This is a genomic window from Marinihelvus fidelis, assembly GCF_008725655.1.
Taxonomy (GTDB): domain Bacteria; phylum Pseudomonadota; class Gammaproteobacteria; order Xanthomonadales; family SZUA-36; genus Marinihelvus; species Marinihelvus fidelis.
The window spans coordinates 167,530-398,215 of sequence record NZ_VYXP01000003.1; the positions used below are offsets into that span (position 1 = coordinate 167,530).

183 protein-coding genes and 1 riboswitch (2 of these 184 running past the window's edge) are annotated in these 230,686 nt (G+C 64.9%); of the genes, 96 read left to right on the top strand and 87 right to left on the bottom strand.

The genetic code is table 11. From position 1 onward, the window contains the following. On the bottom strand, positions 1 to 570 hold the 5' portion of the coding sequence (locus tag F3N42_RS05180) for an OmpA family protein (RefSeq protein WP_150863322.1). The gene continues 114 nt to the left of window position 1, outside the view; only the first 570 of its 684 coding nucleotides appear in the window; it begins with the start codon at positions 568 to 570; its stop codon lies beyond the left edge, outside the window. Positions 571 to 711: 141 nt separating this feature from the next. Between F3N42_RS05180 and F3N42_RS05185 the strand changes: the two genes are divergently transcribed. Both F3N42_RS05185 and rimK read left to right on the top strand, forming a co-directional pair. Then, positions 712 to 1,197, top strand: coding sequence for an ATP-dependent zinc protease family protein (locus tag F3N42_RS05185; RefSeq protein WP_150863323.1), 486 nt, complete (start codon positions 712 to 714; stop codon positions 1,195 to 1,197). After that, entirely contained in the window at positions 1,194 to 2,102 is a 909-nt protein-coding gene (gene rimK / locus F3N42_RS05190; RefSeq protein ID WP_150863324.1) for a 30S ribosomal protein S6--L-glutamate ligase, read from the top strand. The genes F3N42_RS05185 and rimK overlap by 4 nt, the downstream gene beginning before the upstream one ends. Positions 2,103 to 2,139: 37 nt before the next feature. Here the strand turns inward: rimK and F3N42_RS05195 are convergent, their stop codons facing one another. Then, positions 2,140 to 4,587, bottom strand: coding sequence for a zinc-dependent metalloprotease (locus F3N42_RS05195; protein ID WP_150863325.1), 2,448 nt, complete (start codon positions 4,585 to 4,587; stop codon positions 2,140 to 2,142). A gap of 98 nt (positions 4,588 to 4,685) precedes the next feature. Beyond that, on the bottom strand, positions 4,686 to 6,230 hold the full coding sequence (locus tag F3N42_RS05200) for a DUF4139 domain-containing protein (protein ID WP_150863326.1): 1,545 nt from the start codon (positions 6,228 to 6,230) through the stop codon (positions 4,686 to 4,688). A 116-nt stretch (positions 6,231 to 6,346) separates the two neighbouring features. Here F3N42_RS05200 and F3N42_RS05205 point away from each other — a divergent pair, with 116 nt between their 5' ends. Further along, complete coding sequence (locus tag F3N42_RS05205) at positions 6,347 to 7,948, top strand: sensor histidine kinase (RefSeq protein ID WP_150863327.1); 1,602 nt, start codon at positions 6,347 to 6,349, stop codon at positions 7,946 to 7,948. Then, positions 7,945 to 8,640, top strand: a complete 696-nt coding sequence (locus F3N42_RS05210; RefSeq protein ID WP_150863328.1) for a response regulator transcription factor — start codon at positions 7,945 to 7,947, stop codon at positions 8,638 to 8,640. Before F3N42_RS05205 ends, F3N42_RS05210 begins: the two co-directional genes overlap by 4 nt. 290 nt (positions 8,641 to 8,930) lie before the next feature. Here F3N42_RS05210 and F3N42_RS05215 read toward each other — a convergent pair whose 3' ends face one another. Genes F3N42_RS05215 through F3N42_RS05225 form a run of 3 tightly spaced genes read right to left on the bottom strand, consistent with a single transcriptional unit; the run spans position 8,931 to position 12,218 of the window. Further along, complete coding sequence (locus tag F3N42_RS05215) at positions 8,931 to 10,916, bottom strand: hypothetical protein (protein WP_150863329.1); 1,986 nt, start codon at positions 10,914 to 10,916, stop codon at positions 8,931 to 8,933. A gap of 4 nt (positions 10,917 to 10,920) precedes the next feature. After that, a complete protein-coding gene (locus tag F3N42_RS05220) occupies positions 10,921 to 11,886 on the bottom strand; it encodes an HAAS signaling domain-containing protein (RefSeq protein ID WP_150863330.1) in 966 nt (321 codons plus the stop codon). Then, positions 11,883 to 12,218, bottom strand: coding sequence for a PadR family transcriptional regulator (locus F3N42_RS05225; RefSeq protein ID WP_224784724.1), 336 nt, complete (start codon positions 12,216 to 12,218; stop codon positions 11,883 to 11,885). The genes F3N42_RS05220 and F3N42_RS05225 overlap by 4 nt, the downstream gene beginning before the upstream one ends. 201 nt (positions 12,219 to 12,419) lie before the next feature. Between F3N42_RS05225 and F3N42_RS05230 the strand changes: the two genes are divergently transcribed. Beyond that, positions 12,420 to 13,643 carry a hypothetical protein gene (locus tag F3N42_RS05230; protein ID WP_150863332.1) on the top strand — a complete coding sequence of 408 codons (1,224 nt, stop codon included), beginning with the start codon at positions 12,420 to 12,422 and terminating at the stop codon, positions 13,641 to 13,643. Positions 13,644 to 13,658: 15 nt separating this feature from the next. Here F3N42_RS05230 and ypfJ read toward each other — a convergent pair whose 3' ends face one another. Genes ypfJ through F3N42_RS05245 form a run of 3 tightly spaced genes read right to left on the bottom strand, consistent with a single transcriptional unit; the run spans position 13,659 to position 16,074 of the window. After that, on the bottom strand, positions 13,659 to 14,534 hold the full coding sequence (ypfJ, locus tag F3N42_RS05235; RefSeq protein WP_150863333.1) for a KPN_02809 family neutral zinc metallopeptidase: 876 nt from the start codon (positions 14,532 to 14,534) through the stop codon (positions 13,659 to 13,661). 48 nt (positions 14,535 to 14,582) lie between these two features. Continuing rightward, positions 14,583 to 15,464, bottom strand: coding sequence for an MBL fold metallo-hydrolase (locus F3N42_RS05240; RefSeq protein ID WP_224784726.1), 882 nt, complete (start codon positions 15,462 to 15,464; stop codon positions 14,583 to 14,585). Between the two features lie 55 nt (positions 15,465 to 15,519). Further along, entirely contained in the window at positions 15,520 to 16,074 is a 555-nt protein-coding gene (locus tag F3N42_RS05245) for an Hcp family type VI secretion system effector (protein ID WP_150863334.1), read from the bottom strand. A gap of 88 nt (positions 16,075 to 16,162) precedes the next feature. On the opposite strand from F3N42_RS05245, the gene F3N42_RS05250 reads away from it, so the two are divergent. Further along, a complete protein-coding gene (locus F3N42_RS05250) occupies positions 16,163 to 17,485 on the top strand; it encodes a tetratricopeptide repeat protein (RefSeq protein ID WP_150863335.1) in 1,323 nt (440 codons plus the stop codon). Here the strand turns inward: F3N42_RS05250 and F3N42_RS05255 are convergent. Both F3N42_RS05255 and F3N42_RS05260 read right to left on the bottom strand, forming a co-directional pair. Continuing rightward, on the bottom strand, positions 17,461 to 19,149 hold the full coding sequence (locus F3N42_RS05255) for a sodium:solute symporter (RefSeq protein ID WP_150863336.1): 1,689 nt from the start codon (positions 19,147 to 19,149) through the stop codon (positions 17,461 to 17,463). The genes F3N42_RS05250 and F3N42_RS05255 overlap by 25 nt on opposite strands. Before the next feature lie 122 nt (positions 19,150 to 19,271). Beyond that, entirely contained in the window at positions 19,272 to 21,404 is a 2,133-nt protein-coding gene (locus F3N42_RS05260) for an alpha-glucuronidase family glycosyl hydrolase (protein WP_150863337.1), read from the bottom strand. A 248-nt stretch (positions 21,405 to 21,652) separates the two neighbouring features. Between F3N42_RS05260 and xylB the strand changes: the two genes are divergently transcribed. Both xylB and xylA read left to right on the top strand, forming a co-directional pair. Then, positions 21,653 to 23,149, top strand: a complete 1,497-nt coding sequence (gene xylB / locus F3N42_RS05265; protein ID WP_150863338.1) for a xylulokinase — start codon at positions 21,653 to 21,655, stop codon at positions 23,147 to 23,149. Between the two features lie 12 nt (positions 23,150 to 23,161). Further along, a complete protein-coding gene (gene xylA, locus F3N42_RS05270) occupies positions 23,162 to 24,514 on the top strand; it encodes a xylose isomerase (protein WP_150863339.1) in 1,353 nt (450 codons plus the stop codon). Positions 24,515 to 24,535: 21 nt separating this feature from the next. Here xylA and F3N42_RS05275 read toward each other — a convergent pair whose 3' ends face one another. Continuing rightward, positions 24,536 to 25,591 carry a LacI family DNA-binding transcriptional regulator gene (locus F3N42_RS05275; RefSeq protein ID WP_150863340.1) on the bottom strand — a complete coding sequence of 352 codons (1,056 nt, stop codon included), beginning with the start codon at positions 25,589 to 25,591 and terminating at the stop codon, positions 24,536 to 24,538. Positions 25,592 to 25,745: 154 nt separating this feature from the next. Between F3N42_RS05275 and F3N42_RS05280 the strand changes: the two genes are divergently transcribed. The 8 genes from F3N42_RS05280 (at position 25,746) to F3N42_RS05315 (ending at position 35,133) form a co-directional block, all read left to right on the top strand. After that, entirely contained in the window at positions 25,746 to 28,160 is a 2,415-nt protein-coding gene (locus F3N42_RS05280; RefSeq protein ID WP_191621243.1) for a SpoIIE family protein phosphatase, read from the top strand. Continuing rightward, on the top strand, positions 28,157 to 28,528 hold the full coding sequence (locus F3N42_RS05285; protein WP_150863342.1) for an STAS domain-containing protein: 372 nt from the start codon (positions 28,157 to 28,159) through the stop codon (positions 28,526 to 28,528). The genes F3N42_RS05280 and F3N42_RS05285 overlap by 4 nt, the downstream gene beginning before the upstream one ends. A 253-nt stretch (positions 28,529 to 28,781) precedes the next feature. Next, a complete protein-coding gene (locus F3N42_RS05290) occupies positions 28,782 to 29,690 on the top strand; it encodes a LysR substrate-binding domain-containing protein (protein ID WP_150863343.1) in 909 nt (302 codons plus the stop codon). 138 nt (positions 29,691 to 29,828) lie between these two features. Beyond that, positions 29,829 to 30,398: a hypothetical protein gene (locus F3N42_RS05295; protein ID WP_150863344.1), complete on the top strand. Its 570-nt coding sequence runs from the start codon at positions 29,829 to 29,831 to the stop codon at positions 30,396 to 30,398. A 102-nt stretch (positions 30,399 to 30,500) separates the two neighbouring features. Then, positions 30,501 to 31,883, top strand: a complete 1,383-nt coding sequence (locus F3N42_RS05300; RefSeq protein WP_224784728.1) for an alpha/beta hydrolase family protein — start codon at positions 30,501 to 30,503, stop codon at positions 31,881 to 31,883. Further along, entirely contained in the window at positions 31,880 to 32,860 is a 981-nt protein-coding gene (locus F3N42_RS05305; RefSeq protein WP_150863345.1) for an aldo/keto reductase, read from the top strand. The genes F3N42_RS05300 and F3N42_RS05305 overlap by 4 nt, the downstream gene beginning before the upstream one ends. A 96-nt stretch (positions 32,861 to 32,956) precedes the next feature. Then, complete coding sequence (locus tag F3N42_RS05310) at positions 32,957 to 33,994, top strand: glycoside hydrolase family 5 protein (protein WP_150863346.1); 1,038 nt, start codon at positions 32,957 to 32,959, stop codon at positions 33,992 to 33,994. Beyond that, a complete protein-coding gene (locus tag F3N42_RS05315; RefSeq protein WP_150863347.1) occupies positions 33,991 to 35,133 on the top strand; it encodes an endo-1,4-beta-xylanase in 1,143 nt (380 codons plus the stop codon). The genes F3N42_RS05310 and F3N42_RS05315 overlap by 4 nt, the downstream gene beginning before the upstream one ends. Here the strand turns inward: F3N42_RS05315 and F3N42_RS05320 are convergent. From F3N42_RS05320 to F3N42_RS05335, 4 genes are all read right to left on the bottom strand, one after another. Continuing rightward, the gene (locus tag F3N42_RS05320) at positions 35,114 to 36,613 is read right to left on the bottom strand and encodes an MFS transporter (RefSeq protein ID WP_150863348.1); all 1,500 of its coding nucleotides are present in this window, start codon (positions 36,611 to 36,613) and stop codon (positions 35,114 to 35,116) included. The genes F3N42_RS05315 and F3N42_RS05320 overlap by 20 nt on opposite strands. A gap of 37 nt (positions 36,614 to 36,650) precedes the next feature. Further along, positions 36,651 to 38,291 carry a glycoside hydrolase family 43 protein gene (locus tag F3N42_RS05325; protein WP_150863349.1) on the bottom strand — a complete coding sequence of 547 codons (1,641 nt, stop codon included), beginning with the start codon at positions 38,289 to 38,291 and terminating at the stop codon, positions 36,651 to 36,653. Between the two features lie 171 nt (positions 38,292 to 38,462). Continuing rightward, on the bottom strand, positions 38,463 to 39,269 hold the full coding sequence (locus tag F3N42_RS05330) for a hypothetical protein (protein ID WP_150863350.1): 807 nt from the start codon (positions 39,267 to 39,269) through the stop codon (positions 38,463 to 38,465). A gap of 54 nt (positions 39,270 to 39,323) precedes the next feature. Continuing rightward, entirely contained in the window at positions 39,324 to 40,199 is an 876-nt protein-coding gene (locus tag F3N42_RS05335) for a fumarylacetoacetate hydrolase family protein (protein ID WP_224784729.1), read from the bottom strand. A gap of 63 nt (positions 40,200 to 40,262) precedes the next feature. Here F3N42_RS05335 and F3N42_RS05340 point away from each other — a divergent pair, with 63 nt between their 5' ends. The 11 genes from F3N42_RS05340 to F3N42_RS05390 all read left to right on the top strand — a co-directional run bounded on the left by F3N42_RS05340 (position 40,263) and on the right by F3N42_RS05390 (position 56,449). Further along, on the top strand, positions 40,263 to 42,218 hold the full coding sequence (locus tag F3N42_RS05340; protein WP_191621265.1) for a YjhG/YagF family D-xylonate dehydratase: 1,956 nt from the start codon (positions 40,263 to 40,265) through the stop codon (positions 42,216 to 42,218). Further along, the gene (locus tag F3N42_RS05345) at positions 42,215 to 44,209 is read left to right on the top strand and encodes a sialate O-acetylesterase (RefSeq protein ID WP_150863353.1); all 1,995 of its coding nucleotides are present in this window, start codon (positions 42,215 to 42,217) and stop codon (positions 44,207 to 44,209) included. Before F3N42_RS05340 ends, F3N42_RS05345 begins: the two co-directional genes overlap by 4 nt. An 88-nt stretch (positions 44,210 to 44,297) precedes the next feature. Continuing rightward, positions 44,298 to 47,243 carry a TIM-barrel domain-containing protein gene (locus F3N42_RS05350; RefSeq protein WP_150863354.1) on the top strand — a complete coding sequence of 982 codons (2,946 nt, stop codon included), beginning with the start codon at positions 44,298 to 44,300 and terminating at the stop codon, positions 47,241 to 47,243. Between the two features lie 83 nt (positions 47,244 to 47,326). After that, the gene (locus tag F3N42_RS05355; RefSeq protein ID WP_150863355.1) at positions 47,327 to 50,170 is read left to right on the top strand and encodes an intermembrane phospholipid transport protein YdbH family protein; all 2,844 of its coding nucleotides are present in this window, start codon (positions 47,327 to 47,329) and stop codon (positions 50,168 to 50,170) included. 66 nt (positions 50,171 to 50,236) lie between these two features. After that, the gene (locus tag F3N42_RS05360; protein ID WP_150863356.1) at positions 50,237 to 50,428 is read left to right on the top strand and encodes a YnbE family lipoprotein; all 192 of its coding nucleotides are present in this window, start codon (positions 50,237 to 50,239) and stop codon (positions 50,426 to 50,428) included. Further along, a complete protein-coding gene (locus F3N42_RS05365; RefSeq protein ID WP_150863357.1) occupies positions 50,428 to 50,775 on the top strand; it encodes a YdbL family protein in 348 nt (115 codons plus the stop codon). The genes F3N42_RS05360 and F3N42_RS05365 overlap by 1 nt, the downstream gene beginning before the upstream one ends. A 134-nt stretch (positions 50,776 to 50,909) precedes the next feature. After that, complete coding sequence (locus F3N42_RS05370; protein ID WP_150863358.1) at positions 50,910 to 51,632, top strand: 3-keto-disaccharide hydrolase; 723 nt, start codon at positions 50,910 to 50,912, stop codon at positions 51,630 to 51,632. After that, positions 51,629 to 53,413 (top strand): GMC family oxidoreductase, encoded by a 1,785-nt coding sequence (locus tag F3N42_RS05375; RefSeq protein ID WP_150863359.1) that lies wholly within the window; start codon positions 51,629 to 51,631, stop codon positions 53,411 to 53,413. Before F3N42_RS05370 ends, F3N42_RS05375 begins: the two co-directional genes overlap by 4 nt. Continuing rightward, entirely contained in the window at positions 53,410 to 54,060 is a 651-nt protein-coding gene (locus tag F3N42_RS05380; RefSeq protein WP_150863360.1) for a gluconate 2-dehydrogenase subunit 3 family protein, read from the top strand. Before F3N42_RS05375 ends, F3N42_RS05380 begins: the two co-directional genes overlap by 4 nt. Positions 54,061 to 54,090: 30 nt before the next feature. Then, positions 54,091 to 55,770, top strand: coding sequence for a GMC family oxidoreductase (locus F3N42_RS05385; RefSeq protein ID WP_150863361.1), 1,680 nt, complete (start codon positions 54,091 to 54,093; stop codon positions 55,768 to 55,770). A gap of 19 nt (positions 55,771 to 55,789) precedes the next feature. After that, on the top strand, positions 55,790 to 56,449 hold the full coding sequence (locus tag F3N42_RS05390) for a gluconate 2-dehydrogenase subunit 3 family protein (protein WP_150863362.1): 660 nt from the start codon (positions 55,790 to 55,792) through the stop codon (positions 56,447 to 56,449). A 172-nt stretch (positions 56,450 to 56,621) separates the two neighbouring features. Here the strand turns inward: F3N42_RS05390 and F3N42_RS05395 are convergent, their stop codons facing one another. Continuing rightward, the gene (locus F3N42_RS05395) at positions 56,622 to 57,512 is read right to left on the bottom strand and encodes a 3-keto-disaccharide hydrolase (protein ID WP_150863363.1); all 891 of its coding nucleotides are present in this window, start codon (positions 57,510 to 57,512) and stop codon (positions 56,622 to 56,624) included. 75 nt (positions 57,513 to 57,587) lie between these two features. Further along, the gene (gene galE / locus F3N42_RS05400; protein ID WP_150863364.1) at positions 57,588 to 58,571 is read right to left on the bottom strand and encodes a UDP-glucose 4-epimerase GalE; all 984 of its coding nucleotides are present in this window, start codon (positions 58,569 to 58,571) and stop codon (positions 57,588 to 57,590) included. A gap of 143 nt (positions 58,572 to 58,714) precedes the next feature. Between galE and F3N42_RS05405 the strand changes: the two genes are divergently transcribed. Further along, entirely contained in the window at positions 58,715 to 61,609 is a 2,895-nt protein-coding gene (locus tag F3N42_RS05405; RefSeq protein ID WP_150863365.1) for a beta-propeller domain-containing protein, read from the top strand. Here the strand turns inward: F3N42_RS05405 and F3N42_RS05410 are convergent. From F3N42_RS05410 to F3N42_RS05425, 4 genes are all read right to left on the bottom strand, one after another. Then, positions 61,593 to 62,624 (bottom strand): alpha/beta hydrolase, encoded by a 1,032-nt coding sequence (locus tag F3N42_RS05410; protein ID WP_150863366.1) that lies wholly within the window; start codon positions 62,622 to 62,624, stop codon positions 61,593 to 61,595. The genes F3N42_RS05405 and F3N42_RS05410 overlap by 17 nt on opposite strands. Next, a complete protein-coding gene (locus F3N42_RS05415; protein WP_224784731.1) occupies positions 62,617 to 65,031 on the bottom strand; it encodes a glycoside hydrolase family 9 protein in 2,415 nt (804 codons plus the stop codon). Before F3N42_RS05415 ends, F3N42_RS05410 begins: the two co-directional genes overlap by 8 nt. A gap of 116 nt (positions 65,032 to 65,147) precedes the next feature. Beyond that, a complete protein-coding gene (locus F3N42_RS05420) occupies positions 65,148 to 66,170 on the bottom strand; it encodes an NAD-dependent epimerase/dehydratase family protein (RefSeq protein ID WP_150863368.1) in 1,023 nt (340 codons plus the stop codon). Between the two features lies 1 nt (position 66,171). Beyond that, positions 66,172 to 68,202 (bottom strand): glycoside hydrolase family 5 protein, encoded by a 2,031-nt coding sequence (locus F3N42_RS05425; protein WP_150863369.1) that lies wholly within the window; start codon positions 68,200 to 68,202, stop codon positions 66,172 to 66,174. A 179-nt stretch (positions 68,203 to 68,381) separates the two neighbouring features. Between F3N42_RS05425 and F3N42_RS05430 the strand changes: the two genes are divergently transcribed. After that, on the top strand, positions 68,382 to 68,609 hold the full coding sequence (locus tag F3N42_RS05430) for a hypothetical protein (protein WP_224784733.1): 228 nt from the start codon (positions 68,382 to 68,384) through the stop codon (positions 68,607 to 68,609). Beyond that, a complete protein-coding gene (locus F3N42_RS05435; protein WP_150863371.1) occupies positions 68,596 to 70,074 on the top strand; it encodes a sulfotransferase in 1,479 nt (492 codons plus the stop codon). Before F3N42_RS05430 ends, F3N42_RS05435 begins: the two co-directional genes overlap by 14 nt. A gap of 1 nt (position 70,075) precedes the next feature. Here F3N42_RS05435 and F3N42_RS05440 read toward each other — a convergent pair whose 3' ends face one another. Then, positions 70,076 to 71,446 (bottom strand): arylsulfotransferase family protein, encoded by a 1,371-nt coding sequence (locus tag F3N42_RS05440; protein WP_150863373.1) that lies wholly within the window; start codon positions 71,444 to 71,446, stop codon positions 70,076 to 70,078. Positions 71,447 to 71,607: 161 nt separating this feature from the next. Between F3N42_RS05440 and F3N42_RS05445 the strand changes: the two genes are divergently transcribed. From F3N42_RS05445 to F3N42_RS05455, 3 genes are all read left to right on the top strand, one after another. Continuing rightward, positions 71,608 to 74,445 carry a M16 family metallopeptidase gene (locus F3N42_RS05445; RefSeq protein WP_150863375.1) on the top strand — a complete coding sequence of 946 codons (2,838 nt, stop codon included), beginning with the start codon at positions 71,608 to 71,610 and terminating at the stop codon, positions 74,443 to 74,445. Between the two features lie 137 nt (positions 74,446 to 74,582). Then, entirely contained in the window at positions 74,583 to 75,566 is a 984-nt protein-coding gene (locus F3N42_RS15930) for a hypothetical protein (RefSeq protein ID WP_263595889.1), read from the top strand. A 41-nt stretch (positions 75,567 to 75,607) separates the two neighbouring features. Next, positions 75,608 to 77,695, top strand: coding sequence for a BCCT family transporter (locus F3N42_RS05455; RefSeq protein WP_150863376.1), 2,088 nt, complete (start codon positions 75,608 to 75,610; stop codon positions 77,693 to 77,695). On the opposite strand, the gene cls is transcribed toward F3N42_RS05455, so the two are convergent. Both cls and F3N42_RS05465 read right to left on the bottom strand, forming a co-directional pair. Beyond that, positions 77,669 to 79,117 (bottom strand): cardiolipin synthase, encoded by a 1,449-nt coding sequence (gene cls / locus F3N42_RS05460; protein WP_224784734.1) that lies wholly within the window; start codon positions 79,115 to 79,117, stop codon positions 77,669 to 77,671. The two genes, F3N42_RS05455 and cls, sit on opposite strands and share 27 nt — an antisense overlap. After that, on the bottom strand, positions 79,114 to 79,935 hold the full coding sequence (locus tag F3N42_RS05465; RefSeq protein WP_224784735.1) for an endonuclease/exonuclease/phosphatase family protein: 822 nt from the start codon (positions 79,933 to 79,935) through the stop codon (positions 79,114 to 79,116). Before F3N42_RS05465 ends, cls begins: the two co-directional genes overlap by 4 nt. A 102-nt stretch (positions 79,936 to 80,037) precedes the next feature. Here F3N42_RS05465 and F3N42_RS05470 point away from each other — a divergent pair, with 102 nt between their 5' ends. Continuing rightward, the gene (locus F3N42_RS05470) at positions 80,038 to 82,143 is read left to right on the top strand and encodes a 3-hydroxyacyl-CoA dehydrogenase NAD-binding domain-containing protein (protein WP_150863378.1); all 2,106 of its coding nucleotides are present in this window, start codon (positions 80,038 to 80,040) and stop codon (positions 82,141 to 82,143) included. A gap of 9 nt (positions 82,144 to 82,152) precedes the next feature. On the opposite strand, the gene F3N42_RS05475 is transcribed toward F3N42_RS05470, so the two are convergent. Beyond that, positions 82,153 to 82,572, bottom strand: a complete 420-nt coding sequence (locus F3N42_RS05475; protein ID WP_150863379.1) for a hotdog fold thioesterase — start codon at positions 82,570 to 82,572, stop codon at positions 82,153 to 82,155. Positions 82,573 to 82,637: 65 nt separating this feature from the next. On the opposite strand from F3N42_RS05475, the gene F3N42_RS05480 reads away from it, so the two are divergent. From F3N42_RS05480 to F3N42_RS05495, 4 genes are all read left to right on the top strand, one after another. Next, positions 82,638 to 83,528, top strand: a complete 891-nt coding sequence (locus F3N42_RS05480; RefSeq protein WP_150863381.1) for an ATP-grasp domain-containing protein — start codon at positions 82,638 to 82,640, stop codon at positions 83,526 to 83,528. After that, positions 83,525 to 85,711, top strand: coding sequence for a hypothetical protein (locus F3N42_RS05485; protein WP_150863382.1), 2,187 nt, complete (start codon positions 83,525 to 83,527; stop codon positions 85,709 to 85,711). The genes F3N42_RS05480 and F3N42_RS05485 overlap by 4 nt, the downstream gene beginning before the upstream one ends. Positions 85,712 to 85,792: 81 nt before the next feature. Then, a complete protein-coding gene (locus F3N42_RS05490) occupies positions 85,793 to 86,686 on the top strand; it encodes an NAD(P)-dependent oxidoreductase (protein WP_150863384.1) in 894 nt (297 codons plus the stop codon). Positions 86,687 to 86,690: 4 nt separating this feature from the next. After that, positions 86,691 to 88,199, top strand: a complete 1,509-nt coding sequence (locus F3N42_RS05495) for a UxaA family hydrolase (RefSeq protein WP_150863385.1) — start codon at positions 86,691 to 86,693, stop codon at positions 88,197 to 88,199. Positions 88,200 to 88,221: 22 nt separating this feature from the next. Here the strand turns inward: F3N42_RS05495 and F3N42_RS05500 are convergent, their stop codons facing one another. The 6 genes from F3N42_RS05500 to manD all read right to left on the bottom strand — a co-directional run bounded on the left by F3N42_RS05500 (position 88,222) and on the right by manD (position 92,655). Continuing rightward, positions 88,222 to 88,527 (bottom strand): HigA family addiction module antitoxin, encoded by a 306-nt coding sequence (locus F3N42_RS05500; RefSeq protein ID WP_150863387.1) that lies wholly within the window; start codon positions 88,525 to 88,527, stop codon positions 88,222 to 88,224. 12 nt (positions 88,528 to 88,539) lie between these two features. After that, on the bottom strand, positions 88,540 to 88,857 hold the full coding sequence (locus tag F3N42_RS05505) for a type II toxin-antitoxin system RelE/ParE family toxin (protein ID WP_318190948.1): 318 nt from the start codon (positions 88,855 to 88,857) through the stop codon (positions 88,540 to 88,542). Positions 88,858 to 88,953: 96 nt separating this feature from the next. Next, positions 88,954 to 90,114, bottom strand: coding sequence for an acyltransferase family protein (locus tag F3N42_RS05510; protein ID WP_224784736.1), 1,161 nt, complete (start codon positions 90,112 to 90,114; stop codon positions 88,954 to 88,956). Between the two features lie 12 nt (positions 90,115 to 90,126). Further along, positions 90,127 to 90,660 carry an MOSC domain-containing protein gene (locus F3N42_RS05515; RefSeq protein ID WP_224784737.1) on the bottom strand — a complete coding sequence of 178 codons (534 nt, stop codon included), beginning with the start codon at positions 90,658 to 90,660 and terminating at the stop codon, positions 90,127 to 90,129. Between the two features lie 44 nt (positions 90,661 to 90,704). Further along, positions 90,705 to 91,430: a carbon-nitrogen hydrolase family protein gene (locus F3N42_RS05520; RefSeq protein ID WP_224784738.1), complete on the bottom strand. Its 726-nt coding sequence runs from the start codon at positions 91,428 to 91,430 to the stop codon at positions 90,705 to 90,707. A gap of 16 nt (positions 91,431 to 91,446) precedes the next feature. Further along, entirely contained in the window at positions 91,447 to 92,655 is a 1,209-nt protein-coding gene (manD, locus tag F3N42_RS05525; protein WP_150863390.1) for a D-mannonate dehydratase ManD, read from the bottom strand. A gap of 183 nt (positions 92,656 to 92,838) precedes the next feature. Here manD and uxaC point away from each other — a divergent pair, with 183 nt between their 5' ends. Both uxaC and F3N42_RS05535 read left to right on the top strand, forming a co-directional pair. Beyond that, positions 92,839 to 94,245, top strand: coding sequence for a glucuronate isomerase (gene uxaC, locus F3N42_RS05530; protein ID WP_150863391.1), 1,407 nt, complete (start codon positions 92,839 to 92,841; stop codon positions 94,243 to 94,245). Next, positions 94,242 to 95,720, top strand: a complete 1,479-nt coding sequence (locus F3N42_RS05535; RefSeq protein WP_150863392.1) for a mannitol dehydrogenase family protein — start codon at positions 94,242 to 94,244, stop codon at positions 95,718 to 95,720. The genes uxaC and F3N42_RS05535 overlap by 4 nt, the downstream gene beginning before the upstream one ends. Position 95,721: 1 nt before the next feature. Here the strand turns inward: F3N42_RS05535 and F3N42_RS05540 are convergent, their stop codons facing one another. The 7 genes from F3N42_RS05540 to F3N42_RS05565 all read right to left on the bottom strand — a co-directional run bounded on the left by F3N42_RS05540 (position 95,722) and on the right by F3N42_RS05565 (position 100,654). Next, complete coding sequence (locus tag F3N42_RS05540) at positions 95,722 to 97,347, bottom strand: sulfatase family protein (RefSeq protein ID WP_224784739.1); 1,626 nt, start codon at positions 97,345 to 97,347, stop codon at positions 95,722 to 95,724. An 8-nt stretch (positions 97,348 to 97,355) separates the two neighbouring features. After that, entirely contained in the window at positions 97,356 to 97,511 is a 156-nt protein-coding gene (locus F3N42_RS15740) for a hypothetical protein (protein ID WP_224784741.1), read from the bottom strand. 23 nt (positions 97,512 to 97,534) lie between these two features. Beyond that, on the bottom strand, positions 97,535 to 98,392 hold the full coding sequence (locus F3N42_RS05545; RefSeq protein ID WP_150863395.1) for a VOC family protein: 858 nt from the start codon (positions 98,390 to 98,392) through the stop codon (positions 97,535 to 97,537). Positions 98,393 to 98,439: 47 nt separating this feature from the next. Then, positions 98,440 to 99,573 (bottom strand): phosphogluconate dehydrogenase (NAD(+)-dependent, decarboxylating), encoded by a 1,134-nt coding sequence (gnd, locus tag F3N42_RS05550; protein WP_224784743.1) that lies wholly within the window; start codon positions 99,571 to 99,573, stop codon positions 98,440 to 98,442. Next, complete coding sequence (locus F3N42_RS05555) at positions 99,458 to 99,871, bottom strand: Dabb family protein (RefSeq protein WP_150863399.1); 414 nt, start codon at positions 99,869 to 99,871, stop codon at positions 99,458 to 99,460. Before F3N42_RS05555 ends, gnd begins: the two co-directional genes overlap by 116 nt. Further along, positions 99,868 to 100,170, bottom strand: a complete 303-nt coding sequence (locus tag F3N42_RS05560; RefSeq protein ID WP_150863400.1) for a hypothetical protein — start codon at positions 100,168 to 100,170, stop codon at positions 99,868 to 99,870. Before F3N42_RS05560 ends, F3N42_RS05555 begins: the two co-directional genes overlap by 4 nt. Positions 100,171 to 100,246: 76 nt before the next feature. Beyond that, on the bottom strand, positions 100,247 to 100,654 hold the full coding sequence (locus F3N42_RS05565) for a secondary thiamine-phosphate synthase enzyme YjbQ (protein WP_224784745.1): 408 nt from the start codon (positions 100,652 to 100,654) through the stop codon (positions 100,247 to 100,249). Positions 100,655 to 100,738: 84 nt separating this feature from the next. Here F3N42_RS05565 and F3N42_RS05570 point away from each other — a divergent pair, with 84 nt between their 5' ends. The 7 genes from F3N42_RS05570 to F3N42_RS05600 all read left to right on the top strand — a co-directional run bounded on the left by F3N42_RS05570 (position 100,739) and on the right by F3N42_RS05600 (position 108,247). Continuing rightward, positions 100,739 to 101,197: a DUF1801 domain-containing protein gene (locus F3N42_RS05570; protein ID WP_150863404.1), complete on the top strand. Its 459-nt coding sequence runs from the start codon at positions 100,739 to 100,741 to the stop codon at positions 101,195 to 101,197. A 103-nt stretch (positions 101,198 to 101,300) separates the two neighbouring features. Continuing rightward, the gene (locus tag F3N42_RS05575; protein ID WP_191621245.1) at positions 101,301 to 102,242 is read left to right on the top strand and encodes an efflux RND transporter periplasmic adaptor subunit; all 942 of its coding nucleotides are present in this window, start codon (positions 101,301 to 101,303) and stop codon (positions 102,240 to 102,242) included. Further along, complete coding sequence (gene devC / locus F3N42_RS05580; RefSeq protein WP_150863407.1) at positions 102,239 to 103,399, top strand: ABC transporter permease DevC; 1,161 nt, start codon at positions 102,239 to 102,241, stop codon at positions 103,397 to 103,399. The genes F3N42_RS05575 and devC overlap by 4 nt, the downstream gene beginning before the upstream one ends. Further along, the gene (locus tag F3N42_RS05585) at positions 103,377 to 104,750 is read left to right on the top strand and encodes an ATP-binding cassette domain-containing protein (protein ID WP_150863408.1); all 1,374 of its coding nucleotides are present in this window, start codon (positions 103,377 to 103,379) and stop codon (positions 104,748 to 104,750) included. Before devC ends, F3N42_RS05585 begins: the two co-directional genes overlap by 23 nt. After that, positions 104,747 to 106,534 carry a cyclic nucleotide-binding and patatin-like phospholipase domain-containing protein gene (locus F3N42_RS05590; protein ID WP_150863409.1) on the top strand — a complete coding sequence of 596 codons (1,788 nt, stop codon included), beginning with the start codon at positions 104,747 to 104,749 and terminating at the stop codon, positions 106,532 to 106,534. The genes F3N42_RS05585 and F3N42_RS05590 overlap by 4 nt, the downstream gene beginning before the upstream one ends. Beyond that, complete coding sequence (locus F3N42_RS05595) at positions 106,531 to 107,517, top strand: metallophosphoesterase family protein (RefSeq protein WP_150863410.1); 987 nt, start codon at positions 106,531 to 106,533, stop codon at positions 107,515 to 107,517. The genes F3N42_RS05590 and F3N42_RS05595 overlap by 4 nt, the downstream gene beginning before the upstream one ends. A gap of 103 nt (positions 107,518 to 107,620) precedes the next feature. After that, positions 107,621 to 108,247, top strand: a complete 627-nt coding sequence (locus tag F3N42_RS05600; RefSeq protein WP_150863411.1) for a DUF2238 domain-containing protein — start codon at positions 107,621 to 107,623, stop codon at positions 108,245 to 108,247. A gap of 4 nt (positions 108,248 to 108,251) precedes the next feature. Here the strand turns inward: F3N42_RS05600 and F3N42_RS05605 are convergent, their stop codons facing one another. Beyond that, entirely contained in the window at positions 108,252 to 108,800 is a 549-nt protein-coding gene (locus tag F3N42_RS05605) for a hypothetical protein (protein WP_150863412.1), read from the bottom strand. A 109-nt stretch (positions 108,801 to 108,909) separates the two neighbouring features. Between F3N42_RS05605 and nirK the strand changes: the two genes are divergently transcribed. The 4 genes from nirK (at position 108,910) to F3N42_RS05625 (ending at position 112,637) form a co-directional block, all read left to right on the top strand. Then, the gene (gene nirK, locus F3N42_RS05610; RefSeq protein ID WP_191621246.1) at positions 108,910 to 110,328 is read left to right on the top strand and encodes a copper-containing nitrite reductase; all 1,419 of its coding nucleotides are present in this window, start codon (positions 108,910 to 108,912) and stop codon (positions 110,326 to 110,328) included. 9 nt (positions 110,329 to 110,337) lie between these two features. Next, positions 110,338 to 111,162, top strand: a complete 825-nt coding sequence (locus F3N42_RS05615) for a formylglycine-generating enzyme family protein (protein ID WP_224784746.1) — start codon at positions 110,338 to 110,340, stop codon at positions 111,160 to 111,162. Next, positions 111,159 to 111,746 (top strand): SCO family protein, encoded by a 588-nt coding sequence (locus F3N42_RS05620; RefSeq protein ID WP_150863414.1) that lies wholly within the window; start codon positions 111,159 to 111,161, stop codon positions 111,744 to 111,746. Before F3N42_RS05615 ends, F3N42_RS05620 begins: the two co-directional genes overlap by 4 nt. 69 nt (positions 111,747 to 111,815) lie before the next feature. Next, complete coding sequence (locus F3N42_RS05625) at positions 111,816 to 112,637, top strand: bestrophin-like domain (protein WP_150863415.1); 822 nt, start codon at positions 111,816 to 111,818, stop codon at positions 112,635 to 112,637. 1 nt (position 112,638) lies between these two features. Here the strand turns inward: F3N42_RS05625 and F3N42_RS05630 are convergent, their stop codons facing one another. After that, entirely contained in the window at positions 112,639 to 121,026 is an 8,388-nt protein-coding gene (locus F3N42_RS05630) for a DUF11 domain-containing protein (RefSeq protein ID WP_150863416.1), read from the bottom strand. A 185-nt stretch (positions 121,027 to 121,211) separates the two neighbouring features. Here F3N42_RS05630 and F3N42_RS05635 point away from each other — a divergent pair, with 185 nt between their 5' ends. Both F3N42_RS05635 and F3N42_RS05640 read left to right on the top strand, forming a co-directional pair. After that, a complete protein-coding gene (locus F3N42_RS05635; protein WP_150863417.1) occupies positions 121,212 to 122,639 on the top strand; it encodes an amidohydrolase in 1,428 nt (475 codons plus the stop codon). A gap of 136 nt (positions 122,640 to 122,775) precedes the next feature. Beyond that, a complete protein-coding gene (locus F3N42_RS05640; RefSeq protein ID WP_150863418.1) occupies positions 122,776 to 123,780 on the top strand; it encodes a hypothetical protein in 1,005 nt (334 codons plus the stop codon). Between the two features lie 77 nt (positions 123,781 to 123,857). On the opposite strand, the gene F3N42_RS05645 is transcribed toward F3N42_RS05640, so the two are convergent. From F3N42_RS05645 to F3N42_RS05655, 3 genes are all read right to left on the bottom strand, one after another. Further along, positions 123,858 to 126,530, bottom strand: a complete 2,673-nt coding sequence (locus tag F3N42_RS05645; RefSeq protein WP_150863419.1) for a hypothetical protein — start codon at positions 126,528 to 126,530, stop codon at positions 123,858 to 123,860. A 17-nt stretch (positions 126,531 to 126,547) separates the two neighbouring features. Then, positions 126,548 to 127,252, bottom strand: a complete 705-nt coding sequence (locus tag F3N42_RS05650; RefSeq protein ID WP_150863420.1) for a hypothetical protein — start codon at positions 127,250 to 127,252, stop codon at positions 126,548 to 126,550. Between the two features lie 122 nt (positions 127,253 to 127,374). Beyond that, a complete protein-coding gene (locus F3N42_RS05655) occupies positions 127,375 to 128,622 on the bottom strand; it encodes an MFS transporter (RefSeq protein WP_191621247.1) in 1,248 nt (415 codons plus the stop codon). Between the two features lie 100 nt (positions 128,623 to 128,722). Between F3N42_RS05655 and F3N42_RS05660 the strand changes: the two genes are divergently transcribed. The 4 genes from F3N42_RS05660 to F3N42_RS05670 all read left to right on the top strand — a co-directional run bounded on the left by F3N42_RS05660 (position 128,723) and on the right by F3N42_RS05670 (position 134,018). Continuing rightward, complete coding sequence (locus F3N42_RS05660) at positions 128,723 to 129,385, top strand: SDR family oxidoreductase (RefSeq protein ID WP_150863422.1); 663 nt, start codon at positions 128,723 to 128,725, stop codon at positions 129,383 to 129,385. 53 nt (positions 129,386 to 129,438) lie between these two features. Next, positions 129,439 to 129,582: a DUF6116 family protein gene (locus F3N42_RS15590; protein ID WP_191621248.1), complete on the top strand. Its 144-nt coding sequence runs from the start codon at positions 129,439 to 129,441 to the stop codon at positions 129,580 to 129,582. Between the two features lie 96 nt (positions 129,583 to 129,678). After that, positions 129,679 to 130,899 carry an efflux RND transporter periplasmic adaptor subunit gene (locus F3N42_RS05665; protein ID WP_150863423.1) on the top strand — a complete coding sequence of 407 codons (1,221 nt, stop codon included), beginning with the start codon at positions 129,679 to 129,681 and terminating at the stop codon, positions 130,897 to 130,899. Next, positions 130,896 to 134,018, top strand: a complete 3,123-nt coding sequence (locus F3N42_RS05670) for an efflux RND transporter permease subunit (protein WP_224784750.1) — start codon at positions 130,896 to 130,898, stop codon at positions 134,016 to 134,018. Before F3N42_RS05665 ends, F3N42_RS05670 begins: the two co-directional genes overlap by 4 nt. Here F3N42_RS05670 and F3N42_RS05675 read toward each other — a convergent pair. Further along, on the bottom strand, positions 133,991 to 134,860 hold the full coding sequence (locus tag F3N42_RS05675) for a pirin family protein (protein WP_150863424.1): 870 nt from the start codon (positions 134,858 to 134,860) through the stop codon (positions 133,991 to 133,993). The genes F3N42_RS05670 and F3N42_RS05675 overlap by 28 nt on opposite strands. Positions 134,861 to 134,897: 37 nt before the next feature. After that, the gene (locus tag F3N42_RS05680) at positions 134,898 to 135,500 is read right to left on the bottom strand and encodes an FMN-dependent NADH-azoreductase (RefSeq protein WP_150863425.1); all 603 of its coding nucleotides are present in this window, start codon (positions 135,498 to 135,500) and stop codon (positions 134,898 to 134,900) included. 127 nt (positions 135,501 to 135,627) lie between these two features. On the opposite strand from F3N42_RS05680, the gene F3N42_RS05685 reads away from it, so the two are divergent. Continuing rightward, entirely contained in the window at positions 135,628 to 136,536 is a 909-nt protein-coding gene (locus tag F3N42_RS05685; protein ID WP_224784752.1) for a LysR family transcriptional regulator, read from the top strand. Next, a complete protein-coding gene (locus tag F3N42_RS05690) occupies positions 136,533 to 137,312 on the top strand; it encodes an alpha/beta hydrolase (protein WP_150863427.1) in 780 nt (259 codons plus the stop codon). Before F3N42_RS05685 ends, F3N42_RS05690 begins: the two co-directional genes overlap by 4 nt. A gap of 7 nt (positions 137,313 to 137,319) precedes the next feature. On the opposite strand, the gene F3N42_RS05695 is transcribed toward F3N42_RS05690, so the two are convergent. Continuing rightward, positions 137,320 to 138,423: a peptidylprolyl isomerase gene (locus tag F3N42_RS05695; RefSeq protein WP_191621249.1), complete on the bottom strand. Its 1,104-nt coding sequence runs from the start codon at positions 138,421 to 138,423 to the stop codon at positions 137,320 to 137,322. A 194-nt stretch (positions 138,424 to 138,617) separates the two neighbouring features. Here F3N42_RS05695 and epmB point away from each other — a divergent pair, with 194 nt between their 5' ends. The 7 genes from epmB (at position 138,618) to F3N42_RS05730 (ending at position 142,371) form a co-directional block, all read left to right on the top strand. After that, complete coding sequence (gene epmB / locus F3N42_RS05700; protein ID WP_150863429.1) at positions 138,618 to 139,634, top strand: EF-P beta-lysylation protein EpmB; 1,017 nt, start codon at positions 138,618 to 138,620, stop codon at positions 139,632 to 139,634. Positions 139,635 to 139,908: 274 nt separating this feature from the next. Continuing rightward, complete coding sequence (locus F3N42_RS05705) at positions 139,909 to 140,082, top strand: DUF1328 family protein (protein ID WP_150863430.1); 174 nt, start codon at positions 139,909 to 139,911, stop codon at positions 140,080 to 140,082. 50 nt (positions 140,083 to 140,132) lie between these two features. Beyond that, positions 140,133 to 140,327 carry a hypothetical protein gene (locus F3N42_RS05710; RefSeq protein ID WP_150863431.1) on the top strand — a complete coding sequence of 65 codons (195 nt, stop codon included), beginning with the start codon at positions 140,133 to 140,135 and terminating at the stop codon, positions 140,325 to 140,327. A gap of 50 nt (positions 140,328 to 140,377) precedes the next feature. Next, positions 140,378 to 140,689, top strand: coding sequence for a glycine zipper domain-containing protein (locus F3N42_RS05715; RefSeq protein ID WP_150863432.1), 312 nt, complete (start codon positions 140,378 to 140,380; stop codon positions 140,687 to 140,689). Next, complete coding sequence (locus F3N42_RS05720) at positions 140,686 to 141,093, top strand: hypothetical protein (protein WP_150863433.1); 408 nt, start codon at positions 140,686 to 140,688, stop codon at positions 141,091 to 141,093. The genes F3N42_RS05715 and F3N42_RS05720 overlap by 4 nt, the downstream gene beginning before the upstream one ends. Further along, the gene (locus F3N42_RS05725) at positions 141,090 to 141,425 is read left to right on the top strand and encodes a hypothetical protein (protein WP_150863434.1); all 336 of its coding nucleotides are present in this window, start codon (positions 141,090 to 141,092) and stop codon (positions 141,423 to 141,425) included. Before F3N42_RS05720 ends, F3N42_RS05725 begins: the two co-directional genes overlap by 4 nt. Before the next feature lie 46 nt (positions 141,426 to 141,471). Continuing rightward, positions 141,472 to 142,371, top strand: a complete 900-nt coding sequence (locus F3N42_RS05730; RefSeq protein ID WP_150863435.1) for a sugar phosphate isomerase/epimerase family protein — start codon at positions 141,472 to 141,474, stop codon at positions 142,369 to 142,371. 48 nt (positions 142,372 to 142,419) lie between these two features. Here F3N42_RS05730 and F3N42_RS05735 read toward each other — a convergent pair whose 3' ends face one another. The 5 genes from F3N42_RS05735 to F3N42_RS05755 form a co-directional block, all read right to left on the bottom strand. Continuing rightward, complete coding sequence (locus F3N42_RS05735; RefSeq protein ID WP_150863436.1) at positions 142,420 to 143,739, bottom strand: MFS transporter; 1,320 nt, start codon at positions 143,737 to 143,739, stop codon at positions 142,420 to 142,422. A 108-nt stretch (positions 143,740 to 143,847) separates the two neighbouring features. Beyond that, the gene (locus F3N42_RS05740) at positions 143,848 to 145,086 is read right to left on the bottom strand and encodes a gluzincin family metallopeptidase (protein ID WP_191621250.1); all 1,239 of its coding nucleotides are present in this window, start codon (positions 145,084 to 145,086) and stop codon (positions 143,848 to 143,850) included. Between the two features lie 2 nt (positions 145,087 to 145,088). Continuing rightward, positions 145,089 to 145,535 carry a DUF4920 domain-containing protein gene (locus F3N42_RS05745; protein ID WP_224784754.1) on the bottom strand — a complete coding sequence of 149 codons (447 nt, stop codon included), beginning with the start codon at positions 145,533 to 145,535 and terminating at the stop codon, positions 145,089 to 145,091. A 44-nt stretch (positions 145,536 to 145,579) separates the two neighbouring features. After that, positions 145,580 to 146,116: a hypothetical protein gene (locus tag F3N42_RS05750; protein WP_150863438.1), complete on the bottom strand. Its 537-nt coding sequence runs from the start codon at positions 146,114 to 146,116 to the stop codon at positions 145,580 to 145,582. 81 nt (positions 146,117 to 146,197) lie between these two features. Beyond that, positions 146,198 to 147,304, bottom strand: coding sequence for a PA0069 family radical SAM protein (locus F3N42_RS05755; RefSeq protein ID WP_150863439.1), 1,107 nt, complete (start codon positions 147,302 to 147,304; stop codon positions 146,198 to 146,200). 61 nt (positions 147,305 to 147,365) lie between these two features. Between F3N42_RS05755 and F3N42_RS05760 the strand changes: the two genes are divergently transcribed. Continuing rightward, complete coding sequence (locus F3N42_RS05760) at positions 147,366 to 148,571, top strand: succinylglutamate desuccinylase/aspartoacylase family protein (protein ID WP_150863440.1); 1,206 nt, start codon at positions 147,366 to 147,368, stop codon at positions 148,569 to 148,571. A 14-nt stretch (positions 148,572 to 148,585) separates the two neighbouring features. On the opposite strand, the gene F3N42_RS05765 is transcribed toward F3N42_RS05760, so the two are convergent. Continuing rightward, positions 148,586 to 150,088 carry an alanine/glycine:cation symporter family protein gene (locus tag F3N42_RS05765; RefSeq protein ID WP_150863441.1) on the bottom strand — a complete coding sequence of 501 codons (1,503 nt, stop codon included), beginning with the start codon at positions 150,086 to 150,088 and terminating at the stop codon, positions 148,586 to 148,588. A 166-nt stretch (positions 150,089 to 150,254) separates the two neighbouring features. Between F3N42_RS05765 and F3N42_RS05770 the strand changes: the two genes are divergently transcribed. From F3N42_RS05770 to F3N42_RS05780, 3 genes are read left to right on the top strand one after another with little or no spacing between them, the layout of a single operon-like run. Then, positions 150,255 to 151,412 carry an efflux RND transporter periplasmic adaptor subunit gene (locus tag F3N42_RS05770; RefSeq protein ID WP_150863442.1) on the top strand — a complete coding sequence of 386 codons (1,158 nt, stop codon included), beginning with the start codon at positions 150,255 to 150,257 and terminating at the stop codon, positions 151,410 to 151,412. 10 nt (positions 151,413 to 151,422) lie between these two features. Beyond that, the gene (locus tag F3N42_RS05775; protein WP_150863443.1) at positions 151,423 to 154,542 is read left to right on the top strand and encodes an efflux RND transporter permease subunit; all 3,120 of its coding nucleotides are present in this window, start codon (positions 151,423 to 151,425) and stop codon (positions 154,540 to 154,542) included. Beyond that, on the top strand, positions 154,539 to 155,156 hold the full coding sequence (locus F3N42_RS05780; protein WP_150863444.1) for a TetR/AcrR family transcriptional regulator: 618 nt from the start codon (positions 154,539 to 154,541) through the stop codon (positions 155,154 to 155,156). The genes F3N42_RS05775 and F3N42_RS05780 overlap by 4 nt, the downstream gene beginning before the upstream one ends. 81 nt (positions 155,157 to 155,237) lie before the next feature. Here F3N42_RS05780 and F3N42_RS05785 read toward each other — a convergent pair whose 3' ends face one another. Then, complete coding sequence (locus F3N42_RS05785; RefSeq protein ID WP_150863445.1) at positions 155,238 to 157,829, bottom strand: M10 family metallopeptidase domain-containing protein; 2,592 nt, start codon at positions 157,827 to 157,829, stop codon at positions 155,238 to 155,240. Between the two features lie 11 nt (positions 157,830 to 157,840). Continuing rightward, positions 157,841 to 158,404, bottom strand: a complete 564-nt coding sequence (locus tag F3N42_RS05790) for a hypothetical protein (RefSeq protein ID WP_150863446.1) — start codon at positions 158,402 to 158,404, stop codon at positions 157,841 to 157,843. Between the two features lie 282 nt (positions 158,405 to 158,686). Between F3N42_RS05790 and tal the strand changes: the two genes are divergently transcribed. Beyond that, on the top strand, positions 158,687 to 159,643 hold the full coding sequence (gene tal, locus F3N42_RS05795) for a transaldolase (RefSeq protein WP_150863447.1): 957 nt from the start codon (positions 158,687 to 158,689) through the stop codon (positions 159,641 to 159,643). Positions 159,644 to 159,680: 37 nt separating this feature from the next. Here tal and F3N42_RS05800 read toward each other — a convergent pair whose 3' ends face one another. Next, positions 159,681 to 160,310 carry a TetR/AcrR family transcriptional regulator gene (locus tag F3N42_RS05800; protein ID WP_150863448.1) on the bottom strand — a complete coding sequence of 210 codons (630 nt, stop codon included), beginning with the start codon at positions 160,308 to 160,310 and terminating at the stop codon, positions 159,681 to 159,683. Between the two features lie 128 nt (positions 160,311 to 160,438). On the opposite strand from F3N42_RS05800, the gene F3N42_RS05805 reads away from it, so the two are divergent. Further along, positions 160,439 to 161,539, top strand: a complete 1,101-nt coding sequence (locus F3N42_RS05805; protein ID WP_191621251.1) for an efflux RND transporter periplasmic adaptor subunit — start codon at positions 160,439 to 160,441, stop codon at positions 161,537 to 161,539. Further along, the gene (locus F3N42_RS05810; RefSeq protein WP_150863450.1) at positions 161,520 to 164,591 is read left to right on the top strand and encodes an efflux RND transporter permease subunit; all 3,072 of its coding nucleotides are present in this window, start codon (positions 161,520 to 161,522) and stop codon (positions 164,589 to 164,591) included. Before F3N42_RS05805 ends, F3N42_RS05810 begins: the two co-directional genes overlap by 20 nt. Here the strand turns inward: F3N42_RS05810 and F3N42_RS05815 are convergent. From F3N42_RS05815 to galB, 3 genes are all read right to left on the bottom strand, one after another. Next, positions 164,563 to 165,390: an HAD family hydrolase gene (locus tag F3N42_RS05815; protein ID WP_150863451.1), complete on the bottom strand. Its 828-nt coding sequence runs from the start codon at positions 165,388 to 165,390 to the stop codon at positions 164,563 to 164,565. The genes F3N42_RS05810 and F3N42_RS05815 overlap by 29 nt on opposite strands. Positions 165,391 to 165,441: 51 nt before the next feature. Further along, positions 165,442 to 166,332 (bottom strand): DMT family transporter, encoded by an 891-nt coding sequence (locus F3N42_RS05820; RefSeq protein WP_191621252.1) that lies wholly within the window; start codon positions 166,330 to 166,332, stop codon positions 165,442 to 165,444. 317 nt (positions 166,333 to 166,649) lie between these two features. Further along, a complete protein-coding gene (gene galB, locus F3N42_RS05825; RefSeq protein WP_150863453.1) occupies positions 166,650 to 169,403 on the bottom strand; it encodes a beta-galactosidase GalB in 2,754 nt (917 codons plus the stop codon). Positions 169,404 to 169,512: 109 nt separating this feature from the next. Between galB and F3N42_RS05830 the strand changes: the two genes are divergently transcribed. Then, entirely contained in the window at positions 169,513 to 170,520 is a 1,008-nt protein-coding gene (locus tag F3N42_RS05830) for an alpha/beta hydrolase (RefSeq protein ID WP_150863454.1), read from the top strand. 9 nt (positions 170,521 to 170,529) lie between these two features. Here the strand turns inward: F3N42_RS05830 and F3N42_RS05835 are convergent, their stop codons facing one another. Then, positions 170,530 to 171,297: a DUF4097 family beta strand repeat-containing protein gene (locus F3N42_RS05835; protein ID WP_150863455.1), complete on the bottom strand. Its 768-nt coding sequence runs from the start codon at positions 171,295 to 171,297 to the stop codon at positions 170,530 to 170,532. Positions 171,298 to 171,381: 84 nt separating this feature from the next. After that, the gene (locus F3N42_RS05840) at positions 171,382 to 172,557 is read right to left on the bottom strand and encodes a PQQ-dependent sugar dehydrogenase (RefSeq protein WP_150863456.1); all 1,176 of its coding nucleotides are present in this window, start codon (positions 172,555 to 172,557) and stop codon (positions 171,382 to 171,384) included. Positions 172,558 to 172,643: 86 nt separating this feature from the next. Next, a riboswitch (TPP riboswitch) is annotated at positions 172,644 to 172,757 on the top strand. A 48-nt stretch (positions 172,758 to 172,805) separates the two neighbouring features. Between F3N42_RS05840 and F3N42_RS05845 the strand changes: the two genes are divergently transcribed. The 4 genes from F3N42_RS05845 (at position 172,806) to F3N42_RS05860 (ending at position 177,424) form a co-directional block, all read left to right on the top strand. Beyond that, positions 172,806 to 175,001: a TonB-dependent receptor gene (locus F3N42_RS05845; protein WP_150863457.1), complete on the top strand. Its 2,196-nt coding sequence runs from the start codon at positions 172,806 to 172,808 to the stop codon at positions 174,999 to 175,001. Positions 175,002 to 175,084: 83 nt separating this feature from the next. Continuing rightward, complete coding sequence (locus tag F3N42_RS05850; protein WP_150863458.1) at positions 175,085 to 175,402, top strand: DUF1244 domain-containing protein; 318 nt, start codon at positions 175,085 to 175,087, stop codon at positions 175,400 to 175,402. Continuing rightward, positions 175,399 to 175,833, top strand: a complete 435-nt coding sequence (locus F3N42_RS05855; RefSeq protein WP_150863562.1) for a YcgN family cysteine cluster protein — start codon at positions 175,399 to 175,401, stop codon at positions 175,831 to 175,833. Before F3N42_RS05850 ends, F3N42_RS05855 begins: the two co-directional genes overlap by 4 nt. Before the next feature lie 55 nt (positions 175,834 to 175,888). Further along, the gene (locus tag F3N42_RS05860; RefSeq protein WP_150863459.1) at positions 175,889 to 177,424 is read left to right on the top strand and encodes a tetratricopeptide repeat-containing sulfotransferase family protein; all 1,536 of its coding nucleotides are present in this window, start codon (positions 175,889 to 175,891) and stop codon (positions 177,422 to 177,424) included. Here F3N42_RS05860 and F3N42_RS05865 read toward each other — a convergent pair. Further along, the gene (locus tag F3N42_RS05865) at positions 177,402 to 178,664 is read right to left on the bottom strand and encodes a serine hydrolase domain-containing protein (protein ID WP_150863460.1); all 1,263 of its coding nucleotides are present in this window, start codon (positions 178,662 to 178,664) and stop codon (positions 177,402 to 177,404) included. The two genes, F3N42_RS05860 and F3N42_RS05865, sit on opposite strands and share 23 nt — an antisense overlap. 134 nt (positions 178,665 to 178,798) lie before the next feature. Continuing rightward, positions 178,799 to 181,699: a M6 family metalloprotease domain-containing protein gene (locus tag F3N42_RS05870; RefSeq protein ID WP_150863461.1), complete on the bottom strand. Its 2,901-nt coding sequence runs from the start codon at positions 181,697 to 181,699 to the stop codon at positions 178,799 to 178,801. A gap of 165 nt (positions 181,700 to 181,864) precedes the next feature. Here F3N42_RS05870 and F3N42_RS05875 point away from each other — a divergent pair, with 165 nt between their 5' ends. Further along, positions 181,865 to 183,169, top strand: a complete 1,305-nt coding sequence (locus F3N42_RS05875; RefSeq protein ID WP_191621253.1) for a mechanosensitive ion channel family protein — start codon at positions 181,865 to 181,867, stop codon at positions 183,167 to 183,169. Here the strand turns inward: F3N42_RS05875 and F3N42_RS05880 are convergent, their stop codons facing one another. Beyond that, positions 183,170 to 184,861, bottom strand: coding sequence for a glycoside hydrolase family 9 protein (locus F3N42_RS05880; RefSeq protein WP_150863463.1), 1,692 nt, complete (start codon positions 184,859 to 184,861; stop codon positions 183,170 to 183,172). It abuts the gene before it with no gap. 141 nt (positions 184,862 to 185,002) lie between these two features. Here F3N42_RS05880 and F3N42_RS05885 point away from each other — a divergent pair, with 141 nt between their 5' ends. Then, on the top strand, positions 185,003 to 186,538 hold the full coding sequence (locus F3N42_RS05885; RefSeq protein WP_150863464.1) for an amidase: 1,536 nt from the start codon (positions 185,003 to 185,005) through the stop codon (positions 186,536 to 186,538). A gap of 210 nt (positions 186,539 to 186,748) precedes the next feature. On the opposite strand, the gene F3N42_RS05890 is transcribed toward F3N42_RS05885, so the two are convergent. The 4 genes from F3N42_RS05890 to F3N42_RS05905 form a co-directional block, all read right to left on the bottom strand. Further along, on the bottom strand, positions 186,749 to 188,770 hold the full coding sequence (locus F3N42_RS05890) for a S9 family peptidase (protein WP_150863465.1): 2,022 nt from the start codon (positions 188,768 to 188,770) through the stop codon (positions 186,749 to 186,751). A gap of 72 nt (positions 188,771 to 188,842) precedes the next feature. Continuing rightward, a complete protein-coding gene (locus F3N42_RS05895) occupies positions 188,843 to 191,761 on the bottom strand; it encodes a TonB-dependent receptor plug domain-containing protein (protein ID WP_150863466.1) in 2,919 nt (972 codons plus the stop codon). 175 nt (positions 191,762 to 191,936) lie between these two features. Further along, positions 191,937 to 193,334 carry a hypothetical protein gene (locus F3N42_RS05900; protein WP_150863467.1) on the bottom strand — a complete coding sequence of 466 codons (1,398 nt, stop codon included), beginning with the start codon at positions 193,332 to 193,334 and terminating at the stop codon, positions 191,937 to 191,939. Between the two features lie 110 nt (positions 193,335 to 193,444). After that, entirely contained in the window at positions 193,445 to 194,011 is a 567-nt protein-coding gene (locus tag F3N42_RS05905) for a peptidoglycan-binding domain-containing protein (RefSeq protein WP_191621255.1), read from the bottom strand. Between the two features lie 187 nt (positions 194,012 to 194,198). On the opposite strand from F3N42_RS05905, the gene F3N42_RS05910 reads away from it, so the two are divergent. The 6 genes from F3N42_RS05910 to F3N42_RS05935 are packed head-to-tail and all read left to right on the top strand — an operon-like array spanning position 194,199 to position 200,911. Next, on the top strand, positions 194,199 to 196,376 hold the full coding sequence (locus tag F3N42_RS05910) for a TonB-dependent receptor (RefSeq protein ID WP_224784756.1): 2,178 nt from the start codon (positions 194,199 to 194,201) through the stop codon (positions 196,374 to 196,376). 15 nt (positions 196,377 to 196,391) lie between these two features. Next, complete coding sequence (locus F3N42_RS05915; RefSeq protein ID WP_150863469.1) at positions 196,392 to 197,534, top strand: PepSY-associated TM helix domain-containing protein; 1,143 nt, start codon at positions 196,392 to 196,394, stop codon at positions 197,532 to 197,534. After that, positions 197,531 to 197,728 (top strand): hypothetical protein, encoded by a 198-nt coding sequence (locus F3N42_RS05920; protein WP_150863470.1) that lies wholly within the window; start codon positions 197,531 to 197,533, stop codon positions 197,726 to 197,728. The genes F3N42_RS05915 and F3N42_RS05920 overlap by 4 nt, the downstream gene beginning before the upstream one ends. Positions 197,729 to 197,768: 40 nt before the next feature. Continuing rightward, a complete protein-coding gene (locus tag F3N42_RS05925) occupies positions 197,769 to 199,376 on the top strand; it encodes an MFS transporter (protein WP_150863471.1) in 1,608 nt (535 codons plus the stop codon). A 9-nt stretch (positions 199,377 to 199,385) separates the two neighbouring features. Then, positions 199,386 to 199,853, top strand: coding sequence for an EVE domain-containing protein (locus F3N42_RS05930; RefSeq protein WP_150863472.1), 468 nt, complete (start codon positions 199,386 to 199,388; stop codon positions 199,851 to 199,853). Continuing rightward, positions 199,853 to 200,911: a sialidase family protein gene (locus tag F3N42_RS05935; RefSeq protein ID WP_150863473.1), complete on the top strand. Its 1,059-nt coding sequence runs from the start codon at positions 199,853 to 199,855 to the stop codon at positions 200,909 to 200,911. Before F3N42_RS05930 ends, F3N42_RS05935 begins: the two co-directional genes overlap by 1 nt. A 16-nt stretch (positions 200,912 to 200,927) precedes the next feature. On the opposite strand, the gene F3N42_RS05940 is transcribed toward F3N42_RS05935, so the two are convergent. The 4 genes from F3N42_RS05940 to F3N42_RS05955 all read right to left on the bottom strand — a co-directional run bounded on the left by F3N42_RS05940 (position 200,928) and on the right by F3N42_RS05955 (position 205,135). Further along, positions 200,928 to 201,500, bottom strand: a complete 573-nt coding sequence (locus F3N42_RS05940; RefSeq protein ID WP_150863474.1) for a YSC84-related protein — start codon at positions 201,498 to 201,500, stop codon at positions 200,928 to 200,930. A gap of 51 nt (positions 201,501 to 201,551) precedes the next feature. Further along, positions 201,552 to 202,493, bottom strand: a complete 942-nt coding sequence (locus tag F3N42_RS05945) for a hypothetical protein (protein ID WP_150863475.1) — start codon at positions 202,491 to 202,493, stop codon at positions 201,552 to 201,554. After that, a complete protein-coding gene (locus F3N42_RS05950; protein WP_224784757.1) occupies positions 202,490 to 204,247 on the bottom strand; it encodes a pectate lyase in 1,758 nt (585 codons plus the stop codon). The genes F3N42_RS05945 and F3N42_RS05950 overlap by 4 nt, the downstream gene beginning before the upstream one ends. Positions 204,248 to 204,316: 69 nt before the next feature. Next, complete coding sequence (locus F3N42_RS05955) at positions 204,317 to 205,135, bottom strand: polysaccharide deacetylase family protein (protein WP_150863476.1); 819 nt, start codon at positions 205,133 to 205,135, stop codon at positions 204,317 to 204,319. Positions 205,136 to 205,249: 114 nt separating this feature from the next. Here F3N42_RS05955 and F3N42_RS05960 point away from each other — a divergent pair, with 114 nt between their 5' ends. Beyond that, positions 205,250 to 205,471 carry a DUF2061 domain-containing protein gene (locus tag F3N42_RS05960; protein ID WP_150863477.1) on the top strand — a complete coding sequence of 74 codons (222 nt, stop codon included), beginning with the start codon at positions 205,250 to 205,252 and terminating at the stop codon, positions 205,469 to 205,471. On the opposite strand, the gene F3N42_RS05965 is transcribed toward F3N42_RS05960, so the two are convergent. Together F3N42_RS05965 and F3N42_RS05970 are read right to left on the bottom strand one after the other, a co-directional pair. Beyond that, complete coding sequence (locus F3N42_RS05965; RefSeq protein ID WP_191621256.1) at positions 205,442 to 206,614, bottom strand: NnrS family protein; 1,173 nt, start codon at positions 206,612 to 206,614, stop codon at positions 205,442 to 205,444. The genes F3N42_RS05960 and F3N42_RS05965 overlap by 30 nt on opposite strands. A 13-nt stretch (positions 206,615 to 206,627) precedes the next feature. Beyond that, on the bottom strand, positions 206,628 to 207,638 hold the full coding sequence (locus F3N42_RS05970) for a Gfo/Idh/MocA family protein (RefSeq protein ID WP_150863479.1): 1,011 nt from the start codon (positions 207,636 to 207,638) through the stop codon (positions 206,628 to 206,630). A 106-nt stretch (positions 207,639 to 207,744) separates the two neighbouring features. Between F3N42_RS05970 and pgm the strand changes: the two genes are divergently transcribed. Further along, a complete protein-coding gene (gene pgm, locus F3N42_RS05975) occupies positions 207,745 to 209,415 on the top strand; it encodes a phosphoglucomutase (alpha-D-glucose-1,6-bisphosphate-dependent) (RefSeq protein WP_150863480.1) in 1,671 nt (556 codons plus the stop codon). A gap of 173 nt (positions 209,416 to 209,588) precedes the next feature. Here the strand turns inward: pgm and F3N42_RS05980 are convergent, their stop codons facing one another. Genes F3N42_RS05980 through F3N42_RS06005 form a run of 6 tightly spaced genes read right to left on the bottom strand, consistent with a single transcriptional unit; the run spans position 209,589 to position 216,900 of the window. Then, on the bottom strand, positions 209,589 to 209,960 hold the full coding sequence (locus tag F3N42_RS05980) for a VOC family protein (protein ID WP_150863481.1): 372 nt from the start codon (positions 209,958 to 209,960) through the stop codon (positions 209,589 to 209,591). A gap of 58 nt (positions 209,961 to 210,018) precedes the next feature. After that, positions 210,019 to 210,912, bottom strand: a complete 894-nt coding sequence (locus F3N42_RS05985) for an alpha/beta fold hydrolase (RefSeq protein WP_150863482.1) — start codon at positions 210,910 to 210,912, stop codon at positions 210,019 to 210,021. Next, on the bottom strand, positions 210,909 to 212,501 hold the full coding sequence (locus F3N42_RS05990; RefSeq protein ID WP_224784758.1) for a class I adenylate-forming enzyme family protein: 1,593 nt from the start codon (positions 212,499 to 212,501) through the stop codon (positions 210,909 to 210,911). The genes F3N42_RS05985 and F3N42_RS05990 overlap by 4 nt, the downstream gene beginning before the upstream one ends. Positions 212,502 to 212,520: 19 nt before the next feature. Beyond that, a complete protein-coding gene (locus F3N42_RS05995) occupies positions 212,521 to 213,321 on the bottom strand; it encodes a 3-hydroxybutyrate dehydrogenase (RefSeq protein ID WP_150863484.1) in 801 nt (266 codons plus the stop codon). Further along, a complete protein-coding gene (locus F3N42_RS06000) occupies positions 213,321 to 214,601 on the bottom strand; it encodes a spinster family MFS transporter (protein ID WP_224784759.1) in 1,281 nt (426 codons plus the stop codon). The genes F3N42_RS05995 and F3N42_RS06000 overlap by 1 nt, the downstream gene beginning before the upstream one ends. Positions 214,602 to 214,659: 58 nt before the next feature. Continuing rightward, entirely contained in the window at positions 214,660 to 216,900 is a 2,241-nt protein-coding gene (locus tag F3N42_RS06005) for a TonB-dependent receptor (protein WP_191621257.1), read from the bottom strand. Between the two features lie 143 nt (positions 216,901 to 217,043). Between F3N42_RS06005 and F3N42_RS06010 the strand changes: the two genes are divergently transcribed. Genes F3N42_RS06010 through F3N42_RS06025 form a run of 4 tightly spaced genes read left to right on the top strand, consistent with a single transcriptional unit; the run spans position 217,044 to position 220,216 of the window. After that, on the top strand, positions 217,044 to 217,730 hold the full coding sequence (locus F3N42_RS06010) for a TetR/AcrR family transcriptional regulator (protein ID WP_150863486.1): 687 nt from the start codon (positions 217,044 to 217,046) through the stop codon (positions 217,728 to 217,730). Then, positions 217,727 to 218,725 (top strand): extracellular catalytic domain type 2 short-chain-length polyhydroxyalkanoate depolymerase, encoded by a 999-nt coding sequence (locus tag F3N42_RS06015; protein WP_150863487.1) that lies wholly within the window; start codon positions 217,727 to 217,729, stop codon positions 218,723 to 218,725. Before F3N42_RS06010 ends, F3N42_RS06015 begins: the two co-directional genes overlap by 4 nt. Next, positions 218,722 to 219,483, top strand: a complete 762-nt coding sequence (locus F3N42_RS06020; protein WP_150863488.1) for an SDR family NAD(P)-dependent oxidoreductase — start codon at positions 218,722 to 218,724, stop codon at positions 219,481 to 219,483. Before F3N42_RS06015 ends, F3N42_RS06020 begins: the two co-directional genes overlap by 4 nt. A gap of 49 nt (positions 219,484 to 219,532) precedes the next feature. Further along, positions 219,533 to 220,216 (top strand): zinc metallopeptidase, encoded by a 684-nt coding sequence (locus tag F3N42_RS06025; protein ID WP_150863489.1) that lies wholly within the window; start codon positions 219,533 to 219,535, stop codon positions 220,214 to 220,216. On the opposite strand, the gene F3N42_RS06030 is transcribed toward F3N42_RS06025, so the two are convergent. Next, on the bottom strand, positions 220,200 to 220,895 hold the full coding sequence (locus F3N42_RS06030; RefSeq protein ID WP_150863490.1) for a glutathione S-transferase family protein: 696 nt from the start codon (positions 220,893 to 220,895) through the stop codon (positions 220,200 to 220,202). The genes F3N42_RS06025 and F3N42_RS06030 overlap by 17 nt on opposite strands. A 148-nt stretch (positions 220,896 to 221,043) precedes the next feature. Between F3N42_RS06030 and F3N42_RS06035 the strand changes: the two genes are divergently transcribed. After that, positions 221,044 to 221,871 (top strand): c-type cytochrome, encoded by an 828-nt coding sequence (locus tag F3N42_RS06035; RefSeq protein ID WP_150863491.1) that lies wholly within the window; start codon positions 221,044 to 221,046, stop codon positions 221,869 to 221,871. Here F3N42_RS06035 and F3N42_RS06040 read toward each other — a convergent pair. Beyond that, on the bottom strand, positions 221,844 to 223,979 hold the full coding sequence (locus F3N42_RS06040; RefSeq protein WP_150863492.1) for an amidohydrolase family protein: 2,136 nt from the start codon (positions 223,977 to 223,979) through the stop codon (positions 221,844 to 221,846). The two genes, F3N42_RS06035 and F3N42_RS06040, sit on opposite strands and share 28 nt — an antisense overlap. A gap of 101 nt (positions 223,980 to 224,080) precedes the next feature. Here F3N42_RS06040 and F3N42_RS06045 point away from each other — a divergent pair, with 101 nt between their 5' ends. Further along, positions 224,081 to 225,346, top strand: coding sequence for a serine hydrolase domain-containing protein (locus tag F3N42_RS06045; RefSeq protein WP_224784761.1), 1,266 nt, complete (start codon positions 224,081 to 224,083; stop codon positions 225,344 to 225,346). Here the strand turns inward: F3N42_RS06045 and F3N42_RS06050 are convergent. Beyond that, positions 225,343 to 225,894 carry a pseudouridine synthase gene (locus tag F3N42_RS06050; protein WP_150863493.1) on the bottom strand — a complete coding sequence of 184 codons (552 nt, stop codon included), beginning with the start codon at positions 225,892 to 225,894 and terminating at the stop codon, positions 225,343 to 225,345. The genes F3N42_RS06045 and F3N42_RS06050 overlap by 4 nt on opposite strands. Positions 225,895 to 225,993: 99 nt before the next feature. Between F3N42_RS06050 and F3N42_RS06055 the strand changes: the two genes are divergently transcribed. Next, positions 225,994 to 227,913 (top strand): sialidase family protein, encoded by a 1,920-nt coding sequence (locus F3N42_RS06055; RefSeq protein WP_150863494.1) that lies wholly within the window; start codon positions 225,994 to 225,996, stop codon positions 227,911 to 227,913. Here F3N42_RS06055 and F3N42_RS06060 read toward each other — a convergent pair. The 3 genes from F3N42_RS06060 to F3N42_RS06070 are packed head-to-tail and all read right to left on the bottom strand — an operon-like array spanning position 227,886 to position 230,098. Further along, positions 227,886 to 229,133, bottom strand: a complete 1,248-nt coding sequence (locus F3N42_RS06060; protein ID WP_224784763.1) for a mechanosensitive ion channel family protein — start codon at positions 229,131 to 229,133, stop codon at positions 227,886 to 227,888. The two genes, F3N42_RS06055 and F3N42_RS06060, sit on opposite strands and share 28 nt — an antisense overlap. A gap of 27 nt (positions 229,134 to 229,160) precedes the next feature. Beyond that, entirely contained in the window at positions 229,161 to 229,691 is a 531-nt protein-coding gene (locus F3N42_RS06065; RefSeq protein WP_191621258.1) for a gamma carbonic anhydrase family protein, read from the bottom strand. Then, positions 229,688 to 230,098, bottom strand: a complete 411-nt coding sequence (locus tag F3N42_RS06070) for a GFA family protein (RefSeq protein WP_150863495.1) — start codon at positions 230,096 to 230,098, stop codon at positions 229,688 to 229,690. The genes F3N42_RS06065 and F3N42_RS06070 overlap by 4 nt, the downstream gene beginning before the upstream one ends. Positions 230,099 to 230,169: 71 nt before the next feature. Here F3N42_RS06070 and F3N42_RS06075 point away from each other — a divergent pair, with 71 nt between their 5' ends. Further along, positions 230,170 to 230,607 (top strand): DUF2214 family protein, encoded by a 438-nt coding sequence (locus F3N42_RS06075; protein WP_150863496.1) that lies wholly within the window; start codon positions 230,170 to 230,172, stop codon positions 230,605 to 230,607. A 22-nt stretch (positions 230,608 to 230,629) separates the two neighbouring features. On the opposite strand, the gene F3N42_RS06080 is transcribed toward F3N42_RS06075, so the two are convergent. Then, positions 230,630 to 230,686 carry the final stretch of a hypothetical protein gene (locus F3N42_RS06080; RefSeq protein WP_150863497.1) on the bottom strand. Its footprint extends 528 nt past the window's final position, so 57 of the gene's 585 nt are visible here — the last part of the coding sequence; the start codon falls outside the window, past its right edge; its stop codon occupies positions 230,630 to 230,632.

Here is a 230,686-nt window from a genome sequence, read left to right on the forward strand (position 1 = left end):
GGCGTCCACGTCGGCCAGGATCAGGTAGTTCATGACCGCCTGCGCACGCCGCTCCGACAGGCGCTGGTTGTACTCCTCGCTGCCGGTGGAATCGGTGTGGCCCTGGATCAGGATGGCCGTTTTCGGGTACTCGTTCATGACCCAGGCAAACTCGTCCAGGTCCTCCATCGACGCCTGCGACACGATCGATGAGTCGACGGCGAACAGGATGTCGCCATCAAAGCTCACCCGCACGGTTTCCTCGTCGACACGCTCGACATCCACACCCTCAATCTGCTCCAGCTGGCGTTGCTGCTTGTCCATGTAGACACCGACACCGGCGCCCAGGCCGGCGCCCACGGCGGCGGTGCCCAGCACCTCGTCCAGCTCGCCATCGCCGACGAACAGGCCGGCGATGGCGCCCGCTGCGGCGCCGATCATGGCATTGCGCTTGGTGTTGGCGTAAGGGTCATTGGGGTCGGTCGTCGTGGCGCAGGCCGTCAGCAAGCTGGCCGACAACAGCGACGACAGGACCAGGGCCAATGTTGGGGCCGGGCGGTTCGCACCGAAAGCTTGACGGGCATCACTCATCTCGATTCTCCATGATTCGGGTTCGTTTTCTGCCCCGCGTGGGGCGGATACTCATTCCTGCCCTGTATTCTAGCGGGGAAGGACTTGCGCCGCCCCCCGGTTGGGGTCATACACTGTGACTCCTTTGCACCGGGAGCGTTCATGAGCACACCCGCACTGCCCAACCTGATCATCGGCGCCGTGGAATGGGTCGCCCTGCCCGACCTGGGCATCCGCCGCCTGCGCGCCCGCGTGGATACCGGCGCCAAGACATCCAGCCTGTGCACCTCCGATCGCGAAATTTTCACCCGCGACGGCGAAGATTGGGTACGATTCACCGCCCACGCCGGACCCTCGCGGCGCATCCGCACCTTCGACTGCGAAGCACGGATCATCGACCGCCGCGAAGTCCGCAGTTCCTCGGGCGAAGCCGAAGAACGCCTGGTGGTCACCACGACGCTACACCTGGGCTGGGAAAAATGGATGATTGAGCTGACGCTCGCCGACCGCCTGCAGATGACGCACCGAATGCTGCTGGGCCGCCGCGCCATGCTCGACCGCGTCCTCGTCAACCCGTCGCACACCTATCTGCACGGGCAACCCATGAACCGCATCGGCGGTGACGACATCTCGATGGGAATGCTATGAAAATCGCCGTGCTCTCACGCAGCCGGAACATTTACTCCACGCAACGCCTGGTGGAGGCCGCCGAGGAACGCGGCCACAAGATCCGCGTGATCAACACGCTGCGCTGCTACATGAATATCGCCTCGCACCGCCCCACCATTCACTACCAGGGCGACGAACTGGATGACTTCGACGCGGTGATTCCGCGCATCGGCGCCTCGGTGACGTTCTACGGCACCGCCGTGCTGCGCCAGTTCGAGATGATGGGCGTGTTCCCGCTGAACGAATCCGTGGCCATTACCCGCTCGCGGGACAAGCTGCGTTCGCTGCAGCTGTTGAGTCGCAAGGGCATCGGCCTGCCGGTGACCGGCTTCGCGCATTCACCGGGCGACGTGGCCGACCTGATCGATATGGTTGGCGGCGCGCCGCTGGTCATCAAGCTGCTGGAAGGCACGCAGGGCATCGGCGTGGTGCTGGCCGAAACCCGCAAGGCCGCCGAGAGCGTCATCGAGGCGTTCATGGGGCTGAAGGCCAACATCATGGTGCAGGAATACATTCGCGAAGCCAAAGGCGCGGATATCCGCTGCCTGGTGGTCGGCAACAAGGTGGTCGCAGCCATGAAGCGCCAGGCCCTGCCCGGCGAGTTCCGCAGCAACCTGCACCGCGGCGGTACCGCCGAGCTGGTCAAGATCACACCCGAAGAACGCTCAACCGCCGTTCGCGCGGCCCGCATCATGGGGCTGAACGTGGCCGGCGTCGATATCCTGCGCTCCAATCACGGCGCGCTGGTCATGGAAGTGAACTCATCACCGGGGCTGGAAGGCATCGAGAAGGCGACCGGCAAGAACATCGCCGGCCAGATCATCGAGTTCCTGGAAAAGAACGCCAAGGCCGGCAGGACTGCCACCAAGGGCGCCAAGGGCTAACAGGCGACCGTCCCCGGCCGCCCGCCAAGACCGCCGCCTAGCCGCCGATGGGCGAGCCCGGCGGCGGTGTGACCTGGCCGGGCACGCCGTCAGCGGCCGTATCCAGCGCGTTGATCCAGGCGCGCGCGGCGGCGTAGTGGGCCTGCCATTCACCGCTATCCCGGCCCCGGGCGCTCTTGCCCAGCCATTCATCGATTGAAGCGATCGCAGCCAGCGCCTGGGCGCGGGTTTCACCAGTAGCGCCACCGTCGGCCGCCAGGGCGCCCAGCGCGCGCAGCACCTGCAGGCCCGTCTGACGGGCAATGGCGCCCTCGACACCTTCCCCGCCCGGCTGGAACCACGTCGCCTGCAGCAGGTGATCGAGCAGCTCCGAAAATGCCGGATAGCCAGCGTCCCCGGCATGGAAACCATTCATCCGCGCCGCGCGCCAGGGGTGCAGCAACACGTCGAGTGTCAGACCGGTTGCCGCTGCCGCGGGCGCCAGCGGGTCAAACGCCGGCCCGGTGCGGCGGTCGAAGGTCTCGCGGTCACGCGGATGACCCGGCGGCCTTGGCGGGATCATCGCCGCCAGGCCCTCAGGCAGCACCAGCATACCCGGCGACAGCGCGCCGACCAGGGTGTCGATGGCCTGCCGCTGGCGATCTGCATCAACAATGGCCGGCAATGGCTGGCCGTCGCCGCGCAGGTTGTAACGGAACCGCTCGCCGCCGATCAGCTTGCCCACCGCCTGCAGCTGGAAGCGGTGCAGCAGGTAGATCGGCACCAGCGCCTCCTCGAGCGTGGCCATCGGCCGGCCGGGGCGGATCACCGCCGGGGAAAAGCGCCCCAGCGCGTAGTCACGCACTGCCACCAGGTGCTCGAACTCGGCGATGGCGTCGGCACCGTTGTCCCAGAGATTGCCGTCCGGGTGGGCGGTGCCGGGGTTGCGCGAATCCGAATCGGACACGAACAGCAGGCCGTCGGCGATGATGCCCTCGAGGATCGCGCCGCGGGCCGCGGCCTCGTCGGTGCCCGCCGGGAAATCGCGGTAGGCGTAGTCGATGGTGCGCCGGTCCCATTCGCCCACGCCGACGCCGTAGGCGTCCGACAGGTCCAGGCTGCCGTCGGCGGCGAAGCCGACCTTCGGAAACGGGTAGTCCATCACCGATGAGCGGTCGTTGACGCTGGCGGCGAAGTTATGGTGCAGACCGATGGTGTGGCCGACCTCGTGCGCGGACAGCTGGCGGATTCGCGCCAGCGACATCTCCAGCATCTCCGGCGGCACGGCATCGGAACCGTCCTGGTACGGCGCCAGCAGCCCTTCCGCGATCAGGTAGTCCTGGCGCACCCGCAGTGAGCCCAGGGTCACATGACCCTTGATGATCTCGCCGGTACGCGGGTCGACGACCGAGGAGCCATATGACCAGCCGCGGGTCGAGCGGTGCACCCACTGGATGACGTTGTAACGCACGTCCATGGGGTCGGCATCCTCGGGTAGCATGCGAACCTGGAAGGCATCCTCGTAGCCCGCCGCCTCGAAGGCCGTGTTCCACCACGCGGCGCCGTCCAGCAGCGCCGAGCGCACGGGCTCCGGCACGCCGGGGTCAACGTAGTAGACGATGGGCTCAACCGCCGGCCCTGTCGCGCCTTCGTGGGAAGCGCGCTGCAGGCGGTGACGAACCGCGTAGGTCACCTCAAGCGGCTCGCCGATCGGGCTGGCGTAGTCGGCGAAGGTCCGCGCCGGCACCATGCCTGCGCGCGGGTCCAGCGGCAGCGGCGTGTAACCCGGCGACGGCAGCCGCACCAGTGAATGATGCAGGTGCACGGTGATCGCGCCGGCTTCGGGAACCACGGTCGGCAGGATGTCGCTGAGCGGGCGGCCGTTGCCGTCGAAGGCGCGGTCACCGGTGTAGGTGATCACCGCCTCGATCTCGGTGTTATCCGGGAAGGCGCGCGTACGTGGCAACCAGATGGCGGACCGGCCGGAATCGACCTGGTAGCGGCCCTGCTTCGCGCGCGCCAGTCGCTCGCCCAGCCCGTGGGCGTCGCGCAGGAAGAATTCCGTGGCATCGACGAGCACGCTGTCGCCGTCGACCGCCAGGGCATCGAAGCCCCAGATCACCGAGCGCGCGAAGGAATGCGCCACCGCGGCGCGTTCCGCGGCGTCATCGCTGTTGGCACGGTAGGTGGTATTCAGCTCCACCAGGAGCACTTTCGGGCCGGTCCGCTGGAAGGCCACAAGGCGCGTGTCACCCAACTGCCCGCGGTCCAGGCCCAGGTCATTGGACCCCACGCCCCGGGCCATCGACGCCTGGTAGATGAACGGGTCATCCATCCGGTCGATGCGCAGCAGCAGGCGGCCTTCATCATCGTCCCAGTACAGGTCGAAATAGCCTTCCAGGTGGGTGAGCCCATCGGTGTGCTCGTCCAGGGCGTCGGCGTGGGCCGGCGCGGTGATGAGCGTGAAGAGCAGTGCGAGCAGGCCGAAAAGCAGTCGGTGGGTCATGCGGTGTCCTTGGCTGTGCGATAGGCGACAGCGAAGAGTCTAGCCGAATCGGGCCGGCGCGCTACAGCCGCCGGCCCCGTCCTGCCCCTTCGGAGCGATTACCAGTCGTAATGCACCGTGTAGCGGATGACCGTTTCGCCCTCGGCCGGCACCTTGACGTCGAAGCGCACGCGATGGGCGTTGTCCTTCGTATCCCGGTGCGAGGCATCGCTGATGTCCCAGTTGGCCGCGCGATACAGGTTCTCCAGCACCGCCACGTTGACGGCCTCGTCCTTGTGATTGCGCAGCTTGATCTCGAACGTCTCCCACAGGTTGCGCCGCACGCTGTCGACACGGAAATCCACCTGCGTACGTTCGCCAACCACGTCGAAGGCATTACCCATGCGGATCAACACGTCTTCGTTACGGGGGGTGTGGTCGAGCACATCTTCGCCAATGAATTCCAGGCTGCCATCGGCCGTATCCAGCTGGTTGACGCGGATGCGGCCGGCCGGCAGCGGCACGCCCAGGCCGGAATTCTCGTCGTTGGCGAAGCGCAGGAACACGCTGACATCCTTGCCGGCGACGCGGCCGTAACCCTGGTCCAGCTGCTGGTAGCCATACCAGCCATAGTCCAGCGTCGGCGCGAATACCAGTTCCTTTTCGCAGGCCACGCCCTCGGCCGACGGCATCAGCTCAAGCTGCCGGGTTGAGTTCTCCGGCAGGTCGGTACGCCGGCCCAGGGTGTAGAGGTGGTACTCGAAAAATGATTTTTCCTCGAAACCGGCCATTGCGTCGGCTTCCATCATTGCCATCTGCCGCATCGCCTTCGTGCTGGGCGCGTGGGCTGGCTGGGCGCGGTTGACGTCCCCGGCGATCAGCTTGAGGCGGGCATTATCGTAGCTCGCGCCCGACTGGTTGACGATGCTGACCCAGGCCGAAAGGTCCATGCTGCAGTCGTCCGTCTCGTCGTAGACGATGTTGTAATCGGCCCACCAGGTCATGCCCTGCGTTTCATAGCTGACCCGCGTGGTCTGTTCACCCGCAGCCGGGCTGTCCAGCAGCCACTCCAGCGTCGGTCGCGTCATCAGGCCACCGGGCAGTTTGCCGAAGGTGATATTGGTGTAGCTGCGCACCGCCTGCACGCTGCCATCCTCCAGTTGCAGGGTCAGTCCGTCGGTCGCGCCCAGCAGCACACCGCTAACCTGCTCCACGTGATCACCGCGCGGCACCTCGACGGTGATGGTTTCACCCAGGTAGCGCTGGATGAGCTTGGCCTGGCTGACCAGGTCGAACTTGAAGCTCTGCTCAATGACCCGTGTACCCGGCTCGTCGAGCGAGGCAAAGGTCACCGTGGTCGGGTCGATCAGCGCCGCGACATCGGTGACCCGGTGCGTCTGCAGGCCCTTGCCGATCTCGAAGCTGCGATCGTGGCGAACGATCGCGTAACCGGGTACATGGCCGTAGCCGGAACGGCCGTTGACCGGGCGATAAAGCTCCGGGGAAACCGCGCCGGGCTGCAGGCTGGAGTAAATCGTAACGGCGTCGTCACTGCCGCCGCTCGGGTCCTGGGCATGGCAGGCCGCGGCAAAACCGGCCAGCAACGCCACGGCCACGCCATGGGCAATCGGGGAAATTCGACGGGTCATCCTGTGTGTTCGCATTTGAGTTACCTCGGTCAGTGTTCATGGCGTAGAACGCACGGCAGCGCAAAAAGGGGTTAACGGCGGCAGGTCATCTTGTATTCTATGTTCAGGGGAGGTTCTACAGAGGTCATGAAATGGCAGTGGTCAAGGCCAGCTTTACCCGCAACCTGAAGTTTGCCTTCGGCGTCATGCTGATCATCGCCATGGCGATCGCCTGGTATTTCTATGACAGTGCGCGCTGGTTCGCGCGTGATGTCCAGCGCATCACCTCCGCGGGCCGCGTGCTCGACGCCTACCAGGAATCGACCTCCGCCGTGGCCCGGCAACTGTTTGTGATCACCGAGGCCGTCGAGACTGGCAACAGCCCCGGTGTCGGGGTGATCGCCGCCAACAATCGCCGAATCGAATCAACGCTCGCCGCGGCGCGCGCCGCCCTGCGCGCCGAGCCGGTCACGCAGACCGGGGGTATCAGCGAGCCGTCACTGCTGGTCGAGGCGACCACGGCGGCCAGCCTGGTCACCGCTACCGCCACGCGCATCGACGAGGCCCTGACCGCGCGCGACCCCGAAGCCGCCGATGCAGCACTCGGCCAGCTACGCGACCAGGGGGAGGCCAGCCGATTCTTCGTCATCATGGACAGCCTGGTCGATGACCGGCACGCCCGCCTGGTGGAAGCCGGCGACCAGGCCCTGTCGCTGTCCGGCTATGTCATGCGCCTGCTGCCCGCCGTTGCCGCGCTGCTGTTGCTGTTCGCCGGCCTGGCGCTGGCGCGTTTTTCACGCAGCCTGAAAAACTCCATCGGCGTGCTGCACCAGGCCGTGGCCGAGTTCGCACGCGGCAACCTGAAGCACCGTATTCCCAAAATTCGCGAGCGCGAGTTCCAGGAGTTGGGCAGCGCTTTCAACGCCATGGCCACCCAACTCTCGGACCAGGGTGATGCCCTGCGCAATACCAATGTCCGGCTGGAAGCGATGGTCGAGGAGCGCACCCGAGAACTGCAGGCGAGCAACGACAAGCTGGCCAAGGTCGACGAGCACCGTCGGCGACTGCTGGCCGATATCAGCCACGAATTCCGCACCCCGCTGACGGTCATCAAGGGCGAGTCGGAGATCGCCATGCGCGGCAAGGGGCTGGATGCGGACGCGTACAAGGAGTCGCTGCGTCGCATTATCGACACCGCCGACCACGCCACCAGCCTGGTGGAGGACCTGCTGTTCATCGTTCGTGCCAATGCCGGCGAGCCCAGGCTGCAGGTTGAGCCGGTGGAAGTGACGGAAATTGTCCGCAAGGCCTGCGAGGAGTTCAACGCCCGCGCCAGCCAGAAGGAAATCACCATCGCGCATCAACCCGCCGCCGGACGCGCCACGCTGGACGGCGATCCGCGCCGATTGCGACAGGTATTCGCGATACTGCTGGATAACGCGCTACGATATTCACACAACGGCGGCACCATAGAAGTGACCGTCGAGACTGGCAAAAACGAGGTGAGCATTATGGTTCGGGACGAAGGAATCGGCCTGACGGAGGAAGAAGCCGTACTGGCCTTCCAACGGTTTTACAGGGGTAACCAGGCGGTCAGCCACGCACAACAGGGGAGCGGGCTGGGTCTGCCGGTGGCAAAAGCCATCATCGAGGCGCACAAGGGGCGCATCTCGCTGGATGGCGAACCCGGTGTCGGCGCAGTCGCCACGGTCTGGCTGCCGGCCCGCGGCGGCCGGCTGAGGGCGGTGGCATGAGGATCCTGATCGTTGAAGACGACGCCAGGGTCGCCGACTTCCTGCGCCGCGGCCTGGCCGCCGAGGGGCATTTCTGCGTCATGGCCACTGATGGCAACGAGGGCCTGACACTGGCCCAGGAAGGCGATTTCGACATGATCCTGCTGGACCTGATGTTACCGGGTATGCACGGTCACGAGGTTTGCCAGCAATTGCGCATGAATCGCATCAACACCCCGCTGATGATCCTGACCGCGATGGACGCCCAGGAGGACATCGTCGATGGCCTGCGCCTGGGCGCGGACGACTACATGACCAAGCCGTTCTCGTTCGAGGAACTGCTGGCCCGTATCGAGTCGGTCATGCGTCGCAGTGATTCACGCAGCCTGGAAGACCCGCGCCTGAAAGCCGGCCGCATCACGTTTGACCGTGACGCCCTGCTGGTCGAGGTGGAAGGCCAGCCCATCAAGATGACCGCCAAGGAAATGGCCATCCTGGAACTGTTCATGTCGCATCCTGGCAAGCTGTTCAGCCGCGAGCGCATTCTCAGCAATGTCTGGGGCATGAACATGGACCCGATGACCAACGTCGTAGACGTCTACATCGGCAAGTTGCGCAAGAAGATTGACCGCTCGGACAGCGACTCGATGATCGAGACCGTCCGAGGGCTTGGTTATCGCTTTATCGTTCCACCCGGCAACCCGGGCCGCTAGGCTTTGAGGGCGCCCGGCACGGCCGGGCGTTTCATTCGCTGTTCATGGCGGTTTCAGTACGCCTTCAATGAGCAGGCCCTATGATCAGGCGGTCGTTGACGGATCGGCGACTGTTTCCGAACGCTCCGCCGGCTCGCGCTGAAGCCGCCGGGGCAGGAACGGCGGGCTCGCCCAACGGCCCCCGTTTCCGTAGCCGTAAGGATGCGCCCTGGGCAGGCTGGTGAGGCCATCCGACACGGCAATCCTCACCAGCCTGCCGGTTTTAACCCTGCCCTGTACACCCCACCCGCTCAATCCTTGCCGGTAACGTAATCAAACCGCACGGATGCTTCGCCCATGACCGGCTCGGCCACGAGCGTCTCGCCCATCAAGGTCACCCACCCCGGTAGCAAAGACACGCGCGTCGGCAAGGGCTGCGTGACCAGTTCATGCCGCCCCTGGAACACGCCCGCCTGCTCACCGCTGAGTGCACGCTCCACCCAGGCCGCGTTCATGCCGGCCTGGCAACCGGCCAACAGGCCGGGCTGCACCCGGAACAGGGCCCGGATCGGCGACGGTGACAACGGAACTGGGCGGGCCAGCCCCGACCAGCGGGCGACCAGCCTGCCGCCTTCGAACTCGAGCGGAGACACCAGGGCGCCGTCCCAGGTGGCGAGGTCCGCGAAGGTGGTGAAATCACCCTTCCACCGCGCCGTGCATGGCAACGCCCCGGCCAGGTCCCCGGAAGGCGTAAAGGCCATTTCGCCGGCCAGTTCCAGGTTCCCGGCCACATCCACAGCCATGCGCAGTTGCTGCAACGACGCGTCCACAGAGAACCCGGAAAAACGTACATCCAGGGCGCCACTGGGGCGAATCGCCATGTCGACCCGGCCGCCGGGTGCGGATGGACGCAGGGCCGCCACGCGTTCCACCGCCGCCTGGCACTGATCGAGGCGCTGCTGGCGCTGTGTCCTGCACTGCAGGAGCGCCTGGTCACGCACAACCAGGCAGGCATCCCGGGCTTCCTCCTCGACCGCGATACAGGCCTGCCGTTCCTGCGCCATGCGTTCATTGCGGCGGTCACGGGCCTGCAGGCATTCCGTGTCCTGTTCCTCCGCCAGGCAGCGGTTATTCAGCGGATTACGCAGGCTGCAGACCGTGCATTGCCGGGTATCACGCAGCAGCGGGCAGTTCTCATGACTCACGGTGCATTGCTGCTGGGTCGTGCACTCGCTGCTCGCACAACTGAGCTCATCCGCCGAAGGAGCCTGCATGGCGGCGCTGAAACGTGACGAGCCATCTCCCCTGGGCTGCAGTGATACCGCGATCGACTGGTCTACCAGCGCAGTGCGCAATGCCGTGGCCAACGCGCTCCGGGCCATGACCATCGAAACGGGAGCGTCGTCGTGGCCCGGGTCGACAAGGCCAGCGGTGGCGGCGCCAAACGCTTGCTCATAGTCGGTGAAGGCCACGGAGCCGGTGGTGGCGGGCACTACGCGTGGTGGCTGTTCGCGTACCACCCGCACCAGGCATTCCCGGCCAGCATCAACAAAATACCCCGTCCAGGGCTGCTGCCCCTTGCGGGTGGCGGGTGGCGCCATGGCCGCACCGGCATCCAGTCGCCGAACCCCGGTTGGGTTGCCATCGACAAAGTCGTAAACCAGCAACAAGCCCTCCTGTGCCCCGGCACCCTCACAGCGGCGCACACCCGCCAGGAAGGCCAGGTCGAGCGCCAGCCGCGTGTTGTCGGGCTGGACCAGGAGCGCCCCGGCACGCATCACGGGCCATGCCGTCAGTGGCAATGACCGGTCGGCCACCCCTTCAAACGCGCCCGAGAACCGGGCACCAGCTTCCAGGATACCCAGCGGGGCGAGATCGAACGCCATCCTGTTGCCAGAACCGTGTTCGAGCACGGCACCAGCTGGTGCGCGCACATCCGCCTGCCAGGTGATGGCATCATCTTCAAAGCCCAGGAGAATCTCGCCGTTCCATTCACCGGCAGTGAACCAGATCAACTGGTCATGGAAATGCACCCGGGCGGGCGCACTCAACTCGCCAGGCAGCACGCGCTCAAGCCAGTCGCTGATGGCGCTGCCGAGCAAAGGGCTGTCAATCGTGATCACCGCATCGATGCGCTCCATGGCCGCGAGCGCGGCGGCGGCTTCCGCCGTCCGCTCCGCCTGCAACCGGATCGCACGATCGTCCAGCGGAGGTGAAGACAGCGACGCGCAGCCCGCCATGACCGCCAACAAGACGGCCACGGCGGTACCGCGAATCGCCGGTGTGATTCCTTTCATGACCCTACCCCACGGTCATCGCATCCTGCGAAGACCTTGCATCCGTTCGCCGCAAGTATGCACGAATCGCGACCCACGCATCCCAGGCAATGAAGCCGGCGACAACCAGCAGCGCGATCCTCAGCGTCCGCTCCGCCCACGATTCGGCCAGCACCGCCGGTGCACCCGACACGATCAGCAGGTCCGGCACGCTGGCCAGGTAGAGCACCAGGCCCAGCATGACCAGGCTGGTCCCCGCCTCGATCACCAGCGTCCAGCGCTGCCAGACGCCGCGCGACAGCACCAGCAGGTGCAGCAGGAAGGCCAGGCCGAAGACGATATTCAGCGGCCAGTACAGCGGTGCCCAGGCATCGGCCAGTGAGAAACTGAAGGTCCCGGCCGGGATCCAGCTATCCAGCCTGACGACCCCGTTCCACCACAACAGGAAAAACCCTTCGCTCACCAGGTTGGTCAGCAGGTCGCCACGATTGACGGGACTGACACTGCCATCGAGCAGTGACGAGGCCTTCCAGCGGTCGTACCACTTCAGTCGCTCACCGGAATACTCCAGCGCAATGAACGCCACTGTCACCCATACCGCCACCCAGAAGGCCAGGCTCACGGACTGGCTGATGACGCCCAGTGGGCCGGTACGCCAACCCGTGGTCACGCCGATGACCAGCATCACCACCACCTGGATCGCCAGCGCCGCGACCACCGCGAAACGCAGCGTCCGCCACCAGTCCGGGTACAGCGTCGGGCCAATCAGGTACCGTTGCGGCTGGTAGCCACGCGCGACCCGTAACGGGTGACCAAAGCCCTGCAGTACTGACTCGACCTCGGCACGCGACAATGACCGGTCGCTGGATTCGGCCAGGCCTTCGAGTTCGCCGTCGATGGCGTCCCGTAAATCGGCCAGCACGGCGTCACGGTCCTCGGGGCGCAGGTGGCGCGCCACCGCATGCAGGTAGTTTTCAACCAGGTTGCTCATGGTATGTCTCCCGTCAGTGCACGCAGGCTGGCATCAATGGCCGCCCAGTCCTGCGACAGTTGTTCAAACACGATCCGGCCCTCGTCCGACAGCCGGTAAAAGCGCTTGCGGCGCTTGTTCTCAACCCGCCACTCACTGGCCAGAAGCCCCTGTTGTTCCAGGCGCCGGACCAATGGGTACAGCGTGCCCTCCTCCACCGACAATCCCTGGTCGGCCAGCGCCTTACGCAGTGAGTAACCGTAATGCTCACGGCGCAGCTGCCCCAGAACGGCCAGGACGATGGCGCCCCGGCGCATCTCGGATCGCAATGTTTCCAGGTAATCGTTTGGCAAAACGGGCTCCTCGGTCGGGCCATCGTGACTCACCACAACTACTGTGAGACACATCATGTATGCCACATACTATGTTACACACAGTATTATTGCAAGCGACCAGCGCCCTGCGGGTCGGCCAACTGTCAAAATCGCGCATATCTCATATACTTGGGGCATCACCCGGCCTCGTGACCGGAACCAAGAAAAGAGGATCTCACCATGTCGAAGCACAGCTTGACCCGGCGGTTACTGCTTCCCGCACTGATCACCCCGGCGCTCGCCATGCCGCTGGCGGCGCTTGCGGACGTGGAAAACATCACCCGCGCCTTCTCAGGCATCTGGGACCAGCCCGACCAGGAGAGCCAGGGCCTGGTACTGCAGATTTCCGCTGACGAGGGGGATGAAAAAACCGGCGTTGCTTACTGGTTTACCTATGGTGATGACCTGGCCAGTTCCTGGTATGTCGGCGTTGGCCCCGTAGCCGACGGCCTGGTTGACATGACGCTGTATCGCGCCGACGGCGCGGGCTTCCTTGAGGCCGCCGGCAGCGGCTCCGCCAGCGTTGAAGCCGTCGGCAGCCTGGCAATGCGTTTCCAGAACTGCAACCAGGGCACCGCGAGTTTCGACACGCCCGACAATGTGCTGGGCAGTGGCGAATTCAGGATCAAGCGCCTGACTTCGGTCATGGGCATGCGCTGCAGCGGCGGCATCTCCGATGACACGCCGCCAGGCACCCGCCCCACCCGGCTCGAGGTCGAACTTGTCGCCGCGCGTGATGATGTCACCGGCAAGGGCAAGGCGACCTTCTGGGAACGCGCGGACCGTTCCGATTTCATGGTCCAGGCCAACGGCGGCATGGCCGACGGTCTCTACGCCCTGATGGTCTGCGGCGACCATCGTGGTGATGTCGAAATCGTTGATGGCGGCGGCACGCTGGCGTTCCGCAGCCCCGGCATCGACGCCAAGCCCTTGCTGGACTTTGACCCGCGGGACTGCCTGATCGAACTGGTCGATGACACCGGCGTGGCCCTGACATCGGGCGATGCCGTACTGGCGGAGAAGGCGCGCGGCAACAACGGTGGCGGCCAGGGTGGCAACAACGGCCAGGGCGGCGGCAATGATGACGCCGACGTGTCGTTTACACCCACCGGCCTGGTCCCGGGCGCCAAGGGCAATGCCAGCCTGGCCTCCGACGAGACGTCGACCACCTTCACCGTGCATGTCATGAAGGTGCCCGCCGGTGATTACGACGTGGTCGTTGGCGGAACCACCGAAGGCGTGCTCACCGTCGAAGACGGCCCGGGCCAGCTTAAGGGCACGCTGCGGTTCTCAGACCCTGCAGCGGATGATGGGGAACCACTCGACTTCGACCCCAGCGGCCAGCTGATCGAGATTTACAACGCTGATGGCGTGATCCTGGAAGGCTTGTTCCCGGACGCGTAACCGCCCGGGAAACATTCAGAGGCTGTCGTACGGCACCTCGAAGGTATCACCCTGCCGCAGCAGGCCGCTCTGCAGGCCGCGGTTGAACCAGCGCATACGCTGCTCTGATGTGCCGTGCGTGAACGCGTGAGGCACGATCCGCCCCTGGGTCCTGGACTGGATGGCGTCGTCGCCAATCTGGTTGGCGGCGCGCATGGCCTCCTCGATATCGCCACGCTCAAGGTATTCGCTGTTGTGATTGGCCCACACGCCGGCCAGGTAGTCAGCCTGCAACTCCAGCCGCACCGAGTACTGATTGTAATCCGGCTGGCCACGGCGCCGCGCCACCTGCTCTGAAATACCCAGCAGGTTCTGCACGTGATGACCCACTTCGTGGGCGATGACATAGGCCTGGGCGAAATCCCCGGGGGCCTGGAACTCGCGCTCGAGTTCGTCGTAGAAGCTCAGGTCGATATAGACCTTGCGGTCCGCCGGGCAGTAGAACGGGCCCATGCGCGCGTCGCCGGTGCCGCAGGCCGTCGGGTACTGGCCGGTATAGACCACCAGTTCCGGCGGTACATAGTTGCCCAGGTTTTCCGCCTGGAACTGCCGGCTCCAGACATCCTCGGTATCGGCCAGCACCACGGTGACGAAATCGAAACGTTCCTGCTCGGCCGCGGTGGGCTGGTAATCGACCTCGCGCACCTGGTCGCCACCCATCATCGACGCGGGATCGAAAAGCCCCAATTGCCAGCCAATAAAGCCGACCACCACCAGCACCAGGATGCCCTTGAAGCCGAACTTGCGGCCCACCAGGTTCAGAATCATGCCGCCCGCAGCCGTACGCGCGACGACTTTCTTGCCGCGCGCGTCCTCGACATTGGTGCTTTGCCTGCGTCCTTTCCACCGCATGGATGATCCCCCGTTTGACCGTTTGCATTCGCCCGCCAGGGCGTACCGTTACTCCCCGCCCAGGTCGCGCACCAGCGTGCGCGTCATGCGCTCGGTGGAAATGAAGCCCCAGTTGTAGTCGTCGTGGTAATCCGCCAGCGGATTGGCAGCGACGATTTCATCAGCGGACTGGCCGTCGTCAACCAGCGCCTTCACCCGGGCACGCGCGTCGACCAGCATGTCATGGTCACGCTGAAGATCCGCCCGCGTGGCCAGCGGCCCGTGGCCGGGAATCACTTTCGACGTGTCATCCAACCGCTCGATCAACGCCTGCTGCGCGGCGATGTAACCCGACACCGTGCCGCCGTTGTCCAGGTCGATGAACGGGAACAGCCCGTGGAAAAACACGTCGCCGGTGTGCAGCACGTTCACTTCCGGAAAGAAAATGGCCGCGTCACCGTCGGTGTGCGCCAGCGGCAGGTGAAACACCTGCGCCTCCAGGCCGTTCAGGTAGAACGTCACGCCATCGGCAAACGTCACCACCGGCAGGCCGCCTTCACCGCCCGCGCCGGAGGGGTCTTCGAGCAAGCGTTTACGGATATTCTCGTGCGCGAACACCACGGTGCCGCTCTCGGCGAAGTGCGCGTTGCCGCCGACGTGGTCGCCATGGACGTGGGTGTTAACCAGGAAATTGACCGGCCGGCCCGCGGCTTCATCCACGAACGCCTTCAACGCCGGCGCCAGCGGCGCCAGGCCGTCGTCAATGAGGGCCACGTAGTCCTCGCCTGCCAGCAACGCCATGTTGCCGCCAGCGAAGCCGTCCGCGCCCTCGATCATCGTGATGCCGGGCACCACTTCCGTGGCCTTGAACGTGGTCGCAAATTCCTGGGCCTGGACGACGGGCGTCATGGCCAGGGCAATCAGCAGTAGCAGGGTTTGGGGTTTCAGCATCGTGACAGACCGGTCAGTTCAGACGAGCGCAAACCTTACACCATTGGCTGCGGATTTACTGTTGACAGGTCTCGGACGGAATCATGAACCGCGGACCTTGCGTAGTTTCGCCCGTGTTCTTGGTGATCGTGTACTCAATATCCACCTCAAGGAAGTTCAGCGTGAATGTCTCGGTAGGCACTGAATCATCGGAACCGCTCACTGCATAGTCCGAGACGAACACATCCCGCATATCGAACTTGTAATACTCCATTGGGCCTTCGGCCGTTTCGTTCGTCAGGATCAGGGTGGCGTCCGGAAGGAGATCACCCACCGCGACGGCACGAACGATGGGTACAGAACTGACCCCCATCAGCTTGTTCATCTCCAGTGTCGCCATCTTGCACGGGGCGGTAGACCTTCCGGTCTTCTTCGAGCCTACATCGACGGGTTTCGCGACACCCCAACTCCATGTAAGAACCTCGATATGATCCTTGTAGACCTTGTGCTGCGACTCACCCTTGATATCGCCGAGCTTGAGATAGGCGGCCGCATCGGCATCGACGGGCAAGCTGGCACCTGCGGCGACAATGGCGGCGGTGGCGATGGTACGACGGGCAGTATTCGACATTTCGGCTTCCCCTGTGAGACCGGCCAATCCGGTCTATGCTTCCCTTTCAGATTAGCAGCGGATTCAGAAACTTCCACACGGGGACGACATGAACATCGCGATTGAAGACGCCATACGACTGCACCAGCAAAGCCATCTGGAAGAAGCGGAGCGCGCCTATGCCAAGATGCTGGAGACCGATGATCGCAATGTTGACGCGCTGCATTACCTGGGCGTGCTCAGGCACCAGCGTGGCGCCAGCCAGGAAGCCATCGACCTGGTTGGCCGCGCCCTGGCGCTGAATCCGCATTACATCGACGCCCACGTTAACCTGGGCAACATACATCGTGAGACGGGCAATGATGAAGCCGCACGGGACTGTTACGCCAGGGCGCTTGAACTCGACCCCAATCACGCCGGCGCCCTGGGCAATCTCGGCACGGTGCTGAACACGGGCGGTGACCTTCGGGAGGCCTATGCCGCCGGCAGGCGGGCCGTGGAACTGGACCCGGATGCCGCCGGACACTGGGTGAACCTGGGCAGCACCCTGCTCAACGGTGGGCAATTGACGGCGGCGATGGACTGTTTCCGGGCTGCGATTGAACGTTCACCTCATTTGACCGGCGCCTATATTGGCCTTTGCCGGGCCCTGTACACACTGGAATGTCGAGAGGGGTATTCCATCAAGCACCGCAAGGAACTCGCCGACGTTTACAGGCGCTGGCTAGCCGAACACCCGGACAGCAGCTTCGCTGGATTTATGTTGGCCGCCTGTGAAGGTCAGGACGACCTGGAGCGCTGCCCGGACGAGTTCGTTCGCGCCTCGTTTGACGATTTCGCGCGCCACTTCGAACGCAAACTCGAAAAACTTGAGTACTGCGTGCCATCACTCATAGAGGGCGCCCTCCGCGAGACCACGGGGCCAAAGCGCTATTCGCGCATCCTGGATGCCGGTTGCGGGACGGGGCTCTGCGCGCCGTTCCTGCGGGAATGGGGCGACCACCTGGTGGGTGTCGACCTGTCTTCGGGCATGCTGGCGGAGGCCGCACGACGCCAGGTCTATGACCAGCTGCTTGAGGACGAACTGACCCGCTACCTTGAATCGGGACCGGCGCCATTCGACCTGGTGGTCTGCGCGGACACGCTGTGCTACTTCGGCGACCTTCACCGGATCATCCAGGCACTGGGAAGCGTACTGGCACCGGGAGGGCGGCTACTGTTTACGGTTGAACGCTCGGAACACCAGGGCCCGGCCGGTGAACGGGTGCTCTCAAGTGGCCGCTTCGCCCATCGCGAGGACCACGTCCTGCAGTGCCTCGACAAAGCGGGCCTGCACCCGGTCCAGGCCCGCCCTGACCGCCTTCGAAACGAAGGCGGTCAACCCGTCATGGGACTGCTCGTCGACGCCTACCCCAGCCAGAAGCTGAAGTAGATGTACAGCGTGGCCACCAGGCCCAGCACCACCGCCGTCAGGGCGACGTCCTTGCGGTCCCAGCTGGCGCGCACCGCTGCCCGGTCGATGGAGTCGTAGGTCAGGCCCTTGATCTGTTCGCGGTCCGGCGCCGGCGCGCTCTTCGATGCGACGATGATGGTGATCACGCAGATCAGGAACAGCACGCCCGAGAAGTAAAGGAAGTTGAAGTCACCGATAGCCGCCAGGAACGCCGGCGACTCGATTTTCCCTTCGCCGAAGAAGGCCTGGATCATCAGCTTGGTCATGCCCAGGATAAAGCCCAGGCTCAGGCCCCACACCGCGCCGCGGTTGTTGATGCGCGAGTTGAACACGCCCAGCAGGAACACCGCAGTAATCGGCGGCGCCAGGTAACCCTGAACGCTCTGCAGGTACTGGTAAAGGCCGCCGTCGGAGATCAGCGGCATCACCGGGATCCACGCCAGGCCCAGCACCACCACCACCAGCGTGGCAACACGGCCGACCGTCACCAGGTGCTGCTCGCTCTTGCCTGGGCGCAGCTTCTCGTAGACATCGACGGTGAACAGCGTGGCCGTGGAATTGAACAGCGACGACAGCGAGCTCATCAGTGCCGCCATCAGACCGGCCACCACCAGGCCGCGCAGACCTTCGGGCAGCAGTGACGCCACCATGGTCGGGAACACGCCGTCACCGGCAATCACCCCATCCTCGGTGGGAATCACCATCAGGCCCTTGGAATGCAGCGCCGCGCCGATCAGGCCCGGGATCAGGAAGAACAGCACCGGCCAGACCTTCAGGAAGGCGCCGAACAGCGCGCCGCGGCGGGCCGTTTTCAGGTCCTTCGCAGCCAGGGTGCGCTGGACGATGTACTGGTCCGTACACCAGTACCAGATACCGACAATCGGCGAGGCGATCATGATGCCCAGCCACGGGAAATCCGGGTCGGACAGCGGCCGCCACAACGCGTACTGGGCGATATCCTCGGCCGCGAAGGCCTTCAGCTCACCCCAGCCGCCCAGCAGCTGCAGGCCGAAGTAGGTGATGGCCACCGAGCCGATCAGCAGGATGAAGGCCTGCACGGCATCGGTGTACAGCACCACGCGCATGCCGCCGGCCACGGTGTACAGGCCGGTCAGCACCACGGTGACGATGGCGCCAATCCAGAACGCGTTCTGCGGACTGCCGAAGGTGTCCGGCAGCAACACGCTGAACACCAGCGCGCCGGCGTAGACCGTCACCGACACCTTGGTCAGTACGTATGCGGCCAGCGACACCAGCGACAGGATCCAGCGCGGCCGCGGGCCGAAGCGCTTCTCCAGGAACTCCGGCATCGTGAACACCTTGGAGTTGTAGTAGAACGGCACGAATACCCACGCCAGCAGCACCACCACCCAGGCGTGCAGCTCGTAATGCGCCATGGCCAGGCCCGTCGAGGCACCCTGCCCGGCCAGGCCGACGATGTGCTCGGAGCCGATATTGGAGGCGAAAATCGAGGCGCCAATCGCGAAAAAGCCGACATTGCGGCCGGCCAGGAAGTAATCCGCGGTATCCATCGCCTTGTTGCGGCGGGTCACCACCACGGCAACCACCACCAGCAGAAGGAAGTAGCCGGCGACGACCGCCCAGTCGAGGGTGGAGAGTGAAGGTATCGTGCTGTCTGGCATGGTCTTTCCCTGTTGTGTCCGGGCCCGTTTTGGGCCGCATTATGTTCACCGGGCGAGCCACGCCCGGATTTCGTTATCAGGCCGAGATTACATGATGAACCCCGGCTCGCCAATCACGCCATTCAGTTCCCCGGCGCGTAGGGGAATTGCATCGCCCTGTAATCGTCCAGTGTCAGCGGAGGCGGAGTCACGCCATCCGGCCAGTCCAGGCCCGAGCGTGCCTGGAAATAGGCCAGGCAGGCATCGCGCCACCATTTTGCCTCGCGCACCTGGATATCCAGGTAATCGGCGACGCGCGCGCGACGCACCGGGTCAACGTGCTGGCCCAGTGTTTCCCACTCGGCGCGCATTGCTTCTGCCTGCCCGACACCCTGGTCGTACTGTCGTGCCAGCGCCTGCCACAACGTAGTGCCGTCACGTAGCCGGTAATCCCAGGGCACGCGGTGAAACCAGAGCAGGTATTCATCAGGCACGGATTCCAGTGAGCCGAACTGCTCACCCACCGGCGCGTGATACTGCTCCACCGCGTTGCTGCCGCTGGCAGTGCGGTCGAAACCGATGCCATCGGCATCGGCGCGGTGGTAGTAAAACGGGTTCCACTCCGGCCGGCCCAGGTCATCTACCCACGGCGCCGGGCCGTAGTGGTGACCGGTACCCATGATGTGGGTCAGGCCCAGCGGCGTCATGTAGTTCACCACGGCTTCGCGCGAGCGCATCATCAACTCGGCGGCGGGTTCGACGAACGCCGGGTCGGTACTGAAGGTCTGCTGCAGCCATTCCCTGGCGATCACGTGGGCATCGCCATCCGGGTTCCAGGCCAGGCGGCCGAAAGCGTACCAGTTGGCCTGGTCGAAGTCCGAGCCGCTCCAGTCGCGGTCACGGCCAATGTTGGCGACACCGGCGATGCCGGTCAGTTCGTGCCCATCCAGCCGCCCATCGACAACTTTCGCCACCGTCGAACCCCCGCCCTGTGCGAACGTGTCGGTCTGTAGCACCTCTTCCCAGAGCGCGCCCAGGTAGACCAGGTGGGTGGAAAAACCCAGGTATTCCTTGGTCAGCTGGAATTCCATCATCAGCGGCGTGCCGGGCATGCCGCCGAACATCGGGTGAAACGGCTCGCGCGGCTGGAAGTCCAGCGGGCCGTTCTTGACCTGCACCAGCACGTTGTCGGCAAACGTGCCGTCCAGCGGCTTGAACTCGGTGTAGGCCTGGCGGACGCGGTCTTCGGGGTCGGTTTCCGAATAGACGAAGGCGCGCCACATCACCACGCCGCCGTGCGGCGCCAATGCGGCCGCCAGCATGTTGGCGCCATCGGCGTGGCTGCGGCCGTACTCACGCGGGCCGGGCTGGCCTTCGGAATTGGCCTTGACCAGGAAACCGCCGAAATCCGGGATGGCGGCGTAGATTTCATCGGCCTTGGCCGCCCACCAGGCACGTACAGCCGGGTCCAGCGGATCGGCGGTGTCCAGGCCGCCGATATCGCGCGGCGCGCTCCAGCGCGCGGAGAGATAGACACGAATGCCCCAGGGGCGGAATACGTCGGCCAGCTTCGCCGCCTTGGCGATGTAGCGTGGCGTCAGCACCTCGGCGGCGGCATTGACGTTGTTCAGCACGGTGCCGTTGATGCCGATGGAGGCGTTGGCGCGGGCGTAGTCGGTGTAGCGCGGGTCAACCAGGTCCGGCAGACGCCACCAGTCCCAAAGTGACTGGCCGGCATAACCACGCTCGACGTAGCGGTCCAGGTTGTCCCAGTGGTTCAGCAGCCGCAGGCCGACGCGTGGGTGATCGGCCAGTTCAATCGAATCGATGCTATTGCCGGACTGCAGCGCCCGCAGCAGGGCGAAGACGCCATACAGCACACCGGACTGGTCCTGGCCTTCCACCGCGGTGTAGGTGCCGCCGTGGACCGCCTGGCTGCTGACGCGGTAGCCTCCGGGGCCGATGGCTTTCTCGGTCTGTTCCGGCGCCCCGCGCCAGTCGCCGCCCGTGGTGCCGATCACGACGTCGCCCTCGCCCGGTCCTTCGGCGGGCATATCGATCACGTCGATTGGCGCGCCGGCTGACAGGCCCTCGATGCCGCGTCGCAGTTCTCCGGCGGCCGCTTCCAGGGTCGCCGTTCGCGGTGACGCGATCACCACCCGCCGTGCCTGTGAGCGCAAAGACTCGGCCTGCGTGGTGGCCAGTGACTCATAGCGCAGCCACAGCCGGTAGCCGTCTTCCGCCCCCATGGCCGTGTTGGTATACATTAGCGCCATGGCCAGCAGCGTTCCTAAAAACCTGCCCGGTCGACGTATCGTTATCAAATGAGCTCTCCAGTCTCTTATCAGGCTGAGCTGCCTGTCATCGCTGTCATCGTAACATTGACAGAATCCGGCATGGCCTTTATGGTAGCGCTAACATCATAAGCGGTCGGCGCGCACCTGACAAACGGCTCAGCGCGACCGGCAACGACGAAAGGCCGCGGACGACCTGCAACCCGCGGACCCAGAGACAGGCGTATCAAATGAACACCGTACTCGGCATCGACCTGGGCACCCAGAGCCTTAAAGTCGTTTTCTACGATGACCATGCGCGCGAGATCGTGGCGTCCGCTTCGGCCCCGCTGGATGTCGATCGCGACTCGGCCGGCAAGGCCGAACAACGCGCCGAAGACTGGCTGCAGGCACTGGAGACCGCACTTCGGCAGGTCCCTGGCCCCATTCGCGACTCCGCCCGTGCCATTGGCATCTCCGGGCAACAGCACGGCTTCGTGCCGGTGGATGCCGAAGGCAACGTGCTGGCCCCGGTCAAGCTGTGGTGCGACACCGCCACCCAGGCCCAGGTCGACGCGATCACCGCTGACGCCGGTGGCCGCGAGCGCTGCATCGAGTGGACCGGCCTGCCCGTCCTGGCCGGCTACACCGCGCCGAAGATCCGCTGGCTGGCGGACAATCACCCGGACCTGTACGTGCGCATGGCCCATGTCATGCTGCCGCACGACTACCTGAACTACGTGCTCAGTGGCGCCATTGTCATGGAGTACGGCGACGCCTCCGGCACCGGGCTGCTGGATGTGCGCGAGCGCTGCTGGAGTGAGCGCATGGTCACGACGGTGGACCCCGGCGGCCGTCTCGCGTCAGCACTGCCCGAACTGGTTGCGGCCGACACGATGATCGGCCGGGTCACCGCCGCGGCGGCCGAGCGCTTCGGGCTGCCGGAGGGCACCCCGCTGTCGACCGGCGGCGGTGACAACATGATGGCCGCCATCGGCACCGGCAATGTTTCGGCCGGCAAACTGACGATGAGCCTGGGCACGTCCGGCACACTGTTCGCGCACAGCGACACCGCGGTGGTCGACGAGGCCGGCAACATCGCCGCCTTCTGTGGTTCCACCGGCGGCTGGATGCCGCTGCTATGCACGATGAACTGCACGCTGGCGACGGAGCTGGTCAAACAACTACTGGACATCGGCAATGACCAGTTCGACGACACCGTGTCCGGCGCGCCCGCCGGCGCCGATGGCCTGACCGTGCTGCCCTTCTTCACCGGCGAGCGCACCCCGGACCTGCCGCGTGCCAGCGCCTCGGTTCTGGGCCTGAACGCCCAGAACACCACCCGCGCGCACCTGCTGCGCGCGACCATGGAAGGCGCCACCTTCGCCATACGCTTTGGTGTCGACGAACTGTCGCGGCTGGGCATCCAGGCGCAGGAAATCGTCCTCACCGGCGGTGGCGCGAACAGCGCCGAGTGGCGCCAGGCCGTCGCCGATATCTGCGGCCTGCCGGTGACCGTGCTGCTGCAGGACGAAGGTGCGTCGTTCGGCGCCGCGCTGCAGGCGCTGTGGATGCTGGAGCGAAGCGAAGGCCGCGACAGCGATATCGCCGACATCGCCGCGGCCCACCTGCAGCGCTGCCCCGAGCGCAGCGTTGCACCCAACCCCGGTACCGCGGACGCCTATGCCGCGGCCTGGACCCGTTACCGAAAGGCGCTGGATACGCTGGCGCCTCTCCTCGACACTTGATGGAGTAAGACCATGAGTTCAAAGCCGTTTATTGGCCAGCGAGAATTTTTCCCCGGCATTGGCGCGATCCCGTTCGAAGGGCCGGGCTCCGACAACCCGATGGCCTTCAAGGCCTACGACGCCGACCGGGAAGTTGCCGGCAAGACCATGCGCGATCACCTGCGCTTCGCCATCTGCTACTGGCACACGTTCTGCGCAGATGGCGGTGACCCCTTCGGCCCCGGCACGCGCCAGTATCCGTGGAAGGAAAAGAGCGACCCGCTGGCCGCGGCCGAGGACAAGCTGGACGCCGCGTTCGAATTCTTCACCAAGGTGGGCGTGCCCTACTACTGCTTCCACGACCGCGACATGGCCCCCGAGGGCGCCAGCGTGGCCGAGAGCGAGCGCAACCTGCAGCACCTGGTCAAGCTGGCCCGCGAGCGCCAGGACGAGACCGGCATGAAGCTGCTGTGGGGCACGGCCAACGTGTTCTCGCACCCGCGCTACATGAACGGCGCCTCCACCAACCCGAACTTCGACGTGGTCGCGCACGCCGGCGCGCAGGTCAAGGCCGCGCTGGAAGCGACCGTGGAACTGGGTGGCGAAAACTACGTGTTCTGGGGCGGCCGCGAAGGCTACGCGCACCTGTTCAACACCAACACCCAGCGCGAACTCGAGCACATGGCGCGGTTCCTGGGCATGGCGCGTGACTACGGCCGTTCCATCGGCTTCGAAGGCACCTTCCTGATCGAGCCCAAGCCAATGGAGCCGATGTACCACCAGTATGACGCCGACTCGCAGACGGTCATCGGCTTCCTGCGCCACCACGGCCTGGACAAGGACTTCAAGGTGAATGTCGAGGCCAACCACGCCACGCTGGCAGGCCACACCTTCGCGCACGAACTGCAGATGTGTGCCGATGCCGGCATGCTGGGCTCCATCGACGCCAACCGCGGCAACCCGCAGAACGGCTGGGACACCGACCAGTTCCCCACCGACCTGTACGACACCGTGGGCGCGATGCTGGTGGTGCTCTCGCACGGTGGTTTCAGCACCGGCGGCCTGAACTTCGACGCCAAGGTGCGGCGCGAATCCACGCGCCCGGACGACCTGTTCATCGCCCATATCGGCGGCATGGACGCCTTCGCCCGCGGCCTGCTGGTGGCCAACGCGATCATCGAACAGGGTGACCTGCCGAAATTCCGCGCCAGCCGCTACTCAAGCTTCGACGGTGGCAAGGGTAAGGACTTCGAAGACGGCGACCTGACGCTGGCTGACCTGCGCGACCACGCCGCCAATCACGGCGAACCGCGCCAGGTATCCGGTCAGCAGGAGCGGCTGGAGAACCTGGTCAACGACGTGCTGTCACGCACCTCGACGCTCTGAGCAAGACCCGCGCGCCGTCGCTTACCGCGGCGGCGCGCTGCTTTCCCGCCTGACCAGCTTGTAGGCCCGCGTCAGGTGGCGCGCCTTGACCGGTTCCCCGGCGCGGTCGATACGGATATTCGTTTCCAGCAATTCAATCGCCGCGCGCGACATGTCGGCAATCGGCTGGCGGATCGTCGTCAGTTCCGGCCAGATGGTCGTCGCCAGCAGGGTGTCGTCGTAGCCCACCACCGTCAGCGCCTCTGGCACCTCGATATGGAAGCGGTGCGCCGTGGCCACCACGGCCGCAGCCATGTCGTCGTTGCTGGCGAAAATGGCCGTGGGCCGTTGCTCCAGCCGCAGCAGCAGGTCCGCGGCCTTGAGCCCGGAGCGGTAGGAAAAATCACCCCGCACCACCAGCGACTCATCGACGTCGACGCCGGCCAGGCGCATGGCCTCACGGAACCCCGCCAGGCGTAAACGACTGGCGAGCTGGTTGTTATTGCCGACGATGAAACCGATGCGCTCGTGCCCCAGATCCAGCAGGTGACGGGTCATCTCCATGGCGGCGCGGTGGTCGTCGATGCTGACGGTCGAGATCTCGCTCTCAACGTGTTGCGCCCCCAGCGTCACCGTCTGCACGCCGCTGTCGTGGAGGATTTCCAGTACCGGGCGATAGCCGGTCAGGGGCGGTGTCAGCAACACGCCGTCAACACCGCTCATGAGCATGCCGCGCACGGCGGCCACGGCATCCTTTCCGAACCCGGATTCGACTACGACCACCTGCGCATCGCTCTGGCGCGCGCGTTCGAGCACGCCCAGCAGCATCGCGCTGAGATAGGTGCTGCTGGGGTTGGCGTACAGCAGGCCAATCTGCATCTGCCGCGCGCTGGCCAGCGAGCGGGCGGCCTTGTTGGGCGAGTAACCGAGTTCGGCGATGGCCTTCTCAACCTTCTCGCGCGTGGCGTCTCGCACCGCGACCTCGGCGTTGATGACCCTGGACACGGTCATCGGCGACACACCCGCCTCGCGGGCCACGTCGCTGATGGTGACCCGGGCGTGCTGGCGGCGGGCCGAGGTTTTCCTGCGCTCGCTCAAACCACTCCCCGGCGAGCGGGGTACCCATGAGCCGTCATCATCGTTATAAACTCCATCCAACACATTCTTGTTGTCGCGGCAGTATAGACCAAGCACCGGTGATTCCACGCGATCGCGGCTAGACTGGCCAGGGGGCATGAGGGAGCAAGGCGGAATGAATGGATTTCATAGCATGGCGACCCGGCTGGCGGTCTACACGCTGGCACCACTGGTCGTGCTGATGCTGTTTGCCGCCTGGCTGGACAACCGCCATGCCCGCAGGGCCATGCTGGACATGGCGGAGACCGCCGCCGTCAACCTGGCGGAAAGTGTCAGCGAGGAACTGCAGGGTGTCCTGCGCAGCACGCGCACGGGCATCGAGGCCTTTTCGCTGCCACTGTCACGTTTGCCGGACGCCCACACCGAAAACGTCGTGCCGTTGATCCGCGAGGCGCTCGAACGTTTCCCGCTGGTCTTTGGCAGCACACTGGCATTCGATCCGTCTGGTGGCGAGCCCGAGGCCCCGTACGTTTATCGCGAAGGCGATGACATCGTCGTCACTTCGCTGGCCGGCGACGACTACCGTTACTGGGAATGGCCCTGGTTCCAGCAGCCGATGACGACGGGTGAGCCGGTCTGGAGCCCACCCTATTTCGATGACGGCGGCGGCAATGTCAGTATGGTGACCTATTCCGTTCCGCTGCTGTCGGCCGAACGAAAGGCCATCCTGACCGCGGATATCCGCCTGGGCTTTCTCTCCGACCTGGTCGCGAGCGACCTGCTTGGCCAGCAGGGCATCGTGTTCATCTTCGATGAGTCCGGCCGCCTGGTCTCGCACCCGGAAGCATCATGGGTTATGCACGAGGACCTGTCCACGCTGGCGACAACACTGCAACTGCCGGCACTCGCCAATATTCCAGCGGCTGTGGCCAGCGGCGGTTTTTTCTGGCTCCGCCCCGCCGAGGGCATCAACGAGAGCGTCGTTGGCGGAGAGGCTTCCGAACCGGGCCGACTTTTTATCCGCCCACTTAACGAGGCCGGCTGGGGCATCGCCGTGTACTTCTCCGACCAGGACTTCATGGCCAGCATCAATTCCGCCACGCGCAACCGGCTGCTGTTCGGCCTGGGCATCATGGCGCTACTGGCGACAATCCTGGTCACGGTGTCGTTCCGCAGCCTGCACCCCCTGGGCATCCTGGCCTCGAGAACCCGCCTGATCGCACAGGGTGATTTTTCCGCCGAGACCCCTGGCCTGGACCGGGCTGACGAGATTGGCCGGCTATCGCGCGCCTTCCACCAGATGCAGCTGCACCTGGAACATTTTATCGATGACCTGACGCGGGAAACCGCGGCGCGGGAGCGCATCGAGGGTGAGCTCTCCACTGCCCGGCAGATCCAGGAGTCGCTGGTACCCAGCCCCAGCCCGGACATGGGCGACCTGCCGCTGGACCTGCGCGCGCTGCTGCGCCCGGCGCGCACCGTGGGCGGCGACCTCTATAACTATGTCATGCTGGACGAGAACCGGTTGTTTTTCGTCATCGGTGACGTGTCGGACAAGGGCATACCCGCGGCGCTGTTTATGGCGCAGGCCAACGCGCTGCTGATCGCGGCTACCAGCCACCATACGGACCCAGGGGATGTGCTGGACGTCGTCAACCGCGAGCTAAGCCACGACAACGAGTTCTGCATGTTCGTGACCCTGATGGTCGGCCTGCTGGACGTGCGCGACGGTCGGCTGACCCTGGCCAACGCCGCGCATGATCCGCCGTTGCTGCTGGCGACCGACGGCCAGGCCCGGTGGCTACAGGTCGATGGCGGCCCGCCAGCCGGCGTGGATGCCGATGCGACCTTCGACAGCCATCACTTCCAACTGGCCGCCGGGGACACCCTGGTGCTCTACACCGATGGCGTGACCGAGGCCCTGTCGCCGGCCGATGAGCTCTTTGGCAGCGAGCGACTCGAGAACGCCCTTCGAGGTCACCGGCCAGATAGCGCGGAAGCGGTTCGCGACCGGCTGGTCCACGCCGTCGACGCATTTTGCGACGGCGCCGAGGCCGCGGACGACATGACCCTGCTGGTCATCCGCCAGGCCTTCCGTGCGGCTACTGCCGACCTGGAAGGTGACATCGCCGTCAGCGTGGAGCCGGGCTGCCACGCCACCGTGGTGCAGCGGTTGCAATCCGTGCTGGCCGACAGCGGGAATACGCGGCTCGACCCGGCCGACCTTGAACTCGTCGTCGAGGAACTGGTCACCAACGTGGTCAAGTACTCCGGCCTGGGCCCAGCGGACACACTGAATGTCCGCTGGCGCGCGAGCGCGGACGCGCTGGTTCTCTGGCTCGAAGACCAGGGCGTCGCCTTCGACCCCCTGGCCGACCGGGACATGCCCGGCGGCGACGACCGCGAGCACGGCGGCATGGGGCTGGTCCTGCTGCGTTCGCTGACCGACGCCGGCCACTACGAGCGCGATGGCGACACCAACCGCCTGCGAATCGTCTTCGGTTCACTTGACGAGTCCGCCGCCGCCATGGAAAGTGCACATTCGCCAACCCGGGGCACGAATGCCCCAGACGAAGGAGACCAGGCATGAGCCTTGAAGTGATTTACGATGATGGCCCGGTCAAGGCCACGCTGAAGCTGATCGGCAAGCTCGACACCGACTCCGCGCCGCAGCTGACCCCGGTCATTGGCGATATCGCCTCGGCGCCGCCAAGCGTCCTGGTCATGGACCTGCAGGACCTGAACTACATTTCCTCGGCCGGATTGCGCTGCGTGTTCCAGCTGAAAAAAGCCCTCAAGCCCCACGGCGGCCAGCTGGTCATCAGCCACCCGTCACCGCAGGTGAAAAAGGTCTTTGATATCGTCAAGGCCGTTCCGGTGCAGTCGGTTTTCTCCTCCACCGCCGAACTCGACGCCTACCTGGACAAGATGCAGCGCTCCGTCGGCCAGGACGACTGAACACACCCGTACGGGCGCACGGCCCGGCGCTGTGTGCCGTATTAGAGCCTGCCGCGCCACCGTGGTGCATGAACGGGGTTTAAAGCCCCCTGAAAACGACCCGCAAGCCCTTTGATCCGCGGCCCCGGTCATGCCGTAACGGCCCCGACCAGGCGCCAGGAATGGCACGTTTCCTGCATCTCTATTCATGCCCGAAAGAAGTATTCCCAACTGACACGCGGCCGACACGGGCAGCCGTCAGGATCCAGGAGCCATGGACCCCTCAAGCCAGTTCTCAGGACGCAAGGTATCGATGCGCGGTTTGCGCACGTTCTGCGTGGCCGCCCGGCATCGCACCCTGCGCCATGCCGCGGATGAGCTGTTCATCACCGCCTCCGCGGTCAGCCACCAGATCAAGAAGCTGGAAAGCGAGATGCACGTGCAGCTGTTCGTCCGCCAGGGCCGCACGCTGGACCTGACCCCCGCCGGCGCCATGCTGTATGAGCAGGCCAGTGAGGCCATCAGCCGCCTGGAGGATGTCACGGCGCGGGTGCAGGCCGAATACGCGCGCGGTACGCTGCGGGTCTCGGTCCAGCCGTTCTTCGCCAGCGAATTGCTGATGCCGCGCCTGGGCGATTTCCGCGAGCAGCACCCGGATATCGACCTGCTGCTCGACGCCAGCGATGAGTCGACCCACAAGCACCCGGTCGCCGCCGACGTGTCCATTCGCCTGTTCCGGCAGCGGCCGGGCCAGTTCGACGCCGAAAAACTGTTTCCCCTGCGCCTGGTGCCGGCGTGTTCACCGGCCTTCCTGGACAAGCTCGGTGGCGACCCCTGGGCAGACCCCAGGAAACTGCCCATCGTGGTCCACAGCGGCCGCCCGGAGGCATGGGCATCCTGGTCGGCGCGCTCGGGCATTCCTGTGCCGGTCGGGGCTAACATTGTCCGGCTGGATTCGATGAGCGCGGTGGTCCGGGCTGCGGAACGCGGGCTGGGCGCGGCGCTGGTCCCCATGCCGCTGGCGGGGCCGTCTTTCGAGGCCGGGCTGCTCCGGCAACTGTCTGACGTCGAGCTGGAACTGCCCGACGCCTACTGGTTCGCGACCCGTCGCAACCTGCGCGACCGCGCGGATATCCGCGACTTTCGCGCCTGGGTATTACAGAATTTCGAACACGAAAGCTGAATTTTCCTCAACTTTCACTCGCATTTATTTCGCTGGTTCATACCCCTCCCCAGCCGTAACTTGTTAACCGTCGTCGACAACGATGTCGATGACGCCAAGAACCACCGCACCGGTTCTAAACCAATGGAGGAATGACCGATGAAACTGTTGACCCGCAAGCCCATGATCAAAGCCACACTCCTGGCCCCCGCAGTCGCACTGCTGGCAGGCCTTTCCACCCACACGATGGCCGGCACCAGCGATTACGCCATGGTCGTCTACGAAGACAGCCGCCTGGCGAAGGGCGTGATGAGCGGCGACTACGCCACCATCAAGGACACCCTGGCCGCCCTGGAAGCCCGTGGTGGCACGGATTTCCACTCACTGAACAACTTGTGTGTCGGTTACACGATGACCAAGGCGTTCACCAAGGCCGAGGCTGCCTGCGACGCCGCCGTCGGCGAAGACGGCGCCCCGGACACCCTGTTCGACATGGATGAAGCGTTCTCTGGCGCCCGTCCACGCAAGTCCGAGGCCCGTAACCGCGAAGCCGTTGCCCTGTCAAACCGTGGCGTACTGCGCGCCGTGACCGGTGACATGGTCGGCGCCCGTGAAGATTTCGAGCGCGCTGCCGCGACGTCTGACATCGTTGATGCCGCCGAAATCAACCTGACCCGCCTGACCGCTCTGGCTCCGGCGCCGGCGACTATCGCGCAGGCTGATCGGTGATAGACCCGCTGCCTGACGGCAGCGACCCCTGGCAATATTGACCGGCCCCTGGGCAACCACGGGCCGGTTTTTTTTGCCTGCCGGAGCGGATATGCTCGTGGCATGCCCTCTCCGCTTTATTTCCGCGCACTCACATTCGTGCTGGCGCTCGGCCTGGCCACACATGCCGGCGCTGTTCCCCCGCCGCCCGAACCGCTGTCCACCGAGGATGACCACGCCTGGATGATGCGCCAACTGGGCATCGAGTCGCTGCGCCGCGGCGCCGATGGCGACCCGGCGTCACCGCACGCGGCGAACTACGACGAATCTGAGGCCAACGGCCACATGGACACGCTGCCGGATGTACTGACATTCGCAGACGGTTCCAGGGTCACCAGCGCAGAAGGCTGGTGGCAACGGCGCCGCCCCGAGATTGCAGACATCTTCGAAACCGAGATTTACGGCCGGGTGACGGGCGAACTGCCTGACATCGAGTGGCGCGTAACGGAGACCCGGTCCGAAAGCATCGGCGACGTCGACACCCTGACTCAGACAGTGGCCGGGTCGATGAAGAACCCGTTGCCGCCCGGCACCGAAGTTAATATCGAGCTGACCCTGTCGCGCCCGGCAACGGCCACGGGGGATGTGCCTGTTGTGCTGGAACTCGGCTTTGACGCCGCCTTCCTGGCGCGTCTGCGTGAGCGCTTTACCGAGGAGCAGCTGGCCGCCTTTCGCGGCGATGGCCCGCCATGGAACGAGCAGGTGCTGGCGCGCGGCTGGGCGGCCGCCTCGCTGGTTGCGACGTCCATCCAGGCTGACAACGGCGCCGGTCTTTACGAGGGCGTTATCGGCATAGGCACCGGCGGCGGCTCGCGCACCCCGGGGGACTGGGGCGCCCTGCGCGCATGGGCCTGGGGCGTGAGCCGCGTGCTCGACTACCTGGAAAATGCGGAAGGTTTCAACGCTACCCGTGTGGCCGTCGAGGGCCATTCGCGCTATGGCAAGGCGATGCTGGTGGCCATGGCCTTCGAGCCCCGGCTGGCCGCCGCCTTTATCAGCTCTTCTGGTGAGGCCGGCGCCAAGTTATGGCGACGCCATTACGGCGAGCAGGTGGGCAATATCGCTGGTAGCGGCGAGTACCACTGGATGGCCGGCAACTTCCTGAAGTACGCCGGCCCGCTGGGTGTCGACGACCTGCCCATCGACCAGCACATGCTCATCGCCCTGTGTGCACCCCGCCCCGTGTTCATTTCCAGCGGCACCGGGGGCGACCAGTGGACCGACCCGAAAGGCATGTTCCTGGCCGCGGCGCACGCGTCACCGGTGTATGAACTGCTGGGCGCCCGCGGACTGGGCACCATGGACTACCCGGCCGTCGGCGTTGGCCTGCTCGACGGTGACCTGGCCTGGCGCCAGCACGAGATGGGCCACACCCCGGCGCCCAACTGGCCCTATTTCCTGGATTTTATCGACCGCTATTTCAGCAAGGACACGACCGCACCATGAAACAACGAACCCTGGGCAAGAGCGACATCCTGGTATCCGAGGCCGGCCTGGGCTGCTGGCAACTGGGCGGCGATTTCGGCCCGGTCGAGGGCGAGCGCGCCGAGGCGGTGCTGCGCGCGGCGCTTGAGGCCGGCATCGATTTCTGGGATACCGCCGATGTCTATGGCGCCGGGCTCAGCGAGTCCCGCATCGGCGAGTTTGTCCGTAAACACGCGGCGGATGTGACCATCGCGACCAAGGTCGGCCGCGACGGCGAGCTCTATCCAACCGGCTATACCCGCAGGAAAGTGCGCGCCAGTATCGAAGGCTCGGCGCGCCGGCTGGGCGTCGAGGCCGTTGACCTGGTGCAACTGCATTGCGTGCCACCCGAGGTGCTGTACGACGGCGACCTGCTGGCCTGGATGGAGGACTTCCAGCGCGATGGCCTGGTGCGCGCTTTCGGCGCCAGCGTGGAGACCCTGGAGGAAGCGAAATTCGCCTGCACGCACCCGGACCTGGCCTCGCTGCAGATCATCTTCAACCTGTTCCGCCAGGACGCCATTACCGAGCTGTTCCCGCTGGCCATGGAGAAGAACGTCGGCATCATCGTCCGGCTACCGCTGGCCAGCGGCGTGCTGGCGGGCAAGATGCATGCCGGCCAGACCTTTGCGGACACGGACCATCGCCAGTACAACCGTAACGGCGAAGCCTTCAGCCAGGGTGAAACCTTCTCCGGGCTTCCCTTCGAGACCGCCGTCGAACTGGCGGACGCGCTGAAACCGCTGGTACCGGAAGGCATGGACCTGGCGCAGATGGCGATGCGGTGGATCCTGGACCACCCCGCCGTCACCACGGTCATCGCCGGCGCCAGCCGGCCGGACCAGGTCACACGCAACGCGGCGGCCAGCGATCTCCCTGCCCTGGGCGAGGCGCTGCACGCGGAACTGGCGGCGTTCTACCACCAGCGCGTGCGTGAGCAGATCCGCGTCCCGGTCTGATCCCGGCCCGGCTGACGGCAAGCTCCCCGCGGCAATGACAGCGTTGTACACTGTGTCCCGGCTCGAACCCAACAACAACGAAAAGGAGAATTGAACATGCCCCGTCTCCACCTGCTGCTCGCCGGCCTGCTCATGCTCGCGACCAGCCCCGGCACCCTGGCCGAACAGACCTTCAGCGACGCGCCGGAAACCATGGCCGGCGCGCCAACGCTGTCCCAGCTCAGCGTCGACGGCAATCGGTTTATCAATGCGGACGGCGACACCGTCGTCCTGCGCGGCCTGTCGCTGTCCGACCCCTGGCACCTGGAGCGCCAGGGCCACTGGAACCGCGCCTACTTCGAAGCCGCCCGCGCATGGAACGCCGAACTGGTGCGCATCCCGGTGCACCCGGGCTGGTGGCGCGAAGCCGGTCACGAGCAATACCTGCAATGGCTCGACCAGGGCGTGCAATGGGCCGGCGAACTCGGCATGTACGTCATCATCGACTGGCACACCATCGGCAACCCGCTGACCGGTGTGCCACACCGCCCCAACTACCTGACCACACAGGAAGAAACCTATTATTTCTGGCACCTGGTTGCCAACCGCTACCGCGGCAACCCGGTGGTCGCCTTCTACGAACTGTTCAACGAGCCAACCAACCGCGGCGGCGAAATGGGCCGGCTGCCGTGGCCGGAGTACAAGGCCTACATCGAGGGCCTGGTCGACATGATCTTCCACATCGATGACACCGCCATCCCGCTGGTGGCCGGCTTCGACTGGGCCTATTCACTGGAGCACGTGCGCGACGACCCGATCGATTTCGACGGCATCGCCTATGTCTCCCACCCCTATCCGCAGAAGCGCGAGCCGCCCTGGCAGAACCAGTGGGAGGCCGACTGGGGCTATGTCGCCGACACCTACCCCGTCATCGTTACCGAGTTCGGCTACATGGCCGAGGGAGACCGGGGCGCGCATATCCCGGTCCTGGGCGACGACACCTACGGTAAGGCCATCACCGACTACATGGCGGACAAGGGCATTTCCTGGACCGCCTGGGTCTTCGACCCGAGATGGACCCCCAACCTGTTCACCGACTGGGACTACACCCCGACAATGCAGGGTGAATTCTTCAAAAAGGTACTCGCGCAATGAACGCTCTGAAAACACTGACGCTGACTTTTTCCCTGGCCGCGCTGGCCGCCCCTGTACGGGCGAGTGATGAGCCACCCGCATTGAAGGATGTCTTCAAAGACGACTTCCACATCGGCGTCGCACTGGGCGAGCACCAGATCCTGGGCAAGGAACCCGGCACCCTGGGCCTGGTCGCGCGACAGTTCAACGCGGTAACGGCCGAGAACGTCATGAAATGGGCCGAGCTTCAGCCCGTCGAGGGCGAGTATGACTGGGCCGCTGCCGACGCCATGGTCGACTTCGCCGCCGACAATGACATGTACGTCACCGGCCACACCCTGCTGTGGCACCAGCAGACCCCGGAATGGGTGTTCCAGGACGCCGATGGCAACCCGGCCAGCCGCGAGTTGCTGCTGCAACGCCTGGAGAACCATATCCAGGCCGTGGTCGGGCGCTACAAGGACCGGGTGCGTTCCTGGGACGTGGTCAACGAGGCGGTCAACGATGACGGCAGCATGCGCGACACGCCGTGGTACCGCATCCTGGGCGAGGACTACGTGACCCAGGCCTTTCGCCTGGCCGCCGAGGCCGACCCCACCGCCACCCTGCTCTACAACGACTACAGCCTGTTCGTGCCGGCCAAGCGCGACGGCGTGGTGCGGCTGATGAAGCAGGTGCAGGCGGCCGGGGTCAAGGTCGACGGCGTGGGCCTGCAGGGCCACTACGGCCTGGACCACCCCGAGGACATGCAGGACCTGGCCGACTCGATCGAGGCCTTCGCCGCGCTGGGGCTGGACTCTTCCATTACAGAACTGGATATCGCGGTGCTGCCGTTCCCGTCACAGGACCACTGGGGCGCCGACCTGGACGTGAACATGGAACTGAACCAGCAATACAACCCCTACACCCAGAACTTGCCCGACGACATCGCCGCCGCGCAGGCCGAGCGCTTTCGCCTGGTATTCGAGGTGCTGCTGGCGCATGCCGACACCGTCGAGCGCGTGACCTTCTGGGGCGTGCACGATGGCCACAGCTGGAAGAACGGCTGGCCCATGGCCGGGCGCACCGACTACCCGCTGCTGTTCGACCGCCAGCTTCAGCCGAAGCCGGCGTTCTGGTCCGTCGTGGGACTGAAAGGCGTCAGCCCGCCGTCTCCGTGACATCCGCGGCGCCGGTGGTGAGCCGGCGCTGCGCCAGGTCCTGTTCGATGCGCGATTCCATCGCCTTGTTGATCTGGTAGAAGCACATCAGGCCGACGCCGATAAAGAACGGTAGCGAGGCATAGACGCTGACCGCCATCTGGATGCCGCTCACGGTTTCTGCCGACTGGCTGGCCAACGCGGCGTCGTAGCCGTAATGGGCCAGGATGCCAGCGACCAGTGATCCGCCCACCGCAAGGCCCACTTTCAGCCCGCAGATCATGGCCGAGAACACGATGGCCGTGGCGCGGCGGTGATGCTTCCACTCCGAGAAGTCAGCGACATCGGCAATCATCGCCCAAAGCAGCGGAATGGTGATGCCGTAGAAGAAGCCGTGCAGCACCTGGGCGCCGAACACCAGGCCCATGGCGTCGGGCGGAAACCACCAGAACACCAGGATAAACAGCGTGGAGACGAACAGCGCCGCGGAGAACACGTTGCGCTTGCCGAAGCGGTCCGCCAGTTTCCGCGAGAAGCCGATGCCCACGATCATCATGATGATGCCGCCGGCGTTGAAGACGCTGAAGCCCGAGGTCGGCGCGTCTTCCGGCCAGCGGAACTCGGTCAGGCCGATACTGGTCAGCACGCCGTTCAGGCCGGCAATAAAGCTGTTGAAGCCGCTGTTGTCCAGGAACGCGGCGATGGCCGCCTCGTCCAGGTAGTTTTCGAAGTAGTAGATGTAGGTGCCGCCCTTCAGTGCCAGGGTGATGAACACCAGCACCGTCAGCCCCAGCAGCAGCCACCACGAGCGGTTACTGACCAGGTCGCCCAGGTCCTGCAGCACCGTGGATTTCTGCTCCGGCTCCGGCACGATGCGCTCGCGCGTGGTGAAGAACGTGATCAGGAAAAACACCACGCCGACAATGGAGAACAGCATCATCGTGTTGCGGAAACCCGCCGCCTTGTCGCCATCGCCCAGGATCAGCACCAGCGGCAGCAGCAACACCTGGATGATGAACTGCGCCACCATTACCGCCACGAAACGGTACGAAGACAGGCTGTTGCGGTCCGACATCGAACCTGTCAGCACGCCGGACAGCGCCGAGTACGGCAGGTTGTTGGCCGAGTAGATCAGCACCAGCAGCACGTAGGTGATGAAGGCGTACAAAATCTTGCCCTGCTCATCAAAACCCGGCGTGCTAAACGCCAGCAGCGCGACGATACCGAAGGGCACCGAGGTCCACAGGATCCACGGCCGGAACTTGCCCCAGCGGGTATTCGTCCGATCCGCGATCATGCCCATGATGGGGTTGAAGAAGGCGCCGATCATGCCGCCAACGAAGATGATCGTCGAGGCCGGTCCCGCCGGGATGCCGAAGACATCCGTGTAGAAGAACGCCAGGAAGGTCATCAGCGTCTGGAAAATCAGGTTGGCCGCCAGGTCGCCCAGGCTGTAGCCGACTTTTTCAATAACCGTGAGCCGTTGTGTATCGGTGTTCATGGGGTGATCGCCCTCGTGTTGTTTTGATCGTTGTCGTTCAGTTCAGTGCTTCGTAATCGAACCAGTCGAAATCCGCCGCGCAGTCCTGCCCGGAGGTGTCATGGCAGCACATGCCGACGAACGCGCCGGTGAAACTGCTGCCTTCACCGATGCCCGCTTCGTCCGAGATCAGTGAGTAATTGAGTTTCACTGGCGCTTCCGTCCAGTCCTCGCCGTCCGTGGACCAGGAAAAGCGCAACACCTGGTGGTCGGCCATGGCGCGCAGCCACACCGGGCCCTTGTCGGGCAAGCGGTAGCGCGGTTCCGGATTGCCGGGGTTGTCCGGCTCGCTATCGCTGAGCGGGAAGACGGCGAAGCCATCCCGGTCACCCTCGACGCTCCAGATATCGATGTACCGGCGCCCCTGGTCGTCAACGGAAACGTACAGGTAGTGAAACTTGCCGGCGTTGTAATAGCAGACCAGGCCGGCCAGTTGGTGAATATTTTCGGGCGCGAAATCCATCCGTGTCTCGGCACGATAGACGAACGCATCCTGGCGGCGCGCGACCAGGGCCTGCTCGAACCAGCTTCCGGGCGAGGCCTTGCCGGTCAGTCGCAAGTGACCGGGCCGTGCATCCAGGCTCATGAAACGTTCCGGCTCCGGTGAACGCAGCCACTGAAACTCCATGGGCAGGACCGGCTCATCGAAATCGCGCCTGACCGGGGTCGCCGGCCAGGGGTGCTGCGGCAGGTCCGGCGCCGGTACCTCCAGTGCGGGCTGGCCGTCGCCGACGGCGCCCTCCAGGCGTGGCCAGCCATCTTCACTCCACACCGTTTTCTGCAACGCCGTCTCGCGCCCCAGCGGGCAGCGGCGCAAACCGTCCAGAGGCCGGCCACACAGGTGCACCAGGTAGGTTTCGCCGGACGGCGTGTCAAACAGGTCACCGTGACCGCTACGCTGCAGCGGCAGGTCAGGGTCGTCCTTCGATGTCAGCAGGTAGCCATTGGGGTCGACCTCGTAGGGCCCATGGATATCCCGCGAGCGCGCCACGGTCATGGCGTGGTTATAGCCGGTGCCGCCCTCGGCCGTCACCAGGTAATACCAGTCGTCGCGCCTGTACAGGTGCGGCGCCTCGGTCAGGCCGAGCGCGGTACCGCGGAAGATGTTGGTGATCTCCCCCACCAACCGGCGCTGGTCGTGATCATATTCCTGCAGGTAGACCCCGCCAAACGGGTTGTGGCCGGGACGATGGTCCCAAACCATGTTGACGAACCACTTGCGGCCGTTATCGTCATGAAACAGCGAGGGGTCGAAACCGCTGCTGTTCATGTACACGGGGTCGGACCACTCGCCATCGATGGTCGCGCAGGTGGTCAGGTAGTTGGGCGTGTCCTTGTTCTGGCCACGGTGACGTTTTACATCGGTGTAAATCAGCCAGAACAGGCCATCGGCATGGCTCAGGCACGGCGCCCAGACACCGCAGGAGTCGGGGCTGCCGCGCATGTCCAGCAGCGCGGTGCGGTTCAGTGGCCGCGCGGCCAGTCGCCAGTTTCGCAGGTCGCGAGAGTGATGAATCTGTACACCGGGGTACCACTCGAAGGTCGAGGTCGCGATATAGAAGTCGTCGCCCACCCTGGCGATGGACGGATCCGGATTGAATCCGGGCAGGATGGGGTTGCGAATCTTTGGTTCGCTCATGCAACAGCACCCGATCGTTGTAGGTTGGATTTAGGGTTGAGCCTGTCCGCCAGCGCCTTTTGTTAGCGCTAACACCACGATGGTATCACAGCCCCGATTCCCAGCTACCCCAACCGGGTGAGGCCAGGGCCCGCGCCCGGCCATAGCGGGCCGGGGGGGACTTGATGCCGATCAGTGGCACCCAGGGTGCCGGTGAATATCCGTGACGTTCACCACGCGGCCGTCGGCCACACCCAGTTGCATGCACTGGCCGGAGCGACGGTTGTACCAGATGCCGTACGACGTGTTTCCCGATTTCAGCGTGTCGACGTGGGTAAAGCCCCGCTCACGCATTTCCGAGTCGGCGCTCGAAGCCCTCGTTCCATCCAGGTCCGCCAGGTTTACAGTGCGCGAGTAGTGGTTGCTGTAATCGCGGCCGTATTCTTCCTGGTGATAGCGGTAAGACGTCTCGTGCTCACGCTGATCGGTACCGGAATCAAAACCTTCGCGATAGGCATCGGTGCGGTCGTAGTTATTGTAGGTACGATGATGGAGCGCATCGCGATAGCCGCGGTCAAACTCCGCCTCGTCGTCCTGGTCATCATAGTGATCATCATCGTCGTGATGATGATGCTTGTGGGCCAGCGCAATGGCGCCGAGCACGGCTGCGGCACCAATCGCGATGGCGGCGGCATTGTTGTTGTCGCCACCGCCCTGCTGGTTGCAGTCGGACGCCGTGGTGGTGGTAATGGCGTCGAACCGGCCATCGGCCACGGCGACGGAAATGCACTCGCTGTCGTCACGGTTCCACCAGTAGCTCCAACTGCGGTCGTAGCTTTTCTGCGTCTGGATGTGCAGCCAGCCGCGGTCGTTCAACGCGGCGGCACCCGACGACGCGCGCGCGCCGACCAGGTCATCTACACTTCGTGGCGTATCGGCATGCGCTGCGGTCGCCAGCGTGAACACGGCCACCAGGGTCAACCATCGTTCGGCTCTCATCAGGGTCTCCTCCTTGTTCCAGGAACATTTTCGGCGCGCAGGGGTGCGCCGTGTTCAGCTTAGCCCAATCCCCTTGCCTCCGGGTGTCAGCGGGGCCACCGCATTCTCCAGCGTTCCGATGCCATCGATTGAAATGCGCATGACATCCCCTGCAGCCAGCGCGAAGTCGTCACCCGGCACGATGCCGGTACCAGTCATCAGCAGGCAGCCGCCCGGATGGCTGTTGTCACGGAACAGGAACCCGACCAGTTCCCGCGGTGTGCGCTTCATGTCCGCCAGCCGGGTCTCACCGCTGAACACCGTCTCGCCACCGCGGCTGATGGACAGGCGGATGGCCGTGTCCGGTCCGGGCAGTTCTTCGGCGACACGGATGCCCGGCCCCAGCGCGGCACAGCGGTCGAAGGTTTTTGCCTGTGGAAGGTAGAGCGGATTCTCACCCTCAATGTCGCGACAGCTGAGGTCATTGCCCACCGTGCAACCGACAATCTCGCCGCTGGATGTGACCACCAGCACCAGTTCCGGCTCCGGCACCATCCACGAGGAATCACTGCGCAGGCCCAGGTCATCGCCCGGCCCGACAACCCGGTGCGCGGTTGCCTTCAGGAACAGTTCCGGTCGCGCCGCCGTGTAGACCCGGTCGTAGAAGTCGCCGCCACCGGCCGACTCGGACTCCTCCATGCGCGCCTCGCGGCTGCGCCGGTAGGTCACGCCGCAGGCCCAGACCTCCTGGTCCAGGAGCGGCGCGAGTGGCGCCAGGGAGGCCTCGTCCAGGTCGGGGCTGGCGGCATGGTCCTGTGCGTGACGGGCCAGCTTCTGCGCCAGTTTGTCGCTGTCGACCCAGTCGTTCCAGCCGCCCGGCAAGGCCCAGCAGACACCGTCACGGCAGGCCACCGGACCCTCGGCGGTGCGATAAAGCATGAAATGTGACACCAAAATGTCCTCCGCTGTCATTTTTCACGTACACTGCGCCATAACGATTCACGAGGTCAAGCCATCTCTCACCTTTTCGACAACGACGACCCTGACATCTACGCGGTCCGGACCCATTCACCCGGCCCTGCCGGCGCCCTGCCCCTGACCGACACGATGCTGCGCGAGCGGCCCAGCGGTGACCTGTTCGGCTGGACCCAGGACGCCGCGATGGGCTGGAGCCCTGCACAGCTGGGGCGTGATGAGTACCTGCTGCTGAGTACCCAGGGCGGACTGCGCGCGCCGGACGGCACACCGGTTGCGTTGGGCTATCACACCGGACACTGGGAGATCGGCCTGTTGGTCGACGCGGCAGCCCGCTCAATCCGCGAACACGGTGGCATTCCCTTCGCCGGCTACTGTTCCGACCCCTGCGACGGACGCACCCAGGGCACGGCCGGCATGTTCGACAGCCTGCCCTACCGCAACGACGCCGCCACGGTCATGCGACGACTGGTGCGCTCCTTGCCCACACGCAGCGGGGTGATGGGCATTGCCACCTGCGACAAGGGCCTGCCGGCGATGATGATGACACTGGCGGCGCAGCGCGACCTGCCGGTCATCCTGGTTCCCGGCGGTGTCACGCTGCCGCCGTCGCGCGGCGAAGACGCCGGCGCGGTGCAGACCATCGGCGCGCGCTATGCCCACGGCCTGCTGAGCCTGCAGGACGCGGCCGACCTGGGCTGCCGGGCCTGCGCCACGCCCGGCGGCGGCTGCCAGTTCCTGGGCACGGCCGCCACGGCACAGGTGGTAGGCGAGGCGCTGGGACTATCACTGCCGCACACGGCGCTGGCGCCCTCCGGCCAGCCCATCTGGACCGACATGGCGCGACGCTCCGCCCGTGCGCTGGTGGCGCAGGCCGCCGCCGGCATCCGCGGCCGCGACCTGCTGACCGATGCCGACATCCGTAATGCGATGACCGTGCACGCGGCCTTCGGCGGGTCGACCAACCTGTTGCTGCACCTGCCGGCCATTGCGCACGCGGCCGGCCTGGCCCGCCCCTCGGTCCACGACTGGATCGACGTCAGCCGCGTTACGCCGCGACTGGTCAGCGTGCTGCCCAACGGGCCGGTGCATCACCCCACCGTGCGCGTGTTCCTGGCCGGTGGCGTCCCGGAAGTCATGCTGCACCTGCGCGACCTGGGCCTGCTGGAAACCGGCACGCTGACCGCCGCCGGCGTCACGCTGGGTGAGGCCCTCGACCAGTGGGCCGGCTCGGAACGACGACGTGCGTTGCGACAACGGCTGGCCGATGCCGACGGCGTCGACCCCGACAGCGTCATCATGCCGCCGGCGGCGGCGCGCGATGCCGGTCTTTCGGGCACGCTGGCCTTTCCCACCGGCAACCTCGCGCCCGAGGGCGCGGTGGTCAAGGCCACGTCCATAGCGCCATCCAGGCTGCGCGACGGCGTCTATCACCACCTGGGCCCGGCGCGGGTGTTCACGGATGAGAAAGCTGCGATGGCGGCGATCAAGGGCCAGTCTGAGAACCCGCTGCAGGCCGGCGACGTACTGGTGCTGGCCGGTTGCGGCCCGTTGGGCACCGGCATGGAAGAAACCTACCAGCTCACCTCCGCACTGAAGCACCTGCCCTGGGGCAACACGGTCACCCTGCTGACCGACGCGCGCTTTTCCGGCGTGTCCACCGGCGCCTGCATCGGCCACATCGGGCCGGAAGCGCTGGCCGGCGGACCGCTGGGTCGGCTGCGCGATGGCGACCAGGTCGAGATTCACCTGGATCTCGCCGACATGAGCGGCCGGGTCAACCTCGTTGGCGACGGCGACGGGGTCCACGATGCCGATTGGGGGACACGCGAGCTCACACACCGCGCACCCCACCCCGACCTGGCACCCGCCGACGGCCTGCCCGATGACACCCGGCTGTGGGCCGCCCTGCAGGCCGCCAGCGGCGGCACCTGGGGCGGCTGCGTGTACGATGTCGACGCCATCATCGCCCGGCTCGAAGGACAGCAGACATGACACTGACCCGAACCTTACGACACCTCCCCCGGCTGGCCTGGCTGGCCCTCGCCGCATGGCCGCTGGGCCTGGCGGCCGATATCCGCCTGCCCACGGTGCTTGGCGACGGCATGGTGCTGCAACGCGATGCCGAGGTCACCCTGTGGGGCTGGGCCGATGACGGCGAAGTGGTCTCCATTTCGCTGGACGGCGAGCCCTGGGCCCAGGCCACGGCGGCGAATGGGCAATGGCGCGTGAAGGCCCCTGCCCGCCCCGCCGGCGGCCCGCACAAACTGACCTTTAGCGGCAACAACACCATCGAGCGCGAGGACGCCTGGTTCGGCGACGTCTGGATCGCATCCGGCCAGTCCAACATGGAGTACCCGCTGTCGCGGCTGGTCGATGTCTACGCCGAAGATATCGCGGCGGCTTCGCTGCCGTTGATCCGCCAGTTCAAGGTGCCAAAGACCTGGGACTTCCAGGGCCCGCGTGACGATATCGACGGCGCGGCCTGGGTGGCCGCCAGCCCGGACACGGTCGCGGATTTTTCCGCCGTCGCGTTCTTCTTCGCCCGCGACATCCACGCCCGTTACGACGTGCCCATCGGCATCGTCAACACCACGTTTGGCGGGTCACCGGCCGAGGGCTGGCTCAACGAGGCTGACCTGGCGCGCTGGCCGCACTACCTGGCGCAGGCGCAGGCCTACCAGGATGCTGACGCCCTGCAGGCCCTGCGGGAGCAGGACCGCGCCCGAAACGACGCCTGGTACACGGCGCTGGACGCGGCCGACCGCGGCCTTTCCGCCACTCCGCCCTGGTCCGACCCGGCCGTTGAGGACAGCGACTGGGAGGCCATGACCGTGCCCGGCGACTGGGGCGACAGTAGCACCGGCCCGGTCAACGGCGCCGTCTGGTTACGCCGTCATATCGACCTGCCCGCGGCGTCAGCAGGGCAGCCCGCATTGCTCAGGCTGGGCCGCATCGTGGACGCCGACACCGCCTGGGTGAACGGTGTTGCCGTTGGCCAGACCACCTACCAGTACCCGCAACGTCGCTACGAGGTGCCCGCCGGCGTGCTGCGCGAGGGCGAGAATGTCATTACCATCCGCATCATCAACAGTGCCGGGCGCGGTGAGTTTGTCGCCGACAAGCCGTACCGCCTGGAGGTTGCGGGCCAGGCGATCGACCTGTCCGGTGACTGGAAGCTGCGCCTGGGCGCCGCGGCCGAGCCGCTCGCAGGGCCGGCCTTCCAGGAGTGGAGCCTGCCGCTGGCCTACTACAACGCCATGCTGGCGCCGCTCACGCCGCTGACACTGAAAGGCGTCACCTGGTACCAGGGTGAGTCCAACGTGAAAGACCCGGCCGAGTATGCCGAGCTGTTCCCCTTCATGATCACGGCCTGGCGGCGCTATTTTGGCCAGCCCGACCTGCCCTTCCTGTTCGTGCAGCTGGCCAACTTCCTGCCCCCGGCCGATGAGCCCGGCGACAGTGACTGGGCCGAGACCCGCGATGCCCAGGCCGGCGCCCTGGCGCTGCCCCGCACCGGCATGGCCGTCGCCATCGATGTCGGCGAATGGAACGACATCCACCCCGTCAACAAGCGCACCGTCGGTGAACGCCTGGCGTTACAGGCGCGGAAGATCGCCTACGGCGAAGACTCGCTGTTGGCTTCAGGCCCGACCCTGGGGAACATCAGCGCGCGTGGCCATGAACTGGTACTGACCTTTGCCAATGTCAGCGGCGGCCTCTACGCCGACCTCGACCGTGGCAATGACGGCACAACGGCGGACCGAATCTCCACCACCCCCGGCGGGTTCCAGCTCGCTGGCCCCGAAGGCCCGTTCCACTGGGCCGATGCCCGTATCGAGGGCAATGCCGTGATCGTATCCAGCGCCGCGGTCGAGCAACCTGCCCGGGTGCGCTACGCTTGGGCCGACAACCCGGTGCGCGCCAACCTGTACAACACCGAGGGCCTTCCGGCAGCACCTTTCCAGGCCAGCGTACAGCCCTGAAAACACCCCGGTAACGCACCCGGCGTTTGCACCGCGGAGCCATTGCGGACAGAATCAGCACTGGCTCAATAAAAACGTTTAACACCGCATGAACAATAACAACGCTCGCCCCGCTGTCCCGGCCCGCTCACTCGCCCTGGCCGGTCTCGCCACGCTGGTCTCCGCCTGCAGTTCGCCGGCACCCGAACAGGCCATGGTCACCGGCACATGGTCCCGTGGTGACCACGGCATCACCGTCCATCCCGCCACGGCCCAGGCCGGTACCGTGCGCCTGCAGGTCATGCGCGATGACATCGTCCGCGTCAGCGCCGCGCCCGGCGACACCGTCGACCCGGCCGACAGCATCATGGTGGTGTCATCACCTGCAGAGGTTGAATTCGAGATCACCGAGTCCAACGGCACCGTCAGCCTGGGCACGGCGTCCATAACGGCAACGGTGTCGCTGACCGATGGCGCCGTGGCGTTTTTCGATGCAGACGGTGAGCCCCTGCTCGCCGGCGTCAACGGTGGCGAGTTTGCCCCGGTCACCCGCGACCCGGAACCGGCCCGCGACGGCTTCCACGCGCTGCGCCAGGCCTTCACCAGCGCCGGTGGCGATTCCTGGTACGGCCTGGGCCAGCACCAGGGCGGCCAGGTCGACCTGAAGGGCGAGAACGTGCGCCTGACCACGCACAACATGATCATCACCGTGCCGTACCTGGTCTCCACCGGTGGCTGGGGCATACTCTGGGACAACAACGCCGAGACCTTCTTCGGCCGGCCCGAGGAAGCCGCGCCGCTGGCCGAGCATTTCGAGCTGCGCGACGCTGACGGCAACCCCGGTGGCCTGACCGCGCGCTACTACGACGGCGACACGCTGCTGCTGGAGCGCGTCGAGACCGACATGAACTACCAGTTCCTGGCCCGCGGCAGCGAGCTGGAACACCCCATGCCCGCGGAAACCGCGGACGCGGAAAACCTGCGCGTGGAATGGGAAGGCAGCATCAGCAGCCCCACCGGCGGCCGCTACGAACTGCTGATGTACTCCAGCGGCTACGCCAACCTGGCCATCGATGGCCAGTCCGTGCTCGACCGCTGGCGCATGAACTGGAACCCCTGGTATCACTCGACCACCGTGGCGCTGGAGCCGGGCGAGCCGAAAACCATCCGCCTGGACTGGACCACCCAGGGCGGCTACATGCGCCTGCTGGCGCACCCGCCGGCGCCCGCCGACGAACTCGGCCAGCTGTCGTTCGCCTCCGACACCGGCCGCGCCATCGACTACTACGTGGTCGCCGGCGATGACATCGACGCCCTGGTGGGTGGTTACCGCCACCTGACCGGCGCCGCGGTGATGCTGCCGCGCTGGGCCTACGGCTTTTGGCAGTCGCGCGAGCGTTACAAGTCGCAAGACGAACTGCTGGACGCGCTGGCCGGCTACCGCGACCGCGACTTGCCCATCGACAACATCGTGCTGGACTGGTCGTACTGGCCGGTGGACGCCTGGGGCAGCCACGATTTCGACCCGGAGTTCTTCCCCGACCCGAAAGCCATGGTGGACGAAGTGCACGCCATGGACGCGCGCATCATGATCTCGGTATGGCCCAAGTTCTACCCCACCACCGACAACTACAAGGAGCTGGACGCCGGCGGCCACATGCTCACACGCAATATTGAGATGGGCAACCTGGACTGGATCGGCGCCGGCTACCTGAACGCCTTCTACGATGCCTGGGACCCGGCCGGACGCGACATGTACTGGCGGCAGATGGACGAAAACCTGAACGTGCTGGGCTTCGACGCCTGGTGGCTGGACGCGGTGGAGCCGGACATTCACTCCAACCTGGGCTACCAGACGCGCAAATGGAACACGAGCCCGAATTACCTGGGCACCGGCGCCGAGCAGTTCAACAGCTACGCGGTGCCGCACGCCGAGGCCGTCTACCAGGGTGACCGCGCCGCCTCGCCGGATACCCGCGTTTTCATCCTGACGCGCTCGGGCTTCGGCGGCATCCAGCGCACGGCGTCCGCCATCTGGAGCGGCGACATCGTCTCGCGCTGGTCGAACATGGCCGAGCAGGTCGCCGCCGGTATCAGCGTGGGCCTGTCGGGCGTTCCCAACTGGACCTTCGACATCGGCGGGTTCACGCCCGAGGACCGCTTCCGCTATGGCGAGAACGGCGCCACCGGCCCGTACACGCAGATCCCGGCCGACCAGGTCGCCGAGTGGCAGGAACTGAACACCCGCTGGTTCCAGTTCGGCGCCTTCGTGCCGCTGTTCCGCTCGCACGGCCAGAACCCTTACCGCGAAATCTACAACATCGCGCCGGAAGGCTCCGTCGCCTACGAGAGCATGGCCGCGCACCTGCGCCTGCGTTACCGACTGATGCCGTACATCTACTCGCAGGCCGGCGACATGTACCACGAAAGCGGCACGCTCATGCGCGGCCTGGCCATGGACTTCCCGGACGACATGACCGCGCGACGACTGACCGACCAGTACCTGTTTGGCCCGGCCTTCCTGGTCGCGCCGGTCATCGAGCCGGGCGTCAGCGCCCGCGACGTCTACCTGCCCGCGGGCGCGGACTGGTACGACTTCCGCAGTGGCCAGCGCCACGGTGGCGGCCGTACCGTGACGGCCGCGGCACCGCTGTCGACCATGCCGCTGTTCGTGCGCGCCGGCAGCATCGTGCCCACGGGACCGGCCATCACCCACAGCGCCGAAATGCTCAATGCGCCGCTGACCCTCACCGTCTACACCGGGGCCGACGGCGAATTCGCGTTGTACGAAGACGACGGCCTGAGCTACGACTACGAGAACGGTGAATGGTCCCGCATTCCGCTCAGCTGGAACGACGCTACCGGTACGCTGACCATCGGCATGCGCGAAGGCGGCTTCCCGGAGATGGCGGAGCAGCGCGAGATCAGCGTGCGTTTCATCAGCGGCCCACGTGACGGCGCAGACGATTTCGATGCCGGCATCGCCACCACCGTCGACTACGATGGCAGCGAAATGAAGGTGCAGCGCAAGCCAGTCGACGACAACCGCACCTGAGCGTACAGGGGCGTAGACGGCAACGGTCGGCCTGTTAAACTGGTACGGGGTGTCCGCCCCGTGCCTTTCGACCCGGATTCGAGGTGTTCCACATCCGTTACCTGCGCGTCGCGTTACTGACCCTTTTGCTGCTGCCGGCCATTGGCTGGCTGACCTTTCCGCTGTGGGCGCCGCTGGCCGCGCGGCCCTTCCTGCCGGACGGCTGGCAGCTGCACGAGCTCGACATCGGTCGCCCCGGCTGGCACGGCATCACCGTACACTCGGCGCGGGCCGACGTGGCAGTCATCGGCCTGCCGGTCGGCGTCCAGGTCGAGGGCGCGCGCATGGCCTGGCGCGGAGACGGCTACCAGGCCGATCGTGTCGACATCGACCTTTCGCGCACCGGCCTGGCCGGCGTTGCCGCGGCCACGGGCGGCCCCGGCCTGGGCAGCCTGCGTGATATCGCCATTCCCCGGCTGGTGCTGCCCGGCAACCTGCCCGACCTGCGCATCGGCCGGCTGGTCGTGACCGGGCTGTCCCCTAACGGTGAGACTTTCGTGCTGGATGAGCTGGTGCTCGACCCCGAGGACAACAACACGCTGGATTTCGACAGCGACTTTCCCGAGTTGCCGTTCGTGAACCGGCCCGGGCACCTGGCCGTCCGGGCCACGCCCGAACGCTTCGAGGCCACGCTGTCGCTGGACCCGGTTGGGCCGGGCAACAACGACTTCGCGAACGAACGCGGGGAAATGGCAGGCTTTCTCTCGCTGCTCCAGCAACGGCAGGACGGTGAACTGCAAACACGGCTAACGGCTGAACTGCCTTTGGCCGCCATAGACCCCGACTGGCTCGGTCAGCAACTGCCCGATGAGTGGCGTCGTGCCACGGCGAGTGGCGAACTGGGCTTGGACATCGGGTTTGCCGGCCCGGTGCCGCAGCAGGCCGAGACCATCGACCTGGCGCTGCGCGCCGTCACGCTGGATACCGGCGAACACCGCGTCACCACGACCGCCGACCTGCGCGTTCGATGGGAAGCCCCGGCCTATGTCATCCGCCTGCAAGAGGATGCCACGATGACCCTGACCGGCGCGGCGGACCAGTGGCCACCACATATCGGCAGCGTGCTGGCGTCGCTGGCGCTGACCCTGCCGGTCCCGGGCGGAGAAATTTCCGCGGCCGGTGCCTGGCTGGGCGCCAGCACCGAGATCACCGTGGGCGCCGAGCGTCCCTGGCCCACACGCATCGTCGGCCCCGTCGACCTGCGCCTGGCCGCGGGCGATGACACCGGCTTCGTTGCCGGGTTCGAGCCGCTTCGCCTTGACCTGGCCGGACTGGCGCCGCTCGCGCCCCTGTCTTTCGACGCGCCGCTGCGACTGGCCCTGCGTACACCGGGCCCGGTCACGCTGGCGCTGGACGAGGCCGGGCTGACCCTGGGCGGCGTCGACATCAGCGGCCGCGGCACCCTGCAGGTCCGCGAAAACGCGCTGGAACAACTGCACCTGGACACCGTTGACGTGACGCTGGCCTCCGCCAGCCTGGCCCCGGAGGCCCAGGGACAGGCGATCGCCGCGGCCGGTGTGCAGGCCGGTGGCGCGCTGGACTTCGGCGCCGGCGGCTGGCGCTTCGAGGGCCCGGCATCGGGAGAATCGGTGCGCTTCTCACCCACCGGGGGCGAGGGCCTGTCGGTGAACGGCGGCGCCTGGGCCTTCGACCTGGTCGCCGGCGCCCATGCCGGCCCTGCCACTGGCACCACCCCCATCATCACCACCGGCAACGGCCAGGTCGACGGCCTGGCCCTGCCTGACTTCGGACTGGCCAGCGGCCAGGTACAACTGGACTGGCGCGAGCTGGATCTCGACGCGCTGAGCGGGCAGGCCCGCGTGTCGACTTCGGGCCTGTCCATGACCGCGGATGACGGCAGCGTGATGAGCGGCTTCGACATCGACGCGACGGCGCAACTGCCGGCCAATGGCCCGGTCACCGGCGAAGGCACGTTCCGCGCCGGCTCGTTCGTCGCCATTCCGTTTTCCTACCGCGCCGACCTGGACAGCGGCATTACAACGGCCACGCTCAGCGACGCGCCGTTGCCGGCCATGGAACTGGGCCGACTGGCAGGCGTGTTCGGCGTCGCCTGGCCGGAGGGCGTGTACATCAACAGCGGCGACATCCGCCTGGACGGGCAACTGCGCCTGGCCGAAGGCCTGGCCGGTGAGGTCGACGCGGTGGCGACCGGCATCGAGGCCGGCTTCGCCGAGAGCACGGTCCACGACCTGGCCGCTAACCTCCACCTGGTGCTGGGTGAGACCATTGGTGGCGGCGGCGAAGTCACCGCGCTGCGGCTCACACTGGCCGCGGGACTCGACCTGGATAACCTGGCACTGGATGTGATCCTGGCCGACAACGGCGACCTGCTGGCCAACGGCATCAGCGGCACGCTGTTCGGCGGCCAACTCGCCATTGCCGAGGCCGGCTGGGTCGACGGCGCGCTGGCGCCGGCAACGGTGGACTGGCAGGGCTTCGACATGAACACCCTGCTGCGCTTCATGGACGTCAATGGGCTGGACGGCAGTGGCACGCTGGATGCCGTGATCCCGGTCAGCCAGAGCGGTGATGGCATTGCCGTCACGGGCGGGGCGTTCACGGCCACCGGCCCCGGCCGTATCGCTTACACCGCCGGTGCGCCGGCCACGAACATTGGCCTGCAGGCGCTGGAGAATTTCCACTTCGACAGTTTTAGCGGAACGATCGACTACGACCCGGCCGGACCGTATGCTGTTAAGATGGATTTGCTTGGCCGCAATCCCGACCTCTATGGCGGGCACCCGGTCAAGTTCGGCCTGAATCTCGGGGGGGAAATGCCGGCGGTCTTCAAGAGCCTTTTCCTGACCGGCAGTTTCGAAGAAGCCCTGCTGGAGCGCCTGCGCGAATCCAGTGAGCCCCTGCCCTGATTCAGGAACGATTCAGCTTCGATATGGCCCAATAGGGCCCAGGCCAAGCGCTAAGGAACAACGCACATGCCACGAAAGCTTTTGACAATGCTGGTCGTCATCACGGCCGCCGGGCTCATCGCCTGCAACCCCACCGTCAAGGTGGAGGCGCCGGACAAGCCCATCGAGATCAACATGAACGTCAACATCCGCCACGAGATCCTGGTCAAGGTTGAGAAGGAAGTGGAGGAAATGTTCGAAGACGAGGACCTGTTCTGATGAAAACCCTGACGAAATCCCTGAAATTCGCCGCCAGGGCCGCATTGCTAACCCTGGTGTTGACCGGCACCGTGTTCGCCATGGACCTGGGACAGGCCAAGTCCGAGGGGCTGGTGGGCGAGAAGCCTGACGGTTATCTCGGGCTGGTGGATTCCGGCGCATCATCCGATGTCCGCGCCCTGGTGCAGGACGTCAATGCCAAGCGCCGCGCCAATTACCAGCGCATCGCCAAGCAACAGGGCGCACCGCTGGCCGAGGTCGAAAAGGTGGGCGGCATGACCGCCATCGACAAGACCCAGCGCGGTCACTACGTCATGGACGCCAGCGGCCGCTGGGTGAAGAAATAGCCACACCGGCGTGACTCCGACCGGGGTCACGCCTTTTTGACTAAAACGTTTAACACGGCCGTGACCCACGCCGAAACGTTAGTCTATACTCGGGCTTCCGCGACGGAGAATCGCGACCAGGCTCGATAAAACACATGCCCAGCTCACCACTGAGAACCCTTTCCGTGGCGGCCCTGCTCGCCACCACCACCGGTGCCCTCGCCGAAGACACCATCCACAACCGCCTGTCCGAGGCCGAGGAACGCAGCGGCTGGTCTCTGCTGTTCAACGGCCAGGACCTGGGTGGCTGGACCGGTTACCACCCCGACACGCCGCCGAAGGACTGGACCATCGACGATGGCACCCTGCACTTCCCCGGCGAAGGCGGTAACGGCAGCGGCCAGGACCTGATCACCGAGGACGCCTACGAGAACTACGAGCTGTCGCTGGACTGGAAGGTCGCCGAGGGCGGCAACAGCGGCATCTTCTACCTGGTCACCCCCGGCCATGACGCCATTTACTGGGGCGCGCCGGAAATGCAGGTGCTGGACGACGCCAACCATCGCGACGGCGGCGACCCACTGACCTCCGCGGGCTCGGCCTACGCGCTCTACCCCGCCCCACGCGGCGTGGCCAAACCCGCCGGCGAGTGGAACACCGCGCGCATCCGTATCGACGATGGCCAGGTCACCCACTGGCTGAACGGCGAGAAGATCGTCGAGTACCAGCTGGGCTCCGACGAATGGCAGGCGGCCGTGGATGCGTCCAAGTTCGCCGACTGGGAATACTACGGCCAGGCGGAGCGCGGCCATATCGGCCTGCAGGATCACGGCGACCCGGTGTGGTTCCGCAACATCAAGATCCGGGAGTTCGAATGAAAGACGACTATGACGTGATCGTGGTCGGCTCCGGCGCCGCCGGCGGCATGACCGCCTTCATCCTGGCCGTGCACGGTGTGAAGGTGCTGATGCTGGAAGCCGGCCGCGACTACGACCCGGTCACCGAAACGCCGATGTTCCAGCTGCCCTCCGATGCGCCGCTGCGTGGCATCTCCACGCCAGACAAACCCTTCGGCTTCTTCGACGCTACCGTCGACGGCGGCTGGACCGTGCCGGGCGAGCCGTACACCACCTCTGATGACGCCGACGACGAATTCATGTGGTGGCGCGCGCGCATGCTGGGCGGGCGCACCAACCACTGGGGCCGCATCTCGTTGCGCATGGGCCCGTATGACTACAAGCCCTACTCGCGCGACGGCCTGGGTTTCGACTGGCCGATGACCTACGAGGACATGGCGCCGTGGTATGACAAGACCGAGGCGCTGATCGGCGTATTCGGCTCCAACGACGGCCTGGAGAACACCCCTAACTCCTCTCCAGGTGTGCTGCAGCCACCACCTGCACCGCGCGTGCACGAATTGATGGCGCAGAAGGTCTGCCAGGATGAGCTGAACATCCCAACCATCGCCTCGCACCTGGCCATCCTGACCGAGAAGCAGGACTACGAGAAATGGCCGAAGGAACTGTTCCCCGGTAATCCACTGGCGCAGAAAGTGCTGCGGCAGTCGATGATGGAGCGCGCCGCCTGCTTCTGGGCCACGCCCTGCGGTCGCGGCTGCTCCATCAAGGCCAACTTCCAGTCCACCACGGTGCTGCTGCCGCCGGCACTGGCCACCGGTAACCTGACCATCCGCACCGACGCCATGGTGCGCGAGGTGACCACGGATGCGACGGGCAAGGCGACCGGTGTGCACTACATCGACAAGCGCACGCGCAAGGACGAGCATGTCTCCGCCAAGCTGGTGGTGCTTGCCGCCAGCGCCTGCGAGACCGCACGCATCATGCTGAACTCGAAGTCGACGCTGTTCCCCGAGGGCATCGGCAACGGCAGCGGCAAGGTCGGCAAGTACCTGATGGACACCGTCGGCACCTGGGTCAGCGGCCGCATTCCCGCCCTTGAGAACATGCCGCCGCACAACCAGGACGGCGCCAGCGGCATGCATCTGTACATGCCGTGGTGGGGCTACCAGCAGCAGGAAAAGGGCCAGCTGGATTTCGCCCGCGGCTATCACATCGAATTCGGCGGCGGACGCGGCATGCCCAGCGCCTGGACCTTCGCCGGCCTGGGCGGCCAGAGCGGCGGCGCCTACGGCCAGCGCTTCAAGGAAGAGGCCCGGCGTCACTACGGCACTGGCATCGGCTTCGGCGGCCGTGGTGAGATGATCCCCAACGAGGACTGCTACTGCGAGATCGACCCGTCAGGCGCGGTCGACGAGTACGGCATTCCGACACTGAAGTTCCACTGGAAATGGTCCGAGCACGAGACCAACCAGTGCCGCCACATGCAGCACACTTTCCGCGACATCATCGAGGGCATGGGTGGCGAGGTCCACACCGAGATTCATGACGACGGCGCCAAGGCCATCGCCAAGCCGGGCGAGATCATTCACGAAGTGGGCGGCGCGATCATGGGCGACAACCCGGACCGATCGGTGGTGAACCAGTATTGCCAGTCGCACGAGGTGCCGAACCTGTTCGTCACCGACGGCGCCTGCTTCGTTTCCAACGCCGACAAGAACCCGACGCTGAGCATCATGGCAATCGCCTGGCGCGCATCGGATTACATCGTCGAGCAGATGAACCAGGGAGCGTTTACATGAGCGGCCCGCAGAAAAAACCCACTGGCGCCCCGCGCCTGGCCCGCCGCCGGGTCCTGCAGCTGATCGCCGCCGCGGCCACCGCGCCGGTGTTCTGGTCGGCGCCCGGTATCGCCACCATGGGGATCAAGCGTGGACCCGCCGGGACCGCCACGGACCCTGACCTGATCAACCCCAACATCCCCTGGGAACTGCAACTGACGGATGCCGAGCGGCTGCTGCTGGAAGTACTGTGCGACATCATCATCCCCGCCGATGAGAAATCACCCGCGGCCAGCGCCATCGGCGCGCATGACTTCATCGATGAATGGGTGAGCGCGCCCTACGACACCATGGCCGGCGACCTGGACAGAATCCGCAACGGCCTGGCCTGGCTGGAGGCCGAGTCCGCCCGGCGTTTCGATGGCGAATTCGCGCAACTCGAACCGGCCCAGCAGACCGCCATCTGCGATGACATCTGCCACCCACCCGCGGCAAAGCCAGAACACGCGGAGGCCGCCTGGTTCTTCGACCGTGTACGCATGCTCACGGCCATGGCCTTCTACACCACCCGCGAGGGCATGAACGATGTCGGCTACGTGGGCAATGTACCGCTGGACCGATGGAATCCACCGCCGGCGGCGGCACTCAAACATGTCGGACTTAAATAATAAAACACTTTATATAAAGGCTCTATATTTATGAATAATAACGTATATGATGCCATTGTTGTTGGCTCTGGCATCAGCGGCGGCTGGGCCGCCAAGGAACTCACCGAGAAAGGCCTGAAAGTGCTGCTGCTAGAGCGCGGCAAGAACGTCGAGCACGTCACGGACTACAAGAACGCCACCAAGGCGCCGTGGGATTACCCCCACCGCGGCGGCCGAACCTGGGCCCAGGAGCAGCTGTATCCCAAGCTCAAACGCGACTACCCGCTGAACGAAAAGAACCTGGACTGGTGGGTGAAAGACTGGGAATCGCCGTACACCGAGTCCCGTCGCTTCGACTGGTTCCGCGGCTACCACCTGGGCGGTCGCTCGCTGATGTGGGGCCGGCACAGCTACCGGCTCAGCGATTACGATTTCGAGGCCAACGCCCGCGACGGCATCGCCGTCGACTGGCCGATCCGCTACGCCGACCTGGAACCCTGGTACGCCCACGTGGAAAAACACGCCGGCATCCAGGGCTCGTACGAAAACCTGCCACAGCTGCCGGACAGCGTGTTCCAGCCGGCCATGCCGCTGAACTGCGTCGAGGAAAAAGCCGCCAGCAACCTGGCCGGCGCGTTCGGCGGCAAGCGCAAGATCATCCCCGCGCGCACCGCCAACCTGACCCAGGCCCTGCCCGGGCGCGCGCCCTGCCAGTTCCGCAACGCCTGCTGGCTGGGCTGCCCCTATGGCGCCTATTTCAGCACCCAGTCGTCCACGCTGCCGGCCGCCGTGGCCACAGGCAACCTGACCCTGCTGACCTGGCAGATCGTCAACGAGATCACCTACGACCGTGACACGAAACGCGCCACGGGCGTGCGCGCCCTGGACGCGGTCACGGGCGAGACCATCGACTTCAAGGCCCGCATCGTGTTTGTCTGCGCCTCGGCCGTGAACAGCACCTGGCTGCTGATGCGCTCCGCCACCGACGTCTGGCCGGATGGCCTGGGCAGCAGCAGCGGCGAACTGGGCCACAACCTGATGGACCACCACCTGCGCGTGGGTGCCAGCGGCCGCATGGACGGCTTCGACGACAAGGACCTGTTCGGCCGCCGCCCGGGCGGCTTCTACGTGCCCCGCTACCGCAACCTGTTCGGCGACAAGCGCGACTACCTGCGTGGTTTCGGCTACCAGGGCAGCGCCAGCCGCCAGGGCTGGCAGCGCGGCATCCGCGAACTGGGCGTCGGCGCCGAGTTCAAGGACGCGCTGGTGCAGCCGGGCGAGTGGCGCATCGGCTCCAGCGGCTTCGGCGAGATCCTGCCCGACCACTCCAACCGTGTCAGCCTGAACCATGGCGTGGTCGACAAGTGGGGCTTCCCGGTCATCAACTTCGACGCCGCCATGGGCGAGAACGAACTGGCCATGCGCAAGGACATGGCCAATGATTTCGCCGAGATCCTGGAAGCGGCCGGCGCGAAAGACGTACACACCTACGACAACGAGTTCCACCCCGGCGCCGGCATCCACGAAATGGGCACCGCGCGCATGGGCCGCGACCCTAAGTCCTCGGTGCTGAACGAATGGAACCAGGTCTGGGACGCGCCCAACGTGTTCGTCACCGACGGCGCCTGCATGACTTCCGCCGGCTGCCAGAACCCGTCGCTGACCTACATGGCCCTGACCGCCCGCGCCGCCGACCACGCCGTGGCCGAGCTCAAGCGCAACAACCTCTGACCGGGACCAACGAATACCAATGAGCAACCCAAAAACCAACCACGACAAAGCGACCACCCCGTCTCGCGTCACGCGTAACGCGTCACGCCTCACCCGCCGCGAAGCCCTGCGCGCCGTATCACTGGCCCTGGGCGGCACCCTGGTCGGCGGCAGCAGCCTGCTGGCCAGTGTCGCCGGCTACGCCGACGGAGAGGAACCCGCCATCGCGAAAGGCAAGCCGTTCACGGCCGCTGAAACCGCCCTGCTCGACGAGGTCGCCGAAACCATCCTGCCACGCACCGACACCCCCGGCGCCAAGGATGCCAACGTCGGCGCCTTCATCGCATTCATGGTCGCCGACGCCTATTCCCCCACCGACCGCGCCCTGTTCCGCAACGGCATGCTCGCGCTGCAACAGGCCAGCCAGGCGGACTACGGCAGTGACTTCGAAGCCCTGGACGCCGCCGACCGCACCGCCCTGCTGAACCGTTTCGACAAGGAACAGCAGCAGCACGGCTGGAACAAGGGCAAGGACGCGCCCCATCACTGGTTCCGGATGATGAAGGAACTGACCCTGCTGGGCTTCTTCACTTCAGAAGTGGGCATGACCCAGGCGCTGCGCTACGTGGAAGCGCCGGGCCGCTATGACCCCTGTGCGCCGTATGAGCAAGGCGACCCGGCCTGGGCGGATCACGCCTGAGTAGTGAGTAGTGAGTAGTGAGTAGTGAGTAGTGAGTAGTGAGTAGTGAGTAGTGAGTAGTGAGTAGTGAGTAGTGAGTAGTGAGTAGTGAGCAAGATGGTGCGCCCTTTCATGGAGGTGCTTCTACTTCTTACCACTCACTACTCACTACTCACCCGTCACCCCTAACGCGTCACCCCTCGCAAGCTTCAGGGTCGTCTTTCACGAAGTACGAGCGATAAGCCGGATCGTTCTCGTCCATGCAACCCACCAGTACCAGCACCTCGATGTTGCGGAACTGAACCGGGGCGCTCTCGCTTTGCAGTGAGACATAGCCCTCGCCCAGCGGCGAGCCTTCCGGTTTCAGCCTGGGGGCGTCATTGGCGGCCACGCCACCTTCGGTGACGATATAGGTGTACTCCATCACGCTCTTGCCGTTGATGTAGTGGACGATGCGCTCGCTGCCCAGCACCAGGGCCTCGGCCCTGACCCACTGGTCGCCGTCGAAGGTGGGCGACGACGAGGTGATGCAGTGGTCCGTGGTGAAGTTGCCGTTGATGGTCACGTGGGTGCCGGGGGTACACAGGTTGCCAGTGGCCCGGTCCGTGCCGTCGCCGCGGCCGCCCAGGAACTGGAACTCGGCGGAAATCGGGAAGTCCTGCTCGACCGACATCGACTCGGGTGCCTGTGAGTGCAGCATGGCGCCGCTATTGCGCCAGGCCCAGTCCGCGCCGCCGGGCGCCTGGTCGCCGTAGAAACGGTATTCGAACCGCAAGCGATAGTAGGAGAAGGGCTGCTCGTAAAAGATGTGGCCGAAGCGGTCCTCAAACTGCTCGTAACCGTCGTAGGCCACGGTCAGCGCGCCGTCTTCCACCCGGAAGGTTTCCGCAAAGTTCACACCCGGCTCGAAGGTGCGGATCTTTGGCGTCCAGCCGTCCAGGTTCTCGCCGTTGAAGATGCTGACCCAGTCCTCATCGGTCGCGGCGCCCGTGTCTCCTGCCAGGGCGCCGGTGGCGCATGTCGCGGTGGCCAATGTGGCGGCCAGCAGGCCGCGGCGCAGGATGACAGTCGTTGCGTGAATCATAAGGCAATTCGTTGTTGTTGTGAGCTGCCCCATTCTGTCCCCATGCGGCCGTGCTGACAATCGCGCCGCCGGTGCTCAGCTGCCGTAGCCCTTCGGATTCGCTCGGTGCCAACACCAGGCCGAGGCGATCGTCTCGGCGATATCCAGGTGCTTCGCGCGCCAGCCCAGGATCGACTCGGCAGTGCTGGGGTCGGCCACCAGCTCGGGCGGGTCGCCTTCGCGGCGCTCGACCTCGATCACCGGCAGCGCGTGCCCGGTCACCTGCCGGCAGGCGTCGATAATCCCCTTCACCGACACGCCAACACCGGTGCCCAGGTTCAGCTTCAACACCGGCTCGTCCGCCAGCTTTTCCAGTGCGGCCAGGTGCGCCTCGGCCAGGTCGGTCACATGAATGTAATCGCGGATGCAGGTGCCGTCCGGCGTCGGGTAATCAGTACCGAAAATCGACAGGTGCTCGCGCTGGCCCAGCGCCACCTGCAATGCGATCGGGATCAAATGCGTTTCCGGCTGGTGGTCCTCGCCGATATCCCCCTCGGCGGCAGCGCCGCTGGCATTGAAATAGCGCAACGCCGCGAACCGCAGGCCGTAGGCGTGCGCGTAGTCATCCAGCGCCCGCTCGATCGCCAGCTTGGTGAAGCCGTACGGGTTGATCGGCGTCTGCGGCTCGGACTCGGTGATCGGCACCACGCCGGGCTCGCCGTAGGTCGCGCAGGTGCTGGAGAACACGATGCGGTCCACCCCCACCGCGCGCATGGCGTCCAGGATCGACAGCGTGCCGACAATGTTGTTGCGGTAATAGGCCGCCGGGTCTGTGACGGACTCGCCGACATAGGTGAACGCGGCAAAATGCATGACGGCTTCAATACCATGCTCGCGCAGGGTCTGCTCCAGCAGCGGCTGGTCGAGGATATCGCCCTCGACGACCGGCACGCCGCGCACCGCGCCCCGGTGGCCGTAGCAGAAATTGTCGTAGACCAGCACGTCGTGGCCGGCGCCCACCAGGTGGCGGACGGCGTGAGAACCGACGTAGCCGGCGCCGCCAATGACCAGGATCTTCATCTCAGGCTTGCACTCGCAGTGAAATCGAGGCCGCATAGGTTAGCGCATTCGGGCTATCGCATCTGCCCCGGCCCGTGTCGATGGCGGCCCACCAGCCGCTATACTGGAAGACAGGTTATTCATGATGCCAGGGAGGTCATCTGATGCGCGCCACGTCACTCGCTGCCCTTACCGCTGCCCTGTCCTGCGGCCTGGTCACCCCGGCCCATGCCTCTGGCGCGCCGCCACCCAGTAATGGCCTGGCCGGCCCCGCGGATGCCGTCTTCCGCCAGGGCATGTGGTGGAACCCCGAGCGAGCCGGCAACGGCTGGGACATCAACCGTGTCGGCGATCGGGTGTTCGTGGTCTGGTATACCTATGACGAGGCGGGCAACCCCACCTGGTACACCAGCACGGGCGAACTGGACGGCGAACGATTCCAGGGTGAATTGCTGAGCCACAGCTGGGTGAATAACGCGGCCGGGCCGTACACGGTTGCCGGTTCGCTGGACATCACCTTCCCCTCTGCGCAGGTCGCGAACGTCAACTGGCAGCTGGGCGAGCACAGCGGCGAACGCGTGCTGCAGCCGTTTATCTTCGCGACCGAGCCGGTCATGTCCGACTACAGCGGCATCTGGTATGACACCGCCGAGGCCGGCTACGGGCTCACGGTGCAGACCCAGGGCGACACCACCTTTACCGTGCTCTATCACTACGACGCGGAGGGCCGCCCGACCTGGACCACGGGTACCGACCCGGCCTCCGGTGACAGCGCCGCCGACAATATCGTGCTGTCGAACAGCACCGGCCAGTGCGCCTGGTGCGAGAACCGGCCGCATGAAAGCACCACGGTCGGCACCGCCGCACTGCAGTTCGAGACCGAGTCCAACATGCGCGTGAGCCTGCAGTTCGACGGCGGCGACTGGAACCGCCAGGATGTCGGTCACATCATGCTTTCTGACCCGCCATCCGGACGGCCGCACCCCGCGGCGATGGCGCCACTGGCCTCCAGCGAGGCGCTGCGCTTCTATTTCAGTTCGTCGTACCGGGAAACCCAGGGCTACAGCCTGCCGATCATCTGCGCTGGTCCCATCGTCAGCCCCGGGCCGCCGCCTGAAGCCGGCTTCGACGGCGGGCCCCTGTCCGAAACCAATGTCCAGGAACAGGGCGTAGACGAGGCCGATGTCGTCAAGGCCACCTGGGAGCGCCTGTACTCGATCGACCAGCCCGGACGGGCCGCTCTCGAAACCGTGACCGATGGCGAGGAAGAGCACGACCTCTTTATCCAGACCATCTCCCGTTACCGGACGTCGCCAGAACTCGGCGACCCGGTGCTCGACGGCCAGTACAAGGTCACCTACCCGCCCCGGCGCTATCCCATCCACAGCCTTCGAGGCGAAGGCCTGTACCACCACGTCGACGCCGATGACCAGTCACGACTGGTCTATGTCGGCTCACAGGTCGAAGGCCATTGCTACGGCTATGCGCATGGCAAGGCCCGCATCGTCGCCTGGGACACCGGCGATGACGCCGACGCAGACGCCGCGCACGCGCTGGATATCGACGGTGAGATCATCACCACCCGGGTCATCGGCGACACCCTGTACGCGATGATCCGCTACCGGCCCGATTTCCATGACATCGCCAGGCGCGTGCTGCCGCCCGAGGACATCAAGGACGACTACACCGAAGAAGAATTCGAGACCGTCATTGAGGCCCTGACCGGTGATGACCTGCTGCCACGCGCCAAATATGCCGACGGCAGCACAAGGCCACTGCTGGCCGCTGCCGATATCCTGGTGCCGCCCGTACCGGCCACACGCCTGGACAGCCAGCTGACCGTGTTCAGCGCCTTTGACCTGCGCGACCTGGATGCCCCACCTGTCAGTATGGCCATCATGGGTCATATGGGTGGACTGTATGCCAGCACGTCGGCCGCCTGGCTGGCCGGCACGCGCTGGGTCTACGGCGTGGGCACGGACGGTCACCTGTTCCGTACCGGCGAGCAGGACACCGAACTGCACCGTTTCGCGATCACCGACAAGGGCTTCAGCTACTCGGGCTCGGGCAGCATCGAGGGCCACCTGGGCAGCGACCCGGGCAAGCTGTCGTTCCGGCTCAGCGAGCACAACGGTGTGCTGCGTGTACTCAGCCAGTCCGGGTGGGGCGACAGTGGGCGCTGGGGTGAATTTGGCGAGCACCGCCTGAGCATCGTCGACACCCAGGCCGGCGACGACCTTCTGCTGGCCACCCGCGCTGTTCTTCCGAACGAACAACGCCCCGCGCGCATCGGCAAGCCGGGCGAGCAGGTGTATTCGGTTCGCTATTTCGGTGATCGCGGCTATGCCGTCACCTATCGCATGATCGACCCGCTGTACGCGCTGGACCTGTCCGACCCCGACGACCCGTACATCCTGGGCGACCTCGAGATTCCCGGTTACTCGGACTACCTGCACCCCGTCAGCGCCGAACTGTTGCTGGGCGTGGGCATGAACGCGTCCGTGCATGTCGATTCATACGGCAATGAGCAGGCGCTGATCCAGGGCGTCCAGGTGGGCTTGTTTGATGTCAGCGATACCGGCGCGCCGGCGCTGCTGGACCAGGAGGAAATCGGCTATCGCGGCAGCAGCACGCCGGTGTCCGAGGCCCACCACGCGTTCACGTGGTTGCCAGCCGACAACGATACGGACCGGGCCGCCCGGTTCGTGCTGCCGGTCGCCATCCACGGCCCGGAAGACGGGCAGCTGGACGACGACCCCTGGCACCGCTACCCCTGGCTGGGTACCGGCGCGTTGATGTACGAGATCGCCGGTGGCCAGGGCGTGCCGTGGCTGCGGCGGGTAGGCACGGCTACGCTGGCCGATGCCGGGAGCACGCCGGAAGATCACGCTTACCTGTATACCAACTTCTCCGCCGACAGCGCCCGCAGCGTCATCCAGGGTGACCGGCTGCTGTTCTACTTCCGCGGCGGTGTATTCACCTCGCCCTGGGGTGGCAGCGAGTTCACCCCCGCGGAAGGCTGCGTGCTGTGCACGCCGTGGTCTATCGAGGGGAATTGACCGAAGCGGTAGCGACTTCACCCCAAATCCACCGCAGGGCCTCGGGCATCAGAATGCCCGCGTGACGATCGGCGTGCTCGCCGTCCGTCCACACCGTCTCAAGCCTGTAACGGGGCCCGTCATCGCCCTGCTCATCGGCGGCGCGATTGGCATAACGAAGCGCAGCCGCCATCTGCCGGTTGGCAAGGAACCAGTGCCCCCATTCGTTATCCAGGTCGTTCACGCCGTCCTGCAGGTATATCGCCAGGGGACGAATAGACTCACGACGCAACAGCGCTGGCCAGTCCTGGCCGCCTGGAACCCAGTGTCCGCCAGATTCTTCCGACGGTTGACGGAACCCTATCGACACGTAACTGCCGATGAAGCTAATGACATTGCCGAACTGGTCGGGCCGCAGCCACGCCGCAGTGAAAGCCGCCATTGCCCCGCTGCTGGTGCCACCTATTGCGCGCCGGGTCGGGTCAGCTGACACGTTGAAACGGGCCTCCACCTGCGGCAGTAACTCATCGGCCAACATGGTGACATAGCGATCATCCAGGGCGTCATATTCCTGCGCGCGGTGATTCGGATTCCCCCACTCCAGGTCGGCCGGCCAGGGCTCACCCCTGTGACCGGGAGTAACGAAGACGCCGATGGTCGGCGGGATAACACCGTCATGTGCCAGGTTGGCCAGAACTACGGGAATCTGGAGCGAGCCTTCCGGGTGAACCGCCCTGTGACCGTCCTGGAACACCAGCAGGTTGGCGGGCAGGTCAGGGTCATATTGCGCCGGCACGAAGACCCACCACAGGCGAACCGTGTCCGGGTAGACGTCGCTGCGCCATTCAAACGGCCCTTCCAGCCGGCCCGGGTCGACACCAGCCCGGTGTGTGTTGTCGACGCCAGGTTCAAGCCCGGTACGAATGTCCAGTCCGTCAGTCCTGGTTTCGTCCGCCGCCAGCGGAACACTGATCGCGACAATCCCGGCCAGAACCGCCGTCCGCACCACCGCAACAACCCGTGACCCGTCAGTCATCGCCGCCCTCGTTGACCAGCGCGTGCGCGGCGTTCGCCAGGAACAGGTAGCTGCCGCCCAGGTTGATCACGTATTCGTTCTGCCCCCACAGGAATGGCCAGTCCTCCCGGTTCTCCGGCAGGTCGGGTTTCAGGATCAGCACGCCCGGAACGATGCCACCGGCGATGAATGAGAAATCAGCGCGATTCATGCCGTATGCGACCTTTTTCGACTCGGCGCCGACGGCGGACACGAACGAGATATCCGAGTCCGGGTGAGTGCCGAAAACGTAATGCAGGCCCGACAGCACGTCTTCGGCGTCGAACAGGTCCGGGAAGGCCTGGTGCAGGTACCAGTTCGACAGGGCGATGTTGATCACCGCGCCATTACCGGCCCAGCCTCCCTCGGTGATGAGAACGCCGAAGGGGTTGGCGTCGCGCATTCCGGCCCAGCGTTCAGCATACGCTTCGGCCAGCGCGCGCACCCGCGTGCGGAAGGCGTCGTCCATCCGCGGCAATACCTTGAGCACCGGCACGGCGTGAAATGCGAACTGCGACTCGATAGTCGGCATGGCCGAGCGCAGCGCGTCCGCGTAACGCGATTCGCCAGTGGCCAGCAGCAATTCGGCGTTGGCGCGGATCATTTCGCCTTCCAGCGACCCGCCGGTGGTGTTGCCGTGACGGAACAGGTCGGGTTCACGGCCCTGCTCGTCCTCCCAGGCGCGCACCGCCGTGGCCAGCGCGTGTTCGGCCAGCGCGTCATCGAAACCGCGCAATGCACGGCTGGCGGCCGCCAGCCCCGCCACCGAGCCGTAGTTCAGCGCCGAGGAGCGGCTGGTGAACGCCCAGCGGTCGTCAAACACGCCGGAACGGAAACCGTCGGACTCCAGCTCACCCATGTCCGGGTCATAGACCAGGTTGTCCGTCATGGTCAGGCCGTCGCCCAGGTGCGTGTACTGTGAAATATCGGGGACGATGATGCCGGGTATGGCATGGCCGACCGCGTCGTGCTGCGCCAGCAGCTGCAGCGTGCCGTGGGTGATCTGCTGGAGAATGTCGGGCTTTCCGTCCGGTACGTGCAGGTCGACGAACTTGCGGTCGTAGTCCACCGAAGTCGTATCGCGCTCGGGGCGGAAGGCCTCCCAGGTCTGCACCAGGCCGATAACCGCCGCGTACTGGGTCTGCGTGCGGATGTCGTAATCACCGGCGTCATACCAGCCGCCGACATTCAGGCCGGGAATGTGCTCGCCGGGCTCGAACGGCGTATCGGTGGTCGGCCCCTGGGCGTAGAGGTCGAAATGCTCGTGGTTCACCGGCGCCTGTAGCGCGTCATCCAGGTGCGACGCGCCGTGCCAGACCCGGTAGGCCTCGTTGACCAGGACGTGGTCCATCTGCACCGGGAAAAACACGTCCAGCGTCGGGTGCCAGGTGGTCTCGAACACGTCCGTGGCGATCCGGAACGGCGCCGTTTTCACGCCGTTGTATTCCAGCCGGTAGAGGCCGGGTTCATCGGTATCGGTGAAGTCGAACGTCAGGTAGTCGTAGCGCTTCCAGCGGCCCCATGATTGCGGGGCGGCTGATTTCACCGTCTCGACGCCCGTCGCGTCGATGCGCAGCAGCGAAACTTCGCCGTCGAACGTATCGTTCGGGTCGCGCTCGATCACCGCCCGTTTGCGAAAACCCGGCGCGTAGCCCACCTGGGAATGCGCGATCACCGGCTCGCGGGTCCATCCGTCGATGGTGCTGGCCTGCAACGTCCACTCCAGCACCTTGCCTTCGCGCCCCGCCGGCAGCAGCGACCGCACGACGAACCAGCCGTTCTGCGCCTTGGCGCGGCCGTCGTAAAGGGCCATCTCCACATCCGCCGACGCCAACGTCACCGTCCGTTCGGGGGCATCCGGCGCCAGCACCAGTCGGTTGCCGCGCACCAGCGGCACCGGCGCCACGGCGTCGTTTTGTTCTTTCGGGCCGGAGGGGTAAAGCGGGAACAGGCCGGTCGCATCATCGGCAATGTACGCCTTACCGAAATAGGCCGCTGGCAGGAACTCCAGGTTGAAGCCGGCGCGGCCTTCCAGTGCCTGCGGCAACGCCCTGGGAAGGTTCACCGAGATCGCAACGCCGTCATCGACAGCGCGAACCTCGACGGTGAACTCGAAATCATGGTCCGGGTATCGCGACGTCGCCCGGATGACACCGTTCTCGGTATCGACGTCCCGATCAACGAACTGCGGGATCGCGTCCCACTGCTCGGGCGTCGCGTTCAGCCGCACATCGCCGTTGGTGGCGGTACGCACCCCATGGTGCACCAGTTCGACGCCGCTGATCTTGGAGTCGCTGAAGAGGCCGTCGTACCAGTTGCTGTACACCAGCACGTTGATGCCGCGCGCCTTGAAATACGGTGGATCGCCAAGTTCGAGCGTTTGCCCCATCGCCGACCCGGCGACAAGGCAAACGCATATCGACGCCACCCGGAAGAGCCTGTTCCGCATGATCGTATGTCCTACGTTGTCATCGTTGGCCGTAAAGCATACACCGGCGCGGGCGCTCAGCGCCCGAAGACGGCTTTCGCCGAAGCCAGGCCCTCGCGGTAGGCGGCGACCAGGCGGTCGCACTCGTCGTTGAACGTCTCGTCAATGACCCGCCTCGCCGGATCGGCGTCATACCACTCGACACTGTGGCGGATGCCGTCGATGAAGCGCGTCGTGGCCACGTAGTCGGGTACGAACTGCTTGATCTTGGTGTTGTCCAGGATCACCGATTCGGTCTTGTCGCCATGCAGGCCGCCCTCGTGTTCGGGAAGGCAATCGACGATGAAATCCGAAGCGATGTGTACCAGGTCCGGCTCGGCGACCCCCGCCGCGTCCGCCAGCGCGCGATAGGCCATGTTCCAGGTCACCAGTTCGTCGGTGGTGATGTGCAGCGCGTGACCCACCACGCCGGGATGCCCGAACAGGCCCAGCAACCCCCGGGCAAAGTCCGAATTGTGGGTCAACTGCCACAGCGACGTACCATCGCCGGGCACCACGATCGGCGCCCCCCGACGCATGCGGTCGATCAGTGTGTACGGCGCATGCCAGCTGTTCAGCGACAGCGGCACCATGGTGTGGTCATAGGTGAACGAGGGCCGGATGATGACGGCCGGAAACGCTTCTTCACGCAAAGCCGACAGCAGGTATTCCTCGCAGGCGATCTTGTCGCGCGAATACGCCCAGAACGGATTGTCCAACGGCGTCGACTCGGTCACCGGGTAGTGAGTGACCGGCTTCTGGTAGCAACTGGCCGAGCTGATGAAGTGAAACTGCCCTACCCGGCCACGAAACCATTCCACCCGCCGGCGCAGGTCATCGGGCGAGAAGCTGATGAAGTCGACCACCACGTCCCAACTTTCATCCCCGAGCGCGGCGCTCACCGCTGCCGTGTCGTCGATGTCCACCGTGATCTCGCGAGCGCCTTCGATACAGTGGCGCCGGCCCCGGTTAAGCAGGGTCAGGTCAACGGCGCGCTCCAGTGCAAGCCTGGAGCATGCCGTGCTGATCTTGCCGGTACCGCCGATAAAGAGCACTTTCATATTATTGCGCTCCACTTGGGGCCGTCTGCACGCGCAGCACCTGGCAACCCAGGTAGCGTTCATCACCCTCCGGTTGATGGAGGCGGTCCACCGTCAGCGTGAGCCGTGCTCGCCCATTCCTTACATCGTCCGGTAGCAAAAACCGGGCCGGTTCGTCAGTGCCGCAAATTGCCTCACCGACAGGCTGGCCATCGACCTGGACCGCCAGAACCGGCTGAAAAGGCCAGCCTGTCGGCAACGTGGTTTCGATCACCACATCCAGGTCCGCGCCCGTGGCCAGGTCCAGGTCCACGTCCAGCGCCTTGCCCATCCAGCCGTCCGGGTACAGCTGGAACGGCGCCGGCGCGCGCTGCTCCAGCGCCTGGTTGAACCGCACCCAGTCCGTGGCCACCGGCTTGCGCTGGCCGCCGACTTCGCGGATACCGGACGGCTGCGTAAAGCCGGAGAAGACCAGGCTGTCGATGATCATCGCGTCCTCGGCCTGCAGTTCGATCCGGGTCACATCGGCCACGTCGACCGCGACGCACTCGCGCTCGCCGGTCGCGGGCAGGCGCATCGGCGAGTCCGGATCGGTGGGCGCCACGACGGTCAGCCCGGTCGTGCCGTCCCCGGCACGGGCGACAACGCACAGGTCGGCGGCCTCCGGCCCGCCGGGTGCATGAAATTCACCGATACCGAACGATCGCGCCAGCCCCTGCCCGGCGTCCAGCGCCAGGCCTGGCGCCGGCGTGTCGTCGACACCGGCCGAAAAGGTCCACGGCGCCGCGTCGATACTGAAATCCGGGCTGGGAATGGCGTCGTGTCGGTAGTCCTTCCAGGTCCACAGCGCGTAGCCCTGCGCGTAGGCGGCCATCACCGGCGCCGCCTGCTCGAGAAAGTCCGGTACGGCGCTGGTCGCGATGCGGCCATTGTTCTCGAAACCGGGGGTGAAATCCTCGACCAGGTACTGGTCGATGAAGATTGGCCGCGTACCGGTTACCGCACGCACCCGCTCCAGCATGTACTGCAACCGCTCGACGGCCGTTTCCGGCGCCAGTTGCTCGCCCTGGTTCAGCCCGCCCATGGCCGGCGACCAGTAGATCGTGGTCCACGGCGCGCCGGGCAGGTCCCAGGCCGCCTCGTGTGAGTGCCAGTAGTCGAACTCACCGTTGGCATCCAACACCGGGTCGGAATCGATGCGGATCTCCATTGACAGGCTCGGGAACCGCGCCTGGGCGGGTTTGAAGAAACGCTCGATCCAGGCGTAATCCAGGAATTCCAGGAACCAGCCATAGGCCGGCTCGTCCTTGCGCGGCAGCGGCACATCGCTCCAGCCCGTGAACGACACGCCATACCGGTCAGACGCCTGCTCCAGCGTCACCCGCTCGGACAGCCAGTCGCGATAGCCGATGGCCTGCGCCATCTCGCGGCGCGCGGGCTCTTCGAAGCCGTTCATCCAGGTCACGGCCCACAGGTCTTCCCAGCAGATAAAGCCGAACTTCACGTTGTCACGCTCGCCCACCGCGTCCCACAGCGACTGGATGTAGTCGAGCCAGCCCTGGTAAACGCGCGGGTCGTGCCACATATCGAGCAACCAGCCCTCGGGCGCCTCGACCGCCGAATCCCAGGCGTAGCCAATGCGCACCACCACGTCCAGGTCGAACGCGGCCGCCAGGTCAATCAGTTCGCCCAGCCGCCGTGTCCGCTCGGGCACCAGCCGACCGTCCGTCCTGTCAGCGGCAAAGCCAGGCCACGGAATTACCAGCACCACCGCGTTGAACCCGTCAGCCTTCAGGGCGGTGAAGTCCTCGCGCGCCACCGCCAGCAGGTCCGTATTCCAGAAATTCACCGCCCAGCCATCACCAAACCAGTGCGCGCCACGCAGGTACGCGTCGCCGGCTCGCGCCACCGCGGCGGGCACGGCGCCGGATTCGACCACGGCCGCCACGGGCGCCACCTGGACGCTATCTCCGGAGCCCGGCTCGCCCGTCGATCCGGCGGGTGTCGTCAGCAGCGTGAACGCCATGGCACCGCCGACGAGCAGCAGGGCCAATACGGGTAATACGAGTCGGGAAAAGCGGCTTGGCATGATTTAGGCGAAAATCTGGATGGCTGGAGGACAGGCTGGCGCGAATTATACGATAGCCCGCCGCGCCGCACTGTCGTTGTGCGTGCCCGTCCCAGCGCCTAGAATTCGCGGTTTGCGCGACAAGACTTCGAGGAACACCACCCATGCGCGGATTGACCCCCTTTCCAGTATTGATGGCGGCGCTGCTGCTCCTGTCGCCCGGCCTGGCCCAGGCCTACATCGGCCCCGGTCTCGGCCTTGGCGCGCTGGCCGTCATCGGCGGCATCCTGCTGTCCATCCTGATCGCCGTCTTCGCGCTGGTCTGGTACCCGCTCAAGCGCGCCCGTGCCCGTCGCCGCGCGCGCCAGCAGGACGATAATGCCGGCCACTGAAGCCTGGGCCATCCTGGCGGCGGCCGGTGCCGCCTGCATTGCCGCCGTCGAACTGTTCCTGCGCTGGCCCTTTATTGCCCGAATCGAGGCCGTCAACCGGGTATCACACCGCGTGCTGGACACTGTCCGGTCCGAGCGAATCTCCGATCACTGGAAAGAACAGGTCCTGCCACGCTATGCCGGCCGCATCCTGCTGGCCAGCCTGCAACTGGCCGGCCTGCTGGTCCTGTGGCTGGCCGCCGTTTCCGCGGTCTACGTACTGGTCGCGGCCGCCATCAGCCGCGACTGGGCCTTCGCGACCGAGAGCCTGGCCAGTGGCCGGGTGCAGTTGCTGCTCGTGGGTCTGGGTGTCGGCTGGGGCTTCATTCGCTCGCGAATCGGTGGCAACGGGGCGACGGAAGACTATTCACCGGCCTCAAAAATGCTGCATCGCCTGGCCCTGGACAGTCTTGGCGTCCGTGACCTGTCCTGCCGGGTCGACCAGGCACTGGCGGGTAAAAAGGTCCGTACGACGACGGTGCAACAGCCGGTTTACGTCACCGGCCTGGCCCGCGCCGGCACGACGATCGTGCTGGAAAGCCTTTACGCCAGTGGCGAGTTCGCGTCACTGACCTACCGGTCGATGCCGTTTGTCATGGCCCCGTGGACATGGGGCGCCATGGCCGGAAGCGGCCGCAATGACGGCGAAAAACGCGAGCGCGCCCACGGCGACCGCATCAGGATCGGCCAGGACAGCCCCGAGGCGTTCGAAGAAGTGTTCTGGAACACGTATACCGGGCGGGACACGCTCGTGCCGGGTGGGCTGAAGCCCGCCGGCGAGCCGAACAACGCCCTGCTCGAGCGCTACCGCGACTGGGTCCGGCGCATCCTGGCCAGGGACCAGCGCCGGACAGGGCTCGCCCAGCCCCGGCGATACCTGGCCAAGAACAACAACCACGTGCTGAGAATCGACGCGCTGCGCGCCGCGTTTCCCGACGCGATCATCGTCACGCCATTCCGCGACCCGCTGCGCCACGCGCTGTCACTGCTACGCCAGCACCAACGCTTCCTGGCGCGTCATGGCCAGGACCCGTTCGCCCTCGAATACATGAACTGGCTGGGTCACCACGAGTTTGGCGCCGGGCACCGGCCGTTCCTGGTGGGCGACCAGCAACGCCCTGAGAACGCTGGGGCACTACTGGACCCGCGTTACTGGCTCGACTATTGGACGGAAGTCCATGCCTGGCTGCTTGAAACGCACGGGGACCAGCTCATCTGGCTGGACTATGAACAGCTTTGCACCACGCCAGGCCGGGCCCTGGCTGAGCTGGCGAGTCGCCTTGGCCTGCCCACCGATGCCCTGGCCGACCAGGCGGCCGGCATCAGCGCACCGGCGCCCATCGACACGGCCGGCCTGGACATCACCGTGCCTGGCCGCACGGAAGCGCTCTACCAGGCGCTCCGTACACGCGCTGCCCGGGACTGACTCAACCCTGGCCGGCAGGCTCCCCGCACACCGGCAGGTCGTCGCCAAAGAAGTCTTCCGGCAGGAAGAACGCCTCTGAAAGCACCAGGTAGGAACCTTCGCCTTCGTAGACGTTGATGAAGTCAAAGACGATATTGCCCTCGGCATCCACCTCGAATACCCGGCCCTGCTCGGTAGACGTGACCAGGAAGCCACCATCGTCCATTCGCTGGTGCTTGCCACGGCGCCAGGTGTAGAAATTGTAGGGTTGGCCCGGCATCACGGTCTCGTGCTGGTAGGTCTTGGGGTCGATCTCGACGATGCTGGACAGCCCCCTGTGCATGTTGTTGTTGAACACCGTGATGGTGCCGTCCGCATTCCAGTCCGGATCGTGCTGGCGGCGGACGAAGCCGCTGCGCCACCACTTCAGCTTGTGGGTCACCGGGTCGAAGACCGCGATCAGGTCCAGTGAACGGAAACTCACCATCAGGTCGCCGGCCTCGAACATGGGGTAGGCGTCCGCATAGGCACGCGGCAGCGGGTCGATGTCGTTGGCGTGCCACGGCTCCTTCATCCATACCGAACCATCCGCGTTGTCCAGCTGGCGGATGCTGAGCACGCCGACCTCCGGGTTAGCGCTGACCAGGTCGTTGATGTGGATCTGGTCCAGCACCTCGCCGGTGGCGAAATCCAGCTTGACCATGTACTTGCCCCACATGACGTCGGTGTCGACGTTGCCCCAGGCCCACAGCTCGTTGTCATCACCGATGTCGGCGGAATGGTGAAAACCACCCTGCCGACGCCAGCGCAGGTCGCCGCACCACTCATACGCCGCCAGCTGGGTGCCGCCGTCAAAACCGACAACAATGGCGCCATCGGGCGCGATATCGAAGCCATGCGGGGAAACATTGCGGTCAAGGCGCGCCTCCCAGGGCACGTCTTCCTGCCCCAGCTGCCAGACGTTCACCAGCTTGCCGTCCGGGTCCAGGACGATGGCGCCGTGCAGTGTCTCGTCAAAATCGAAGGTGCCAAAGATCACCCGGTAGCCCCGCGGCGCGTCCGGGCTGAGGAACACCCGGGGTGGCTGGCGCCGGTCACGAATCGGCAGGCCGTCCAGTTGCGGGTAATCCTGCGACCAGCTGTAGGGCTGCCCCAGGTCGGCCAGGTGGCGGTGCGGCAGCAGGCCCAGATCGTTCTGGATCTGCTCGGTGATGGTCGTGGTCGTGGTTTCGTCCGTCTTGAAATAGGAGGCGATCTCGATGATCGGCCCATAGGGCCAGACCTGCTTCGCCATCACGAAAACACCCAGCGCGAACGCGCCCAGGAAGACCAGCCAGGCCACCGCGGCGCGTAGCAGCCAGGTGACCAGTGCATTCTGGTGTTGCTCTGTCATTGTTCTGTAACCCAGGTGACGTTGCGAAACCGGGCAGTATAGTCCAACCGCCGGTTTCCGGGGATAGCCCACATGGCGCGCAACCGGCGGCCAGATGGGGCGGGTTCGCTATAATGGGCGGATTACGCTCCGTTCAATGATTTCTTTCCCGAGGTACGCCGATGACCCGCCTGCGAACCGTGCCGGCCCTGTTGCTGGCCCTGCTGTTGCCCACCCTGCCCGTTTTCGCCGATGACAATGGCATCCTGCCCTTCGACGCGCACACCGAAACGCTCGACAACGGCCTGGAGGTCATCGTCGTCAACACCGGGTTCCCGAACCTGGTGTCGGTGCAGATCCCGGTGCAGACCGGGTCGCGCAACGAGGTGGAGCCCGGCAAGTCGGGGTTCGCGCATTTTTTTGAGCACATGATGTTCCGGGGCACGCCAAACGTGTCGGCGGCCGAGTACGAGGCCGCCATGACCCGGGCCGGTGCGCGTCGCAATGCGTACACGACCGATGACTACACGAATTATTACTCGACCTTCGCGGCCGAGGACCTGGAAGAGGTGCTGCGCATCGAGGCGGACCGCTTCCAGAACCTGGATTACTCGATCGAGGACTTCAAGACCGAGGCGCGCGCGGTGCTGGGTGAGTACAACAAGAACTCGGCCAACCCGGTGCGCCAGATCCTCGAAGTGCAGCGTGACAACGCCTACAGCCAGCACCCGTACAAGCACACGACCATGGGCTTCATCGAGGACATCGAGGACATGCCCAACGAGTTCGACTACTCGCGCACCTTCTTTGAGCGCTGGTACCGGCCCGAGTACACGGCGCTGATTATCGCCGGTGATGTTGACGTCGATGCCACGATGGCGCTGGTGAAGCAGTACTGGGGCAACTGGAACCCGCCGGCCGCGGAGACACTGGAGATCCCCGCCCAGGTCGCGCCTGCCGGGCCGGTGTACACCAATGTCGAGTGGCCCAGCGACACCCTGCCCTACGTGACCGTCGGCTTCCATGGCCCGGCCGTGCTGCCGGACCCGTACGAGTGGGCCGCGCTGAACATGATTTTTGAGCTCTACTTCAGCGAGACCTCGGCGCTGTACAAGCGACTGGTGGAGCAGGAGCAGGTGGTCGACCAGTTCTTTACCTACGCGCCGCCGCGGGTTGACCCCTACCTGGCGACCATCTTCGCGCGCGTGAAGGACCCGGCGCAGGCGACCTATGTGCGCGACGAGATCATGAAGACCTTTGCCCTGGCGCGCGCCGAACAGGTGGACGCCGAGCGCCTGGACGAGGCCAAGTCGAACCTGCGTTACGGCTTTACGCGCGGCCTGGACAACACCGGCGACATCGCCGCCGAGCTGGCCTCGTGGGTGCATTTCGAGCGTGACTACGACACCCTGAACCGGGTCTACGCCGCCTACAACACGCTGGCGGCCAGCGACCTGCACGAGGTCGCCAACGCCTACTTTACCGATGAGCGGCTGGTGGTGACGACGCTGGCAAAGGACGGCCTGCCTGCCGACATCGGCGAGTTGCCGGCCATGGCCGTGATGGCGCCGGTGGCCGAGCCGGTCGAGCTCGACCTGCTGGTGCAGGACAACGCCCTGCCGGTCATCAACCTGAAGCTGCTGTTCGAAGTGGGCTCGGCCCATGACCCGGCCGGCAAGGAAGGCCTGGCCCGTCTGGCCGCGTCGATGATCACCGACGCCGGTTCGCGCGCCATGGCGATCAGCGAGATCAACGCGGCGATGTTTCCCATCGCGGCTTCGTTCAACGCCCAGGTCGACAAGGAAATGACTACCTTCACCGGCGTGTTCGCCGCCGAGACCTGGGTGACCTTCCTGGACCTGGCGCTGCCGATGCTGCTGGACCCGGGCTTCCGCGAGGCCGACTTCGAACGCATGCGGGACGCGCAGCTGAACACCCTGACCGAGGACCTGCGCAATAACAACGAGGAGTGGCTGAGCAAGGTCGCCCTGCAGCGGCAGGTGTTCCGTGGCACGCCCTACGCCTACCCCTCGGTGGGCACCGTCGAGGGCATCCAGGCCATCACGCTGGATGACGTCCGTGCCTTCGTCACCGAGGCCTACGCCCTTGGTCGGCTGAAAATCGGCATCAACGGCGACGTGCCGGAAGGCCTGGTCGAGCGCCTGGGCGTGGAACTGGCGGCGCTGCCGGCCGAATCCGGGCTGGAGGACAGCGGCGTTCCGGTCGCCAATATCCCGCACGGCCTGCAGGTGGAGATCATCGAGAAGGACACCCGCGCCACGGCCATCACCCTGGGCCACCCGCTGGACCTGATCCGCGGCGACGACGACTTCGCCGCGCTGTGGCTGGCCCGCACCTGGCTGGGTGAGCACCGCTCGGCGATGTCGCGCCTGTACCAGCGCATTCGCGAGGTCCGCGGCATGAATTACGGTGACTACGCCTACATCGAATCATTCGATAACGGCATGTTCCAGTTCTTCCCGGACCCGAACAACGCGCGCAAGTCACAGCTGTTCGAGATGTGGATCCGCCCGGTGGAGCCGAAGAACGCGCACATGGCCACCCGCATCGCCATCCATGAGCTGCAGCAGCTGATCGACAACGGCCTCAGCGAAGCAGCCTTCGAGGACGTGCGCAACTACCTGTCGAAGAATGTCTTCGTCATGACCTCCACGCAGGACCAGCAACTGGGCTACGCGCTGGATTCCAACTGGTATGGTATCGATGAATTCGCCGACTACATGCGCGCCGAGCTGGCCGACATGACCGTGGATGACGTCAACGCGGCCATCCGCCGGCATTTCTCGGCCGAGAACCTGTTCATCACCTACGTGACCCAGGATGCCGAGGGCCTGAAGGCGGCGCTGGCAGAGGACGCTTTCTCGCCGATGAGCTACGACGCCGACAAGCCGCAGGCGCTGCTGGATGAAGACCAGCTGATCGGCGCGCTGGAACTGGACATCGACGCTGACGACATCAGCATTGTGCCGGTCGACAGCGTGTTCGGCGGCGCACAGTAACGACGTTCGGAAGGGCGGCCCCGGTCGCCCTTCCTTAAAGCCTTTACAATGCCCCCATGTTTCGTCAAACGAAACAGGGGGTGCTCTTTCGGGCTGTCTATTGTTGTCTTGCCTTCCTCACCGGCCCACAGGCCGCGATGGCGGTAGACACCGGCGGCGGTGTCTGGGGCAATTATGCCTATGCGTTCAGTGAACCTGCCGACAGCCGTGGCTGGGGCGAACTGGGCGATGGAGCGCTGACCCTTTATCTCGACGACCAGTGGCTGTCCGGCACCTGGACCGCCTCTGTGGAAGCCCGGTTCGGTCCCGGCAGCTTCACCGACCCCGACAACAACTTCACAGGCGCCTACGCCACGCTGCACAAGGCGTGGATCGCCTGGACGCCCGACCCCGCCATCACCCTGACCCTGGGAAAATCGTCGGTACCCTTTGCCTGGAACACCTATAACTTCTGGCCCGGTGACCTGTACATGGCCGGTTACGGCGACCAGATGGACCTGGGGCTTAAGGCCAGCGCCGACCTGGGAGAATTCCTGCTGGATGTGGCCTGGTATCACGCCGACGACTTCGGACCCACCAGTACCGATACGGTCGACGACAACGGCCACTGGGGCAGTTCGACCACCTTTCGCAAGACCCGCACCTGGGTCGGCCAGGCGCGCTGGCGGGCCGCGGAGCCGCTGACCCTGGGCCTGGCCTACCAGGACGGCGAGCTGGAAAACCTGGCCGGCGCCAGCGGGCCAGGACCGGACGGCCACCATCACGCCGCCACCGCTTTTGTCGAATTCGTCGTTGACCCGTGGTTCTCACGCCTGGCGATATACGACATTCAGCGCACCCTGCCGGACCAGTCTCGGGTCAGCAACCAGCGCGCCGCCTTTGAGCTGGGCTGGGCCAGCGGGCCCTGGGCCGTCTACCTGGACGCTTCGGCGGCGAACCCTGACAGCCCCGGCAACACCGCCGGCACGGTCACCGCCTGGGCGCCAGGCATGCGCTACGACTATGGACCCGGCTGGATTTATGTCGAGGCGCTGCTGCAGGACGGCTACATCGATCGCGCCGGGGTGATCAACGAGGGCGATTTTGAAGCCCTGTACGTTTCCATCGATTTCTATTTCTAGAACCTGAATAACAACGGCGGCCCAGCCGCCACGGAGCACTCATGAGCAAAAGCCCGGGACACGAGCCTTCACCCACCGAGGACCGCGATGACGCCAGCACCGAACCGGCGACCGAGCAGGCGTCGTGGTACCGGATAAACCCGCCTGTTTTCTTTGGCGCGGGGGGGCTTTGCCTGGTCATCGTGTTGTACGCGGTTTTGTTCCAGCACTCCGCCGACGTCGTCTTCAGCCAGGTACAGGACTGGGTTGTCGTCAAGACCGGCTGGTTCTACATACTTTCGGTGGCGCTTTTCCTGATTTTCGTGGTGATCCTGGCGTTCTCCAGCTATGGCCGGATCAAGTTGGGGCCCGACCATAGTGAACCGGACTACAGCTATGCCTCGTGGTTCGCCATGCTGTTTTCCGCCGGCATGGGCATCGGCCTGATGTTTTACGGGGTGGCCGAGCCGGTCATGCATACCATGGCCCCACCGGATGCCGCGCCCGGCACAATCAACGCGGCGCGCGAAGCCATGCGCATTACATTCTTTCACTGGGGTGTTCATGCCTGGGCGATCTACGCGGTCGTGGCACTGTCCCTCGCGTATTTCGCGTTTCGCCAGGGGTTGCCGTTGACCATCCGCTCGGCGTTTTACCCCATCATCGGGGAACGCATTCACGGACCTATCGGTCACGCGGTGGATACGTTTGCCGTGCTGGGCACCATTTTCGGTGTCGCCACTTCGTTGGGCGTGGGTGTTATCCAGGTCAATGCCGGGCTGAATTTCCTCTTCGACGCGCCGGTCAGCGCGGGTGTGCAGGTCGGCCTGATCGCCGGCATCACCGCGCTGGCGACCATCTCCGTGGTGCTCGGGCTGGACGGCGGCATCCGCCGGGTTTCGGAACTGAACATCATCCTGGCCGTGGCCCTGCTGTTATTTGTCATGCTGGCCGGCCCCACGGTATTCCTGTTCAAGACCCTGGTCCAGAACACCGGCCAGTACCTGTCCGGCCTGGTTGAAATGACCTTCAACCTGGATGCCTACGAACCGACCGAATGGCTGGGGGGCTGGACCCTGTTCTACTGGGGATGGTGGATCGCGTGGTCCCCGTTCGTCGGCATGTTCATTGCCCGGGTTTCGCGCGGCCGGACCATCCGCGAGTTCGTCATCGGTGTGCTGATGGTGCCCACCGGTTTCACCTTCATGTGGATGACGTTTTTTGGTGACACCGCGTTGTACCTGTTGCTGATCGACGGGTTCCAGGGCCTGGGTGACGCTGTCCAGGCCGACACCTCGGTGGCGCTGTTCCGCTTCCTTGAGCACCTGCCAATGGCAGCCATCACGTCCACGCTGGCCACCCTGCTGGTCATTACATTTTTTGTTACGTCTTCGGATTCCGGCTCGTTGGTCGTGGACATGCTGACGTCCGGCGGAACGGACGAGGAAACGCCAGTCTGGCAACGCATCTTCTGGGCGGTGACCGAGGGCGCCATTGCCGCCGCCTTGTTGCTGGCCGGTGGTCTCCAGGCCCTGCAGACCGCCACCATCGCGTCGGCCCTGCCGTTCTGCGCCGTGATGCTGCTGATGTGCTGGGGCCTGTGGAAGGCGGTGCGCGCCGACCATGCGCGCCGGATCACGCGGTACACGACGACCATTCCACCCCGAGTGGCACAGAACCCGGTCACCTGGCAGCAGCGGATCGGGCGCATCCTCGATCATGCCAGCCGGGATGAGATCACGGCGTTCATCGACGGCCGGCTGCACCAGGCCATGGACAAGGTCGCCTCGGAGTTCCGGGCACGGGGCCTGGACGCCCATGTCGGCGCGACGCCGTCAAAGGCCCGCTGGATCGAAGTTGAACATGAGGGGGTACGCGACTTCTTCTACTCGGTACACGCGCGGCCGTACTCGCCGCCCAGCTTTATCATGCGTGACACCTCCCCCCGTCGCGGCGAAGCCCTCAGGTTCTATCACGCCGAGGTCTACCTGGCTGACGGTGGCCAGGGATACAGCGTGATGGGCTGGACAGAGGACCAGCTGATCGCCGACATCCTCGACCAGTATGAGAAGTACCTGGCCTACCTGGAGTCAATGAAACGCGCCGACGGGCTGCCCGAGGGGCTAGAGCACCGGCGCAGCCAGGCGTGACAGGCTGACGCCCAGGCGCCAGAAGAAGCCGCGCTCGTCGAGCGACTCCGGGTCCAGCGTGGTGGCATGCTGGAAGTCGGCCTCGAACATGGCCTCCATTTCCCTGACGAAGTCGTCGTCATGGATCAGCGCGGTCACTTCGAAATTCAGCCGGAACGAGCGGTTGTCGAAATTGGCCGTACCCACCCAGGCGACATCGTTGTCGACCAGGCCGACCTTTTCGTGCAGAAATCCGGGGCGGTATTCATAGAACGTGATACCCAGGCCCCGCAGCTGCTGCACATAGTGATAACCGGCCAGGAACACAACGGCACTGTCGCCCTTGCCTGGCATCAGGATGCGCACGTCGACACCGCGCAGCGCGGCCAGTTCGAGCGCCTTCATGACCGCCTCGTCGGGGACGAAATACGGCGCCGATAGCCAGATTCGCTCGCGCGCGGCGCTGAGCGCGTCGACAAACATCAGGCCGGCGGTCTCCAGTTGCTGGGTCGGCGCGGAGGCAACGATCATGGCTTTCGTGTCGCCGGCCGGCGCGGCCTTTGGCTGCCAGTCCAGCACCGGGATCTGCCGTGTGGCCCAGTACCAGTCGGACAGGAACACGGCCTGCAACTGCACCGCTACCGGACCCTCCAGGCGGACATGGGTATCGCGCCAGGGGCTGAATTCCGGGTCCAGCCCCAGGTACTCGTCCCCCACGTTGTGGCCGCCAACCCAACCGACACGACCATCGACGACGACGATCTTGCGGTGGTTGCGGAAATTCAGCTGGAAACGGTTGCCCAGGCCCTGGGTGGGGTTGAACGACGACACCTCGACACCGGCCTGGCGCAGCGATTCCACGTAGTCATCGGGCAACCCACTACTGCCAACCTCGTCGTAGAGCACCAACACGCGGATGCCTTCACTGGCCCTTGCCACCAGGGCGTCTCGCATGCGCCGGCCCAGGCCGTCATCGTGGAACATGTAGAACTGCACCAGGATATAGCTCTCGGCGCGCTCGATGCCCTCGAAAATACTGTCGAACGTGGCGTCGCCGTTGATCAGCAGCTCTGCCGCGTTTCGCCCGGTCATCATGGCGCCGGTCAGCCGCTCCATCGCCGCAAACGAAGGCTTGTTATCGGCCGTCGTGGCACGAAACTCGGACATGTTTGAGCGGATATCGGCGACCAGCGCGTCGATCTCGCTGCGGCGCTCGTCGTAGGCGCCCAGGAAGCCCTCGAACTTGCTGCGGCCAAACACCCAGTACGCCGGCACGGCGACGAACGGGAACGTGACCAGCGAAATGGACCAGGCGATGGCGCCCTGGGCGGTTCGCGCGGTCATGACGGCGTTGGCGGCGGACAGCCAGCCGAGGATGTAGAACAGCGTAACGAAGGTCGAGATCAGCATGGCTTTCTTGCCTTTTCGTTTCACCCACTTCATGGCGTCGAGGGCGGCTCGGCGAGCCTGAATTCGCACAGCAGCGGAAGATGGTCTGAGAACCTGGCCTTGAGGACGTCGAACGAGGTCACCTCGATGCCCTCGCCGTAGAGCACAAAATCGAGCTCGGAGCGTGGCGAGCGGCTGGGATACGTCGGCAGGCGGTCAACGTTCGCGCTTTTCAGCCGCGCGGCCTGCATGAACAGGTACATCTCGTGCTCGCCGAAGAAGGTGTTGAAATCTCCGGCGACAATCACCGGCTTGTCACCGGCGGAAATCAGTTCGTGCAGGTGCCGTAGCTGGTACTGGCGATGGCGGTACTTCAGCGACAGGTGCACCAGGAAGATCCGCACCTGCTCAAGCTCCAGCTCGATGATCAGCCGCTTGATGCCGGTATCGAAATAGTGAAAGCGCTCACCGTGCACCCGCGGCGCGGCCAGGAACGCGTTGGCCTGGTTGCGCAGCACCGGGATGTTCTTGTTGACCGAGGCCTCGCCGTACTTGCACTCGTAGGTGGAGTAATGGCCGATGGCATCGGCAATCAGCTCGGCCTGGTTCTGCCGCCCGGTGCGATAGGAACCGGTATCGATTTCGACCAGGCCGACGATGTCGGCATCCTGCTGGCGGATGAACTCGGTGATGCGGGCCAGGTTGGCCTTGTTCGGGCGCACATAGCCAGCGCCCGGCACGGGCAGGTTGAAGGCCATACCGGTGCCCGCCGCGTAGCGGATGTTGTACAGCAGCAGTCGCAGCGACCGGGCGCGCGCTTCGCTGGTTCGCGGTGCGCGGCCGGCCTCGGCAAGGCTGGCGTCTTCGCTCACGAATACTCCGGGCTTCGATGGATACCAACGCAAGTGTACCGTGTCCGGGCCGCCATCGGCGTATCATGGTCGGCCCGAATCCAGACAACGGAGCTTTCTCGAATGAGCGATCCTATCCAGTACCGGGTCGAGGACGGCCTCGCCTTCCTGACCATGGACGCCCCGCCGGTCAACAGCCTGGGTCAGGCCATGCGGGCCGCATTGCTGGACGGCCTGCAGCAGGCCGAGGCGGACGACAACGTGGACGCGATCGTGCTGGGCTCCAGCCAGCGTGTGTTCTGTGGTGGCGCTGACATCAGCGAGTTTGGATCGCCCCGTTTCCTGGCCGAGCCTGACCTGTTCGGGTTGCTCAACACCATCGAGGCTGCCAGCAAACCGGTCATCGCCGCCATCAACGGCTTCGCGCTGGGCGGCGGGCTGGAACTCGCTCTGGCCTGTGACTACCGCTTTGCGGCGCCAACGGCGCGACTGGGCCTGCCCGAGGTTAACCTTGGCCTGATCCCCGGTGCTGGCGGCACCCAGCGTCTACCCCGCCTGGCCAGCGTGCCCAAGGCCCTGGACATGATCACCAGTGGCAAACCCATCGACGCGGCGGATGCACTGGCGCATGGCATCGTAGACGCCGTCGCCGGGCCGGACGAGGATTTCGCAGCCGCGGTCACCGCCTACGCACGCACGCTGTCCAGTGAAGACGCGCCGGTGCGTAGCTGCAACGATATCGATATCGACCCCGCCACCGTGCCGGACGGATTCTTCGACGACTTCCGCGCTGGCATCGCCCGCAAGACCCAGGGCTACCCGGCCCCGGAAGCCGCCATCCAGGCCATCGAGGCCGCGGTCGGCCAGCCCTTCGCCGAAGGCCTGGCGCGCGAGCAGGCGCTGTTCTTCGAACTGGGTGAAACCCCGCAGGCGCGCGCGCTGCAGCACCTGTTCTTTGCCGAACGCGGCAGCCGCAAGATTCCCGGGCTGGACCCGAAGACCGCGCGCCGCGACATCAACACCGTCGGCATCGTCGGCGCTGGCACCATGGGCGCCGGTATCGCCATGTGCTTCGCCAACGCCGGCATCCCGGTCACGCTGGTGGAGATTTCCGACCAGGCCCTGGAGCGCGGCCTGGGCCGCATCCGGGCCGACTACGATGGCCGCGTCGAACGCGGCCGGCTGGACGCCGACCAGCGCGACCGCACCGTGGCCCTGATCGAGGGCACCACCGACTTCCAGGCCCTGTCGCACGTCGACCTGGTGATCGAGGCCGTGTTCGAGGACCTGGCCATCAAGATCGAGCTGTTCGAAAAACTGGACGGCGTGGCCCGGACAGGTGCGATCCTGGCGACCAACACCTCCTACCAGGACGTCGACCGCATCGCCGCGGCCACCAACCGCCCCCGCGACGTCGTCGGACTGCACTTCTTCAGCCCCGCCAATATCATGCGGCTGCTGGAGGTGGTGCGCGGCGCGCACACCGCCGACGACGTGCTGCTGACCGCGCTGGACCTGGGCATACGGCTGAAGAAGGTGCCGGTGGTGTCCGGCGTCTGTCATGGCTTTATCGGCAACCGCATGCTCGAGCCCTACAGCCGCGAGGCCGCGCGACTGTTGCTCGAAGGCGCCACGCCGGCCCAGGTCGACGCCGCCCTCACCTCGTTTGGCTTTGCGATGGGTATCTTCGCGGTCATGGACCTGGCCGGCATCGACGTCTTCTGGATGGCCCGCCAGGGTCGCCAAGACACCTTTGCCGACGACCCGGGCTACGGCGCCATCGGCGACGCGCTCTACGAGCTGGGTCGCTATGGCCAGAAAACCGGGCGGGGCTTCTACCGCTACGAGGGTCGCGACCGGTCCGAGGACCCCGAGGTTGTGGAACTCGCCGCGAAGATTGCCGGCAAGCTGGGCATCGAACAGCGTGAGATCAGCGAGCAGGAGATTATCGAACGCTGCGTCTACCCGCTGATTGACGAAGGCGCCCGGATCCTTGAAGAAGGCATTGCCTACCGCTCCGGCGACATCGACCTGGTCTGGGTAAATGGCTACGGTTTCCCGGCATGGCGCGGCGGGCCGATGCAGTACGCCGACGAGATTGGCGCCAGGACCGTCTTGGACGGCATGCGCAAGTACCGCGATTCACTGGGCGACTACGGCCAGCGTTGGTTCCAGCCTTCAGCCCTGCTGCAGGAACTGGCCACCGACGGTGGTCGGTTCAGTCGCTGAGTGACGGCCTCAGTCGCGCGCCACCACCATGGTCGTCAGCCGGCCGGTCGCCACCGGCCGGTCGGCATCATCGACGATGTCGACCTGCCAGACATGCAAACGGCGGCCCGCGCGGACCAGTCGCGCGGTGCCCGTGACATGGCCCGAACGCGCCGCGCGCAGATGGGTCACGTTCAGTTCGGTACCCACGGCGGCCTGTTTTTCCCAGTCAACAATCAGCCCGGAGCCCATCGAACCCAATGTCTCGACCAGCACGCCGCTGGCGCCGCCATGCAGCAGCCCAAACGGCTGGTGGGTGCGGTGGTCGACCGGCATCGTGCCGGTCACGCTGTTCTCGGACAGTGCGATGATGCGGATGCCCAGGTGGGCAGCCATGGAACCCTCGTTCAGCGCATTGAGCGCGTCGAGGGATGTTTCCGTGTTGATCATGATGTAGTGTCGCGTCGATTGGCCTGAACAGCCGACAGCCTAACCGAACCTGAGTGAGCATGACGATGGAAAATTCGAGCCCGGGGCGACGTTGCGCCTTCCTGACCATGGATAGCCTGGAGGATTTCGTCTCCGATGCCGACCTGGCCATCGCGCCGATGCAGGCGCTGGGCTGGGTGGTCGAGAAAGTGTCCTGGCGCGACACCGCGGCCGACTGGGACCGGTTCGACATGGTCTACATCTGCACGCCCTGGGACTACCAGGACGCCCCGGACGCATTCCTGGCGGTGCTGCGGCGCATCGATGCGTCCAGCGCACGGCTGGTCAACGACCTGGCCATCGTCGAGTGGAACCTGGACAAGCGCTACCTGCGCGAGATCGAGTCCCGCGGCGTGGCCATCGTGCCCAGCCGCTGGCACGACAGGTTCTCCGTCGCCCAGGTGGACGCAGCATTCGAGGCCTTCGACGCCGGCCGCATGGTCATCAAGCCGGTGGTCGGCGCCAATGCCGACCATACCTACGTGCTGGAACGCCCCCTGGAGCCCGGCCTGCAGGCGCAACTGGAGCAATCCTTCAGCGAGCGGCCACACTTTATCCAGCCGTTTATCGACGCCGTGGTCACCGAGGGCGAGTACTCGCTGTTCTTCTTCGGCGGCGAGTACAGTCATGCCATCCTGAAGACACCGGCCAGCGGCGATTTCCGTACCCAGGAAGAACACGGCTCGAACATCCAGCCCGTCACACCCCCGGCCGGGCTCGTCGATACCGCCCGTGCCGCGTTGGCGCAGGTCGAGCCGGCCCCGGTCTACGCGCGAGCTGATTTTGTCCGCGACACCGGCGACGTGTTTCGCGTCATGGAGCTGGAACTGATCGAACCGTCGCTGTATTTCCGCACCGACACGGATTCGGCAGCGCGGTTCGCGGCGGCCCTGGACCAGGCCGGGCGACAGCCGTGATGGCATGGATCCGCGGCCTGGGCTTGGCCTGCATGGCCATGGCCGTGCTGGTCGCCTGCGCGAGCGCGAGCGCGGATGCCACCATTGACCGCCAGGCCGTGGTTGAACGCCACGCCCCTACGCTGGACGCCATCGACTGGACCGCCCCCATGACGGTGGGCAACGGGCGCTTCGCCTTCACCGCCGGCATCACCGGACTGCAGGATTTCGCCGATCACTATTTCGAGCACGGCATCCCGCTGGAAACCAAGGCACGCTGGGCCTGGCACACGCCACAGGATGAGCAGCACCACGTGTTGGGTGCGGCGATGGAGACCTGGGATGCCTACGGTCGCGAGGTCCCGTTCCCCACCGACGACCGCTCGACGGCCGGGCAATGGCTGCGCCGGAACCCGCATGACCTGCCACTCGTACGCATCAGCCTGGCGCTCGACGGCGAGCCGCTTGAACCTGATCAGCTGGGGACCGTGCAGCAGCGGCTGGACCCGTGGCGCGGCCGACTGTCGAGCCGGTTTGAACTGGACGGCGAGATGGTCAATATCGAGACCACGGCTACCCAGGGCCCTCCACAGGCCGGTGCCGGCACGAGTGGACAGCCATACACTGGCGCCGACATCATCGCCTTCCGCGTGTCGTCGGCGCTGCTGGGGAATGGCCGCCTGGCCATTGCGTTCACGTTTCCGCGCGGCTATGACCTGGACATCAAGAACACGCCGGACGTCATCCTGGACGATGACGATGCCCACCACACGCGGGTGAGTTGGCAGCACGACCAGGGCGTTGGCCTGGCCCGACAGGTCGATGACGCGTTGCACGGCACCGCCATTCTCTGGCAGGGCGAAGCCGATTTCGAAACGACCGCGGCGCACAGGGGCCGGCTTCGGGCCCGTGGCACGGCCATCGACGTCCAGGTCGCGCTGCAACCGGATGACGCGCCATCCATGGCCGAGGCCGGGTCTTTCGACGAACTGGCCGAACGCGCCGCCGACAGCTGGCGGGCCTTCTGGCAGTCGGGTGCCGCCATCGATCTGGGCGGCAGCACGGACCCCCGCGCGGCCGAACTCGAACGCCGCCTGGTGTTGAGCCAGTACCTGCTGGCAGCCCAGTCGCGCGCCGCCGTCCCCGCGCAGGAAACCGGCCTGACCAGCAGTTCCTGGTACGGCAAACATCACACAGAGATGGCGTGGTGGCACAGCGCCCACTGGATCCTGTGGCACCGCTATGACCCCGCACGACAGCACCTGGACTGGTTCCGGGACCATATCGACGTGGCCCGAGCCACCGCGCGCCAGCGCGGCCTGGACGGTGCCCGCTGGTCCAAGATGGTCGGCCCCGAAGGCCGCGAGAGCCCCGGCGGCAACCCGCTGATCATCTGGAACCAGCCGCAGCCCATCCACCTGGCTGACATGCTCTGGCGTGCCAGCGGCGACCCGGCGGTGCTGGAACGTTACGCCGTCATGGTCGACGACACCGCCGCCGCGCTGGCGTCCATGCTGGTGGATGACAACGGGCGCTGGTCACTGGGCCCGCCCATCTGGATCGCGCAGGAAATCCACGACCCCGCCAGCTCGGCCAACCCGGCTTTCGAACTGGCGTACTGGCGACTGGGCCTCGACACCGCCATCCGCTGGCGCCAGGTCCGGGGGCTGCCCGTTCCACCGCAATGGCGCGAACGGCTCGACGCCCTGGCGGCCCTGCCCACAAAAGATGGCCGCTACGTGGCCATGGAAAGCATCCCCGACACCTTCGACAACATCGAGGCGCGGCAGGACCACCCCACCATGCTGGCCCCCTGGGGCCTGCTGGCCGATGACCGTGTCGACCCGGCCCTCATGCAGGCCACCCTGGACGCGGTGCTGGCCGAATGGGACTTCGAGGGCAAGATCTGGGGCTGGGACTACCCGATGATCGCCATGACAGCAGCCAGGCTTGGCCACACCGAGCTGGCCCTGGACCTGCTGGTGCGCGACGCGCCGCACAACCGCTACCTGGCTAACGGCCACGTACCGCAGCCGGGTGCCGCCCTGCCCGTCTACCTGCCCGCCAACGGCGCCCTGCTGTCCGCCGCCGCCCGAATCTTCAGCGGCGAGTTCGCCGAACCGGGCCAGGCCGCCGTGAACGTGGCCGGCTGGTCCTACCGCAGCGAAGGGTTGCGGCGACCCTGGGCGACGGGCTCGGACTGAGCCCGAACGATCCCGCCTGAACCCTACAGGGCTATTTACGGGTCACCCGACGTGGCCCGAAGCGTGTATCCTCTGCCGGCTATGAACAAACACACCGTCGCTTTCATCGGATTGGGTGTCATGGGCTACCCCATGGCGGGTCACCTGGCCGCCGCCGGTCACACCGTGCGGGTCTACAACCGGACCACCGCTCGCGCCACGGCCTGGACCGGTGAGCACGCCGGCAGCGCCCACCCCACACCGCGGGACGCCGCCAATGGCGCCAGCGTGGTGTTCTGCTGTGTCGGCAATGACGATGACCTGCGCGCCGTGACCCTGGGCGAGGATGGCGCGTTTGCCGGCATGACCGACGGCACCGTCTTCGTCGACCACACCACCACGTCCGCCACCGTCGCACGCGAACTGTCCGCCGTGGCCGCCGAGCTGGGCGTGGCCTTCGTCGACGCGCCGGTTTCGGGCGGCCAGGCCGGCGCCGAAAACGGCCAGCTGACCGTGATGATGGGCGGTGACGTCGATGACGTCGCGCGTGTCGTGCCACTGATCGACAGCTATGCGCGCATGCACGCCCGGCTGGGCAACGTGGGCTCAGGTCAATTGGCCAAGATGGCCAACCAGCTGTGCATCGCCGGCACCGTCCAGGGCCTGGCCGAGGCCCTGCATTTTGCCGGCCGCGCCGGGCTGGACGCGAAGCAGGTCGTCGACGTGATCTCCAAGGGCGCGGCGCAGTCGTGGCAGATGGACAATCGCGCCGCGACCATGGTCGACGGCGAGTTCGACTTCGGCTTTGCTGTCGACTGGATGCGCAAGGACCTGGGCTTCGCCCTGGACGAGGCCCGCCGTAACGGCTCGCGCCTGCCGCTGGCTGCCCTGGTGGACCAGTTCTACGCCCAGGTGCAGGCACTCGGCGGCGGTCGCTGGGACACCTCCAGCCTGATCGTACCGCTGGACGCCGCCGACAAGGCGGGCGGAGACTGACACCATGAACGTCATCCGCCTGCATCCCGGTGACGACGTCGCTGTCGCCCTGGTCGAACTGGCGGCCGGCCAGTCACCGGGCGACGATTGCCCCGCCCCGGTCACCACGGTGCCCGCTGGCCACAAGCTGGCCCTGCACGCCATCGCTGCCGGCACCCCGGTGCGCAAGTACGGCCAGGTTATTGGCGTGGCCACGCGTGATATCGCCGCCGGTGAGCACGTGCATGTCGATAACCTGGGCATGGACGCCGAGGGCCGCGGCGGTGACGGCAGCGCTGCCGGCGCTTGGCAGCCACCCGCGGCGAGCGCGCGCACCTTCGACGGCTTCCGCCGGGCGGACGGCCGCGCCGCCACGCGCAACTATGTCGGCATCATCACCAGCGTCAACTGCTCCGCCACGGTAGCCCGGCACATCGCCGACCGTTTCCGCGGTGCCGCGATGGACCGCTGGGACAATGTCGGCGGCGTGGTCGCGATCACCCACGGCAGCGGCTGCGGCATGGGTGCCGATACCGAGGGCATCACCCAGCTGGAGCGCACCCTGGCTGGCTTCGCCCGCCATCCGAATTTCGCCGGTGTACTGCTGCTGGGCCTGGGCTGCGAAGCCAACCAGGTCGACCGCCTGATGGCTCGCCAGGGTCTTGAGGCTTCGGACACGTTGCAGCGACTGGTCATCCAGGAAGCCGGCGGCACGGCCGCCACCGTGCGCGCGGGCAGTGAAGCCGTCGAGGCGATGCTGGACCTGGCCAACAGCGCCCGGCGCGAGCCCCTGCCCGTCTCCGAGCTGACGCTGGGGCTGCAATGCGGCGGCTCCGACGGCCTGTCCGGCATCACGGCCAACCCGGCCCTGGGCGTGGCCGCGGACCTGCTGGTGGCCCATGGCGGCACCGCCATCCTCAGCGAAACCCCTGAAATCTACGGCGCCGAGCACCTGCTCATCGACCGCGCGGCGAGCCCGGAAGTGGCCGACGCCCTGCGCGGGCGCATCACCTGGTGGGAAGACTATGCTGAGCGCAACGACGGCGACCTGGACAACAACCCCTCGCCCGGCAACAAGGCCGGCGGCCTGACCACCATCCTGGAAAAATCCCTGGGCGCCGTCGCCAAGAGCGGCCGCTCACCCCTGCAGGGCGTCTACCTGTACGGCCAGCCCATCGACCGCAAGGGCTTCGTGTTCATGGACTCCCCGGGCTACGACCCGATGTCCATTACTGGCCAGGTCGCCAGCGGCGCCAACCTGGTGGCCTTCACCACCGGCCGCGGCTCGGTCTACGGCTGCAAGCCGGTGCCGAGCCTGAAACTGGCCACCAACACGCCCCTCTACCGCAACATGCGCGACGACATGGACCTGAACTGCGGCGCCATCGTCGACGGCGACATCAGCGTGGAAGACATGGGCGAGCAGATTTTCGAGACCCTGATCCGCACCGCCTCCGGCGAGCCGACGGCCAGCGAAACACTGGGCTTTGGCGATGACGAGTTCCTGCCGTGGGTGTTCGGGGCGCAGATGTAGCAGGCCCGACGCCTGTTGGCATTCAGGCCGGCAATGGCGCCCTGACAACCGTGGGGGCGGGTTTTTGACGGGCCCGCCAAAGATCGTAACTCGCCTGCATCTCCAGCCAGCTCTCCGCGCTGGGACCCTGCTCGGGCCCACCCAGCCACGCCTCCAGTCGACATGCCATTTCAGCCGAAACACCCGATTGACCATGAATCAGGCGCGACAGGGTCACCCGCGATACGCCCAATTGTCGCGCGGCCTCGGTGACAGACAACCCCAGCGCCGGAAGAATATCTTCCCGGATGGATTCGCCTGGATGTGGAGGATTGAACATTCGTGACATCGTAAAACCTATTCAGTGATAGTCCTGGTAATCAACCAGCACAGCGTTTTCGCCATCGAACGTAAACGTCAATCGCCAGTTCCCGCTCACCCAAATCGACCAGTGCCCCGATAGGCGACCATTCAAGACGTGCAATCTCCAACCGGGAACATTCATGTCCTGCGGTCCCTTGGCTGCCTCCAGGCGCTGCAACTGGCGACTTAATTTCGCCGCATGTGACACCTGGATTCCCGACCTGCTACCTGTCAGGAAGAAGCGCTCGACCCCCTTATGTCGAAAACTCCGTATCACGTCATAAATGTATACTGTATCGTTACACTTATCAACCACCCCTACCCAGTCCGCAAATTCTTCTGGCGCGCCAGGGGTCGTCGGTGCCTTGTCCTCCCTTTGGAAATTAGGGTTGTGCTCCAATCGAGCAGCAAACTATTTCGGATCTCCACCTTTCTCAACTGGAGAACGACTTGCAGAAACGTAGTGACTGCTGCGAAGCAAAAACCTTTTTTCAACGAGATGCCACATTGCGACGGCCATCACTAACGTAGTGAGAGCTCCCGCGGCCAGGTATAGCCATGGATCATCCGCCAACCAGCCGTAGTGGACGAAAACCTGGAGAACCGGAAAATGCAGTATGTAAATACCGTAGGAGAAATCACCATACTTGCCAAAATTCCCCAGGTAGAAAAACAGCGCAAAGAAAATGACAACCGTGGCGAGCGCAAACGGCTCAAACAGAGGAAAAAGCCAGTACGAATCGAAAATGAGCACCAGGATGGCCCCCGCCAGGAAGTATCCGGCCCATCGCTCAAAAAACTTGAGCTGATAGTAGAAAAACGCCCCCGCACAAAAAAAGGACAACTGCCCTGGAAGCTGCCGGCCAAGCCGCAGGTAGACGCTATCTCCTGTCTTCTCTGCCAGCCATGCGAACAAGACGACGTAGGATATTGACCCGACATAGGCAATGGCGAGAACGGCCAGGGTTCCAAACCGCCGGAAAAGCATCACGAAGAGCGGAACGCTCAGGTAAAACATGACTTCGATTTTTAGGGTCCACAACGCACCATTCACGGTGTTGACCGGGTTGGTCTCGAAGACTCCGGGAAGCGTATGTTGGAAAAAATTCAGGAACGAGAGGTTCGCAACTACATATCCGACCCAGGAAACTGTGAAATAGTCAGTTACGGAGTTTGAACTGACCCCTAGTAAACCGACAGCGCATAGCATGACCGCCACGAAATATGCCGGGTAAATCCGACGAATCCGTTTACTGGCGTAAGTTGTGTTTGACGATGATCGCTCATAGCTCATGAAGATCAAAAAGCCGCTCACAACAAAGAACGCTTCCACCGCAACCCGGGTGGATAAAACACTATCGATCCACGCCAGTGGCTGGTATTCGGAAAGCTGATATGCATGAACCAGGCAGACCGTTCCCGCGAACAACAGACGCAGTAAGTCAAAGTTGTTCGTTGTCAGTCGGGGGCTATCTGGGAGCAAAACGGCCTCCTGGCTATTTAACAAGAACGTGCGCGCAGAAACGCCGAAGCCAAACTTTATGCCCCACTCAGAAGCGTCGTTGAGGCCCAATTCTGCAATTCGTCATAGCTTTTCAATGATACCTCCCGTATTCACGCACCCAGGCTTGATCACCTTTGCGTTGATGCCGCGCAGGTTCAACAACTTGCCCTCCTCCGAGTTGACGAACTTGGCCGCGTCCAACCCGAAACGGTCTATGAACTTTCGACAGCCGAGGTGCGGTATATCCGTGACTTCGATCATGGCATCGCCCAACGACAGGCGTGATCCCGGCGGCAGGTTGTCGGCACTCAGGTCCAGGTCGACGTAGAACTGATCACCCGCCAGGGGCCAGTTTTCGCGTGGCCCCGCGATGAGCTCGATTACCCTGGCATTCATCAGGTTCAATTGCATTCCTGGGTGAGCACTTCCGTCTTGCGTGGCACGGGACCCACGCACCAGCCAGTTGTCGCCGACCAGGCCTCGATCCAGATCAAGCTCAGCCCGGTCCAGAACCTCGCGTTTATTCGTTTCCGGGCGCCGGACGATCAACTCTATTGTTCCAAGGTCGGCCGGCGACTCGCGGATGATCCCCAACCCCGCGACCAGGTCGGCCATGGAACGAACTTCAACCATGGACGGTGGCATAAAGCTCCTCTTGCTCATGGAACAGTCGCGGGACCGTCCGCCGCGAGGTCGACAAACAGGATGCCTTCCCCGGCAGCTTCCAGGCCGTCGATCCGCTGCCCCTCGACGCTCCAGGCCGTTGACTGACCGGCAGCTTCGAACGCTTCACAGTGCCCTGTCGCGTTGGCCATGACGACGGTCAGCCGGAGTTGCTTAGAAATACTGGGAAAATAGGACATGGCCTTTTCGATACCCCCCTGCGACTTTGCCACGCTGGCCAGGTAGACATCAGCACCCTGCCTCGACGCGGCCTTCGCGTGGTGCGACTGAAGCGCTTCGAAACAGATGGCGGGCGACATTTTGTGACCACACCACTCGAGCAAGCTCGACGCGTCACCTGGAACGAAGAACGCCTCTTCATCAGGGTGCAGGGTTTGCTTGACATAGACCCGTCGCTGCTTTCCCGGCGATATCCAGGCCATGGCAATCTGCACGCCCAGCGGGACCCTCAGGGGAAGCCCAACGCCGATCAACAGGCCATGCTCGTCACTGCACTGCTGAAACACATCGAGCCTTGAATCGTCGATGGACATGGCGAGTTCACCGGCCATCCCGGGTTGGTAGCCTGTGAGAGACAGTTCCGGAAAAAACACGACCTGCGCGCCGCCGGCGACCGCCTTTTCGATCCATTCCAGGTGACGGTCGATGTTCGTGGCGATGTCGCCGGCCACGGACGCGCACTGGACCGCGCAAATGATCACGATGTTGTCGCGACGTTTACCAGGACCAGGCTGTACCGTCGCGCAACTGCGCTACCGGCAAACTCGCCGCCTGGTAGGGGTACTCACTCGCCATCGACTCGTCGAGTTCAACGCCGTGACCCGGCGCCTCACCCGGGTGCAACATCCCATCGGCAAAGGTGTACGCGTGCGGGAACATCGCGTCGGTTTCCTCGTTGTGGCGCATGTATTCCTGCAGGCCGAAGTTGGGTACCCAGAGGCCGAAGTGCAGCGCCACGCCCATGGTGACCGGCGACAGGTCGGTGGCGCCGTGGCAGCCGGTGCGCACCTGGAAGGCATCGGCGAACAGCGCGATCTGGCGCATGTGGGTCAGACCGCCGCAGCGCTGCACGCTGGTGCGCACGTAGTCAATCAGCTGCTCGCTGACCAGCACGCGGAAATCCTGCAGGTGGTTAAGCACTTCGCCGGTCGCGATCGGCGTGGTGGTGTGCTGGCGGATCAGGCGGAAGCTTTCCGGGTTGTCGGCCGGGGTGGGATCTTCCAGCCACCCCAGCCGGAATGGTTCCAGTGACTTGCCCAGCGCTGCGGCTTCCTGCGGGGTCAGGCGGTGATGAACGTCGTGCAGCAGCTTCAGGTGCGGACCGAACTGCTTGCGCGCCTGGGCGAACAGTTCGGGGATGAAATCCAGGTATTCCGGTGTTGACCAGGTTTCCATCGGTGGCAGGCCACGCTCGGCCGGTTCGTAATACAGCTTGCCCTTGGCCACGCCGTAGGCCTTGTCCAGGCCGGGGATGGCGCACTGCAGGCGCACGGCCTGGTAGCCCATCGCTACATAATTCTCGACCTCGGAGAGGCAGTCGTCGATGGACTTGCCATTGGCGTGACCGTAGACCGTCACGCCGGTGCGGCTGGCGCCGCCCAGCAACTGGTACAGCGGCAGGCCGGCCTGCTTGGCCTTGATGTCCCATAGCGCCATGTCGACGGCGGCAATCGCGGTCATGGTCACCGGTCCGCGGCGCCAGTAGGCACCCTTGTACAGCGACTGCCAGACATGCTCGATGCGTTCGGCGTCCTGGCCCAGCAGCCACGGGATCACGTGTTCTTCCAGGTAAGCCACCACCGCTTTTTCGCGGCCATTGAGTGTGGCATCGCCCAGCCCGGTCAGGCCGGTGTCGGTGGTGATCTTCAGGGTGGCGAAATTGCGTCCGGGGCTGGACAGGATGACGCGCGCTTCGGTGATTTTCATTGTTGCCCTCCAGGCGGGCTGTACTCGTTTTCATCTTGACACCGGTATGCCCCGCGGGGATGCTTGGTGGCTTCCACGCCGGGGCCTCGTGTCACGATTCTGACGGCCCGGGCTAAACGTTTCAATGCGCCCGTACCTGTTGTGCGGCGCGCCGACAGCAAAACAGGAAAGACTTCCCACATCATGGCTCTTCTGCATCCGGACCGGTTGTTTCCGGCCCACCCCGAGACCCGGGACATCGCCCGTTCGCTCTACGAGCGCGTCAGGGACCTGCCCATCGTCAGCCCGCATGGGCACACGGACCCATCCTGGTTCGCGCTGAATGAACCTTTCAGTGACGCCGCCAACCTGCTGATCACCCCGGACCACTACCTGTTCCGGATGCTCTACAGCCAGGGTGTGCCGCTGCAGCAACTGGGTGTACCGGATGCTAACGGGCAACAGCCGGACGTGGACCCGCGCGAGGTCTGGCGCCTGTTTGCGAAACACTGGTACCTGTTTGCCGGCACCCCGTCCCGCATCTGGCTGGATCATGTATTCCAGAATGTCTTCGGCATTGATGAACGACTTTCCGCCGATACCGCCGATGGCATCTTCGACCACATCGGTGAGTGCCTGGCGAAGGATGATTTCCGGCCGCGTGCCTTGTTCGAGCGCTTCAATATCGAAGTCATCGCGACGACCGAGTCTCCGCTGGATGACCTGCGCCATCACGACACCATCCGCGCCAGCGGCTGGAGCGGCAAGGTGGTCACCGCATTCCGCCCGGACCCCGTGGTTGACCCTGAATTCGAAGGTTTCAACGACAACGTCGACCGCCTGGGCGAAATCACCGGCGAGGACACCAGCACCTGGAAAGGCTACCTGGCGGCGCTGCGCAACCGGCGCGCCTATTTCATGGAGCGCGGCGCGACGTCAACCGACCATGGGCACCCGACGGCGCGAACCGAGAACCTGTCGCAGGACGAGGCCGAAGCCCTGTTCAATTCCGTCCGCGCCGGGCTGGAGTATGCCGCCGATGCCGAGCGCTTCCGCGGGCAGATGCTGACCGAGATGGCACGCATGAGCCTGGACGATGGCCTGGTGATGCAGATTCATCCGGGCTCGTTCCGCAACCACAACGAGTGGCTGTTCAGGAACTATGGCCGCGACAAGGGTGCCGATATCCCGATGGCGACCGACTACGTCAACGACCTGAAGCCGTTGCTGGATGCTTTCGGCAACGAGCGCGACCTGTCGATCATCCTGTTCACGCTGGACGAAACCGTCTACAGCCGCGAACTGGCACCGCTGGCCGGCCACTACCCGTGCCTGAAGCTGGGTCCGTCCTGGTGGTTCCATGACAGCCCCGAAGGCATGCGCCGGTTCCGTAGCCAGGTGACCGAGACCGCCGGCCTGTACAACACCGTCGGCTTCAACGACGACACCCGCGCGTTCCTGTCGATCCCGGCGCGCCATGACCTCAGCCGCCGCATCGACTGTGGCTGGCTGGCGGAGATGGTGGCCGAGCACCGCATCGAGCTGGACGTGGCCGAAGACCTGGCGCCCAAACTCGCCTACCAGTTCGCCAAGGACGCCTACAAGTTGTGACGACTGTTTCCAGGCTCGACGCCGGCCAGTTGGACGGGCTGCCCGGATCGGCCCGACAACCCTGCTATGACCACAATGCGACGACCATCGGCGTGGTTCACCTGGGGCTGGGCGCTTTCCACCGTGCCCACCAGGCGGTTTTCTTCGATGACCTCCTGGCCGCCGGCGAGTCGGGCTGGGCCATTGCCGGCGTGTCGATGCGCAGTGCCGGCGTGCGCGACCAGCTGGCGCCGCAGGATGGGTTGTACACGCTGGTCTCGCTGGATGGCGACCAGGTAGAGGACCGCATCATCGGCGCGATTTCCGAAGCATTGTTCCTGGGTGAAGAGCGTGAGCGCGTCGACGAGTTGCTGGCCTCTGCGGACACGAAGCTGGTCACCTTGACGGTCACCGAAAAAGCCTACTGCCTGGCCTCGCTGGATGGCGGCCTGGATTTCGACCACCCCGGTATCGTCCATGACGTGGCGCACCCGGACACGCCGGGGACCGTACCCGGATTACTGTGCCGCGCCCTGGCCCGCCGTCGTCACGAAGGCCTGGCACCGCCAACCATCATGTCCTGCGATAACCTGCCGAACAACAGCACCCGGCTGCGCCGCGCCATCCTCGACTTCGCTGACCGGGCAGAGCCGGGGCTGGGCGACTGGTTGCGCGCCGAAGGCGCCTTCCCCAACACCATGGTCGACCGCATCGTGCCGCGCACGACCGAGGCCGATCGCGAAGCCCTGGCCACGCGCCTGGGCGTCGACGACCACGGCATGGTCAAGGCCGAGCCGTTCACGCAGTGGGTGATCGAAGATCGTTTCTGCAATGGTCGTCCGCCGCTGGACCGGGTTGGCGCCACACTGGTTGACGATGTCGAGCCCTATGAACTGATGAAGCTACGCTTTGTACTCGGTTCACACTCGTCCATCGCCTACCTGGCCTGCCTGGCGGGCATCAAGTACGTGCACGATGCCATGGACACTGCCATCGGTGACCTGGTCGCGCAGATGATGGAGCACGAAGCGCAGCCGGTCACCGCCCTACCCCCTGGATTCGATATCGCCGCCTACCGCGCCACGTTGCTGGCGCGCTTCAGCAACGCCGGCATCATGCACCTGGCGGCGCAGATCGCCATGGATGGGTCGCAAAAAGTGCCGATCAGGTTGCTGGGTACGATTCGCGCCTGTATCGAGGCCGGTCAGCCATTCGACCGGCTGGCGCTGGCTGTTGCGGCGTGGATTCGTTACGCCAGCGGCACGGGGCTCAATGGCGAATCATTTGACGTCGATGACCCGATGGCCGCCGAGCTGGCCGCGATTGGCCGCGAGGCGGGTGATGATGACAAGGCACTACTGGATGGATTCCTTGCGGTACCGGCGATTTTCCCGGCAGAGCTGTCGCAGCACCCGGCATTCCGCGATTCCGTGGGACGTTGGCTGTTGGCATTAACTGAGGAAGGCGCGCTGGCGTGCGCGGCGCGCGCTGCCTAGCCTACTGATCCGGGGGCTGCTTTTCTTTTGCTTTGCGCTGCTGCAGGCGCTTGCGATCAGGCACCATGAAGTCACGTAGCCCGTCATCCTCCGGGGTCTTCAGCCAGTCCGGTGGAAATGGCGCGGCCGGAGAGCCTTCACGATTGCGCGAGTGTGCGCCGGGGCCCCACTTCTCGGTGTAAGGGATCACGTGTGCACGGTCATTGTTGGCCAGGCGCTTGAACAACTCCTCGCGCATTCGCACGCGGACATCCAGGAACTGCGGATCCTCGATCAGGTTGTTCATTTCCCGGGGGTCGTTCTCCAGGTCATAGAGTTCTTCGATGTCCCAGACGCCGTGGTACTGGATCAGCTTGAAGCGCTCCGTTCGCAGCGCGAACGTCGTCGGCGTCATCGGGTAATTGAACTCCCAGTAATACTCGTAGAGCAGGTCGTCGCGCCAGTCCGGCAGGCTCTTGCCCTGCGCCAGCGGCAGCATGCTGGCGCCCTCGAACTGCGGCGGCATGGTGTCCACACCGGCGATGTCCAGAACGGTCGGTCCGATATCGATACCGGCGACGATCCTGTCCACGGTGCGGCCCGGCTCATCGATGCCCGGGTAACGCATCAGCATCGGTACACGCATCGACTCCTCGTAGGCATTGCGCTTGTCGATCAGGCCGTGCTCACCGAACATGAAGCCGTTGTCGCCCATCAGGATGACGATGGTGTCGTCGGCAAGATCGTTGCCTTCCAGCCAGTCCTGGATGCGGCCAATGCTGTCGTCGACGGCGGTCAGCGCGCGGTGGTACTGGCGCTTGTACTCCTGCACATCCAGGGTGCTGTGATAGGGAAAATCGACGCCATGCCAGCTATTGCGCTGGTTCTTCACCCACATTGGCTTGCCGCGATAGTTCTCTTCGGTATCCGCCTGGCTGGCCGGCACCGGGATCTCGGCTTCGGCGTAGAGGTTCTCGTAGCGCCTGGGCGGCTTGAAGTCAGCATGTACCGCCTTGTGCGACAGGTAGACGAAAAACGGCTTGTCGTCATCACGCAGGCGCTGCAGCCAGTCGATGGTGTAGTCCGTCAGCTCGTCGGTGATGTAGCCGGTCTGCGGTACGCGCTCGCCGTTGATATTGAAGGTATTGACCTTGCCGTTGCGCTTTACCGGGTAGTAGTGCCCCTGCCCTGCAAAGCTCAGCCAGTGATCGAAACCCGGCTGGGGGCGATCGAGCTCGCCATGCGACGAACCGGCCTCGCCCATGTGCCACTTGCCGAAAAACGCGGTCTGGTACCCCTGCTCTTGCAGGTATTCCGGGAAAAAGCGCGCGCCTGAGCTGACACCGGAGTTGTTATCTACCACGCCGTGGTTATGCATGTACTGCCCGGTGAGGATCGATGCGCGGCTCGGCGAGCAAAGTGACGTGGTCACGAAGGCATTGCGAAAATGCACGCCCTCGGCCGCCATGGCGTCGATGTGCGGCGTCTGCAGGATGGGGTTCAGGAACCCCATTTCATCGTAGCGCTGGTCGTCGGTCAGGATGAAAATGACATTGCGCGGTGCCGCGCTTGCCTCTGCCGTAACGATAAACAGCCCGGCCAGGCACAAGGCAACCTGGAACAGGCGGGGCAGGTCGTGGAACTTCAACGAATCGCTCAGTACCAGCGATTGCCGCCGATGCTCATGTACCCGTGGTCGCCGATGGGCACACCCACATTCAGGCCGACACCGACATTGCCACTGCAGCCAGACAGCGCCAGCGTCGCAATGACCAACAGGCTGGTGCCCAACCATTTGATCCGGTTTTTCATCTGGGATTTCATGGTTATCTCCCTCATTTGTCCAGCGGGCCCAGCGCCAGTACGGCACCGGTCGGGTCGGTGATGATCGCCAGGTTGCCGTCACGCACTTTGGCGGAAGGCGCCATCACAACGTTGCCGCCCAGCGACGCCGCCTTGCTGGCTGCAGACGCCGGGTCGACAACAGCAAAATGGGTCAGCCAGAGCGGTGAAACCTGGTCATTGGGGCGGTCCTGGATACCGGCGCGGGCCACGCCGCCCCGGTTCAGGGTGTGGTACTCACCGCCATTGCGCCACGTGGTCGTGACTTCATAACCCGCCGCTTCCAGATAGAACGCCGACGCAGATACATCGTTGGCAGCCAGCAGCTCATTCCAGGTGACGTCGCCCACATGTTGGGTCGGCGGATCCTGCGGGTCGCCGACATGGCTGTCGAGAAACCCGACCACTGCGCCCTGGGCATCACGGGCCACGGCGGCACGCGCGAAGCTGCCGACTTCGCGGGGGGCAACCACCATGGCGCCGCCCAGCCGGGTCACAGCCGCTGCCGACGCATCGACATCGGGCACGGAGATGTAGCCCAGCCAGCGGGAGTAGTCGACACCGTTGCCGGGGTCTTCAACTTCGATCATGCCGCCCAGGATCCGCCCGCCGGCGCCGACGACCAGTGTGTACGGCCCACCTTCAGGGCGCTGGGTGTCGCGGAAGGACCAGCCGAACAGGCTGCCATAGAATGCTTTGGCCGCGTCGATGTCGTCGGTCACCAGGTCATGCCAAACAAACTTCCCGTGCAGGGGGGCATCGCTTAATGGCGTGTTCTCAAAGACATCTTCGGTCGTTGCGCAGGCCGCCAGGGACAGCGCAACGAAAACGGTAAACAGCTGTTTAATCATCATCTTCCCCCAACGGGTCTGTAACCGTGGATTGCATCCAGTGTATATCACTCCGGTTTCTCGGCGTGGCCGCCGAAAGCATGGCGCATGGCCGACAGCACCTTGCCGGCATACTCGCCTTCATCGCGTGATGAAAACCGGTCGAAAACGGCGGCACTGATCACGTGCAGCGGCACGCCGGCCTCGATGGCTGCCTGCACCGTCCAGCGGCCTTCGCCGGAATCCGATACCCGGCCGGCGAACTTCGACAGCGCCGGGTCGGCGTGCAATGACTGCGCCGTCAGGTCCAGCAGCCACGAACCGACCACGCTGCCGCGGCGCCACAGCTCCGTGACCTTGTCGATTTCAAAATCAAACTGGAAATGTTCCGGTTGGTCCAGCGGCGTGGTTTCCGCATCGCGCTCCCGGCCTTCGTGGCCAATACCACCGTGGGCGAGCAGGTTCAGGCCTTCAGCGTAGGCGGCCATCAGGCCGTACTCAATACCGTTATGAACCATTTTCACGAAGTGCCCGGCACCGGTCGGGCCGCAGTGCAGCCAACCCTGTTCCTCTGGTGTCGGCTCCCCTTTTCGACCCGGGGTTCTCGGCGCCGAATCTGCTCCGGGCGCAAGCGCCTCGAAGACCGGCTGCAACCGCTTCACCACCGCTTTTTTGCCGCCAATCATCAGGCAGTACCCGCGTTCCGCACCCCAGACGCCACCGCTGACGCCACAGTCGACGTAGTGGATGCCGAGCTCCGAAAGCGTGGCCGCGCGCCGGATATCATCCGGATAGTGGCTGTTGCCGCCGTCAATGAGCACATCATCATCGTCGAGTAAGGGGGCCAGCTGTTCGACCAGGCCGTCGACGAACGCGACCGGCACCATCATCCACACATGGCGCGGTGGCGGCAGGGCATCGACCAGTTCGGCAATCGAACTGGCGCCATCGGCACCGTTGGCGGACAGCGCGGCGACGGCTTCATCATTCACGTCGTAGGCCACCACTTCATGGCCGGCGTTAATCAGCCGCTGCGCCATGCTGCCGCCCATGCGGCCCAGCCCGATCATGCCGATGCGCATGGCGTTACTTTGCCGCCCGGGCGTCGTAGACCACCACCCGGTCGACCATCGGTGTGACCATGTCGGCAAATGCGACATGCAGGGGATGCACCTGGTAGGCCGCCTGGCCCGCCTCGTCATCGAAATAGAGAATCTCCGATGCCGACCAGCTGTGGTCGACCACGCCCCGGGCTTCGGTACTGGCCGGCACGCCGACGTGCACCGCGCGGACGGTGGGAATTTCACCCAGGCCCTTGATGCCTTCAAGCAGTTTCTCGAGGTCTTCGGCAGAATCCGGGTTCTTTAACCAGAAGAATACGTGGTGGACCAGGGGATAGTCCGCCACGGTGGCCGCCTGCGCGGATCCACTACCGGTCATGGCAACACCAGCCGCCGCCGCGGTGCCGGCCAGGAACTGCCGCCTTCCGGCGCCGCTCATGGCTGCTCACCCTTAACCCCGGCCAGTTCGGCACGCCGGGCGGCGGCATGGGTACATTCTGCCCGGTTCCCCGGATCACTGAATTGGGCATTGTCGGGCGGCGCAGAAGAACCCGGTGTCGGCGGGTTCATCGCACTGCCATTGACCGGCGCCCGGGACGCGGCGTCCTCACACCAGGTCTGCTCGTATGCCGCGGAGCCGGGCTCGGGGCCAAAATCAAGTGTGGAACAGGCGGATATGGCCAGCGCGGCGGTGGCCACGGCCAGCAATCCGGCGCCACGAAATCCAGTGATTTTCATCTCGACAACTCCTCCAGGAAATCCTGTCACTGCGGCGAGTGTAACCCGATCATGCTGCCCTCGCAGGCGCGGCCGCTCACGGCGACAGGTGACAGATCACGTTGCGCCGGCCTTGATGGTGCCGGTGCTCCCACAGGTAGATACCCTGCCAGGTGCCCAGCGCCAGTTTGCCGCCCATGACCGGAATCGACAGTGATGTGGCGGTCAGTGATGCCTTGATATGCGCCGGCATGTCATCGGGGCCTTCCGCGGTGTGGGTGTAAATCGGATCGTTCTCGGGTACCAGGCGGTTCAGCCACTGTTCCAGGTCGTGGCGGGCGCTGGGATCGTAGTTTTCCTGCACCAGCAGGCTGGCCGAGGTGTGCTGGATGAACAGGTGGCAGACGCCGTCATCAATGCCGGCATCGCGCACCTCAGCGCGTACGGCATCGGTAATGTCCTGAAGCCCCTGGCCCCTGACTTCGACGGTAACGCGTGTCGCCAACCTTCGCTCCCTGGTCTGGTGTGGTCTGGTCAATAGACCCAAATATAATGCACGATGGTCGTCCATGCCGGTAGGGAGTCAGCCATGGTCCAGTCCAAAGCCGCCACACCCGAGCAGTACCTGGAAGAATTGCCGGATGAGCGCCGCAGCATCATGCGCCGCCTGCACGAGGCCATCACCGCCAACCTGCGCGGCGGCTTTGTATCCGTGATGAATTACGGCATGCCTGGCTACGTGGTACCCCACTCGATTTATCCCGACGGCTATCACTGCAACCCAAAACTGCCCCTGCCCTACATGAGCCTGGCCTCGCAAAAGCAGTACATCAGTGTTTACCACATGGGTTTGTACGCCGAATCCGGCGCCCTGGACTGGTTCCTGTCCGAGTACGCCGACCGCGTGGGCGGCAAGCCCGACATGGGCAAATGCTGTATCAGGTTTCGCAAGGCCGACCAGGTGCCCGTGGCGCTCGTTGGTGAACTGGCGGGTCGCTTTACCACGGCCGACTGGATTGCGGCGTACGAGCGAACAATCCGCCGTTAACGCCACCCTGGCGCCGCGGCCACCTTAAAATTGTCGGACTCACCACGGATGCTCTATGCTCTTTAACAGGCATTCCTGAATCCGACCAATAATAATGAGCTCAATGGGCAATCTTCTGATGTACCCGTCTTCTCCGGCCGGGCGCAAACTGGCTGCGTTCGCCTGCCTGCTATCCATGTCCAGCGCCTTCGCTGAATCGCCAGTGGCCGCACTGGGGCGGCTGGAACCGCAGGGTGGCATTGTCCGCATTGCGGCGCCTTCCACGCCGCTGTCACTGGCCGGCTCGGTGCTCTCCAGCCTTGAAGTGGCCGAGGGCGACATGGTCGAGAAAGGCCAGTTGCTGGCTGTCACCGATGCGGAGCCTGCTTTGCAAACTGCGGTGAACACCGCCCGGGCCGAACTGGACCTGCAGGTGCGCGCTGCCGAGGCCGCGGAAAGCCGTGCCGACGAGGCCTGTATCAAGGCTGACGTGGTCGGCCGTGAAGCCGGTCGCCGCGAGCAGTTGCTGGGCAAGCAATTGGCGTCCCAGGAGGAAGTCGAGCAATCACGCGGTCAGGCGACGGCGCTGGCGGCCACCTGCCAGGCGGTCCGTGCCGATGCCCGGGTCGCTGCGGCGGCCATCGAGACCGCACGCGCGCGGCTGGCCCAGCGCGAAGCCGAATGGCGTCGGGCATACGTTTACGCGCCTTTCGCTGGCCGGGTACTGCACATCAGTGCCGAACCCGGCGAGTATGTCGGCACCGAGGGCATCCTTGAACTTGGCCGGGTCGGGCAGATGCTGGCCATCGCCGAAGTACACGAGACCGACATCGGCCGGGTCGCCGTCGACATGCCCGCCCGTGTCGAAAGCGCCGCATTACCCGGGCCACTCACCGGGCGCGTGACGTTTATCCGTCCCAAGGTCATGAAGCAGGATGAGATCGGCACCGACCCCGCGGCGCGCAAGGACGCGCGAATTATCGAGGTTGGCATTGCCCTGGACGATTCCACTGCGGCCGCGGCCCTGACCAATCTCCAGGTCGAAGTGCTGATCAACGGCGAATGAACGCCCCGCTCGGCTGGACCCAGTTGCGCCACCGGCCATTACGCCTGTTGGTCGCGTTGGCGGGGATCGGCTTTGCCGTGTTACTGATCATGATGCAGCTGGGCTTCCGTGCTGCCTTGTTTGACAGCGCCGTTCGTATCCATGAACGGCTCGAATACGACATCGCGCTGTTCTCGCCGGACAGCGTGTTCATCGTGCGCCCGCAGACGTTTTCCATTCGCCGGCTTTACCAGGCCCTGGGCGACGTCGAAGTCGCCGATGTCACACCCGTCCATATCTTTCCGGCGGTCTACAAGAACCCCTGGACCGGCCAGCGCCGCAGTATCAACACGCTCGGGTTCGATACCAACGGCGCCTGGCTGAATACGCCCGGCATCGATGCCGTGCAACCCCTGCTGACCCGCCAGGACGCCGTCGCCATCGACCTGAGCTCGCGGCCTGAGTTCGCACCGCCGGACAGGACGCTGGCCGAGGCACTGGCCGAGTCGGGCACGCTGACCACCGAGGTCAATGACCGCGAAATCGACATCGTCGGCGGTTTCCGGATGGGTACGTCGTTTGGTATCGACGGCAGCCTGGTGACCAGCGTTGAGAACTGGTTGCGGCTGTTTCCCGATCGCGGCCGTGAAGATATCCAGCTGGGGTTGCTGAAGCTCGCACCCGGGGCAGATGCTGACGTGACTCGCGACCGGCTGCGCGAGGCACTGCCGAAAGATGTCCTGGTGATGACCCGGGCCGACTTTATCGCCCGGGAAACGGCGTACTGGAACTCGGCCACGCCGATCGGCTACATCTTTGCTTTCGGCGCCATCATGGGGCTGCTGGTCGGTGCCATCATCGTCTACCAGATCCTGTTTGCCGATGTCAGCGAGCACCTGCCTGAATACGGCACGCTGCGCGCCATCGGCTATTCATCCAGTTTTGTCTCCGGCATTGTCCTGCAGCAGGCCGGCATTCTTGCGGTGCTGGGCTTTGTCCCGGGCATTGCCGCGGCAGCGTGGCTGTATGGCAAGGCCGCTGCGGCCACCAGCCTGCCGCTGGTGGTAACGCCGGAACGTGCCGGACTGGTATTTGCCATGACGCTCGGCATGTGTGCCTTCTCCGCCTGGCTGGCGGTGCGCCGGGTGCGCCGTCTTGACCCTGCTGACGTGTTCTGACGACGCCGATTCGATGCCCCACCCACCCGTAAACATCGAAGCGCTGGGCCATGCCTATGGCAGGGGCGAACTGCGCAAACAGGTTCTTGAAGACATCAGCCTGGAAATCCCCGAAGGTGAAATCGTCATCGTCACCGGGCCGTCCGGGTCGGGCAAAACCACGCTGCTGACCCTGGTTGGCGCGCTGCGCTCGGCGCAACAGGGCAGCCTGAAGGTGCTGGGCGAAGAGTTGCGCGATGCCCGGCCGGCGACGCTGGAACGGGTACGCCGCCGCATCGGCTTCATTTTCCAGCAGCACAACCTGCTGGCGGCCCTGACCGCGGTGCAGAACGTCGAGCTGGGGGCGCGGGTGAGCGGTACACGTTCTGCCGGTGAGCGCACCAAGGCCGCCCGGGCCATGCTCGAACAGGTCGGTATGGCGGCGCACCTTCACCACCGCCCCGACGCCCTGTCCGGCGGCCAGCGCCAGCGCGTCGCCATTGCCCGGGCGCTGGTCGGGCGCCCCGCCATGTTGCTGGCCGACGAGCCGACCGCCTCGCTCGACAGCCATTCAGGACGCGAGGTTGTCGACCTGATGCAACAGCTGGCGCGCGAGGAAGGCACCACTATTTTGCTGGTGACCCACGACAACCGGATTCTGGATATCGCCGACCGCATCGTCCACCTGGAAGACGGCCGGTTACAGACCTATACCGAGTCGGTGATCGCCGAGAACCGGCGAATGATGGATACCCTGGCGCACAACATGAACCGGCGTGACATGGATGCGGTCATTGAAGGGCTCGATGAGCGCGGCTTCCGGAATCTGCTGGAAAACATCACCGCCGAATCGCAGCAGTTTATCGACGCCACTGCCCGGGCCGGTGACCGCGCCTATGCCAGCCTGTTACGGCGCGGCCTGTTTGCCTTCACCCGCAAGCTCGCCGCCATGCTCAACGCCGATCGCGCGTCACTGTTCCTGGTCGAAGGCGACCTCCTGCGCCTGGTAGTGGCCGACAACCTGGACCAGCTGGGCACGGTCACCGTGCCGGTCGGCAAGGGTATCGTCGGCGCGGTGGCGGCGTCCGGTAATGCCATTCGCGTGGCCGATGCGTACGAAGATCAGCGTTTTAACCGCGAGATTGACCGCCAGACCGGCTACCGCACCCGCTCCATTCTCAGCCTGCCGGTCCGTGACCATGAAGGCAACGTATTTGCGGTCGCGCAACTGCTCAACCGCCGCGACGGCGCACCCTTTGACGCGAACGACGAAGATCGCTTCAGCGAGTTCATGGCCTCTATCGGCGTCATCTTCGAGTCGTTTAAACTGCTCAGCGACACGACCGGCACCACGGAAGGATTCCGATCATGAGTCAGATTGACCGACGGGTCAGGGAAATCATCGAGGGCTATTTCGGCCCGAATGTAGACGACGCCGTCTATGCCGCGCTCAAGCCCTGGGACCTGAAAGGCGGTGATTGGCTCTTCCACAAGGGTGACACCGGCGACGCACTGTATTTCCTTGTCCGGGGCAGGCTTCAGGCCTATGCCGGGGAGTCAGCGGACGACTCCACGCGGTTCATTGGTGAGGTCCGGCCCGGCCAAAGCGTTGGCGAGGCCGGCCTGCTCACCGGACAACCACGCAGCGCCGGTATCCGCGCCAGCCGTGACAGCCTGCTGATCCGCCTGGAAAAAGCCGATTTCGAGCGCCTGGCGGGTGAACACCCGGGCATGGTCATGAAACTGGCCGCCCACGTCGCCCGCCTGATGCAACAGAACCTGGCCGGCCAGCAACAGCGCGGTGGTGGCTTCAGCACCGTCACCCTGCTGACGATCCATGACAGCCGTCGCGCCCGGAATGCTGCCGAACAACTGGCCCGCCGCCTGGCTGACGAGAACGGCGCGTTATGGCTGCGTACTGACCGCCTGGACGAGTTGGGTGCGCCCACCGGGGCATCGGTCGAACCCATGGAGTTGCCGGAGCGCCTGAAGCAATGGCTGGCTGACCAGGAGAACGAACACCCGCTGGTGGTCTACCAGTGCGGCCCCGGCGACAGCGCCTGGACCCGGTTCGCGGTCCGCCAGGCGGACATCGTCATGGCGGTGGCGGATACAGCAGAAGCGAGCGAACTTGCACCGATCGAAGACCGGCTCGCACAGGCCGGTGTTAATGCGCCAGCCGCACAGGCGCTGGCGCTGGTGCGCCCCGCAGGTACCGACATTGGCGGCACCGCCAGCTGGATCGGGAACCGGCCGGTCGATTTCCACCTGCACCTGGGCGAAGACGGCGACGCCGACCTGGCACGAATCACCCGTGTACTTTCCGGCCGCGCGGTGGGGCTGGTACTCGGTGCCGGTGCCGTGCGTGGATTGTCCGAACTGGGCGTTTACAAGGCGATGGTTGAGGCCGGTGTGCCGGTCGACTGGGTTGGGGGCAGCAGCATCGGCTCCATCGTCGGCGCCGCCATTGCCCATGGCTGGGATCCGGACAAGGCGATCGACGTGGCCCGCGAGGCCTTCGTCAAGGGCCGTCCGTTTTCCGACTACACGCTGCCGCTGGTGTCACTGATCCGCGGCAAGCGCATGACCCGGCTGCTGGAATCCCTGGTCGATGCGGATATCGAAGACCTGCCGCTGCCCTACTTCTGTGTGTCCAGCAAACTCGACCGGGGCGAGGTCCACGTCCACCGTCGCGGCTCCCTGGTCAGCGCCATCCGCGCCAGCGCCGCGCTGCCCGGTGTGTTGCCGCCGGCCGTCGTGGACTCGGAGCTGGTGGTCGACGGCGCCGTGCTGAACAATCTGCCGGTGGATGTCATGGAGCGATTTCCCGTGGGTACGATCATCGCGATCGATGTGTCTTCACGGCATGTCCGCCAGGTGGATTACGGCGAGACCCCATCGTCCTGGGCCATCCTGCGCAGCCGCTTGCTGCCTTTCACCCGTCGCCAGCGCGTGCCGGGACTGGCGACGCTGATCATGCGTTCCACCGAAATCGGCACGTTGCTGCAATCCAGGGCCCACGGCGAACGCGCCGACCTGCTGATCAACCCGCCGGTGCGCCAGTTCGGCCTGACCGATGTCAGCGCCTACGACCAGGTGGTCGAGGCGGGCTACCAGCACGCGCGCGAAATCTTTGCTAACTGGACACAGCCATGAACCGACGCGGCCTGGCATTGCTCCTGGTGGTTGTCTTACTGGCCGCCTGCTCACCGACGGAACCGTTCCTGCACAGCGTTGAGGGCACGGCCCGTCCCTGGACCCACGAACAGTTCGATGACCCTGGCCAACGGGTCACCTTCGCCCTGGTTTCGGACCTGACCGGGGGTGAGCGCCCAGGTGTGTTCGCGGCTGCCGTCGAACAGCTGAACCTGCTGGCCCCGGAACTGGTGCTCAACGTCGGCGACCTGATCGAAGGCGAAACCACGGACACCGCGATGCTGGCCGCTGATTGGGACGCGTTTGATGAACGCGCGGAACGCAGCCATGCGCCGGTGTTCCGTGTCGGCGGCAACCACGACCTCAGCCACCCGGCATCGTGGTCGGTATGGGAACAGCGCCACGGCCCACGCTATTACCATTTCGTCTACCGCGACCTGCTGTTTTTGGTGCTGGACACCGAGGACAATACGCCGGAGCGGCAGATGGAGATCGAGCAGGTGCGCGAGAACAGCATGGTGCTGATCCGCGAAAAAGGCTGGGGCGCTTTCGACCAGACCGAGTACAGCCGGCTGGAGGAACGGATTTCCGGCCGCATCGGCAGGCAGCAGGCCGACGACATGATTGCCGCCATCGATGCCCACCCGGACGTGCGCTGGACCTTCGTGCTGATGCACAAGCCCGCCTGGAAACGTCCCGGCGAGGAAAACTTCTCGCGCATTGAGACCGCCCTGCAGGACCGCGACTACACCGTCTTCAATGGCCACGAGCATTTCTACGAACTCACCCGCCGCCATGATCGCGACTACATCCAGCTGGGCACCACCGGCGGCTTCCAGCCGGATCACCCGATGGCCATCGACCATGTCACCCTGGTGACCGTGGTTGGTGATGACGTCAACATTGCCAACCTGCGGCTGTCCGGTATCTTTGATCGCTTCGGCGAAACACCCGGCCCGGCAGAAGTTGTGGGGTCAGAGTAGGGGGTCAGAGTAAAGGGTCAGAGTAAACCCGCCTGGCGCGCCTGCAAGACGCAACCTGCCCGCTTGGTTTACTCTGACCCTTTACTCTGACCCCGTCGCGCCGATGACTACAACACGCACACTGGAAGGCTTCTACGGCATCATCGCGTTCACGGCCGCTTACCTGCTGGCGGCAACGGCATGGGTGATCCATGTCGGTGATCTCGAGTTTCTCGCCTATATCGCCATCATGTTGGTGCTTGCCGGCGTAGTCTGGCTGGTGCACCGGCGCGTGGGGCTGCCCCGGGCACTGGTGGCTTGCCTGAGTATCTGGGGCGCGCTGCACATGGCCGGCGGACTGGTGCTGCTACCGGATGGCTGGGACGTAGGTGAGAAATCCAACGTGCTCTACAACTGGCATATCGCCGGGCCCAACTTCAAGTACGACCAGCTGGTCCATGCATTCGGTTTCGGCACGACAACCTGGATGTGCTGGCGTGGCCTGCTGTCGATGGCGCCGGACATCAAACGACCACCCAGCGCCGGTGCGTTGCTGATTTGCGCGGCTGCCGGCATGGGGTTTGGCGCACTTAACGAAGTGATCGAGTTCATCATCACCGTGCTGGTGCCGGAAAACAACGTGGGTGGCTACGTGAATACAGCCATGGACCTGGTCTACAACACCATCGGCGCCGCGACGGCTGCCCTGCTCATCCGCTGGGCGAACCGCGCGAGCCTGGGGTCAGATTGACCCTCTACTCTGACCCCGTCCCTCCGAAAAACCAGATCAGGCCATACACCAGCACCGACACGATGACGTAACCGAACTCCACCCACTGGCGCCGCCGCGGCGACCGGTTGGCGCCGGTCACCTCGAGCACAAAGTGGTACAGCAGGAAGGTATAGAGCACGTAGTAGAGGAACGGGATGACGTGTGTCGCCCAACCATAGTCTGACGCCGACTTGTTGAACCAGCCCAGGATCCAGTTGATCTGGGCGTAGATGCCAAACAGCCCGAGCGCGGCATTGATGAACATCCATTTCACCCGGTCGACGCCGAAGATCGCCAGGTAGAAAATCACGTAAACGAACACGGCGAATCCGCCATGCATGTACAGGAAGGTCAACGGCGGCCCCTGGTCCGCGTAGGCCATGAAAAAACCCGACAGGCCAAAGGCCAGCATGTGCAGGCCGAAAAACGGGTAGATCATGTACCATGGAACCACTTCGCCCTGCTGGTACAGCTTGCCGTTGATGGTCAGGTCGGAGTGGAGTTGCAGTGCCTCGTCCTTTGTTGGTGCCATACGTTGTCGTCATAACGATAACGCATTGAATGTCTATACTGAACAAATGGCGCCGTTCACTGGCTCAACGGCACCAATCAGAAAAACAGAGAATCTGGAGGAGAGCATGATGGAGCTTAAAATCAAGATTGCACTTAAATTTTTTCTACCCGTAATTCTCATCATTCTTGTCTTGACCCCGGCCGTCGCCGATACCGACGACCTCCCGGTGGAACAGGCAGTGCTCACCATGGCGCCACAGGTGCCGCCACCCATCGACCGCGACCATCCCGCCAAGGTCATTGTCAGCGTCGACACCACGGAACAAATTGGCCGCCTGGCTGACGGCGTTGAGTACGTTTTCTGGACTTTTGGCGGATCGGTGCCCGGGCCGTTTATTCGCGTGCGCAAGGGCGACTTGGTCGAGTTTCACCTGAATAACCGCCCCGATTCCAAGATGCCGCATAACATCGACCTTCACGCGGTGACCGGACCGGGTGGCGGCGCCACGTCGTCGTTCACGGCGCCCGGCCATACGACGCAATTTTCGTTTACGGCGCTCAATCCGGGGCTATACGTTTATCACTGCGCTACCGCGCCGGTGGGCATGCACATCGCCAATGGCATGTACGGCCTGATCCTGGTTGAGCCCGAGGGTGGCTACCCGGAAGTGGACCGCGAGTTTTACATCATGCAAAGCGAGTTCTACACCAAGGGTGACTTTGGCGACGAGGGCCTGCGGCCGTTCGACATGGAGGAAGCGCTGGCTGAGAACCCAGATTACGTGGTCTTCAACGGCTCCGTCGGCGCGCTGCAGGGCGACAACAGTATCCATGCCGAGGTCGGTGAAACGGTCAGGCTGTATGTAGGTAACGGCGGCCCGAACCTGGTCTCCTCATTCCATGTTATCGGTGAGATTTTCGATACGGTGTATGTTGAGGGCGGTTCACTGGTCAATCACAACGTCCAGTCCACGCTGGTTCCCGCCGGCGGCTCGGCCATTGTTGATTTCAAGCTGGAGGCACCGGGCGACCTGCACCTGGTTGATCACTCCATCTTCCGCGCCTTCAACAAGGGAGCACTGGGCACGATTTCCGTGGGTGGCGCCGCCGACAAGGTGGTCTACTCAGGGCAGCAGTACGAAGGCATCTACCTGCCGGAAGGCCAGGCGGAGCAGGTCGTCAGCAACGTCCCGGCATCGCCCGTGGCGACAAGCCAGGAGGAACGCATGCTGTTTGGACAGCGCGTTTACGAGCGCAACTGCATGGCCTGTCACCAGTCACAAGGCCAGGGCCTGCCCGGCGCATTTCCACCGCTGGCAGAATCGGACTACCTGCTGGACGACACGGACCGGGCTATCGACGTGTTGCTTGACGGCCTGGCGGGTGAAATCACCGTCAACGGCGTGACCTACAACGGTGTCATGCCCGCAACACGGCTTACGGATGAGGAGGTGGCCAACGTGCTGACGTACGTGCTCAACAGCTGGGGCAATGAAGGCGGTGTCATTGAGCCCGCGGACGTCGCCGGACACCGCGCGGCCAACTGAATCAGGTCAATGCTGACCGCCCTGCGCGCTGCATTAACGGCCGGCCTGTTGCTGACCTCCGCCACGTTTACTGCGGCGTACGGTCAGCAGGCAGCGCCAGCCGCGGACATGGTTCGCATCAACGCCGGTGAGTATTCGCCGTTGTTCAAGGGTGCCGATGGCCCCAGGCGTATCCGCGTCGAGGCGTTCTGGTTGGATCGTCACGCCGTGACCAACGCCCAGTTTGCAGCATTCATACGGGCAGAACCACGCTGGGCGCCGGACAACATCAAGCCGGTGTTCGCCGATGACACGTACCTGGATCATTGGCGGGAACACGACCCAACGGCTGCCGATGGCATTGGCAACCAGCCAGTGACCAACGTGTCGTGGTTCGCCGCACGGGCCTACTGCAAGGCCCAGGGCAAACGGTTACCCACAGAAGATGAATGGGAACTGGCTGCCGCGGCAAGCGAAACGGAACCCAACGGCACCGATGACGCCGCGTTCCGGGCGCGTATCCTGGAGTGGTATTCGAAACCGGCTATCACCCGCCTGCCGGCCGTTGAAGACACCTGGACAAACTACTGGGGCGTCAGCGGCATTCATGGCGTCACCTGGGAACTGGTCGATGACTTCAACACCGCGCTGGTCAGCGGCGAATCCCGCGGCGACGCGGCACTGGAAAACAAGCTCTACTGCGGCGCCGGCGCCGCAGCAGCGATTGACCCGTCCGACTACGCTGCATTCATGCGTTATGCCATGCGCAGCAGCTACCGGGCAAAATCCACGCTGCGTTCGCTGGGTTTTCGCTGCGCAAGTGACAACAAAAACCAGACGGTGGTATCTCAATGAACCGAATCAAGTTGGCTGGCATGATCTGCCTGCTCGGAACTGCGTGTACCGCAGCACCGCTACAGGCAGATACCGGGCAATTGCCGGATGATTCCGTGTATCACCTTGACTCGGAATGGCGTAGTCAGGAAGGAACGGAACTCATGCTCTCCGAACTTACAGGCCGGCCGCGCCTGTTGAGCTTTGTCTATACCTACTGTGAACATACCTGCCCGATGATCGTCGCACGGTTGAAAATGATTACTGACGCGCTTTCCGACTCGGAACGGGGCCAGATGCAAGTAACACTGGTCTCCCTTGACCCCGAACGCGACACGCCGTCCAGGATGAAGGCCTGGCTAGTTGAAAAGGACCTGGAAAGCCGCGACTGGCTGATGCTGCACGGCAACCCGGATGAAGTGCTTGAGTTCGCAGCCATGCTCGGCGTGCGCTATCGGCCCATGGGCGAGAGTGATATCGCCCACTCCAACATGATTACCCTGCTCGACAGACAGGGCGTGGTGCGATACCAGTCCAAGGGCCTGGGGGATGATCCGGCGGATGTTATCGAGGCCATCGAATCCACCGTCACCGAATCCGAGTGAGGGTCAGCGTGGCCGGTGCTGGAGGAGACCGCTACAATCAGCGGAATCACTTAGCTGACGTCGATTCAGATGCCGACAACCACCCAACATTTCCTGGACGTGTTTCCGCTGCCATGGCTGTTCGTCCTGACCCTTGCCCTGATGGTGGTCAGCATCGAGATTGGCTTCTTTGTCGGCCGGCGGCGCCCTGAGCGCATTGTGAAAGCACAGACCTCCCAGGTCCGCGCCATCATGGGCGCCGGCCTGGGCCTGCTGGCGTTCATCCTGGCGTTCACCTTTGCCACCGGCCAGTCCCACTACGAAGTCCGCGTGCAGGGGCTGGTTGAAGAAACCCGCCTGGCCCGCACCGCGTGGCTGCAGACCGAGTTCCTGGCGGAACCGCGCCGCTCAGAGGCGCGGGAACTGCTGCGCGAGTACGTCCAGGTGCGGGTCGAGGGCGAACAGGCCCTGCGTGCTGCAGACCGGCCAGCTGTGCGGTCCGCCATCATCCGTTCAGAAGAAATCCACCAGCAACTGTGGGCCGTGGCGACAGCGCAACATCGCGCCGTCCCGCCGCAAAGCAACCTGGACCTGGAGCGCAACGACTTCCTGGCCTCGGTGATCGGCCTGATCGACATGCACGTGGTCCGCATCGAGGCTGCCCTGCTTAACCGGATCCCCAATACGATCTGGATGACGCTCTACCTGATGGCCGTGCTGTCGATGCTGGTCATGGGCTACCAGGCCGGGCTGGTCGGCCGGCGCAGCCCGATGGCGACCATGACCCTGGCACTGGCATTTTCGGCGGTGATGATGCTGATCACCGACCTGGACCGGCCGGTGATGAGCCTGTTTACCATCGACAACCAGATCATGATCGACCTGATGGACCAAATGCGGGTGCAGCAATAACCTATTTGCGACTCACCTGCCGCGGTATGGCCTGGCCTGCGGAGATCACCAGCAAGCCAAACAGTCCCAGCAGCGCCGCCATTAACGTGACCGCAACCGGCCCCATCACCGGTATGGCAATGACTGCCCGGATGCTGGCATTTACCGGAATACAGACCTGCCCCATGGCCCGATCGTCATCGGCGGTGCCCGAGTTGTTCTCGTCCCAGCACGCGTCGGCGACATTGGTCAGGTTGTTGGTCTGCGCCACCGTGGTGACAAAGGTGATCACGACCTCATTAGATAGCTGCGCCTCGCCGGCGTTGTCGGGCGCACCAAAGTCAGGGGCAATAATCGCCTCTACCTCGACCCGGTTCTCGACCGCGTTGTAGGTGGCCGACAGACACTGGCTGGCGCCGGTCGCATCACAGATCACCGAGCCACCGACATACTGCGCCGGCGACGGTATCGGGTCGTACACCTGTACCGGCAGGTTCAGGGTGTTCTGGTTGTTGAACCAGACCATGCGCCAGGTGACCTGGTGGTCATTCGTCTGCGTGACGGATTTACGGCCGGTCGGCGCGAACAGCGTGACCAGTGTCGACTCGTCATCAGTGTTGTTGGCCGGGGTCGGGTCGGGGCCGTTGCTGCCGTCATCGGCAATCGTGACCACGTTGTAGACCTCGGACTGGCCCGCGGGCAGCGGGTCGTCAACCTGCACCGCGAACACCGCCGTACCGCTGGCGCCGACCGGCATGGCGCCGATGTCCAGCGTACAGTTGGTGCCGGCCGGGCTGCCATCGGCACAACTCCACGCATACGGCGCGCTGCCGCTGGCAGAGTACGTTGTGCCGACGGGCACCGTTTCGCTGATGGCCACGCCGGTGGCGTCCTGGTCGCCCACCTGGAAGTACTCCAGCGTGTACGGAATGACGATACCCGGGTAGCCGATGATGGCGTTGTCGGTCTTGCTGATCACCAGGTCGGGCGCCGCCACGATCGGCGTGTCGTCGAAGGCCAGCGCGATGATGGGAATCCCCAGCGTTGCGTTACCGTCGTCGGCGATCAGTACTGAGTTATCGATCTGGGTGACGCCGGCCGGTATGGTCGGGTCGACACGGACGGCGAACCGGGCCTGTCCGGTACCGATGCCCTGACCTTGCAGGTCACCGACCTGCAGGGTGCAGGCGGTGCCGGGGCCGCTGCCATCCGGGCAGCTCCAGACGTCAGGCAGGCTCGCCGCTGCATCGAATACGGTGTAGTCCGGCACCGTGTCACGCAGGCGCACGCCGCTGGCGTCTTCGGTGCCGTTGTTCACGTAATCGAGCTGGTAGACCACGGTGCCGTTCGGCGAAGTGCTGATACCACCGTCGTCCTTGGTGATGTCCAGCACCGGCGCGGCGACAACGCGGGTATCCTCGTCGTCACTGTCGGTGTTGCCGCCATCGTCCTCGATCACCGCCGTGTTGAAGATCTGCGTCACACCGGTCGGCAGCGGGTTGTCCACCGTCACGGCAAAGTAAATGACGCCACCCTGCCCGGCGCCAAGATCACCGACGGAATAGGTACACACCGTTCCTGCCGGCGCACCGTCCGCGCAATTCCAGCCTGCCGTGGAACTGGCCAGGTTGAAGGTGGTGTTGGCCGGCACCGAGTCGGTAATAAACACGCCGGTATCGTCCTGGTTGCCGGTATTGGCGTAGGACAACTCGTAGAAGACCGTACCGCCGGCGCCGACCACGTCCGACAGGTCGGTCTTGGTAATAACGACATCCGGATCGGCGATGATCGGCACCACGGTGGGATCGTCGTCAGGCGTCGTTGCCGGGTCGTCGGACGGGAAGTCCGGAACCTCGTCGCTGGAAATCAGCGCCTGGTTAACGTACTCGTCGGGGCCGGTGGCCGGGTACGGGTATGGCACCAGCACGTCGTAGCTGAAGCTGACCGTCTGCCCGGCGGCAACGCTGGCGAAATCCACCTGGACGGTCATGTCGCCAGCGGTATTGCCGACCACGACCGTGCCGTCTGCGCTGGTCACGCTGCCCACCTGGAACGTACCGCCGTCATCAGGGTCATCGACCACGACAACATTGTTGGCCGGCGCATCGCCGGTATTTGCAACGGTCACCGTGTAGGTGATCACGTCACCCGGTTCAGCCGGTGACAGCGAGGCCGCCTTTTCCGAATCGAGGATCGGCAACAACAGGCTGTCGGTACCTTCCGCCGTGGTCTCACGCCCCGCCGGATCCTGCGCGGGCAAGGACAATGCAGCCGCCGCGGCCAGGTTGTCGACCGGGGTTTGCACGTACGGCACGACCAGTTCCATGCTGAATGTCACGGAACCGCTCTGGCCAGGCATGATGACCTGGTTGGGCGCTGGCGCATCCGGGTCGCCGGTCGGGCCGACGGTCACCGTGGTAACACCGCCCGCCGACGCTTCCGTGATCGACCAGCCGGCCGGCACGAAGACGGCCTCGAGGCTGCCGGGCACCCAGATCGTCTCGTCGAACTCATCGGTCACGAACGTGGAGAATGCCGGCGCGGTGCCCACATTCTCAACCGTCAGCGTGACCGGCACGCGACCGTCGACAACGTCGCCAAACTGCTTGTCCAGTTCCAGCAAAGGTTCAACGATATCGACCACTGCCACCGCGCTGCGCGTTTGCGGCGCGCCCTGGAGAGCCGCGAATGTCAGCTCACCGCTGTTTGACAGGGTCACCGCTCCGCCCGTTGTGTCGGTGTTGGTGTCATCAGCAACCTGTGCGGTGACACGGACCACGATCGTGTTGTCCTGCGCACCACTGGCGCTGTTGGTGACTTCACCGAAATCAAAGCTCACCGTGTTGCCGGAGATCATCGGCGTTCCCGCGAGCTCGGTCACCAGGTCGCTGCCGATGGACACCACTGATGCCGTGAGCAGGGTCGAACCGGCCGGCAGGCTGTCTGCAACCCGTACCTGATCGAACTGGCCATCGGAAAGATAGGTGACCAGCTCGTAAGTCAATGTTTCGCCGATGGTCAGGTCGGGCAATAGCGGGTCGCCCTGGCTGGATCCGGTCAGCGCCACGCTGCTTGAGACCGGTTGCTTGCTAAGAGCGGCTTCGCCGATGATCACGTAGCTGACAAAATTACCGTCCGTACCGTCGCGCGACTCGGCCGAACCAGGGGCGGATTCCCACGCCAGGCTGGACTGGTCGAGCAACGTCCCGGTGGCGGGCGGCGCATCCGATACCTGCACCGGGAAGCTGATTGAACAACTACCTTGCGCAAGCGGCAACGCATCGAAACTGAACGAAACGGTGCCGGAACTGTTGTCGGCTGGCGTGGCATCGGTTGCAAGGCCTGGACAATCACTGGTCACCGGCCCTCCGGTCCACCAGATATCCGCATCGAGAACGTCGTCGACTGTCACGGAGAGCGCCGTCGCGGAAGAATCGCCGGTGTGGGCGATTTCCAGGCGAACAGTCAGTGGATCCAGGGCATCGACGAAAGCGACCTTGCGATCCGGGGCTTCGATAAAATGCCGCAACTCGAGCTTCGGCTCGACCAGGGTGATGGCGGCCTGGTCGGTGCTGCTGAAGTTCTCCGAGAATATACCGGCGTTGTTGTAGACGAAGTCCTCGCCCACCGGGATGCCCTGGTTGATCGGGTCGTCGAGGACAATGCCCACAACCTCGAACACGACCTGGTCATCCGGGCCCGGTGGCGCACCCGCATTGGGTACGTTGACCACGTTACCCAGGTTCCAGCGCGCGGCATCATCGAAGCCGCGGTCGCCCTGGCTGCAATCGATACAGTCATCGCCGGGGTCGCCGACGGCGCCCGAATCCAGCGTCAGGTCGGCGCCGATCGAAACGATCCGCGACGACACGATCTCAATCGCCGTAGCGGTGTACGGCAGTACGTCGCCGATGTAAACGTCGTCGGTGGTGCCGTCCGGGAACTCGGCGACGATCTCGAACGTCATGGTTTCACCGATGGTGATCTCCTGGTCCGGGGTCTCGACGATGTTGCTGTCGACCAGCATCTTGGTCAGGCCCGGATCGGCGATGACGATGTCCCAGCTGCCCTGGGTGGTGTACGAACGTTCCTCGGTGCCCGCCGGCACGGTGCCATCGAGCGTGGTCCAGGCCAGGTCCGTGGTGTTGCTGATGGTGTCGCCCGACACCGCGCTGACATCAACGGTGGCGTCGAACCCGATCTCGCAGACTGCGCCCAGCGGGAATGCAGACCAGCCGGCCGCAACGGTATTACCGCTACCTGCAGGCCCGGCATCCGGTGCGATGGTGCAATTGTCGCCGACGACCACTGAACCGGTATCGAGCACCAGTTCCGGCGGCAGCGTGTCGGCCAGGTCGAGGTCGAAGGCATCGGTGCCCGAGGCTCCCGTGTGGCTGACCACAAGTGTGTAGTGCACGACATCGCCGACTTCCGCCGAGGTGACGTCACCGGTCTTGACGACGGACAGGAACGGCTCCAGCGCGCGCACACGGGCCGTGTCGGTGACGTTGAACTGCTGGCCGAGGTCGGTGGAACCGAATTCGGCCCGGGCGACATTGTCATCCTCATCCAGGTTCTGGTTGGCCGGCAGGTCGCGGACCACCGCCGTGACCAGGAACTGGAAGCTGTTGTTCTCCGCGGTCGTGTCGAGCGGGTCGGCGTTGGTGACCGGGTTGGGGAAAGTCGCCGTCACGGTGTCGTCCAGGCCGTCGCCCAGGAGTTCGTCGCTGCTCACCAGCGCGGGAGGCCCACCAACGGTGTCCAGGTTGGTGCCCGCCGGCAACGGAACATAGACGGCGTCGACCAGCTCCAGCAACATCGAAGACGTCGGCAGCGTATCGGTGATCACCAGGTTGTCGGCCTCGCCTTCCGGCAACACCACCGTCACCTGGAAGGTCACTTCCTCACCGATCGCCAGTTCCTCCACGCCGCTGTTGTTGCCGGTGTGGACCTGGTTGGAGTCGATGACGGCCTTGGTGATGCCGACGTCGAAGATCTTCAGCTGGGCACAGCTTTCACCGCGGTAAGTATTGGCGGGGCCGCCGATATCGCCCGGGTCGCCGGTGCGCTCGACGCTCAGCGGAATACCCGGCAGCGGCGCAGACAGGTCGCCGTCCATGCTGGTCCATTGCACCTGCGCGCAATTTTCCAGCAGGGTGCCCGCCGGCAAGGTCGGGTCGATCGTGTTCTCAATCTGCAGCGTACAGTCGTCGCCGATCTCGAAAACCGCCCATGAAGCGGTCAGCACCCCGGCGGTGATTCCCAGGCTGTCCGGCGGGGCGTTGCAATTGACGGTGGTCAGCGAGCCGCCGACTGGATCGATCCCGTTGGGGAAATCGTCGTCCACCAGGTTGAGCTCGAAGGCGGTACCGTCGGATCCCCCGTTGTGGCGCACCCGGATATTCACCAGCGGCATGATTGACCGGTCAGCTGTGGCAGGATCGAACACCTTGGTAATGGCGATCCCGGGTTCGACCACGCGTACATTGGCGGCCGATCCCTGCGTCGTCTGCGTGCCCTGCGGCGCTGTCCAGGACCATTGCGCGCGGTTGTTGCGCTGCTGGCCGCGGACGTTACCGGTGTTGTTGATGACCCGCGCCAGGTAAACCAGGGTGATGGTCTCCGCGGTTGCATTGTCGGTATTGCTGTTGGTGACGGTGCCGAACCCGGGGTCGCCGGCATTCGGGCCGATGCGCAGTAGCCGCGCCGCATTCTCATCACCGCCGCCCTGCGCGACGATGGCCGCGTTGCTCGTCACGCTGCCAAAACCGCCCGTCACATCGGTCGTGAGGCCAGGCGAAGCGGTAATGCTCTCCAGGGATTCAAAGGCCAACCCGGTATCGAGCAGGTCCTCGAAATAGATATCCGGCGACGTGCCTTCCGGCACGGTAATGTCCACCTGGTAGCGAACGGATTCGCCGATCTGCACGCGGGTGGTGTCGCCGGCATAGCCCGGGATGACCTCGATCACAGATTTCTGCACGGTCGGCGTCGCCAGCGCGACCATGGCATCGTCGGAGCGTTCCGGGAAGGTGTCGTTGGTGGTCGACACCGAGGTGAAATTCATTGTCGCCGTGTTGACCAGGACATCGCCCGCCACGGCGCTGGTCTGCACCACGCAGGTGTAGCGCACCAGCAGGGTATCGGCGCCGAACGGCTCACCACCGCCGGCCGGGTTGCCGTCGTTGCCGGCAAGCGGCCCGGGTACGACGATGCCGCTGTCCAGGTCGGTGCCGGTAAAGCTGACGCCCTGCCCCGTACCATCGGTGATCGTCGGCGCCTGGCAGGCCAGGCCGGCGGGCGTCGCGTCGTTGATGTCGATGTTGTAGGCCGGCGTGCTGCCGCGGTTTTCAACCGTCAGGATGTACTCGATCGCATCGCCGGCATCGACGTCAAGCGCGTCTGAGTCGACCAGTGCCAGGGCCGGGTCAGCCGGTGGCGCCGGTGAAACCGTCGCGTTGGGGTTGTCGACCGAGAACACGCCCTTGGTAATGAACACGTCCGGCGCGCCGACATTGAAACCGGCCGCCGTATCCGTCGACTGGGTGATACCGTCGGAATTCTCGTAGGTTCCCAACAACAGGTTGGTCAGGAACAGGCCGTCGGCAAACGGTTCACTGCTGATGGTCACGGTGACGTCCGCGGCGACACGAGTCACGCCCTGCCCCGCGGGATTGGGCCAGGTCAACGTGAATGAATTGGTCGCAGGATCGCTGCTGTAAACGGGATCAAGCAGGGGGCCACCGACGATATTCGGCACCACGATATCGGTGTCCGGGTCGATGTCTGTCACCACGACCACCGGCAACGGCAGGTAATCCGTCAGGCTGATCGACAGCGTGTCCTCGGAAGGGATATCCATTTCCAGCCGGAACGTGACCGTGTCCCCCGGCGCCAATGGATCGGGCAGCGGGATGGGGGCCACCAGCGACTTGATTGCCTGGTTGGGAATGATATCGACCCCGGCGCTCGAGCCGTCCTGGCCGGACGCGCCGGCGCTGTCGCTGTGGGTGAAGTCCGCGGAGATATTGTTGCCCAGCCCGTCAGCGGCGACGACGTCATCGCCATCGGCATAGGCCTGGGACACGTCGGCCTGGTACTGCAGTGAGCCGCGCGAACCCAGGGCGACCTCGGTCGTGGCGCCCGGTGCGATATCGAACAACAGTGTCGTCTGCCCTGCCCCGGGGCCGGCGCTGACGGTCGGTATGATCGGGCCGGTGCTTCCGGCCAGCGTCAGGGTCGCGTTACCTGCGTAGTCCAGACCGTCACCCAGGATGTCGGTCATCGACAGGTCCGTGATCGAACCGGCGATGATGGATTCATCGTAGTCGGTGACCTGGAAATTCACCGTGTAGCTGAGCGTGTCTCCTGGCACCACCGTATCCGGCGTGACTGACTTCTGCACCGCCAGGTGTTTGGCCGTGACCTGGGCGTCGTCGGTATTGCTGTAATCCGTGCCCTGGTAACTGTAATCCAGTTCGACCGTATTGGTGATCTGCTGGGTGGCGCCGTTATCGCTCTCATCCAGGATGTCGGTGATGTAGACCGGTATGGACACCACCAGGTCGTTTTCCGCCGGCGTGCCGGTCAGGCTATCGCAACCCACCATCAGGGTGCCGCCGGGGGTGTCCGGCAGGTTGGGCTCGGTCAGCACGCTGCAGAGTACGCCCTGGATGGCGGCAACACTGATCGGCGCCCCGGTCCATTGAATCGCCGGGTCCGGCAGCACATCGGTCAGGGCCGGCATGTCCAGGGTCACGCCCTCGGAAACGTTGACCTGGTAGGTATAGGTAAAGGTGTTGCTCGGGCCGGGCGGGCGCTCACCCTCGGGTACGTCCGCGGTTTTCTCCACCCGGGCCAACTGCGGGATGACGGTTGCGGTCGACGCGCCGCTGCCGGTGATCGGGCCGTTATCACCGGTCGGTGTGTCACCGTACTCGAACCCGGGCAGCATGTTGATTTCCAGGGGCTGGCCGATTTCAGCACCGGGCTCGACCTGGCCACAGACCTCGACGTTCAGCGGCGGCTGGCCACCAGACACGGAGCCCACGGGGAAGCGCACGATATAGGCGCTGCTGCCCGGCTCGGCCGCCACGGCGGTGCCGGATATCGGGTCGTTGATGGTGCCGCTGGCGTCAACGGTACCGACGAATTCGACGGGGGGCTGAATGCCCAGGTAGGTGTTCGCGGTGATCGTGACGCCGGGAGGCACGGTGGCAAAAACGTAGGGGCCGTAACCGACATTAACGACGTCCTGGTTGCTGAAACCGACGGTGGTACAGACTTCTTCGCCAATCAGTGGCGTTGCCGGGTTACTGGCGACATCCAGTGCCGGATCCTGTGCATGCGCCGCCGTTGCCAGCATCGCGAACAGAAGCGTAACAACGCCCCCCACCTTGGCTATCTGCATCTGATTCCCATCCAGTTGGCCACAAAGTGACCATAGCTCTGCACAATCCCAAAGTGGACTATAAGGGGTCAGTTATCACCCTTGCAAACGTGCGCGGCGCTCATGTGCGAGTGTTCATTTGCCTGTCATTCGTACCGGCGAGTCGCTACCATTTGTCCGCGACCAATCGACAAGGAAAACCACTGATGCGAGCCAACCTACCTGCGCTGGTGTTCTGCCTGGCTGCGGCCACAACCCCCGTGTATGCGGATGAGATTTCCGATGTGTTGGCGGGGATCGACAATCGTTACGGCGAAACCGAAACCCTTGCCCGGGCGCTGTGGGAATGGGCCGAAGTCGGCTACCAGGAGACCCGGAGCACCGAGCTGATGCAGCAGGCCCTGGCCGACGAAGGGTTCGAGATCCAGGCCGGCATTGCCGGCATCCCGACCGCATTTGTCGCCGAGGCCGGTAAAGGCGGCCCGGTGATCGGCATCCTGGCCGAAATGGACGCCCTGCCCGGCATCAACCAGTCCGACCTGCCGCACCGCGACCCGGTCGATGGCAAGGGCGCCGGCCAGGCCTGTGGCCATAACCTGTTTGGCGCCGGTTCCGTGGAGGCCGCCATCGCGGTCAAGCAGTGGCTTGATGAGAATGACGTCGACGGCACCATTCGCCTGTACGGCACGCCGGCCGAGGAAGGCGGCAGCGGCAAGGTCTACATGGTCCGCGAAGGCGTGTTTGACGAAGTCGATTTTGTCCTGCACTGGCACCCGTCCAGCGAGAACTGGGCCGGCGCCCGTGGCTCGCTGGCCAACCGCTCTGCCAAGTTCCGTTTCAGCGGCATTTCCGCCCATGCCGCCGGTAATCCGGATCGGGCCCGCTCGGCGCTGGACGGGGTCGAGGCCATGAACATGATGGCCAACATGATGCGCGAGCACATCCCGGACTCGGCGCGCATGCACTACGTCATTACCGAGGGCGGCCACGCCCCGAACGTGGTGCCAGACTTTGCCGAAGTGTTTTACTACCTGCGCCACCCGGACACCGAGACGCTACTTGAACTCTGGCCACGCCTGGAAGCCACCGCCCGCGGCGCCGCCGAGGGCACCGGTACCACGGTTGAGTGGGAAGTCATCCATGGCAACAACCCGCTGCTGGTGGTCGAAACACTGGCGAAGATGATGGACCAGAAGCTGCGCCAGGTTGGCGGCGTCCAATACAACGCCGAAGAGCAGGCGTGGGCGGAAGACATTTACGCCACGTTCGACAACCCTTCACGCGAACTGGGTTCCGAGACGGAGATCCGCGAGTACGACACGGGCGTGGGCTTTGGCTCCACGGATGTCGGCGACGTCTCGCAGGTGGTGCCGACCGTTGGCCTGCGGACCGCGACATGGGTACCCGGCACGCCGGGCCACAGCTGGCAGGCAGTGGCCGCCAGCGGCACAAGCATTGGCGTCAAGGGCACACAAGTGGCCGCCAAAACCCTGGCGCTGGCCGCGATTGAGCTGTACCAGAACCCCAAACTTCGTGAAACTGCGACCGCCGAATGGCAAGCCGCACGAGGGGAAAGCTTCGAGTATGTGCCGTTGCTGGGCGACCGCGTGCCGCCCCTCGATTACCGCAACTAGGACGATTTCGTCGAAATTTCGTCGAAATTATGGAGTGTTTGACTGACCACTGACTAGGCTTTTGATGAACGCGTGAAATCACGCGACCGCGGTCGTAACTGACCGTGATCAACTCGAAAGCGAAGGAGGTCAGATTATGAGAATGTTCCAATGGCGCAAAGCAGTCCTGGGGGGCCTGTTGCTGGCGACCGTGCCCTTGTCAGCCAACGCCCAGTTGGTCAGCGGGCTCAGTGGCGGGTCCGGCAGCACTGTTGGGCCAGACGGACTGCTCTACACGACCGAGTCTGTCAGTGGCGAGGTAACCTGGATCGATCCGGAAACCGGCGATCACGACCTGTTCACCTGGGGTCTCCCGCCACAGATTCCGGGCGTCGGACTTGGTGGCCCGATGGATATCGCCTTCATAGGCGACACCGCCTATGTGCTGGTGACGCTCGTGGACTTCGTCGGCGACGACCCTGATAACCCCACGCCCGTCGGCATTTACCGGGTGAACGGCCCTGGGGACAATGAACCGATCGCTAACCTTGGTTTCTGGTCGGCGAGCAACGAACCCACCATCATCTTTGACTATTTCGTCCCCACCGGCGTGCAGTACGCGCTGGAGGCGTTCCAGGGGGCGCTGCTGGTCACGGACGGGCACCATAACCGGGTGCTTCACGTCACCACCGATGGCGTAATCAGCGAGTTCTCCAGCTTCGCCAACGAAGTGCCTACCGGCCTGTCGGTTCGCGGCAATCGCATTTTCATGGCCCAGGCTGGTCCGGTGCCGCATTTGCCGAAGGACGGCAAGGTGCTGTCCCTGGACCCGTTGACGGGCGAAGCGTCCACAGTCGCCTCGGGCGGACTGCTACTGGTGGACGTTGAAGTATCCCGCGCGCCGCAGGAACACGGTCGCCTCTACGGCCTGTCACAGGGCGTCTGGGATCACGCCGCTGAAGGCTCACCCGCCTATGCCGACTCCGGGTCGCTCATCGCATTCAATGGCGACGGTACGCTTGATGTGCTGGCGCAGGACCTGGATCGTCCCACATCATTTGAACTGATCGGCAACTCGGCCTACGTTGTCACCCTCACGGGCGATGTCTGGGCCTTTGAAGGCGTTTCAACACCGCCTCACGGCAACGGTCCGCGTAAGTAACCATATAGAAGCCATAAAAAAAGCGGCGGGCCAGGCCCGCCGCTTTTGCTTTCACCTGTCGAAACAGGTTTCCGGTACTACGGGTTGAAGTCCAGCACGATGCCGGACAGGTCCTGGTCGCCGGTGAACAACTCGTAAGTCGTCCCACTGGCACTCAGGGCACCGGCCGCTGACAGGTCGGTTTCACCGGGGTCGGCGACGCCGCCGCCTTCGGTAACCCCGGCCAGGCCATCAGTCGCGGAAACGGCACCATACTCAATGGTAAAGCTGCCGTCGTCGCGCAGCGTGACCATGAAAGTGTTCGCCCCGGTGCTGATGAACTCGGGCACCGAGTCGAAGATTACCGTCATCTCACCGCTGCCAAGTTCAACCGAGACGCTGCCAGCGTTGTTCGGTGACAGGTCATCCCAGAGCGGAGCGATACGCGGCAGTTCCGCAAGGAACTCCGAAACCGACTCCGAGAAGTCGGTATCGCCGCCACCAAACGTCAGGCTGCCGTTCGAGTTCACGAACACTGAGCCGTAGCTGGCACCGTTGAACGGGAAGCTGAAGCCCAGCGGGATTTCGACGGAATCGTCGTCACCCAGGCTGACCGAAATCGCGTTGCTCTCGGCGATCTCCAGAACGTAACGACCGCCTGAACCGCCTTCGCCCGTCAAACCCAAATCGGGATAGGTGGTCACTGCCAGGTAATACGTTCCTGCCGGCAGACCAATCGCACTGATCCGGGACAACAGTCCTGAACCACCGTCGTCATCCTGCGCGATCAGTGCACCCGTGGCGCCATCGAACAACCCGATGAGGCTGTCCAACTGGCCTGACGCGATATTAACGTCCAGCGAATTCAGGCCTTCGGTCTGGAACCGGTACCAGTCGATATCGGCCCCGGTGGGCTCGATCTCGGTGAACCGCGTGACATCGGCGCTGCTGAACGGCAGGTTCAGGCTGCGCGCCTTGTTGGGCGTATCGTTTTTCTCCGCCCAGTTGTCGTTGTAGTTCGTGGTGCCGTTGAACTTCAGCATGGTTCCTGACAGGTCGCCGTCGTCGTCTTCGAAAAACTCGAAGACTGCCGGCGCGTTATTCAGGTTGATGGTCATGCCCGTCAGTGCAGAAAGATCAGTCTCGGTTTCATAACCGCTGGTGACTGCGCCCCCGCAAGACACGCCTGCCAACCCATCGACCGACGACATCTCGCCGTAGTCGAAGACGATGCCGTTATTGGCTCGTTTCAGGGTGACGCTGAACGTGTTGGAGCCGGTAGAAACATACTCCGGTACGCCTTCCCAGATCACCGTCAGCCAGTTCTTGCCATAGTCGAAGGTCACGATACCGCCGGCACCAACATTGTAGTCGTCCCAGAACGGCGCGATCCGTGGAGAGTCACCCAGGAAACTGGCGACGCTCGGTGCGAAGTTCAGGAAGCTGGTATCCGGCGCACCCAGGGTCAGGTTGCCGTTGGCCTGCACGAACACCGACCGATAGGTCTCGCCGCAGAAGCCAAAATCGAACGGCAACGGCAGCTCCACGAACCCATCCAGGCCCACCGGTAGCGGGTCACCCGGAGAGGGCTGGTTGAAGATCACGTCGATCCCCGTCTCGGCAACTCCCGCTGTGGCCATTATTGGCGTGTAGACCGTCACGTCATCCGGCGGATTGGTGCTGGCCTCGTCCTCGTTCCAGAACTCTTCCGGCCCCGGCAGGGTCGTCAGGATCGGGTTGCTGAAACGGCCCGCCTGCGCAGTCACCTCGTCCACGAACACCGCGTACTCGGCACCGGGCGTCAGGTTGCCCAGGGTGAAAGTACCCACAAACGGATCCGACTGGTCCGTGTTATCCGTAAACGTTCCGGAAAACGTTGACACAGCGTCTTCCCACGGATTTGCCAGGTTACGGGCAATAACATTAACGCCGCTCAGGCGGGTTTCGCCGTCTGCAGCATAGATGGTTCCCGAAATGGAACCCGTATCGTCCGCATAGGTCGCACCGGGATACAGCGCGGCCAGCGAGGCCACATCGTCGGCATGCGGGGATTCCGTACCTGCCGTGGTCCCGAAGTAAATCGGGTACATGGTTTCAATGAAGCCTTCCAGGGTCGGGGGCAGCGGAAACGTCGAATTGTCCGGCGTCGGACCACCGTCGTCGTTACCTTCCGCCCAATTAACCACCTGGCCGTTCAGCTCCACGTGACCGATATTCGAGTAATGCCCGAACTCGTGGGTCATGACGTCCTCGGCGTATTGCAGGTCGCTGAAGGCAGGTCCGTTAAGGAAGGAATAGCCCTCGGTGATTTCACAGGTCGCGGGGTCTCCCCACTCCGGCGAGGCGAAACCAAGGATGCCGGATCCGGCGCCATACAGGAAATCGAAAATCTCTCCCGTGGCGTCGAATACGATGGCCGAAAAACCGTCCTCGGCGGGCGATTCCAGGTAATCGGCATAGTTACTGAAGTCGACGTCGACAGGTAACGGACCGGCGTTTGAGTAGGTCGCCGATGTCGGTACCGAGTAGGGTCCGGAAGCGGTCCAGTTATCGAAGGCTTCCTGGACCAGCGCAACACCGTCAACGTTGTTGATGGCCCCGGATGACAGGTCGCCCTGGTCGGGGTTGAAGGGGATGTTCGCCCCGCCGTCCGGCCAGAGGTAAGGTTGCCCCGGTTCGCAAATAACCAGCGAATCGGCTGCCAGGACCGGCATGGCTACCACGCTGGCGCCGCCAGCGAGAAGAATGGATGCAAGAATTCGGTTGCTCATTTTCATGTTCATCCCCCTCATTTGACCAATGAGCGGACGGACGCGATGAGATCCGCGTAGTCCACCGGACCATCAAACAGGCCCTGGTTGTTGAAGCCATTCACGGCTTGCTCATTGCCACCGGCCGACAGGACCATTTCAAATAGTCCCTGGCCCAGCCCCACGGTAGTGGATAACCCACCGCTACCCGGCTTGGTGGTGAACAGGACATACTCACGCCCCACTCGAAGGTCCGGGTTCATGTCCAGGCCACCGAGTCGCTGGTTACCAGTGCGGGTCGTTTCGGCTTTCAGGCGTCCAAACATGCGAACTTCGATCACCTCGGCCGCTTTGCCCTGGCCAAAGTCACCCTTGATGGCATCGTTCACCGACAGGGTGTAGATCACGATCGGTAATTCGCCACCACCGGAGGAAACAGTGCCAGCCTGTTTATCGAGGACGGTACCCCGGAAGACCTTGTCGGCATTGCCGACCAGGTCATCGAGACCCATTTGCTTGACCATCGCGGCATGTACCGGGAGGGCTGCGAGTACCAGGACGAGCGTCGTCGCCAGCAATCGCCATCGGTTGCGATATTTCATTAATGACTCCTTTCTCTCTTTGAAATGGGGAACAGCGGTGCCATCCGGCCAACGCCCGAAATGGATGCTTCGATGATGAACCCCGCTGAAGTTTTCGGATCCGGTTCCGCAGTTCTCGCGAATGCTGTCGGCATGGGACATTCTCCGGATCCAACTGAGAATGCCGACAACCCCTTTCCGGTTTGGAAAGGGCTCCTTTTCGCGAGCCCGAATTAACAATATAGCAACTGCATTATTTTTTGCAGGGTGCAGACAGGGTTTTCCTATCCCCCGGCAGGAATTCCATCGGACAAGGCAATGGCGCCGAGGCGCGGCACCAGCCAAACGGCCCAACCGGCCATGAGCAGGCTGTACCCGCCCATTGCCAACAGCTGCAACTCAAGCGCCACACCGGCATCCAGCAGTAACCCGACGAGCCCGGGTGCGACAGCCGTGGAAATCACCACCAGCGCTGTCACCACCGCGCGGATGGATCCGAGGTGGGTGATGCCATAGAGCTCAGCCCAAAGGGCGCCGGAAGTTGCCGAGGCGCAGCCCATGGTCACACCGAACAACGCCATGACGACCAGCAGGACGGCAACCGATCCTGAAAATCCAAGCAACAGCGTGGCGATACCCATGGGCACCAGGTAGGTTGCCAGCAGCCGGCGAGCGCCAAAGCGGTCGACCAGGCTGCCAGCCGTCAGCGACGCAAACACGTTGACGATCGCCAGCAGTGAAAACGTACTTGCGAACATTTCCAATCGCCAGCCGCGGAGTTCAACCAGGTTGACCTGGTAGAAAAACACGGCTGTCAGAATGAATGGCGGTGCCAGGATTACCGGCATGAGCAAGTAAAATGAGGCATGCCTGAGCACTTCTGACCGGGTCCATTGGTGACGCCGATCATCCGGTTGGTGCCCCGCCCTGGCCATGGGCCCGCGTGTCGGGTGGCGCTCATGGTGAAGCAGGTACAGGAATAGCGGTATGCCAACCACGGCCAGCATCAGCGCCGCATACAGCCAACTCTGGCGCCAGCTGGTGGCCACCATCACCGCAACGGCCGCCGCCGGCAGAAACGCCTGCCCGCTCGGCATCCCCATCGCCGCCACCGCCACCGCCCGGCCACGCTTACGGTTGAACCAGCGGCCCATGGCGGTCATCGCGGTCAATGTCAGCATGCCCTGGCCGAAAAACCTCAGGCCAAACAGCGCCAGTGCCAGCACCCAGGCATTGTAGGTGTATGCCATCAATACCGCGGTCAGCGCCAGGCCGGCCATGACGCCGGCACTCAGCCAGCGAATCGGTATGGTGTCAGCCAGCTTTCCCGCCCAGGTCAGCACCACGGCGCTGGCCAGTGTCGCCACCGCGTACAGCGCCCCGAAACTGCCATCGGTGAGCGTCAGGTCGGCCTTGATGTGACCTGCGAACAACGCGATGTAGTAGGTCTGCCCGAAACCCGAAAACATCATCAACAAAAAGCCGCTGGCCAACCAGCGCAGATCCGGTTTCAGGTCGGTCAGGAATGACATCGGGGCATGTTCCGGGTTTGTAACCACCATTTCAACATGACGTGGCGTTCACGGCACATTGCTACAATGACGGCCTGATTCAGAATCGGAACACTGCTGTATGGCCAATGTATTGATCAGTGGCGCCAACCGGGGTATCGGGCTGGCGCTTGCTCGCCTTTACCACGACCGTGGCGACCGGGTTGTCGCGCTGTGCCGCAGCAACCCGGGCGGGTTGGACGGGCTTGGCGTCGAGGTTCATGAAAACTGCGACGTCACCGACCAGGCCGCCCTCGACCGCCTGGCGAAGTCGCTGCAGGGCCAGACCATTGATGTCCTGGTCGCCAATGCCGGCATCATGATTTACGAAGGCCTGGACGAACTCGATCGCGAACACTGCCTGCGACAGTACGAGGTCAATGCGCTGGGGCCGGTGTGGCTGACGCGTGCACTATTACCCAACCTGGTCGCTGGCAGCAAGGTCGGCATTGTCTCCAGCCGCGTCGGTTCGCTCGCGGACAACCAGTCCGGCGGCAACTACGGCTACCGCATGTCCAAGGCGGCGGTGAACATGGCGGGCGTCAACCTGGCGCACGACCTTGCACCGCGCGGCGTAGCCGTCGCCCTGCTCCACCCGGGTTATGTCAAGACCGATATGGTGAGCATGGGCGGCGATGTCGAGCCCGACGTGGCCGCGGCGGGCCTGGTCGAACGCCTGGATGAACTCGATAACGACTCGACCGGCACGTTCTGGCACGCCCAGGGACAGGCATTACCCTGGTGAGCAGGGCAGACGGAAATACAGCCCGGAAGGGGCTTACCGGCTGGTTTGAATCGTTGCGATTTCCGATCCTGGTGATTATCGCCGCGGTGTTGTTCGTGGCCGACATGCTGGTACCCGACATTCTGCCCTTTGTTGATGAAATACTGCTGGCCCTGGGCACCGTCATGCTCTCCAGGTTCAAGCGCCGTGACGCCTAGGCTCCGGGTGGCGTTTTCGTACCGGCCATTACCTGAGAATCATTCTCAGATACGTTATTCTTCACCGTTTACCAACACTGACGAGACCCCCAACAGGTGAATTCCGAAGCTGCCCCCGACAAGCGCCGTCCCGGCCTGCCCCGTACGCTCATTGTTTGCGCGCTGATCGCCGTCATCGGCATCGTGCTGCTGACGTTGATTTTCAATACCGAGCCCGGTGCCGAGCGGGAAACCGCCGTACGCCAGTCCGCCGTGATGGTCGATATCGTCAGCCCCGAGGCCGGCGATTTCCAGCCCGTCATCCAGGCCCTCGGTTCGGTGCGCCCGTCGCAGGAAATTGAACTGCGTTCCCGCGTGTTCGGCGAGGTAACAGCCATTTCCGACCGCCTGGCGCCGGGTGGTTTTGTCAGCGCCGGCGACGTGCTGTTGCGCATCCAGGACGCCGACTATCGCAATACCCTGTTGCAACGCCAGAGTGAGCTGCAACAGGCGATTGCCGAGCTGGAGCAGGAAAAGGGCCGGCAAATCCAGGCCGAACGTGAATACCGCGACCTGAAAGCCGACCGCGGCGAGGCCCTGGACCCGGCCAACCTGTCGCTGATCCTGCGCCAGCCGCAGCTGCAGAGCGCAGAGGCCCGCGTGAACGCCGCGCGCGCCGCCGCGGCCCAGGCCCAGCTGGATCTCGAGCGTACCGTGATTCGCGCACCATTCGATGCGCTGGTGTTGGAACGCGCCGTGAACCTGGGTTCGCAGGTGAGCACCGGCGAAGCACTGGCACACCTGGTCGGACTGGAACGATACTGGGTGGAAGCCACCGTGCCGCTGGACAAACTTCGCTGGCTGGCCTTCGCCAACGGCGAGCCCGGCGCGGGCTCCGCGGTCACCGTCCATCACCGTTCGGCCTGGCCGGAGGGACAGTACCGCCGCGGTTACCTCGACCAGCTGGTCGGCCAGCTGGAGGGCGGCACGCGCCTGGCGCGGGTGCTGGTGGTGGTTGAAGACCCGTTGGCGCGGGCCGCTGCCAACGCCGACCAGCCCGGCCTGATCATCGGCGCCTTCATGGATACACGCATTTCCGGCCGGCAGATCAGTGGCGCGCTCAAGCTGCCGCGGGAACTGGTACGCCAGGGTGATACGGTCTGGCTGATGCGCGATGGCGTCCTGGCGATCCAGCCGGTCGTCATCCAGTTCGAAGATGCCAGCTACGCTTACATCAGCGAAGGCCTGCAGGCCAGCGACCAGGTCGTGGCGACCAACCTGGCCACGGTCAAGGAAGGACTGCGGCTGCGGCCACGCGAAGCAGGCGCAGGCCCGTGAGCCGCGCTTTCGAACAGGACGGCATCCGCCGCGGCCCCATCGCCTGGATGGCGCAGAACGCCATTGCCGCCAACCTGCTGATGATCATCCTGATCGGCGGCGGCATCTACACCGCCCTGACCATGCAGAAGGAGGTCGATCCGGACTTCGCGCTCGATATCGTCGAAGTCGTCGTCAGCTATCCCGGCGCCGCGCCGGAAGAAGTTGAACAGGGCATTATCCTGCCGATCGAGGAGGCCATTCGTGGCGTCACCGGCATTCGCGAGATCACGTCCAATGCCTGGGAAGGCCAGGGCCGGGTGCGGATGGAGCTGGTCGCCGGCGTTGACCGGATCAAGGTGTTCCAGGACATCGACCAGGCCGTCACCCAGGTGCGCACGTTCCCTGAAGATGCCGAAGAGCCCGAAGTCCGCCTGCAGGACCGCGTCCGTGACGTCATGGAGATCGCGCTGTACGGCGATGCCGATGTCTGGACCATGCGCAAGTTGGCCGAACGGGTCCGCGACCGGTTGCTGAACCAGCCGGGGATCAGCCAGGTCGAGATCGGCGGCGCGCTGGATTACATCACCCACGTGGAAATTCCTTCATCCACGTTACGCGAATACGGCCTGACCCTGGGTGAAGTCGGCAACATTATCGAGCAGTCCAGTCGCGATGTGCCGGCGGGTTCCATCGACACCAGCGGTGGCCAGATCCTGCTGCGTGTTGAGGAACGCAAACAGTGGGCCGACCAGCTCGGCCAGATTGTCATCCGCAGCGCCGAGACCGGCAGCCCGGTCACGCTGGGCGACATCGCAGAGATCCGCGACGGTTTCGAGGAAGTCGGATTCCAGAGCCAGTTCAACCGGCGGCCTTCCATCGACCTGGAAGTCTTCCGTATCGGCGAGCAGTCGCCATTGGAAGTGGCCGCCGCCGTTCACGAGGTGCTGGCAGAGCTCGACACCACGCTGCCCGACGGCATCAGCTGGCGCATCGACGGCAATGCGGCCAAGGATTTCGACGACCGCATGTCGCTGCTGCTGGAGAACGGCGCGCTGGCCATTGTCATCATCGTCATCATTCTGAGCCTGTTCCTCGAATTCCGCCTGGCGTTCTGGATCATGATGGGGATGACCATCTCGTTTATCGGCTCGATCACCGTGCTGCCGTGGCTGGGCGTGAGCATCAACATGGTGTCGATGTTCGGCTTCCTGGTGGCGCTGGGCATTGTCGTCGATGACGCCATTGTCGTGGGCGAGAACGTCTACGAATACCGCGAGCGCGGCATGGGCAAGATGGAAGCCGCCATCAAGGGCGCGAAGGAAATGGCCTGGCCGGTCACCTTCAGCATCCTGACCAACGTGGTCGCGTTCCTGCCGGTAATGTTCCTGCCCGGCGTGACCGGCAACTACTGGTGGCCGTTGCCGGCGGTGGTGATCGCGGTTCTGCTGTTCAGCCTGGCCGAAGCGCTGTTTATCCTGCCGGCGCACCTGGCGCACGTACACGAGCGCACGCACACCAGTGTCAGCGAGTCCATGCACGGCTGGCAGCGCCGCTTCTCGCGCGGCGTCAGCAACTGGATCGACAACCGCTACCGGCCGTTCCTGGGCACCGCCCTGCGCCACCGCTACATTTCATTGACCGCTGCCGTGACCCTGCTGGCGGTGACCGGCGGTTACGCCCTGTCCGACCACATGGGCATGGTGCTGATGCCGGAACTGGCCGCGGACGAGATCGAGGCCGGCGTGCGCCTGCCCACCGGCACCACCCGTGACCAGGCCGCGTCCATTGCCGTCGAGGTCACCGAGGCCACGCACCGGATGTTCGAGAAACACGACCTTTACCAGACCGCGGAAGGCATCAAGACCAATGTCCGCGGCGGTTCATCTTTCGTCGATGTCGAAATTGTCATGAAGCCACCGGACGAACGAAACATGACCGCCCGCGACGTAATCCAGCTGTGGCGCCAGGAAATCGGCGACATCGACGGCGTCGACCAGATCACCTTCGAGGCTGAGCGTGGCCCGGGCGGCTGGCGCGATGACATCGAGATCGACCTGAGTCATTCCGACGTTGATGTCCTGACCGAGGCCAGCGAAGCGCTTGTGGAACGGCTCGAGGCCTTTGAAGCGGCCAGCGGCGTCAACACCAACTACCAGCCGGGCAAGTCACAGCTCAGTTTTACGTTGATGCCGGAAGGCCGGGCACTGGGGCTGACCCCGAACGATGTCGGCCGCCAGGTGCGCGACGCCTTTTATGGCGCCGTCGCCATGCGCCACCTGCGCGGCACCAACGAGGTGGAAATACGCGTCAAGCTGCCCGAAGCAGAACGCGAAGACCGTCGCTACCTGGAAGACTTCGTGATCCAGGCGCCGAATGGCGTGGAAGTGCCGCTTATGGACGTGGTGACCGTGCAGCAGGGCACCGCCTTCCGCTCGATCGACCGCCGTGACGGCCGCCGGGTGATTACCGTCAGCACCGACGTGGAACCCAAGAGTGCCGCCGGTCGCCTGCTTGATACGATTCGCGCCGAAACACTGCCGCAGTTAAGAGCCGACTTTCCGGGGCTGACCTGGACCTTCGAAGGCAACCAGGCAGAGATGCGCGAATCCACCGCCAACCTGTGGGGCAGCTTCGCGTTGGCCCTGTTCGCCATCTACGCCTTGCTGGCGATCGCATTCAGCAGCTACGTGCAGCCGTTGATCGTGATGATGTCGATCCCCTTCGGCGTGGTCGGCGCGGTACTCGGCCACATGATCCTGGGCTACGACCTGTCGCTGGTCAGCATGATGGGCGTGGTTGCCGTGGCCGGCGTGGTCGTCAACGGCGCGCTGATCATGGTCCACTACGCCAACAGCAAGCGCGATGAAATGGGGCCGGAGGCGGCCGTGCTGGAGGCCGGAACACGACGGTTCCGGCCCATTGTCCTGACGACCCTGACCACCTTTGGCGGGGTCACGCCGATCATCATGGAGACCTCGCTGCAGGCCTACCACCTGGTGCCGATGGCGATTTCCCTGGGCTTCGGTATCGTCTTCTCGACCACCATCATGCTGCTGCTGGTGCCCTGCCTGTACATGATGCTGGAAGACATCCGCCAGCTGTTCCAGCGTCAGCCGGTGAGCACACCGGCACGGTAATCGGCCAGCGCCTGGTCGATTTCCTCGCGGGTGTTCATGACGAAGGGGCCGTACTGGACCACCGGCTCGCCCAGCGGGCGACCGGCCACCAGCAGCACCCGGCTGTCTTCGGCGCCGGCCTCGAGTGAAAGCCGTGCGCCATCGCCCAGGATGCCGGCCTGGCGCATCGCCAGCGGCTGATCATCGACCAGCACACCGCCCTCGTAGACGTAAACGAACGCGTGGTGCCCCTCGGGCACGGGTACGGTCGTGGCGGTGCCCGCGGGCAGCGTGAAGTCCGCCATCAGCGGGTCGGTCGCCATTGCGCCGGGTTCGGCGTTGATCGGACCGGCGGTGGTTTGACCACCAACCGCGAGTCGGCCGGCGATCAGCTTCGCGGTCACACCGTCACCCAGTGACAACAGCGGGATGTCATCCGCGGGAACGTCGCGGTAGGCGGCAGGCTGCATCTTGTCCTTCGCCGGCAGGTTGATCCACAGCTGGAATCCACGCATGCGGCCACTGTCCTGCTGCGGCATCTCGGAGTGAATGACGCCACGCCCGGCCGTCATCCACTGCACGCCGCCGCTTTTGAGTTCGCCGACATTTCCCAGGTGATCCTCGTGACGCATGTGGCCGTCGATCATGTAGGTCACGGTCTCGAAACCCCGGTGCGGGTGCGGCGGAAAACCGGCGATGTAGTCCTGCGGGTTGTCCGTGCCGAACTCATCCAGCATCAGGAAGGGGTCAAGTCGATGGCCGCCATTGGCGCCGATGCTACGGCGCAGTTTCACACCGGCGCCATCGGAGGTGGCCATGGCCGGGATCACCCGGGCCAGGGGTCGGTTGCCTGTATCGCTCATGGATATTCTCCTTTTACCTGTTCGCGCCCGCCGGCCCTCAGGCCGCCAGCGCGTCGATGGTCGAATGGGCCTGCTCCAGCGCCTGGCGCTGGATATCTTCACCCATGGCCAGGCCCTCGGCATAGACAAACTCGATGTCACGAAGGCCGATGAAGTTCAGCACGTGGGTCACGTAGTCGGTCTGGGTATCCCTGGGCGTGCCCAGGTAGATACCGCCACGGGCGGCAAACACCATGACCTTGCGGTCGTCCAGCAGGCCCTCGGGCCCGTTGGCCGTGTAGCGGAAGGTCACGCCCACGCGGGCCACGTGATCGATCCACGCCTTGAACACCGACGGCACGCCAAAGTTGTACATCGGCAGTCCGATGACCACGGCGTCGGCTGCGCGCAGTTCCTCGATAAAGGTATCGGACTCGGCCAGGGCCAGGCGCTGGGTCGGGGTCAGGTCGGCGGCGTCCGCGAGGAAAGCCTGGAAGCGCTCAGCGCCCAGGTGCGCCACCGGGTGCTCGGCCAGGTTGCGCTCAATCACCCGGCCACCGGGGTTGGCCGCCTGCCAGCGCTCAACATAGCGCGCCGCCAGCGCGGACGACTGGCCCTTGTCGGAGAACAGGCTGGTATTGATGTGCAGTAGCGTTTTCATGTGTCGTCCTCGTTCGAAATTGAGTGTTGGACACATGATATTCATCGTATACTTAAATATATATGTGAATATTTTGCTGTTTTATATCGTATAACTCGATAGGTTGAAGGACGATGCTGAAGCGATGTTGAATCCACGGGTATCACTGGACCAATGGCGCGCCTTCGTCGCCGTGGTCGACCATGGCGGCTACGCCCAGGCCGCCGAGGCGCTGCACAAGACCCAGTCGTCGGTCAGTTACGCGGTGCACCGAATCGAGTCATTGCTGGATGTCCACCTGTTCCAGCGCCAGGGTCGGCGCGCGGTGCTGACGCCGGGCGGCCAGGTCCTGTACCAGCGCGCCACCACGCTGCTGGATCGCGCCGGCAGCCTGGAGCGTGGCGCCGCGGAGTTCGGCCCCGACTGGACCCCGGAATTGCGGCTGGCCGTGGAGATCGTATTCCCGACCTGGGTGCTGCTGGAAGCGCTCGACCAGTTCGGCGCCCGGTTTCCGCAGACCCGCGTGCAGCTGTACGAGACAGTCCTGGGTGGCATGGACGAGGCCCTGCTGGAACGCCGGGTCGACCTGGCACTGACGCCGTTTGTCCCGCGCGGCTTTGCCGGTGACCCGTTGCTGGACATCCGCTTCATCGCCGCCGCCCATCCCGACCACCCGTTGCACCACCTGGGCCGCCCGGTCACGCTGGATGACCTGCGCGACCATCGCCAGCTGGTCATCCGCGACAGCGCGCAGGAGCGCCCCCGCGACAGCGGCGGCTGGCTGGGCGCGGAGCAACGCTGGACGGTCAGTCACAAGGCCACCCAGATCCGGGCCGCCTGCATGGGCATGGGTTTCGCCTGGTTCCCCGAGCAGGCCATCCGTCACGAACTCGACGAGGGCCGGCTGGCGCCGCTACCCATGCGCGAAGGTGGAGAGCGCTACGCGCAGGTCTACCTGGTCTACACCGACCCGGATGCGCCGCCGCGTGCCGCGGCCGAGATGGCCGAGATCCTGCGCACCATGTCCATGAACCGCGATAGACTGGGCTCACCATGAACCGATGCCTGCACTGCCTGGCCGTGATGACCGCCGCCCTGGTGGCCACCGGTACTCACGCCGGGGAGTTGTCGGACAATATCCGTATCGACAGCCAGCAACTGGGCTACACGCTCCAGTATCGCGTCTACACACCCTCCCCCATCGACCCGGGCAAACAATACCCGGTGCTACTGGTGACCGATGGCCAGTGGTACCTGGATGACGGTGGGATGGCCGACGTGCTGGACTCGATGATCGCGGACGGGGCAATCACGCCGGCCTACGTGGTGTTTGTCGACAGCCGCAACCCCGACCGGCTGGAGGAAAACCGCCGGACCAGCGAGTTCATGTGCAAGGTGCCGTACGCCAACTTCTACACGGCGGAACTGCTGCCCACGCTGTACGAGCAGTACCCCATCAGTGTCCGCCGCGAGGACACCAACGTGTTGGGCCTTTCTTTCGGCGGGTTGAACAGCGCCTGTTTCGGCGCACTGGCCTCGCCCCGGTTTTCGGGTATCGGCATGCACTCGCCGGCCAGTGACCGGCACCTGGAAGCCGTTTTTCCGCTCTACCGCGACTGGGATCAGGAACCGCTGAGGGTATACATTTCCGCGGGAACGCGCGGCGACAACCTGCGCGCGGCGCGCAAACTCGCGGCCGTCCTGGAAGAGGACGGCCACGCGGTCACGCTGGATGTGAATCGTGGCGCCAGCCACGACTGGGGCAACTGGCGTGTCATGCTCGACGACGCGCTACTCACCCTGCTGGGCCCCGGCAGGCCGCCGGAGCCCTGAACGGGCCTTACTGAACGTCCGCGGCTGCCTCGACGAGCGCCTCGCAAAGCGCCACGTTATCATTCGCCACGCGGCTGATCGGAATGCTGCCGGACTCGCCAAAGCTGCCCAGCGTGTAATCCACGGTACCGGTGGTGCAATCGTCGAAGCTCAGCGTGATCGTGCCCACCGCCTCCGGTTGTTCCGCGCCGATGCCGTAATCGTCGAATTGGCCGCCACGGACGTTGTAGACGTTCAGCACGACGCTGTCGGTGCCACCATTCAGCGCGCCGGCCGCGGACTGGGCCGACAGCCAGCGCTGGCCGGGGTCACCGATGCCTGATTCCGCGTCCATGCCAGGCAGCTCGGAATCCCAGGTGTACCAGCCCATCGCCACCAGGCCGATGTCCGGCAGCACATCCAGGTAGAAGCCCTCGCCGGTATCGGTGCTGTTGAACCAGGCGCCATTGACGCCGGCGTTGAAAACGAACGGCGGCGGCGGAGGCGGTACGTCGCTTACGATGGACACGTCGGTGAACAGGTAGTTGTTGATGCTGCGCTCTTCACCGGTGGCGTAGTTGAACAGCGGGATCTCGGTAAACACCGTGCTCAGGTAGAAGTCCTGGATGGAACCCAGGATATCGACGACGTCCATGCCATCGCCGATGACTTCACCGAACACCGCGTAGCCGGCGTCATCACCACTGGTCGGACCATCAAGCAACTCGGCGTTGTCACGCAGGTTGATGAACCACTGGCTGGTGGCGCTGTCCGGCTCGCTGGTCCGCGCCATGGCGATGGTGCCACGGGTGTTGGAAATACCGGATTCATTGGCAATCGGGTCACGGGTTTCTATCCGCTCGAAGGTGTCTTCCACGGTCCAGGTGTGGCCGCCGCCCTGGATCACGAAACCATCGCTCTTGCGATGAATGATCGAGTTCTCGTACGCACCGGACTCGATGTACTCGAGGAAGTTGGCGACCGAGATCGGTGCCTCGTCGTCATACAGCTCAACCGTGAAATCGCCGAAGCGGGTCTCGAACAGCACCTGGGTAGCCAGTGCCGGTGTAGCCGCCAGCGCGGCCAAGATCATCGTCGACGAGCGCACGAGGCGCGAAACGGATGCGGTCATGAAAAAGACTCCTGGGAATTGCCGCGGACGGGCAGCTTCCGGTTTACATTGGTTCGGCTCGGCGGTCTCGGCCGCGCAGCCAGTTGGGGTAGCCGCGTATTGTACCGGCTCGTGCCGCATTTATCAGCTTCCGGGCGTGATATCCTGCGCCCTACGGGCCGTTCCCGAGCCCACACCGCACGCCCCTGTTCCCGATGCCCAACTCGCCTACATCGTTGACCCTTCATTCCGGCACCGACTGGAAACGCCAGCTCGCCGACGTGGTCCGCGATGGCGACACCTTGCTGTGTGCGCTGGGTCTTACACCCGAGCAGGTGGGCTTCAGCGCAGCGGCCTGCCGGGGCTTCCGGCTCAAGGTGCCCTGGGACTTCGTCCGTCGCATGCGTCACGGCGACCCCGACGACCCGCTGTTGCGGCAGGTGCTGGCCACCGGCGACGAATTGCTTGACGCGCCGGGCTTCGGCGACGACCCCACCGGCGAGGCCGAGGGCGCCGTGGCCCGCGCCGGCATCCTGCACAAATATCGCGGCCGGGTCCTGCTGGTCGTGGCGGGGGGCTGCGCCGTAAATTGCCGTTACTGTTTCCGGCGCCACTTTCCCTATGACAGCAACCGGGTCGGCCGCAAGGACTGGGCGCAGGCCCTGGACTACGTGGCCGCGGCCCCGGACATTCACGAGGTGATCCTCAGTGGCGGCGACCCCCTGGTGGCAGACGACCCGGCGCTGGAGGACCTGTGCGCGACCATCGCCGACATCCACCACGTGCGCCGCATCCGCGTGCACACGCGCCTGCCGATCGTGCTGCCGGCAAGGGTCACGGACCGCCTGCTCGCCGCGCTGTCACCCGCAGGCGTGCAGACCGTGTTTGTCGTACACGCCAACCATGCCCGCGAGATCGACGACGGTGTCGGCCAGGCGTTTCAGCGCATCCTCGATGCGGGCATGACGCTGCTGAACCAATCGGTGCTGCTCGCCGGCGTCAACGATGATATCGATACCCTGGCCGAACTCAGCGAGACCCTGTTTGCACACGGCGCACTGCCCTATTACCTGCATGTACTGGACCGGGTAACAGGCGCCGCGCATTTTGACCTGCCGGAATCCCGCGCCCTGGCCCTGCATGCCGGGCTGCGTAAGGCATTGCCCGGCTACCTGGTGCCAAGGCTGGTGCGGGAAGTTGCCGGGGAGGCATCGAAGACGCCACTGGCCTGATCGCGGTACGCAATCGCCACCCACCCCCTGACACCCGCCGTTTCGGCCGTGTAAATACCGCCCTTTGCGCGGTCAGATTTACAAGGAACGCTTGTTCCGCACCCTGGATATGCACCCACCCTTTTCGTATATCTTTGTTATGACTGGCCTAAATGCATTTGGCCCGATATTTGCATCATACCCAGCAAGAGTCGCATTGCATCGGCGCCTCGCGTGAGAAATAACCGGCCGCCAAAAGGCCGGTCGATGCGAACCACAAGACGGAGGAATAATCATGCTTGGCTGGATTCTGACACTGCTTGTTATCGCCCTGATCGCGGGTCTGCTTGGATTTACCGGCATCGCCGGTGCCGCGGCGGGTATCGCGAAGATCCTGTTCTTCGTATTCCTGGTGCTGCTGGTCATTGCCTTGGTCGCCCGCGCATTACGCGGATCGCCGCCGGTATAACCGACACGACTGACTGCAAGAACCCTTTTACAGACTGAGGAGTACAAACCATGAAAAATATCAGAATGATGCTAACTTTGAGTGTGTTCCTGGCCGCGTTTTCACTCGCTGCCTGTGAACAGCAGGGTCCGTTTGAAGAGGCCGGTGAAAAGATCGATGAAGCGGCCGAAGATGCCGGTAATGCGGTCGAAGATGCCTGTGAAGACATCAAGGATGCCGCCGGCGCGCAAGACAAGGACTGCTGAGTAACACGATCCACGATTCAACATTGACATTGAACCGAAGGAGATGACCCATGAGTACTTCAGGAACACAGGCGGCCACCGGGCCGCGACCCGCCGATACATCACCGACGACCCACAAGGCGCGTGACGTGGCACATGATGCCGTTGACCGGGCCGCTGGCCGGGCCGAGGTCCTGGAAGAGCGACTGCGCCAGGAAGCCGCGCAGATGGCCAACAAGGCCAGCGCCGGCAAGGACGAGGCCATGGCGAAACTGGACGACACGGTCGAAACGCTGGACAAGTTTGTCCGTGAACGACCACTGGCCTCCCTGGGCATCGCCTTTGGCGCCGGTGCGCTCGCCGCACTACTTCTGCGCAGGTGAATACGTCAGCAACCGACAGCCGGCCGCCCCCCGCCGGGGGCGCGGCCAGCCCTGATGACAGCGGCCCGGCGGGCCTGCTGACCGAGTGGATCGCTGCCTACGGGCAGCGTTTCTCGTCTGCGGCCCAACTGGTCATGGCGGAAACCCGGCTGGCCATCACCAGCTTCGTGCTGATGGTGTTCGGCGTGGTGGTGGCCGCCGGTTTCCTGATGTTCGCCTGGGCACTGGTGCTGTACGCGGGCATGCGGGCATCAGCCCTGGCAGGCATGCCACTGGTGGCGATCGCAGTCATTCTTGCGCTCTTGCACCTGGGCGCCGCCGCACTGGTCTTCCGCGCCGTGTCACGCCTGGGCTCGCGCCTGGAATTCGAAGCCACCCGTGAAATGCTGGGAACTGACCCATGATTTCCGCCTGGCGCCGCCAGGCGCGGGAACTCGAGCGACTGCGCGCGCAGCGACTGACCGCCGTCGGTACGGAACGGGCCCGGCGCGCACGGCTGATTCTCGAAGTCGAGTCGCGCTGGCTGCAGGCCGAAACCTTGTTATGGACGGCCGTGACCGGCTGGATCTGGTTTTCCCGCCGACGCGACCTGGCCGAGGAAGAACGTGGCGGACTGGTCGCTGAATTGATCGCGTCACTGTTCATCATGCAACGCTGGCGACGACTGAGCCAGAAGGCCAGGCGCACAGCACGTCGCGCTAGCGGCGACGGGCGCACCGGCGATGATATGTCATGATAGATGCCCCGCCCCGCCCGGGGTGAACAACAACAGGAGCTGACACGTGGGCGCCAGGACATCATCTTCAACACCCTCATTGACACGCCGCGGACTTTTCGCGGGCACCGCGGCACTGGCCACAACGTCACTCCTGGCCACGACCACCGCCAGCGCGGCCACAGACAGTAAGGCCGGCTGCCACCATGCCGGCGCGGGCCGCGCCACGGGCATCCAGCTGTACACGGTCCGCGATTCCATGGCCGACGATGTCCCCGCCACGCTGACCGCGCTCGCCGCCATCGGCTACCGTGAGCTGGAGTTCGCCGGCTATTTCAACCAGTCACCGGTGGCGCTGCGCACACTGCTCGATGACCTGGGCCTGGTCGCCCCGAGTACGCACATGGACGCCCGACAGCTTCGGGACGCCCCGGACGCACTGCTCGATACCGCCGCCGCGATGGGCCACGACTACGTGGTCATTGCCTGGCTGCACCCTGACGACCGGAAGACCCTTGACCAGTACCGGGCCTGGGCCGACGTCTTCAACCGGGTGGGCGAAAAGTGCCAGGCCCTGGGCATGCGCTTCGCGTACCACAACCACGATTTCGAGTTCGCCGCGATTGACGGCCAGGTGCCCTGGGATGTGCTGCTGCAGGCCACCGAGCCGGACCTGGTCGACTTCGAACTGGACATGTTCTGGACCCGCAAGGCCGGGCTGGACCCCATTGAGGTACTGACGCGCGCACCCGAACGCTACACCATGGCGCACATCAAGGACATGAGCCCGAACGGCGACATGGTCGACGTGGGCACGGGTGAAATTGACTACGGCGCGATCCTGACCAGCCCCGAAGCGGCCAGCCTGAAACACCTGTTCGTGGAACACGACAACCCGGCCGACCCCTTCCGCACCGCCGCCGTTGGCCGCCTTGGCCTCACCCGCGCCCTGCTGGGTGACGGGTGACGCGTTACGCGTCACCAAAAAACGGGCGCCGAAATGGCGCCCGATTTTTCAGCCGGTCGCGCCCTTGCGGTTGCGGCTGCGCTCGAAGGCCCACACCGCACCGAAGATGAAGAACAGGATCACCGGGATGATTGCGACGGCCTGGAATGATGTGGTCGCCGCCTGCGCCAGGGCGCCGGCCATGGCCTCGGAGCCCGGCTCCAGCGCCTCGAACGCTGCCTGGCCGCCGGCTGCCTCGAATTTGGCCTTGTCATAGATTCCGCCCAGTTCAGGCAGCACGAATCGAATGGCCAGGGCGCCGGCAAAGCCGGTCAGGCCAATCGTCCACGGCCCGCCTTTCGGGAAACGGTGCGCTACGGCCGCCAGCATGGTCGGCCACATGTAGCACACGCCAACCGCCCAGACCGTGGCCGCCACCAGTGCGGTCACCGGCGATGAAGCCACGCTCAGCAGGTACAGGCCGATGCCGGCCGGCACGGTGGAAATCCATAGCAGGCCCATGTCGGAAAAGCGGTGCGCCAGTGCGCCGGCAAAGTGGCGCATGACAAACATGATGGCGGCCACGTAGACCAGCACCACGATGCCCGGCATCTTCACCGTTTCGCTGAGCGCGATGTCCACCCAGGACGAAGGCGCCAGTTCCGCCGACGCGGTCAGGAACATGATGGCGAAGAACACCCAGAAGAAAGGCTGCTTGACCACCACCATCAGCATCTCGCCGAAGCTGACGCCCAGCGATTCGGCCTGCGTGCCGGGGAATTTCTGCGTCATGGCCCAGAGCCCGAAAGCGATGCCGGGGATCATGATCATGGCGATGGCGATGCGCCAGTCCATGTCCATCACCTGGAACAGCAACAGGCTGAGCAGGCCACCGGCGACGATGCCAGCCGGCCACCAGGCATGCAGCACGTTCAGCCGGTGTGTCTTTTCATCCGGGTACAACGCCGCGGTCACCGGGTTGATGGCGGCCTCGGTGCAACCCCAGCCCACGCCCATCACCAGCATGCCCCACCAGACCAGTGGCACCACGTCGACGCCGGTCGCCAGTGACGGCGCCATGACCACCATCAGCGGGCCGACGATAAAGGTCGCGGACGCAATCAGGATCACGCGCTTGGCGCCCAATACATCCAGGATCGGGCTGGCGACCAGCAATGATGCGGCAAAGCCGAGGAAGGCCGCGCCCAGTGCGTCGCCGATCATGCGCCCGGAGTTGGCGATATCGACCGGGTCGAAAAGGGCTTCCTTGATGGCGCCCGAGGCGGCAATGCGCAGCGAAAACGCCGCGGCGGCGGTGAACAGCGCCAGGACGCTGATCCAGAACAGTGCGGAACGGTTGTACCCATCCGCGGCATGAGTGTCAGACATCGTTATTATCCTTTTATCGTGAGCCAGCGGGGCGCGAGCACCCCACACCAGTTTATACGACAGAAGCGGGGGTGGGGCCAAGCGCCGGGAGAGCGCGCGGGGAAGCGGTCAGTCGTTACGCTCACAGCCCGGCAATGAGCCATCATCCAGCCGCGTCGCCGCTTCGTCCCCGGCCACCGTGGACACGGCGGTCCGGAGCGCATCCAGGTCGAGGTCTTCGTTGCCCAATAGCTGGCCGAGCACGTCGTCCAGGCCATTGTTGTCGCCGCCCGCGCGCAACGCGGCATCGATATCCCTGAACACCATCACTGCCCGGGCCGTGGTGGCCCCTGTCGAGGCACCGCCGCAGAGCTCATCGGATTTGGCGGACCATTGAGCCAGGTCCTTCAGTGCGTGCTGGTAACGTTTGGGCGTGATCGTGCCCGAGCGCCGTAGCAACTCCAGGGAGTAGTACTCGGCCAGGCCCTCGACAATCCAGTCATAACCGGGTGCCGAATCCATCGACAGCGCAACATGCAGCACTTCGTGCAGCAAGGAACTGGTGCCGTTGCCGCTGATCATGGGTCGCTCGGCATGGATGTACAGGGAGTTCGGTGCCGACAATGCGCCGCGCCACATGGGCTCGCCGGCGCTGATCACCGTCAGGCGTGGCAGCGGCTCGGGCAACAGCGCCGAGAGTTCCGGCAGGGTCCAGTTCAGTAGCGCCAGCATATCCATGCGTCGCACGTCCTGGCTGGTTGGCCCGGCGATAACGACGCGCGTGCCCGCGATCCGCTCGCGGCGGACGCCCAGTTCGCCCATCACCAGCCAGCCGGTGGGCTGCGAGAAGCGCCGCCCCGGTCGCGTGACGGACGAACCCTTGTCATTGCCCGCGTAAGGCGTAACCACCGACCATCCGGCCGGTGCCTGTACCTTCAGGACCGTGTTCGACTGCGCCGATTTCTGCGTCCGGGTGGCGGCCCGGGGGATCACGTCCTCGAGCCGGAACAGGCCCCAGTCGTCATCCAGCCAGGCGTCGTACTCACCCGAATCGCGCTCGTGCAGCACAGGCACACGCCAGGACAGCCGCCCGCCATTGGCCGGGGGTGACCAGGTGACCTGCCCGTCATCGACGACCACATCGCCATCGCCGTTGATTGCTTCCAGCAGCCCCTGGTCGAAGCGCATTTCGCGCAGGTAGTCGTCATCCTGCCGAAGGTTCAGGCGCACGTTCGCCACACCCGCACGTGGATCCACGGTCACGCGGTAGCTGATGTCGTAAACCCGTTCACCGTTGTCGGACAGGCAGGTTCCGCAGAACCACAGCAGGGCCAGGGCAACCAAGGCCCGTGAAAACACGCCTGTCATGTTCAGCGCTGGATAAGGACCGAAGACGCCTCAATGGCGTATTCGAAGGCACCGGCGATGGGCTCCGGGGCTTCGCCCAGGTCATCGGCGTAATGATCCGCCTGGGCCTGGGAAATCGGTGTCCGGACTAACTCACCCACAAGCGTTACTGGTTTTCCGGCTGTATCGGTGGGAATAAAAAACGCGTAGTCGTGAAAAGTCACACGGACCACGGTGTCGCCTTCCTGGGCAATAAAGAAACACCCCTTCTTCTGGCACACCTTGTTTATGGTCGTGGTCACCCGCACGGACTCGGGGCCATTGTCACCCAGGCTTGCCACGGCCTCACTGACAGACAGGCCGGGCGCCTTGTCGGTCATCGCGTCGCCAAACACTTCGTACTCGGCAGTCGATTCAACCGGCGCCGACAACCGCGTCACGTCGCCCATCACGCCGGCCGAAATGCCCACGGCCAGGAGCCCGATAAGCCGGGTTACTGCTTTGCACCGGGCCATCATTGCACCCTGCATGCCGGGTAACGCGGCGTCTTGCTGACCCGCTCCACCCGATCTTCAGCAACATCCACCTTCACGCATTCCGCGGTACGCGGCGCGTACCACCAGGTGCTGGTCAGGCTGATGCCCTCATGGCGGTCCACCGCGCGGAAACCCTCGCGGTCCAGGGCCAGGTCGGCACTGCTGGCCGACTCACCCACCAATTCATGGAAATCGCGTGCGTTGCCCTGCCCGGCCATGGATTCGCAGGCCTGCGGGGGCGCCTTGCGAATGGCATCAAAAATGTCGTTGCGTGCGACCAGCGCCAGGCAGACCTGGGTCGCGCTGTTCCACCAATTGGACAATGTGCCATCGATGAACGGACGATTGTGTACAAAATTGAAACCTCGGCGCCCCAGTTCAGCTTCGCCGTCCTGGGTGCTCATGCCGAGCAGGCCATCCATCTCGGGTGTCGTCCCCGCCATGGCTGGAACAGCAGGCACGGCGGCCATGGCCGCCGTGGCGGTGGCAACAAACAGGTGTCGACTCAGACGCATCCTTTGCTCCTCGACGGCCCGGGCCGTCGCTGATGGGTCTGGTGATAGTAATATCGCCCACCCCGGCACTGCAATGATGGGTCAAAACGCCAGTTTGCCCTGGCGGCCACCATCGGCGCGGAAGGTGGAAGTGTCCAGCCCCGGCAGGCGTCGCGCGAGCCCGTAACGGCGCCGCGCGACGTCAAACCGGTGGGCGATGATATCGGCATAGGGCCCCAGGCCGGTCATGCGCGAATGAAACCCCGGCCGGTAAGCGCGCCCGCCATGGCAGGACGCCAGGGCGGCCATGACGGCTTTACTCCGGTCGGGATAATGGACCTTGAGCCAGTCACGGAACAACGGGTCGACCTCGTGCGGCAGGCGCAGCAGGATGTAGCTGGCTGCGGCACCGCCGCGCTCGGCCACGGCGGCAACGATGGCCTCCATTTCGTGGTCATTGATACGCGGGATGACCGGCGCAACCATCGCACCCACCGGTACACCAACGCGCGCCAGGCCCTCGATCACCCGCAAACGCGCGGCCGGGCCCGCTGTCCTGGGCTCAAGGCGCCGCTTCAATTCGTCGTCCAGCGTGGTGACGCTGACGCGCACACTGACCAGGTTGCGGGCCGCCATCTCGGCCAGCAGATCCAGGTCCCTCAAAACCAGTGCACTCTTGGTGATCAGCGCCACGGGCTGCCTGAACGCCAGGCAGGTTTCCAGCAGCCGACGGGTCAGCCGCCGCTCGCGTTCGACCGGCTGGTAGGCATCGGTATTGACGCCGATTGCGATGGTTTCGCAGCGCCAGCCCGGGAGGGAAAGCTCCCGCTCCAGGCACTCCACGGCATTCATCTTGGCCATGATCACGGACTCGAAATCCAGCCCCGGCGACAGTTCGTGCCAGGCATGGGACGGCCGCGCGAAACAATACACGCAGCCGTGCTCACAACCCTGGTAGGGGTTAAGCGAAACATTGAAGCCGATGTCCGGTGACGTATTGCGACTGAGGATCGACCGGGCCTTTACATTGATCACGCGGGTGCCGACGTCACCCGCGCCATGCGGGTTCTCGCCGGCCGCACACTGCGAATTAAGCCACTCCGTGGACGGCGTCAGTGACCGTTCGGTATAGCGATGCTCAACATTGGAGCGGCTGCCGCGCCCGCGGATACCGTCTGGCGAAGCGACCCTTGCACGAATACTGTTCATATATACAGTTATCGTATTGAAATCCTCCCCGCACGACAAGCCCCCTGCTAGCATAGGCGGCGTGAAAACACTGACGACAATCCTGCTGCTGATGGCCTGCCTGTGGCCCGCGCAGTCACGGGCCCAGCACACCGCGCCGGGCTCGCTGGAACACTTCGGCCAGCAACCGGAGCCCGAGGCGCCGGCGCCAGAGCCCGTTGAGCAGGTTGACGACACGGTGACACAAGAGGCCACCTACAGCATCCTGGGCAAGCCGATGGAGCCGGGCGAGTTTCGCCAGTTCAACTGGCAACTCGAGACCGCGATGGCCGGCCTGTCCGTGCCGACCCCGGTGCTGGTGGCGCGAGGCCGTTTTCCGGGCCCGACGCTGTGCCTGGTCGCTGCGGTTCATGGCGACGAACTCAATGGCGTCGAAATCGTCCGGCGAATCATGTTCGACCTGGACCGGGAAAACCTGCATGGCATTGTCGTCGGCATCCCCATCGCCAACGCCTTCGGCTTCCTGCGCGGCTCGCGGTACCTGCCCGACCGCCGTGACCTGAACCGGTTTTTCCCCGGCCAGCCCAGTGGCAGCATGGCGTCGCGTTTCGCGCACGCGCTGTTTGGCGAAGTCATTCGCGACTGCCACGTGCTGGTCGATATCCACACCGGTTCGTTCAACCGGACCAACCTGCCGCAATTGCGCGCGGACCTGGGCCAACCGGACGTCGTCGACCTCAGTCGGCAGTTCGGCGATATCGTTGTGCTGCACAGCGAAGGCCCAAAGGGTTCACTACGCGGCGCCGCTACCGCCATCGGTATCCCGGCGGTGACCATGGAGGCGGGTGGCCCTTCTCAGTTCCAGGCCACGGCCGTCGACGCCGGTGTCGATGCCATTGGCGCACTGCTGGACCGGCTGGACATGGTCAAGCAGTTCCGACTGTTCCGCGATCCGCAGCCGGTGTTCTACGAGTCCGACTGGGTGCGTGCCGAATCCGGCGGTATCCTGCTGGGTGAGGTCGAACTGGGTGACGAGGTGCTGAAAGGGCAACGGCTGGGTACCGTCACCGACCCCATAGAGAACCGTCGCGAAACGCTGTACGCGCCCTACACCGGGCGCATCCTGGGCATGGCCCTGAACCAGGTAGTGATGCCGGGCTTTGCCGCCTTTCACATTGGCCGGGCCACGACCGGCACCGGTGGGCCGCCATCACCCAGTGCTGGTGAGGACCCGGACGGGGTGGCCCCGGGCGATACCAGCCCCGGGGATGACCGCGGCGGCGAATAGCGCCGCTGCGAGCCTCAATCGCCGGCCTGGCCGGACCGTTTCTGCAGGCGTTTTTCCCAGAACTCGGCGCCGCGTATACCCAGCGCCTTCGGGTCGAACACGTAATGACCGCTGCCCTCGCGCTGCTGGCGCTCGTAGTCACGCAGCGCCCGAATCGCCGGCCGCCCGACCAGGAAAATGGCCAGGATGCCAACGATGTTCAGCCAAGCCATCAGGCCGACGCCGATATCGCCCATCGCCCAGGCCAGCCCGGCCGCCCTGATCGAACCATAGAAGGCCGACGCCAGCAGACCGATCTTCAGCGCCAGCATCAGGCCTGGAATGTGCAGCGTTCGCTTGATGTAGGCGACGTTGCTCTCGGCAATGTAGTAGTACGCCAGCAGTGTGGTGAAAGCGAAGAAGAACAGCGACACGGCGATCGCGGGCGCGCCCAGGCCACCCACCACCTGGTCCACCGCCATTTGGGTAAACGCCGGGCTGTTGGGGTCAACCGTGGCCGCCAGCATGCCACCAGAGACCGCGTTTTCGACACCCGTCACGTGGTAGTTGCCGGTAATCAGGATCATGAAGGCGGTGGCGGAGCAGACCAGCAGCGTGTCCACGTAGACCGAGAACGCCTGCACCAGCCCCTGCTGGGCCGGGTGCTCGACCTCGGCCGCGGCCGCGGCATGCGGTCCCGTGCCCTGTCCGGCCTCGTTCGAATAAATGCCGCGCTTGACGCCCCAACCGATAACGGCACCAAAGCCGGCCATGGGTGTGAAGGCATCGCCAATGATCAGGCTGATCACACCCGGCACCGCCTGGTAATTGATGGCCACGACCACCAACGCACCGATGATGTAGATCAGCGCCATGACCGGCACCACCACCTGGGTGAAATGGGCGATACGCTTGACGCCGCCAAAGATGATCGCACCCAGGCCCCCCATGACCACGAACCCGGTAACCAGCTTGGGCACCGTGGTTTCACCAAGCGGCGTCTGCACGACACTGCCGCCACCGACGGCCAGGTCGACGGCGTTGCCAATGGCGTTGGCCTGCACACCGGGCAGCAGCAGCCCCATCGCGAACACGGTGCTCAGTGCGAACACCCAGCCGTACCACTTCTGCCCCAACGCCTTTTCAATGTAGTACGCCGGGCCGCCGCGGTATTCGCCATCATCCACCTCCTTGTAAATCTGGCCCAGGGTGGATTCGACATAAGCCGTGGACGCACCCAGGAAGGCCACGACCCACATCCAGAACACCGCACCGGGGCCGCCAAAGCCGATGGCCGCCGCCACACCGGCGATATTGCCGGTGCCCACACGGCCTGACAGGGACACGGCCAGGGCCTGGAAAGTTGAAATACCAGCCATGGATTCCTGGCCGCCTCGCAACAACCGCAACATCTCCGGAAATTGCCTGACCTGCGCAAAGCGGGTCATTATGGAAAAGAATAGGCCCGCACCCAGGCACAGGTAAACGAGGGCCGGGGACCAGACCCAGGCATTGATGGTGTTGATGACGTCGTGCATGTCGGCTTCCGCGTGAATTCCGGGGCAGTATAGGCCAATCAGTCGATAGCGTTACGTGGCGGGCCCGATTGTTGGCAGGGCCCTCTTGACAAAAAAAGAATGAACGTTCATTCTTTGCGCCTGTCCAAGGTGCTGTCGCACCCACGAAAGCGGAACCCAACTCATCATGAAACGACGCATGACCCTGTCATGGCGCGGACTGCTTGTCCTGCTGCCCCTGCTGCTGGCCGCTTGCCAGCCCGCACCACAATCCAGCGCCGCCGCGGCCGCCGCGGAGCGCCCGCCGACACCGGTTTCCGTGGTGACCGTCCGTACCGCACCCGTGACCCTGGCCCGCGAGCTGCCCGGCCGAACGCGCGCCTTCCGCGTTGCCGAAGTTCGCCCCCAGGTCTCTGGCATCGTGCTCGACCGGCTGTTCCGTGAGGGCAGTGAAGTCACTGCCGGCGATGCGCTATACCAACTGGACGACGCCACCTACCTGGCTGACCTGAACAGTGCGAAGGCGAACCTGGCGCGGGCACGCGCCGGCCTGGAAGTGTCCGACCTGAACGCCCGCCGTGCCGCTGAACTGCTGGACGCCAAGGCCGTCAGCGACCAGGAGTACCGGAACCTGCTGGCCACCCGCCTGCAGGCCGAGGCCGACGTGGAAATGGCCAAGGCGCAGGTCGCTGCCGCGCAGGTGCGGGTCGATTACGCGCGCATCGCCGCGCCGATTACCGGCCGCGTCGGCAAATCCAATGTCACCCAGGGCGCCCTGGTCACCGCCGGCCAGGCCGAGCTGCTGACCACCGTGCACCAGCTCGACCCGATCTATGTCGACGTCAACCAGTCTGCCGCGGAGCTGTTAAAGCTGCGCCGCAACCTGGATGACGAAGCGCTGCGCAAGGCCGGCTCGATCCCCGTTAACATCGTCCTCGACGATGGCAGCACCTACCCGCTGCCCGGTGAGCTGACTTTCGCCGACGCCGCCGTCGACCCGACCACCGGCAGTGTCGCCATGCGTATCGTCGTGCCCAACCCCGACCGCCTGTTGCTGCCCGGCATGTATGTCCGTGCCATGGTCAGCAACGCCATCGTCGACAACGGCCTGCTGGTGCCACAACAGGCCGTACAGCGCGGCGCCAACGGCGAAGCCTTCGCCATGGTTGTGGCCGAAGACGGCACGGCCCAGCGCCGTGTGCTCGAGCTGGACCAGACCATCGGCGCCGACTGGCTGGTCTCATCCGGGCTCAGCAACGGTGACCGCGTCATCACCGAAGGCCTGCAGAAGATTCGCCCGGGCGTGGCCGTACAGGTCACACCGGTGGTCGTCGCGGCACAGTAAGGACCACAACATGGCCCAGTTCTTTATCGGTCGCCCGGTGTTCGCCTGGGTGATCGCACTCATTATCATGATCGCCGGCGGCCTGGCCATTACCCAGCTGCCCGTGTCCATGTATCCCGACGTGGCGCCGCCCAACGTCACCATCAACGCCAACTACCCCGGCGCCTCGGCCAAGGTGGTCGAGGACTCGGTGACCCAGGTCATCGAACAGCAGATGAAGGGCCTGGATGGCCTGCTGTACCTGTCGTCGACCAGCTCGGCCAGCGGCAGCGCGCAGATCACGCTGACCTTCGATAACGGCACCGACCCGGATATCGCCCAGGTGCAGGTGCAGAACAAGCTGCAACTGGCCATGCCGCTGCTTCCGCAGGAAGTGCAGCGCCAGGGCGTCAACGTCGGCAAGGGCCGCAGTGGCTTCCTGATGGTCGTCGGTTTTGTCTCCACCGACGGCTCGATGTCCCGCAACGATATCGCCGACTACGTCAACGCCAGCATCGTCGACCCCATCAGCCGCGTTCAGGGTGTGGGCAGCGTCCAGGTGTTTGGCTCGCAGTACGCGATGCGTATCTGGCTGGACCCCAACAAGCTCGATACCTATCGGCTGACGCCGATGGATATCTCCGGCGCGATCCAGGCCCAGAATGCCCAGGTCGCGGTCGGCCAGCTGGGCGGCACGCCGTCGGTGCCCGGCCAGCAGCTGAACGCCACCATTACCGCGCAGAGCCGCCTGCAGACCCCGGAAGAATTCCAGCGCATCATCCTTCGCAGCAATCCCGATGGTTCGTTGCTGCGCCTGGGCGACGTGGCCCGTGTCGAACTGGGGGCGGAAAGCTACGACTCGATTTCGCGCTTCAACCGCCAGCCGGCCACCGGCCTGGCCATCTCGCTGGCGACCGGCGCCAACGCGCTGGAAACCGCCAACGCCGTGGAACAGCGGGTCGAGGAGCTCAAGCCCTTCCTGCCAGAAAACATGGAAACGGTGATTCCGTTCGAAACCGCGCCGTTCGTCCGCGTGGCGGTCAAGAACGTGATCAGCACGCTGATCGAGGCCGTGGTGCTGGTGTTCCTGGTCATGTACCTGTTCCTGCAGAACTGGCGCGCCACGCTGATTCCCACCATCGCCGTACCCGTTGTGCTGCTGGGCACCTTCGGCGTGCTGGCCGCGTTGGGCTTCTCCGTCAACATGCTCACCATGTTCGCCATGGTGCTGGCCATCGGCCTGCTCGTCGATGACGCCATCGTCGTGGTCGAAAATGTCGAGCGCGTGATGACCGAGGAAGGCCTGTCGCCCCTGGAGGCGACGCGCAAGTCCATGCGCCAGATCACCAGTGCGCTGGTGGCCATCGGCCTGGTGCTGTCGGCGGTGTTCATCCCGATGGCCTTCCTGGGTGGCGCCACGGGCGTCATCTACCGGCAGTTCTCGGCCACGATTGTCTCCGCCATGGCGCTGTCCGTGCTGGTCGCCGTGGTCCTGACCCCTGCCCTGTGCGCGACCATGCTGAAGCCGGTCAAAAAGGGTCAGCACCATGGCACCCGCGGCTTCTTCGGCTGGTTCAATCGCAATTTCGACCGCAGCGCTCGCGGCTACCGCGGCGTGGTGCGCGGCATGATCGCGCGGCCGCTGCGGTTCACGCTGGTGTTCATGCTGCTGCTGGGCGGCATGGTGTTCCTGTTCATGGGCCGGCCGACCTCGTTCCTGCCGCAGGAGGACCAGGGCATCCTGTTCGCCCAGGCCGTGGCCCCGGTAGGCGCCACGCAGGAGCGCACGATGGACGCCGTCTACCAGCTCGAGGACTACTTCCTGGAGCAGGAATCCGACGCCGTGGAGTCCATGTTTGGCGTGCAGGGCTTCAGTTTTGCGGGCGGCGGCCAGAACAATGCCTTCGCCTTCGTCAAGCTGAAGGACTGGAGCGAGCGCGAGGACCCCTCACTGAGCGCCGCCGCCGTCACCGGCCGGGCCTCCATGGCGCTGGCTCAGATGAAGGACGCTCTGGCCTTTGCCTTCGCACCGCCGGCCATCCAGGACCTGGGCCGCTCGCAGGGCTTCGCTTTCTTCCTGCAGGACAACGCCGGCGTCGGCCACGAGACCCTGGTCGCCGCGGGCAACCAGTTCGTCCAGGCCGCCAATGCCAGTCCGTTGCTGGTGGCGGTGCGCCATAACGGCCAGGCCGACATGCCGCAATTCCAGCTCGATATCGACTTTGAGAAGGCCGGCGCACTGGGGCTGACCGTGGATGACGTGAACGCGACCCTGCAGGCCGCCTGGGGTGGCCAGTACATCGATGATTTCATCGACCGCGGCCGCGTCAAGCGCGTCTACCTGCAGGCCGACGCGCCGTTCCGCATGGTGCCCGAGGACTTCCGCCGCTGGTCGGTGCGCAACAACGCAGGAGAAATGGTGCCGCTATCCGCGTTCAGCAGCTCGCGGTGGACCTACGGCTCGCCCCGCCTTGAGCGTTACAACGGCACCGCGGCCATGGAGTTCAACGGCCAGCCGGCGCCGGGCGTGAGCTCAGGCGAGGCCATGGCCGAGGTCCAGCGGATCGTCTCCGAACTCCCACAGCAGTACGGCCTGGAGTGGACCGGCATGAGCTACCAGGAACGCCAGGCCGGTGCGCAGACACCCATCCTGTATACGCTGTCGATCCTGATCGTGTTCCTGTGCCTGGCCGCGCTGTACGAGAGCTGGTCGATCCCGACCTCGGTGCTGCTGGTGGCGCCACTGGGCATTCTCGGAATCGCCGCCGCTGGCACATTGTTCGGCCTGGACCGGGATATCTACTTCCAGGTGGCCATGCTGACCACCATTGGCCTGACCAGCAAGAATGCCATCCTGATCATCGCCTTCGCCAAGGAGAACATTGATCACGGTGTCGAAATCGTCGAGGCCACGCTGGCGGCCGTGCGTGACCGCCTGCGGCCGATCATCATGACCTCGCTGGCGTTTGGCATGGGCGTACTGCCCCTGGCCCTGGCCGACGGCGCCGGCTCTGGCGCGCAGCGGGCCATCGGCATCGGCGTGCTGGGCGGTATGATTGCCGGCGCATTCCTCGGTATATTCTTCGTGCCGCTGTTTTTTGTCATGATCCAGCGGTTGTTCGGTCGCAAGCGGGAGCAGGCCACATCATGAGCACGCAAGCCGTCAGCAAGTCCGAGGTGCGCAAGCAGGCCCAGCGTGAGCGGGTGTTGTCCGCGGCGCTGATCTGCTTCGTGCGCTACGGCTTTCATAACGCCAGCATGGCCAACATCGCCGAGACCGCGCAGATGAGCGCCGGGCTGATTTACCGTTACTTTGAAAACAAGAACGCGATCATCCTGGCCATCATCGAGGCGCAGCTCGAAATCACCCGCGAGCGAATCCGTGAACTGCGGTCGACCGACGACCTGGCCGACGGCATGATCGAGTACTTCGAGTCACAGGATTGTGGTGACCCGGAGTCGATGTCCGCCGCGCTGTTCCTGGAAATGTCGGCCGAGGCAACACGCGATGCGGATATCCGTCGCGCCGTTGAGCGGTTCGACACGGTTGTACGCCAGGGCCTGATGGACTGGCTGTCCCGGCCCATTGACCAGGGTGGCCACGGCCTGGGCGCGGAAACCGCGCGAGTCCGGGCGGTCGCCATGACCCTTCTGATTGAGGGCATGAAAGCACGTCGGGCCAGGGAGCCCGATATCGACCGGGCCGACCTGCGTGCCGCCGTCGAGGCCATCGTCGAAACCATCACCCGTCCCGAAGCGGAATAACCCCAAAAAAAACGCGGCGGACCCTGGTCCGCCGCGTCGTCTTTCCGCGCCATCCAGCGCGTATGCAATGCCCTGTCGAAACTAGGGCGTGAACTCCAGCGTCAACCCACTGAGGTCATTGTCGGCCCCGGTGAAGTTTTCATAGGTCGTACCTGCAGCCGGGTAGGCACTACCCGCACTCAGGTCGGTTTCACCCGGGTCGGCGGCACCGCCACCCTCGGACACACCGGCCAGGCCATCAAGCGCCTCAACCAGTCCGTACTCGATGGTATAGCTGCCATCGGCACGCAGTGTCACCATGAAGGTGTTGCTGCTGGTGCTTGCAAACTCGGGTACATCGTCGAAGATCACGGTGATCTCGTCAGTACCCACCTCGGCCGAAACCGAGCCGCCGACATTCGGTGACAGGTCATCCCACAACGGCGAGATCCGCGGCTGCAGGTTGAGCAGGTCGGCGACCGATTCCAGGAACCACGTATCGGCCGAACCGAAGGTCAGGTTACCGTTGGAATTGACCCAGACCGAGCTGTAGCTGGATCCGTTGAACGGGAAGCTGAAGCCCAGCGGCAACTCAACCGCGTCATCATCTCCGAGCGACAACGGTATGGCGTTGGACTCCGCGATTTCGAGGACATAACGACCGGTGGTCTCGCCGTCAAACGTCGCCACGCCCAGGTAGTAGGTCCCGGCCGGAAGGTCGGCGGCCGCAATCCTGGACAGCAGGCCAGCCCCACCATCGTCATCGATGGCCACCAGGTTCAGGTCGGCGTCGACCAGCACCATGATGGTATCCAATGCGCTGCTGACGATCTCGGCTGTCAGGACAGGCGCACCCGTGGTGGTGAAGCGGAACCAGTCTTCGTCGAGCGCCGGTTCAATCTCGGTGTAGCGACCCACGTCCGCGCTGCTGAATGGCAACGCGACACGACGCGCCTTGCGGGTGGAGTCGTTCTTGCCCGCCCAGGTGTCGTTGTAGTCGGTAGTGCCGTTGAAACGCAGCGTAGAGCCCGCAAGGTCGACCGGGCTGTCCACAGTGAACTGCTCGAAGCGAGCCGGGCTGTTGTGCAGGTTGATACGGCCACCGACGGCGCCGATATCTTCGCCCGCCTCGCTGCCCGAGGTAATGGCCGAACCACAGGACACACCCGCCAGGCCGTCAGCCGCGCTCACGTCACCGTAGGCGATATCGATATGATCGCTGCTGCGCTTGAGCGTGATCGAGAAGCTGTTGGCACCGGCGCTCGGATACTCTGGAACGTCCTCCCAGACGGCACGGAACCAGTTGCTGCCCTGGTAGAAGGTCACCACGCCCCCGCCGGTCGGATTCAGATCATCCCATACGCCCGCGATTCGCGGCGGCCCTGACAGGAACTCGGCCGTGGATTCGCTGAAGTCGCCACTGGCCGCGCCGAAGGTCAGGTTTCCGTTGGCGTTGATAAACACCGACGTGAACTCCTGCCCGCACAGGCCGTAGCTGAATGGCAGGGCCATCTGCACGAAACCGTCGTCACCCACCGCCAGCGGATCACCCGGCGCCGGTGCGTTGACGATGATATCCACACCGGTGTCACCCGCGGCGACCAGGGTAAAGTTGAGCGGGTCGTCCGGTGAGGAAATGTTGTTCGATTCCGCACCACCGTTGTGATACTCCTCGGGGCCCGGGAACGGGCTTGCCGGCGGCGTCGAGAAACCACCATCAAGGATCTCATCGATGTAGACCCGGTAAGACGCACCCGGTGTCAGGCCGTGCAGCGTGAAACTGCCGTCCGGAGTCTCGTAGTAATCGCCTGAGAGCGCCGATACGGCATCGCCGTAAGGGTCAGCCTCGTTACGGGCAATGACATTGACACCCCAGGCCGGGGTTACACCATCGGCCTGGTAGACCGTGCCCGAAAGCGACTCGGTTGCCGCGTCATAACCCGGGTCCGGGTACAGGGCCGTGACCGAGGCGATGTCATCCGCCGCAAGCGCGGCGGTGCCACTGCCCGGGCCGAAATAGAACGGGTACAGGGTCTCGAGGTCATCGATATCAATCGACCCCGGGTAAGTGCCTGGCAGGTGACCGTCAGGACCGGGAAATTCCCCGAAGGCAAAGATCTGGCCGTTGACGCTGGCGTGCGCCAGGTTCGTGTAGTGACCGAACTCGTGCACCATGACATCCAGGGCGGCCACCGCATCGGTGAATGACGGGCCGTTAAGGAATGACAGCCCCTCGGTGATGGTGCAGGACGGGATATCACCCCACTCCGGACCGGCGAAGCCCAGGATGCCGGAGCCCGGACCATACAGCAGGTCGAAAATCTCACCATTGTCGTCGAAGACAATGGCCGACAGGCCGTCCGGCGCCAACGCATCATAGTAGTCAATGAAATTACTGATATCGACATCGACGGGCAACGCGCCGGCGTTGGTGTACGACACCGTGGACGACGGCACCGCGCCCCAGACATCGAAGGCCTGCTGCACCAGCGCGATGGCGTCGGCGTTGAGCACCGGGCCCAGGTTGCCCTGGTCAGGATTGAAAGGAATGTTGGCGCCACCGGCGGCCCAGGTGTAAGGCACACCCGGCTCGCAGTTGGCGATGGGCCCCGCGGCCTGCACGGCCGAGGTGAACCCGAATGAGGCCGCCAGCGTGGCCGCAGCCAGGCCGGACCTGATCATCGTGTTTTTCATCTGCCGCCCCCTCATTTGATTTCGGCCTTGATGGCGCTGACGAGTTCGGCGTATTCCACCGCGCCCTGGAACAGGCCGCTGTTGTCCAGCCCGTTAGCGGTCATTTCCCGGCCCTGCGCATTGGCGAACACCCGGAACAGGCCCTGGTTCAGGCCCACCGTGGTGGACAGCCCGACGCTGCTGGGCGCCGTCGTGAACAGCACATAGTCGCCGCCCACGTCGAGATCGGGATTGATGTTGAAACTGGCCAGGCGCTCAAACTGGCCATTGCCTGGCTCGGATTTCAGGTCACCCACCATCTGCAGGGTGACCAGGCTTGCGGCCTTGCCCTGGCCGAAATCGCCCTTGATGGCGTCATCGACACGCAGCGTGTACACCACGGTCGCCAGTTCCCCGCCACCGGCGCTGACCACGCCGGGTTCCTTGCTCAGGACGGTTCCCCGGAACACCTTGTCAGCATTGCCGACCAGGCCTCCAAGATCGAATTTCTGCACCATGGCCGCAGACGCGGTATAGGTGAACATGGCCAGCGCCATGCCCAGCCATATCGCCGGCCGGATCATCAGTCTCTTCATCTATTCATCCCTCTTCCGTGAAATAAAAAATACGCGCACCAACCCACACCGGGCCGGTTTGCCTGGAGGACAGTTTTTTGCGTCGGTACCCACCCCGGCTGATCACCCGGGCGTTGTCGCCTTGTACCGTTGATATTAAATATAGCAACGGAAATACTTTTTTCAGGAAATGCTGAAAACCGGGTGAATCCGGCCGGCCAATGCACTCGAATTCATCCCCATGTCATGCGCGTGTGGGTATAGTGTTGGCCCGATTCCAGACAGCTGAACCGAACCCGTAACATGCCGAGCCAACTTGACCAACTGAAGCAGTACACCCGCGTGGTGGCCGATACCGGCGACTTCGAGTCCATGCAGGCCTTCGCGCCGGAAGACGCAACTACAAACCCCAGCCTGATCCTGAAAGCGGCGCAGAAGCCCGAGTACGCGCGCCTGATCGACAAGGCGGTCGCCGATCACCGCGACTCCCCGCTCACGGGTGACGAGTGGACCAACATGACGATGGAGTACCTGCTGGTCCTGTTCGGTATCGAGATCCTTAACATCATCCCCGGCCGCGTGAGCACCGAGACCCACGCCAACCTGTCGTTCGACACCCAGGGGCTGGTGGATAACGGCCGGCGGTTCATCGAGCTTTACGAAAAGCACGGCATTGATCGCGACCGCGTGCTGGTGAAGATCGCCACGACCTGGGAGGGTGTGAAGGCGGCCGAAATCCTGGAGGCCGAGGGCATTCACTGCAACATGACGCTGCTGTTCTCGCTGGCCCAGGCCGCCGCCTGCGCGGAAGCGAAGGCAACGCTGATCTCACCGTTCGTGGGCCGCATCCTGGACTGGTACCGCGCCAACACCGGCAACGAGTACAGCTCGGCCGACGACCCGGGCGTGTTGTCCGTGCGGGAGATCTACACGTACTACAAAAAGTTCGGATACCCCGTGGAAGTCATGGGCGCCAGCTTCCGTAACACTGGCGAGATCCTCGAACTCGCCGGTTGCGACCTGCTCACCATCAGCCCGGACCTGTTGCAGGATCTGGCCGACAGCGACGCCCCTGTGGAACGTAAACTCGACCCGGAAAGCGCCATGGCCAGCGACATCGAACGCATCAATGTCGATGAGGCCAGCTTCCGCTGGTTGATGAACGAAGATGCCATGGCCACGGAGAAAACGGCCGAGGGCATCCGCAAGTTCGCCGCTGACACGGTGACCCTGCAGCAGCTGATCGCATCGAAGCGCTAGGCGCTTTCCTTCCCCGAGTTAACGCATCGCCCCGTGATTACGGGGCGTAAGCGCGTATGAACATGGCCACGCAATCGTCGATGTAGGCATCGATGTCCTCGGCCGGCATCGGCTCGCAGTTGAACTGCACCCTGAGCTGGGCCTCGCCCTTGAGCATGCACAGCAACTGCCAGGCGGCAAATTCCGGGTTGGGTACCACCAGCGTGCCCGCACGGTCCTGTGCAGCCAGGTAATCGGCCACTGCCCGCTTGGCCTGGCAGGGCCCATGCTGGAAAAACAGCCGCCCCAGCTCCGGGTGCGAATCCGCGCAGGACGTACAGATCGCGTTGATCTGTTTCGCGTCGTCGCCCAGCAGCAGCGTGGCGAAACGCCGCGCCACTTCCGGCAACATCTCCCGCGGTGGGCGCTGGTGATCGACCCGCTCCGGGTCGATGCCCGATGAACTGCACTTGGTCGAAACCGCCAGGCCGAACAGGCCTTCCTTACTGCCGAAATGCGAGTACACGGTCTGCCGCGAGACACCGGCCGCCGCGGCGATGTCCTCGACACTGGCACCGTCGTAGCCGTTACGCAGGAACAACTCGACGGCCGCATCGAGGATACGGATCCGCTTGGTCTGGCTACGCGGCCGGCCGCGGGCCGGGGTGGTTGCTTTGGCTGGCTTCATTTCACAGGATCGACATGAATTGTTTATAGACTTATTAGTCCATTAAATATATTCTGGACTCATCAGTCCAGCCATTCTAACGCACCATGCGCTTCCCGACACGCGATTACCGGCATTTTGGTCACGGCTTGCTCCCACTCCTTCTGGCGGGCGCGGTAACCTTGCTGTCCGGTTGCACACCGGAAGGCCAGGCCCAGGCGACCCCCTACCACCACAAGGCCGAGCTGCTGACCGTGCAGATGCAGGCCGGCTACGCGGTCACGCGCGAGTACGCCGGCGAGGTACAAGCCACCCAGGCCACCCGGCTGGGCTTTGAACGCGCCGGGCAGGTGTCCAGCCTGGCGGTCGATGAAGGTGCGCGCGTCGAGGCAGGCCAGGTGCTGGCGACACTGGATACCCGCCTACTGGATGCCGAGCGGGACGAGTTGCAGGCCCGGGCGGAGGAATTGCGCGCCGAACTCGACCTGGCCGAGCGCAACGAGTCCCGCGTGGCCCGGCTGCGCACCGACCAACTGGCGAGCGAACGCGAACTGGACGAAGCCGCCAGCCGCAGCGCCCTTCTTCGCGCCTCGCTCAAGCGCGTGCAGGCCGACCTCGAATCCAACCGCGTGCGCCTGGCCCAGTCGAGCCTTAAAGCCCCGTTCGCCGCGCGTGTCGCCAGTCGTGACGTCGACAGCGGCACCGTGGTCGATGCCGGCACCGCCATCTTCACGCTGGTGCAGGATGACGGCCTGGAGATTCGCGCCGGCCTGCCAGCCGACCTGGCCGAATCACTGCAGCCGGGCCAGGCCATCCGCGCCCGCGTTGGCCAGGCGGCGGCCGACGTCACGGTCCTGGCCGTCGGCCCCCGTGTCGACGCGGTCACCCGCACCCGGCCCGTTCGTTTCACCTCGCCCGGCAACGGCTACCCGGGAGAGATCGCCTACATCGTTATCGACGAGCCGGTGGATGCCGAAGGCGCCTGGCTGCCCGATACCGCGATCACCGAGGGTGCCCGCGGCACCTGGATCATCTACGCCGCCGTCGACGATGGGACCGACCCGTCGCTGCTGACGCTCGAGGCGCGCTCGGTTTCGATCCGCCATGCCGCCGCTGGCCAGGTGTACGTGACCGGTGCAATTGAAGACGACGCCCGCGTGGTCGCCGCCGGCCTGCACCGGCTCGCCCCCGGGCAAAAGGTCCTCGCCGCCACCCCCGAAGAACTGGCCGATGCTCGCCAGGACCCTTGAAAACCCGCGCCTGATCGCCCTTTTCTCCGCGCTGCTGATCGTCGCCGGGCTGGCGGCGCTGGCCGCGCTACCCACCACCGAGGACCCCCGGGTCCTGAATCGCGTGGCCACGGTCCTGACCGCTTACCCCGGCGCCACGCCGGAGCGGGTCGAAGCGCTGGTCTCCGAACCGATCGAGAACGCCCTGCGCTCGATGCCAGCGATCGACACCATCGACTCCAGTTCGCAGGCCGGTATGTCGGTGATGCGTGTTCAGCTGAAGGACACGATCACGGACGCCGCCTCCGAGTGGTCCGAAGCGCGCGACAAGCTCGCCGATGTGGCCCCTTCCCTGCCGGATGGCGCACTGGCCCCGCGCCTGGACGACGACCGTGGCTATGCCTTCACCCGGATCCTGGCGCTGCGCTGGCAAGGTGACGGCCAGCCCGACATGGCGATCCTGGGCCGCTACGCCGACGAACTGGCTCGCCGGCTACGGACCGTGAGCGGCATGGACCTGGTGCAGCGGTTTGGCGCGCCGGACGAGATTTTCCTGGTGACCATCGATTCCGCCGCGGCGGCCCGCGCCGGGCTGTCGGTTAACCAGGTCGCCGCGGCCATCCGCGGTCGCGACGCCAAGGTGGCCGCGGGGCAGTTGCGCGGCGATGGCCGTGACTGGCAGGTCGAGGTCAGTGGCGAGATGGACAGCATCGCCGCACTCGAGGCCACGGTGCTGCGCGAAGCCGATGACGGCCGCTCACTGCGCCTGCATGACATTGCCCGCGTCGAGCGCGCACCGGACACACCGGCCGACGAACTGGCCCGCGTTTCGGGCCGGCCGGCCGTAGTGGTCGCGGCGCGCATGCTGCCGGATGTCCGCATCGGCACCTGGAGCGACGCCCTGGATGCCGAGCTGGCGCGCTTCACCGCCACCCTGCCGGCCAACCTGGCCATCGACACCCTGTTCGACCAGGCGCGCTACACCCGTGACCGCATGGGCGGCCTGGCCGGCAACCTGTTGCTGGGCTTCGTAGTGATCCTGTCCGTACTTTTCCTGACCCTGGGCTGGCGGGCCGCGCTGGTGGTGGCGGTGGCCCTGCCACTCACCGCCGCCTTCACGCTCGCCTGCCTGCGTTTCTACGGCCTGCCGATCCACCAGATGACGGTCACCGGCCTGGTCGTGGCGCTGGGCATCATGGTCGACAACGCCATCGTCATGACCGACACCATCCAGCGCCTGATGCGGGATGGGCTGGGGCGACTGCAGGCCACCACCCGCGCGATCCGGCACCTGTGGCTGCCGCTGGCTGGCTCGACACTGACGACCATCCTGGCCTTCGCGCCCATCGCCCTGATGCCGGGCCCGGCGGGCGAGTTTGTCGGCGGTATCGCCATGTCGGTGATTTTCGCGCTACTGGGCTCATGGCTGATTTCACACACGCTGATCGCCGGCCTGGCCTGCCGCTACCTGGACCCGGCGCACGGCGGTGAAGGCCTGGCGCTGCCGGCATTGGGCCGAAACTTCAGGCAGTTGCTGGGCTGGAGCCTGCGACACCCGCGGGCCAGCATCGCCCTGGCCGCGAGCCTGCCAATCGCCGGCTACCTGGCCGCGACCCAGATGACGGAGCAGTTCTTTCCGCCGTCCGACCGCGACATGTTCACGATCGAGGTCCACCTGGACCCGGCCACCGGCATCGACGCCACCGAGGCCATCACGGCCGCCATGACGGCCGACATCCTGGCGCAGTCTGGCATCGCGTCCGCACACTGGTTCATCGGCGTGAGCTCGCCATCGTTCTACTACAACATGATGCAGCGCTTCGATAACCGCCCCAACTTCGCCCAGGCCATGGTCACAGCCGAAGACCGGCAGGCCGCCGACCGCGCCATCCCCGCCTTGCAGCGCGTGCTCGACGACCGCTACCCGCGCGCACAGGTGCTGGTGCGCACCCTGGAACAGGGCCCGCCGTTCAGTGCGCCGGTGGAGATCCGCGTCTACGGGCCGCGCCTGGACACGCTGGCCGCCGTGGGCGATGACATCCGCCGCCTCGCGCTGGAAACCGACGACGTGATCCACGCCCGCGCGACGCTGGTTCGCGGCCGTCCCCAGGCCCAGTTGCTGATTGATGAGAACCGCGTCCGCCGCGCCGGCATCGACCCGGTGACGCTGGCGGGCGAACTACAGGCACAGCTCGACGGCGTGACCGCCGGCTCGATTCTCGAATCCACGGAAGATGTCCCCGTGCGGTTGCGGGTTGACCGCGATCACCGCCAGGACGCGGACGCGCTGTACCGCCTGCACGTGGCGGGTACCGGCAACCAGGCCGTCAATGTCGGCAGCCTGGGCACGCTGGACATCCGCCCGGTTGCGGATGTCATCAGCCGGCGACAGGGCCAGCGGGTCAATACCATCGAGGTGTACCTGCGGGCCGGCATCCTGCCCGCCCAGGTACAGGCGCGCCTGCAGGACCGCCTGCGCCAGGCCGGGCCGGAGCTGCCGCCGGGCTATCGCGTCGAATTCGGCGGCGAGAGTGCGGAGCGCAACGCCGCCGTCGGCAACCTGCTGGCCAATGTCGGCCTGATCCTGGCGCTGCTGGTGACCACCATCGTGCTCAGCTTCAACTCGTTCCGCATGAGCAGCATCATCCTGGGGGTCGCCGTGCTGGCACCGGGGCTGGGCCTGCTGTGCGTGTGGGCGGCCGGCTATGCCTTCGGCTTCGTTGTTATTGTTGGCCTGATGGGCCTGGTGGGCCTGGCGATTAACGCCGCCATCGTCATCATCGCCGAGCTTCGCTCTGACCCGGACGCGGCACGTGGCGACCTGCAGGCCACCATCGACGGCGTCATGAAGTGCACGCGGCACATCGGCTCGACCACGCTGACCACGCTGGGCGGCTTCATGCCGCTGATCCTGTCGGGTGGGGGGTTCTGGCCGCCGTTCGCCATTGCCATCGCCGGCGGCACGGTGCTGACCTCGCTGCTGAGCTTCCTGCTGGTGCCGGCGGCCTTTCGCGCCTTCGCGCGGCGCCGCCCTCTGGACGCGCCTAGGCCGGCAGCCCGAAGCGCTGCCTGAGAAACCGCGCGATCCCGTCTTCGTCGTGATGGCCGATGACCGCGGTGGCCGCTTCGCGCACCGGGTCCGAGGCGTTCTCCGGCGCGTAGCATTCATCGGCGCGCGCGAACATGCTCAGGTCGTTGTCGCTGTCGCCGAAGCAGACCACGCGGGTCACACCCAGTTGGCCGCGCAATGCGTCGATGGCACCGCCCTTGCTGGCGTCGGCATGATGGATATCGATCCACCGCCACTCCTCGCCCTCCAGGGCGTGCCCTGAAAATGCCACCAGGTGCGGTTCGTCGGCGACCATCGCCGCGACCGCGGCCACCGGCGCCGGCGCGCCGATCGCGCTGATGCTGGAGATCTCCGCGTCGGCCGGCAGCTGCGACGCCGGCCGGACCTCGACGCCGTTACGGCGCGCGAACAGCTCCGACAAGGTCTTCTCGACCTCGTGGCGGATGGGCGGGTGATAGACCCGGTGCCGGTTCCCGGGCTCGAACGTAAAGATAAACGGCGTCATGTCCTGCGCCAGGGTGGCCTCGAGCACGTGGCTGATCTCGCCCACGGTAAGGAAATTCTGGTGGCTGTAGGCATCGGTATCCGGATGCCAGATCATGACACCGTTCTTGAACACCTGCGGCAGCCTGAACCGGTGCGGCGCGAGAATCTCGCGCGACGCGTGCAGCGTGCGGCCGGTGGCCACGGTATAGGCCACGTCGCGCTCGGCCAGCGCGGCCAGTGTGTCACGGGTGTAGTCGGAGATGGCGCCGCCGCGATCCAGCAGCGTGCCGTCGAGGTCAAATACGATCAGTTCCATGGCGTCAAAGCTTACACCGCCGGGATGACAATTTCCGGGCGCGATGGTCGTTCAGAGTTCCGCCCTGACACGGGCGCCGGTCACACGCCCCAGTCGGGCCTCTCGCCAGATCATCAGCAGGTTTGAGCCGATGACAATCAGCGCGCCGATGATCACATGCGGCAGCGGCCACTCGCTCCAGATCAGCCAGCCAAACAGCGTCGCCCAGACAATGCTGCTGTAGTTGAAGACGGTGACAATGGCCGCCTTCGCGTGGCTGAACGCGGTGGACAGCAACCATTGCGCGCCGGCGCCGGACAGCCCCACCCCCAGCAACAGCGGAATCTCATCGGCGGTAGGCCTGACCGCAACAAACGGCAGCGGAATGGCCGTAACGATCACGCCAATCAGGAAGAAGTAGAACGCGATGGACACCGGCCGTTCGAACTGGCCCAGGTAACGCAGGATGATCTGCAGGGTCGCATGCAGGCAGGCCGCGCCCAGCGCCACGGCAATGCCCAGCGCATAGACGTTGCCGGTGGGCCTGGCCATGACCAAAACACCAATGAAACCCACCACCACGGCTGCCCAGCGCCAGGGGCCCACCGACTCCTTCAGGAAGATCACGCCCAACACCGGAATGAACAGCGACGAGGTGAACATCAGCACCGTGGTATCCGCCATCGGCATCAGCGAGTAGGCGTAGAACGTCGCGCACAGGCTCAGGGTGCCGACCACGGCCCGCACCCCCACCAGCATAGGCTTCGATTTCAGCACCAGGATCTCGCGGCGGCCGAAGACGAAAATCGCAATGAGGAAGGGGATGATGGCGATGAAGTTACGGTAGAACGCGATCTCCACCACGGAGTGGTTCGCCGCCAGCAACTTGGCAAAGACATTCATCAGGGTAAAGCAGAAAAAAGCGCCGACCGCGGCCGCCATGCCGACTGTAACCCGTTCCATTGATGCCGTCTCCCTGCGTCCGCGCTGCCCGGATGCACGGGCGCCAGTGGGCATTGTAATGGGGCGTGGGTGTTACCGTCAGTGGAATTAGAAACGGCGACCCGGAGGCCGCCGTTGGGGGGTTGGCCGAAAGGGGGGTTCGGCCGGTCATGATCGTAATCTGGCAAGGTCTCGCACGACCTTCGATTCCAGAGATTTATTTATAATTCATTTTTAGATAATAATCCAGTTCAAGTTAAAAATAACTTCTGTCAACAAATATTCGCTCTTTCTAGGGCTTACGAAACTTTTTTAACAAGAAAAGAACGGTCGCTCATTTATTTATATTCCCAAAACCCCAGTTTCACCCGTCTCGAAGCCGGTTCCAGGCCCTCGGCCTGCGCACTGACGGTCAGGCTGCCGCCGGCGCCCTGCCCCGGCAGAGCCCGGACGATCACCAGGGCCAGGCCGTTGAAGGCGGACCGCTCGGTGGCGTGAAAGCCGGTCATGTCCGTCGGGTCGCCGTTGTCGGTGGCGACGATCTCGCCCGGCCCCTCGATCGAGAATCGCAGCGCGGTATCGGCATTGGCCACGGTGTGGCCATTGGCATCGACCACGCGCACGGCCAGGAAAGCCAGGTCCAGGCCATCGGCACGGATGACACCCCTGTCCGGTTCAATGACGAGTGCCGCCGGCGGCCCCGTGGTGACCACGCGGTCGGTGGCCCAGGGCTCGCCGTTCCGCCAGGTCCTGACCTCGAGCTCCCCCGGCGTGTAGACCACGTCATCCCACCTTATTCGGAATTGTAATTCGCCTTTCTTTTTTCGCCCTAATGACTCGCCATTGAGGAACAGCTCGGCCTCGTCCCCCGAGGTAAAGACGTGCACCGGGGTGACCCGGCCCTCGCGCCCCGGCCAGTTCCAGTGTGGTAGCAGGTGGGCCATCGGGTAATCCGGCCGCCAGTGCGCCTGGTACAGGTAATAGCGATCCTTGGGGAAGCCGGCCAGGTCGATGACGCCGAAGTAACTGCTGCGGGCGCTGTAGTACGGCGTTGGCTCGCCCAGGTAATCCCAGCCGCTCCAGACAAACCCACCGGCCACGTACGGGTGCTGTGCGAGTGAGCGGAACACCTTGTCAGCCGAAGAGCCGAACGGCGCCGTGTACAGCTCGTAGCTGCTGACTTGGGCCGACACCGGGTCACCACCCGCACCGTCCGCCACGGGCGCGCTATCGCCTTCGGCGACCGGGAACAGGTATTCGCCACGGGAACTCACCGCCGCGGCGTTCTCGCTGCTGAGGATCACCTTTTCGGGATAGGCCTGGCGAAACGCGGGGTACATCGGTGACGTGCGGATCCCCTGCAGGTGGGCGTAACCCGGTGCATCGCGGATGCCCTCGCCCTGGTAATTCAGGTGCACCATGTCCATGACCGCCGGCAGCGGCATGCCGGGCTTGGCAAAGTTCATGGACACCCCGGTGGGCCGGGTCGGGTCTTCCTGCTTCGTGATCGCTTGCAGGCGCCGGGCCACGGCCGCGCCGTCGTCGCCGGTGTACTGCTCGCCCACCTCGTTGCCCAGGCTCCACATGATCACCGACGGGTGGTTGCGGTCGCGGCGCAGGAAAGCGCGCAGGTCCGGCTCGCTCCAGTCATCAAAAACCAGGTGAAAGTCGAGCGGCGTCTTCTTGCGCGCCCAGACATCGAAAATCTCGTCCACCACCAGGATTCCCATGCGGTCGGCCAGGTCCAGCAGTTCCGGGGCCGGCGGGTTGTGCGCCGTGCGGATGGCGTTGGCGCCCATGGCCTGCAGCATTTCGAGCTGGCGCTCCGCGGCACGGCTGTTCCAGGCCGCACCCAGCGCCCCCAGGTCGTGATGCTGGTTCGCGCCTTTCAGCTCGATGCGTTCCCCGTTGATCCATAGGCCGGTTTCACTATCGTATTTTAATTCACGAATTCCAAATCTTGTTTCTACTTTATCGATAACTTGCCCATCTCGACTCAGGCGGGTGACGGCCAGGTAGCGGTGGGGAGACTGGTTGGGTGGCGGCCCCCACAACCTGGGCTGGGCAATGCGCGCCCCGGCCTCGACCCGGGCCCGCGCGCCAGCGCGGATCTCGGTGGTGAACGCCGTTGTTTCGGTGACGGCCGATTCACCGCGCAGCCCGTCGCTGCCGAGTACGTACACGGCCGTCTCCACGCTGACGCGGGCCGCTTCGGATGACGTGTTTTTTATATCAGAAATAACCTTAATTTTAGCTTCTTTATTACTGATATCGCTTGATATAACATGAACACCCCAGGGCGTGACATGAACCGGGTCCTGCCGGGTCAGCCAGACATTCCGGTACAGCCCGCCGCCGGGATACCAGCGCGAGGACTCCGGCGGGTTGTCCATGCGGATCGCCAGCAGGTTGTCACCGCCGGGCACCAGGTAGGGCGTCAGGTCCACCTGCCAGGACGCGTAGCCATAGGGCCAGCCACCGGCCAGGTGGCCGTTGATCCAGACCATGGCGTAGGCCATGGCACCGCCCACTTCCAGCGTCACCTGTTGCCCCTGCCAGTCGGCCGGAATGTCCAGGCTGCGCCGGTACCAGGCCACGCCGGGGCTGGGCAGGCGCCCCATGCCTCCACCCACCGCTACATCCTCCCCCACCATGAACGGCCCGCCGATGGCCCAGTCGTGGGGCAGCGTGACGCGCGCCCAGTCGCCGTCATCAAAACCGTGCCCCAGCAACGGCAGGTCGGTGACGGGTTCGTGCGCAGGCCGTGCGTGATGGCGTTTCGGGTCGTCGATGAACTCATTCGCCGTGGGCAGCACCCAGGGCTTCAGCACCCCTGCACTGCCGGCCACCTCGACGGCCTCGGTGGGCTCCGCGTCGGCCGGCCGGCCATCGCTGGATTCGGTCACCTCTGGCCGGACGTCATAGACCAGCCCATCGGGGGTTTCATCCGGGCCGTACTTCATGAACCGCCAGCCATCGTTCAACGAAACCCGCAACCGCGGGGAGTCGTCCGTTGATGCCGAAGCAGGACTGGCCAGCGGGGCCAGCAACAGGCAGAAAACGGCGGCGAGCAATACGGGCAATCTGGGCATGGTGAGCTTCTGGTTTTTATTCAGGAAAATCGAGTATATATCGCTCATCCCTGCCAGGTTGCTGCATGCCGGGCTGGTCCGGCATGACGGCCAGTGGTAGGTTGCCCTGATGAAAACAAATCGACGAGAACTGATCCTGGGCGCGGTCTCCGCCGGACTGGCCGGCCAGGCTGGCCACGCGATCGCGCAGACGCCGCCGCCCGGCAGCCCGGCGACCCGTGACGGTGCCGCCCCAGACCCGCTCGAGACCATCGACCTGTGGCCGGGCGAGGCCCCGGGGCTGCCAGCCACGCCGCCCACGGAAACGGTCGCCGAGCGCAGCACCGACCCGGGAATGCATGACCGCGCGGTCACCGGCATCCGTCGGCCGCGCATGGCCGTGTTCCGGCCGGAGACCCCGAACGGCACCGCAGTGCTGGTGACGCCGGGTGGCGGCTACCAGCGCGTGGTCGTGGACAAGGAAGGCTATGAACTGGGACGCTGGCTCTCGGCGCGGGGCTACACGGTGTTTGTGCTGTTCTACCGGCTGCCCGGTGAAGGCTGGGCCAATCGCCAGGACGTGCCGCTGGCCGACGCGCAGCGCGCCATGCGCCTGGTGCGCTACAGGGCCGCCGATTTCGGCATTGACCCGGAACGGGTCCTGGCGATGGGCTTTTCCGCCGGTGGGCACCTGTGTGCGGACCTGGCCACGCGCGCAGACGCCCCGGTGTACGCCGCCGTGGATGACGCCGATGCCCTGTCCGCGCGCCCGCGGCTGGCGGCGCCCATCTACCCGGTTATCGCCCTGTCCGCGCCGCTGGCGCACACCGGGTCGCGAAACAACCTGCTGGGTGAAGACGCTGGCCCCGGGATGGAAGCGGCCCACTCACCGGACCGCAACGTGACCGCCAGCACGCCACCCTGCTTCCTGGTGCATGCCGAGGACGACGGCGCCGTGGTCGTGGGTAACAGCCTGCGTTTGCGCGCCGCCCTGGTCGAGCACGGTGTGCCGGTGGAGACCCACCTGTTCACCCACGGTGGGCACGGCTTTGGGATCTCGCGTGCCGCCGGCAAGCCGGCGGCGCATTGGCCTGAACTGTACGTTCGCTGGGTGGAGTCGATGCTGGCCGCCAGTTAGTGGCGGACCTTAGTGACGGGCCGGGACCTCGACGCTGCCGGTCACGTTCTTGTGGCTGATGCCACCGCTGCCGTCCTTGCCGACACGGAAGTCGCCGCCGACATTGCGCACGCTGATGCTGCCGGACGAGTCGCGTTCGACCACCACGTCGCCCTGGACATTCTCGAACTGGATGCTGCCCGAACTGTCCCGCGACACCAGCACCGAGCCGTTGATGTCCTCACCGGAGATCTCACCTGAGCTGTCGCTGACAATGTGCACATCACCCTCGATATCCTCGAGCTCGATACCACCGGAGGAATCCGACAGTTCGACCGGCCCGTTGACGTCAGAAATGTCGATATGGCCGGAGCTGTCCTTGACCTTCAGCGCGCCGACATTCTCGATGTCCATGCCGCCACTGCTGTCGCGTACGTCCAGGGGCAGGGTTTCCGGCACCCGGATCTCCAGGTCCACATAGGCGTAGCGGTTGCCGCCGAAAAAGCCGCCGTCGGTATCCGGAATGTCGACCGCGATCCGGGCCTCGTTGCCGGCTTCCAGGATCAGCCGGGTCTCGTCCAGCAGTTCCTGTGAAGAAGCACAGAGCCGCGCGACCACCTGGGCCGAGCCGGTGTCCGGGCGGCCCTCGATATCGAGGCTGCCGGCGGCGGCGTCGATTTTCAGCACGCTCGCGCCGGACAGGTCCAGCGAGCGGTCCAGCCGTTGTTCATGGTCGCAATCACCGGCCCAGGCGTTGCCTGCGGCCAGCACCAGTGCAATGGCACCCATTCGATACATGAGAAGTCTCCCTGTCAGTCCTGATTCGAGGGTTAGACGCTGCCCGTCCAAAAAGGGTTGAAACACCGGTCGAATGGCCTCGACTCAGCCGGCGCCCAGGCGCAGCAGCCGACCCTGCGAATCGCCGCGCTCGTCCTCCAGCACCCACAGCGCGCCGTCCGGACCCTCGACGACACAGCGGATGCGCGCGCCCAGCGGGTAACGCGCGACCTCGGTGGCGGCCGTGCCGTTCGCCTCGATGAACACCAGCCCCTGCGACTTCAGGCCACTGGCGATGGCGTGACCAGCCCAGCGCGGGAACAGGTCGCCGCCATAGAACACCAGGTTGCCGGGGGCAATCATCGGGGTCCACGAGATGGCCGGGGCGGCGAAATCGTCGCGGCTGTCGTGGTCGGGTATGGGGGTGCCGTCGTAGTGGCTGCCGTCGGAAACCACCGGCCAGCCATAATTCTGGCCGCGCACGACGGCGTTGAGTTCATCACCGCCGGCCGGTCCGTGTTCAAGGTCCCAGAGCACACCGTCGGGGCCGAAGGCCATGCCCAGGATGTTGCGGTGCCCGTACGACCAGATTTCCGGGTTGGCACCGTCCTGGCCAACGAAGGGGTTGTCGGCGGGCACGCTGCCATCGTCGTTGAGACGGACCACGGTGCCCAGCGTATTGCCCAGCTCCTGGGCCGGATCCATTTTCTGGCGGTCGCCCGAGGCGATCCAGAGGTACCCCTGCGGCCCGAACACGATGCGGTGGCTGTAGTGGCCGCGGCCGCTGACCTTCGGCGACTGGCGCCAGATGTCCTCGATATCGGTGAGTGAGCAGGCCTCGGCGCCGCAATCGAGCTTGCCACGCTGCACGACGGCGCCGCGGGTGTCGCCCTGCCCCGCCTCGGCGTAGCTGAAGTACACCCAGCCGTTGTCGGCGAAATCGGAGTGCGGCATCACATCGCCCAGGCCGCCCTGGCCACCCAGGTCCACTTCCGGTACGCCGGTCACCGGCAAGGTCACCGGCGCGGCACCCGCATCGTCCCAACGCAGCACCTTCATCGCACCCGGTTTTTCCGTGACCAGCAGGCGGCCATCAGGCAGGAATGCCATGGCCCAGGGCTGGTCGAAATCGGCCACGACGCTGACGCGGAATGCCGGATCGCCGGCAGCCCCTTCGCTGGACACCAGCGCGCCGGTCTCGACGGCCGTCGCCGTCGGGCTGCTGCAACCGGCAGCGGCCATGGCCAGGGGAATCATCGCGATCAACAGGCTTCGGCGCATCGTTTTCGACCTCCAGTCGTTCTCTGTGCGGTATGCGGGAAACCCTCATCATAACCTGACACCGCGCCGCGCCCTGCGTATAATCGCCGTCGATCCTGGGGTGGCACGGCGCTGCGAGCGCACGGGCCTGAGACGCGGAACGCGAACCCATTGAACCTGATCCGGCTAGTACCGGCGTAGGGACGGACGCTTCATTTCGATCCAACCCCGCTCGAACCCCGGACTCCACGCACTGATTTGGAGTTCCGATGAACACACGTATCACCACCTGCGCGGCACTGGCCGCGAGCCTGTTGCCCTGCACGCCGTTGCTGGCGCAACCCTCCACGTCTTCCGGTACCGGCCACGACACCGTGCTGGAGGAAATCATCGTCACCGCCGAGTTCCGCCCGGTCAGCGCGCTGGACACCGCCGCCAGCGTCAGCGTCTTCGGTGAACACGCCATCGAGACCCGCGGCGCGGTGCATGTCGAGCAGCTGCTGAACCTGGCGCCGAACGTGAATTTCTCCGCCGGCGCGTCGCGCGGGCGCTATTTCCAGGTTCGCGGCATCGGCGAGCGCAGCCAGTTCGTCGAGCCCATCAACCCGTCCGTGGGCCTGGTCATCGACGGCATGGACTTCACCGGCATCGGCGGCGCGGCCACGACCATGGACCTGGCGCAGGTGGAGATCCTGCGCGGCCCGCAGGGCACGCTGTTTGGCGCCAACGCGCTGGCCGGCATGATCCACATGGTCTCCAACGCGCCCGGGGCCGAGTTTGGCGGCAGCGCGGAGTTCACCTACGGCAATTTCGACCGACTGACCGTGGGCGCCGCGGTCGGCGGTCCGGCCGGAGACACCGTGAGCTGGCGACTGGCCGCGCAGGTCAATCGCGCCGACGGCTGGTACGACAACACCTACCTGGGCCGGCCGACCAACGACATCGACGAGGGCTTCGCCCGCGGCCGCCTGGCCTGGGCCGTGAGCGACGACATCGACCTGGGCCTGGTGCTGTTCCTGGCCGATATCGACAACGGCTACGACGCGTTCTCGCTGGACAACACCCTGGAGACCCTGTCCGACGAGCCCGGTCAGGACACGCTGGAGGCCACCGGCCTGGCCGTGAACGCGGACTGGCGCCTGAACGACAGCCTGGACCTGCAGGCCGCGCTCAGCCACGTCGATGCCGACGCCGTGTACAGCTATGACGAGGACTGGAGCCATACCGGCATCTGTGACGGCACGGCCTGCGATTCGGAGGACTGGGGCTTCGACTGGTGGTACAGCTCGTTTGACGCCTACACTCGCAACAACCGCAACACCGCGGCTGATGTCCGCCTGCTGGGCGAGGCCGGTCGCGTCAACTGGACCACCGGCGCCTACTACCGCGACCAGCAACAGGGCCTGCAGCGCGACTACACCTACGCCGCCGGTCGCTTCGACAGCCAGTTCGACAGCCGCAATGCGGCCCTCTACGGCCAGCTGGACTTTGCCATGGCCGAGCGCTGGACCCTGGTGACCGGCCTGCGCTGGGAAACCCGCGACTGGGACTACGCCGACAACACGCCGACCGCCGACGATGACGGCGACGAGTCGTACTGGGGCGGCCGGCTGGCGCTGGAGTACCGCACCGATGCCGGCACCTTGTTCTACGCGCTAGTGTCGCGCGGCTACAAGCCCGGAGGCTACAACGCCGCGCTGGCCGCGGAGTTGCCGGACCTGGAGGCCATGGGCATCGAGGTGCCCGAGGGCGCGCTGGTCTTCGACGGCGAGACACTGCTGAACTACGAGGCCGGCATCAAGGGCCTGTTCCTGGACGACCAGCTGCGCCTGGCCGCCTCGGCGTTCTACCAGGACCGCGACGATGTGCAGGTCAAGCAGTCCATCGTCATCCCCGACGACCCGGCCGCCAGCGCCTGCCCCTGCGTGTTCATCGACAGCCTGCAGAACGCTGCCGGCGGCGTGAACTACGGCCTGGAACTGGAGGCCGACTGGCAGCTGGCCGCGCGTTGGCGGCTGTTCGGCACGCTGGGCCTGCTGCGTACCGAGTACCGCGACTTCCTCAGCTACACGCACGCCGACGCCGACCCCGAAAACGGCGTGCCCTACGACATGGGCGGCCGCGACCAGGCCCACGCGCCGCGCTACCAATACACGGTCGGCATCGAGTTCGAGCCCGCCAGCGACTGGCTGGTACAGGCCGACATCGAGGGCAAGGACCGCTTCTACGCCTCCGCCAGCCACGATGAGCGCACGGCGGCTTACGCGCTGATCAACCTGCGTGTCAGCTGGCAGCTGGGCGACTGGCGGCTGTCCGCCTGGGGCCGCAACCTGGCCGACGAGGACGTGCAGGTGCGCGGCTTTGGTGGCTTTGGCAACGACCCGCGAAAGCTCTACGAGGTGGAACCCTACTTCCAGCTGGGCGAACCCCGGGCCTACGGCCTGACGGCCACCTGGACGTACTAGTCCGATCGAATCGCCGTGGCCGCCACATTGCGCGGCCACGGCGCACTGCCTACCATGCACAGTCCCGAACCGGAGATTGACGCATGAGCGAGCTGTCCCAAGCCGAGCAGACCGAACTGGAGGCCGCGGCCTTCCGCACCCTGGTCGCGCACCTGCAAAAACGCACCGACGTGCAGAACATCGAGCTGATGAACCTGGCCGGATTCTGTCGCAACTGCCTGTCGCGCTGGCTGACCGAGGCCGCCGCCGAGCGGGGTACCGAACTGGACATGGACGCGGCCCGCGCCTGGGTCTACGGCATGCCCTATGCCGACTGGAAAGAACGCCACCAGGCCCCCGCGACGCCGGAGCAGCAGGCCGCGTTCAAGAACGTCATGGCCGACCCGGACCTGACCTCCTGAGCACACCGGAAAAACCCTTCTGGGAGACCAAGTCGCTGGCGGACATGAACGCCGCGGAATGGGAGTCCCTGTGCGACGGCTGCGCACTGTGCTGCCTGCACAAGCTCGAGGACGAGGACACCGGCGAGGTGTGGTTCACCAACGTCGCCTGCCGCCTGCTCGACACCGAGGCCTGCCGCTGCACCGACTACGCCCACCGGGCCGAGAAAGTCGCGGCCTGCCTACAGCTCTCGGCCGACCGGCCGGAAGCCTTTGAATGGCTGCCCTCGACCTGCGCCTACCGGCGCCTGTCACGCGGCCAGGGCCTGGCCGACTGGCACCCGCTGGTCAGTGGCGACCCGGACAGCGTCCACCGCGCCGGCATCTCGATGAAAGGCCAGATGGTCTCCGAGCTCGACGACCCCGAACCGACCCAGTTCCAGCGCCGCTGAGTGCCCGGCTGGCTTACAATAGCCGGCTCACAGAAACACCATCGCGCGAGCCGTTATGACCACTGCCCAGAATATCCAGTTCCAGTTTCAACAGGCCCGGCAGGCCTACGCCAGGGGCGCCTGGGCCGAGGCCCTGGCGGCCTGTGATCGCCTGCAGCGACAGGTTGGCCGCAGTGAAGAGGTGCTGAACCTGCGCGCCATGTCACTGCTGGCGCTTGATCGCGGCCCCGAGGCGGCCGCGACCCTTCGTGAAGCACTCAAGCGCAAGCCCAACTCGGCCGGCATGAACCTGAACGCGGCGCGCATCGACCTGGCCCTTGGCAACCCGAAGGGCGCCAAGCGCCACGCCATGACCGCGGCGCGCGCCGCCAGCAACGACGCCCGCGTGCTCTACCAGGCGGCGCTGCTCTGCCGCCAGTGCGGCGACTACCCCACGGCGTTGCGCCTGGTCGACCGCTGCCAGGCCCGCGAGCCGGGACTGTCGGATGCCTGGTACCTGAAAGGTTCAATGCTGCTGGACCAGGGTGACGCCGACAACGCCGCCATCCAGTTCGAGCAGGCGCTGGCGCACAACCCGGCCAACGCCCGCGCCATGGCGGACCTGGCGCGGCTGCGCGGGGAACTGGACAAGGACGACCGGCTGATGGTGATGCTGGAGGGCATGGCCACGCGCGGCCGTGAGACCTGGGCCCGTTCCTGTGCGTTGTTCGCGCTGGCCGACCTGCGTGCCCGCGCCGGTGACGCTGAAGCCGCGGCGGCGCTGTACCAGCGCGCCAACGAGCTGGGCAACCAGGTCCGGCCATTTAACTTCGACGCCTGGCTGCGACAGCAGGACGAGACGCTGTCGGCCTACATGGACCTTGTACCGCAGGGCGCGCCGGGGCACGGCAACGGCGCCGGCCTGGTCTTCCTGGTCGGCATGCCGCGTTCCGGCACCAGCCTGTGCGAACAGGTGCTGGCCGGTCATCCGGACGTGCTGGCCGCCGGTGAGCTGCACGCCATGGCCGCCATCGAAACACTGGCTGCCAGGGGCAATACGGATGAGAGTCTGCGCCGGCACTACATCGAGGCCCTGCCGGCGGACCATGGCCGTTACCGGCTGACCACCGACAAGCTGCCGATGAACTTCGAACGCGTCGGCCTGATCCACCGCCTGTTCCCTGGCGCGCGCTTCATTCACTGCACGCGTCACCCGCTGGACGTGGTGCTGTCCTGCTACCAGCAGGACTTCCAGGCCGGCGTCAAATGGGCCTTCAGCCTGGACCGCATCGCCCAGGTCTACCAGGCCCAGGACCGCCTGATGAAACATTGGAAAGAAAAGCTGCCGGAACACATCACCGAGGTCCGCTACGAGGACCTGGTTGGCGACCTGCCGGCCACGGCAAGCGCGCTGACCACGTTCCTGGGTATCGAGCCGGACGACGCCATGCTGGCGCCGGAAGCCATCGACCGCACCGTGCAGACGGCCAGCCGCCTGCAGGTCCGCGAGGCCGTGCACACGCGGTCCGTGGACAAGTGGCGCGCCTACGAAGACCTGCTGGCGCCCGCGATCGAGCGCCTGGGCGACCTTATTCCAGCGCCTGGTAAATAAGCGTCCGCAGCTTGGCGTGATCGTCCAGGTTGCCGGACGGGATGACCTGCGTGAAGTAAACCACCACCAGCCCCTCGGCCGGGTCGACCCAGTAGGTCGAGTGGTAGGCGCCACCCCAGGCGTAGTCACCCACCGATGACGGTACGCCACGCACACCCACGTCCAGCGTGACCTTGAAGCCCAGGCCGAAACCCATGCCGGCGTCCCAGGGGTACATGGACGGGTCGGCCAGGTGATTGACCGTCATCAGCTGCACCGATTTGCGTGACAGCACCCGCGCACCATCCAGTTCACCTTCGTTGGCGAGCATCTGCAGGAAGCGCGCGTAGTCGTGCGCGGTGGACAGCAGGCCGGCGCCGGCCGACAGGCTCTTGCGCGGACCCTCAACGTAGCCGCCCTGCCCGGTCATGTTGCTCTCCGCCGGCGAGCGCGCCAGCGATCCATCTTCGGTCACCGCGTAGACGGTGGCCAGGCGGCCGGTTTTGTCGGCCGGCAGGTAGAAATGCGTATCGGTCATGCCCAGCGGCGTGAAGATGCGCTCGGCCAGGAAGGCGTCCAGCGCCATGCCCGCAGCGACCTCGACCACGGCGCCCAGGATGTCGGTGGAATAGCCGTAGACCCATTCCTCACCCGGCTGGGCGTCGAACGGCAAGGCCGCCATCCGCCGGACCGTCTCGCGGATAGGTTCGTCGCGGTCGGCGAAATACCAGCCCTGGATGCCGGCGTCCGCCCAGGCATCGGCGGCGGTGCCGTAACCGTAATCCACGCCTGAGGTGTGCGTCAGCAGGTCGCGAACCGTGATCGCGCGTTTCGCCGGAACGACTTCGTAGGCACCATCTTCGCCGGCCACGGCGACCTGGGTCTGCGCGAACTCGGGCAGGTAGCGCGACACCGGGTCGCCGATCAGCAGCCGGCCCTCCTCCTGCAGGATCATCGCCGCCACGCTGACAATCGCCTTGGTCTGCGAGGCGATGCGGAAGATCGCGTCCTCGGTCATCGGCGATTGCGACTCGATATCGCGCCAGCCATGCACACCCTTGTATGCCACTTCGCCGTCCTTCAGCACCAGGGTCACGGTGCCCGGCAGGTCGCCGCGCTCGGTGTAGGTGGTAAAGAACTGGTCAAGCCGTTGCAGGCGCTGGTCGGACAGGCCATCGGCCGCGCCGGCGGCGGATGCGAGCAATGCCAGGCTGGTGGCGGTGGCCAGCGCCAGGTGCCGGAGAATGCGTCGAGTATTCATGATGTTGATTTCCCTGCTTGTTATTGTTGATCGGTGCTTTTCAATGAGCGTTACTGGGGGTTATACACCAGCGAAAAGTAAAAGGGCCACCCTCGCGGGCGGCCCTTTCAGGTCTTGCTTCGGTTAGCGCGGCGTCAGAACACGACCGTGACCGTGCCGGAGCAGGTCGAGGTGCCGGCGTTGCAGACCTGGTACTGGTAGGTCGCGCCGCCCTTGGCGCCGATGTTGTCGTTATGGAAGCCGTCGTTCGCCGTGGTGGTCAGCAGGCTGCCGTCGCGGTAGATATCGACGCTGGCGGCCGTTGAACCACTCCAGTTCAGGTCTACCTGCTGGCGACCCTTCACCTTGAAGCCGTTGGCCGACAGTGACAGCGTCTGCGCCGGCGCTTCCGGCGTGGTGGCCGAGGCGGTGTTGCTCCATGCCGAGGTCTCGGCGCCCTTCAGCGCCCGCACGCGGTAGCTGTAGGTGGTCTCGGCGCTGACGCCGGTGTCGCTCCAGGCCGTGGTGTTCGCACCCAGGGTGGCGACGGTACTGAACCCGCCACCGTTGGCGCGCTGCACCTCGTAGCCGGTCTCATCACCCGCGTTGTCAGTCCAGCCGATATCGACCCGGTCATGCGCAACCGCGCTGGTGCCCAGGCCCGACGGTGCCACCGGCGGTGTCACCGGCGTGTTGTCCACGCGGATCACCAGCTGGTCGACATGGACCGTGTCCTGGGCGCTGTTGCCCTGGCTGTTGTCGGTGTCGATTACGCGAACCCACACGCTGCCCGACAGGCCGCCCGGCAGGGCCGCGACCTGGGTATTGGCGGAATTCGTGGACGAGACAACGAAGGCGTTCGTGTAGCTGCTGCCATCGGCAGACCACTGGAACTGGAAGTCATCGTTGTCACTGGAACCACCGCTCCAGGCATTGGCGGTCAGGGTCGTGCTGTTGCCGGCCTCGATATCGAACACCCAGGTATGCGACAGCGAGCTGCGACGCTTGCGCGGGTTTCCGCCGGATTGCTGCTCGGTGATCGACTGCGCGTTGCCGTCGTCATCATGGGTGGCGCCGATTCCGCCACTGACGGAGCCTTCCGAATTGCTCTGCGACACGGCGGTGTAGTCCACGAACGGCGGCGGCGCATCGGTGGTGGCGCTGCCACCCGCGTAGGCGGAATCACCCGCACCGTTGAACGCGGCGACGCGGTAGAAATACGTGGTACTGGCCGCCAGGCCGGTGTCGCTGTAGCCACTGGTGTTCGCGCCCAGGCTGGCGATCACGCTCCAGCCACTGGAACCGTTCGGCGAACGCTCCAGGCGGTAGCCGTTCTCGTTGTCGGCGTTGTCGCTCCAGGCCAGGTCGATGCGGCTGGCGGATGCGGCCGATGCGCTGAAGCCGCTGGGGTCAGCTGGCGGCACCGGTGGCGCACAGCCGTTCAGGCAGAAGGTCATGCTGGCCGACGAGGCCGAGATATCGGAAATGGTAATTCCGGTCGAGGCGATGATGCCGTCCTGGTAGGTATCGGTGTTGGGGTGGTTGCCCGGCCCCGGGCCGATCGCGTCCACGCCGGCGGCGTGGTGGGCATCGGTGGAATCACCGCGGTTGTTGCTGCGCTCCAGGTCGTAATCACCATCGGCCTGCAGCACCGCCACGCGGTAGTGGTTGCCGTTGGCCGGCCAGCCGGACTGGCCGGGGAAGCCCTCGGTGTTGTAGCCGGCTTCGTTATCGATATGCCAGATCACCAGGCCACCCTGCGGAATCGAACAGTCGAAGCCGGCGTCCTGGCGGTTTTCCACCAGCAGGTATTCGTTGCTGGGGAAGCCCTGGTCGATGCGATAGACATCCGGGAAACTCTCGGCCTGGCGCAGCGTGTATTCGCCGGGGTCGCTGATCACCGTCGGCGTGTACCAGCCCAGGTTGGTCTTCGACCACGGGGAGAAGTGCGGCGGGCACAGCTGGGAGCCATTGAAGTCCCAGGAGTTCGCCATCAGGCCCCAGGAACCGATGCCCTCGCCGGAGCCGGAGGTGTCATACAGGTCCGGCAGGCCGAAGAAGTGACCGGTCTCGTGCGCGATCACGCCGATGCGGCCGATGGCCGAGCCCGATGTACCCCAGACGCCCGGGCTGATGTGGTAATCGTAAACCGAAACGCCGTCATTGGAGTTCCACTGCGGCTGGATGGCCCAGCGGTGCGACCAGATGCGGTTCGCCTGCGAGGCGCCGTAGGCGTCGCTGCCGCCCCACTCCGCACCGTAACCGGAGTGGATGAAGGCGATCGAATCGATGCGGCCGTCGTTGTCGGTGTCGTAGTCACCAAAATCGATCACGTCGTCCAGGTCATCCAGCGCTTCGCGCAGGGCCTGCCAAAGGGTCGAGTCACCCGAGTTGCCGTTGGCGTAGTAGGCCTCGGACTGTGACACGGTGATCCAGCCGCCGATGCCGGGGTTGATGTCGGACACCAGGTCCAGTTGGCCGTAGGAATTCTCAAAATAGACGTCACGGATGCTGCCCGTGGGCGCCAGCGACGGGTCACCGCCGATCGAATTGAATAACACGTCCATGTCGGACACGCTGGGCAGGCTGCGGCCGACATGGTCGGCGAAACGGATCAGCACGACCAGGTTCTTGACCGTACCCAGCGGCGCAATGGCGTCAGGCGCGGCCGAACCCGGCTGGTTGACCACCTGGCCGTTGACGCGCAGCGCGGACTGGCCCCGCACCGCCGCGCTGGGCATGACGCGCTTGCCCAGCCCCGCGGCGCGCGGGTTGTCCCGCCCCACCACCAGGCCGTTCGGGTTCACCCGCCCGGAGGCACCACGCTGGCCATACTCGAACCAGCGGCCATTGCGCACCACGGTGTAGCCCTGGGTGTCTTCCATCCAGTTGAAGTGCTCGTCACCGCGCACGTACAGCGTAATGACCGAGCCGTCGGGCTGGACTTCCTGGAAGGGTTTGGGTGAAGCCGGGGCCGCGAACGCGGTGCCGGATACGAACGTGCAAGCAAAAACGAGGAGCCCCGCGCGAAGGCGGGCCGATACGGTTCTGGACATGGTGATCCCCCTGAACGTCTGATTAAGTTTTTATATCCCTGAAATAAATTAACGCATCTTCCATGCATATCCTATCAGCAGATCGCCGTGACCGCCGACGGAAATTGCAGTAGCGTAGGTCCCATGCACACACGAACACCGAACAATTCGCGCAGATGGTGGCCATTGGCCTGTCTCCTGGTGCTAGTCGCGCAGCTCGGCTTTGCCCAGGTACAGGAGGCGCCAGGGGCGAACACGACCAGCGAGCAGGACACCGCGCTCGCCGACAGGATCAGCCAGGCCTATGACCATGTGGATGGCCTGGAACCCGTTCGGGTCGAAGTCGATTCTGGCATCGTCACGCTTTCCGGGGAGGTGGTATCGGAAGAACTGCGTGAGCGGGCCATCGACCTGGGGTCGCGTTTCGAAGGGGTACTGGATGTACAGGACAACCTGGCCGTCAGCACCAGCCTGGGCGACCGTATCGGACCGGCCATGGCGCGGTTTGAAGAGCGCACGATGCGGGTCGTCTACAGCCTGCCGCTGCTGATTGTTGGCCTGGTCATCCTGTGGCTTGCCTGGGTGTTCGCCCGCTGGCTGAGTACCCGCGAGTGGATCGGCCGACGACTGCGACAGAATCCTTTCATGGCCGACATCGTCCGCCAGCTCGTCCGCGCCGTGGTCATGGTCGGCGCCATGCTGTTCGTGCTCGACCTGCTGGAGTTGACCGCGCTGGTCGGTGCCGTGCTGGGTGCCGCCGGTGTCGCCACGCTGGCCATCGGTTTTGCCTTCCGCGACCTGATCGAGAACTACATCGCCTCGGTGCTGCTGTCCGTGCGCCAGCCATTCGAGCCAAACGACCTGGTGCACATTGGCGACCACCTGGGCAAGGTCACCCGCCTGACCTCCCGGGCGACGGTCCTGATTACGCCGGAGGGCAATCACGTGCGCATTCCCAACGCGACCGTGTTCAAGGCCGAAATGGTCAACTACTCGCGCAATCCACAGCGCCGCTTCCAGTTCGATGTCGGTGTCGACGTGGAACTGGAGCTGCTGCCTGTTCAGTCCCTCGCAGAGCGCATCGTTGGCGGCATCGACGGCGTGCTCGATGACCCGGCGCCGTTCTGCCTGGTCATGGAGCTGGGTGATTCCAGCGTCATCCTGCGCGTGTTCGGCTGGGTAGACCAGCGTGAATATGATTTCGGCCGTGTGCGCTCCGAGGCCATCCGCCAGGTCAAGGAAGCCTTCGACGAGGCCGATATCGTCATGCCCGAACCCATCTACAACATCAAGATGCTTTCACCGAAAGCCGGTGCTGAGTCAACCCCCAACGACACCGTGGCGCCCCGGCCTGTGCGCCCGACGCAGCTTGCCGCCAGCGAACAGCCCAAGGGCGCCGACACGCGCAGCCAGGATGAAATCGCACCGGCACTGGAACGCGAGGCCGCCGACGGCCAGAACCTGCTCGACGAGGCCGCCGAAAAGGAATGATCAGCGCGCGGCGTTGATCGATTCCAGCACACCCGTCACGTACACCATCGGCGCGTTCCAGTTGATGGTGATTTCATTGGTTGAATAGCTGCACCAGTGATCGACATACGATTCCGCCGCCATCTTTGACGGATACTCGCACTTGTCCTGCTGGCCCGGCTGCGGCCCGCCGGCGACGAAGCCGGGCACCGGGTCAACCACGCCGTCAGCCTGCGACGGCCGGTGGTGAATATGCATCGGCGTCTTGCCGCCATGACCGGTGACGAAACTGTAACCCGTGGGATTGCGGCCAAGTACCCAGTCCAGCAGCGCCTGTGCACCGTCCAGGTAATCCACATTGCCCGCCAGGTCGTAGGCCTGCAACAACATCATGGCGCGGTTCAGGACCACGGAGTTGCTGCCCCAGACGAAATCGCTCTTCTCCAGCGGCACGCCCCAGGCCGACTGCCGACCGGTCGCCATGACGGCATCGGCCAGTTCGACGATGCGGTTGCCGATCAACGCGGTGTCAGCGGCGTCGGCCAGCTCGCCGGCATGCCGCGCCAGCGACATCCAGGCCAGCCCGGAGACCTGCGACCAGCCCGGCACCGCCGCCCCGGTGGCGGCGAAATCGACCGCCTCCCAGTAGCGGCTGTCGCCGGTGGTGATGAACATCTCCGCCGCCGCCCAGGCGAATTCATCGCTGAACTCACGGTCGCCGTAACCCCCCGTCTTCACATCATCGGGCTGCCGGTACGGCAGGTCGGGATGGGCCTGCGCCCATTGCCAGGCCCGCTCGGCGGCGGCCAGCATCTCAGCGGCACGCCCCGGGTAGGTGGTCTCGTAGGCGCCGACCACGCGGCTGGCCACGGCCATGACCGCGGCAAAGTTCAGCGCCGCCGCCGTGCCTTTCTGCACCACGTAGCGCTGCTCGTGCGTGTCCGCGGGCATCACCTCGCCGACGAAATTCAGGGTCGTCAGCTTGTGGTACACGCCGCCGTCGTTCGGATCCTGCATGGTCAGCATCCAGTCGATGTTCCACATGACCTCGTCCAGCAGGTCGGGCACGCCGTTGCCGCTTTCGGGTATGCCCAGCTCGCGCGCCGCGTAGCGCCCGGGATCACGTTCCAGGGCCGCCAGCAGCGTGTACGTGGAGATGCCCGAGTTGACGATGTACTTGCCGTAATCGCCGGCGTCATACCAGCCCCTGGGCGAGGCAATCACGCTGCCGCTGGGGCGCTCGGCCGAGGCCGCCGAGGCGTGAATCATCACCTGGGTGTCCGGATGCCCGGCCGCGCGCGCCCAGCGGCCCGCGAACGCTTCCGGCAATGCCGTGCTGGCGCGGTTGTAGTAATAGGCCTTGGTGGCGGCGTCACTCAGGGCGGCGTAGACCGCGTCACCAATATTGAACGCGTGCGAGGCACCGATGCCTTCCACCTCGACCCGGTACCGCCCCGGCGCGCGCAATCCGGAAAAATCGGCCAACGCCACGTCGCCCGACGAGAACGGCCATTGCGCAGATTCCGTCGTTTCGCCGCTGAACACCGCCTCACCGCTTTCTGAGTCAACCACGGTGAACGGACGTGCCGAGCCGGTCTCCACCACGGCCACCTTGGGCGCGGCGGGGTGGAAGCCCACCTGGTTGACCTGGATTCGTTCACCCGGGGCCGTATCCGCGTGCGCGATGCCAGCCGCGGTAAGGAGCAGGGTCATGGAAGCGGCAAAGACCCGCCGTAAAGACCATCGTGTCATGTTGAGCCTCGTCTATGGTTTTGAACGACAACGTTGTCAGCGCTGTTGATGATACATTGCCGCATCACCACCGCGCATGCCACCACCCAGGGAGCCCGTGACATGATTCGACCCAGGACACTCCACCAACCCGCCCTCGTCGCCACTGCCTGCGCTCTCGTGCTGGCAGCCTGCGCAAGCACCCCCGACGTTGACCGGCAGGACCGCCGCTTCAACGAGATCACGGTCGACGAACTGCAGGCGGCCATGACAGGCGGCGAACTGGACTCGGTGGACATCACCCGTCACTACCTCGACCGGATCGAGCGTGTCGACCCCGGCATCAACGCCATCATCGAGACCAACCCGGATGCCGAGGCCATTGCCGCCGCGCTTGACCGCGAGCGCGCCGAGACCGGCCCACGCGGGCCGCTGCATGGGATCCCGGTGGTTCTGAAGGCGAATATCGACACCGGCGATGCCATGGCGACAACAGCGGGGTCGCTGGCGCTGGTTGAATTTCGCGCGCCCGACGATGCTCAACTGGTCACCCGACTGCGCGACGCCGGCGTGGTGATCCTGGGCAAGGCCAACCTGAGCGAGTGGGCCAACATCCGCTCCACGCGCTCTTCCAGCGGCTGGAGCAGCCTGGGCGGCCAGACGCGCAACCCCTATGACACGGCCCGAAACCCCTGCGGCTCATCGAGCGGCTCGGCGGCCGCCGTGGCGGCCAACCTGGTCGTGCTGTCGGTGGGCACGGAGACCGACGGTTCCATCGTCTGCCCCGCCGGCACCAACGGTATTGTCGGCATCAAGCCCACCCTGGGCCTGGTGAGCCAGGATGGCATCATCCCCATCGCCCACAGCCAGGACACGGCCGGCCCCATGGCCCGCACCGTCCGCGACGCCGCTCTGCTGCTCGACGCGATGGCGATTTCAACGGAGCAGACCGGCTCGCTGCTGGACGCCCTGGAAGACGCCACATTGGAAGGAAAGCGTATTGGCGTGGTGCGCAACTACCCCGGCGCCGGCGCCCACCCCGGGGTCGACGCGGTGTTGCAGAGCGCCATCAGCGCCATGGAAGCCGCTGGCGCCACGGTGGTCGATATCGAGTTGCATACCGACGGCGCCGGCGCCGCGGAGTGGGAGGTCCTGCTGTATGAACTGAAAGCCGACCTGGCCACCTACCTGCAGGACGCGGGCGCGCCCTACGCCTCGCTGGAAGAGCTGATTGCCTTCAACAAGGCCAACGCCGACACGGTGATGCCCTTGTTCGGGCAGGAGATCTTCGAACTGGCCCAGGCCAAGGGCGACCTGGACGACCCGACTTACACCGAGGCGCTGGCGACCGGCCGCCGCATCACCCGGGGCGCCATCGACAGCGCACTGGACGCCAACGACCTCGACGCCTTGCTGGCCCCCACCAACGGCCCCGCCTGGCTCACCGACCCGGTCAACGGCGACACTTTCAGCATCGGCAGCAGTTCCTGGGCCGCCATCTCCGGCTACCCGAACATCACTGTCCCGGCCGGCTTCGTCAGCGGCCTGCCCATCGGCGTCTCGCTTTTCGGTACGGCCTGGTCAGACGCCGGCCTTATCGCCATCGCCTACGCCTTCGAGCAGGCAACGCAGTTGCGCCGACCACCGGGTGACGGGTGACGCGTTACGCGTTACGCGTGACGGGGGAGTCAACACCGTGGGGCGGTGTTGCACTAGTGGTGGGGTGTGACGGGCGACGGTTGGCGGGTGACGGATGGTCGGTTTTCAGGGCCTTCGGCGGCCATGGATGGCCGCCGATGAGCGCCCCAGGGATGGGCTTGAGCGCGCCCTGAAAACCGACTGTCCGTCACCCGACCTGGGCGTTACCCGTTAGAGACCGCCCGGGCCGCAGTCGTCTTCAAGGAAGTCGACGATCAGGTTGAGCGTCTGGTCGAAGTGGCTGTAGTACCACGGCATGCTGTGCGGCATGTCCGGGATCGACACGAAAGTCACGTCGATCTTGTCACGCACGGCCTTTTCAAAGTCCGTGGCGTGCCAGTCCGGCGTACGCACATCGCGGTCGCCAGTGAACATCAGCAGCGGAATGTTGGCCTTGTCGGCGTTGGCCATCGGGTCCATACCGGTCACCGTGCGTCCCTGGAGGATGCGCTGCAGGCGGTTTTCACTCCAGGTGTTACCGAGCTTCGCCAGGTTGGCCACGGGGCCGCCGGCAATCGCGCACTGGTACGGGCTGTTGGGGCGAACGACCGCGGCGACCGAGGCAAAACCGCCGTAGGAGTATCCGAAGATGGCCAGACGCTCGGGGTCGGCGATGCCCTGGTCAACCAACCACTGGGCGCCATCGTCCTTGTCGTCCTGCATGGCCAGGCCCCACTGCTTGTCGCCGGCCAGCCAGAGCTTGCGACCCAGGCCGCTGGAACCACGATACTGCGGACGCAGAACCGCGTAGCCCCGCGAGGTCAGCAGCGGCACCCAGCCGGAACCGTCCCAGCCCCCGCGGTCACGCGACCAGGGCCCACCGTGCGGGTGAATGAGTGTCGGCAGGGGGCCATCTTCCTTGCTCCAGCCCGCTGGCAGGTCGAGAATGCCGGGGATCTCCATGCCGTCCCGCGCGGTGTAGGTCACCCAACGCTGTTCGCCGATATCCTCCGGATTGATCCAGGGCCGGCTGTTGCCCAGGTTGGTGACCTTCTGGCGGTCTTCCACCAGGTGATAGGCCGTGGGCGTCTGCGCGTTGCCAGTGCTGAACAGGACGCGTGACAGGCCGTCGTTGTAGTCAATGATCCGCACCGTCTTGCCCGGAAACGCCTGCTTCAGGCCCTCGTGAATGGAACGCAGGTCCCCATCCACGTAGGTCACTTCCATTTCCAGGCCGTCGACAGCAAAGCTCACCAGCTGGTTAAAGTTGCTCGGTTGCGTACCGAAGCCAAGGCCGGCAATGGAAAAGCGCGGGTGCGCGACAAGAGGCTCGGCGTCAAACTCCCGGGTCTTCGGGTCGTACATCCAGGCCTGCACCAGGTCGGAGAACTGGTCAGTCAGGACATAAAGCTTGCCGGTTTCATCATCGATACCGACAACATTCACCGAGTAGCGCTCGTGCAGCAGCGTCGTCAGCTTGTCGTGAATGCTGAACTCGCCCGTGGCCGGGTCGAGAATCAGGACGCGCAGCTCGAAAACATCATTGCCCATGGCCTCGGTTTCATTGCGCGTAACCACGTGGCCATCCCGCGGGTGAAACAGGCCCGGTGTTTCGGAGCGGTTGCCCTTGAAAAGCAGTTCCGCGCGGTCATTCTTCAGGTCGTACAGGTAATAGTCGCTCTGGAATGAACCCGTATCGACGCGCGAAATGATGACCTTGCTGGGGTCCAGCGGCAGGTTGCTGACCAGGTTGGCGCTGCCGGCCAGTTCCAGGCAACGCTGAACCGCATCACTGACATTAATGCCGCGAGTACTGCCGGCGAATGCCTCGTCGAACTCCTTGTGCGCACCATCAGTCAGGTAGTTCTTGAACACAAAGGTATCGGTCGAGCCACGCAGGTTGCCTTCACCGCAGCCGGCCAGGTGGCCCGACCATTCCTGCCGGGCGGCGACCAGGATGCGATCCGCTTTCATCGCGTTCGCAGCAATGAACTTCATGCGGTCACCGCTGGGCGTGACGACGGGCCCTTTGGACAGGTTGTCAACGTCCCAGGTGGCGACCGCCGTGTCCTGGTTGTTACTGCCCGGCGCGGCGACAATCGCGACCAGTTGTTTGCCATCGGTACTCATCGATACCGATGAAATATTGGGTAACTTGGCGAATGACTCCACCGGAATGGGCTTCGCCAACACGGGGGCCGTGGAAAGCCCCAGGCAGGCCGCCAGCAGCGGCCGCAATGTCTTGCTGATCATCAGTTTCTTTCTCCCCAAATGACTGGCGGCGCCGAAGCGCCGCCAGAAAGTATCGCCGATAAAGCTAAGCGATTACAGCCTCCAGTTCAGACGAACCCACAGGCGACGACCCAGCAGGTCGTACTGGCTTGCAGAAACCGGCACGTTGCCGCGACGTGACAGGCCAGCGCCTGAAGACACGAAGTCCGGCTCTTCGTCGAACAGGTTGTTGATACCCACCAGGAGGTCCCACTTGTCCTGCTCGTAGAAGACCGAGAGGTTGTGGTACAGCGCTGCATCCATGGTGATGTCCTGGCGCGCGTCCGCGTAACCGAAGTAGGTGGTGATTTCGTCTGCGAAATCAGACTGATCGGTTTCAGACACGTACTGCAGGAAGTAGGTAAACGTCCAGTCGTGACGATCCAGGTTGGCGCGGAAGTTGCTCACGTTATCCGGTGAACCGACGCTGCCGACGTAGTCGGTCTGGTCGAATCCGGCAACAGAACCCGGCGCGAACAGTTCGTACACGTTCTCCAGGTAGAAAGAGCTGTTACCTTCCAGGCGGATCGTACCGAAGTCGAAGTCGCCGCTCCAGGTCGCCGTAATATCAACACCATCAATGGTCTGCTTGTTGATGTTAACGAACTGGTCGTAGACCTCGTCGATGTTGTACGGACGGTTCAGGTCACTGCCCGGCACACGCGTAAACAGGTTACAGAACGCGTTCGGGAAGTTATCGCCAGAGTAGCAACCGGCAACAATGCCGCTCGCACCCAGGCTGCTGATCTGATCGTTCACGGTGGTCTCGTAGTAGTCCACAGACACGTTCAGGTCAGTGAACTCAGGCGTCCACACCATGCCGACCGTAAAGGAGTCAGACGTTTCCGGGTTCAGGTTGCCAGCACCACCACCCGAGTAGATCAGGGCAGAGGATGACGGGAAACCAGAGTAGTCCTGCGGGATACCGTCGGCCGCACAGTTAGCACGGATGTTGTCGTTGGTGCTGTTGATCCAGTCAATACACGGGTCGATACCGAGCTGGTCACCGAATGAGGTTTCATCACCCAGGTACAGCTGGTACAGGCTCGGCGCGCGGTAGGACGTACCGGCGGTCGTGCGCAGACGGATTGACGGGGTCACCTGCCAGTTCAGGCCGGCTTTCCAGACCCAGTCGCTACCACCGTCCTTGTAATCAAAGGCACGGGCAGAAACGTTCAGGTCCAGGCTTTCGAAACCGGTCATACCGGCCAGCAGCGGAATATCCAGCTCGCCGAAGGCCTCGATCACGTCATTGGTACCTTCCGTCACGAGCGCGGAGGTCGAACCCCAGAGGTCAGAGTTCTGTGACGCCTGGCTGGGCTGGTCGTCGATGCCGAAGCTGCGGTATTCGATACCAAACGCAGACGCCAGGTAACCGGCCGGCAGCTGGAACAGTTCACCAGACATGATGGCCGTCACCTGGAACTGGTCGTACACGGTGTTACCCGTAACGTCGGTGCCCACGGCGTCGATCAGCTGCTGCATGTCCTGCCCACCCAGGATACCCGGTGAGAAGTAGTCCACACGCGGCGGTGACGTATCGAAACGAATGTCACCTGACTGCGAGTTCAGGATAGCGTTGTTGGTGTAGCTACCATCCGAGTAGGAGTAGGACGCGTATGCCTGCCAGCTCCAGTAGTTATCGGTGGGCAGCACGCCTTCCAGGCCGGTGGTGAAGTAGTAGAAGTCGATATCCGCAGAGTAGTTCGACGGGTACGGCATAACCGGCTGGCCGAACACGGGCGGGTTGTAAGACGGGTCATCCGGGTACGGGAAGCCGACGGCCGCGCCATAAACCACGGGGAAGAACTGGCGCCAGCCTTCTGCGGTGGTCTGACGGTTGCTCCACAGGAATTCCGCGTCCCAGTCGACACCGCCCCAGAAATCGAAGCTGTAGTCGGCCGTGGCGTAGATGTTGCTGCGCTCACGCTCGTTGATGGCCCTTTCAGAACGCAGGAACTCGGCGTCCAGGATGTCTTCAAACCAGGCCGCACCGTCGACGTCGTAACGACCACTGTAGCGCGGGGCGTAACCCGGCAGCGGGCCAACGGTGGAACCATCGGCGGTCGGGACCAGGCGACCAAACTGGCCGGTGGCGTCCAGCACGGTGTTGAAGTACAGGTTGTTACAGCCGAAGCCGTTGTCGGACAGGTCGACCGGAGAACGGTTCTCACGATCGATACGCTGGCCATCGGTGCCCCAGTACAGATCCTGCGGGCATTCCAGGTAGGAACGATCGCCGATGGTCAGTTCTTCCTGCTTGTCCCACTGTGCGGACAGCATCACGGAACCCTTGTCGAAGTTCAGGCCGGTAATGACACCGACGCGGTAGAACTCACCACCGCTCTCAAACGGTGCTTCCATGGTCGCCGTCAGTTCGGTCTGGTCGACAGAGCGACGGGTGATGATGTTGGCCACACCCGCGATGGCGTCAGAACCGTAAATGGATGAAGAACCGTCCAGCACGATTTCCAGGCGCTGCGTAGCGATATCCGGAATGGCGTTCAGGTCAAAGGGGCCGGTCTGGCCACGCGTGCCACTGGCACCCGGGCGACGGCCGTTGATCAGCACCAGGGAGCGGTCAGCGCCCAGGCCACGAAGGTTCAGGGTCTCGTTACCGGTACCGCCCTGGATGACGAAACCGCTGAACTGGTTGTTCAACTGCGTGGTGCCCGCGGCAACCGTGCTCTGCTGCAGCATATCGGCAACGCTGAGCTGGCCAGCCTGGAACTGTGATTCGGCATCGATGACCTGCATCGGTGACGTGGACGTGAAGTTTTCACGCTTGATCAGAGAACCGGTGACTTCAACACGACCCAGGTCGGTGTCGTTGGCGTCTTCGGTCGTCTGGGCGTCGTCACTGTCGGTATCCGCATCGTCCTGGGCCCAGGCGCCGTGAACGACAGCGCTGAGTGCCAGTGCGAGCAGGAAACGCGGCAGCTTCCTTGGCTCTTCATTCATTGAAAATGACATTCTTAAATATCTCCTCTGACAGGACTTTCCTGTTTGGTTTTCAACCGGCTGTGAACAAAAGAAAAGCAGACAGCGCCAGGGTGATCACCCTGACAACGCCTAGCCCCCCGGCCGAATTGTGCGCCAAGTGTAAACCATTCTTTAAGGGAGTGTTAAATAAAGCGTTGAAAAAAATTCAGAAGCGGACGCGGTACATGCCCTTCAATACGGAGTCGTTGGGCGGCGCGACCAGTCGATCTTCGAAATTTCGCAGCAGCGTGCGGTTCCAGGTCAGAAACAGGTCGCGGCCGAAACCGGTGTTCCAGCGCAGGTTGGCGTTCATGCCCACCTGGTCGCTGATGTTGTTGACCTGTACCAGCGGTGAGAACGACCAGCCCGGTGCCAGCGCCACCGTGGAACGCAGCGTGAACTTGCGCGCGGTGAACTGGCCCACGGGCTGCTTGTGGGCCTCGACGGCGTACTCTGCGTTCAGGCGCAGCCACTCGGCGGCCTGCCAGTCGCCGCGGAACTGCACGTCATCGCGCTGGCCGCCCAGGTAGTCGCCCTGAATCACGCGTACGCCCAGCATCCAGTTGTCGAAGCGGCTGGTGTCGAAGCCCATGCCGTAGCGGGCGTAGTTGTACTGTCCGGCGGCGATAGGCAGGTGATTGACCAGGTCGTAGCCGTTGACCAGCACCTCGTCGTTCTGGCTGACGAACAGGGTCCAGTTGTCGCCCGAGGCATCGCGCGCGTCGAGCAGGGTCAGGTTCAGCGCGCGCGAGGCCTCATCGGTGCTGAGCGCCTGGATATCGCGGGCATTGAAATTGTGGCCCAGCTGCCAGTCGCTGCCATCAGGCATGGTGTGGCGAAAGGCGTACTGGAAACTGGCGTCGTCGACTCCGGGGCGGCTGACTGAGCCCAGCGCCGGGTCGAAGTCGTCACCAAAGTGCTGGTACCAAGCGCTGGCGCGATGCTGCTTGCCGGGGTAGTTCAGGTGCAGGCCCCAGGCGTTGTCATCCCGGCCGGCCTCGTTTTCGTTGAACAGTTCGGTGTGGGTTTTCTGCAGCCAGGCCTGGCCTTCAATATTTCCCAGCGTTCTGTATTTCAGGTCGACACCCACGGTGTGGGCGTCCAGGTCCTGGTCCGGGTCGCCGGCGGTCAGGATCACGCCCAGCTGCAGGTCCTCGGCCAGTGAGCGCGAGAAGCGCGCGATGAACGCGTCGCTGGCAGAGGTGCCGGTGGCGTCGGTCGATTGCACACCCAGCATGTTGACCTTCCACTCGCCGGCGGTGCCACTGACCCTGACGCCGGACGACATCTCGTTGGGGTCTTCCTTGCGAGCCAGGCCAACAGTACCGATATTGAACGGCTGCGCCAGCACACCATTGATCCCAAGCCCGAACAGGCCCAGGTCGCCCAGCCACAGGTTGGGGTCGTCGTGATAGCGGGGATCGAAGGCGGTGACTTCGAAATCGGAAACGTCGTTGTACCAGGCATCACCCTGGGCCCAGGCCGGGCCGGCAACGCACGCGGCAAGACACACGCCGGCAATGATACCGGTGACAGTCCTGGATTGGCGGCCGCGAATGCCCAATTTCACTTCCGTGTGTGTCGGTTGTTCTTAATTGTGGTTCATTATATGGACGTGTTCGCAAGCACGCAAAACCCTTAGCAAAATTCGTGGCCAAAAATCGCGTTGACCTATCAACCTGGCGGGTTGCGACACTCCTCCAGCTCCGACTCGCTGATACCCAGGTCCTTGGCCGCGGCGTTGACGTCATCCACGGTGGCGTTGACGTCATAGATATCACGGCTGACCTGGTAGACATCGTTATTGCCAAATCGCCCGGCCGTGCGTGCCGCGGCATTGAGCAGCCGGCCGAAACCGCGCTTCTTCTTCTGCGCTTCCTGCGCCGCGGCCACTTTCTCCTGGATGCAGGCCTGCTGTGCAGCCTGCAACTCCGCCTCGGTCCTTTGCCTTGGCGCCGGCGCCACGGTCTGCGCGGCCGGTGTGGCACCGCCGCTGAGCTTCGCCTTCAAGATGCCAGCCAGCTGCGGTGACGGCTCGCCGGTCACTTCCAGGTCGTTCTCGGACTGGAACTTGGAAATCGCGACGATGGTCGCCGTGTCCATGTCGCCGTTGGTGTTACCGGGCGTGTAACCCAGCGCGACCAGGTCGGTCTGCACCATCTTTGTCAGGTCGTCAGCGATAGCCGGCGTGGCCGCCATGGACAGAATCAGCAGCAATGCACCAAGAGCACAGGTCTTCATCAGGTTCCCCTCCTGTTTGGTTGAGCGGCGGCCGGGCACGAATTCCGGCAGCGCCAATGTCACATAGCATAAGATGATTGTCGCCCCAGCGCTAAATTGCGGTGACGCGTGACGGGGATTGTTGTGAGAATGGTTCTCATTTACAATGCGCGGCTTCAATTTGAGCAGCTGACCTGGAGTCATTGCCGTGCGTTTTTTGAGCCCCACCCCTGTTTCACTGATTTCCCTCGCCGTCGCGTGCGCCCTTTCCGCCCCAGCCCTTGCGCAGACGGATGGTGACGACCCCGTTCTCGAAGAAGTGATCGTCACCGGCGTGGCGTCGCAGGTTGAACTGACGCCCACCTACGCCGGCGAGCAGGTCGCCCGCGGTGGCCGTGCCGGCCTGCTCGGCAACCTCGACTTCATGGACGCGCCGTTCACCGGCACCGCGTTCACCCAGCAGCTGATCGAGGCGCAGCAGTCCGACAGCGTTGGCGATGTGCTGCAGAACGACCCGGTGGTGCGCGTGGCCAAGGGCTTCGGCAACTTCCAGGAGGTCTACGTGGTGCGCGGCTTCCCGGTGTACTCCGACGACCTGACCCTGAACGGCCTGTTCGGCATCCTGCCGCGCCAGTACGTGGCCGCCGAACTGCTGGAGCGCGTGGAAGTGTTCCGTGGCGCCAACGCCTTTATCAACGGCGCGGCGCCGGGTGGCAGTGGCGTGGGCGGCACCATCAACCTGGTGCCCAAGCGCGCGCCGGAGGCCGGCGTGCTGCGTGGCACGCTGGGCTACGAGAATGCCAGCCAGCTGTACGCCGCCGTGGACGTGGGCGAGCGCTTCGGCGCCGCCGATGCCTGGGGCGTGCGCTTCAACGCCGCGCTGCGTGACGGCGAGACCTCGGTGGACGGCCAGGACCGCGACATGAACGTGTTCTCCATCGGCACCGATTACGCCGGCGAGCGCTTCCGCTTCTCCGCCGACCTGGGCTGGCAGGACAACCGCATCGACGCGCCGCGGCCGCAGGTGACCCCGCTGGGTGAAATCCCGGAACCGCCGTCCGCGGACACCAACTACGCCCAGCCGTGGACCTTCTCCGACGAAGAGCAACTGTTCGGCGTGGTCCGTGGCGAGTTCGACTTTACCGACACCTTCTCCGGCTGGCTGGCCGTGGGTGGTCGCGAAGGCGAAGAGAACAACGTGCTGGCCAACCCGCGCAGCGATGCCGACGGCAACCTTTCGGCCTACCGCTTCGACAACGTCCGCGAGGATTCCATCTTCTCCGCCGACGCCGGCCTGCGCGCCGGGTTCGACACCGGTTCCGTGGGCCACAGCGTGGTGCTGTCGGGCTCGGTGATCGATTCGGATTCGAAGAACGCCTACGCGTTTTCCAGCTTCGTCGACACCTTCGCAAGCAACCTGTACAACCCAGTGGCCGTGGCGCCGCCGGCCCCCGACTTCTTCGTCGGCGGTGACATGAACAGCCCGCTGACCACCGAAAAGGTCGACAACAGGAGCCTGGCGCTGGCCGACACGCTGGCGTTCCTGGATGGCCAGCTGCTGGTCACCGTGGGCCTGCGTCACCAGGACATCGAGACGCAGTCGTTCGACTACAACACCGGCGCATTCCTGTCAGGCTATGCCGACGACAAGGTGTCGCCGGCCGGCGGTATCGTCTGGCGCCTGGGCGATGCCTGGTCGCTGTACGGCAACTACATGGAAAGCCTGCAGCCCGGCGCCATCGCCCCGGCCAACAGCGGCGGCGTGCCTATCGACAACGCCGGCGAGGTGCTGGAGCCGTTTACCGGCGAGCAGGCCGAGATCGGCGTGAAGTGGGACGGCGGTGACTTCGGTGGCACGGCCAGCGTGTTCACGCTGAACCGGCCCAACGCGATTGTCGTCGACAACGTCTTCCAGGCCTCCGGCGAGCAGCAAAACACGGGTGTCGAGCTGAGTGTCTTCGGCGAGCCCATTCCGGGCCTGCGGCTGCTGGGCGGCGCCACCTGGGTGGATGCCGAGCTCAAGCGCACCCAGGACGGCATTGACCAGGGCAACACCGTCATCGGCGTGCCGGAATTCCAGACCAACCTGAACGTGGACTGGACCATCCCCGGCACCGACGGCCTGATTGTCGACGGCCGCGTGGTCTACACCGGCGACCAGTACGTCAACACGGCCAACACCATCGAGCTGGACGCGTGGACCCGCCTGGATATCGGCGCACGCTACGTGGTCAACTGGGACGCCCGCGCCCTGACCTTCCGGGCGCGTGTCGACAACGTCACCGACGAGTCCTACTGGGCCTCCACCGGCGGCTTCCCCGGCGCCAACTACCTGATCCTGGGCTCACCGCGCACCTACGCCGTGTCGGCATCGATCGACTTCTGAGCACAGGCGCCACGCATGAAACCCTCGGTGACCCGCGCCTGGAGCTGGACCCACAAGTGGTCCAGCCTGGTGTGCACGGTATTTCTGTTGATGCTCTGCATCACCGGCCTGCCGCTGATCTTTCACGACGAGATTGACGGCGCGCTGAACCCGGATGCGTGGACGCCGGCCCACCCGGACGGCGAGTGGCTGGACCTGGACCAGTTGCTGGCCGTGGCGCTGGAAGACCGGCCGGGCGAAGTGCCGATTTTCATGAGCTTCGATATCGAACGGCCGGTGGTGAACGTGACCACCGGCCCTTCGGCCGACGCGCCGGGCTCAGAAATGTATTTCGCCAGCTTTGACCGCACCAGCGGTGACCTCGTGCCACCTGCGGATGTCGGCGAAGGCGTCATGCATTTCCTGCTTCAACTCCACACCGACCTGTTCCTGGGCCTGCCCGGCATGCTGTTCCTTGGCGCGATGGGCCTGCTGTTTGTCATCGCCGTGGTCTCCGGCGTGGTGCTGTACGCGCCGTTCATGCGCAAGCTGGACTTCGGCACGGTCCGCCGCGACCGCTCCAAACAGGTGAAGTGGCTGGACTGGCATAACCTGATGGGCGTGGTGACCGTGGCCTGGGTGCTGGTGGTGGGCATCACCGGCATCATCAACACGCTCGAAACACCGATTATCGACGCCTGGCGCTACAACGAACTGGCCGACCTGGTGGCCGAGAACGACCAGCGCCCTGCCCCGGATGAATTCGCCTCGCTGGACGCGGCAGTCAACCGCGCCATGGTCGAGGCGCCGGACATGGAACTGCAGTTCGTGGCCTTCCCCGGCAGCGGCTTTTCCACCGACTCGCATTACGCGGTGTTCTTCCACGGCCGCTCGCCGGCCACCGAGCGGATGATCACGCCGGCGCTGATCGACGCGGCCACCGGTGACTTCGAAGGCCTGCGCGCCATGCCCTGGTGGGTGAAGACGCTGTCGCTGTCGCGGCCGCTGCATTTTGGCGACTACGGCGGCCTGCTGCTGAAGATCGTCTGGGCCATCCTCGACATCATCACCATCATCGTTTTGGTCAGTGGCCTGTACCTGTGGCTTAAGAAGCGACGCCAGCCGCGCCAGCGGCTCGCCGACCTGGCCGGAGCAGACAACGCTGGAGCAGCGGCATGAACGGCCGGCGTTCGCTCTGGACCATCTTCGCCGTTCCGCTGCTGCTGTTTGTGGCCAGCTTGGTCGGCCTGGTCTGGGCGCTGCTGGATGACGGCGGCGCCGATACCGTCGCGGCCGTTGCCGCCGGTGTGTCCATCCCGGTCTTGGCCTGGGCCTGGGTGCGGCGCGGGCGCGGCTCGGTCACCCGCGACTGACATCCACAAACGCGCTACTTGTCGGTAAGATACGCCGGCCATGACAAGAACAACGCAAGGCCTGTCCTTCCACCACCCGCTCGCATTCTGGCTTGGCTGCCTGGGCATCACCGTAGGCGTGCTCGCGCACCTGCCGATGTTCATCCACGCCGCGCCGATGGGCTACCACATGGCCGGCATGCCCATGAGCACGACGATGTGGGTGGGCATGGGGCTGATCCCCGTTGGCCTGGCCATGGCGTTCTACGGCCTGATGCCCCGGCTGGCGCAGTTGCGCCGGCACGACCCGGTAAGCGTCCATTTTCACGTGGCCGACGAGGTCTCGCTGAACCGTGCCCACTGGACCCTGGTGGCGGCGCTGTTCGTGGCCGTCACCGTGGACGTGATGAAGCCGGCGACGCTGGGCTTCGTCATGCCGGGCCTGGCCACCGAGTACGGCATCAACAGCCAGGCGGCCGGCACACTGGCGCTGGTGGCGCTGACCGGCACCGCCATCGGCTCGGTGCTCTGGGGCGTGCTGGCCGACGTGTTCGGCCGCCGCGCCGCCATCCTGCTTTCCGCGCTGATGTTTATCGGCACCGCCATCTGTGGCGCCATGCCGGATTTTGGCTGGAACCTGACGATGTGCTTCCTGATGGGACTGTCGGCCGGTGGCCTGCTGCCAATCACCTTCACGCTGATGGCCGAGACCGTACCCGCTCATCACCGCGGCTGGCTGCTGGTGGCACTCGGCGGCCTGGGCACCGGCGCCGGCTTCCTGGTCGCCTCGGGCGCGGCCGCGCTACTGGAGCCGCTGTTTAGCTGGCGCATCCTGTGGATGCTGGGACTGCCGACCGGCCTGCTGCTGATCATCCTGAACCGTTACATCCCGGAATCGCCGCGCTACCTGGTCAGCAAAGGCCTGAACCACCAGGCCCGCGAAGTCCTGCAGCGCTTCTGCGGTGACCATGAGCACGACAGCGCCGCCGTGGTCACCGAGGCCGTGCCGGAGTCCCGCACGGGCAACTGGCGCGAACTGTGGCGCGCGCCCTATTCCGGCGTCACGCTGGGGCTGCTGGTTGCCGGCCTGGCCTGGGGCCTGGTGAACTTCGGCTTCCTGCTGTGGCTGCCCACCAACCTGCGCGCCACCGGCCTGGATCAGCAGGCCAACGCACTGATCGCGCAGTCGGCGCTACTGGCGCTGCCCGGCGTGGTGCTGGTGGTCTGGCTGTATCACGGCTGGAGCAGCATCAAGACACTGGTGAGCTTTATCGTGCTCACGGCGCTGGCGCTGCTTGCGGTGAGCCTGGCCTACGCGCTGGTCGACACCACGACGGTGCTGCTGGGCGCGTCCATCGCCCTGTTACTGGTCAGTGCCAGCGGCGTCATCGCGATGCTGATACCGTATGCCTCGGAAATTTATCCCGTTCACCTGCGCGGCACCGGTGCCGGCATGGTCGCGGCGAGTTCCAAGGCCGGCGGCATCGTCGGCGCGCTCGCCGGCGTGGCCGGGCTGTTTGACAACGTCACGCTGGCGGCGACGGTGATCATGATCGCCCTGGCGGCCTCAGCCGCGCTGCTGGCGCGCAACGGCATCGATACCCGCCGACTGCGACTGGAAGACATCCAGGGCGCCCTGCTCAACGCGCGCGCGAAATCCACACGATAGGAGAACCGAATGGCCTACTGGCTGATGAAATCCGAACCCGACGGCTACAGCATCGACGACCTGGAACGCGATGGTGTCGAGCCCTGGGACGGCATCCGCAACTACCAGGTGCGCAACATGATCCGCGACGACATGGCCGTGGGCGACATGGCCCTGTTCTACCACTCGGCCTGCAAGACCCCGGCCGCCGTGGGCATCATGACCATCGTCAGCGAGGCTTATCCCGACCCGACCCAGTTCGATGCCAGCAGCAAGTACTTCGATGCCGGCAGCGACCCGGACAACCCGCGCTGGCTGCTCCGCGACGTCAAGTTCGAACGCAAGCTGGCGCGCGAGATCACCCTGAAGGAACTCAAAGCCCACCCGGAACTGCAGGACTTCCAGCTGAACAAGCGCGGTAACCGGCTGTCGATTCTGCCGGTCAGTGAAAAGGAATGGTCGCTGATCCTGGGGCTGGAAAAGGCGCCGGCGTCGTGATGGCCCGTGCACCCCTGATACTGGCTTGCCTGGGCCTGTCCGCCGTGCTCTCCACGATCACGCAGGCCGATGACGCCATACTTCAGCGCGCGACCATTAACGCCGACGCGCCGTACCCGCAAAGCCACGCCTCGACCATTGTCGAGACATCCGATGGCCAGCTGGTCGCGGCCTGGTTCGGTGGCCTGCACGAGAAGCACCCTGAGGTCGCCATCTACGTGGCCCATCATGACGGCGATGGGTGGCAGCCCGCGGTGGCGGTCGCCGATGGCCGGCAGGCCGACGGCAGCCAGCTGCCCACCTGGAACCCGGTGCTGTTCCAGCCGGACGGCGGCCCTCTGCACCTGTTCTACAAGGTGGGTCCCAACCCGCAGGAATGGTGGGGCGTGCTGAAGACGTCCGACGATGGCGGCGAGACCTGGAGCGAGGCGCGGCGCCTGCCCGATGGCCTGCTGGGGCCGATCAAGAACAAGCCGGTGATCTCGGGCATGGGGGCATGGATCGCGCCGTCGAGCACCGAGGGGCCGGAAGGCTGGCGCCTGCGCTTCGAGCGCAGCGAGGACCAGGGTGCAACCTGGACCGCGGGGCCCACCGTGGACCCCGGACCGGGCATCGACACCATCCAGCCGAGCATCCTCTACCACGCCGACGGCCGGCTGCAGGCCGTGGCCCGAAGCCGCCAGGGGACGCTGGCAGCCAGCTGGTCGTCCGATCGCGGCAAGACCTGGTCGCCGATGGCGGCCATCGAGCTGCCCAACCCGAACGCCGGCACCGACGCGGTGACTCTGGCCGACGGTCGTCAGTTGCTGGTCTACAACCACTCGGCCCATAACCCGGCTACACCGGGCAAGGGTCCGCGCTACCCGCTGTCGATCGCACTATCAGACGATGGCATCCGCTGGCGGCGGGTAATGGATATCGAGGAAGTAGCGCTGCGGGAAGGCTATGCCTACCCGGCCGTCATCCAGTCCGGCGACGGTCGGGTACACATCACGTACACCGTGGCGCGACAGCGCATCCGCCACGTGGTGATTGACCCGGCGCGCCTGGAACCCTGACGCGCCGGGCTGGGGATTACTTGGCCTTGAACTTGTACTTCTGGCCGGCAATCGCGGCCTGGTACATCAACCCGCCCTTGGCCAGCGTGAACACCGCCATGCCGCGGCGCCACTCACCTACGCCGGTACCTGAGCTTTCCGTGGCGGACACACCGGCGCTATTGCCCTGGGTACCTGCGGTCGCAGAGGCGCCGTAAGTGAGTGCGACCGCGTTCGCGTCTGCACCGAATTCGAAGCTGCCGCCGACGAATTCGTCGTAGATCTCTGAATTCTTCAGCAGGATCAGCTGGCTGTAGGCCTGGCCGCCCAACTGCAGGCCAATGGAGACCTGGGTCATGCGGACTTCGCCCTCAAAGCTGTCACCCTTGTAAACGCAGCCCTTGCCGGTGGCGCCGCCGATGCCGATGCCGCCCTTGCCGATGGTCGGCAGGATCGCGTAGCCATGGGACTCACCCAGCAGGCTGGTGACGTTACCCAGTTCCTTGAACTTGCCCAGGGCCTCCTGGCATTCCTCCGGCGTAGCCGCCGCCACGCCCGTCGCCAGTGACAGGCCAAGAACGGCCACCAGGGCCAGGGTCAATTTACGCATGGTCTACTCCTCCGGAAAAATGAATTCTGCATGGTCCTACATTATCGCCTTTCAGAACGACGGGCGGAACTCGATGCCGACACGCAGATAGGCCGACTGCTCGCTGGGGGTCTCGATACCTTCCCAGTCGCCACCACTGAGCGACAGACCACGGTAGCCACCGACCCCACCCTCCAGCTTGCCCCAGATGTTGCCGAACAACCGCTTCCCGACACTCAGGCCAACATCGAAGGTCGACAGGTCCATGGACACGTCGCGGCCATTGTCCGACAAACGCCAGGACGTGCCCGACGGTGACGCACCCAGGCGGAACAGCGTGTCGCGGTTGGGCGACCACAACAACGCGGGCCAGGGCAGGATGGCGCTCACGGTCCAGTGCTGGTTCAGGGTCCACGACGCACCGAAATACGGCAGGTACAGGTCATCGCCCTCACCCACGTCGAAGAACGCACCGGCGGTCCACCAGAAGCGCTCCGACTCGACCTTGCGGGTGAACACGCCGCCCATGGTCTCCAGCGTCCAGCCGCCCGCCGGCAGGTCGGAATGGTGCCCCAGCGGCATGACGAAAGCCGCGACCTGCCAGTCCGTGTTGACCTGTCGCAGCCAGCCGACAGGCACCGCTACCGAGGTGACATCGAACGCCGGCGACGCCTCCGGCTCGAAGCGGGCATGGCTAACCCACTCGCCAACGAGCACGGCATCACGCGGCGTGACCAGGAACGGCGCCATCAGTGCCTGGGACAACGTCGACTGGCTGACACTGCGGGTCTCGCCCGACTCGAATCGCAGCTCGGTGTCGTCGTAATGCTGGGCGTCGATATACGCCAGCGGCAGGAACGGCACATCGGTGGTGCCGCGCTGGAACTCGATCTCGCTGTCGGCGAAGCTCGCGATCCAGGTCTCGATCAGGTTGGCCCGGGCGGCGGGAAGACCACCGCCCAGGCCAATCAGGAGCGCCAGCAGCCGTACGACGATGCCGGCGCGCGGGTTCACTGGCGGCTGTCGTACGCCTGCATCAGCGCGCTCATGTTCTGGATGTAGGTACCGATGGAGATACCCGTTTCCGGATCGTCGGTCATATACGGCGACGTGTCGTAGGCATCACCCACGTGGGTGCCGCCGAAGTCGCCCTCGGCCGGCTCAGCCGGGCCGTCACCGATGTACGGGTTGGACGTGGCGCGCAGCGGCGTCGGCCAGTAACCGGCCTCGTTCAGGCCGTCGACCAGTTCACGGATACGCTCGTCATCCGGCCGGTCAATGGCCACGGCGCCGATGTTCGAGTTCAGGTCCGAGACCTCCAGGCTGGTGACGCTGAAGTACTTCGGCAGCGCGAAGCCGTCCTGGCGGTTGAGTGGCGAGTTGGCGCGCATGTCTTCGGGTGACGTCTCCATCAATCGGGCGTGGCGTTCACGCAGGCCGTCCAGGTTCACCGAGCGCCACTGCGAGTAGTGGCGGATCGGGTTGTCCGGGTTGTAGTCGTGATAGTACTCGCCGTTGATGACATTTGAACCACGACGGTGATTGAAGATCGCCTTGTTGGTGCCGATCTCGATGAAGGTCGGGTACTCGCGGCCGGTCATGACCACCTGCTCCGGTGCCAGGCGCACCGATTCCAGCCAGTCAAAGACTTCCGGCAGGGGCTCCAGGAAGCGGCGTTCGCCGGTCCACTCAAAGAAGTCCATCATCTGCGCGGCATTGCCCGCGGTGGACGAGGTGACCAGCGCCGTCGGCTCGTAGGACCGCGCGCCAATGGGATCCAGCGTGTCCACCGTGTGCTGCAGGCCCCAGCCGGCCTGCGGCGCGGGCTGCAGGGTCGCCGGGAAGATTTCCATCGCGCTCTTGATGCTTTCCAGCGCGCGCTCATCGCCCAGTGACTGGTACACCATCAGCAGGAACTTGATGTTCTCGTCGGCCACGTCGTCATTGAAGGTGATGTGGCGGGTGTAGTCCGGCAGGCCGTGCAGGTCCGGTGCGTCTTCCACGAACGGGAAACGCTGCGGCCAGCCGCCGTTGTCGTACTGGCTGTCGAGGACGAAATCGATGGCTTTCTGGAGCGGGGCCTCGTACACGGCTTCACGCTTTTCCAGGTACATCCGCAGCAGGAACTGCGAAGCCTCGGAGGTGCCGGCGTCATCGAAGGTGGCGTTGCCGTAGTAGTGGTGGAACTCCTCCAGGCGCCAGCCGTTCTTGCCGATGGTGTCGTACCAGCGCTGGATGGATTCTTCGCCGGCGAAGTCGTGCAGGTAATTCCAGCCGCCGGCGGGGTGCTGCGCGCCGATCAGGCCGGCCGCGACCTCGGCGGCGGACTCGTAGAAGTACTCGTCACCGGTGGCGTGGTAGGCGTCGAGCAGGACATGGCCCACCGTGGCGGTACCCGGCGGCTGGATCCACACCATCTGCGGGTAGGCTTCCATTTCGCCCCACTGGCGCGAGCCATCGGCGGCGTAGGCCCAGACGTAACCGCCGTTGACGGCCAGGTTCTCACGGATGAAACGCGTGGCGCGACGCATGGTCTCGAGCACGGCTTCGTTGGTGATGTCGGTGGCCCCGGTGGTCTCGGCCTGTGTCGTCGGGGCGGGCTGCGGCGCCGGGCTCGCGGCCGGTTCGGAGCCGGATCCGCCGCAGGCGGCCAGCAACGCGGTCGTGGCCGCCAGCAGCCAGCCGCGCCAGGATGACAGGCCGGTGGAGCGCGGCGCGGAAACCGGTGTCATTTTCAGGGTATTCGTGGTCTTTGGACTCGTTTTCATGTGTGTTATCCGTGTGGAGATTGAGCCGGGGCGGTCATGTTAACAGCGTCTGCGATGGCGCGACCATCCCTACTCCTGGTCGCGCGTGACCCAGGTCATGATGTCGACGAAGGTGCTGACCCAGTAGACATCCGGGTTCGCCGCCAGGTGTGCCAGCAGTTCGTCATGGGCCTGCGCCGACACCGACAGGTGGTCACCACCGATACCGTGGAACGTGTAGTTGGCCATCGTGCCCTGCTCGGCCGCCTGGCGGGCGATGGCGATGAGTTCTTCCCCGCTCATGTCCACGGGGCCTGTCACCGGCACGCGGTATGGGTCCAGCGTGGCCATGTCGGGCACCACCGCCCCACCACCGATCTTGATACCGATAAACATCGGCTCGATCGCGTCCAGGTAGACCTTGCCGCCGGCGGTCTGGTCAAAGCAGGTCGCGGTGAAGGTTCTTTGCTTCAGGCCATCCACGGCCTCCAGGAAGGTGTTCGCCAGCTCAACCCGGGCGGTGATCTCCTCCACGCTCATGGTGTCGAGATCCGACCATTCGCTGACCCACTCACGGTTCGGCAGCGAGCCGCGGCAGGCATGGAACAGCGTGTGGTTGCCCAGCTCATGACCATTGGCGGCGGCCGCGCGCCAGTCACCGATGCGATCGCGCATGGCGGCGCTGGCCGGCACCACGTAGAACGAACCTTTCAGGCCGTGGCGGTCCAGCTGCGGAATGGCCACGTCCAGCTGGGTGTTCAGCGCATCGTCGTAGGCCAGGCTGATGGCCGCGCGCTGGCCGCCGGGCCATTGATAACCAGTGTCATCATTCACTTGACCAGCCTGCAGGCAGGCGGCCCACGGCACCAGCGCGGTGACAAGCAGGAAAAACCGTACAGTGTGTTTCATCGTTGTTCACTCCAGGGGGGGACGCCATGAATCCGCGTCCGAATTGAGTTGACCTTCTTAATGAGAATAGTTATCATTTGCATTAACGCGCTTCAGACCCATGGACGATCGACAATGCATACGACACTCAAAACTGCGACGTTTGCCGTGACACACTTCAGCGTGGCATTTGTTGTTGCCTGGCTGCTGACTGGCAGTTTAGTCATCGGTGGACTGGTCGCCCTGGTTGAACCCGCCGTCAACACCGTGGCCTACGCCATACACGAAAAACTGTGGTCACGTGTCCGTCCTTCACCGCCACCGAAGTCAACCGGGTTTTCTGTCAACGCGGGGTAACAACAGCACCGGCGCGTAGACCAGTACAAACAGCCCATAGGCAAACACCCATAGTCCTCCGGCCAGGTGAATGGCCGGCGAATATTCCAGCATGCCGGTGGAACTGGCGAAGACACGGACCGCGACCGCCAGGGTCAGTGCAATGTAGGCGACGACAATTCGCTTTCCGACTTTCAGTGGCCGCCCCGTATGGCCCAGGGCGGCGCGAGTCATCACGGCCAGAATCATCATGCCGGCGGCTCCCGCGCCCAACGCATGGAGCCACTGCCCCGCCCAGGCGACGCCACTGGCGATCGATACCGCGTGCAGCAGCAACCCAATGGGTATCCACGCATAAGCCAGGTGAAGCACCCAAACTATCGGCATGCGCAGGGTCTTCACTCCTTGCCAGCCCAGCATGCGTACGCCGTGCAGTCCCGCCGCCAACGCGGCGATGACGGCCGTAATCATGGCGACGGGTGATATCGCTACGGCAATCGCCCAGGCCACCGTCGCGGCAATCGTGCAACGAGCCAGAACAGCCGGTGAGCGCATGGTTGTTTCAATTCCCGATCCACGCAGGGCGTTCCCAGTAAATGCAGGGACGATGCGCCCACCGATGACCGTGATTAGCACCATTACCAGGCCCAGCGCGCCACGCAGGGCCATTGCGCATAGCATGGGCTGGGACATCCAGGTCCCGTACAGGAACACCGCGTCCAGTAGCCAGAACGCCAGGAGCACAAGCAACAGCGGCCGGTTCCGATTGGCGGTACGCGCCAGGCTGGGCCCAATCAGGATGGCCAGCCCGGGCAAGAAAGCCAGTTCGAACAATGCGACCAGGGCCAGCGGCAACACATCGCCCATGAAAAATGCCAATCGCCCGATCAGCCAGGCCACGGTCAAAACGACCAGCGGCCAGCCTCCAAACCCCTTCTGCCCGGTCCAGCTGGGTACCGCGGTGAGCATGAAACCGGCGATCGCCGCGCCGATGAAACCGAAAATCATTTCATGACCATGCCAGTACATGGCCGGCTGCCCGAAGAACGCGCGGTCAGACGACGGCCAGCTCGACACCCACAGCAGGATCGCGACGACGGCATACACCCCCGCGAGCAGGAAAAAGGGGCGAAACCCGTATGCGAAAGGTACCCAGCGTTTCATACCCGGGTCGTCTTCATGATGCGGTCGGCGATTCCCACCGGCCGGATTCCGCGCTATGCACCAAGGCGTCGATGACCGCCATGTTGGCCACCGCATCGTCCAGCGGCGTTGGCGCCAGCGTATCGTCCAGCACGGCGCGCGCGAAGGCGTCGCCCTGCAGGGTGTACTGGTCGCAGGCATCAAAGGTCAGCGTTTCAGCACCTGAACCATCGTGAAGCCACGCCGTGCAGGCCCTGTCCGGCGGCGCGTTGAACGGTATCTCGATCTCCAGCCGCCCTGTTGTTCCCACCGCCAGCATTCGCTGGTACGGCGCCGCCTGGGTGCTGCAGGTAAACGCAGATGTACCGGCCTCGAACTGGAGCACCCCGGCCGTCAGCCGGTCCACGCCGAAGCGCGGATCGCGATCCATCGTGGCCATCACCCGCAGCGGCTCGGCCCCGAACAGGAAGCGGGACAGGGACACGTTGTAGCAGCCGATATCCATCAGTGCTCCGCCACCGATCGCCGCGTGGTTACGAATGTTGTCCGGGTCGTCGTTGAAATAGGAAAACCATGACTGGATCGCACGCAACTCGCCCAGGCCACCATCGGCCACCCGTGCCTTCGCCGCCTGCCACTGCGGGTGGAACCGGTACATGAAGGCTTCCATCACTTTCAGGTCGGGGCGTGACCGGGTCGCGTCGACCAGGGCCCGGGCCTGGTTGGCATCCAGCGCGATGGGCTTTTCGCACAGCACATGCTTTCCGGCCTCGATCGCGCGAACGGTCCACGGCACGTGCATGTGATTAGGCAGCGGGATGTAGATGGCGTCGATATCCCGGTCGACCAGCAACGCTTCATAGCTGCCATGGGCGGTGGCAATACCCAGTGCCGAGGCCGCGGCCCGGGCAGAATCCGGGTTTCGCGAAGCGATCGCCCTGACGTCGCCATACCGGCTGGCCTGCAGCGCCGGTATGACTTTTTCTATACCGATGCGGGCGGTGCTGAGCACGCCCCAGCGGACTTTTCGTGTCGGATCACTCATTCCGGCACCATACACCTGCCGCTTCCGGCACTGCAATCACGCAGCGGTCATCCGCGGATGTTACATTGAAGGCCCGTTCACAATTGCCCTGGTTTGACGCTTAAACATGGCCCAACACCCCCTGGCCGGACAGCCGGCACCGCAGTCCATCCTCACCGACATTCCTCGCCTGGTCACCGACTACTACGCGCTGGCGCCCGACCCGGACGACCCGGCACAGCGGGTTGCCTTCGGCACCTCGGGCCACCGCGGCAGCGCCAGCGACGGGCGCTTCAACGAGGCCCACATCCTGGCCGTGAGCCAGGCGGTGGCCGACTACCGCCGCCAGCAGGGCATCGACGGGCCGCTGTTCCTGGGCAAGGACACCCACGCGCTGTCCGAGCCGGCGCTGGTGAGCGCCGTGGAAGTGCTGGCCGGCAACGGCGTCACGGTGATGATCGACGAGTCGCTGGGCTACACACCCACGCCGGTGATCTCCAACGCCATCCTGTCCTGGAACCGCGGCCGCGAGAGCGGCCTGGCCGATGGAATCGTGATCACGCCGTCGCACAACCCGCCTCGCGACGGCGGCTTCAAGTACAACCCGCCCAATGGCGGCCCGGCCGACACCCAGGCGACCGGCTGGATCGAGGCGCGCGCCAACGAACTGCTGATGGCCTCGCTGGGCGAGGACCTGCCGGGTGACGACCATTCCATCGCGCTAATGCCATGGTCCAGCGCGCTGGCCTCCGATTACGTGGTCCGGCACGACTTTATCGGGCCCTACGTGGAGGGCCTGGGCGGCGTCATCAACATGGATGCCATCCGCGCGTCCGGCATCCGCATCGGCGCCGACCCCATGGGCGGATCGGGCATCGCCTACTGGGCGCCCATCGCCGAGCGCTACGGCCTGGACCTGGAACTGGTGAACGACACCATCGACCCGTCCTTCCGATTCATGCGCGTGGACCGCGACGGCAGGATCCGCATGGACTGCTCGTCGCCGGCGGCCATGGCCGGACTGGTCGACCTGAAAGACCGCTACGACATCGCCTTTGGCAACGACACCGATTTCGATCGCCACGGCATCGTCACGCCCAGCGTGGGCCTGATGAACCCCAATCACTACCTGGCGGTCGCCATCGGCTGGCTGTTCGCGAACCGGCCGGAATGGCCGGCCACCGCCGCCATCGGCAAGACCCTGGTCAGCAGTGGCATGATCGACCGCGTCGCCGCCGACCTGGGGCGCACCCTGTGCGAAGTGCCGGTGGGTTTCAAGTGGTTTGTTGACGGCCTGCAGGACGGCTCGTTCGGCTTCGGTGGCGAGGAAAGCGCCGGCGCCTCGTTCCTGCGCCGCGACGGCGGCGCCTGGTCCACCGACAAGGACGGCATCATCCTGGACCTGCTGGCCGCCGAGATCACCGCGGTGTCCGGCCGCGACCCGGGCGAGCACTATGCCGACCTGGAAGCCCGCTTCGGCTCACCCGTGTACGAACGCATTGACGCGCCGGCCACGCGCGAGCAAAAAGCCATCCTGAAAGACCTGTCGCCGGACCAGGTCACCGCCACCGAGCTGGCCGGCGAGGCGATCACCGCAAAGCTCACCCGCGCACCGGGCAACGATGCCGCCATCGGCGGCCTGAAGGTGACCACCGAAAACGGCTGGTTCGCGGCCCGGCCTTCGGGTACCGAGGACGTTTACAAGATCTACGCGGAGAGCTTCCTGGGCGAGGAACACCTGCGCCGCATCCAGGAGGAGGCGCGCGACATCGTCGCCGCGGCGCTGGGTGACACGTGACGGGTGACGGGTGACGCGTGACGCGTGACGCGTGACGCGTGACGCGAAGAATACAGGCCACTTGGAAGGCCGCGCACTGAAAACCGCTGGCCCCTCCTGGCTCGACCACTCCCCGGGCACGCGCGCCCGCCAGGCACGCTCCGCGTTACGCGTCACGCGTCACCCGTCACGCGTCACCCCACGTGTTGGTCGACGAGGATGGGGTTGCCGTCGGGGTCGACCACGACGAAGCTGGCGGGGCCGGTGGTTGACTCGTCGGCTTCGTTGGCGAATTCGATGCCCTGGGCCTTCAGCTGTTTTTGTAACTCGCGCACATCGGTGAAGCCATCGATGGTCTCACACTGCTGGGTCCAGCCGGGGTTGAAAGTCAGGATGTTGTTGTCGAACATGCCCTGGAACAGGCCGATGACGGTGTCGCCGTTGCGCATCATCTGGTAGTGCTCACCGTCGCCGGCGAACGGCTCGAAACCGAATTTTTCATAGAACGCGCGTGAAGCGGCCAGGTCCCTGACCGCCAGGCTGATGGAAAATGCGCCGAGTTGCATGGGCTATCTCCTGTTTGAAAGATGCCCCATGAATAGTCGAATGAGACCCCGCTGTCCATCACAGCCGCGCCAGGAAGGCATCGATGGCCGCGCGCGACACCGGCTCGTCCAGCGTGGGGGCGTGGCCGCGGTTGGGGACCTCGACGACATCCAGGTCCGGCTTGATGGCCTTCATTCCTTCCACCGTCTCCTCCGCGACCAGGTCGGAGATGCCGCCCTTGAGCAACAGGACCGGCATGGTCATCTTGCGGAAGTTGTCCCAGGGCGACAGGTTAAGGCCCTTGAGACGGCGCACACCAAGCTTTTGCAGGAACCGAATCAACCCCATCGACTTGGCCATGTGCCGTAGCGCGTCACCAATCTTGCGGTCATAATCCGGGGCCACCTGGCCATCGGCGGTCTCGCGCCAGGCCAGGCGCGCCTGCTCATCCCAGAACGCATCGTCCTGATCCGGGTAGGCGATTTCGTAGTTCTGCCTGGCCAGCGTCGCGGCCGCGGCCCAGTCAGGCTGGGCAGGTGTTCGGCCCGCATACTCCAGGATTCGTTCCAGTGCCGCCGGCGCCACTTCCGGGCCCACGTCATTCATGACCACGCCGCGCATGCGCTGCGGCTGCTGGTCGGCCATGATCATCGCCATCAGGCCACCCAGCGACGTGCCGATAATGGCCGCGGACTCGATACCCAGCGTGTCCATCAGCGTCCAGGTATCGCGCACGTACGTGGGCGGCAGGTATTGCTTCCACTTCGGGTCATGGGCCGAGCGGCCGCGGCCGCGCAGGTCCGGCGTCAGCACCCGCCAGCGGCCTGAAAGGTGTTCGGCCAGGCCCTGGAAATCCTTGCTGTTGCGGGTCAGGCCGGGCAGGCAGATGACGGTATCGTCACCGCCGCCGTATTCGCGATAGAAAAGCTCCAGCCCATCGTGCGAAGTGTAGGTGTGCTCGGTGGCGGTCATGTCTGTTCCTCGTGGTGATCAGCCTGGCCCAGCCAGTGGCGATAACGGTCGCGAAGTTCGCGCTTCAGCACCTTGCCGTTGGCGTTTCGCGGCAGCGCATCGATCAATTCAACCCCGGCCAGGCGTTGGTGTTTACCGACCCGGGTGTTGGTCCAGTCACGCAGGGCGTGGGCCTGGGCGGGTTCGTCGTTTGCGACGACCAGCGCCAGCGGTGTCTCTCCCCAGCGCGGACAGGGGATGCCCACCACGGCGACCTCGCCGACGGCCGGGTGCCCGAGCATGACGTGCTCGATATCGGCCGGGTAGACGTTCTGTCCGCCGGAAATCAGCAGGTCCTTCTTGCGGTCGACCAGGTACAGGTAACCCTGCTCGTCGATTCGACCGATGTCGCCGGTGCGTAGCCAGTGGCGGCCGGCCTGGTCCACCCAGCGGGCTTCAAGGCTGGCGTCGGGCCGTTCATGGTAGCCCGCCATCAGGTGGCGACAGCGACCGACGATCTCGCCCGGCTGGCCCGGCTCGCAGGGCCTATCGTTGTCATCGAGGATCAGCAGGTCAACACCCATGAGCGGTTTGCCGACACTGTCGGGGCGCTCGCGTGCCTGCTCCGGCTCCAGCGTGGTGATCACGCCCTCTGTCAGGCCGTACAGCTCAATCAACTGCGGCGCCAGCCGGTCCATGACTTCCAGTTTCAGCGTCGGCGGCAGTGGAGATCCACAGCACATCAAGCTCTTGATAGATGACAGGTCATGGTCCGCAAATGCCGGTTCATCGACAATGCGCTGGAACTGCAACGGCACCATGGCCGAATGCGTCACACCATGGCGTTCAACCGCCTGCAGCCAGGCCGCCGCGTCGAAGGCCGGCATCACCACCACTGTGCCGCCGACCAGCAGGCTGATGCCCATGCCCACCCAGGAAATATTCGAGAACAGCCCGATGGCGCAGAGGTTGACGGCCGCGCGGTCATAACGCAGCGCCAGCGCCAGGTCGTAGAACCAGTCCAGGCGGCGGCGATGGGTATGGACAATACCCTTGGGCTGGCCCGTGGTGCCGGAGGAGTAAATGATGTTGCAGGCATCGTCGTCGCGCAGCAGCACGGCCGGGTCGGTGTTGTCCTGCGATGCACGCCAGCCGGCGAAATCACGCCACCCGTCACGGGCCGCCCCGGTAGTGAACCAGCCTTCCGCCAGGACGCTGGCCATTTGGATGCGCTCGGCGTCCAACCGCGGCGCATGGTCGTCACTGGTGATCACTACGCGGGCGCCGGCATCGTTGATCATGGCCACCAGGCCCAGGTCGGCGACCATGGTGTTCAGGGGGACGGCGACAAAACCACCCACCACGGCGCCGAACATGGCCACGACCATGTCGTCACTGTTGCTCATCAGGACGGCGACACGGTCTCCGCGTTCGAGGCCCATGGCGGCCAGGCCATTGGCGACCTGGCAGGTACGGCGGAAAAATTCCGGCCAGTCGAGCACTTTCTCACCGAAGATGACGGCGGGTCGACCTGGCAGCCAACGCGCGTTCATGGCCAGCACTTCCGGCAGCAGCGGGGCCGGCGAATCGAACCCCTGGAGGTCAGTCACCGTCCCACCACCATGCCAGTCATCGTGCCGTCCAGCCACCATCCATGGGCAGCACCGTGCCGGTCACGGAAGCCGCGCCGTCGCCAGCCAGCCAGGCGACCATCGAGGCGACCTCGTCGACACTGATCAGTCGCCGCGTGGGCTGGGCCACCAGCATCACGTCGCGCACCACGTCGTCTTCGGAGATCCCGCGCGCCTTTGCCGTGTCGGCAACCTGCCCGCGCACCAGCGGCGTGTCGACATACCCCGGCGCAATAGCGTTCACGGTGATGCCCTGCTCGGCCACTTCCAGCGCCACCGTCTTGGTCAAACCGGCCACGCCATGCTTGGCGGCCACGTACGCCGCCTTGTACGGTGAGGCCCGCAGCGCGTGCGCGGAGGCGATATTGATGACGCGGCCATGCCCCGCATCGATCATGCCCGGCAGCGCACAGCGGATGGTGTGGAACACCGCAGAGAGGTTGATGGCGATGATGGCGTCCCAGCGATCGACGGGGAAGTCCTGCACCGGGGACACGAACTGGATACCTGCGTTGTTGACCAGGATATCGATCGCACCGCGCGCGCGCTGCGCCGCCGTCACCATGGCCTCGATCTGCGCCACGTCCAGCAGGTCCGCCGGCACGTGGTCCGCCTCGGGCGCGCCGGCTTCCACCAGGTCCTGGGTCAATTCGGCGATATCCTCTGCCTCGCCAAGCCCGCTGAAAGACAGGCGGCAGCCATGGCGTGCCAGCGCCATTGCAATGCCCAGGCCGATGCCGGACGTCGCCCCGGTCACCAGGGCATGCCGCCCCTCCAGTTCACTGGCCGAAGTACCCATCATTCCTCCCAGTCGCGCTCGATCCAGCGCGCTGACAGAAGGAACAGCGCCGCCGCAGCCACGTAGAAGCCGGTGCCGGCCACGATGGACCACCGCAGCGCGTCTTCACCCAGGCGGGTCGTGAGCATGTCCGACAATGCACCAATCAGCCACGTCCCCAGGCCAATGCCCAGGAGATTGTTGACGAACAGGAACACCGCCGAGGCCGTGGCGCGCATTTCGGCACGCACCAGTTGCTGCACGGTGGACATCACCGGGCCGATCCAGACCAGCCCCAGGGCGACCGGGATCAACAGCACGCACCAGGCCAGCCAGAGGGTGGGCGTGAGCACGCCCAGGATGTAGGTGGGCACCGACAGAATGAACGCAGCCGCCGGAATAGTCACGAACCTTGTCCGGTTGGTCGCGCCGTAGCGATCCCCCAGCCAGCCACCCGCCCACATGCCGGCCATGCCGCCGACCAGCAGGATGCTGCCGTAGAACAATGACGCGTCCAGAAGGGTCAGGCCATGACTGCGGACGATGAAGGACGGCATCCAGAAGAACAGGCCGTAACCCATCATCGACGAGCAGGACGCGCCCACCGAAAGCAGCCAGAAGCTCGGTTTGCGTGACAGTGCCGCGGCGATATCCCGAAGGCCGGGCGGGTTGGCAGGCCGCGGAGCGGTGTCATAGCGCCCGCGCTCCGGCTCGCGAACCAGCAGCCGGAACACCGGCGCCAGCAGCAGCCCGGCCATGCCCACTGTGAAAAAGGCCCAGCGCCAGTCGATCATGCTGGCCAGCACGCCGCCCAGGATGATGCCCAGCGCGCTGCCAATGGGAATACCGAAGGAATACGCGCTGAGCGCCCTTGCCCGCTGTCCCGGCGGATAGTAGTCCATGATCATGGAGTACGCCGGGGTCACGCCGCCGGCTTCGCCGATGCCCACGCCCAGGCGGGCCAGGAACAGGTGCCAGAACCCCTGCGCCATGCCGCAGACCGCCGTCATGGCGCTCCAGATGGCCAGCGCGCCGGTAATCACCCAGGTGCGGCTGACGCGGTCGGCCAGCATGGCGACGGGAATACCCAGGCCGGTGTAGAACAGTGCAAAAGCCAGCCCGCCCATCAGGCCCAGCTGGCTGTCACTCAGCCCCAGGTCGGCCTTGATGGGCACGGCCAGGATGCCGACAATCTGCCGGTCAATGAAGTTGAAGGTGTACACCAGCACCAGCATGATCAGCGCCAGGGTGCGACGCTCGGCCACGCCGGGGGCCGGCTGTTCAGAAGTCACGGAAGTCATGATTTTTATTCTAAGCCTTTTCGTCCGGGCCACCCGGCCGGGTGGCCCGGTATCGCAATCAGTAGCGGTAGTTCAGGCTGACATTCCAGGTTCGCGGATCACCGTAGTAGGCGGTCATGATATTGCCCACGCTACGGAATTCCTGGCCCTCGACCTTGTAGACCTCATCGGCGATGTTCTTCATGCCGGCCATCACCTGCCAGTGGCCATCGGCGTGGTTCCAGGTGGCGAAGGCGTTGGTCAGCCAGTAGGACTCTTCGCGCAGCGGCTCGACGTTCTCCACCGACAGCCACATACCATCGCGGTAGTTGGCATCGGCGCCGAACGCCAGGCTATGCCCACCGGACAGGTCCAGGGTCCAGACCGCACCCACGCGGCCGGTCCACTCCGGCGCGAAAGCGGGTTCATCGAGCACGCCGTCGGACCCGGTGAAGCCGTCAGCACCGTACTCGGTGTCCAGGTAGCCGATTTGCGAGAACAGCTGCAGCGAGTCCACCAACAGCCACGAAAGCTCGAATTCCGCGCCGTTGATGTCCAGCTCCGCGGCGTTCAGCACCGGAAAGCGGAAATCGACACCGTCACCAACCGACACGCGAGCCTGGAAGTCGTCGTACTGGCTGGTGAACACGGCGTAGTTGGCCTGCATGCGGCCATCCATCATCGTGGTCTTGGCGCCGATTTCAGCGGTCCACACGGTCTCCGGATCGAAGGTTGAGACGTCGGCGGCACTATTGGCGCGGCCGTTGAAACCGCCGCTCTTGAAGCCGTTGGCCAGGCGACCGTAGAAATGCACATCGTCATTCAGCATGTAGTCCAGCGTCACCGTGGGCGTCCAGTCGCTCCAGCTGTCACTGTCGCTGAAGGCGAACGCCGGGTCGGCATTGCCCAGCAGGTCGCTGAAGGTGCTGGTGGTGCGGAAATAATCCTTGTCTTCCTTGGTGTAACGCAGGCCCAGGCCCAGGCTCCAGGATTCGGCGAAGGCCCAGTCGACCTGGCCGAACACGGCATAGCTGGTGGTCTGAAGGTTGTCGTCGATCGTGCGCAGGAAGCTGACCGGGATGCCTCCGAACACCAGGAAATCATCGGCGTAGGCTTCCTGGTGACTGGGCAGGTTTTCATCCAGGTAATAGAGGCCGGCCACCCAGTGCAGGTTGCCGCCATTGTCGCCCAACAGTTGGAACTCCTGGCTAAACTGGTCCTGGTCGACGCTGACCAGCACGTCACCCAGCTCCAGCTCGGTGGCGTCGATATCAACGAACAGGTCGGCATCGAGTTCACGGTAGGCGGTAATCGAGCGCAGGCTCAGGCTGTCACTGATATCCCAGTTCAGCGTCATGCTGCCGCCCCAGTTCTCCACCTCCTGGCCATCCGAATCACCCAGCGAGGTGCGGGTGCGGAAGTCCCAGTCTCCGGGCGCCGGCACATGCCGCAGCACCGCGCCACCGGTGGCCAGGTCGACGCTGATCAGCGGCGCCTCGGCCTTGCCCAGCGTCAGCTCGGTGTCCTCGATGGTGTAATCGAAGGAGAACGTCGCATCAACATTGTCGCTGATGCCCCAGGCCAGCTTCACGCGCGCCGACTGGGTGTTCTCGTCGTTGTAGTCACGGCCCGTGGACGGGTCGATGACGTAACCGTCACGGCTGTCGCTGAGCACGCTCAGGCTCATGCCGATGTTGTCACTCACCGGTCCGGCCATGTAGCCGCTGATCTGCCAGCGGTCATAATCACCGTAGAGGATGCCGGCCTCGGCCTCGAAATCCTCGCCCGGGCTGCGGGTGATCAGGCGAATGGCGCCACCGGGGGTGTTCTTGCCGTACAGCGTGCCCTGTGGGCCACGCAGGACCTCGATGCGCTCAATATCGTTAAGTTTGAACAGCGCACCCTGGATGCGGGACATGTAGACGTCATCGACGTAAATGCCCACGGCGGGGTCGAAGGTCTGCAGCGCGTCGGGCTGGCCGACACCGCGGATAAAGACATTGGCGCTGGAACTGGAGCCGCGCCCCTGGACCAGGTTCAGGTTGGGCACCGCCCCCTGCAGCGAATCAAGATTGTCGGCCTGGAGGTATTCCAGGTCCTCGCCGGTGAAGGCGCTGATCGACATCGGCACTTCCTGCAGCGTCTGTTCACGGCGCTGGGCCGTGACGACCACTTCTTCGAGAAGGGTGGCGTCGACATCGTCTTCCTGGGCCTGCGCCATGACGGCCTGCGGCGCTCCAACAGCGGTCGCAATGGCCAGGGCCAGTGTGGAATGGCGCAGCGCGCCGAACACGTTCGTGCGGGAGTTTAACTTTTTCATTGTGTGAGCCTGCATGTTGTATTTTCAACAAGTGTTGAGAATTTAAACGCCGCGAACTCAAGGCTGTCAAGCACTTTTTCAACAACAGTTGAATTTCGGAACGACAAGGGGTTCAATACAGAAAACGGAGCTCAATTCCCGGCATGGCCGCGAAAAACAAACGTAAAACACGTAAAGACAGGATTATTGAAGTCGCCGAAAAGTTGTTTGCCCAGCGGGGCTTCAATGGTGTCTCGTTGCGTGAAATCACCCGCGAGGCCGGCGTCGACGTGGCCCTGGTCAAGTATTACTTCGACAACAAGGAAGGCCTGTTCGACGCGCTGTTGCAGCGCCGGGCGGACATCCTGAACCGCGAACGTGCCGAGGCGCTGGAACGCGTGCTGGAACGCAACAACCCGGCGCCGGTCGAGGACATCATCGACGCCTTCACGCACCCCCTGCTGAACGAAGTGGTGGGCGAAGACAGCACCTGGCGGGACTATTTCGGTCTGCTGGCGCAGGTCAACAACAACCCGGAATGGGGTGGCCAGGCCATGTCGAAGTACTTTGACCCACTGGTGCGCCGCTTTATCTACGCGCTCAAGGACGCCCTGCCCGACGCTGACATGGTCGACATCTACTGGTGCTACCACTTCCTGTCAGGCGCGCTGACCCTGACGTTCGCCGACACCCGCCGAATCGACGCACTCTCCGGCGGGCTGTGCCATTCGGCCGATTTCGAGAGTGTCCATAAACGCATGGTGCCCTTTATCGCCGCCGGCTTCCGCGCCATCTGCGCGGAACGCGCGGAGGCCCGGGCGTCGGGCGATATCACGGAGACCGGCTCATGAAAATACACCCCCATGGAGTACCCACCGCGCTGATCGCCTTGCTGGCAACCTGCCTGGTCTCGGCCGCGACCGCGACCGCGGACAGTGCCGCGCCCGGGCCGGACATTGATGCGACAGGTATCACCGTTTCCGGCATTTCCTCCGGCGCCGCCATGGCGCAGCAACTGCACCTGGCCCACCCGGAGCTGTTTTCAGGCGCCGCGCTGATTGCCGGTGTGCCGCGAGGTTGTGCCGATGGCCAACTGGCAACGGCCATGGCGGGCTGCATGGGCAAGGCCGGCGAGAATCTTGACGCCGGCGAACTGGCGGAGCGACTTCGCACCGAAGCCAGCGCCGGGCGGGTCGGCGACCCTGCCCTGCTTGCCGATGACCGCGCCTGGACGTTCCATGGCCAACTCGACGCGACCGTGGCCGAGGATGTTTCATTGGCCGCCACCGACCTCTACCGCGCCTTCATGGCCACCGACAATGTCGCCTGGGTCGATAACGTCGCCGCCAACCACACCTTTCCCACGCACTCCAAGGGCGGCGCCTGCGACGCCATCGCGCCGCCGTTCCTGGGCGCCTGTGATTACGATGCCGCCGGCGAGTTGCTCACGTTCCTGTATCCCGGGCTGACACCGCCGGAGCAGGCACAGAACGGTGAACTCGTCACCACGGAGCTGCCCGGCGCGGCTGCGGCGGGCCTGGCCGACGAGGCCTGGCTCTACGTGCCCGAAAGCTGCCCGGCCACTGGCTGCCGCCTGCACCTGGTCCTGCACGGCTGCGGACAGTCGCAGTCGCAGGTCGACATGGCCTTCATGGAAGGTGCGGGTTACCTGGAGTGGGCGCAGGACAACGCCATCGTCCTGGCGTTTCCCCAGGTCGCTCCCGCGGCGGCCAACCCGCTGGCCTGCTGGGACTGGTGGGGCTATACCGGCCCGGACTACATGACCCGCGAAGGCGCGCAGATCCGGGTGCTGGCCGACTGGATCCGCGGCATGGCCGATTCGTGAATATCGAAGGCGCCCGTATCGTTATCACCGGCGCCGGCCGCGGCCTGGGGCAGGCCATCGCGCGCCACCTGTCCGGCCATGGCGCGCGGCTGGCCCTGCTCGATATCGACGGTGGCGCTGCGGCGGAAACGGCAGCCGATTGCGCCTCGAACGCCATGGAGGTGTTCACGGCGGCCTGTGATGTCAGCCGCGAAGATGCCGTCACCGAAGCCTTCGACCACGCCGCCAGCGCCCTGGGCGGCATTGATGCACTGGTCGCCAATGCCGGCATCCTGCGCGACGGCCTGCTGGTGAAGGCGCGCGAAGGCGAGGTGATCGATCGCATGAGCCTGGCCGACTGGCAGGAGGTGATCGATGTCAACCTGACCGGCGTCTTCCTGTGCGGTCGCGAGGCCGCCACCCACATGATTCGCCAGGGCACCGGCGGCTGTATCGTCAACATCAGCAGCATTGCCCGCGCCGGCAACTTCGGCCAGTCCAACTATGCCGCGGCCAAGGCCGGTGTTGCGGCGATGACCGTCACCTGGGCCCAGGAGCTGGCCCGTCACCGTATCCGCAACATGGCAATCGCGCCGGGCTTTATCGAGACCGCCATGACCGATTCGATGAAGCCGGAAGCCCTGCAGCGCATGGTCGAGCGCGTGCCCGCCGGGCGCGCGGGCCACCCCGATGAGGTCGCACTCACGGTGGCGCAGGTATTGGAAAACGACTACCTCAATGGCCGCGTGCTGGAACTGGACGGCGGACTGCGCATCTAGGCGTCAACACCAGGGTGCCCGCCCGCCAGCCCGGCGGTAGAATCAGCGCATGCCCTGGTTGATCCTGATCCTGCTGGTCGTGGCGATCGTCTACCTGCCGTCCTGGTGGGTGCGCCGCACCATGACCCGGTACAACCACCCCGAGGACCGCTACCCGTCCACCGGCGCCGAGCTGGCGCGTCACCTATTGGACGAAGCCGGTCTCGATCACGTCAGCGTGGAGACGACCGAGCATGGCGACCACTACGATCCCATCGAAAAAGCGGTTCGCCTGGCGGCAGAACGCTTCCATGGTCACTCTCTGACCGCCATCACGGTGGCCGCGCACGAGGTCGGGCACGCCTTGCAGGATGCCACCGGCTACGCACCACTGGTGGCCCGCACCCGGCTGGTGCGGCTGGTCCGTCCGCTGGAACGCTGCGGCGCCGGCATCCTGATGCTGGCCCCGGTGTTGGCATTGCTGTTGCGGTTACCTTCCGCGGGCCTGTTGATGATGGCGGGTGGCATCCTGGTACTGGGTGGGGCCACGCTGGTTCACCTGGTGACGCTGCCCACCGAGCTGGATGCCAGCTTCCAGCGCGCCATGCCCCTGCTTGAGCGCGACGGCATCCTGGTTTCCGGTGACGGGCCACATGCGCGGCGGATCCTGAAAGCGGCCGCGCTCACCTATGTCGCGGCCTCATTGCTGAGCCTGCTCAACGTGGCCCGCTGGTGGGCTATTCTCCGGCGCTGACCGGCGCGCGCAGGTCCGCGGTGACCCGGCCAGCGGCACGAACCTCGGCCTCGTGATCCTCATCGCGCCAGGGCTCAGCCAGCGCATCCGCATACCAGGCCTGCATCGGCGCCAGGGCCAGCAACCGTTCCACGTAGGCCTGCGCCTCCTCAGACAGTGACGGCGAATAGGTCTGCGCGCGAAAGGCCACCGGGGCGTAAAACGCGTCGACGGCGGTAAAGCGGGTGCCGGCCAGGAACGGCCCGCGGAACTGCGCCAGGCCCTCGCACCACAGCGCGTCAACGCGGGCCCACTCCTTCGCCAGCGCGGCCGGCGGATCGACCAGTTCCACCCGCTGCCCGCAACTCATGCCGCAGACGTTGCGGATGGTGGCAAAGCCCGAGTGCATCTCGGCGCTGGCGCTGCGCGCCCAGGTGCGTGCCGTGTAACGCTCCGGCCAGACCTCTGGGTAGCGCTCGGCCAGCGTTTCCGCGATCGCCAGCGAATCCCAGACGGTCAGTTTGCCGTCCACCAGGCAGGGCACCTTGCCGCTGGGCGAAAACGCCAGGAACGCGGCCTGAGGCCCGCCGCCCTGGAACGGCACCAACACTTCCTCGAAGTCGATCTCGAGCATGCGCATCAGCACCCAGGGACGCAGCGACCAGGACGAGTAGTTCTTATTGGCGATATACAGTTTCATGGCACCTCCTGCCAGCTGTGTTTCATTATGCGCGCGTGACCATGGGCAGGTCACCCGGCAGGATTTTTTTCGTTGCTACACTCTATTGGAAGCGCGCACCCGGCAGGCCTGTGCCACGGGCAGGAAAACGCGTATGGGAGACACAACAATGAAAAACCTTTTCTTCTGGTTGCTTGCCTTGTCCGCAACCTCACCCACCCTGGCCGACGACCCCATCGAATGCGGCCGCTACATCGTCGAGGTCATCGGCGCCTGCGGCAACTGCCATACGCCGGTGGGCCCCGAGGGGCCGGACACGTCGAAGCACCTGGCCGGCGGCATGACCTTCGAGTTTCCGGGCATGGCGATTACCGTGCCCAACATCACCCCGGACAAGGAGACCGGCATCGGCGCCTGGAGCGACGCCGAGATCATCCGTGCGTTTCGTGAAGGCGTGCGCCCGGATGGCCGCGTACTCGGGCCGCTGATGCCGATTGCGCTGTACCGTGAGATCTCCGACGGCGATGCCGCCGCGATCGTCGCCTACCTGCGCACGGTCCCGCCGGTGAACAATGCGACCGAGGTGTCCCGCTATGACTTCCCCCTGCCGGACAACTGGGGCCCGCCGCTGGGCGTGGTGCCTGAGCCGGACCGCGATGACCCGGTGGCCTATGGCGAGTACCTGGCCGGCCCACTGGGACACTGCGTGGAATGCCATTCACCGCCCGGGGAAAACGGCCTGCCCGACCATCACAACCAACTGGCCGCCGGCGGCCTGACGTTTCCCGGCCCCTGGGGCACCTCGGTATCACCCAACCTGACGCCCACGGGCCTGGCCCAGCGCAGCGATGACGACATCCGCCAGATGATCACCACCGGCACCCGGCCCGACGGCAGCCCGATGCTGCCACCGATGCCGTTTTACGCCTACGCCAACCTGGTGCCTGAAGACCTGGACGCGATCATCGCCTACTTGCGCTCGTTGCCACCCAAATAGACCGGGTCGACGAACGGCTTGACGCCCATGGCCTGGTAAAGCGCGGACGGTTCGTATGCCGTATCGCCCTTGAGCACCAGCACGGCGCGCCGGATGGCGCTCATGTCTTCCAGAGGGTTGCCGTCCAGCAGCACCAGGTCGGCGTCCTTGCCCACGGCGATGGAACCGGTGCGCTCGTCGGCGCCGACGATGCGCGCCGAATCCAGCGTGCCGATACGCAGCACCTCGGCGTTGGGGATGCCGGCCTCGGCGTAGAGCTCCAGCTCGCGGTGAATGGTGAAGGCCGCGATGCTGTCACTGCCCGGCACCAGCTGGACGCCGGCGTCGTGGAGTTTCTTCAACATCTGTGACTGGCGCCGGCCGGATTCCGGCCAGTTCTCGCCCAGCACCATCTCGGGGTTGTACATCGGCCGCGCCACGTTCGGCGGCAGGTGGTCGATGATGGCCGCGAAGGTCGGGTCCGGCTCGCCCGGCACGTGGCTGAGCATGGTGTCGAAGATGGCCGCGGTGGCGTCCACGGTCACGTCGTTGTCCTTCAGCAGCGTGATGAAGGACTCGACTTCCTCGCTGTCCAGGTCGATGCCCGCCGCACCGTCACCGTAGCCGGTGAAGCGGATCTGCTGGCGGGTGTCGCCCTCGTCACCGACGATGAAGTTCAGGAACACCATGTTGATATGCTGGATCTCGTCGTAGCCGGCGCGCACGGCCTGCTCGGCCGACATGAACGCCGGGATATGGCCGCTGACCCGCAGGCCGCGCGCATGCGCGCGCTCGGCGATGGGCGCCACCCATTCCGGCTCGATGGAGCTGTACAGCTTGACCTGCAGGTAACCGTTGTCGGCATAGAAATCGACCCGCGCCAAAGCCTCTTCCAGGTCATTGACCACGGAACCCGACGCATACGGACCGGCCTTGTCCATGAACCCGGCACGGTAGGTGTGCGGACCGATCACCTCCCCGCTGTCATACCGGCGGGTCAGTTCCATGATCTGTTCGTGCACACTGCCGATATCACGCACGCTGGTGATGCCGCCGGCAACGTTCAGTACGCCCTGCTCCAGGCTGAAGTGCCCGTGCATGTCCCACAGTCCGGGAATCAGCGTGCGGCCCTGGCCATCCACGGCGCGGGCTTCTCCGCTGTCGATGGGCTCGGCCGACACCTGCGCGATCTTGCCATCGACCACCAGCACGTGGTGGTCCGTGAGCAGTTCACCGGATTCGACGTCGACGACATCCACGTTCTCAATCAGCAGCGGGCCATCCAGGGGGTGCGCCAGCGTGCCCGAGAGCTTTTCGATATGCGCGGCGCTCTGTTCCAGCTGTACGCGTCCCAGCCGCTCCAGCACGGCCGGGTCCCAGCCCTCGGGCACCATGCCCAGGTAGCCACGGAAATCCAGCGCCGCCAGGTGCAGCTTCTCGTCCATCCAGGCGTACTGCGGTGTGAAACCGATGCCGGTGATCGAGTACAGCGTCAGGGCCTGCTCGCCGTCCGGGGTCGGCACGGTCGTCTCATGAACCGGCTCGGCCCGGGCGGTGCCTGCGGGCAGCAGCCGGACACTGCCGTCGATACTCTCCGCCGCGGCACGCACCAGCGCCCCCAGCGATTCCAGCGCGCCGCCTTCCGCCGGCAGGTAGAAGGCACGCCCGTCGACGTTCGCGCCGCCCTCGCTGCCCACCGTTTTCCAGCTGGCCTCGCCCTGCGACAGCTCAAAAGACTCGTCGATAGGCGCCTGGAACGGCGAGATCCCGGTAATGCGCTGCGCCACCGGCAACCCGGCGTCGTCCAGCTGCACTTCCGACTTCACCGTCCACTCCCGGTTGTTCCAGTGAATGAACGAATCGCTGGTGATCTTGCCGTCGCCCAGCTCGTTGATGCGGGTATGGCCGGCCGGGGTCTTACCCTCCAGGTACCACGCGAAAGCGCGTTCGGCGGGTTCACCGGAGCCGGCCGTCGCCGGGGCGGTCGCGGTGGTCGCCGGGGCGGGTTCGGCCGGGGCCGCCGCGGTTGAGGCGGGTTCGTCAGCCGGCTTGCAGGCCAACATGGCCGTGGCCGCCAACCCGGCAAGCAGCCAGCCGCCGATGGTGTTGAGATTCGTTCGTGTACGCATGGCAGGTTCCCTTTTTCTGGTCCCGGCCCGCGCCGGGTGTTGTCTCCCCAGTGTAGCAACCCGGTGATGCTAGAATCGCCGCTTTTGCAGGGATCGCCACCATGACCGCCAACGTGATGCTTTCGCACCGCCTGATCGCCGCCGCCGCGCTCGCCATGACGCTGGCGTCCTGCGCCGCACCGGCGCCGACGCCGACGCCGACGCCGACGCCGACGCCGCAAGCGAACGTACCGGAAACACCGGCCAACGCACAGGCGGCCCTGCTGGCATCACTGCAGGCCCGCTACGCGAGCGCCACCAATGGCGAGGACATCCTGTTCTGGACCGCCGAGGAACGCCGCGTCGGCTTCGCCCACATCGATTCGATCTACCCGACCCGCACGGTGACCGCCGGCGAAGCGCCCCTGGCACTGCCAACGGCACCGGCTGACCTGTCCGCCCTGGACTATCGCATCGAGGACACGCGCTACAGCCTTGATGACTTCCTCGCCATGCCCGAAAGCATCGGGCTGCTGGTGGTCCGCGACGGCCGGGTGATTCTCGAGGACTACGCCGAGGGCCATGGTCCCGACACACCGTGGATGTCGTTCTCGGTGACCAAGTCGGTGACCTCCATGCTGGTGGGTGCCGCCATCCAGGACGGCTACATCGGCAGCGTCGATGACGCCGTGACCGACTACCTGCCGCAGCTCAGGGGCTCGGGCTACGACGGCGTGAGCATCGCCAACGTGCTGCAGATGGCCTCCGGCGTGGCCTGGAACGAGGACTACGAGGACCCGGAGTCCGACGTGGCCCTGGCCGGCGGCACGAACGGCATCAACCTGTACCGCCACCTGGCCACCCTGCCCCGCGCCGCCGAGCCGGGAACGACCTTCAATTACAACACCGGCGAGAGCAACCTGGTGGGCGCGCTGTTGCGCGCGGCCATCGGCAACAACGCGTCGAGCTACCTGCAGATGAAGATCTGGCAGCCCTTCGGCATGGCCGACGACGCCCATTGGGTGATCACGCCCGATACCGGCGCCGAGCTGGGCGGCTGCTGCCTGAACGCGACGCTGCGCGACTATGCGCGCATCGGCCTGTTCGCACTGAATGACGGCGTGCTCGCTGACGGCACCCGGGTATTGCCTGAAGGCTGGATGGCCGCATCAGTGACCCCGTCCCCGGGCGCCGATCACTATGGCTACCAGTGGTGGCTGGCGCCCGGGGACGCCTACTCCGCACGCGGCATTTTCGGGCAGCTGATCTTCATCGACCCGGACAATAACCTGGTCATCGCCATGCATAGCAACGCCGCGTTCGGCAGCGGCTACGGGCACCACATCCAGGGTGTCATCCGTGCGCTGCGCGCGCACCTGGCCGACTAGCGCCGGGTGGCGGGCAGCTCCCGCCACTGCCCCGGCCGCAGGCCATCCAGCGCCCAGTCGCCGACCCGGGCGCGCACCAGACGCAGCGTGGGAAAACCCACCGCCGCCGTCATTCGCCGCACCTGGCGGTTCCGGCCCTCGGTGATCGTCAGTTCGAGCCAGGTCGTGGGGATGTTGGCGCGGTAGCGGATGGGCGGTTCGCGGTCCCAGAGCCCGTCCGGTTCTTGCATGGAACGCACCCGTGCCGGCCGTGTCGGCCCGTCATTCAGGGTCACGCCGCGCCGCAGGCTGTCCAGCGCCTGCGCGGTGGGCTCACCTTCGACCTGCGCCCAGTAGGTCTTGGGCCGCTTGTTTTTCGGGTGGGTCACCCGCTGCACCAGCCGGCCGTCGTCGGACAGCACCATCAGGCCCTCGGAGTCGTAGTCGAGCCGGCCCGCGACCCTCAGGGCGGGGTCATCGAAGAAAGCGGCCAGCGTCGTCTTGTCGCCAGCTTCACGGAACTGCGACATCACGCGAAAGGGTTTGTTGAACAGGACAACCCGGCTCACGGCACGCTGCTCCGAAAGAAATCGAAATAGGTATCATGTTTATGATATTTTTCGTAAGTTTTCGAAACCACACGCATACTACCGAGGCATCCACCAGGCATGATTCTAACCAAGGCGTCAAAGGCATACCCCGCCCTCCTGTCCACCACGCTGCTGCTGGCCGCGTGGGGCCACTCCACCCCGGCCGCCGCCGAACCCGGTGACGCCGACGAGCCGGTGGTCTACACCGGCACCGACGTGCCGTCGGCCAGTGGCTACGAGGACGGCTGGCACCACGGCCGCCTGCCGACCGCGGTGGGGGTGCAGAACTACGAGGTCATGCGCGCCAACCGCTCGCACCCGGAATGGTCCGACGGCCTGGGCTGGACCTACAACCACGCGCCCAACCTGGCGTTCTGGAACGGCCGATTCTACTACCACTACCTGGCCACGCCCGTCGGCGAGCACATTCCCCCGGGCGTGACCCTGCTGATGACCTCGGAAGACGGCCGCAGCTGGACGAAACCGGAGGTACTGTTCCCCATGGGATTCTGGTCCGAGCAGACCGAGGTGCGCGAGGACCAGGTCAAAAACCTGGTCATGCACCAGCGCATGGGCTTCTACGTGGCCCCCGACGGCCGCCTGCTGACGTCCGGTTTCTACGGCACCAACGACGGCCATGGCATGGGCCGGGTCATGCGTGAAATCTACCCGGACGGCGGCTTCGGCCCGATCTACTTCGTCAAGAAGAACAGCACCTGGCCGCATGGTGATTTCATGTTCCCGGACTACACCGAGGCGGCAGACGCCGGCTTCATCGCCGCCGTCGACGCCTTCCTGGCCGACCCCGTCCGCCGTATCCAGTGGTGGGAGGAGCACTGGCTGGAACCGGACATCGATCCTTTCGTCGGCGGCCTGCAGCCGATTGTCAGCGGTGGCGAAACCGATCCGGGCAAGGGCTTCAACTTCTACACCCGCGACGACGGCGCCATCGTCGGCCTGTTCAAGGACAGCTTCGCCACGCTCAGCACCGACAACGGCGAGCACTGGAGCCCGCTGGTCAAACTGCCGCGCTTTACCTGGGGCGGCGCCAAGGTCTGGGCCCAGTCGTTGGACAGCGGTGGTTACGCCATGGTCATCAACCCCACCCACAGCGCCGCCCGCCACCCGCTGGCGGTGACCACCAGTGACGACGGCATCCACTACCAGGGCATGGCCGGCGTGCACCAGGAGCTGCCGTCCAAACGCTACTGGGGGCTGCACAAGCGGCCCGGCCAGCAATACGTGCGCGGCATCGTCGAGGGCAATGGCAACCCGCCCGGCGATGACCTGTGGGTGGCCTACTCGGTGACCAAGGAGGACATGTGGATCTCGCGTATCCCCACGCCCATCCGCCACCGTGTCGATGGCCCCGTCAACGATGATTTCGATGCCATGGACACCGGCGGCGTGGTGACCGACTGGACGATCTACCACGGCCCCTGGCACCCCGTCGAAGTGGCTGAAGGGCCGGACGGCGACCGCAAGGCGCTGATGCTGCAGGACCGCGACCCTTACGACTATGCCCTGGCCCAGCGCGTGTTTGCAGCGGCAGACAAGGTCACCCTCCGCTTCAGCCTGTTCACGCAAGCGGCCGACGGCCCGCTGGAAATGGATGTCACCACCGCACCGGGCGATCGCCTGGTGCAGCTGCGGCTGCAGGACGGCCAGCTCTCCGCGCATGACGGTGAGACGGGCCTGGCGGCCGTGACCAGGCTTTCAGCGGGCGCGTGGTACGAAATCGAGATCAGGATCGATGCCAGCGGCGAAACCTACGACCTGGTCATCGACGGCCAAGTCGTGCTCGACCAGGCATCACTGGCCGTCATCGGCGCCGGGCAGCCTGCGCGCATCGACTTCCGCACCGGCGACTATCGCGCCGAAGATGATGTGCAGAAGCAGAAGAGCGGCAGCGAGGACGTACCCGGCTGGGATGAACCCGGCGCCGACGAGCCGACGCCGGTGTCGACCTACTACGTGCGCGACTTCAGCGCGTCCTGACCGGGCTGGCCGGCCAGGCCGGCCAGGTCGAAGCCACTGGGCGACTGGAACAGCCGCAGGCCGAACGCCGGCACGATGGCGCTGACGTGGTCGAACAGGTCCGATTGCACGCCTTCGTAGGTGGCCCACTGGGTATCGTTGGTGAAGCAGTAAATCTCGATGGGCAGGCCATCCCTGCCCGGCTGTAACTGCCGCACAATCAGCGTCATGTCGTCGTGAATCGCCGGGTGGTTGCGCAGGTAATTGACGATGTAGGCACGCAGCGTGCCGATGTTGGTCAGGCGCCGCAGGTTGACGTCGCTGTCACTGTCCACGCCGATGGCGGCGTTGTACTCGTCCAGCTCGGCCTGCTTGTCGGCGATGTAGTCCTGCAGCAGCCGGAAGCGCTTGAAGCGCTCAATCTCCGCATCGTCCAGGAAACGGATCGAGTTCATGTCGATGTAAATCGACCGCTTGATGCGCCGCCCGCCGGCCTCGGTCATGCCGCGCCAGTTCTTGAACGAATCGCTCATCACCCGGTGCGTGGGGATCACCGTGATGGTCTTGTCCCAGTTCTGCACCGTGATGGTGTACAGCGCCACGTCGATGACATCGCCGTCGGCCCCGTACTGCGGCAACTCCAGCCAGTCGCCCACCTGGATGACCTTCTGGCTGGTCAACTGGATGCTGGCCGCCAGCGACAGCAGCGTGTCCTTGAACACGATCATCGCCACCGCACCCATGGCGCCAAGGCCACCCAGCAGCACCAGCGGTGAGCGGTCGATAAGCACGGAAATCACCAGGATGCCGCCGATGATATACAGCACCAGCTGCGCCATCTGCAGGAAGCCCTTGATGGGCCGCTCGCGGCTCTCCGGACGCTGCTCATAGATGGCGTTGACGGCGTCCAGCGCGGCCACACCGGCCAGGGACACCGCCAGCGAGGTCCAGGCCGTGGCGACATTGCGCACCACGGTCACCACGCCTTCGCTTAAACCGGGCACCAGGTTGACGCCGTAATGCACCACCAGCACCGGCATGATCCAGGCCAGGCGCTGGAAGACCTTGCTTTCAACCAGGGCGTTATCCCAGGTGGCCTCGGTGCGGCGGGCGATGCGCGCGACCATGCCCAGCAGGATGCGTTTGACGATGATGTCGGCCAGCCAGGCCAGCAGGAGCAACAGCGCCATGCCGACGACGTGCGGCGCCAGGGGGTGAATGTTTTCTAGGGATGCGAACATGGCGCGGATTATAGGCAAGCGCCGCGCTCAGGACACCCCGTCTCGATGTGCCCTGGCCACGACCAGGTACTTGGCCGCCCAGCGGCGGATATTCGCCCGCTCCTCGTCACCCAGCGTACGGCTGACGCGGGCCGGGGAACCCACCACGACACTGCCGGGCGGCACCACGGTCCCAGGCGTGACCAGGGCGCGGGCGCCGATGATGGACTGCTCGCCAATCACCGCCCCGTCCATGACCACCGCGCCCATGCCCACCAGGCACTCGTTGCCGATGGTGCAGGCATGCAGGATGGCGCAATGCCCGACCGTGACATCGTCGCCAATGACCACACCGTAATCATCCGACAGGTGGATCACCGTGCCGTCCTGGATGTTGCTGCGGTCACCGATGCGGACCGAATTGATGTCGGCGCGGATGACGCAACCCGGCCAGATGTTCGCTTCCTCGCCCAGCACCACGTCGCCCAGCAAGGTGGCACCCGGCGCGACATAGGCACTCGCCGGCACTCGCGGGGACTGGCCCAGGTGCCTGGCCAGGCGCTCCTCGGTGGTTATCATTCCGGGTATTCCGCGAAGGTGGGCAAGGCCGACTCATCGCAGGACCAGGCCGCGCGTGAGTCACGGAAAATTCTTGCCTGCGGAAGGAAATCCGGCTCGTCATCGAGTGTGCCGGCGGGCACCATCACGGCGCCCAGCTCCGGCACCGCCTTTGGCAGGCGGCTGCCACACTGGCTGCAGAAGGTGTTGCTGAAGCGCTCGGCCTCGGGCAGCTTGTAGAAGCCGATCTGCTCTTCACCCGAGAGCCACTCCAGCGTCCCCTTGATAAACAGGTTGCTGGCATGGCCGGTCCCGGTCGCCTTGCGGCAACGCTTGCAGTGGCAGTGATAGAACTTGCGGACGTCGCCGTGGGCCTGGTAGCGCACCGCGCCGCACAGGCAACTTCCGGACAGGGTGTTCGTTGTCATGGTGATTTGTCCTCCGGGGAACAGGATAATGCATTATCCACTGACCAGAACCCTCGCGGGACCCGTAAACGATGACCGAAATCCTCATTCGCTATGTCCATATCCTGGCCGTTCTGGTGCTGTTCGCCTGCCTGGTCTCGCAACACATGCTGGTGTCCGCGCAGGTGCCCAGGGCCACGCTGCGCCGGATCGCGATTCTCGATGGTCTTTACGGCCTGTCGGCCATGATCGTGCTGGCGGCCGGCCTGGTGCTGTGGTTCGGGGTGGGCAAACCCGCCGCCTACTACAACGGCTTTGGCCTTTTCCACTTGAAGGTGACGCTGTTCGTGGTCATCGGCCTGCTGTCGATCTACCCGACCGTGTTTTTCCGGCGTGCGATGAAGGCGGCCGCCGAGACGGTGACCGTGCCGAAGGGCGTGATCATGGTGATCCGCCTGGAGTTGCTGCTGGTGGCGCTGATGCCGCTGCTGGCCATCTGCGTGGCGCGGGGTGTGGGCGGAGGCGGCTGACGCCGCCCCCGCACCGGGCAGGTCACTCGCTATCGGGTGACTCGACCAGGACGCCTGCGGCCAGGATGACCGTCATCAC

Excerpts from the sequence above, each read along its gene's own strand:
- F3N42_RS05230 (WP_150863332.1), top strand. The coding sequence starts at position 12,420 with ATGTCGAAGCACAGCTTGACCCGGCGGTTACTGCTTCCCGCACTGATC.
- F3N42_RS05515 (WP_224784737.1), bottom strand. The coding sequence starts at position 90,660 with ATGGCCGACCTGGTCGCGGGGTTGGGGATCATCCGCGAGTCGCCGGCC.
- F3N42_RS05750 (WP_150863438.1), bottom strand. The coding sequence starts at position 146,116 with ATGCGTCTGAGTCGACACCTGTTTGTTGCCACCGCCACGGCGGCCATG.
- F3N42_RS05415 (WP_224784731.1), bottom strand. The coding sequence starts at position 65,031 with ATGGGGCAAACGCTCGAACTTGGCGATCCACCGTATTTCAAGGCGCGC.
- F3N42_RS05940 (WP_150863474.1), bottom strand. The coding sequence starts at position 201,500 with ATGCGTAAATTGACCCTGGCCCTGGTGGCCGTTCTTGGCCTGTCACTG.
- F3N42_RS05255 (WP_150863336.1), bottom strand. The coding sequence starts at position 19,149 with ATGCCAGACAGCACGATACCTTCACTCTCCACCCTCGACTGGGCGGTC.
- F3N42_RS05315 (WP_150863347.1), top strand. The coding sequence starts at position 33,991 with ATGAACGCTCTGAAAACACTGACGCTGACTTTTTCCCTGGCCGCGCTG.
- F3N42_RS05845 (WP_150863457.1), top strand. The coding sequence starts at position 172,806 with ATGAACACACGTATCACCACCTGCGCGGCACTGGCCGCGAGCCTGTTG.
- F3N42_RS15740 (WP_224784741.1), bottom strand. The coding sequence starts at position 97,511 with ATGAAAAACCGGATCAAATGGTTGGGCACCAGCCTGTTGGTCATTGCG.
- F3N42_RS05410 (WP_150863366.1), bottom strand. The coding sequence starts at position 62,624 with ATGACTGACGGGTCACGGGTTGTTGCGGTGGTGCGGACGGCGGTTCTG.
- F3N42_RS05245 (WP_150863334.1), bottom strand. The coding sequence starts at position 16,074 with ATGTCGAATACTGCCCGTCGTACCATCGCCACCGCCGCCATTGTCGCC.
- gnd (WP_224784743.1), bottom strand. The coding sequence starts at position 99,573 with ATGACGAGGCGGGCCAGGCGGCCTACCAGGTGCATCCCCTGCATGTCG.
- epmB (WP_150863429.1), top strand. The coding sequence starts at position 138,618 with ATGCCCAACTCGCCTACATCGTTGACCCTTCATTCCGGCACCGACTGG.
- F3N42_RS05545 (WP_150863395.1), bottom strand. The coding sequence starts at position 98,392 with ATGATTAAACAGCTGTTTACCGTTTTCGTTGCGCTGTCCCTGGCGGCC.
- F3N42_RS05695 (WP_191621249.1), bottom strand. The coding sequence starts at position 138,423 with ATGACCGCATCCGTTTCGCGCCTCGTGCGCTCGTCGACGATGATCTTG.
- F3N42_RS05830 (WP_150863454.1), top strand. The coding sequence starts at position 169,513 with ATGAAAACAAATCGACGAGAACTGATCCTGGGCGCGGTCTCCGCCGGA.
- F3N42_RS05260 (WP_150863337.1), bottom strand. The coding sequence starts at position 21,404 with ATGGCGCTAATGTATACCAACACGGCCATGGGGGCGGAAGACGGCTAC.
- F3N42_RS05445 (WP_150863375.1), top strand. The coding sequence starts at position 71,608 with ATGACCCGCCTGCGAACCGTGCCGGCCCTGTTGCTGGCCCTGCTGTTG.
- F3N42_RS05840 (WP_150863456.1), bottom strand. The coding sequence starts at position 172,557 with ATGCGCCGAAGCCTGTTGATCGCGATGATTCCCCTGGCCATGGCCGCT.
- manD (WP_150863390.1), bottom strand. The coding sequence starts at position 92,655 with ATGAAAATCACCGAAGCGCGCGTCATCCTGTCCAGCCCCGGACGCAAT.
- uxaC (WP_150863391.1), top strand. The coding sequence starts at position 92,839 with ATGGCTCTTCTGCATCCGGACCGGTTGTTTCCGGCCCACCCCGAGACC.
- F3N42_RS05655 (WP_191621247.1), bottom strand. The coding sequence starts at position 128,622 with ATGTCATTCCTGACCGACCTGAAACCGGATCTGCGCTGGTTGGCCAGC.
- F3N42_RS05935 (WP_150863473.1), top strand. The coding sequence starts at position 199,853 with ATGGCCCGTGCACCCCTGATACTGGCTTGCCTGGGCCTGTCCGCCGTG.
- F3N42_RS05645 (WP_150863419.1), bottom strand. The coding sequence starts at position 126,530 with ATGAGCAACCGAATTCTTGCATCCATTCTTCTCGCTGGCGGCGCCAGC.
- F3N42_RS05890 (WP_150863465.1), bottom strand. The coding sequence starts at position 188,770 with ATGATCAGCAAGACATTGCGGCCGCTGCTGGCGGCCTGCCTGGGGCTT.
- F3N42_RS06065 (WP_191621258.1), bottom strand. The coding sequence starts at position 229,691 with ATGATAACCACCGAGGAGCGCCTGGCCAGGCACCTGGGCCAGTCCCCG.
- F3N42_RS05320 (WP_150863348.1), bottom strand. The coding sequence starts at position 36,613 with ATGAACACCGATACACAACGGCTCACGGTTATTGAAAAAGTCGGCTAC.
- F3N42_RS05475 (WP_150863379.1), bottom strand. The coding sequence starts at position 82,572 with ATGATCAACACGGAAACATCCCTCGACGCGCTCAATGCGCTGAACGAG.
- F3N42_RS05205 (WP_150863327.1), top strand. The coding sequence starts at position 6,347 with ATGGCAGTGGTCAAGGCCAGCTTTACCCGCAACCTGAAGTTTGCCTTC.
- F3N42_RS05240 (WP_224784726.1), bottom strand. The coding sequence starts at position 15,464 with ATGCTGAAACCCCAAACCCTGCTACTGCTGATTGCCCTGGCCATGACG.
- F3N42_RS05575 (WP_191621245.1), top strand. The coding sequence starts at position 101,301 with ATGGGCAATCTTCTGATGTACCCGTCTTCTCCGGCCGGGCGCAAACTG.
- F3N42_RS05625 (WP_150863415.1), top strand. The coding sequence starts at position 111,816 with ATGCCGACAACCACCCAACATTTCCTGGACGTGTTTCCGCTGCCATGG.
- F3N42_RS05755 (WP_150863439.1), bottom strand. The coding sequence starts at position 147,304 with ATGAACAGTATTCGTGCAAGGGTCGCTTCGCCAGACGGTATCCGCGGG.
- F3N42_RS05500 (WP_150863387.1), bottom strand. The coding sequence starts at position 88,527 with ATGTCACGAATGTTCAATCCTCCACATCCAGGCGAATCCATCCGGGAA.
- F3N42_RS05615 (WP_224784746.1), top strand. The coding sequence starts at position 110,338 with ATGCTGACCGCCCTGCGCGCTGCATTAACGGCCGGCCTGTTGCTGACC.
- F3N42_RS05785 (WP_150863445.1), bottom strand. The coding sequence starts at position 157,829 with ATGAAAAACACGATGATCAGGTCCGGCCTGGCTGCGGCCACGCTGGCG.
- cls (WP_224784734.1), bottom strand. The coding sequence starts at position 79,117 with ATGAAGTGGGTGAAACGAAAAGGCAAGAAAGCCATGCTGATCTCGACC.
- F3N42_RS06015 (WP_150863487.1), top strand. The coding sequence starts at position 217,727 with ATGAAAATACACCCCCATGGAGTACCCACCGCGCTGATCGCCTTGCTG.
- F3N42_RS05555 (WP_150863399.1), bottom strand. The coding sequence starts at position 99,871 with ATGAGCGGCGCCGGAAGGCGGCAGTTCCTGGCCGGCACCGCGGCGGCG.
- F3N42_RS05955 (WP_150863476.1), bottom strand. The coding sequence starts at position 205,135 with ATGAAACACACTGTACGGTTTTTCCTGCTTGTCACCGCGCTGGTGCCG.
- F3N42_RS05920 (WP_150863470.1), top strand. The coding sequence starts at position 197,531 with ATGAACGGCCGGCGTTCGCTCTGGACCATCTTCGCCGTTCCGCTGCTG.
- F3N42_RS05715 (WP_150863432.1), top strand. The coding sequence starts at position 140,378 with ATGAGTACTTCAGGAACACAGGCGGCCACCGGGCCGCGACCCGCCGAT.
- F3N42_RS05710 (WP_150863431.1), top strand. The coding sequence starts at position 140,133 with ATGAAAAATATCAGAATGATGCTAACTTTGAGTGTGTTCCTGGCCGCG.
- F3N42_RS05350 (WP_150863354.1), top strand. The coding sequence starts at position 44,298 with ATGAACAATAACAACGCTCGCCCCGCTGTCCCGGCCCGCTCACTCGCC.
- F3N42_RS05790 (WP_150863446.1), bottom strand. The coding sequence starts at position 158,404 with ATGAAGAGACTGATGATCCGGCCGGCGATATGGCTGGGCATGGCGCTG.
- F3N42_RS05345 (WP_150863353.1), top strand. The coding sequence starts at position 42,215 with ATGACACTGACCCGAACCTTACGACACCTCCCCCGGCTGGCCTGGCTG.
- F3N42_RS05430 (WP_224784733.1), top strand. The coding sequence starts at position 68,382 with ATGCGCGGATTGACCCCCTTTCCAGTATTGATGGCGGCGCTGCTGCTC.
- ypfJ (WP_150863333.1), bottom strand. The coding sequence starts at position 14,534 with ATGCGGTGGAAAGGACGCAGGCAAAGCACCAATGTCGAGGACGCGCGC.
- F3N42_RS05960 (WP_150863477.1), top strand. The coding sequence starts at position 205,250 with ATGCATACGACACTCAAAACTGCGACGTTTGCCGTGACACACTTCAGC.
- F3N42_RS05675 (WP_150863424.1), bottom strand. The coding sequence starts at position 134,860 with ATGAGCGATACAGGCAACCGACCCCTGGCCCGGGTGATCCCGGCCATG.
- F3N42_RS05250 (WP_150863335.1), top strand. The coding sequence starts at position 16,163 with ATGAACATCGCGATTGAAGACGCCATACGACTGCACCAGCAAAGCCAT.
- F3N42_RS06025 (WP_150863489.1), top strand. The coding sequence starts at position 219,533 with ATGCCCTGGTTGATCCTGATCCTGCTGGTCGTGGCGATCGTCTACCTG.
- F3N42_RS05705 (WP_150863430.1), top strand. The coding sequence starts at position 139,909 with ATGCTTGGCTGGATTCTGACACTGCTTGTTATCGCCCTGATCGCGGGT.
- F3N42_RS05880 (WP_150863463.1), bottom strand. The coding sequence starts at position 184,861 with ATGACCCTGCTCCTTACCGCGGCTGGCATCGCGCACGCGGATACGGCC.
- F3N42_RS05775 (WP_150863443.1), top strand. The coding sequence starts at position 151,423 with ATGGCCCAGTTCTTTATCGGTCGCCCGGTGTTCGCCTGGGTGATCGCA.
- F3N42_RS05405 (WP_150863365.1), top strand. The coding sequence starts at position 58,715 with ATGCGCGCCACGTCACTCGCTGCCCTTACCGCTGCCCTGTCCTGCGGC.
- F3N42_RS05765 (WP_150863441.1), bottom strand. The coding sequence starts at position 150,088 with ATGCACGACGTCATCAACACCATCAATGCCTGGGTCTGGTCCCCGGCC.
- F3N42_RS05860 (WP_150863459.1), top strand. The coding sequence starts at position 175,889 with ATGACCACTGCCCAGAATATCCAGTTCCAGTTTCAACAGGCCCGGCAG.
- F3N42_RS05395 (WP_150863363.1), bottom strand. The coding sequence starts at position 57,512 with ATGATTCACGCAACGACTGTCATCCTGCGCCGCGGCCTGCTGGCCGCC.
- F3N42_RS05385 (WP_150863361.1), top strand. The coding sequence starts at position 54,091 with ATGAATAATAACGTATATGATGCCATTGTTGTTGGCTCTGGCATCAGC.
- F3N42_RS05905 (WP_191621255.1), bottom strand. The coding sequence starts at position 194,011 with ATGAAGACCTGTGCTCTTGGTGCATTGCTGCTGATTCTGTCCATGGCG.
- F3N42_RS05600 (WP_150863411.1), top strand. The coding sequence starts at position 107,621 with ATGACTACAACACGCACACTGGAAGGCTTCTACGGCATCATCGCGTTC.
- F3N42_RS05740 (WP_191621250.1), bottom strand. The coding sequence starts at position 145,086 with ATGACAGGCGTGTTTTCACGGGCCTTGGTTGCCCTGGCCCTGCTGTGG.
- F3N42_RS05950 (WP_224784757.1), bottom strand. The coding sequence starts at position 204,247 with ATGAAAACGAGTCCAAAGACCACGAATACCCTGAAAATGACACCGGTT.
- F3N42_RS05800 (WP_150863448.1), bottom strand. The coding sequence starts at position 160,310 with ATGAAGCCAGCCAAAGCAACCACCCCGGCCCGCGGCCGGCCGCGTAGC.
- F3N42_RS06010 (WP_150863486.1), top strand. The coding sequence starts at position 217,044 with ATGGCCGCGAAAAACAAACGTAAAACACGTAAAGACAGGATTATTGAA.
- F3N42_RS05630 (WP_150863416.1), bottom strand. The coding sequence starts at position 121,026 with ATGCAGATAGCCAAGGTGGGGGGCGTTGTTACGCTTCTGTTCGCGATG.
- F3N42_RS05895 (WP_150863466.1), bottom strand. The coding sequence starts at position 191,761 with ATGTCATTTTCAATGAATGAAGAGCCAAGGAAGCTGCCGCGTTTCCTG.
- F3N42_RS05915 (WP_150863469.1), top strand. The coding sequence starts at position 196,392 with ATGAAACCCTCGGTGACCCGCGCCTGGAGCTGGACCCACAAGTGGTCC.
- F3N42_RS05375 (WP_150863359.1), top strand. The coding sequence starts at position 51,629 with ATGAAAGACGACTATGACGTGATCGTGGTCGGCTCCGGCGCCGCCGGC.
- F3N42_RS05365 (WP_150863357.1), top strand. The coding sequence starts at position 50,428 with ATGAAAACCCTGACGAAATCCCTGAAATTCGCCGCCAGGGCCGCATTG.
- xylA (WP_150863339.1), top strand. The coding sequence starts at position 23,162 with ATGAGTTCAAAGCCGTTTATTGGCCAGCGAGAATTTTTCCCCGGCATT.
- F3N42_RS05605 (WP_150863412.1), bottom strand. The coding sequence starts at position 108,800 with ATGGCACCAACAAAGGACGAGGCACTGCAACTCCACTCCGACCTGACC.
- F3N42_RS05650 (WP_150863420.1), bottom strand. The coding sequence starts at position 127,252 with ATGTCCCATGCCGACAGCATTCGCGAGAACTGCGGAACCGGATCCGAA.
- F3N42_RS05780 (WP_150863444.1), top strand. The coding sequence starts at position 154,539 with ATGAGCACGCAAGCCGTCAGCAAGTCCGAGGTGCGCAAGCAGGCCCAG.
- F3N42_RS05590 (WP_150863409.1), top strand. The coding sequence starts at position 104,747 with ATGAGTCAGATTGACCGACGGGTCAGGGAAATCATCGAGGGCTATTTC.
- F3N42_RS05835 (WP_150863455.1), bottom strand. The coding sequence starts at position 171,297 with ATGTATCGAATGGGTGCCATTGCACTGGTGCTGGCCGCAGGCAACGCC.
- F3N42_RS05490 (WP_150863384.1), top strand. The coding sequence starts at position 85,793 with ATGAACAAACACACCGTCGCTTTCATCGGATTGGGTGTCATGGGCTAC.
- F3N42_RS05480 (WP_150863381.1), top strand. The coding sequence starts at position 82,638 with ATGGAAAATTCGAGCCCGGGGCGACGTTGCGCCTTCCTGACCATGGAT.
- F3N42_RS05980 (WP_150863481.1), bottom strand. The coding sequence starts at position 209,960 with ATGCAACTCGGCGCATTTTCCATCAGCCTGGCGGTCAGGGACCTGGCC.
- F3N42_RS05360 (WP_150863356.1), top strand. The coding sequence starts at position 50,237 with ATGCCACGAAAGCTTTTGACAATGCTGGTCGTCATCACGGCCGCCGGG.
- devC (WP_150863407.1), top strand. The coding sequence starts at position 102,239 with ATGAACGCCCCGCTCGGCTGGACCCAGTTGCGCCACCGGCCATTACGC.
- F3N42_RS05185 (WP_150863323.1), top strand. The coding sequence starts at position 712 with ATGAGCACACCCGCACTGCCCAACCTGATCATCGGCGCCGTGGAATGG.
- F3N42_RS05930 (WP_150863472.1), top strand. The coding sequence starts at position 199,386 with ATGGCCTACTGGCTGATGAAATCCGAACCCGACGGCTACAGCATCGAC.
- F3N42_RS06045 (WP_224784761.1), top strand. The coding sequence starts at position 224,081 with ATGACCGCCAACGTGATGCTTTCGCACCGCCTGATCGCCGCCGCCGCG.
- F3N42_RS05325 (WP_150863349.1), bottom strand. The coding sequence starts at position 38,291 with ATGAGCGAACCAAAGATTCGCAACCCCATCCTGCCCGGATTCAATCCG.
- F3N42_RS06060 (WP_224784763.1), bottom strand. The coding sequence starts at position 229,133 with ATGTTCGCATCCCTAGAAAACATTCACCCCCTGGCGCCGCACGTCGTC.
- F3N42_RS05620 (WP_150863414.1), top strand. The coding sequence starts at position 111,159 with ATGAACCGAATCAAGTTGGCTGGCATGATCTGCCTGCTCGGAACTGCG.
- F3N42_RS06075 (WP_150863496.1), top strand. The coding sequence starts at position 230,170 with ATGACCGAAATCCTCATTCGCTATGTCCATATCCTGGCCGTTCTGGTG.
- F3N42_RS05300 (WP_224784728.1), top strand. The coding sequence starts at position 30,501 with ATGCCCTCTCCGCTTTATTTCCGCGCACTCACATTCGTGCTGGCGCTC.
- F3N42_RS05210 (WP_150863328.1), top strand. The coding sequence starts at position 7,945 with ATGAGGATCCTGATCGTTGAAGACGACGCCAGGGTCGCCGACTTCCTG.
- F3N42_RS06000 (WP_224784759.1), bottom strand. The coding sequence starts at position 214,601 with ATGACTTCCGTGACTTCTGAACAGCCGGCCCCCGGCGTGGCCGAGCGT.
- F3N42_RS05850 (WP_150863458.1), top strand. The coding sequence starts at position 175,085 with ATGAGCGAGCTGTCCCAAGCCGAGCAGACCGAACTGGAGGCCGCGGCC.
- F3N42_RS05200 (WP_150863326.1), bottom strand. The coding sequence starts at position 6,230 with ATGCGAACACACAGGATGACCCGTCGAATTTCCCCGATTGCCCATGGC.
- F3N42_RS05295 (WP_150863344.1), top strand. The coding sequence starts at position 29,829 with ATGAAACTGTTGACCCGCAAGCCCATGATCAAAGCCACACTCCTGGCC.
- galE (WP_150863364.1), bottom strand. The coding sequence starts at position 58,571 with ATGAAGATCCTGGTCATTGGCGGCGCCGGCTACGTCGGTTCTCACGCC.
- F3N42_RS06070 (WP_150863495.1), bottom strand. The coding sequence starts at position 230,098 with ATGACAACGAACACCCTGTCCGGAAGTTGCCTGTGCGGCGCGGTGCGC.
- F3N42_RS05285 (WP_150863342.1), top strand. The coding sequence starts at position 28,157 with ATGAGCCTTGAAGTGATTTACGATGATGGCCCGGTCAAGGCCACGCTG.
- F3N42_RS05560 (WP_150863400.1), bottom strand. The coding sequence starts at position 100,170 with ATGAAAATCACTGGATTTCGTGGCGCCGGATTGCTGGCCGTGGCCACC.
- F3N42_RS05470 (WP_150863378.1), top strand. The coding sequence starts at position 80,038 with ATGAGCGATCCTATCCAGTACCGGGTCGAGGACGGCCTCGCCTTCCTG.
- F3N42_RS05735 (WP_150863436.1), bottom strand. The coding sequence starts at position 143,739 with ATGTCTGACACTCATGCCGCGGATGGGTACAACCGTTCCGCACTGTTC.
- F3N42_RS05280 (WP_191621243.1), top strand. The coding sequence starts at position 25,746 with ATGAATGGATTTCATAGCATGGCGACCCGGCTGGCGGTCTACACGCTG.
- rimK (WP_150863324.1), top strand. The coding sequence starts at position 1,194 with ATGAAAATCGCCGTGCTCTCACGCAGCCGGAACATTTACTCCACGCAA.
- tal (WP_150863447.1), top strand. The coding sequence starts at position 158,687 with ATGCCGAGCCAACTTGACCAACTGAAGCAGTACACCCGCGTGGTGGCC.
- nirK (WP_191621246.1), top strand. The coding sequence starts at position 108,910 with ATGGAGCTTAAAATCAAGATTGCACTTAAATTTTTTCTACCCGTAATT.
- F3N42_RS05820 (WP_191621252.1), bottom strand. The coding sequence starts at position 166,332 with ATGGAACGGGTTACAGTCGGCATGGCGGCCGCGGTCGGCGCTTTTTTC.
- F3N42_RS05640 (WP_150863418.1), top strand. The coding sequence starts at position 122,776 with ATGAGAATGTTCCAATGGCGCAAAGCAGTCCTGGGGGGCCTGTTGCTG.
- F3N42_RS05195 (WP_150863325.1), bottom strand. The coding sequence starts at position 4,587 with ATGACCCACCGACTGCTTTTCGGCCTGCTCGCACTGCTCTTCACGCTC.
- pgm (WP_150863480.1), top strand. The coding sequence starts at position 207,745 with ATGGCCCAACACCCCCTGGCCGGACAGCCGGCACCGCAGTCCATCCTC.
- F3N42_RS05870 (WP_150863461.1), bottom strand. The coding sequence starts at position 181,699 with ATGTCCAGAACCGTATCGGCCCGCCTTCGCGCGGGGCTCCTCGTTTTT.
- F3N42_RS05390 (WP_150863362.1), top strand. The coding sequence starts at position 55,790 with ATGAGCAACCCAAAAACCAACCACGACAAAGCGACCACCCCGTCTCGC.
- galB (WP_150863453.1), bottom strand. The coding sequence starts at position 169,403 with ATGCCCAGATTGCCCGTATTGCTCGCCGCCGTTTTCTGCCTGTTGCTG.
- F3N42_RS06040 (WP_150863492.1), bottom strand. The coding sequence starts at position 223,979 with ATGCGTACACGAACGAATCTCAACACCATCGGCGGCTGGCTGCTTGCC.
- F3N42_RS05925 (WP_150863471.1), top strand. The coding sequence starts at position 197,769 with ATGACAAGAACAACGCAAGGCCTGTCCTTCCACCACCCGCTCGCATTC.
- F3N42_RS05380 (WP_150863360.1), top strand. The coding sequence starts at position 53,410 with ATGAGCGGCCCGCAGAAAAAACCCACTGGCGCCCCGCGCCTGGCCCGC.
- xylB (WP_150863338.1), top strand. The coding sequence starts at position 21,653 with ATGAACACCGTACTCGGCATCGACCTGGGCACCCAGAGCCTTAAAGTC.
- F3N42_RS06005 (WP_191621257.1), bottom strand. The coding sequence starts at position 216,900 with ATGAAAAAGTTAAACTCCCGCACGAACGTGTTCGGCGCGCTGCGCCAT.
- F3N42_RS05865 (WP_150863460.1), bottom strand. The coding sequence starts at position 178,664 with ATGAATACTCGACGCATTCTCCGGCACCTGGCGCTGGCCACCGCCACC.
- F3N42_RS05970 (WP_150863479.1), bottom strand. The coding sequence starts at position 207,638 with ATGAGTGATCCGACACGAAAAGTCCGCTGGGGCGTGCTCAGCACCGCC.
- F3N42_RS05570 (WP_150863404.1), top strand. The coding sequence starts at position 100,739 with ATGGTCCAGTCCAAAGCCGCCACACCCGAGCAGTACCTGGAAGAATTG.
- F3N42_RS05305 (WP_150863345.1), top strand. The coding sequence starts at position 31,880 with ATGAAACAACGAACCCTGGGCAAGAGCGACATCCTGGTATCCGAGGCC.
- F3N42_RS05770 (WP_150863442.1), top strand. The coding sequence starts at position 150,255 with ATGAAACGACGCATGACCCTGTCATGGCGCGGACTGCTTGTCCTGCTG.
- F3N42_RS06035 (WP_150863491.1), top strand. The coding sequence starts at position 221,044 with ATGAAAAACCTTTTCTTCTGGTTGCTTGCCTTGTCCGCAACCTCACCC.
- F3N42_RS05995 (WP_150863484.1), bottom strand. The coding sequence starts at position 213,321 with ATGGGTACTTCGGCCAGTGAACTGGAGGGGCGGCATGCCCTGGTGACC.
- F3N42_RS05220 (WP_150863330.1), bottom strand. The coding sequence starts at position 11,886 with ATGAGCAACCTGGTTGAAAACTACCTGCATGCGGTGGCGCGCCACCTG.
- F3N42_RS06055 (WP_150863494.1), top strand. The coding sequence starts at position 225,994 with ATGATTCTAACCAAGGCGTCAAAGGCATACCCCGCCCTCCTGTCCACC.
- F3N42_RS05690 (WP_150863427.1), top strand. The coding sequence starts at position 136,533 with ATGAACCGATGCCTGCACTGCCTGGCCGTGATGACCGCCGCCCTGGTG.
- F3N42_RS05455 (WP_150863376.1), top strand. The coding sequence starts at position 75,608 with ATGAGCAAAAGCCCGGGACACGAGCCTTCACCCACCGAGGACCGCGAT.
- F3N42_RS05330 (WP_150863350.1), bottom strand. The coding sequence starts at position 39,269 with ATGAGAGCCGAACGATGGTTGACCCTGGTGGCCGTGTTCACGCTGGCG.
- F3N42_RS15930 (WP_263595889.1), top strand. The coding sequence starts at position 74,583 with ATGGCGGTAGACACCGGCGGCGGTGTCTGGGGCAATTATGCCTATGCG.
- F3N42_RS05290 (WP_150863343.1), top strand. The coding sequence starts at position 28,782 with ATGGACCCCTCAAGCCAGTTCTCAGGACGCAAGGTATCGATGCGCGGT.
- F3N42_RS05440 (WP_150863373.1), bottom strand. The coding sequence starts at position 71,446 with ATGACAGAGCAACACCAGAATGCACTGGTCACCTGGCTGCTACGCGCC.
- F3N42_RS05985 (WP_150863482.1), bottom strand. The coding sequence starts at position 210,912 with ATGACCGCCACCGAGCACACCTACACTTCGCACGATGGGCTGGAGCTT.
- F3N42_RS05885 (WP_150863464.1), top strand. The coding sequence starts at position 185,003 with ATGATTCGACCCAGGACACTCCACCAACCCGCCCTCGTCGCCACTGCC.
- F3N42_RS05635 (WP_150863417.1), top strand. The coding sequence starts at position 121,212 with ATGCGAGCCAACCTACCTGCGCTGGTGTTCTGCCTGGCTGCGGCCACA.
- F3N42_RS05420 (WP_150863368.1), bottom strand. The coding sequence starts at position 66,170 with ATGAAAGTGCTCTTTATCGGCGGTACCGGCAAGATCAGCACGGCATGC.
- F3N42_RS05965 (WP_191621256.1), bottom strand. The coding sequence starts at position 206,614 with ATGAAACGCTGGGTACCTTTCGCATACGGGTTTCGCCCCTTTTTCCTG.
- F3N42_RS05370 (WP_150863358.1), top strand. The coding sequence starts at position 50,910 with ATGCCCAGCTCACCACTGAGAACCCTTTCCGTGGCGGCCCTGCTCGCC.
- F3N42_RS06030 (WP_150863490.1), bottom strand. The coding sequence starts at position 220,895 with ATGAAACTGTATATCGCCAATAAGAACTACTCGTCCTGGTCGCTGCGT.
- F3N42_RS05495 (WP_150863385.1), top strand. The coding sequence starts at position 86,691 with ATGAACGTCATCCGCCTGCATCCCGGTGACGACGTCGCTGTCGCCCTG.
- F3N42_RS05725 (WP_150863434.1), top strand. The coding sequence starts at position 141,090 with ATGATTTCCGCCTGGCGCCGCCAGGCGCGGGAACTCGAGCGACTGCGC.
- F3N42_RS05815 (WP_150863451.1), bottom strand. The coding sequence starts at position 165,390 with ATGGAACTGATCGTATTTGACCTCGACGGCACGCTGCTGGATCGCGGC.
- F3N42_RS05215 (WP_150863329.1), bottom strand. The coding sequence starts at position 10,916 with ATGAAAGGAATCACACCGGCGATTCGCGGTACCGCCGTGGCCGTCTTG.
- F3N42_RS05310 (WP_150863346.1), top strand. The coding sequence starts at position 32,957 with ATGCCCCGTCTCCACCTGCTGCTCGCCGGCCTGCTCATGCTCGCGACC.
- F3N42_RS05680 (WP_150863425.1), bottom strand. The coding sequence starts at position 135,500 with ATGAAAACGCTACTGCACATCAATACCAGCCTGTTCTCCGACAAGGGC.
- F3N42_RS05660 (WP_150863422.1), top strand. The coding sequence starts at position 128,723 with ATGGCCAATGTATTGATCAGTGGCGCCAACCGGGGTATCGGGCTGGCG.
- F3N42_RS05810 (WP_150863450.1), top strand. The coding sequence starts at position 161,520 with ATGCTCGCCAGGACCCTTGAAAACCCGCGCCTGATCGCCCTTTTCTCC.
- F3N42_RS05435 (WP_150863371.1), top strand. The coding sequence starts at position 68,596 with ATGCCGGCCACTGAAGCCTGGGCCATCCTGGCGGCGGCCGGTGCCGCC.
- F3N42_RS05595 (WP_150863410.1), top strand. The coding sequence starts at position 106,531 with ATGAACCGACGCGGCCTGGCATTGCTCCTGGTGGTTGTCTTACTGGCC.